Annotated in this window: 156 protein-coding genes, 1 tRNA gene and 2 pseudogenes (1 of these 159 only partly in view); 93 read left to right on the top strand and 66 right to left on the bottom strand. The window is 59.0% G+C overall.

All coding sequences use genetic code 11. The features are described 5' to 3' along the window. Positions 1 to 205 precede the first annotated feature (205 nt). The 6 genes from RBT76_03025 (at position 206) to RBT76_03000 (ending at position 6,279) form a co-directional block, all read left to right on the top strand. Positions 206 to 679: a hypothetical protein gene (locus RBT76_03025; protein ID MDX9856743.1), complete on the top strand. Its 474-nt coding sequence runs from the start codon at positions 206 to 208 to the stop codon at positions 677 to 679. 189 nt (positions 680 to 868) lie between these two features. Beyond that, complete coding sequence (locus RBT76_03020; protein MDX9856742.1) at positions 869 to 1,399, top strand: GNAT family N-acetyltransferase; 531 nt, start codon at positions 869 to 871, stop codon at positions 1,397 to 1,399. Further along, complete coding sequence (locus tag RBT76_03015) at positions 1,392 to 1,979, top strand: GNAT family N-acetyltransferase (protein MDX9856741.1); 588 nt, start codon at positions 1,392 to 1,394, stop codon at positions 1,977 to 1,979. Before RBT76_03020 ends, RBT76_03015 begins: the two co-directional genes overlap by 8 nt. A gap of 1,535 nt (positions 1,980 to 3,514) precedes the next feature. After that, positions 3,515 to 3,979 (top strand): hypothetical protein, encoded by a 465-nt coding sequence (locus RBT76_03010; protein ID MDX9856740.1) that lies wholly within the window; start codon positions 3,515 to 3,517, stop codon positions 3,977 to 3,979. Positions 3,980 to 4,029: 50 nt separating this feature from the next. Further along, positions 4,030 to 4,515 carry a hypothetical protein gene (locus RBT76_03005; GenBank protein MDX9856739.1) on the top strand — a complete coding sequence of 162 codons (486 nt, stop codon included), beginning with the start codon at positions 4,030 to 4,032 and terminating at the stop codon, positions 4,513 to 4,515. Between the two features lie 12 nt (positions 4,516 to 4,527). Beyond that, on the top strand, positions 4,528 to 6,279 hold the full coding sequence (locus RBT76_03000) for a DUF262 domain-containing protein (protein MDX9856738.1): 1,752 nt from the start codon (positions 4,528 to 4,530) through the stop codon (positions 6,277 to 6,279). 778 nt (positions 6,280 to 7,057) lie between these two features. Here RBT76_03000 and RBT76_02995 read toward each other — a convergent pair. The 5 genes from RBT76_02995 to RBT76_02975 all read right to left on the bottom strand — a co-directional run bounded on the left by RBT76_02995 (position 7,058) and on the right by RBT76_02975 (position 13,620). Continuing rightward, a complete protein-coding gene (locus RBT76_02995) occupies positions 7,058 to 8,080 on the bottom strand; it encodes an IS481 family transposase (protein MDX9856737.1) in 1,023 nt (340 codons plus the stop codon). 212 nt (positions 8,081 to 8,292) lie between these two features. Further along, on the bottom strand, positions 8,293 to 9,045 hold the full coding sequence (locus RBT76_02990) for a hypothetical protein (GenBank protein MDX9856736.1): 753 nt from the start codon (positions 9,043 to 9,045) through the stop codon (positions 8,293 to 8,295). Positions 9,046 to 9,510: 465 nt separating this feature from the next. Next, positions 9,511 to 10,605 carry a hypothetical protein gene (locus RBT76_02985; GenBank protein ID MDX9856735.1) on the bottom strand — a complete coding sequence of 365 codons (1,095 nt, stop codon included), beginning with the start codon at positions 10,603 to 10,605 and terminating at the stop codon, positions 9,511 to 9,513. A 249-nt stretch (positions 10,606 to 10,854) separates the two neighbouring features. Further along, a complete protein-coding gene (katG, locus tag RBT76_02980; protein MDX9856734.1) occupies positions 10,855 to 13,065 on the bottom strand; it encodes a catalase/peroxidase HPI in 2,211 nt (736 codons plus the stop codon). Between the two features lie 156 nt (positions 13,066 to 13,221). Beyond that, complete coding sequence (locus RBT76_02975; protein ID MDX9856733.1) at positions 13,222 to 13,620, bottom strand: Fur family transcriptional regulator; 399 nt, start codon at positions 13,618 to 13,620, stop codon at positions 13,222 to 13,224. 317 nt (positions 13,621 to 13,937) lie between these two features. Between RBT76_02975 and RBT76_02970 the strand changes: the two genes are divergently transcribed. The 11 genes from RBT76_02970 (at position 13,938) to RBT76_02920 (ending at position 24,030) form a co-directional block, all read left to right on the top strand. Further along, positions 13,938 to 14,096 carry a hypothetical protein gene (locus RBT76_02970; GenBank protein ID MDX9856732.1) on the top strand — a complete coding sequence of 53 codons (159 nt, stop codon included), beginning with the start codon at positions 13,938 to 13,940 and terminating at the stop codon, positions 14,094 to 14,096. Between the two features lie 455 nt (positions 14,097 to 14,551). Further along, positions 14,552 to 15,700: a glycosyltransferase family 4 protein gene (locus RBT76_02965; protein MDX9856731.1), complete on the top strand. Its 1,149-nt coding sequence runs from the start codon at positions 14,552 to 14,554 to the stop codon at positions 15,698 to 15,700. A 172-nt stretch (positions 15,701 to 15,872) separates the two neighbouring features. Beyond that, positions 15,873 to 17,336 carry a DUF853 family protein gene (locus tag RBT76_02960; protein ID MDX9856730.1) on the top strand — a complete coding sequence of 488 codons (1,464 nt, stop codon included), beginning with the start codon at positions 15,873 to 15,875 and terminating at the stop codon, positions 17,334 to 17,336. Positions 17,337 to 17,603: 267 nt separating this feature from the next. Then, positions 17,604 to 17,891, top strand: a complete 288-nt coding sequence (locus RBT76_02955) for a hypothetical protein (protein ID MDX9856729.1) — start codon at positions 17,604 to 17,606, stop codon at positions 17,889 to 17,891. 495 nt (positions 17,892 to 18,386) lie between these two features. Continuing rightward, positions 18,387 to 19,076 carry an aquaporin Z gene (gene aqpZ, locus RBT76_02950; protein MDX9856728.1) on the top strand — a complete coding sequence of 230 codons (690 nt, stop codon included), beginning with the start codon at positions 18,387 to 18,389 and terminating at the stop codon, positions 19,074 to 19,076. 340 nt (positions 19,077 to 19,416) lie between these two features. Continuing rightward, the gene (locus tag RBT76_02945; GenBank protein ID MDX9856727.1) at positions 19,417 to 20,163 is read left to right on the top strand and encodes a hypothetical protein; all 747 of its coding nucleotides are present in this window, start codon (positions 19,417 to 19,419) and stop codon (positions 20,161 to 20,163) included. 66 nt (positions 20,164 to 20,229) lie between these two features. Next, the gene (locus tag RBT76_02940) at positions 20,230 to 20,715 is read left to right on the top strand and encodes a hypothetical protein (protein ID MDX9856726.1); all 486 of its coding nucleotides are present in this window, start codon (positions 20,230 to 20,232) and stop codon (positions 20,713 to 20,715) included. A gap of 101 nt (positions 20,716 to 20,816) precedes the next feature. Beyond that, entirely contained in the window at positions 20,817 to 21,383 is a 567-nt protein-coding gene (locus RBT76_02935) for a hypothetical protein (protein MDX9856725.1), read from the top strand. A 39-nt stretch (positions 21,384 to 21,422) separates the two neighbouring features. Then, positions 21,423 to 21,941, top strand: coding sequence for a sigma 54-interacting transcriptional regulator (locus RBT76_02930; GenBank protein MDX9856724.1), 519 nt, complete (start codon positions 21,423 to 21,425; stop codon positions 21,939 to 21,941). Positions 21,942 to 22,249: 308 nt separating this feature from the next. Next, on the top strand, positions 22,250 to 23,482 hold the full coding sequence (locus RBT76_02925; protein ID MDX9856723.1) for a DUF438 domain-containing protein: 1,233 nt from the start codon (positions 22,250 to 22,252) through the stop codon (positions 23,480 to 23,482). 8 nt (positions 23,483 to 23,490) lie between these two features. After that, on the top strand, positions 23,491 to 24,030 hold the full coding sequence (locus tag RBT76_02920; GenBank protein ID MDX9856722.1) for a DUF1858 domain-containing protein: 540 nt from the start codon (positions 23,491 to 23,493) through the stop codon (positions 24,028 to 24,030). Between the two features lie 19 nt (positions 24,031 to 24,049). On the opposite strand, the gene RBT76_02915 is transcribed toward RBT76_02920, so the two are convergent. From RBT76_02915 to RBT76_02860, 12 genes are all read right to left on the bottom strand, one after another. Next, positions 24,050 to 25,525 carry a cbb3-type cytochrome c oxidase subunit I gene (locus tag RBT76_02915; protein ID MDX9856721.1) on the bottom strand — a complete coding sequence of 492 codons (1,476 nt, stop codon included), beginning with the start codon at positions 25,523 to 25,525 and terminating at the stop codon, positions 24,050 to 24,052. A gap of 21 nt (positions 25,526 to 25,546) precedes the next feature. Continuing rightward, on the bottom strand, positions 25,547 to 27,439 hold the full coding sequence (locus RBT76_02910; GenBank protein MDX9856720.1) for a hypothetical protein: 1,893 nt from the start codon (positions 27,437 to 27,439) through the stop codon (positions 25,547 to 25,549). A gap of 62 nt (positions 27,440 to 27,501) precedes the next feature. After that, positions 27,502 to 28,293: an ABC transporter permease gene (locus RBT76_02905; GenBank protein ID MDX9856719.1), complete on the bottom strand. Its 792-nt coding sequence runs from the start codon at positions 28,291 to 28,293 to the stop codon at positions 27,502 to 27,504. Continuing rightward, positions 28,290 to 29,000, bottom strand: a complete 711-nt coding sequence (locus RBT76_02900) for an ABC transporter ATP-binding protein (GenBank protein ID MDX9856718.1) — start codon at positions 28,998 to 29,000, stop codon at positions 28,290 to 28,292. The genes RBT76_02905 and RBT76_02900 overlap by 4 nt, the downstream gene beginning before the upstream one ends. Continuing rightward, positions 28,997 to 30,274 carry a nitrous oxide reductase family maturation protein NosD gene (gene nosD / locus RBT76_02895; protein MDX9856717.1) on the bottom strand — a complete coding sequence of 426 codons (1,278 nt, stop codon included), beginning with the start codon at positions 30,272 to 30,274 and terminating at the stop codon, positions 28,997 to 28,999. Before nosD ends, RBT76_02900 begins: the two co-directional genes overlap by 4 nt. Before the next feature lie 16 nt (positions 30,275 to 30,290). Then, positions 30,291 to 30,755: a nitrous oxide reductase accessory protein NosL gene (locus RBT76_02890; GenBank protein ID MDX9856716.1), complete on the bottom strand. Its 465-nt coding sequence runs from the start codon at positions 30,753 to 30,755 to the stop codon at positions 30,291 to 30,293. Between the two features lie 12 nt (positions 30,756 to 30,767). Beyond that, positions 30,768 to 31,352 carry a hypothetical protein gene (locus RBT76_02885; GenBank protein MDX9856715.1) on the bottom strand — a complete coding sequence of 195 codons (585 nt, stop codon included), beginning with the start codon at positions 31,350 to 31,352 and terminating at the stop codon, positions 30,768 to 30,770. Between the two features lie 110 nt (positions 31,353 to 31,462). Continuing rightward, positions 31,463 to 33,325, bottom strand: a complete 1,863-nt coding sequence (gene nosZ / locus RBT76_02880) for a Sec-dependent nitrous-oxide reductase (protein MDX9856714.1) — start codon at positions 33,323 to 33,325, stop codon at positions 31,463 to 31,465. Positions 33,326 to 33,436: 111 nt separating this feature from the next. Further along, the gene (locus tag RBT76_02875) at positions 33,437 to 33,967 is read right to left on the bottom strand and encodes a cytochrome c (protein ID MDX9856713.1); all 531 of its coding nucleotides are present in this window, start codon (positions 33,965 to 33,967) and stop codon (positions 33,437 to 33,439) included. A 129-nt stretch (positions 33,968 to 34,096) separates the two neighbouring features. Continuing rightward, entirely contained in the window at positions 34,097 to 34,531 is a 435-nt protein-coding gene (locus RBT76_02870) for an Rrf2 family transcriptional regulator (protein MDX9856712.1), read from the bottom strand. A gap of 242 nt (positions 34,532 to 34,773) precedes the next feature. Further along, positions 34,774 to 36,072, bottom strand: coding sequence for a hypothetical protein (locus tag RBT76_02865; protein MDX9856711.1), 1,299 nt, complete (start codon positions 36,070 to 36,072; stop codon positions 34,774 to 34,776). Between the two features lie 19 nt (positions 36,073 to 36,091). After that, complete coding sequence (locus RBT76_02860; GenBank protein MDX9856710.1) at positions 36,092 to 37,525, bottom strand: sodium:solute symporter; 1,434 nt, start codon at positions 37,523 to 37,525, stop codon at positions 36,092 to 36,094. Between the two features lie 295 nt (positions 37,526 to 37,820). On the opposite strand from RBT76_02860, the gene RBT76_02855 reads away from it, so the two are divergent. Continuing rightward, positions 37,821 to 40,013, top strand: a complete 2,193-nt coding sequence (locus RBT76_02855; GenBank protein MDX9856709.1) for an FG-GAP-like repeat-containing protein — start codon at positions 37,821 to 37,823, stop codon at positions 40,011 to 40,013. A 65-nt stretch (positions 40,014 to 40,078) separates the two neighbouring features. Here the strand turns inward: RBT76_02855 and RBT76_02850 are convergent, their stop codons facing one another. Both RBT76_02850 and RBT76_02845 read right to left on the bottom strand, forming a co-directional pair. Next, positions 40,079 to 41,434: a sigma-54 dependent transcriptional regulator gene (locus tag RBT76_02850; protein ID MDX9856708.1), complete on the bottom strand. Its 1,356-nt coding sequence runs from the start codon at positions 41,432 to 41,434 to the stop codon at positions 40,079 to 40,081. Next, positions 41,431 to 42,492 (bottom strand): ATP-binding protein, encoded by a 1,062-nt coding sequence (locus RBT76_02845; protein MDX9856707.1) that lies wholly within the window; start codon positions 42,490 to 42,492, stop codon positions 41,431 to 41,433. Before RBT76_02845 ends, RBT76_02850 begins: the two co-directional genes overlap by 4 nt. A gap of 476 nt (positions 42,493 to 42,968) precedes the next feature. Between RBT76_02845 and RBT76_02840 the strand changes: the two genes are divergently transcribed. The 5 genes and pseudogenes from RBT76_02840 (at position 42,969) to RBT76_02820 (ending at position 51,005) form a co-directional block, all read left to right on the top strand. Beyond that, the gene (locus tag RBT76_02840) at positions 42,969 to 44,210 is read left to right on the top strand and encodes a TolC family protein (GenBank protein ID MDX9856706.1); all 1,242 of its coding nucleotides are present in this window, start codon (positions 42,969 to 42,971) and stop codon (positions 44,208 to 44,210) included. A gap of 20 nt (positions 44,211 to 44,230) precedes the next feature. Then, on the top strand, positions 44,231 to 44,719 hold the full coding sequence (locus RBT76_02835; protein ID MDX9856705.1) for a hypothetical protein: 489 nt from the start codon (positions 44,231 to 44,233) through the stop codon (positions 44,717 to 44,719). Positions 44,720 to 44,755: 36 nt separating this feature from the next. Then, positions 44,756 to 46,711 carry an efflux RND transporter periplasmic adaptor subunit gene (locus tag RBT76_02830; GenBank protein ID MDX9856704.1) on the top strand — a complete coding sequence of 652 codons (1,956 nt, stop codon included), beginning with the start codon at positions 44,756 to 44,758 and terminating at the stop codon, positions 46,709 to 46,711. Positions 46,712 to 46,715: 4 nt separating this feature from the next. Beyond that, positions 46,716 to 50,519 carry an efflux RND transporter permease subunit gene (locus tag RBT76_02825; protein MDX9856703.1) on the top strand — a complete coding sequence of 1,268 codons (3,804 nt, stop codon included), beginning with the start codon at positions 46,716 to 46,718 and terminating at the stop codon, positions 50,517 to 50,519. Positions 50,520 to 50,787: 268 nt separating this feature from the next. Beyond that, a pseudogene (locus RBT76_02820) lies at positions 50,788 to 51,005 on the top strand (DUF4242 domain-containing protein). A gap of 95 nt (positions 51,006 to 51,100) precedes the next feature. On the opposite strand, the gene RBT76_02815 reads toward RBT76_02820, so the two are convergent. Next, on the bottom strand, positions 51,101 to 51,607 hold the full coding sequence (locus RBT76_02815; protein MDX9856702.1) for a DinB family protein: 507 nt from the start codon (positions 51,605 to 51,607) through the stop codon (positions 51,101 to 51,103). 444 nt (positions 51,608 to 52,051) lie between these two features. Here RBT76_02815 and RBT76_02810 point away from each other — a divergent pair, with 444 nt between their 5' ends. From RBT76_02810 to RBT76_02800, 3 genes are all read left to right on the top strand, one after another. Further along, the gene (locus RBT76_02810) at positions 52,052 to 54,097 is read left to right on the top strand and encodes a hypothetical protein (GenBank protein ID MDX9856701.1); all 2,046 of its coding nucleotides are present in this window, start codon (positions 52,052 to 52,054) and stop codon (positions 54,095 to 54,097) included. A gap of 58 nt (positions 54,098 to 54,155) precedes the next feature. Continuing rightward, positions 54,156 to 55,136 carry a radical SAM protein gene (locus tag RBT76_02805; protein MDX9856700.1) on the top strand — a complete coding sequence of 327 codons (981 nt, stop codon included), beginning with the start codon at positions 54,156 to 54,158 and terminating at the stop codon, positions 55,134 to 55,136. A gap of 92 nt (positions 55,137 to 55,228) precedes the next feature. Next, complete coding sequence (locus RBT76_02800) at positions 55,229 to 55,771, top strand: DUF1697 domain-containing protein (protein MDX9856699.1); 543 nt, start codon at positions 55,229 to 55,231, stop codon at positions 55,769 to 55,771. A 138-nt stretch (positions 55,772 to 55,909) separates the two neighbouring features. On the opposite strand, the gene RBT76_02795 is transcribed toward RBT76_02800, so the two are convergent. Continuing rightward, positions 55,910 to 57,466, bottom strand: coding sequence for a sodium-dependent transporter (locus tag RBT76_02795; GenBank protein ID MDX9856698.1), 1,557 nt, complete (start codon positions 57,464 to 57,466; stop codon positions 55,910 to 55,912). A gap of 347 nt (positions 57,467 to 57,813) precedes the next feature. Between RBT76_02795 and RBT76_02790 the strand changes: the two genes are divergently transcribed. From RBT76_02790 to RBT76_02775, 4 genes are all read left to right on the top strand, one after another. Next, positions 57,814 to 58,764 carry an NmrA/HSCARG family protein gene (locus tag RBT76_02790; GenBank protein ID MDX9856697.1) on the top strand — a complete coding sequence of 317 codons (951 nt, stop codon included), beginning with the start codon at positions 57,814 to 57,816 and terminating at the stop codon, positions 58,762 to 58,764. 139 nt (positions 58,765 to 58,903) lie between these two features. Continuing rightward, a complete protein-coding gene (locus RBT76_02785) occupies positions 58,904 to 61,189 on the top strand; it encodes a protein kinase (protein MDX9856696.1) in 2,286 nt (761 codons plus the stop codon). Between the two features lie 244 nt (positions 61,190 to 61,433). Then, positions 61,434 to 62,021 (top strand): TlpA disulfide reductase family protein, encoded by a 588-nt coding sequence (locus RBT76_02780; protein MDX9856695.1) that lies wholly within the window; start codon positions 61,434 to 61,436, stop codon positions 62,019 to 62,021. 51 nt (positions 62,022 to 62,072) lie between these two features. Beyond that, positions 62,073 to 62,249 carry a hypothetical protein gene (locus RBT76_02775; GenBank protein MDX9856694.1) on the top strand — a complete coding sequence of 59 codons (177 nt, stop codon included), beginning with the start codon at positions 62,073 to 62,075 and terminating at the stop codon, positions 62,247 to 62,249. Positions 62,250 to 62,377: 128 nt separating this feature from the next. On the opposite strand, the gene RBT76_02770 is transcribed toward RBT76_02775, so the two are convergent. The 4 genes from RBT76_02770 to RBT76_02755 form a co-directional block, all read right to left on the bottom strand. Beyond that, complete coding sequence (locus RBT76_02770) at positions 62,378 to 63,532, bottom strand: hypothetical protein (GenBank protein MDX9856693.1); 1,155 nt, start codon at positions 63,530 to 63,532, stop codon at positions 62,378 to 62,380. Further along, positions 63,529 to 65,334 carry a HAMP domain-containing sensor histidine kinase gene (locus RBT76_02765; protein MDX9856692.1) on the bottom strand — a complete coding sequence of 602 codons (1,806 nt, stop codon included), beginning with the start codon at positions 65,332 to 65,334 and terminating at the stop codon, positions 63,529 to 63,531. The genes RBT76_02770 and RBT76_02765 overlap by 4 nt, the downstream gene beginning before the upstream one ends. A gap of 9 nt (positions 65,335 to 65,343) precedes the next feature. Continuing rightward, a complete protein-coding gene (locus tag RBT76_02760) occupies positions 65,344 to 66,012 on the bottom strand; it encodes a plastocyanin/azurin family copper-binding protein (protein MDX9856691.1) in 669 nt (222 codons plus the stop codon). Between the two features lie 105 nt (positions 66,013 to 66,117). Then, the gene (locus tag RBT76_02755; GenBank protein MDX9856690.1) at positions 66,118 to 66,627 is read right to left on the bottom strand and encodes a hypothetical protein; all 510 of its coding nucleotides are present in this window, start codon (positions 66,625 to 66,627) and stop codon (positions 66,118 to 66,120) included. A 379-nt stretch (positions 66,628 to 67,006) separates the two neighbouring features. On the opposite strand from RBT76_02755, the gene RBT76_02750 reads away from it, so the two are divergent. From RBT76_02750 to RBT76_02730, 5 genes are all read left to right on the top strand, one after another. Next, a complete protein-coding gene (locus RBT76_02750; GenBank protein MDX9856689.1) occupies positions 67,007 to 68,917 on the top strand; it encodes an ankyrin repeat domain-containing protein in 1,911 nt (636 codons plus the stop codon). Between the two features lie 270 nt (positions 68,918 to 69,187). Then, a complete protein-coding gene (locus tag RBT76_02745; protein MDX9856688.1) occupies positions 69,188 to 70,486 on the top strand; it encodes an efflux RND transporter periplasmic adaptor subunit in 1,299 nt (432 codons plus the stop codon). 17 nt (positions 70,487 to 70,503) lie between these two features. Continuing rightward, complete coding sequence (locus RBT76_02740) at positions 70,504 to 73,575, top strand: efflux RND transporter permease subunit (GenBank protein ID MDX9856687.1); 3,072 nt, start codon at positions 70,504 to 70,506, stop codon at positions 73,573 to 73,575. 660 nt (positions 73,576 to 74,235) lie between these two features. Next, a complete protein-coding gene (locus RBT76_02735; GenBank protein ID MDX9856686.1) occupies positions 74,236 to 77,790 on the top strand; it encodes a PKD domain-containing protein in 3,555 nt (1,184 codons plus the stop codon). 209 nt (positions 77,791 to 77,999) lie between these two features. Beyond that, positions 78,000 to 78,599 carry a class I SAM-dependent methyltransferase gene (locus RBT76_02730; GenBank protein MDX9856685.1) on the top strand — a complete coding sequence of 200 codons (600 nt, stop codon included), beginning with the start codon at positions 78,000 to 78,002 and terminating at the stop codon, positions 78,597 to 78,599. Between the two features lie 26 nt (positions 78,600 to 78,625). Here the strand turns inward: RBT76_02730 and RBT76_02725 are convergent, their stop codons facing one another. Next, the gene (locus tag RBT76_02725) at positions 78,626 to 80,008 is read right to left on the bottom strand and encodes a PLP-dependent aminotransferase family protein (protein ID MDX9856684.1); all 1,383 of its coding nucleotides are present in this window, start codon (positions 80,006 to 80,008) and stop codon (positions 78,626 to 78,628) included. Between the two features lie 183 nt (positions 80,009 to 80,191). Between RBT76_02725 and RBT76_02720 the strand changes: the two genes are divergently transcribed. After that, positions 80,192 to 81,424 carry a PLP-dependent aminotransferase family protein gene (locus RBT76_02720; GenBank protein ID MDX9856683.1) on the top strand — a complete coding sequence of 411 codons (1,233 nt, stop codon included), beginning with the start codon at positions 80,192 to 80,194 and terminating at the stop codon, positions 81,422 to 81,424. 107 nt (positions 81,425 to 81,531) lie between these two features. Continuing rightward, entirely contained in the window at positions 81,532 to 81,852 is a 321-nt protein-coding gene (locus RBT76_02715) for a hypothetical protein (protein ID MDX9856682.1), read from the top strand. A gap of 92 nt (positions 81,853 to 81,944) precedes the next feature. On the opposite strand, the gene RBT76_02710 is transcribed toward RBT76_02715, so the two are convergent. Further along, entirely contained in the window at positions 81,945 to 83,066 is a 1,122-nt protein-coding gene (locus RBT76_02710) for a hypothetical protein (GenBank protein ID MDX9856681.1), read from the bottom strand. A 242-nt stretch (positions 83,067 to 83,308) separates the two neighbouring features. Between RBT76_02710 and RBT76_02705 the strand changes: the two genes are divergently transcribed. The 4 genes from RBT76_02705 to RBT76_02690 all read left to right on the top strand — a co-directional run bounded on the left by RBT76_02705 (position 83,309) and on the right by RBT76_02690 (position 87,995). Further along, positions 83,309 to 84,109, top strand: coding sequence for a PIG-L family deacetylase (locus tag RBT76_02705; GenBank protein MDX9856680.1), 801 nt, complete (start codon positions 83,309 to 83,311; stop codon positions 84,107 to 84,109). A 44-nt stretch (positions 84,110 to 84,153) separates the two neighbouring features. Then, on the top strand, positions 84,154 to 85,668 hold the full coding sequence (locus RBT76_02700) for a pyridoxal-dependent decarboxylase (GenBank protein MDX9856679.1): 1,515 nt from the start codon (positions 84,154 to 84,156) through the stop codon (positions 85,666 to 85,668). Between the two features lie 84 nt (positions 85,669 to 85,752). Then, positions 85,753 to 86,475 (top strand): DNA alkylation repair protein, encoded by a 723-nt coding sequence (locus RBT76_02695; protein ID MDX9856678.1) that lies wholly within the window; start codon positions 85,753 to 85,755, stop codon positions 86,473 to 86,475. Positions 86,476 to 86,795: 320 nt separating this feature from the next. After that, positions 86,796 to 87,995, top strand: coding sequence for a hypothetical protein (locus RBT76_02690; protein ID MDX9856677.1), 1,200 nt, complete (start codon positions 86,796 to 86,798; stop codon positions 87,993 to 87,995). A 59-nt stretch (positions 87,996 to 88,054) separates the two neighbouring features. Here the strand turns inward: RBT76_02690 and RBT76_02685 are convergent, their stop codons facing one another. Beyond that, positions 88,055 to 90,409: a carbohydrate binding family 9 domain-containing protein gene (locus tag RBT76_02685; GenBank protein ID MDX9856676.1), complete on the bottom strand. Its 2,355-nt coding sequence runs from the start codon at positions 90,407 to 90,409 to the stop codon at positions 88,055 to 88,057. A gap of 547 nt (positions 90,410 to 90,956) precedes the next feature. Here RBT76_02685 and RBT76_02680 point away from each other — a divergent pair. After that, positions 90,957 to 91,430, top strand: a complete 474-nt coding sequence (locus RBT76_02680) for a MarR family transcriptional regulator (GenBank protein ID MDX9856675.1) — start codon at positions 90,957 to 90,959, stop codon at positions 91,428 to 91,430. 14 nt (positions 91,431 to 91,444) lie between these two features. On the opposite strand, the gene RBT76_02675 is transcribed toward RBT76_02680, so the two are convergent. Together RBT76_02675 and RBT76_02670 are read right to left on the bottom strand one after the other, a co-directional pair. After that, positions 91,445 to 93,433, bottom strand: coding sequence for a S9 family peptidase (locus RBT76_02675; protein MDX9856674.1), 1,989 nt, complete (start codon positions 93,431 to 93,433; stop codon positions 91,445 to 91,447). Between the two features lie 28 nt (positions 93,434 to 93,461). Continuing rightward, positions 93,462 to 94,895, bottom strand: a complete 1,434-nt coding sequence (locus RBT76_02670) for a pyridoxal-dependent decarboxylase (protein MDX9856673.1) — start codon at positions 94,893 to 94,895, stop codon at positions 93,462 to 93,464. 176 nt (positions 94,896 to 95,071) lie between these two features. On the opposite strand from RBT76_02670, the gene RBT76_02665 reads away from it, so the two are divergent. After that, positions 95,072 to 95,827, top strand: coding sequence for a 3-oxoacyl-ACP reductase family protein (locus tag RBT76_02665; protein MDX9856672.1), 756 nt, complete (start codon positions 95,072 to 95,074; stop codon positions 95,825 to 95,827). A 13-nt stretch (positions 95,828 to 95,840) separates the two neighbouring features. Next, positions 95,841 to 96,785 carry a phosphatase PAP2 family protein gene (locus tag RBT76_02660; GenBank protein MDX9856671.1) on the top strand — a complete coding sequence of 315 codons (945 nt, stop codon included), beginning with the start codon at positions 95,841 to 95,843 and terminating at the stop codon, positions 96,783 to 96,785. Between the two features lie 9 nt (positions 96,786 to 96,794). Here the strand turns inward: RBT76_02660 and RBT76_02655 are convergent, their stop codons facing one another. The 11 genes and pseudogenes from RBT76_02655 to RBT76_02605 form a co-directional block, all read right to left on the bottom strand. Continuing rightward, on the bottom strand, positions 96,795 to 97,964 hold the full coding sequence (locus RBT76_02655; GenBank protein MDX9856670.1) for a GNAT family N-acetyltransferase/peptidase C39 family protein: 1,170 nt from the start codon (positions 97,962 to 97,964) through the stop codon (positions 96,795 to 96,797). A gap of 2 nt (positions 97,965 to 97,966) precedes the next feature. Continuing rightward, a complete protein-coding gene (locus RBT76_02650) occupies positions 97,967 to 98,851 on the bottom strand; it encodes an ATP-grasp domain-containing protein (GenBank protein MDX9856669.1) in 885 nt (294 codons plus the stop codon). Next, entirely contained in the window at positions 98,839 to 99,567 is a 729-nt protein-coding gene (locus RBT76_02645; protein ID MDX9856668.1) for a RimK-like ATPgrasp N-terminal domain-containing protein, read from the bottom strand. Before RBT76_02645 ends, RBT76_02650 begins: the two co-directional genes overlap by 13 nt. A gap of 206 nt (positions 99,568 to 99,773) precedes the next feature. Then, on the bottom strand, positions 99,774 to 101,141 hold the full coding sequence (locus RBT76_02640) for an alanine racemase (GenBank protein MDX9856667.1): 1,368 nt from the start codon (positions 101,139 to 101,141) through the stop codon (positions 99,774 to 99,776). After that, positions 101,114 to 102,403: an ATP-grasp domain-containing protein gene (locus RBT76_02635; protein ID MDX9856666.1), complete on the bottom strand. Its 1,290-nt coding sequence runs from the start codon at positions 102,401 to 102,403 to the stop codon at positions 101,114 to 101,116. The genes RBT76_02640 and RBT76_02635 overlap by 28 nt, the downstream gene beginning before the upstream one ends. Positions 102,404 to 102,415: 12 nt before the next feature. Next, positions 102,416 to 103,327, bottom strand: coding sequence for a GNAT family N-acetyltransferase (locus RBT76_02630; protein ID MDX9856665.1), 912 nt, complete (start codon positions 103,325 to 103,327; stop codon positions 102,416 to 102,418). Positions 103,328 to 103,392: 65 nt separating this feature from the next. Continuing rightward, positions 103,393 to 103,737, bottom strand: a pseudogene (locus RBT76_02625) (S-adenosylmethionine decarboxylase). Positions 103,738 to 103,847: 110 nt separating this feature from the next. Beyond that, positions 103,848 to 104,516, bottom strand: coding sequence for a TetR/AcrR family transcriptional regulator (locus RBT76_02620; protein ID MDX9856664.1), 669 nt, complete (start codon positions 104,514 to 104,516; stop codon positions 103,848 to 103,850). Positions 104,517 to 104,822: 306 nt separating this feature from the next. After that, positions 104,823 to 107,105: a nitric-oxide reductase large subunit gene (locus RBT76_02615; GenBank protein ID MDX9856663.1), complete on the bottom strand. Its 2,283-nt coding sequence runs from the start codon at positions 107,103 to 107,105 to the stop codon at positions 104,823 to 104,825. A 74-nt stretch (positions 107,106 to 107,179) separates the two neighbouring features. After that, on the bottom strand, positions 107,180 to 107,800 hold the full coding sequence (locus RBT76_02610; protein MDX9856662.1) for a hemerythrin domain-containing protein: 621 nt from the start codon (positions 107,798 to 107,800) through the stop codon (positions 107,180 to 107,182). A gap of 65 nt (positions 107,801 to 107,865) precedes the next feature. Beyond that, positions 107,866 to 108,282, bottom strand: a complete 417-nt coding sequence (locus RBT76_02605; protein ID MDX9856661.1) for an Rrf2 family transcriptional regulator — start codon at positions 108,280 to 108,282, stop codon at positions 107,866 to 107,868. Positions 108,283 to 108,839: 557 nt separating this feature from the next. Between RBT76_02605 and RBT76_02600 the strand changes: the two genes are divergently transcribed. From RBT76_02600 to RBT76_02590, 3 genes are read left to right on the top strand one after another with little or no spacing between them, the layout of a single operon-like run. Next, positions 108,840 to 110,807 (top strand): oligopeptide transporter, OPT family, encoded by a 1,968-nt coding sequence (locus RBT76_02600; protein MDX9856660.1) that lies wholly within the window; start codon positions 108,840 to 108,842, stop codon positions 110,805 to 110,807. Between the two features lie 48 nt (positions 110,808 to 110,855). Further along, on the top strand, positions 110,856 to 112,919 hold the full coding sequence (locus tag RBT76_02595) for a S9 family peptidase (protein MDX9856659.1): 2,064 nt from the start codon (positions 110,856 to 110,858) through the stop codon (positions 112,917 to 112,919). A gap of 27 nt (positions 112,920 to 112,946) precedes the next feature. After that, entirely contained in the window at positions 112,947 to 114,080 is a 1,134-nt protein-coding gene (locus RBT76_02590; protein ID MDX9856658.1) for a glycosyltransferase family 4 protein, read from the top strand. A gap of 520 nt (positions 114,081 to 114,600) precedes the next feature. Here the strand turns inward: RBT76_02590 and RBT76_02585 are convergent. Then, on the bottom strand, positions 114,601 to 118,155 hold the full coding sequence (locus tag RBT76_02585) for a M4 family metallopeptidase (GenBank protein MDX9856657.1): 3,555 nt from the start codon (positions 118,153 to 118,155) through the stop codon (positions 114,601 to 114,603). 347 nt (positions 118,156 to 118,502) lie between these two features. On the opposite strand from RBT76_02585, the gene RBT76_02580 reads away from it, so the two are divergent. After that, positions 118,503 to 121,340: a M14 family zinc carboxypeptidase gene (locus RBT76_02580; protein MDX9856656.1), complete on the top strand. Its 2,838-nt coding sequence runs from the start codon at positions 118,503 to 118,505 to the stop codon at positions 121,338 to 121,340. Positions 121,341 to 121,463: 123 nt separating this feature from the next. On the opposite strand, the gene RBT76_02575 is transcribed toward RBT76_02580, so the two are convergent. Further along, positions 121,464 to 122,639 (bottom strand): KamA family radical SAM protein, encoded by a 1,176-nt coding sequence (locus RBT76_02575; GenBank protein ID MDX9856655.1) that lies wholly within the window; start codon positions 122,637 to 122,639, stop codon positions 121,464 to 121,466. 411 nt (positions 122,640 to 123,050) lie between these two features. On the opposite strand from RBT76_02575, the gene RBT76_02570 reads away from it, so the two are divergent. Then, entirely contained in the window at positions 123,051 to 124,049 is a 999-nt protein-coding gene (locus RBT76_02570) for a zinc-dependent alcohol dehydrogenase family protein (GenBank protein MDX9856654.1), read from the top strand. A gap of 426 nt (positions 124,050 to 124,475) precedes the next feature. Here RBT76_02570 and RBT76_02565 read toward each other — a convergent pair whose 3' ends face one another. Continuing rightward, positions 124,476 to 125,561, bottom strand: coding sequence for a hypothetical protein (locus RBT76_02565; GenBank protein ID MDX9856653.1), 1,086 nt, complete (start codon positions 125,559 to 125,561; stop codon positions 124,476 to 124,478). 1,238 nt (positions 125,562 to 126,799) lie between these two features. Here RBT76_02565 and RBT76_02560 point away from each other — a divergent pair. Continuing rightward, positions 126,800 to 127,549 carry a hypothetical protein gene (locus tag RBT76_02560; protein ID MDX9856652.1) on the top strand — a complete coding sequence of 250 codons (750 nt, stop codon included), beginning with the start codon at positions 126,800 to 126,802 and terminating at the stop codon, positions 127,547 to 127,549. Between the two features lie 18 nt (positions 127,550 to 127,567). On the opposite strand, the gene aspA is transcribed toward RBT76_02560, so the two are convergent. The 6 genes from aspA to RBT76_02530 form a co-directional block, all read right to left on the bottom strand. After that, a complete protein-coding gene (gene aspA / locus RBT76_02555) occupies positions 127,568 to 129,445 on the bottom strand; it encodes an aspartate ammonia-lyase (GenBank protein MDX9856651.1) in 1,878 nt (625 codons plus the stop codon). Between the two features lie 97 nt (positions 129,446 to 129,542). Next, a complete protein-coding gene (locus RBT76_02550; protein ID MDX9856650.1) occupies positions 129,543 to 130,319 on the bottom strand; it encodes a dienelactone hydrolase family protein in 777 nt (258 codons plus the stop codon). Positions 130,320 to 130,481: 162 nt separating this feature from the next. Then, positions 130,482 to 131,018 (bottom strand): CBS domain-containing protein, encoded by a 537-nt coding sequence (locus RBT76_02545; GenBank protein ID MDX9856649.1) that lies wholly within the window; start codon positions 131,016 to 131,018, stop codon positions 130,482 to 130,484. A 13-nt stretch (positions 131,019 to 131,031) separates the two neighbouring features. Beyond that, positions 131,032 to 131,604: a response regulator gene (locus RBT76_02540; protein MDX9856648.1), complete on the bottom strand. Its 573-nt coding sequence runs from the start codon at positions 131,602 to 131,604 to the stop codon at positions 131,032 to 131,034. Continuing rightward, positions 131,579 to 133,657, bottom strand: coding sequence for a PAS domain S-box protein (locus tag RBT76_02535; GenBank protein MDX9856647.1), 2,079 nt, complete (start codon positions 133,655 to 133,657; stop codon positions 131,579 to 131,581). Before RBT76_02535 ends, RBT76_02540 begins: the two co-directional genes overlap by 26 nt. Next, entirely contained in the window at positions 133,654 to 136,194 is a 2,541-nt protein-coding gene (locus RBT76_02530; protein MDX9856646.1) for a PEP/pyruvate-binding domain-containing protein, read from the bottom strand. The genes RBT76_02535 and RBT76_02530 overlap by 4 nt, the downstream gene beginning before the upstream one ends. 301 nt (positions 136,195 to 136,495) lie before the next feature. Here RBT76_02530 and RBT76_02525 point away from each other — a divergent pair, with 301 nt between their 5' ends. The 17 genes from RBT76_02525 to RBT76_02445 all read left to right on the top strand — a co-directional run bounded on the left by RBT76_02525 (position 136,496) and on the right by RBT76_02445 (position 159,761). Continuing rightward, positions 136,496 to 138,142 carry a SpoIIE family protein phosphatase gene (locus RBT76_02525; GenBank protein ID MDX9856645.1) on the top strand — a complete coding sequence of 549 codons (1,647 nt, stop codon included), beginning with the start codon at positions 136,496 to 136,498 and terminating at the stop codon, positions 138,140 to 138,142. A 2-nt stretch (positions 138,143 to 138,144) separates the two neighbouring features. Next, positions 138,145 to 141,174, top strand: coding sequence for a protein kinase (locus RBT76_02520; protein ID MDX9856644.1), 3,030 nt, complete (start codon positions 138,145 to 138,147; stop codon positions 141,172 to 141,174). Positions 141,175 to 141,249: 75 nt separating this feature from the next. Continuing rightward, a complete protein-coding gene (locus tag RBT76_02515) occupies positions 141,250 to 146,079 on the top strand; it encodes a PAS domain S-box protein (GenBank protein ID MDX9856643.1) in 4,830 nt (1,609 codons plus the stop codon). Next, complete coding sequence (locus RBT76_02510) at positions 146,076 to 148,298, top strand: ATP-binding protein (GenBank protein MDX9856642.1); 2,223 nt, start codon at positions 146,076 to 146,078, stop codon at positions 148,296 to 148,298. The genes RBT76_02515 and RBT76_02510 overlap by 4 nt, the downstream gene beginning before the upstream one ends. A gap of 37 nt (positions 148,299 to 148,335) precedes the next feature. Next, positions 148,336 to 151,110, top strand: coding sequence for an Npt1/Npt2 family nucleotide transporter (locus tag RBT76_02505; protein ID MDX9856641.1), 2,775 nt, complete (start codon positions 148,336 to 148,338; stop codon positions 151,108 to 151,110). A gap of 58 nt (positions 151,111 to 151,168) precedes the next feature. After that, a complete protein-coding gene (locus tag RBT76_02500; GenBank protein MDX9856640.1) occupies positions 151,169 to 151,612 on the top strand; it encodes a cyclic nucleotide-binding domain-containing protein in 444 nt (147 codons plus the stop codon). Between the two features lie 83 nt (positions 151,613 to 151,695). Then, positions 151,696 to 152,934 (top strand): SpoIIE family protein phosphatase, encoded by a 1,239-nt coding sequence (locus RBT76_02495; GenBank protein MDX9856639.1) that lies wholly within the window; start codon positions 151,696 to 151,698, stop codon positions 152,932 to 152,934. Beyond that, entirely contained in the window at positions 152,931 to 153,428 is a 498-nt protein-coding gene (locus RBT76_02490) for a response regulator (protein MDX9856638.1), read from the top strand. Before RBT76_02495 ends, RBT76_02490 begins: the two co-directional genes overlap by 4 nt. Positions 153,429 to 153,621: 193 nt before the next feature. Beyond that, positions 153,622 to 154,308: a response regulator transcription factor gene (locus RBT76_02485; protein ID MDX9856637.1), complete on the top strand. Its 687-nt coding sequence runs from the start codon at positions 153,622 to 153,624 to the stop codon at positions 154,306 to 154,308. 104 nt (positions 154,309 to 154,412) lie between these two features. Beyond that, on the top strand, positions 154,413 to 154,670 hold the full coding sequence (locus RBT76_02480) for a ribbon-helix-helix domain-containing protein (protein ID MDX9856636.1): 258 nt from the start codon (positions 154,413 to 154,415) through the stop codon (positions 154,668 to 154,670). After that, positions 154,660 to 155,580 carry a zinc ABC transporter substrate-binding protein gene (locus RBT76_02475; protein MDX9856635.1) on the top strand — a complete coding sequence of 307 codons (921 nt, stop codon included), beginning with the start codon at positions 154,660 to 154,662 and terminating at the stop codon, positions 155,578 to 155,580. Before RBT76_02480 ends, RBT76_02475 begins: the two co-directional genes overlap by 11 nt. A gap of 76 nt (positions 155,581 to 155,656) precedes the next feature. Beyond that, on the top strand, positions 155,657 to 156,409 hold the full coding sequence (locus RBT76_02470; protein ID MDX9856634.1) for a metal ABC transporter ATP-binding protein: 753 nt from the start codon (positions 155,657 to 155,659) through the stop codon (positions 156,407 to 156,409). Then, positions 156,406 to 157,242: an iron chelate uptake ABC transporter family permease subunit gene (locus RBT76_02465; protein MDX9856633.1), complete on the top strand. Its 837-nt coding sequence runs from the start codon at positions 156,406 to 156,408 to the stop codon at positions 157,240 to 157,242. Before RBT76_02470 ends, RBT76_02465 begins: the two co-directional genes overlap by 4 nt. Before the next feature lie 157 nt (positions 157,243 to 157,399). Further along, entirely contained in the window at positions 157,400 to 157,852 is a 453-nt protein-coding gene (locus RBT76_02460) for a ferritin family protein (protein MDX9856632.1), read from the top strand. 176 nt (positions 157,853 to 158,028) lie between these two features. Further along, positions 158,029 to 158,619, top strand: coding sequence for a peroxiredoxin (locus RBT76_02455; GenBank protein ID MDX9856631.1), 591 nt, complete (start codon positions 158,029 to 158,031; stop codon positions 158,617 to 158,619). 279 nt (positions 158,620 to 158,898) lie between these two features. Further along, positions 158,899 to 159,270 carry a carboxypeptidase-like regulatory domain-containing protein gene (locus RBT76_02450; GenBank protein ID MDX9856630.1) on the top strand — a complete coding sequence of 124 codons (372 nt, stop codon included), beginning with the start codon at positions 158,899 to 158,901 and terminating at the stop codon, positions 159,268 to 159,270. After that, entirely contained in the window at positions 159,261 to 159,761 is a 501-nt protein-coding gene (locus RBT76_02445; GenBank protein ID MDX9856629.1) for a hypothetical protein, read from the top strand. Before RBT76_02450 ends, RBT76_02445 begins: the two co-directional genes overlap by 10 nt. A 101-nt stretch (positions 159,762 to 159,862) precedes the next feature. On the opposite strand, the gene RBT76_02440 is transcribed toward RBT76_02445, so the two are convergent. Further along, positions 159,863 to 163,249, bottom strand: coding sequence for a hypothetical protein (locus RBT76_02440; protein ID MDX9856628.1), 3,387 nt, complete (start codon positions 163,247 to 163,249; stop codon positions 159,863 to 159,865). Positions 163,250 to 164,080: 831 nt separating this feature from the next. Here RBT76_02440 and RBT76_02435 point away from each other — a divergent pair. The 7 genes from RBT76_02435 (at position 164,081) to RBT76_02405 (ending at position 170,407) form a co-directional block, all read left to right on the top strand. Further along, the gene (locus tag RBT76_02435; protein ID MDX9856627.1) at positions 164,081 to 164,578 is read left to right on the top strand and encodes a hypothetical protein; all 498 of its coding nucleotides are present in this window, start codon (positions 164,081 to 164,083) and stop codon (positions 164,576 to 164,578) included. Positions 164,579 to 164,759: 181 nt separating this feature from the next. Beyond that, positions 164,760 to 165,188: a peptidylprolyl isomerase gene (locus RBT76_02430; protein ID MDX9856626.1), complete on the top strand. Its 429-nt coding sequence runs from the start codon at positions 164,760 to 164,762 to the stop codon at positions 165,186 to 165,188. Positions 165,189 to 165,264: 76 nt separating this feature from the next. After that, on the top strand, positions 165,265 to 165,747 hold the full coding sequence (locus tag RBT76_02425) for a flavin reductase family protein (GenBank protein MDX9856625.1): 483 nt from the start codon (positions 165,265 to 165,267) through the stop codon (positions 165,745 to 165,747). Positions 165,748 to 165,750: 3 nt separating this feature from the next. Continuing rightward, positions 165,751 to 166,338: a M15 family metallopeptidase gene (locus RBT76_02420; protein ID MDX9856624.1), complete on the top strand. Its 588-nt coding sequence runs from the start codon at positions 165,751 to 165,753 to the stop codon at positions 166,336 to 166,338. 55 nt (positions 166,339 to 166,393) lie between these two features. After that, positions 166,394 to 166,903: a hypothetical protein gene (locus tag RBT76_02415; GenBank protein ID MDX9856623.1), complete on the top strand. Its 510-nt coding sequence runs from the start codon at positions 166,394 to 166,396 to the stop codon at positions 166,901 to 166,903. A 168-nt stretch (positions 166,904 to 167,071) separates the two neighbouring features. Further along, positions 167,072 to 169,501, top strand: a complete 2,430-nt coding sequence (gene gyrA, locus RBT76_02410; protein ID MDX9856622.1) for a DNA gyrase subunit A — start codon at positions 167,072 to 167,074, stop codon at positions 169,499 to 169,501. A 60-nt stretch (positions 169,502 to 169,561) separates the two neighbouring features. After that, positions 169,562 to 170,407: a serine protease gene (locus RBT76_02405; protein ID MDX9856621.1), complete on the top strand. Its 846-nt coding sequence runs from the start codon at positions 169,562 to 169,564 to the stop codon at positions 170,405 to 170,407. A gap of 6 nt (positions 170,408 to 170,413) precedes the next feature. Here RBT76_02405 and RBT76_02400 read toward each other — a convergent pair whose 3' ends face one another. Then, complete coding sequence (locus RBT76_02400; protein ID MDX9856620.1) at positions 170,414 to 172,720, bottom strand: TonB-dependent receptor; 2,307 nt, start codon at positions 172,718 to 172,720, stop codon at positions 170,414 to 170,416. Positions 172,721 to 172,979: 259 nt separating this feature from the next. On the opposite strand from RBT76_02400, the gene RBT76_02395 reads away from it, so the two are divergent. From RBT76_02395 to RBT76_02375, 5 genes are all read left to right on the top strand, one after another. Then, positions 172,980 to 173,915 carry a cobalamin-binding protein gene (locus RBT76_02395; GenBank protein ID MDX9856619.1) on the top strand — a complete coding sequence of 312 codons (936 nt, stop codon included), beginning with the start codon at positions 172,980 to 172,982 and terminating at the stop codon, positions 173,913 to 173,915. Further along, positions 173,912 to 174,511, top strand: a complete 600-nt coding sequence (locus RBT76_02390) for a hypothetical protein (protein ID MDX9856618.1) — start codon at positions 173,912 to 173,914, stop codon at positions 174,509 to 174,511. The genes RBT76_02395 and RBT76_02390 overlap by 4 nt, the downstream gene beginning before the upstream one ends. Before the next feature lie 6 nt (positions 174,512 to 174,517). Beyond that, entirely contained in the window at positions 174,518 to 175,471 is a 954-nt protein-coding gene (locus RBT76_02385) for a DMT family transporter (protein ID MDX9856617.1), read from the top strand. Continuing rightward, complete coding sequence (locus tag RBT76_02380) at positions 175,449 to 176,414, top strand: hypothetical protein (GenBank protein MDX9856616.1); 966 nt, start codon at positions 175,449 to 175,451, stop codon at positions 176,412 to 176,414. Before RBT76_02385 ends, RBT76_02380 begins: the two co-directional genes overlap by 23 nt. 108 nt (positions 176,415 to 176,522) lie before the next feature. Then, positions 176,523 to 177,011, top strand: coding sequence for a hypothetical protein (locus tag RBT76_02375; GenBank protein ID MDX9856615.1), 489 nt, complete (start codon positions 176,523 to 176,525; stop codon positions 177,009 to 177,011). Positions 177,012 to 177,024: 13 nt separating this feature from the next. On the opposite strand, the gene RBT76_02370 is transcribed toward RBT76_02375, so the two are convergent. Next, a complete protein-coding gene (locus RBT76_02370) occupies positions 177,025 to 177,735 on the bottom strand; it encodes a methyltransferase domain-containing protein (protein MDX9856614.1) in 711 nt (236 codons plus the stop codon). A gap of 201 nt (positions 177,736 to 177,936) precedes the next feature. On the opposite strand from RBT76_02370, the gene RBT76_02365 reads away from it, so the two are divergent. Together RBT76_02365 and RBT76_02360 are read left to right on the top strand one after the other, a co-directional pair. After that, a complete protein-coding gene (locus RBT76_02365; GenBank protein ID MDX9856613.1) occupies positions 177,937 to 178,536 on the top strand; it encodes a penicillin-binding protein activator LpoB in 600 nt (199 codons plus the stop codon). A gap of 14 nt (positions 178,537 to 178,550) precedes the next feature. Next, positions 178,551 to 179,945, top strand: coding sequence for a hypothetical protein (locus RBT76_02360; protein MDX9856612.1), 1,395 nt, complete (start codon positions 178,551 to 178,553; stop codon positions 179,943 to 179,945). A 163-nt stretch (positions 179,946 to 180,108) separates the two neighbouring features. On the opposite strand, the gene raiA is transcribed toward RBT76_02360, so the two are convergent. The 4 genes from raiA to lptB all read right to left on the bottom strand — a co-directional run bounded on the left by raiA (position 180,109) and on the right by lptB (position 183,796). Further along, positions 180,109 to 180,468 (bottom strand): ribosome-associated translation inhibitor RaiA, encoded by a 360-nt coding sequence (gene raiA / locus RBT76_02355; protein ID MDX9856611.1) that lies wholly within the window; start codon positions 180,466 to 180,468, stop codon positions 180,109 to 180,111. Positions 180,469 to 180,500: 32 nt separating this feature from the next. Then, on the bottom strand, positions 180,501 to 181,466 hold the full coding sequence (glpX, locus tag RBT76_02350; GenBank protein MDX9856610.1) for a class II fructose-bisphosphatase: 966 nt from the start codon (positions 181,464 to 181,466) through the stop codon (positions 180,501 to 180,503). A 63-nt stretch (positions 181,467 to 181,529) separates the two neighbouring features. Beyond that, positions 181,530 to 182,933: an RNA polymerase factor sigma-54 gene (gene rpoN / locus RBT76_02345; GenBank protein MDX9856609.1), complete on the bottom strand. Its 1,404-nt coding sequence runs from the start codon at positions 182,931 to 182,933 to the stop codon at positions 181,530 to 181,532. A gap of 137 nt (positions 182,934 to 183,070) precedes the next feature. After that, entirely contained in the window at positions 183,071 to 183,796 is a 726-nt protein-coding gene (gene lptB / locus RBT76_02340; protein MDX9856608.1) for an LPS export ABC transporter ATP-binding protein, read from the bottom strand. Positions 183,797 to 183,971: 175 nt separating this feature from the next. Between lptB and RBT76_02335 the strand changes: the two genes are divergently transcribed. Continuing rightward, positions 183,972 to 186,164, top strand: coding sequence for a tetratricopeptide repeat protein (locus RBT76_02335; protein ID MDX9856607.1), 2,193 nt, complete (start codon positions 183,972 to 183,974; stop codon positions 186,162 to 186,164). A gap of 81 nt (positions 186,165 to 186,245) precedes the next feature. On the opposite strand, the gene RBT76_02330 is transcribed toward RBT76_02335, so the two are convergent. Continuing rightward, on the bottom strand, positions 186,246 to 186,950 hold the full coding sequence (locus RBT76_02330) for a sugar phosphate nucleotidyltransferase (protein MDX9856606.1): 705 nt from the start codon (positions 186,948 to 186,950) through the stop codon (positions 186,246 to 186,248). A 28-nt stretch (positions 186,951 to 186,978) separates the two neighbouring features. Further along, on the bottom strand, positions 186,979 to 187,998 hold the full coding sequence (locus RBT76_02325; GenBank protein MDX9856605.1) for an NAD(P)-dependent oxidoreductase: 1,020 nt from the start codon (positions 187,996 to 187,998) through the stop codon (positions 186,979 to 186,981). A 117-nt stretch (positions 187,999 to 188,115) separates the two neighbouring features. On the opposite strand from RBT76_02325, the gene RBT76_02320 reads away from it, so the two are divergent. After that, a complete protein-coding gene (locus tag RBT76_02320; GenBank protein ID MDX9856604.1) occupies positions 188,116 to 188,868 on the top strand; it encodes an FAD-binding oxidoreductase in 753 nt (250 codons plus the stop codon). A gap of 73 nt (positions 188,869 to 188,941) precedes the next feature. Then, entirely contained in the window at positions 188,942 to 189,322 is a 381-nt protein-coding gene (locus RBT76_02315; GenBank protein MDX9856603.1) for a CoA-binding protein, read from the top strand. Between the two features lie 6 nt (positions 189,323 to 189,328). Here RBT76_02315 and RBT76_02310 read toward each other — a convergent pair whose 3' ends face one another. Together RBT76_02310 and RBT76_02305 are read right to left on the bottom strand one after the other, a co-directional pair. Further along, positions 189,329 to 190,054 carry a cytidylate kinase-like family protein gene (locus tag RBT76_02310; GenBank protein ID MDX9856602.1) on the bottom strand — a complete coding sequence of 242 codons (726 nt, stop codon included), beginning with the start codon at positions 190,052 to 190,054 and terminating at the stop codon, positions 189,329 to 189,331. A gap of 79 nt (positions 190,055 to 190,133) precedes the next feature. After that, a complete protein-coding gene (locus RBT76_02305; GenBank protein MDX9856601.1) occupies positions 190,134 to 191,348 on the bottom strand; it encodes a glycosyltransferase family 4 protein in 1,215 nt (404 codons plus the stop codon). An 80-nt stretch (positions 191,349 to 191,428) separates the two neighbouring features. Between RBT76_02305 and RBT76_02300 the strand changes: the two genes are divergently transcribed. The 4 genes from RBT76_02300 (at position 191,429) to priA (ending at position 197,773) form a co-directional block, all read left to right on the top strand. Then, positions 191,429 to 192,370, top strand: a complete 942-nt coding sequence (locus RBT76_02300) for a squalene/phytoene synthase family protein (GenBank protein ID MDX9856600.1) — start codon at positions 191,429 to 191,431, stop codon at positions 192,368 to 192,370. Positions 192,371 to 192,484: 114 nt separating this feature from the next. Then, positions 192,485 to 193,840, top strand: a complete 1,356-nt coding sequence (locus RBT76_02295; protein ID MDX9856599.1) for a DUF4139 domain-containing protein — start codon at positions 192,485 to 192,487, stop codon at positions 193,838 to 193,840. A 103-nt stretch (positions 193,841 to 193,943) separates the two neighbouring features. Beyond that, positions 193,944 to 195,308 (top strand): tetratricopeptide repeat protein, encoded by a 1,365-nt coding sequence (locus RBT76_02290; GenBank protein ID MDX9856598.1) that lies wholly within the window; start codon positions 193,944 to 193,946, stop codon positions 195,306 to 195,308. A 65-nt stretch (positions 195,309 to 195,373) separates the two neighbouring features. Further along, complete coding sequence (gene priA / locus RBT76_02285; GenBank protein ID MDX9856597.1) at positions 195,374 to 197,773, top strand: primosomal protein N'; 2,400 nt, start codon at positions 195,374 to 195,376, stop codon at positions 197,771 to 197,773. A 221-nt stretch (positions 197,774 to 197,994) separates the two neighbouring features. On the opposite strand, the gene RBT76_02280 is transcribed toward priA, so the two are convergent. The 5 genes from RBT76_02280 to ispE all read right to left on the bottom strand — a co-directional run bounded on the left by RBT76_02280 (position 197,995) and on the right by ispE (position 201,058). Then, positions 197,995 to 198,678, bottom strand: a complete 684-nt coding sequence (locus RBT76_02280; GenBank protein ID MDX9856596.1) for a 50S ribosomal protein L25 — start codon at positions 198,676 to 198,678, stop codon at positions 197,995 to 197,997. A gap of 19 nt (positions 198,679 to 198,697) precedes the next feature. Further along, entirely contained in the window at positions 198,698 to 199,684 is a 987-nt protein-coding gene (locus tag RBT76_02275) for a ribose-phosphate pyrophosphokinase (protein MDX9856595.1), read from the bottom strand. 96 nt (positions 199,685 to 199,780) lie between these two features. Next, positions 199,781 to 199,852 (bottom strand) — tRNA-Gln (locus tag RBT76_02270). A gap of 13 nt (positions 199,853 to 199,865) precedes the next feature. Beyond that, positions 199,866 to 200,135, bottom strand: coding sequence for a SpoVG family protein (locus RBT76_02265; protein ID MDX9856594.1), 270 nt, complete (start codon positions 200,133 to 200,135; stop codon positions 199,866 to 199,868). A gap of 14 nt (positions 200,136 to 200,149) precedes the next feature. Beyond that, positions 200,150 to 201,058, bottom strand: coding sequence for a 4-(cytidine 5'-diphospho)-2-C-methyl-D-erythritol kinase (gene ispE, locus RBT76_02260; protein MDX9856593.1), 909 nt, complete (start codon positions 201,056 to 201,058; stop codon positions 200,150 to 200,152). A gap of 189 nt (positions 201,059 to 201,247) precedes the next feature. On the opposite strand from ispE, the gene acnA reads away from it, so the two are divergent. The 5 genes from acnA to RBT76_02235 form a co-directional block, all read left to right on the top strand. Continuing rightward, on the top strand, positions 201,248 to 203,920 hold the full coding sequence (acnA, locus tag RBT76_02255) for an aconitate hydratase AcnA (protein ID MDX9856592.1): 2,673 nt from the start codon (positions 201,248 to 201,250) through the stop codon (positions 203,918 to 203,920). 39 nt (positions 203,921 to 203,959) lie between these two features. After that, positions 203,960 to 204,991, top strand: coding sequence for a class II fructose-bisphosphate aldolase (gene fbaA / locus RBT76_02250; GenBank protein ID MDX9856591.1), 1,032 nt, complete (start codon positions 203,960 to 203,962; stop codon positions 204,989 to 204,991). A 233-nt stretch (positions 204,992 to 205,224) separates the two neighbouring features. Then, positions 205,225 to 206,310, top strand: coding sequence for a glycine cleavage system aminomethyltransferase GcvT (gene gcvT, locus RBT76_02245; protein MDX9856590.1), 1,086 nt, complete (start codon positions 205,225 to 205,227; stop codon positions 206,308 to 206,310). 8 nt (positions 206,311 to 206,318) lie between these two features. Continuing rightward, positions 206,319 to 207,047 carry a 2-phosphosulfolactate phosphatase gene (locus tag RBT76_02240; protein MDX9856589.1) on the top strand — a complete coding sequence of 243 codons (729 nt, stop codon included), beginning with the start codon at positions 206,319 to 206,321 and terminating at the stop codon, positions 207,045 to 207,047. 55 nt (positions 207,048 to 207,102) lie between these two features. Further along, positions 207,103 to 207,982: the start of a hypothetical protein gene (locus RBT76_02235; protein ID MDX9856588.1), read on the top strand. Its footprint extends 1,016 nt past the window's final position; the window shows 880 of its 1,896 coding nt (coding positions 1-880); its start codon is at positions 207,103 to 207,105; its stop codon lies off the right edge, out of view.

The raw sequence follows: 207,982 nt of genomic DNA, 5'->3' as shown, positions 1-207,982 counted from the left end.
GGCTGGTCAGATACAACGAGCAGCGGTGTCACGACGCCCTGGGCGGCCTGCCGCCGACGATCTTCCGGGAACGTCAAACCGCCGAAAACTCTACTTATGAATTGTCTACTTGACAGGGAAGCTTACGATATCTCCCTATTGCATTGAAGATTGTCAAGAGAAAGCCGCTGCTAGATTGTCCAAGCCTAACATCAGATTCACACAGATGGATGGTGCCAAGTTTAGGCCTGAACAACCTGCGAGTCTGCATTTAGCCGCCTGCATCGGGGCCAGTTGGGTGTTCAAAGACCATATTGAAACGCTGAAGACATTGAAAAGTTGGGTTGTCCCGGGCGGCTGGGTAATCGTAGGCGAGCCATTCTGGCTTCATGATCCGCCGCAGGAGTATCTGGATGCATCAGGCTGTCAAAGAGAGAGCTTTGGGACACATCCCGATAACGTGAAGGTTGGAGAGAAGCTCGGGCTCCAACTTGTTCATACCATAGTCAGCGACCAAAACGACTGGGATCAATACGAGGGCCTGCAGTGGTTGGCGGCCGACGAATACGCCCGTCAGAATCCCAGCGATCCGGACATAACCGAACTCATGAACCGAGTTACGTCGGACAAGAACATGTACCTCAACTGGGGCAGAGATACTATAGGGTGGGCGATTTACGTTTTCAGACGTGATGAATGAGGCTCCCCTCCATGCCCCATGTTCATCTTCTCAATACCCTCCAATATGTTCCGTCAAGAATCGCATTGTCCCGTGTGCACGTGTAATCAAAGAATGCCCACCTCTGTCAGACTCTGATTTGGCGCGCAGTGTGCCATTTCGTACTCACTTTTGGTGCAACAGACCAAGAGAAGTGACGTCTAACAAGATATGATTGAAACCAGGCGATTGATATTGCGACAAATGAGAGAAGATGATGCTGAAGCGCTCTTCGGCATCTTCTCCGATCCGATTGCCATGACTTACTTCGGTGTGGTTTTTGACCGGTCCAAAATGGATACCTGGGTACGGAAAAATCTCGAACATGAGAGACAGCATGGCTTCTCCCTTCGATCTGTAATTCTCAAGGACAACGGGGTGGTAATCGGAAACTGTGGCCTGGAGACCGACGAGATTGAGGGCCGGACTATCGTGGGCATCGGTTTCGATTTCAATCGCTCTTATTGGGGTAGGGGTTATGCGACGGAGGCGGCAAGGGCGGTGCTGGAGTATGGCTTCTCCAGGCTGGGGTTTGACAGTATCTTCGGCTGGATTGACCCGCAGAACAAGCCCTCTCAACGTGTAGCAAAGAGAATCGGTATGTCATTGGAGAGATATGTCATGCGGGGACCCAAGAAGTACGCCCTCTATGGCATTAAAAGGAAAGACTGGATCCGGGGCGCGGAATCTCATCATGAATAGTAACCCGTTCTGTGACATAAGCCTCAAGACTGAGCGCCTGAATATAAGGCCCTTTCGGCCGGCTGATGCCGGGCAATTGCATTCCGTGGTCAGTCAGCCCAGCGTATTGGAGTTTTTGCCTGAGGATGTGATGACCCTTGAAGAAGTAAACAACATTATTGAATGGCTTCAGACCTGTTATCAGCGGAACAGACCTGAGAAGATCGTGAAATGGACTCTTGGCATAATCTGGAACAAGACTTCGCAAGTAATCGGGTGGTGCGGGCTCGGGCCGTTGGATTTCAGCCCGAAGGAGACAGAGCTTTTCTGCGGACTCAGCGAGTCATATTGGGGTCGGGGGATCGCAGTTGAGGCTTGTCGGGCTTTGCTGGACCATACGTTTGCCAATATCGGTCTCGCTCGTATCGTAGCCGTCGTCGATCCCGAAAATGTTCGATCGCGAAGCCTGATCGCGAAACTGGGAATGCAGTTGGAGAAGCAGGTGCACGGCTTGCCAAAGGAGTTTCAGCACTATGAGGGCTTCCTTTACTATTCATTGAACAATGTAAGGGAATTTCACGGTGCGAAGCTGGACAATTGACTGTTACGGCGGGAACCATAGGAATGCACAAATTCCTGATGGGCATTCCATCACATTTTGAATCCGGGCGCCTGGCAAATCGCCCATTCAATAGGGATCCGGGTGAAGCCTCGATTTTTGGTGGACGCGAGTTCTGCACTCCCTATCCAGGTCGCCTCCCACGCGTCACACTGGCCGTGGAGCAGGTTGTCTGGAGACCAAAACTGAACTCCACAGAAGTTTTTGGGGAGTGATATCGGGGCCGCTTTTCTTTATGAGCCGCTGTTATGTCGCGGCTTATGTGTATTGATGATGCCGTCGTCTGAGATTGGCGCCCGACTCTCATGAGTATCGGTCGGGCCTCGTTCTATCTTCTCAATCTCTATGTCTCCTTAACCCGGAACGGGGGCTGGTCGAGGCGTGCGAAGAGAGCCCGCGCTGCTGCGTTCCCCGATGCAGTTCCGTCATGGTAGATTCTCCCGCCCATGGCCTTCAGAGAATGGACCGCCCGATGCATCGCGCCCGCGCCGAATCCGCGCCCGCGGCACGCGGCCCAGCGCGTGACGCAACACTCGTGAGGGTTTGTGGCGCACGAGGACGTACGGCACGCACCACGGCACGCATGACGGGAAAGTAGCGGATTCGAAGACGGACCCGCCCTACGAGGGCAGGTTCAGGCGCACGTTTCAACTGGACATCTTGCGAGGATTTGTTAGCTTTCCGAAAAGGCAGTTCTCCCGGGGGAGACAATGACCACAGTTTTCCGATCTGACAGGTTTACCGTTTTCCAATCAGAGTTGCAGGTGGTTGTGCGTGGAGATGGGCTATGTTCTGGAGGAACGAACAACCCGCGGAGGTGGTGGTGGGGCGAGTCACCACGGGAACCCACCTAAAAGGTGGGCCACCCGGGCGGTTACACCTTGCAGGGGAGGTTGCCCGGAAGACTTTTTCACTGTACAAAGCGATATGGCATCGGGTTACGGGGAAATGGGTTTGTTTTGTTATTTTTAGGGGGTCCCCATTTCTTCCCCTTCCCCTTATCATGATATGCGGCATGGGAGCAACTCTTGTTTGAGCAGGATTTCGACAATCTGTCGCGATACAGAAGTACCGTCATTTTTGCGCCTCGCTAGAGAAGAGTATTTACTAAGGGGGGCCGGGCATTTTTTCCATCGAGGTGGTAGGGAAAGTGTGCGGTCGCTGGAACAGAATCGTTTCACGGGAACCCACCTGGAAGGTGGGCCACCCGGCCATTGATTGAACTCAAGACCGCTTCCCTCGCCCATGCTTGACGTTCTTGTCAATTAGCTTTTCCACCCAATCCTGAATTGTCTTATTTTCCTTTGCCACTTGAATTCGCAGTTGCTGGTGAAGCTCCTCACTCAATCGAATGTGAATCATCTTCGGTTTCGTGTGGGTCGTTTTGTCTCTCGGCATATCGATCGTCCTTGACTTCAGTGTTCAGTTATAAATATAGCTTGCGCGAAGAACGGAAGCCAGCTATTTTATCATAAAACATAGTCAGCAGATGGTTGCCCTAAAGGGGAGATAGTCTATTGGTCAATATCGAACAACTCATTGCAGATTTTTGTCTTGTTGCGACTAAGGCTGGTGTCAGTATTCCCAAGAATATGATTGAATCGGAAGTTTTGGAACGTCCTCACGTCCCACCCAACTCTCTTCCTAGCGGGAAAATGGCAGTTTATGTTTTCTATTGGGAAGATCGTTGTTTGAAAGTGGGCAAGGTCGGACCTAAGAGCTCTGCTAGATATACGAGCCAGCATTACAATCCGTGGAGTTCCAACAGTAATCTGGCCGCGTCAATCCTAAAGAACAGAGATGATTTGGGTCTACCTAATATGACTGATGAGAATATCGGAGCTTGGATCAAGCAACAGACAACACGTCTGAATTTTCTTCTTCCTGCTGAACTGGGTATGCCGGTATTGTCGCTTTTGGAGGCCTTTCTGCAATGCCGGTTACGGCCTGAGTTTGAGGGATTCGAAAGCCAAAAGGGCTAGCCACTGCAATTCCTGCTGAACCCATAATGCGTTAGGAGTGCGAGTTACGTATGAAGAAGCCGAAGCCACCCAAGAGAAGAATTCTAAAAGATGGGATACCATTGAATGACTCAGAGAACGAGAGATTCCTTCGTTTTATGACGGCTAAGGGGTTCGATCAGTTCTTGGGTAAATTCATGAAAGAGACAGGGCTCTACTTGAGAGGTCGGTGTGATGGTCCGAAACGAAGTGGCACTGATCCATGTGGCTATGTCTTCATCTCGAAAGAATCGTTTGGGAATGGACATGCATCTATTCTGTTTTTTGATCCGATGCCTAACAATACGCCGCTGAATATCTCTTTCCGTCCATGGAAGGACATACTTCCATTCAGCAAGAAAGAATGGGAAGACCTTGATGGCGATGATCGGATGCAGAAGAGAATGCGTATTTTAGAACTCACGTCAGAGAATAAGTTACAACGTGCGATTGCACTCGCGAACAAGGCGAGGCAGACATTTGAGGAGTCTTTCGACTTGTCTGCTAAACTATCATAGGGGGGAGCCAGAATGGCGTTTCAGACACCAATTACAATAAAGGAAGCGGTAGAGAATACTCATTCCAAAAAGTATCTTCTCCCTGCCATTCAACGCGAAGTCGTTTGGGAAGTTGAACAGATTGAGAGACTTTTCGATTCGTTAATGCGAGACTATCCCATTGGATCATTCCTGTTCTGGTATGTCGAGAAGGGCAGAACAGGCAGTTACCAGTTCTATGAGTTTGTTCGCCAGTACCACGAAAAGGACAGCCGCCACAATCCAAAAGCGGACGTTAGCGGTGATAACGACATCATCGGAATCCTTGATGGCCAACAGAGGCTAACTTCCCTATATATAGGGCTGAAGGGTTCCTATGCATACAAAGAACCGCGCAAACGATGGGACAATCCCCAGGCATTTCCAATCCGAAAGCTGTATCTGAATCTTCTAGCTCCGAAACAGAACCAAAATGGTACAGACGTTATATATGACTTCTCGTTCTTAACAGACGACGAAGCTCATAGCAATGACGAGTCACACTTCTGGTTTAGAGTCGGCGATATTCTCGGGCTGCGAGAACAGTTCGAAGTAAATGAATTTCTTATCAAGAATGGTTTGGCTCAGAAGACGCAGGATGCGGCTCTCTTTGCAAACAGAACGCTATTTAAACTCTGGTCCGTTGTCCATGAAAGTAAAGTCATCAATTACTTCTTAGAGAAGGATGAAAGCTTAGATAAGGTTCTTAATATCTTCATCCGTGTGAATAGCGGCGGAACTGTTCTGAGCTACTCTGATCTACTTCTATCAATCGCAACGGCTCAATGGCAACACCGTGATGCAAGGGAGGAAATAACTTCCTTTGTCGACGAGCTTAATGGTATGGGTGACGGATTTAGATTTGATAAGGACCTTGTCTTGAAGGCCAGTCTTGTGCTATCTGACTTCACAGATATAGCCTTCAAAGTAGATAACTTCAATAGAACCAATATGCTCAAGATCGAGGATGAGTGGGAGTCAATCGCTGATTCACTGAGAGGTGCAGTGCGATTGCTATCCGGGTTCGGGTACAGTCGTGAGACATTGACCGCCAATTATGCTATCATTCCCATCGCATACCACCTCAGGCAGAAAGGACTTCCACGAAATTTCGACCTGGCTGCTCAGTTCGCCGATGAACGTAAGGCTATTCAACTGTGGCTCATTTACGCCCTCGTGAAGAGAGTTTTCGGCGGTAATCCGGATTCTGTTTTGCGACCAACACGTGAGGTTCTTCGCGAGAGTGGCAACGGGTTTCCGTTATCGGCCATTGTTGACAAGTTTAAGGGTACTCCAAAGTCGCTTGTCGTTTCAGAAGATGACATTGACAATATGCTGTGCTACCGCTACGGACAAAGCTATACGTTTTCAACCCTTGCGCTAATATACCCCTCGTTTGATTTCCGTAATAAGTTCCACATAGATCACATTCACCCTAGAAGCCACTTCACAAAGGCAAGGTTGTTAAAGCAGGGTATCTCTGAGACTGACGTAGAATTTTACCTCGAAAACGTCAATCTACTACCAAACCTTCAGCTACTGGAAGGTGTACCGAATCAGGAAAAGAGTGACTTACCCGTAGCAGACTGGATCAAAGAGAAGCACAAGACGGAATCAGAGCTTAAGGACTACATGAAACGGCACTTTATATCGGATGGAGATCTGTCATTGCAGGGTTTTGAGGACTTCGTAATGAGACGTAAGGAACTACTGCGCACACAGCTGCAATCATTACTGGGAATCTAGTGCTGTGATGTTACTGGCGACAAAGACTGCTTTCCCGAAGGAGTGAGAATGTGAGTGATGGTGTAGATCATATTGTTATGAAAATACTGCACAGCCTGGAGCGCCACCAATTTGCTCAGGTAGCTGGGTATAATAAGTTTGGCTTTGTCAAGCGAGGGGAGTCCCACGTTGTTGTGTCTCGTGAAAATGGTAAGGATACGAGGATTCCTTTCAGTAAGATCGCTGAATCAGTTTCAGCCGTACGGAGAGACCCCAAGGTCTATTCTGAGGGGCCATCGAGGCTTCGCCAGCACGGCATAACCCATATCACATCTCCGCTCTGGGCACTGCTCCACCTGCTTACGCTGGAAGAATTAAGAGCTTAGATGCTGCCAGACGTTTTGCACAACGACCTCAAGATTGTATTCTGCGGAACTGCGGCCGGAGATACATCTGCCAGATTGCAGATGTACTATGCCGGTCCGGGAAACAAGTTCTGGAAGGTCCTTCACGAAGTCGGGCTAACGCCACGCGTTCTTGTACCAAAAGAATTCGTGGATTTGCCCCAATATGGTTTGGGTTTGACGGATCTAGTTAAGGATGCGTCGGGTATGGACAACAATATTGACTTTACGAATAAAGGAACTGAGATTCTAAGGGACAAGATCATCAGGTTTCGACCGAGAGTATTGTGTTTCAATGGCAAGAGAGCTGCCCAAGAGTTTCTGTCAAGATCTGTTAGTTATCTGTACTGAACGACACTTGATTTGACAGTCATTTCCCTCTGAGGGCTTTTTGGTTATACTATCAGTTTGTCCTCATTCGTCAAGTTCGCGTTCCGTGCCAGGTTCAAACCGTCAACGAAGGTCGCGATGGGCGTTCGCCCTTGACACCGTTTCCCCTGATGCGTTCGTTCCCGGTTGCATCGCTCCAGCCAGTCATCCAACTCCACGTGAAGTTCAGCCACATGGCCGAAGATCTTCCGTCTGAAAATCGACTTGTAGAACTCATCCAGCACCGTCTTGTGGAACCGCTCGCAGATGCCGTTCGTCTGCGGGTGGCGCGCCCTGGTCCGGGTGTGTTCGATCTCGTGAAGCTGAAGGTAGAGCTGGTACGGGTGTTTGTCAAGACGACCGCAGTACTCGGTTCCGCGATCGGTCAGGATGCGAAGGATATCCACACCCTGCTCCTCGAAGAACGGCAGAACTCGGTCGTTGAGCGTGTCGGCCGCCGTCAGCGGCACCTTGGCCGTGTACAACTTCGCGAACGCCACCGCCGAATAGGTGTCGACTACGGTCTGCTGGTAGATCCGACCCACGCCTTTGAGATAGCCGACATAAAACGTGTCCTGAGCCAGCAGATACCCCGGATGATGGGTCTCGATCTCATCCGGAACCGTCTCACGTTCCCGACGGGCCTGCTCCAGCACCCGCACCTGCTCCTCCGTGTACACGATCCCTTCCTTCGCCGCTTTCTCCTCCAGGGCTTTCGGACGCTTCTTGAACGTCTCCATATCGTGGCGCAACCAGATTGAGCGAATGCCGCCCGATGAGATCAGCACCCCTTGTTTCCGCAGCTCATTCGAGGCCCGAAGCTGACCATAGGCCGGATATTCCAATGCCATCTGCAGCACCGATTCCTCGACCTCCGGCGCTACCCGGTTCTTCAGGCACGGCTTGCGACGGCTCTTCTCACGGAGCCCATCCAACCCTTGACTCTCATAGGCCTGTTTGATATCGTAGAAGTGCTGGCGGGAACAGCCGTGAATGCGGCAGGCTTCGGATACGTTCCGAAGATATTCCCCCAACTCCAGAAGGCTCAGTTTCTACTGGGCCAGTTTCTGTTGAGTGGTCATCACTACCTCCTGATTTGTCGTTATCTCAGAGGTAAATGACCACTCGCTTTTTACGCAAGTGTCAACTCAAGTCCGTCCTGCGACACTGCAGTGCCTGCTTGGTGATTACATCTCTCTTCAACACTGTCTCATGTCTTCTCTGGTCCAACAACACATTTCCTGTCATCTAAGGCAACACCTTACGGGTAATTTGTCATATACTGCGACTCGCCGGTCATGGCGTTGACTACACATCTCGCGCGGCGTGTCTCAGGGCTTCTTCCTGTAAAGCGAAACGGAGGCATTCCTCTGCTTGTGACGACCCAGGCGGGAAAAGGCTCTTGGTCCAATCGCTGCACCATAACATAACTTACTATTAGTTCCTTTGCCCGCGTGGCGTTACAGCCAAGAGCCGACTGAAGACCGGACAGCATACTTGTGCCAGGCAGCAAATGGGGAATGCCAAGATATAGCTCGTGTGTTGTTGCCCGAAGTTCACTAGTTGCGTGTTCCGGCAAAGGTTCAGGTGGCAACTCATCCTCTATGTTCGGATACACTGTCCTTGCTCCGAGCAAACGCCCTGTGCCAACTTCGATATAGACTTCGAAGTTCTTACGTGCCAAATCATCCGTGCAACTGTCGCCCTGTCGGCAAATGCTCACCCCGTCCAATCGGACAATCCAGACATCGGCCTTTCTGATTTCCTCATAAAGAAACGGGGTGGCATCGTTTTCCAGCTTTCCTCGCTTGACTAATTCTTCGGCTCCTTTTGCCCGAACACTGGAATCCACGCAATTTTGGAATCCGGTGATCTGCCAAGCCAGGTCCAGAGCAGACTCGGCAGTAAGCACGCTTTTTGACTGAGCATTTATAGAGCTGTCGTTGACACTGTCATTAGCGACAACGGATCCCAGGGCCAGAGTAACCAATAGTGCAAAAGAGAACTGCTTCATATAGCCTCCTGACAAGAAGAAACATTCACCCGAGATTAACCACAAGACAGAGTATTACGGTCTTGGGTGCACGTCCCATATTTCAAATGTATAATCATCAACGACTTGCCACAGCCATTGGGTTGGATCACTCATATCAGCGTATCTCTGTCTGCCGGTGGCAAATCCGGCGGGAACGAAGTCACCGGTGTTCGTCTGCAGCTCGCACGCAGAAAAAACGCAGTGCTGAGAGGGCGTTCCCGGCACAAGGTGCGATCCGTATCAATTGCGCCAGTCCTAATCATCGCACCTGTTCGTTATCATGCTTCTTCCATTGATCATGTATCGCTGTATTTGGACCGGCAGGTCAAAAGCGCCATACTCTCGTGGATAGTGATAACCGTGCCACGACATACTGTGAAGGCCTCGGCGTGCGCCGAGGCCTCTGTCTCTCGGGCAATTGCTGAGAGTCTAGACGACGAAATGCTATTCCGGACCCCAGGCCGCGATATTACTCGCACTCACTCCGCCGGCAGTGGTGAAGTTGCCCCCGACGACCAGTGTGTCGTTGTAGATGCCAAGGCAATTCACCCTGCCATCTGTCCCTGCCCCGAGCGGTGTCCACGTTGAACCATTCCACGCCGCAATGTGATTCGCGTTCACCCCGCCGGCTGTCGTGAATTGGCCACCCGCGATAAGTCTGTTTTCATATACAGCGAGGGCAGTGGCGCGGTCATTCAAACCTGTCCCCAGCGGCGCCCAGGAGGTACCATCCCAGGCCGCAATACGACTGGCGCTTACGGCGCCGCTGCTGGTGAAATCACCTGCGGCGATGAGCTTGTTTCCGTAAACCGCGAGCGCATGTACCGTGCTACTCAGTCCCGCTCCAAGAGGCGCCCACGCCAAACCATCCCAGGCCGCTACCCGATTGGCGGCCACGCCTCCGGCCATGCTGAAATCCCCCCCGGCGATCAACTTGCCGTCAAAGACGGCAAACGCCCGTACGTAATCATTCACACCTGTTCCGAGAGGCCCCCAGGTGGAAACTGAACTCACGGCGATGTGATTTGCACTCACTCCGCTCGCCGTGGTGAAAAAACCTCCGACAATGACGTTATTGTCGTACACGGTGATTACGGTAACCCAGTCGTTTAATGCTCCCCAGATCGGTCCCCAGCCTGAACCAGAGTTCCAACACGCAACATGTCCGGCGCTCGCACCTCCTGCCGTGATGAACCGGCCTCCGACTATCAAGAAGCCCCCATATTCGGAGAGCGCGAAAACGCCACTGCCGGTTCCACTGCCAATTGGGTACCAGGATCCGCCACTGCCGTCCCAGCCCGCAACGCGACTGATGGCGACAGCACCGGAGGTCGAGAATTCACCCCCGGCAACGAGGACGTCGTCGTAGACAGTCACACACGACACGCTGCCGTCCAGACCTGCGCCCAGAGGGGACCAGGTATGTTCAGCGGCTGACGCCGTGGGCCGCTTGTCATCATCCGAACATCCGCCCAGCAGCATCAGCGCTCCAAAAACAAGGAGCCATGCTCTCAGGCAACTGGGAATAGTGAAATGCATACTCCCTCCTCCAGAGGCAGCGCCTTTATGGCGCGGCTATCAACATAGATAAGCGTATACATAATATAGGTGAGGCAATCAGAATGACAAGGCAAAACCCGGGCCCGACGCCGATTCGAGTCGGTCTGCCGTTCCGTGACGCTTTGAACGAATGCTGTCCGTCCGATGTCGTCCGGTCAAGGATCTCATCACGAAAAAAAAGGAGGCTGACGGTGTCAGCCTCCCGGGCGTTCAATTGATGGCTCCGGATTATGCGAGGTCGAAGCGGTCAAGGTTCATGACTTTGTTCCATGCCGCTACGAAGTCGTTCAGGAATTTCTCCTGAGAGTCCGCACATCCGTACACCTCCGCGAGGGCACGGAGCTGAGAATTCGCTCCGAAGACGAGATCGACACGAGTGCCGGTCCATTTGAGTTCGCCGGTCGCGCGATCACGCCCCTCGAACACGTCCTCGTCATTCGCGGTGGGTTTCCACGTCGTGTTCATATCGAGCAGGTTGACGAAGAAGTCGTTGGTGAGCGCTTCCGGCCGCTGCGTGAAGACACCGTGCCTGGATCCTCCGACGTTTGCGCCGAGAACGCGCAAGCCGCCTATGAGGACGGTCATCTCCGGCGCGGTCAGCGTCAGCAACTGCGCCTTGTCAACCAGCAACTCCTCGGCCCGCACGCTGTATCTGGCCTTCAGGTAATTGCGGAAGCCATCGGCCCTCGGTTCGAGTACCGCAAACGAATCAACGTCGGTCTGTTTCTGACTGGCGTCCATGCGTCCCGGCGTGAAAGGAACCGTTATCTTGTGGCCGGCGTTTTTCGCCGCCTGCTCGACTCCCGCGCATCCCCCCAGAACGATTACGTCCGCCAGCGAGACCTTCTTATCGCCGGACTGGGACTTGTTGAAGGCTTTCTGGATACGCTCGAGGGCCTTGAGCACTTTCGCGAGCTGAGCGGGCTGGTTTACTTCCCAGTCCTTCTGCGGCGCGAGGCGAATGCGCGCGCCGTTGGCCCCGCCACGATAGTCGGAACCACGGAAGGTGGATGCCGACGCCCAGGCGGTCGAAACGAGCTCCGATACGGTCAACCCGGCTGCCAGAATCGTGCGTTTGAGGGACGCGACGTCCTGCTTGTTGATCAGCTTATGATTGACAGCAGGAATGGGATCCTGCCAGATCAGCACTTCAGCCGGAACCTCCGGCCCCAGGTACCGTGAGCGGGGACCCATGTCGCGGTGGGTCAGCTTGAACCACGCCCGCGCGAAAGCGTCTGCGAACTCCTTCGGATTCTGCAGGTAACGGCGTGCGATCGGCTCGTAGATGGGGTCGAATTTCAGCGACAGGTCCGCCGTCGTCATCATTGGCCGGTGTTTTTTTGACGGATCATGCGCGTCGACGACCATGTCTTCTTCGTCCACGTTTTTCGCCAGCCACTGATTCGCACCGGCCGGGCTCTTCACCAGTTCCCAGTCGTATTTGAACAGCACTTTGAGATAGCCCATGTCCCACTTGGTCGGGTTTGGCTTCCAGGCTCCCTCGATGCCACTGGTTATCGCATCGCCGCCCTTGCCGCTTTTGTACCGGCTCTTCCAGCCGAGCCCCTGTTCTTCAAGACCGGCGCCTTCGGGCTCAGGACCCAGATTGGTGGCCGGGCCCGCGCCATGACACTTGCCGAACGTATGCCCGCCGGCGACGAGAGCAACGGTTTCTTCGTCATTCATGGCCATCCGCGCAAACGTCTCGCGCACATCACGGCCTGAGGCGAGCGGATCCGGGTTGCCGTTCGGACCCTCAGGGTTCACGTAAATCAAGCCCATCTGCACCGCGGCAAGCGGATTCTCCAGATCCCGGTCACCCGAGTATCGCTTGTCACCGAGCCACTCGGCTTCGGATCCCCAATAGATATCTTCCTCCGGCTCCCAGATGTCCGTACGACCGCCCGCGAAGCCAAACGTCTTGCATCCCATCGACTCCAACGCGCAGTTGCCGGCGAGAATCAGAAGATCGGCCCAGGAAATCCTCCGGCCGTATTTCTGTTTTATGGGCCAGAGCAGCCGGCGCGCCTTGTCGAGATTCACGTTGTCCGGCCAGCTGTTGAGGGGCGCAAAACGCTGATTGCCGGTTCCACCGCCGCCGCGACCGTCACCGATGCGATACGTCCCTGCGCTGTGCCATGCCATGCGGATAAAGAGCCCGCCGTAGTGACCCCAGTCGGCCGGCCACCAATCCTGGGAATCAGTCATCAGCGCGTAGAGGTCTTTTTTCACTGCCTTCAAGTCGAGTTTCTTGAACTCAGCAGCATAATCGAAATCCTCTCCCATCGGATTGGACTTGGACGAGTGCTGGTGGAGGATCCTCAGATTCAACTGGTTCGGCCACCAGTCCCGGTTTGAGGGGCCGGCGCCTGCTGTCGGGCTGCCGCCCATCCCCGTTACAGGGCACTTCCCTGCGCCATCTTTGTTCTGGTTGGTCATACTGTCTCCTTCTATTCAATGACTGTTCGCGAATAAGTTCTCATGTTCCGGATGGTGTTCTGTCCGTGAGACGAACTCTATCACTCCCATTGAAAAGCCGTATGGGCAGAAAATGTCTACTATTAGACACTGTATCATTAACGGACAAAAAAAGAGTCATTTCTTCTTCCGTCTGCCCCGCATGATTACTTGAAATTCGACAATCTCGAAATCCTTGAGTCTTTCTTTTCCTTTGACCTCCAGCTGGTCCCAGGGGATGTCGTGGATTTCGCCGGTCTCGTTGTCAACGAAGTGATGGTGTTTCTCGGTATTGGGATCAAAGACAACAGCGCCCTCCGTGATCGTCTGCATCCCCAGCAGCCCCCTTTCGACTAGCAGATTCAACGTGTTGTATACGGTGGCTCGTGAGATAGTGGGGCATCGCTTGCGCGCATAGTTCAGGACATCATCCGCCGACGGATGGGTTTTGCTCCTCAATACATATTCAACAACTGCAATCCTCTGGGGAGTCGGTTGAATATCACACTGTCGCAGGATCGAAATGGCATCCCTCATTGAATTAGAATAAGTTTTGAATTAGACAATGTCAAGAGAAATGCTGTCCGAATCCTGCTGAACCGATACAACCGCCCAGGTGGAGAGCATCGCTTGTGATCGCGGCCTGCACGTTCACGGTGCTGTCCCCTTCGACCCGGCGTTCTGGAAAGCGCAGTTGCAGGGACGGTCGTATATGTACAGCTGTTCGGAGGAGGCGCAGGAGCGTATGAGGGCTCTGTGGGACAGCGTGCGCTCGCACGCCGAAAGTTGTACTCGGGCAGCAAACCGGCAGGCTGCCGTGTAGAGAAACCAGCCGTTTTAAAACAGGAGCAATCATGGAAGCAGCAGTTCCAACCGAGAACGGCATCGGACATCCGCATGTTGGCCATTGCCCTACATTCACGATAATCGAGGTCGATCCGGAGGCGAGAGCCGTGTCCAGGGTCGAGGCCCTGACTCCTCCTCCGCACGAGCGAGGCGTGATTCCCGCGTAGCTGCGCCGGCTCGGCTGCACTTACATTCTTGCCGGCGGTATGGGCCGGCGGGCAGCTGCACTGTTCGTACAAAGCGGAGCCCAGGTCCTTTCCGGCGATCCCGCTTTCCGAAAGCACGGCCACGGATCCGGAAACTGCCACGAACACTGACCGGGCGACGGGGTGACGATCGTCCATGAAGGACGAGGTCACGCACCAAAACGCTGACGAGCCGGGAGGGGATGACATGATTCTCCCGGCGCGCATTACGTCGGACCGGCAAAACGCCCGCCTGTCCTCAATCATCATACTGCAGCTTTCTTTTGTGCGAATTCGTTTGTATCTTTTTTTGTCGCGATAGATGTCGGGAAGATGAAGTCACCCGGTTTCTGTGTGAACGCCGGAACTCGTTGCTTGCGCATCGGCATCGTCGCGTGAAAACGACCACATGGTGGTGCGGAAAGCAGGCATAGCCATTGAATATTCTCTTTCTGAACTCCGTGCCGGTACACGTGTTCGGAGGTATCGAGTATTGGACCGGCATGGTTGCCCGAGGCCTCCTGTCACGCGGTCACAGCGTGACCATTGCCGGACGGCCGGGCTCGGAGTATCTGAGGCGAAATCGAAACGTACATCCCAATCTCCGGATCATCGAGTTACCTGTTTCAGGCGACTTCAATCCGGTTACAATAGCGGCGCTCCGCCGAATCTATCGGAAGAGCCACATTGATGTCGTGATCGCCAACTTCAACAAGGATATCCGTCTTGGGGGAATCGCGGCGCGACTCACCGGTGACGTAAAAGTCGTCTGGAGGGCGGGACTTGACCAAACGAAAAACAATTTAGTCCATCGCTTGCTGACGCCGCGACTGCTCGATGGAGTCATCACGCCGTCGTATCGTCTCAAGCAGCAGATCGTCGCCTCCGGCTACATACCGGAATCTCTGATCACGCCGATTCACACCGGCCTGCCGGATTGCGATCAGCGTCTGGACCAACCGTCGGCCCGACAGATGCTCCGTAAAAAATACCAATTGCCCGACGACGCTCTCGTGATCGTCACCTCTGGACGATTCGTCGATCAAAAGGGTCATGTCTATCTGGCAACAGCGATCCCCGGCATCGTTCGAGAGTGTCCGAATGCCTACTTCTTGTGGCTGGGTGATGGTCCGCTGGAAGCCGCGCTCAAGACGCGCCTTCAGGAGAGCGGCTGCCGCGATCGAGTAGTGTTTGCGGGTCTGCTCGAGTCGTTTGATCTGGAACTGCAGGGAGCGGATATGATGGTTCACCCGTCGATTGAAGAGCCGTTTGGAATCGTGCTCCTCGAAGGTATGCGTGCGGGACTCCCCATTGTGGCGTCACGGGTGGGCGGCATCCCCGAGGTTGTGGCAGAGGGCGAAACAGCCATGCTGGTTCCGCCGCACGAACCGGTTTCACTGCAGGATGCAATTCTTGCGCTCCTGAGCGACCCGGACAGGCGCGCGACAATGGGGGCTGCGGGCCGGGAACGATGGCGAAGCTGTTTTCGGTACGACGTGATGCTCGATAACCTGGAATCAAAGCTGAAGCAGATTGTCGCGTCCGGCGATCAGGTTGCGTCGAGCCGGAGTCGCCGAATACAATAACGCCGCTGGCTCCGCAATAGCCGGACCGATAGCTGGTGTCGATTTCATTCACACTCGGAACCTGGAACCTGATATATTGTCACGATAGGAGTGCGATCCGGAACCAGAATGCTGCTGGCCGGCCTGAACACAGCGTACGACGGTCTCGATACGGCACGATAAGGATGTGATCATGGAACCATTACGTATTGCGAAGGCGGAGCGGGAGCTGCATCTTCTGCCGCGCATGGCAAATCGGCGCGGTATGATCGCCGGTGCAACGGGGACAGGCAAGACCGTCTCCCTGCAAGTGATGGCCGAGCAGTTCAGCCGACTCGGTGTACCGGTCTTCATGGCCGATGTGAAAGGAGACCTCGCCGGAATCAGTCAGGCCGGCGGCGGAAACGCCAAGGTCGACGAACGGCGCAGGGTGCTCGGTATCGACTCGCTGCCGTTCGAGGGATGCCCGGTGCGATTCTGGGACGTGTATGGTGCGCAGGGTCATCCCGTTCGCACGACAGTCAGTGAGATGGGACCGCTGTTGCTCTCGCGCCTGCTGGGGCTGAACGAGGTGCAGTCAGGCGTCCTGAACATCATTTTCCGTATCGCCGACGACAGCGGCTTGCTTCTGTTGGACACCAAGGACCTCCGAGCGATGCTTCAGTTTGCGGCCGATAACAGTCGGCAGTTCCAGACTGAATACGGCAGCGTCTCGTCGGCCAGCGTCGGAGCCATTCAACGAAGCCTGCTCGGGCTGGAAGAGCAGGGTGGAGATCAGTTGCTTGGCGAGCCGGCCCTCGACCTGGATGACATACTGCGCACGACGTCCGACGGCGTGGGGTACGTGAACATCCTCTCGGCGGATCGCCTCATGCAATCGCCACGAGTGTACGCCACGTTCCTGCTGTGGCTCCTCTCCGAGTTATTCGAGCAGTTGCCGGAAACCGGCGATGTCGACAAACCGCGCCTCGTGTTTTTCTTCGATGAAGCTCATCTTCTCTTCGATGATGCGCCAAAGGTGCTGCTGGAAAAAATCGAACTGGTCGTACGCCTGATTCGCTCGAAAGGCGTGGGCGTCTACTTTGTCAGTCAAAACCCGCTGGACATTCCCGATGAGGTTCTCGGCCAGCTTGGCAACAGACTTCAGCATGCCCTTCGAGCATTCACTCCGCGCGATCAGAAAGCCGTGCGCTCCGCAGCTGAAACATTTCGTGCGAATCCGAAAGTTGATGTGGTGAAAGTCATCAGCGAACTCGCCACCGGAGAGGCTCTCGTCTCCATGCTTGACGAAAAGGGGAGCCCGACGCCCGTCGAGCGGGCGCTGGTGTATCCGCCGCGCAGCCGAATAGGAACAATCCCGCCGGATGTCCGTGCTCACATCATACAGGAATCGGATCTTCGCGGTCGGTATGAACACCTGATCGACCGCGAGTCGGCATATGAGAAACTTAAAGCCCGCGCCCAGAGAAACGTCGATTCTCAACCCGAAGAGGCAAAACGAAGTGGACGCGGGCAGCGGGGAACCCGCGCACCATCGCAGCCCGCGAGTGCGGCCGGAAAGGTTGCCCTGTCCATGGCGCGTGCTGCCGGGACGCAGCTCGGACGGCATCTGGTACGTGGCGTACTGGGATCATTGTTCGGGTCGCGCGGCCGCTGATACCCGTAACTCTTTGCCCACACGCTGAGTAGATGGACGCTCGCGTTGTGCTGGTGATCGTCGCGCCGTACCGACACGCCCCTGCGCCGAATACCGGACCATCCGATCCGTCTTTTCACGACCGCAAAGAGTAATTGAGGTTGCTATTCCCGAGAACAGTCGATAAAATTCCTCCGATGGTGTATCACTTTTGGTACATCTAACCAGGACAACGACTCTGTGGAGAAATGACTCTCGTAAACGTTCCAAACGGAGGAAGAAGACGTCATGGAAACCTGGTTACCCATCATCATTCAGCTTATCAGCGGAGCTGTCGGCGGAAACATCGCCGGTTCCCTTATGAAGAAGGACTCCCTCGGCACCGTGGGCAATTCCATTGCCGGGATACTGGGGGGCGGGATTGGCGGCCAGTTGCTCGGACTGCTCGGCCTTAGCACGGGCGGTGGCGGACTCGATGTCGGCAGTATCATCGGAAGTGTGGCCGGCGGCGGCGTTGGCGGCGGTGTACTGATGGCCATTATCGGTCTCATTAAAAAGGCACTCGTGAAAAAATAGGCTGCCGGCCGCAATGATCAAGTGCGGTGAGCAGGTGTTCACCCGTCTGATATGGCTGCGCGCAAAGATGCCGAGCACGCCCCGGCAAGTCTGCGTGCGGCCATAGGCATCAAGCCAACCGGTTCGCTTTTGCATCGGGAACATCCGACTGAGAGAACGAACCGGTGGTGTCGCAGCCCCATCCCGGACGAGCGGCCCGCAACGATCAACGCGTCTAAGCGGTGTTGTCAGAGAATTTGGGGTCTGGATTGGATGCTCGGACGTGCGGGTGTGCGGGGAGCTCCACTTGTCCATTCCTTTTTTGCGGACGTCAATACGGTGAAACGCCTGCTCACGGACGCAATCAAACGCGCCGTGGACCGATATGGCCCCCTCTTGGGTGGCCGACAATTGTGTTGACTTTGCATCCAGAATGGTTCTCCTAACTAAGGAACTCATCAACGCTTCCGAGTGAAGAGGCCGTTCGCTAATCGTCGCGGTGTGAAGGAGGAGAGTGTGAAAAAGTATGGTGCGGAGTTTATCGGGACCTTCTGGCTGGTCCTTGGTGGCTGTGGCAGCGCCGTGCTCGCAGCCGCGTTTCCGAATGTTGGAATCGGCCTGCTGGGCGTTGCGCTGGCTTTCGGACTTACCGTTTTGACAATGGCGTTCGCAATCGGGCACATCTCCGGTTGTCACCTCAATCCAGCGGTGTCATTTGGTCTGTGGGCGGGTGGTCGGTTTCCGGCCAGGGAACTGATTCCGTATATCGTGGCACAGGTGCTCGGCGGTCTCGCGGCCGGCGGAATACTGTATCTCATTGCCAGCGGACAAGTCGGATTCAACGTCTCCGCCGGCTTCGCTTCCAACGGGTACGGCGCTCACTCACCGGGCGGATATAGTCTCTTCGCAGCCCTCGTCTGTGAGATTGTCATGACTGCGATGTTTCTCGTCGTCATTCTCGGCGCCACCGACAAGCGGGCTCCGCAGGGACTCGCGCCCATCGCAATCGGATTGTGCCTTACGCTGATCCACCTCATCAGCATTCCGGTAACCAATACGTCCGTGAATCCTGCACGAAGCACCGGTGTTGCCGTGTACGTTGGCGGATGGGCACTTTCCCAGCTGTGGCTGTTCTGGGTGGCTCCGATTGCAGGCGGCATTTTGGGCGCGGCGATATACCGGTTTATCGGCAGCGAAAAAAAATAACAACGGCGTTCTGTCAAATCGTGCGCCCGGCGGCAATCACTTCTGCAACCCGCTGGTCCGGCGGCATCACAACACCATGTTGACCCGCACTCCAGCGAGCGTTATACTTTGTACATCGGGCTGTATTGCCGAACCCGACTGTGTGATATCTGGATCGACTGAGTTACTGCACTCGAGAATGACGGAACTTTGGCCGGCTTGCATGTTATCAGTATTCATAGAGCCTCGACCAGGCGATTCGGTGTGTCAGAGCCATGAATGCTCACCTCGCACCAAGAGATTGTAACTAAAAGGACTGCCCATATCCCGATTCGGAAAAAGACTGCTACAAGGAGTAAACATGCACACATTCATCAAACTACTTCTCGTGGGTTCGCTGGGACTCTTTCTTGTGTCCTGCGGCGGTGACACAAGCGAACAGCAAACCGATGTCCAGGTCGACTCGCTGGCGGAACAGCCGACCGAGCAGACACTTACTGAAGAGACGTCTCAGCAGGCCGCCCAGCAGACGACTCCACCCTCCGGAGGTCAATCCGGCCAGACGACTACTCCGAAACCAAAGGCGCCCGTGTTCGTCGTCATGCCGGAAAGCACTGCTGTCGCCGTCACACTGGTCGATTCGATTGATACCGATACACACCTCTCCGGGCAGCAATTCCGCGCTACTCTGTCTCAAGCCATCTTGGTCGACGGTCGTACGCTGTTTGATGTCGGCTCGCCGGTCATGGGAGTGCTTGACTCGGTTGTTGAATCCGGCCGACTCAAAACGCCCGCCGAACTGCACTTTCACGTATCCGCGATTCAGGATTCGAAAGGCAACTGGATCGATGTTCCCACTGACCTGATCGTGGAGAAGATGGGTTCGCACACCGACAGGGAAGTCGCCATGATTGGCGGCGGCGCGATTGTCGGCGGTATTATCGGCAAGGTGATCGACAAGAAGGGAAGTACCGAGATCGGGGCCGCTGCCGGCGCCGCTGTCGGAACGGGAGTGGCTGCCGCGACCGGAAAGAAAGACATCTTCTACGGGGTTGGTTCCGAGATTGTCTTCTTCTCCCGCGAGCCGATCAGAATCGAGATTAAATGACGTGGCCTGCCACGCAGGTTGATGTCCTTCATGAGTTTCAAGAGCACTTGACCAAGGGAGTACATTGTGAAAAACATCATGATCGTCGTATTGGCCGGCAGCCTGCTGATAGGTGCATCAACGTATGCGAACAAACGTGATCTTGGTCTGTACGGGTTTGGTCCGAGAGTCGGATTCACGGTCAACCCCGATCAGATTCACGTCGGCGGACACATTGATGTCGGTGACATCGCCACGGACTTCATGATTCTGCCCAATGTGGAGATTGGTTTTGGCGATGATTTGACCGTCATTGCACCGTCGTTTGAAGTCGACTACCGCTTTCACTCCGACTGGGGCGCATGGACGCCGTATTTGGGGGGAGGACTGGGCCCGGTGTTCTATTCGCACGAAGGCGGGGGCGATGCGACTGAGTTTGCCGCGTACCTTCAGTTTGGAATCGGTAAAGGATCAACCGGCAGCCAGTCCGGACACTTCTTTATCGAGGGAAAACTCGGCCTGGCCGACGCGCCGGATTTTAAAGCTACAGTCGGTTGGACGTTCGGACGGTGATGCCCGTCAACAGCTCTGCAGTATCTGCGATCGGCCGGATCTACCGGCCGATCTTTTTTTTCTGAATTACTCTGAAAGTCGGTCAGCTTCTTGAGATAGCTGTGACAGGTGACAGCTGCGTCACCTTTGCCACCATCATTCCAGCGGCTGTCGGTGATCCCCGTCGTCTGACCCCCGGTTGGGACGCGATCCACGTTAACGCTCTGGCCGGCATCGACAATACAGCCGACGGTCGGCGGGAGGTCCTGTTCAGCCGGTCCGCGAAGACTGACAGCGCCTTCCAGCGGGCACTCGTTGCATGGGATGTTGCGGGGGACTCCGCGGTGTGGGTATTCGAGGTACCTGATTGTATCGGCCCGGAATCCTTTGAGGTGTACGATGCCCCCAACCAGCCCGCAATTCTCGAGGCGGTCATGGTTGCCCATACTTCACCCGAGTATCCAACGCAACAGCGCGCCGAGTTTGAAAACGACGGCCGCGGACCTATCTTGCTTGAGATAACGGCCTGTCCGCGGTTCAACCATGACCGCATGGTGGACGGTACGATCGTTCTGATTGAAGATATCGGTGAGAAGACACGCTGGGAGCGAAAAGCGGTTTTCGGTGAGGCGGCACAACCCTGGGTTCACAGGCTGAAGGGGAGCATGGCGACCGCCCGCATCACATAGGACAACACGGATGAGGATCGCCGATCCCGAACCGACGGCCTGCCCGGAGACGTATTCACTCACTACCTCGTAAACCTGAAGGAACAAATCGACTCCACCGCGGAAACGGCAACGAAGATCCTTCGGTATGAAAGGATCGCCCGATCCGAGTTGTCAACATGCGACATCGGCAGTCTCGTGAGGGATGTGGAAGGCGGCACGTTGTTTCTGGATGAGATCTCCAGCGCTTCGCTTAATCTGCAGAAAAAACTGCTTGGTCTCCCGCAGGAGCGGCAGTACCGCAGGGTGGGCGATAGCGAGACGCCGCCCGCCGACGTCCGCATCATTGCCGCAAGCAACCACAACCTTCCCGGCCTGGTCCTCGAGCGCAAGTTCCGCGAGGATCTCTACTACCGACTCAACGTGATGAAGATCACCATACCGCCCCTCGGCGAGCCGTACGGTTGCCCCGGCAACAGTGAGCTTCAAACGCTGAACGAAATGACGCAGGATTCACGACTCCAGTGCATCATAAAGCCGCTCAATCGTGCCGATGTAAAAGTTCAGGATGTGGCATGAATTCTGGGAATGAATCGTACTCATCTCTAAAGGCTGATGAAAGAATTCAACCTTACCGACCGCACGGAATGAGGCCCTTCGGTTCTTCTGCACAATCCGTACTTTTCAACCCGGCCTGCATCCTGATCCTGTCGTTCTGTCCTGCAAAGTATTCAAAGGGGCTGAATGCTGTTACGCTATACTCACCGTTTGACTTTTGTCAAGGCAGGGCCTATTAGTAATCAGCAATACTTCAATAATCGGCACGGCAGTCCAACCCGCCGGACCGCCGCATAATACACGCTGCGACACGTAAGAAAGAGGCCCATATGAGCGAATTGATAGACAATGCGAAAGCACGACGCGCCGTCCTCAAACACCTGATCCTTCAACTTCACGAGGGATCAGCGCCGGAGGATGTTAAACCGCAGTTGTTTCGGCTGTTGGGGCGCGTGCCGTACGACGAAGTGGTTGCGGTTGAGCAGGAATTGATTCAGGACGGCGTTCCCGCCGAAGAGATCATGAAACTGTGCGACCTGCATTCCGCTGCGATGAAAGGCGCCCTCGATACATCCGCCGCCAAATCCGTTCCGCCCGGTCATCCCGTACACACCTTCCGTCAGGAGAACAAGGCATTGATCGGCGAACTGGAGCTGGCAGACAAACAGTTCGCCGAACTCGCAACACTCTCGGATGATGCCGATGCCACTGAGATACTCGGTCAATTACGTCTTCGGTTCAGCCGGCTGGCCGATGTCGGCAAACACTACAGCCGCAAGGAAAACCTCGTCTTCCCCTACCTCGAAGCCAAGGGAATCACCGGGCCGCCTACCGTGATGTGGGGAAAAGACGACGAAGTGCGGACAGCGGTCAAGGGGGCTATTGAAGCGCTGCAGTACCAGGGATCGGTCTCGGCGGACGATGCTCGGAGTGTTGTCGAACTGGTCCTGCGGCCGGCCACGGAAGCCATCAAAGAGATGATCTTCAAAGAGGAGGAAATCCTCTTTCCGATGTGTCTCGACAAGTTGACCGAGACTGAATGGTATGAGATTTACCGACAGAGCCCCCAAATCGGTTTCTGTATCTACGATCCGGTCGACCGATGGCAGCCCTCGAAGTTTGAACTGGAGGATACCGGATCGACAGCCACCGACGAGCGTCTGCAATTTCCGAGCGGGAGCCTGAGCCCGCTCGAAATTCAAACGATACTGAATACGATTCCGTTCGATCTGACCTTTGTGGGTGCAGACGACACGGTGAAGTACTTCACACAGGGGCGCGAACGAATCTTCGAACGCAACCGGGCGATCATCGGCCGCAAAGTCCAGATGTGCCATCCGCCGGCAAGCGTCCACATCGTGCAGAAGATTCTCGACGATTTCAAGGCGGGCCGTGCGAATCAAGCGCCGTTCTGGATCGAGTTGCATGGCAGATTCATCCATATCGAGTACTTCGCCGTGCGCGATGAAAACGGGACTTATCTGGGGACGCTCGAGGTGAGCCAGGATTTGACCGCCAAGCGAGCCCTCAGCGGACAGAAACGACTTTTATCGTACGAATAGGCGCCTGCATGAGCGACCGGCAGAAAATACTGATATCACCGCAGACGAAAGTCGCCGAGCTGCTCGATGCCTTTCCTGAGCTGGAGGCGGTTCTCATAGAGATCGCACCGCCGTTCAAGAAACTCCGTAACCCGGTTCTCCGTCGTACGGTCGCGCGTGTGACCAGCCTGTCTCAGGCGGCGCGAGTCGGCAATGTGCCGATAGCGGACCTGGTGCGGCGGCTTCGTCAGGCGGTCGGCCAGCCCGAGTACGAATCCGGGGCCTCGGCCGGCGGCGCAGCTGCCGACACATCGCCGACTAGTCCGGATTGGTTGGACCGCTCGCGAGTGACGGAGACGATCGACGCCCGACCTATGATCGATGCCGGCGAACAGCCTCTCGGTATGGTAATGCAGACTCTCCGCCGCCTCTCCGGTGAACAGATTCTCGAACTGATCACGCCGTTCGAGCCTGCACCGTTGATTGACACGGCACAAAAGCGGGGCTATCAGGTGTGGACGACGAAACAAGCTGCCGACGACTTCCGGACGTACTTCATGCGTGGATAGCCACAGGTCCGGCGTCGGACTACACTTCAGCGGCGTAATCTCCCACCCGATCCTGCGATGAAACGATGGCCGGAACTGCGGTCCGGCGTCCGGTGCGCCATACATCTACCAGCCATCCAATCACTGAGACAATCAATACCAGTCCACCGATTGCCGCGATAATATGACTGGAATGTGCACCGGGCGCATAGTTCTGGTATGCACGAGGGGCCCCTCCCAAGCCAATCAGAATGAGTGGAATGAATGTTGCATGAAGGCCCAGGATCATACCGAGAATCGGCGTTTTGCTTAGTTGCTGTGCGGTCCTCGATCGAAAATGCGCTGCACCTGCGACGAACCCCATCACTCCGATACCAATCACTCCGAAGTGAAGATGCGCAACGGTTGTATAGGTATTGTGCAGATGCACTCCGGTCGCCGGGACCGCCAGCGCGACGCCGCTGAGGACGAGAACCGCGAACGTCGATATCTGGCCGAACAGTGCGAGATTTGGGACGGAGGGGTATGGTCCGCCGGGCAGCCAGTGTCGAAGCAGTACAAAGAAGATAAGCGTCGCTGGAACAATCGTGAGCAGACCGTACAGGCTTCCCGAAACGGCCACAAACCCGGGATCGAACGCCGTCAGCAGGTGTTGACCCCAGGAGACAAGCCCGAGAAGACTCAACGCTATGCCGCCGGCAAGAAGACTCCGCCGAGGCAGCCGCACCCGGGACCGGTCTCCTTCGATTATTGCACACGCGACCCCGATCGCGGGTAGCAGTACCGACAGAATCGCCGGGTTTGCGTAGATCCAGAACAGGTGCCGAAGCAACACGGACGGCTCAATCCCGGCAATCGGATTGATAAGTGCCTCATCGACTCCGGGCAGTCGCGCCGCGAGGAACCAGAATCGGGCTGGCACCACGACGAGTTGCATCAGCGAGCCAAACACGAAGAACCACGCGGACAATGGGACTGCCGACAGAGAGATGCTGCGGTGCTTTCCGGCGAAGACCGTGGCCACGAGCGACAGATTCACGATAAGACTCGCGAGCGCGGTCGCACCCAGACCGGCGACGAGAACGACAAAAGCCGGTTCGGCGCCGACATCGGGCGGCAGTGTCATTTTCCACCCGCCCTGGTGCCTGCCGAACTGCGCTCCGCATACTACGGCCACAGAACCAAGAGTAAACAGCAGCCAGCCGAACAGGTTCGCACGCGGCATAGCGAGTTTCGACGCACCCACAGCCTTCGGTATGAAGGCCGTTCCCAGGACTGCAGGGAAGAGGTGGACCGTCACCAGAAAGACCATGATGATCCCATGCAGGGTGAGAAGCGAACCGAACTGCACGGGGTTAAGCAACCAGGGGGTCGGTTGTGCGAGTTCCAGCAGCAACGCCGCCGCCGCGAGGAGGCCGACGACCGCCAGCCCCCCGATTGTGACCGCGTACAGACGCGTTATGCGTGGTCCTGTCTCCTTGAGCGATTCGCCGAACAGGCGTGAAAGTTTCCACATATTGAGGCCCTTATGCTGGAGCTAATCTCCCACATCCATCAAAAGACTGAGCGATACGGAACGCCCCGGTTCATACAACCGGCTACCCGAGGCGTAGGGGCTTCGCGAGTAGGAGAGATGTTGATGGTACAATTCATCGCTGAGATTCCGTACCTCCACGGAAAGCACCGCTGCGCCGAGACGAACGCCGGCTCCAAGATCGAACCGATGCCACGACGGTGTGGGCGTCTCACCGAGTGACTCATCGATACGTGACTGTGCGTCGTTGTACGTGTGGCGTACGAACACTTCCGCCGAATGAGAGACGGGAAGCTTGATACGGGACACTACCGCCAATGGCGCGATCTCGACCAGTGCCGAGTCGCTTCCGGTGTTGGTCCCGCGGGTGTACGCGGCATTAAAGTCAAGGTATCTCCACGAACCGCTGAGTGCGATTGAGAACAGGACCGCGTCTACGTTTTGATATGAGCGATAGGCGCGTCCGCCTGCAGACATCCGCACCTGCTCAACATAGTTCCACACCCGTGCACCGGAAAGCTCGGCCCGAAGGCCCGAGGTCGCGAAATCCGCACGAACCGTCGCGCGGACCGGCGCCTTGAGTTCCGGGTTTCCCGCCCACCAGGCATGTCCCATGGGCGCTCGATAGGCCAGGTAAAGCTGTTCCGGTGACGGCGGCTCCGAAATAACATCAACCGAACCGCCGGCGGTCGCCCTCCCCATCACACTGCGTCGGTACCCTGCGCCCGCAGCGTAGGTCGGATATGCCCGCTTATCGGCCGCATCGGCGAACAGCTGAGAATAGAAAGAGAGCTGGCTTTTGTCGCCGAGAACAGTCTGGCTTACCCCAAGTCTGCCCCAGGCAAGCAAGTCGCCCTTCGACACCCGCCTCCATAACGCGCCGCTGAACGTGCGAAGGTCGGGTACGATGTGGTTTGTCATACGAACCGACGGCATGGCGATCAGATTGTCGGCGTTCCAGAATCTGGCCACCACCTCGTAGAATGAACCCGTAAGTCCGAGTGTGGTGTTCCGGGCATCCGTCTCCATGAGGCCCATCGATTCCCGCAGCCCGTTGTTCATCAGGTGGGAAGTGTGGGTGAAATAGAATCGATGGCGACGCCATGACAAGGACGAACTCATCACGACGACGTCGCGCTCGTCCATCATCAGATACGGGAACATCACGTCCTGGGTGTACATCACCTCGCCACGATACTGCCAGTCGCCGCGAAGTCCGGCAACACTAATCTCGCCCATGCGGTACGTGATGTTATCGTCATAGCCGTACGCGTCCGAAAAATCCCGCCCGTCGCCGTCAGTATAGTCGGAGCCCTCGGCATACTGCGCGGAGACCCGATGGCGATCGGTCGCAAGGGAAACGGCCAGGTCGCGTGATGGAACGGCCCCGAAGCCGTGAGATACACCGAAGCGGATACGCTCCGCGGCGTCAGGTAGATCCCGATGGTAGGACACGGTCCCCCCGAGTCCCGGCTTGTCGTGGGCCGAGGTTTTCTCAAGGACGATGCTGCCCATTTCGAGCGGATTGACGCGTGCCAGCGGATTATCCATCCGGTTGGGGCAGGCGTTATGATACCGCTCGCCGTCAATCACGATGTTGATATCGCTTCGTTTGAACCCGTCGGCGTACACGTCCTGCGCAAAATACACGCCCTTCTGGATCAGCCCGAAGCCTCTCGTTTGCAGAAGGTCGGCGAAGCGGTTCTTTTCGAACGGGAATTCCGTGCTGTCGCGCTGCAGGCGCGTACCGGATACCACTATTGTCGTAGACAGTACGACATCAAGTGTATCGGCGTCAGCGCCTGTCGAGTCCGATGCCGCACTGCGTGCCTCTAACGGCGAAACCATGCCGTACACACAGAAAGCGGCGACCAGCAGTGATCGAAACATAGCCATAAGTCATCTACCTCCCGGAAGGTGATGTGTCAGGTGTAATCTATCGTGAAATCGGACTTGTACTAGAAGTCCTTCGCCCTGAACCTGCAAAGACCGAATAACAGCGGCGCGACCGTCCATACCAGCATCGATGCGGCCGCTAGCGCCAGACCGGCGGTCTGATCGAAGAAACGGACGAACACTGCCCCGGTATAACCCATCAACGCTGCCATGTCCGAGTGGACAAGGAACACGACACGGGCGAGGTCCACCGGATTCGCAAGAGACGCTGCAAGCAACGGTGTCTCGAGCGGGTAATGCGAGAATGCGGTTGCGGCGGCGAGGACAAGACCGTCGTACACGATAGCGGCCACCAGCCACACGCCGAGAACGACTGCTAGCCCTTTTCCACGGTCGTCGAACCGAATGGCGGTCAGGAACGCGAGCCCGACGAACACGGCGCTCAAAGAAACGCCGATTACCATCACGGCAGTCAGCGCACCGACGTCGGTCGAATTGAACGACCCGAACGCGGCATAGGGAACGAAAACTCCCACCACCAGCCCCGCCACCAGCGAAACAATTATCCCCGCATACAGGCCGACGAACACCGTGAGCCGGCTGACCGGCTGAGTAAGAATGAGTTCGACGAAACTACGCGAATTGTAGAAATACATCGACGTGAAAAGCAGGCTGACCAGCGGGACAAACACAAGGCTGAGACTGGCGAGGCTGATCGCCACTTTGGTAGCGTCCGCCTGCAGATAGAACAAGCCGCTGGTTGTCGCCGCATAGAATACCATGTTCATGATGCTCCATCGGCTCCGGAGAATGTCCTTCACGACGAATCCGATCACGTGACGGGTCGCGTTCATGCAGCCCCCCGTTCAAGAATATGCGCCACCGCCGATTCGAGATGCAGACTGTCGGTGGCCAGTTTCAAGTCGCGAACCGACCCGGCATAGTGTACGGCGCCGTCCAGCAGGAGCACGATATCGTCGGCCATCTCATCGAGGTCGCTGATGATATGAGTCGTAATGAGGATCGAACGTCCCGCCGACTTTCGCTCGAGAAGGTACTCCTTGAACTGACGACACGTCGAAGGATCCAATCCCGCTGTCGGCTCATCGAGAATCAGCAGCTCCGGGTCGTACATGGCGGCGACAACGGCGCTCAGTTTCTGGCGTGTCCCCCCCGAAAGAGTGCGAATGCGCTTGTCCATCTGGGTGTGCAGATCGAACAAGTCCAAAAGATATGAAAGGTGATCCGGCCGTTCCGACCGCAGTCGAACCACTAGCTCAATCACCTCTCGGCCGGTGAGATCCTGCGGGAACGTTGCGACCTGAGGCATGTACCCGATTCGGCGGCGATAAACGCCGGCCCGGTCCGCAAGGCGATCGTCCACCAGGATAACGCCGTCAGTGGGGCGGACCAGCCCCAGCAGACACTTTATCAGCGTGGATTTGCCGGAACCGTTCGGCCCGATAATGCCGGTGCATCGGCCCCGCCGCAGACAGAACGAAACGTCGTTCAGGGCGTTGAACTTACGGAACCGCTTGGTGAGTTTTCGGACTTCGATCATAAATTCGGTCTCATCGATGGGTTGCTGTCAATCAACGTTGCCGGGGTAAGTGAGGGCAGCGCACGCTCCGCCAGGTCAAGTACTCCTATGAGAGCGCTGCGCAGAAGCACCAATGACGGCGGGTGCGACTCGACCAGAAGAGAGAAGAGGCTGACAGGACGAAAAGGCAAATCGCCGTATCCGTTGCGGTCAAGATCGATCCCGGCATAATCACTCCAGTAATTGCCGTCGAACGTGCTGTGGTTCTGACGGCTATTCGTCGCTACGGAGAAGGAGTTGTCCAGAAAGTCGTTTACGGTAATGGTGTTGTCGAGGCAGTTCGCCATCAGTTTTATCGCCCAGCCGTTCTGCTTGAATAGGTTGCGGGCAATGTAAACCCGGTCGGAGCCCTCAATATGCAAACCGATCGAATTACTGAGAAACATGTTGCCGATAATACGGCTGTCCCTGATATCCTTCAGCAGGACTCCGTAAGACGCGCCGCCCCAACTCCTTTCGAATGTGTTGCCTTGCATCAAGACATTACTAGTGTACATGACCGCCACTCCCGCGCCGTTGCTCGCAAAATGATTGTCCGCGTATCGGCTGCTGTCGGAAAACATGTAATGCAGCCCGTATCGGAGGTTGTTACGGCATACGTTGCTGTCAACGGTGCTCGATCGGACGAACTCCATGTAGATACCGTCCCGATGGCCGGTGACGACGTTCCCTGTAATCGTGATGTCTCGGCAGTACCACAGGTGAATGCCATTGCCGGCCGATGTGAGACGAGCCTGACGACCTTCAATGACGTTGTCGCGGATCACACAGGCCTGAGAATTGGCCGCGTAAACGCCGAAGAAGCAGTTCTCAATCCGGTTGTCCGCAATCATCGCGTGTTCAACGCCTTCAAGCAGTATTGCCGCGTGTTCTGCCGTAAACGCGGTCGGAACATTAATGAGTCGGAGATTGCGGATCGTGACATTCGCCGCCGTGACGGTGAACATCGGGCCGATGGATTGCGCGTCTACTATGGCGCCTTCCTCGCCGATCAGTGCGATAGACTTGTCGATCGTTAGATTAGGCGCGGTATGAACGCCGGTCGTCACGAGAACCGTGTCGTCGGTCCTGGCTGCCGAAACCGCGTCTGCAATGGTCGAATATGTACCGCCCGTGCGCACCGGCAAAACCCGTGCTGCCACCGCAAAGTTGCTCACGAAAAAGAGTGCGCACGTTATGGCGACTGTCGGAAACAGCCGCCCGGTCCACGTATGAGAGAAGTGACCAAGACCCACTGAACTACTCCCAGACTTACCTGACGTCCCACGCGTCAGAAACATATTCACGGACCTCCGACCAGGAGATGCTCGCACCGCTGGTTTCAGCCGAGAGGTCTCGGGCTTTTTGGTCGGATGCCACCGCCGCCAGCCCAAGGCCCATGGGGCTGCGAAGTCGCTCGCCGCGAATCACGATCGCCTGATCACCGCGAAGGAACGATCCGGGGTTGTTTATATCGGCCAGCCACCGCGTAGCCTCGCCGAGTTCACTTTCGTGCACCAACTCGTACGCCGCAAGACACTCGATAGAGTCGAACTTGAATACTTTTCCCGTGGATGAAACGAGCTGCGAGCCGAAAGCTGGGTCGGCCACGAGCATCTTGCAGTAATCGCAGCGATCATCGCCGTAATGCATAGTGCCCGGCCCGTTGCCGCCGCATCCGATCGCTACTGTGGCCAGTAAACAAACACTCAGTGCCGCTCGTGTAGTGAGATTCACAACCAGCCTCCTTTATGCGACCCGCTCGCGGCGCCGTTCGACAATGTAGACCCCCAGCGTCACCAGGTACGACCCGACTGCAACCCAACCGGCAATCCCCGGCCAGGAATGTGCCGTGAAGTTCAGCAATTGCTTTGACCCGATCAGCGGCGGTTGGTAGGTCATCCCCGGTACCTTGATGATGGCGTTTTCCATGTCAAGGTTGTGGCCGTAATCGTATCCCCAGAGATAGAAATCGACCAATCCGGAGGCAGCCACCAGGGCGAAGAGCACCAGCCAGGCCAGCAGCATGCGGCGCCGGCCGAGCGCTGCAGCGATCAGCCCGAACAGCATGATGGCGCGCATTACCCAGGGCATGACGATCAGTTCGCGGATCGATTCCGGGCGAATTGTCTTCATGCCGATATAGTGATTGAGATTGTTGATCTTCTGCAGGTCACCCGGATTCTGTCCCTGCATTTGATTTATCCATATCTCCAGGCCAAGACCTTCGGGATACTGCGGGGCCTCGAGGGATATCTGCCACAGGGGGAAGAAATACGTCAGAGACAGCAGCAGTGACGCAATAACTAGGACGATTCGGCCGGCGGCGGTCATGGTACGCCTCTTCCTGTCGTTTGTCTCCCGGCAGGCGACATTTACGTGCGCCTGCCGGGCATCGGTTGTTTGAGTCCGTGACTCCATCATGCAACGCGTGGGGTCATTCCTTATCGGGATACCCGGATATATCCCTGCATTTCCTGGTGCAGCGCCGAGCAGAAGTCGGTGCAGTAGAACGGAATCACTCCCGCTGCCTGCGGTTTCCACGCGAGCGTGCGCGTCTCGCCGGGCATGACCAGAAGCTCGGCGTTGTTGGCGCCCATCACCGCAAAACCGTGAGGCACATCCCAGTCCTGTTCCAGATTCGTGACGTGGAATAACACCGAATCGCCGACCCTGATTCCTTCAATGTTGTCAGGTGCGAAATGCGTCCGTATCGTCGACATATAGACCCGGACCAGTCTGCCGTCACGTTCGACCCGCGCCTCATTCTCGGCCTTGATCGCATGCGGATGTGTGTTCTCGGCGATAGGGAAGTACTTCACCGATCGATCCTTGACCAGCGAGGCCGGCAGCGCCTGGGCGTAGTGCGGCTCGCCGATAGTCGGGAAGTCGAGCAAAAGCTTCATTTTATCGCCGGTGATGTCATACAGCTGCGCGGAATGTGTCAGTTCCGGTCCGGTCGGCAGGTACCGATCCTTGGTGATTTTATTGAGTGCAATCACGTACTTGCCGAACGGGGATCTGCTGTCGCCGCCCGGGATCATCAGGTGCCCGATCGAGTAGTACGCCGGGGCGCGGTCGACAACTTCCCATGTCCCCAGTTTCCACTTCACGATCTCCGACGATATGAACATCGACGTGTATGCATAACCCTTACCGTCGAACTCGGTGTGGAGCGGCCCCAGACCCGGGTTCTGAACCTCTCCGGCCAGAACCGATTCGTACTTCAAAATCGGTATACCGTCCACCTCACCGTCAAACTCCTTGTTCTCGATCGCTTTCAGCATTTTTGAGAACGAGTGAACTGGAATAACGGTCGCCAGCTTGCCCCCGCCGACAATGTACTCGCCGGTGGGATCGACGTCGGCGCCGTGCGGTGACTTCGGCGTGGGAATGTAATAGATCATCCCGGGACACTCGCGTGGGTCAAGTATCTTAACGGACTTGACGATCTCGCTCTGCGCAATGCGGGCGTCATCGAGATAGTTGTGCCGATACGACGCCGGAATGTCTTTCGCCTTGCCCTCGGCCACATATCGCTCAGCCAGCTTCCAGTTGACCGCGGCCATATAGTCCTTGTCGTTGCGTGACGCGTTCACTTCCAGCAGTGTGCTGGCCTGCTCCGTATTGTAGGTCGAGAAAAACGCCCAGCCGTGTGACGGACCCTTGCCGGAATGGGACAAGTCATAATTGAAACCCGGCACCAGGATCTGGAACGCGAGCGACATGGCGCCGCTGGTCGAGTCGATCTTAATGAAGGACAATGTGCCCTTGAAGTTGTCCTTGTAGGTGTTGATCGGCACGTCCTGTTGCGGGATCGGCACGCTGAAACGAGTGCCGGCCAGCACGTATTCGGTGTTGGGCGTCAAGAACGGCGACGCGTGATTTCCACCGGAATGCGGCAGCTCGATGATCTCCGCCGTCTCGAACGTGGCCAGATCGAGCCGCGCTACGCGCGGCGTGTTGTTCCCGTTGATGAACAACCACCGACCGTCCGGCACACCGTCGGTCTGCGAAAGTTGCGGATGATGCGCGTCGTCCCACGGAACGAACCCGAACGACGTCATGAAAAGATTCTTCGTTTCCTCACTGTATCCGTACCCGTTCTCGGCGTTTTGCGAGAAGACCGGCACGTGCCGAAGCAGGCGCCCCGACGGCAGGCCGTAGACGCCGACCTGCCCGGAGAATCCCCCGGACATGAAGGCGTAGAACTCGTCGTGAGTCCCGGGGGCGACATATACCTTCGATGCGGCGTCGCCCGTTCCGGCGACGCCGTCCTTGCTGCCGTTTCCGCATCCGCCGGTCATGACAGATGCGGCCAGTGCCACGGCGCCGATCCAAATCGTCTTCGATAATATCCTTTTCATGAACCTCTCCTATTACCCTGTGGTGACGCGTGTGCGACCGTTGTTGAGAACCTAGTTTGCGGGCGGCGGTACATGAGCGCCGGGCTGCTGCTCAAGCGGCACCGGCGGCTTGTCCGCCTCCGAGCGAAGGAAGTCCAGCAGGTCCGTCGCGTTATCGTTCGTGATTCCCTGGATAGTCATGTACTGCGCATATTGCGCCACCATCTTCCTGCCGTCCGGATGCAGCTTCCCCATCTGCTCGGGATTGAGAATCTGGTTAAGTACGTACTCGGCGCTGCGGCGGGTGGTAATGTCGCGAAGCGCCGGCCCCGTTTTGCGATCGTCCAGGTAATGACAGGTCGCGCATTTGGCGATGAACAGTTCCCGGCCGCGGGCTGCCTTCGCCGCATCGACCGGCGCCAGCGCCACATCAGCCGTGATCGGACCGATACCGTGCTCCAGCTCCCAGCTGGTGAGCTGCCCCTGCTGCCAGCGGGCCTGCCGCTCGGCCTCGGTCTCCGGTCCCGAAGAGCATCCCACCACCAGCGCCAGTGCAGCGAGCGCGGCCAGAAGTGCAATTGTGCGAGTGCGACATGCAATCATGATTCAGTACCTCGTTAGTAAGTAATGGCGTTTACGTGTACGCGTTTTCTCGTGTCCGGTTATATACGGATTTCGGAGTAGGAAATCCGTAAATTGGCAAGGCCATCGATCGTCCGGAACCATGGGCTGTTACTTCCTCTTCGCCGATATCGTTCGGCCACCGGCCAGTTCCGCGAGTGATGTTCGTGTCAGCATTGACTTGAGATCTTCGCGGCGCTTCTTCCAGGCCGCGTGGAGAGGACAGGGATTCTTTTCGCTGCACTGCGGCAGACCGAGCGCACAGCCTTCGAACAACCCCATCCCGTCGATCGCCGCGACGATGTCGATGACGCTGACCTGTCTGGCCGGGCGGATCAGCCCGACGCCGCCGTTCGGACCGCGAAACGACTCCATGATGCTGGCTTCGGTCAATTTTCGCAGGATCTTCGTGAGGAAATGAAACGAAACTCCAACCTCATCGGCCAGTTCGCGAATTGGAATAAACTCACGCCGTCCGTCCGGATCTTTTGCCGCCACCAGCACCGAGGCGCGGATGGCGTATGAGCAGGCTTTGGAAAAAAGCATAGTGTCGATCGTTATTTCAGGGTTTCGGACTCTTTTGTCCGAAATATCGGCCACATCGATGTCCCTGTCAAGGCCCAAATGGGGATTTTTGCATGAATTCGCAAACCCGGTGTGCGCCAACGGTATAAAAGCTGGCGCCCTGCTCCGGCCAAGGGACGCGGCGTGGTTCGTCCCTTATTTTGCACGTGCGGGGTATCCGGGATGGTGAACCACCATCACGGATAACCTGCCTCTACGCTCCATTAATACTGGAACATCAGCTCAGCCCGGATCCACGCGTAGCTGTCCGCTCCTTCGAAATAGTAGTCTCCGGGGACAAAACCCTCCCACAACAGATGCCCTGACCAGCGCTGGTCAAACCGATAAGTGAGTTTTCCGATAAACAAGTCCCCCCGCGTAGAACCACGCCCGCCCGGAAAGTCCGTTTCGTCACTGCTTTTCTGTGGAGCGCCAAGGTGATGATAATCAAAGCGCAGATCCGACGACGGCGACAAGGCGAACTGAATCGCCGCGTTCAGCGACCACAGATTGGTCCACCACGCTACCGCATCTTCCTTGACTTGCGTGTAGATATAGGACTCGCTCCACTTTGGCCAGCGCGCAAACATCGGATCCCAGCCTTCACGGTTTTTCGTCCCGGGATTGTCTCCCGAAAGGTAGATCGCTCCTGCTCGCATTAGCGACGGCAGGTACCAGTGTACTTGCCTCCGAGTCGGCCGATGCTCCACGTAGCCGTGTGCGCCCATCGCCCGCCGGTCACCTCCCGCCTGTTCGCCAAGTTGTCCCGCCCCTTCGACGACAGCATAGAGCTGCGACGGTATAGACAAAGGTACCTTCAACCGCGCGCCCATGCACACGGTCGATGCATCATGCGGCAGCGCATCGTTGGCGCCTCGCCGCTTGAATACCACGTATGCGTCCGACTCGAACTGCTGGTTGCGGACCGTATAATACAGACCCAGCCCGGTCTCCGGTTGCTCGACCAGAGCCTGTTTCTGGCTATGAATGACCGGAAGCCAATTGTCTGTCTCCTCGATATAGATGGCGAACGCCGTCAACTGACGAGCCGGGCTGAAATGCAAGTCCAACCGGGCAGCGTTGAAGTAGATGGAACGAGAACCATCCAGCGGGTGGCCGTCCATTACGATAAACCCCTCCCCGAGGATAATATTCTGCCGCCCGACCGTTATCGTGACCGGCAGACTACGCGGTCGTGCAAGCTTCACATACGCCAGGTCGACGAAAACTTCATCCACATGGAAGTCAACGGTTGATGGCACCGCATAATACCGGAACTCGTTAGCCAGTTGCAGCCCGATCGCTACCGTTTTGTCGGGCGTCCAGACCGCGCCAAGCTGGGTACGATGACGGGTGAAGGTCCGCGAAGCCCCCGCGGTCCGATCGAGGCTGATGGCATTGTCCCAGGTTACGAGTCGGAACCGCTCGTTGAAGTTGACGCTCCAGTGGTCGCCGAGTTCCTCGGCCGACACAGCCGACGCAATCAGCATGATCGCCGCCAGTGCGCGCGCGAGCGAATACATCGTCATCCTCCCCGGTTCGCTATGCCTGCCGCGTTGGCACAAGGGCGCTGAGCAGCGGCGTAAGGGCGAGCGATACGATCATGCCCAACGTACCTGCCTGCGGCGACGCGGTGCCGGTCATATACAGCGTCAGGCACACCGCCAGTCCTGTCAGCGACGAACCAAGTGCGCCGATCCGGTTGGCCCGGCGTCCGCACAGCCCCCACAGAAACGGTCCCAGAAACGCCGCCCCGATCGCACCCCATGAAATGCCGAGGATACTGACGATCGTCGCCGGCCGATAGTACGCCATGACAACCGATAAGATCACAATTGCAGCGCTGCCTGTTCGCATCAGCTTCGTCAAAGCGCTGTCCGACACCGTGCGGTTGACAAAACCGGCATAAAAATCCTTGGCGACCGCTGAACTGGAAATCAGCACCAGAGCCGCCAGCGTCGACATGGACGCCGACAGTATCAGCAAAAGTATCAGGACCGAGAGTGCCTCCGGGATCACGCGCGTAAGCAGCTCGGGCATCAGGGCGTCGTAGATCGGGGCGCCGTCGGCAAATGCCATCGGTGCGTTTTCACTGGACAGAAAATAGCGCGTGGTTGCACCCGCGAAATAGCCGATTCCGGTGACAATCAGAGCGAACACGGTCGAACCGACCATGCCGACGCGGATCGCGCGATCATCACGAATGGCATAAAACTTCTGCACCAGCTGCGGCATCGCCAGGGGGGCGACACTGGTCAGAAATACGAGACTGAACAACGGCCACCATCCTGGCGGACCAACCGGCGACGCCAGCTTGGGATCGATCGATGCTATGCCGCTGACAATGGTCCCAAGGCCTTTGCCCTGCTCCAGGATGCTCCACAGCATGACACCAACTCCTAGGAGCATGATTATCCCGAATACCATGTCGATCACCGTGATCGACTTGTACCCGCCGAGGACGAGGTAGAGTGCGGTGAAACCGCCCATGAGAATCAGGGCCAGCGTATAGTCTATGCCAAAAGTCGATCGGAAGAGGTACGACAACCCCATAAACACAGCCGCCGAGTAGGGGATGAAGAAAACGAAGATGCAGATCGATGCGTACAGCTTGAAGAAAGGACTCTCGTAACGTTTCTCGAAGTACTCACCTATGGTGTGGACCCCGTATTCTCGTGACATGCGCCTGATCTTCGGACCAAGCAGCCACCAGACCAGCAAGACTCCCACCAGCGTATTGCCGGCCGCAATCCAGAGGCCCGACAAGCCGAACCCCCACCCGACCCGACCTGCGAAGCCGATAAACATGACGGCAGAGAAGTAGGCGGTACCGTACGTGAATGCCGTCATCCAGGCCCCCACCGTTCCGCCGCCAAGAAAGTAGTCGGAGAAAGATCGGGCCTTCCGAAATCCGGCGATCCCGATCCATATGATCATTGCGGCATACGCCGCCAGAACAAACACCTTCAGGACCATAGCAAGCCACACTCCCGCAAAGAGTAATCCTCGGTCGCAAACAGCCGCTAATATAATAGAGTAGATAGCGAAGGGCAAATTCAAGAATGTGGATTGTTCCGTTCGGAACAAAGAGCCATCGGGGCCCGGCTCTGCCGGCCCGACCGTTTCCATATCGGTTGGATAAATAATAACATTGACTAAATTGGGCCGTATTGTATATATTAAACCACCTGCTCAAAGCGGTCGCGCTCCATAGCCGGTTTCGCTTGCACTGATTTTCCTTCAACCCTACGTCCTTCACAAGGAGTTCTGTATGCGCGCTGTCGTATGCGTCTGTGCTCTGATGTGTGCCCTCATCTGTGCTGTATCAGCTTGGTCCGCCCCGTCGACATTCACGCACCAGGGATGTCTGCTCGACGCTTCCGGCGCCCCCATCAGCGGTAGCCGTCCCATGACTTTTGGCATCTATGATGACTCCACCAGTGGGAGCCTCCTGTGGAGTGAGTCGCATCCTTCCATCGAGGTCCTCGACGGCCTCTTTTCCGTGGTGCTGGGCTCAGTCTCACCCGTGTCCGCCGACATACTCGCATCACCGCCTGCCAGCGGTGTTCCACAGTCCGACCTGTTCCTCCAGGTTACTGTCGATGGCGAGGACCTTTTGCCCCGCAGACGTCTCACTGCCGGCCTGTACTCGGTCGTTGCGAAACGACTGTCCGGTGATATCCATACGCTTCCGGACCAGGTCGCAATCGGCGATCTTGACGGTGACGGTATTCCTGATCTCGCCCTGGTCAGTGATCCAACGAGCGCAAGACTGGCTATCAACACCAAGGGAACCGGCGCAAAACGCACCGGCATTACCACCGAGTCCGCCGGCGGCGAAACCGCCGAGATACGGACCGATGCCGATGTCAACGAGGATGGACTCCCGGATTTGCTGGTCAACTCATTTGTCACGTATGACTCTTCCGGAGTCGCCGTGCAAGGCTATGATGACCCGGCAACGACCGGCTTGAGGGGGAAGGGAGTCGGGAGAGTCACATTCAAAGCGAAGGAAGGGGCTACCGTTGCGGGACGTGTTCAGAGCATCCTGTCGTACGATTCCGACGATGACGGCAACCCCGAAACGTTCGCCGGCACATTGGTAACCGCCGATTCCACTCGTCGGTGGCTCGATATGGACAGTGATGACGACGGAGTGTCCGACGCTGAGATCAGCAAACTGATTGCTCCCGACCGCTGTGGTGTCGCGATCAAAACGAAGGCAACAGGCGCGGAGCCGGTCCGCCTCGCTGCATCTTCTACGAACACGGGCCTCGACGGAACAGTCGAAGTCCATGGTGTCGATCTGGACGATGATGGTGCCCTCGATCTGACGGTGTCGTCGAGTACGACGGCAACCGATGCTCGCCTCGCAATCAACACCAAAGGCACCGGGGCGAAGCGGATGTCCGCAGGCGGTGACTGCGACGATACCGATGCTACCCTCTTCACCGAATACGACGATGACGGTGACGGGATTACGGAAAGCGGCGTGTCGCACAGCAGCGGTTTTAGCAATGCGGCATTCTCAATGAAGACGTCGAAAAAACGGTTTAACCTGATGGATGCTTTTCCGATGAGACTCGACATGAATGTGACTGCCGACGACACAACGAGACGGTCGACAATCGCGCAGTCCAGTGACAGCGACGAAGACGGGATTCCGGAGACCGTGATGATGTCGACCGTGGAACGCAAGTCCGGCTCAATTGTCTACCTCGATCGTGAGGGGAATGAGGTCCTTCGAAGCATGATCGCCATCGACAGCGCCGGGGGCATTGTTGCCACCGACCACGATTCTGACGGCGACGGCGTTCCGGAAAGCGAGGCGTACCTGAAAGTCACGCCAACCACCACCGCCCATGCCATCAAAACCAAGGGCACCGGCGCCGAGTCCAACCGTGTTATCGGATCGACGGACGACACCACGGCAGTTCTCCTGCTGGCCACTGATAGTGCATCGATTACCCTGCGCGCCCGTAAAGGTGGTGTGATTAAAGGGAGCCTGAACATCAATCACGCAAGTGGTATGAAGATGGCCGGGATGGACTCCGACGGCAACGGCTACTTCCATACCGGCGTTGGAGTAGGCGTCGAGCCAAGCCAGCCCATCGAAGTTGCCGGTGGCGCTTTCTGCGACGGAACCAACTGGGTTAACGCATCGGATGCCGCTGCCAAGGAGAATTTCCGGCCCATCGATGGACGCGAACTGCTGGAGAAAATCGACGAGCTTGAAATCACCCGGTGGAACTACCGCGGTGATCCCGTCACGGAACATATTGGCCCGACCGCTCAGGACTTCCAGGAAACCTTCGGAGTCGGCTCCGACGGCAAGTCAATCTCCACCATTGATCCGTCAGGAATCGCCCTTGCCGCCATCAAGCAGCTCAAAAAGGAAAACGACGAGCTTCGTGAGGAAATCGCTGAGCTGAAGAAACTGGTACTGGAACGCACTCGCCGGTAGACCGTGTGAATGTGACTACATGAGAGGCCCGATGCAGACACGTGCATTGGGTCTCTCCTTGACGGTCAAACTGACTTTGGTTCATCGATCCCGAACTTCTTCAGTCGATACACGAGAACGTGCCTGGGAATTCCAAGACGTTTTGCAGCCCGGGACTTATTCCAACCGGTTTTCAACAGGGCCTCTACGATCAGTCTGCGCTCCGCATCTTCAAGGGTGACGGCAGAATCGACGGAGCTTGTTTCGATGTCCCGACGAGGATCGAAGGCGCCGAAATCATCAGGAAGGTCCTTCAGTGTCAGTATGTCGCCATGTCGGAGAATGACCATCCGCGCGATGAGGTTCTCGAGCTCCCGTACGTTTCCCGGCCAGCTATGAGCAGCCAGCGCGTCCAGCAGCGCGGGATCGAGCGTGAGCTCCGACTCGGTGTCGTGCCTGCGGGCGAATTCTCGCGCGAGCAGCGGTATGTCCTCGCGGCGTTCCCGAAGGCTGGGCACATGGAAAGGGACTACATTCAGCCGATAATACAAATCATCGCGAAACCGGCCCGACCGAACACGCTCACGCAGGTCGACATTCGACGCAGCGAGAACGCGTACGTCGACCGGGGTCCGCGTCTCTGAGCCGATCGGCTCGATCACGCGCTCCTGCAACACCCGGAGCAGTTTCGCCTGCAACTCGACGGCCAGCTCGCTGATCTCGTCGAGCAGCAGCGTACCGCCGTCCGCCAGTTCGAACTTACCCCGTTTGTCTTTCACGGCGCCGGTAAACGAGCCCCTGAGATGACCGAACAACTCCGACTCGATAAGATCGCGCGGAATCGCGGCGCAGTTCACCGCGACGAAGCTTCTGTCCGCCCGATCGCTCTCCCGGTGAATCGTACGTGCGACAATCTCTTTGCCGGTACCCGATTCACCCGTGATAAGCACCGTCGCGTCACTATCGGCGATTTTGCCGATCATCGACTTCAACTCGCGGAAAGCAGGTGACTCTCCCAACAACTGCTTTTCCGATTCGGCCTTTAGCAACTCACCGCGCAACCGGCGGTTCTCCGACTCGAGCCGCTCAAATTGCAGCGCCTTGTCAATGGCGACAAACAGCTCGTCGTCGTCGAACGGCTTTGTGATATAGTCGAATGCGCCCAGCTTCACCGCCTGAACTGCCTGACTGACCGTTGCGTGTGCCGTTAGCAATATGACCTTGATTTCCGGCTGTACGTTCTTTGCCCGGCTCAGCAACTCGATCCCGTCCATCTTGGGCATACGTATGTCGGAAAGGAGCAGGTCGAACATCCGCTGCGAGAGTACGTGCAGGGCGGCAGTCCCGTCGGGCGCTGTTTCGACTTCGTATCCCTGTTTCTGCAGCTTGAACTGCAGAACGCGGCGTACCGATGAGTCGTCATCGACCAGTAGTATCTTCATGCGCCACCATCCACCCGCACACGCGGAAGCGTCATCTCGGCCACGGCGCCGCCCCCGGAACGGTTGCGCAGGGAGAGCGTTCCGCCGTGTGTGTCCATTATGTTTTGTGCGATCGCCAACCCGAGACCGGTTCCCGACGATTTGGTCGTGAAAAAGGGTTCAAACACCCGAGCTGCGTCCTCCGCTCTGATACCGTCGCCCCTGTCCTCCACGAGGACGCGAGCACGATCCCCGTCTGTCTTTAAACTCACGGTCACCGTTGACGAATCCGGCGACGCGTCGACCGCGTTGAGCAGGAGATTGAGCATAACCTGGTGAATCTTCTCAGCGTCGGCATTCACTGTCACCGGATCTTCAAGCGTGCTGTCGATCGCGACCGTCCGCTTGCGCGCCTGCGCCTGAACCTGTTTCAGACTCGAGCGAACCGCGTCGGCCAGGTTGATATGTGCCATGCGTGTCTCACTCGGCCGCGCGAACTCCAGAAAGTCACTGACACTCGTGTTGATGCGTTTCACTTCTTTGGAGACGATGGATTGGAACTCGTCGCGGTCGGCCGGCGCCGTCGCCGGATCGCAGAGGATCTCAACCGCCCCTTTGATCGATGCGAGCGGGTTTTTGATCTCATGAGCCATCCCGGCCGCGATCCGTCCGACCAGTGACATTTTCTGAGACCGCTCCAACTGCAGGCGCATTTCTTCCGCCCTCGCGCGCGACCGGAATTCGCGTTGCATGAGACCGCCCACCAGGAGCGCTATCGCAAAATAAAAGATGATCTCGATCAATTCGTCGGCATAAGCATCGGCCGGCAGATCGGATCCCGTGATATACGGAAGTACCGCCAGTGAGATAACCAGCGCCGTGAGCAAGCCTCCCTGCAACCCGAACCACGTTGCCCCGATTACGATCGGGATGTAACAAAAACGGCCATGGGCCGCGTGTATCCAATGAACGTGGCCAAAAAACGGCTCAATCAACCATCCGTAATGGATTCCGACCGTCACCGCGATCACCCCCGCAAGAACGTACAGCTTCGTGATGTTCTTTTCAGGCTTCCACATGGTTCAAACTCTCACCGAACTGAGGACCGGTAGCTGACATGATATCGTGTTCTTTGCCCGTGGACTGTACTAAGACCTTCATCGTACCCTGTTGTGACAGGACCTGACCCAGGGTCTGGTGCGGCGATCCACAAGGCATTAACTTAGAATATTCTCCACTATTATTATACGATATTGGAGAATATTCTTCATTTTTCTCAATCCAATTTCAATAAAAATATGTAAGTCGTTATGCCACAATATGCCACATGGATTGGCACCCCACTTGATTGAGCATTACAATGATGGCTACTGGAAAAGAGCAACAGAAGGAAGTACCCCGGGCATCCGGGTCTCGCCGCACACTGATATGCAGCCACCGGCACCGACTACTCCTTAATAGTGTGGGAGCTGCCCTTCTACTGCTTTCGGTCTCGGTCGCGGCTTACGCTTCGTCCGGCGATTCGCCCCAATCCGCCGACTCAGTGACGGCACTCATGAAGGTCCCACCGGGCAATCTTCCGACCTTTGATTCGCTTTTTTCTGTCGAGGACTACGTCGCGGTCGCCGTCCGGCGTAATCCCGGACTGCGTGGGGCCTACCACCGGTGGGTAGCCGACCAACGGCGGACCGGTTACGCGGGGGCGGTGCCGGATCCAATGTTTATGTACGGGCACATGTTTATGGATTTTGAGCCCACGAGCCGTCCCATGGAGCAGCGGTTCGGTCTTCAACAGTCAATCCCCTGGTTTGGTACGCTCGAGGCGAAGAAGGCGGTGGCGTCCGCTGCCGCGCACGCGTCCTTCGAGCAGTTCGACATCTCACTCCAGCGCCTGCTCTACGACGTCAAATCGGCATATATCGAATACTACTACCTCGGCCGCAACCTGCAGATCACTCGGGACAACTTCGACCTGATGACGTTTTGGGAATCGGTCGCGCGGGCAAAATACCGGGTCGGATTGAAACAGCACCCGGATCTGATCATGGCGCAGGTCGAACTCGGCAAGCTCGAAGATCGTGTACAGACGCTCGAAGAAGCCATGCTTCCCGCTGCCGCGCGCCTTCGAGCCCTCCTTGACCTTCCCGACGAAATCGATCTGCCGGTACCGGCCGCGTTACCAGTGATGGAAGCGCCGCTTGTTGCCGACTCGGTGATCGATGCGATCATACGTAACAATCCGGACATCCGCGCGCTGCGGTTTATGGTAGAGAAAGAGAAGGCGGGAGAGCGGGTGGCCCGGCGCAGTTCCTATCCGGATTTCCTGTTCGGCGTGGAATACATCGAAGTTGACGAGGCCGTCAACATTCACACCGGGCAATCCAGCGGCGATTCGTGGATGGTCACTGCCGGCATATCGCTTCCCATCTGGTTCGGCAAAAACGCCGCGGCACGGGACGAAGCTGCAGCGCGTCACCGGGCCGCCGAGTACAACCGGCACGATCTGCAAAACAGCCTCGTCGCAACGGCCCGTCAGACCCTGTTTGACTACTCTGACGCCCTGCGAAAGGTACGCCTTTACCGCGACGGGCTCGTGCCCAAGGCCGAGCAATCCCTCAATTCGCTGTACACCGCCTATCAGGCAGGTGAAACGGATTTTCTCAACCTGCTCGATACCCAGCGACAACTGCTTGCGTTTCAGCTTACGCTTGCCCGTGAACAGGCAAATCTCGCCGCGCGCAGAGCGCAGTTGGAAATGATGGCCGGCACGGATTTGAAAGTCTACGAACAGGATTAGTCGATAAAAAGGAGTCACCGATGAAATCAGTCAAATGCATCGTCTGTGCATCGATCTGGGTACTCAGTCTGGCTTCCATTGGATCGGCCGATGAATCGAGGACCGACTCACTGCAACTGAGAAACCAGACACACTGCCCCGTTATGGGAGGCAAAATCGACAGTACCGCGTACACCGATATTCAGGGTCAGCGCGTGTACCATTGCTGCCCCATGTGTTCGGAGAAGCTGAAAGCCGATCCTGACAGCTACTTCAGGAAGGCCGCCGAATCCGGAATCGTATATGAGAACATTCAGACGACATGCCCGGTATCCGGCACCGCGCTGGAGGACAAATCCATCACCACGTATTTTGAAGGCCGCCGACTGTTCTTCTGCAGCGACACGTGTCGCGACGATTTCTTGAGCGATCCCACACCTCGCCTCAAAAAGATGAACGAGAGCAAGGCCGATGCCGCCGTCGATTCGAAGAAAGAACCTTCGGACGATCGCGCCGGTCATGGGCATTGATCGGCCCTGACGCATTGCGCATGAAGGGAATTGGCCGTGGATAACAATACCGAGAAACGACCTTTTTGGCACGCGTTCGTGCCGGGCAGTCGACGGATGCTTCTTTTGGTGGTGGTCGTAGCTGCTGCGGCGTTTTTCCTCGGCCGCCTTGCATCCCACTCAGACGAATCCAGCCGCGCTGTGTCCGCGAACGGCTCGACCACGCAGACATCCCCGGAATCTGCGGTGTGGACCTGCTCCATGCACCCGCAGATCCAGTTGCCCAAGCCGGGCAAATGCCCGATCTGTTTCATGGATCTCATTCCGGTTGACGCGGGCGGCGACGGCGACACTGATCCGGGCCGCATACGCATGTCTGAGACGGCCGTAAAGCTGGCCGACATCCGGACAACCCCGGCCGTTCACTCGGCAGCCGAACGGACCGTCCGCATGCCGGGCAAACTCACCTACGACGAGACTCGCGTTGCCTATATCACTGCCTGGGTACCCGGACGGCTCGACCGATTGCTGATCGATTTCACGGGAGCCACCGTGGAGAAACACGAGCCCATGGTTGAAATGTACTCTCCGGAACTGATTGCCGCTCAGGAGGAATTGCTCCAGGCCAGAACTGCCGTGCACTCGCTCGATCAGTCCCGCAGTTCGGTTCTCAAATCGACGGCGGAAGCAACCCTCGCATCGGCACGAGAGAAACTGCGCCTGTTCGGTCTCACAGACAAACAAATCTCCGACCTGGAAGATGCGGGCAGTGTTCCGGAGCGCCTCATAATCCGTGCACCCGCAGCCGGGGTCGTGATACAGAAAGAAGCCAGGGAGGGAATGTACGTCACCACCGGGACGCGGATTTACACAATCGCCGACCTGTCAACTCTCTGGGTCACCTTCGAGGCATATGAATCCGACTTGCCCTGGTTGAAGAAGGGACAGCAAGTCGCATTTGAATCTCCGTCCTTTCCCGGAGAGACCTTCAACGCGGAGATCGATTTCATCGACCCTGTCGTTGATCCCAAAAGCCGCACCGTGGACGTACGCGCCGTGGTGCCGAATGACCGGGGCCGTCTGAAACCCGACATGCTGGTCACCGGTATTGTACGAACATCGATTACCGCCGGCGCGGCAACGTCCGTTGCAGGATTCGCCCCCGGGGTGAATCAGCCCGGCGCCGATGCCCCGCTGCTCATTCCGTCGACAGCGCCCCTCATCACCGGTAAACGCGCCATCGTCTATGTGCGCGTGCCGAGTGACGACGGTGTTGTCTTCGAGGGTCGTGAGATTACTCTCGGCCCACGCGCGGGTGATTTCTATATCGTACGGTCCGGGCTCCACGAAGGCGATCGGGTGGTCACGAACGGCGCCTTCAAGATCGACAGCGAGATGCAGATCCAGGCCCGCCGAAGCATGATGTCTCCGCCGGAGAATGACAGTGCGCCGATGCGTGATCATATACACGACAGCAGCCACGCCTCCCGGACGGCAAGCCGGCCGAAGCCGTATCGGGCAGGAGACGCGCCGCGCCTCACCACGTCGGGCGAAGCGTTAGAAGCTCTTTCTCCTCTCTACGATGCCTATTTCGAGGTTCAGATGGCGCTCGCTAACGACGATTTGTCGTCGGCAACGGTGACCTTCGACTCACTCGGGGCTGCAGTCGATGCGATACAGGCGAACATTTTCCGCGGAGAGCCGCACTCACGGTGGACGATTCTCTCCCGGCGTCTCGCCGACGCATCACAGGCCGGCGCGGCAGCCGGCGATATCGCCGCGGCACGTGACGCCTTCTACCACGCGTCACTGGCAGTTATAGAATTGCACGATACCTTCGGCCACGCCGGCGAAAGTCCGTTCTATCTGACATTCTGTCCTATGGCCCGAGACAATGCCGGCGCGTATTGGCTTCAGGAGGAGAACATCGTCTGGAATTCATTCTACGGAGACATGATGCTGCGCTGCGGGGAGATCAAGTCCGAACTGCCCGGTCAGGCGGTGACGGAGTGAACCTATGACACCGCCCGTCCAGCCACCGGAAATCGGTCGGCCGTCTCCCATAGACCGCGTCCTGCGTTACTGCCTTGAAAACAAACTGGTTGTCGGGCTGATCACAGTCGTTATCATCGCGTGGGGAATCATGGTCGCTCCATTCGATTGGGATATCGCCGGCCTGCCGCGTGACCCGATCCCGGTCGACGCCATCCCTGATATCGGCGAGAATCAGCAGATCGTGTTCACCGAATGGGCGGGACGTTCGCCGCAGGACGTCGAAGACCAGATTACCTATCCTCTTACCGTTTCCCTGCTCGGAATTCCGGGTGTCAAGACGATCCGAAGCTACTCTTACTTCGGCTTCTCGACCATCTATATCATTTTCAAGGATGACGTCGAGTTCTATTGGTCGCGATCCCGCGTCCTCGAAAAACTCGCCTCGCTCTCACCCGGCATGCTTCCCTCCGCGGTGCAGCCGACCCTCGGACCCGATGCTACCGCCCTCGGCCAGGTTTTTTGGTATACACTGGAAGGTCGTGACCGCGACGGCAATCCTACCGGCGGCTGGGATCTCCACGAGCTGCGCTCCATTCAGGACTGGACCGTCCGATACGCACTGCAATCGGCCGATGGCGTCTCCGAAGTCGCGTCGGTCGGCGGCTTCGTGCAGGAGTACCAGATTGACGTTAATCCCGATGCCATGCGCGCCCACGATGTTACCCTTACCGATATATACAACGCCGTCCGTGCTTCCAATATCGATGTCGGTGCGAGGACCATCGAAATCAACCAAGTCGAATATGTTATTCGCGGTCTCGGATTCATTGAAAGTATCGACGACATTGAACAAACGGCCGTCAAGCAGTCCGGCCAAATCCCGCTCCGTGTGATGGACGTCGCTTCGGTCACACTCGGACCGGCGATGCGTCGCGGCGCCCTTGACAAGGGAGGCGCCGAAGTTGTCGGCGGTGTCGTTGTCGTCCGTTTCGGGGAAAACCCCCTTGCCACCATCAAAAACGTCAAAAAAAAGATCGAGGAAATATCCCCGGGCCTGCCGAAAAAGACACTCCCCGACGGACGTACCTCGCAGGTGACCATTGTCCCGTTCTACGACCGCACCGGCCTCATCTACGAAACTCTGGGGACACTCAATACTGCATTAGTGGATGAAATGCTGGTCGTCATCATCGTGGTCATCGTTACCGTAATGCACATGCGCAGCTCGGTGCTCATTTCCGCAATGCTGCCGCTAACCGTGTTGATGACCTTCATCGGTATGAAGGTATTCGGTGTCGACGCCAATATCGTGGCGCTCTCCGGCATCGCCATCGCCATCGGGACTATTGATGACATGGGGATCATCATATGCGAGAACATTCTCAAGCATCTTGATGCGGCGCGGCCGGGGGAGAGCCGGCTCGAAGTGATCTACCGGGCGTCATCAGAAGTCGGAAGCGCCGTCCTGACGGCGGTCGCCACGACTGTCGTGTCGTTTCTTCCCGTCTTCACCATGGAGGCCGCCGAAGGCAAGCTTTTCAAGCCGCTCGCATATACCAAGACGTTCGCACTCATCGCGTCCGTCATCATCGCGCTGACTATCATTCCGCCGTTCGCGCATGTCCTGTTTAGGCGATCCACGCACTCGCTCAGGAGGGGCAGCTGGCGGGCGATTGGTCTCGGACTCGGTGGGATGATTGCGATCGCGTTTTCACTGTGGCTGACCGGAATCGCCCTGCTCCTGGCCGCTGCCTACGCTGGCTTCCGTGACCGGCTTCCCGGTATGCTCCAAAAGACGTCGTCGATCTGGATTAATTACGTCGTTGTGGTCCTGATCGCGTGGATTCTGGCGGACCACTGGGAGCCATTTGGCGTCGATGCGGGCACACTGGTGAACTTCATTTTTGTAGCCGTGCTGTTTGGAGGCATACTGCTGGTATTCCAGCTGTTTATCCGGGTCTACGAACCAATCCTCCGCTGGTGTCTTGCACATAAGGCGCTCTTCCTGTCACTCCCCGCGGCGCTCGTGTTGCTTGGGGCCACCATCTGGCTTGGGTTCGGTTCACTTTTCGGATGGCTGCCCTCATGGGTGCTTTCGTCCCCGCCCGTAGTGGCCGTCAGCCACGCCTTCCCCGGCATCGGCAAGGAGTTTATGCCCGATCTCGACGAAGGGTCTTTTCTATGGATGCCCACGACCATGCCGCATGCGTCCATAGGTGAAGCGCTCGATGTTCTGCAGCACCAGGACATGGCTTTCCAGAGCATTCCGGAAATCGAGTCTGTTGTCGGCAAACTCGGACGCGCGGATTCGCCGCTGGATCCGGCGCCCATCTCCATGATCGAGACCGTGATCAACTACAAACCGGAGTATATCGTGGATGGCAACGGCCGCCGACTGCGCTTCGAATACGACGACGCCACAGGCGAATTCCGGCGTGGTTCGTCGGGCGCGTTGATTCCTGACGACAACGGCAGACCGTACCGAAATTGGCGCGAACACATCAAATCGCCCGATGACATTTGGCGTGAGATTGTGAAGGCCGGCAAGCTCACCGGAACCACTTCGGCCCCCAGGCTACAGCCGATTGCCGCTCGCATTGTCATGCTCCAATCGGGGATGCGCGCTCCGATGGGTGTCAAAGTGAAGGGACCGGATTTAGAGACGATCGAGCGAGTCGGCCTGGAAATCGAACGACTGCTCAAGCTCGTGCCCTCTGTCGAACCGTCGGCGGTGCTCGCGGATCGAATCGTCGGTAAACCATACCTCGAAATCGATGTCGATCGGGAGAAAATCGCGCGGTACGGTTTGAGCATCCGTCAGGTACAGGACGTTATTGAGGTCGCAATCGGAGGGAAACCGATAACCACGACCGTTGAAGGTCGCGAACGGTACCCGGTGAGAGTTCGTTACCAGCGCGAATTGAGAAACGACCTCGACGAACTCGGTCGGGTGCTTGTGCCGGCTCCCTCGGGCCCACAGATCCCGCTGATAGAATTGGCGGAAATTCGGTTCGTGCGCGGACCGATGGTGATCAAGTCCGAAAACACGTTCCTCACCGGCTACGTCATCTTCGACAAGAAACCCGGGCACGCCGAAGTGGACGTCGTCCAGGACGCACAACAGCTTCTGCGCAATAAGATTTCGACCGGGGAATTCGAGATTCCTGCCGGGGTCAGTTACGAATTCTCCGGGTCCTATGAAAACCAGGTGCGGTCGGAACGACGGCTGATGATCGTCTTGCCGCTGTCACTGGTCGTTATCTTCCTTATCCTGTACTTCCAGTTCAAACAGGTTCCTACGACATTGCTCGTCTTTTCCGGCATCTTCGTGGCGTGGTCCGGCGGATTTCTCATGCTCTGGCTGTACGGGCAGGACTGGTTTTTGAACTTCTCCCTTTTCGGCGAAAACCTCCGCCAGGTGTTCCAGGTACGGGAATTCAACCTCTCGGTAGCTGTGTGGGTCGGCTTTCTGGCGTTGTTCGGCATTGCCACCGACGATGGCGTCCTGATTTCCACATATCTTACGCAGGTCTTTGACCGCGACAAACCGGCATCCGTGACAGCGATCCGCGAAGCGACCGTCGAGGCAGGGAAGAGGCGCATTCGCCCCGCTCTCATGACGGTGGCTACCACGATTCTCGCGCTGCTTCCGGTCCTGACCTCAACGGGCCGCGGCTCAGATATCATGGTGCCGATGGCCATCCCGTCTTTCGGTGGCATGACCGTGGTCCTGATTACCGTGTTTACCGTACCGACGCTCTACTGCCTGCTTGCTGAGATGCGCTTGAAACGGTCGCAGCGCTCGACTTCCGGCCCGACCGAATGAGATCGGGCCACGGAAAAGACCCCCCTGAGCGCCGGCGGGAGATCACCGGACGGCAGTGAACGGATCGGTGTGCAATGTGGACCATTGCAATCCACGCGTGACACGCCCGGTTCGGCCCCTATATCGACCCGCACCGCGTTCCATACGTTCATCCGGGCATCGAATGTCAACGCGGTGCCTGTGGCGAATACATCGCCGGCCCTTTCTCGCCGTGCCCCGAGGCGCCATCTCTGTCCTGTCTTCGGCAGGACAGCGGAAAGATATCGCGATGCCGAAGTATGTCATTGAACGGGAAATGCCCGGAGTGGGAAGCCTCTCGGCAAAAGCACGCAGCGGGTGCACAGCTACGTCACCGACGACAAAATTTACTGCGTGTACATTGCGCCGAATGAGGATCTGCTGCGCAAGCACGCGACCCCAGTCGGTTATCCGGCCAACCGTATATGCCGGGTTCGCTCTATCATCGATCCCACTTCCGCGGAATAGCGGTGGAGCTCACCGGCCGATACCATCGTACCGATAGACGGAAAGGGGCCTGGTCAGCGGCCTTCCGCCGCCCCCTTCAACCGGGGAGACAACTTCTACATGTTCTGCTCGTCCGCCGACGGACCATAGAGCGCCGGGACAGCCACATCGTTCATCCTGAGATAGACCGTGAGCTGCGCCCGGTGATGGATCAGGTGATTGAAGACGAACGACCGGAGCACGGCCGCGCGCGGCATGGTAAAATACACGTGGCCGCTACTCAGCAGGGACCACGGCTTCTGAAACTCTTCGTCGCTCGTAGCCGAAATCGCCTTCCGGGCGGCCTCTACGTTTTCGTCGAATATCTTCACCAGCTGGTCAGCGGATTGCGCGCGAGGGGCTCTAACCGGGTTGCCTCCCTGAGCGACGTCAAACGAATCCTGTTGAAGTGTCAGGGGCGTCCAGGAGGGAAGATTTGCCACGTGGCTGGCAAGGTCTTGCATCGTGAGCGACTTCACGTGCGGTCGCCATCCGAACTTGTTCTCTGGAACGCGTTCGAGCGTTTTTCTGGTATTGGCCATCTCATGATCAAACTCTGCAAGAAACACATCGCGCAAAGCCATCGGGGACTCCCAGTCGTAATGTTTTTTCAATCCAATCAGAAGTCAGTCACTGTGGAGCCGGGATGCCAACCCGCACAATCGACTCTTCCGATACCCACTGCAAAGCGGGCACATTCCACAATCGCGATGTGTCAAAGATACCGAAACGCCATGTCTCGTCCATCACTTTCCGCGGTTCGCTCCGGCACTTGATATTCTCCTGTCCGGTTTTTGCACTAAGGTATTGTCTTTCAGAAGCATACTGGACCGGCGAAACGAAGTTCGAAGCTTGGTCGGAGTCGCTCTGGACCGCCTGCCTCTCCCGTGACAATCCATCTCACCCTTGACCTTGCTCGCGCCGTTACCAGCGGTTATGTTATCACGCGATCCGGCAAATCACAATGGGACGTACAGAATCCGATTGCAGGGCGAGTGCGGCGGCCGTTATTGAGAGGCATCGATATCATGACAAACGATAGCACCGCACGATCGTGGACGTGGTCGGCACTGTCTTTGTCTGCGCTCTTCGTCATTGCCCGTTTTGTTGGACTTGACGCCGACCCGCCGGCCATGTTCCAGCGACTCGGTCATGCACTGGTTACCGATCCGTACTACTACACCTGGTTCGCCCGCAATGCCGTCCTCTTCGGCGACTGGGACCCGCTCAACTACGACCGCTATGCAATATTCGGCCACTCCATCGTCTCGGTTGTCGCGTATCTCGTCTTCTCGGTCGCGGGGGTATCGAGAATCACGGCTCACGTGACGAGCCTGATCCTCAGTTTGACGGGTATGGCCCTGTTCGCAGCCGCCTTCTGGAGTTCGCTCACTCGCGGCGGTCGTGGCCTGCTTGTTCTGCTGCTGAGCTCGAACGTCTTTTTGTTTTATTACAGCAGATACCCACTTATGGAAAGCGGCCTGTTGTTTTATGCGGGCCTGCTCAGTCTCGTCTTCTTTCGCTCTGGAGACCGAGGATGGGGTCAGCTGCTCACGGGATTGGTGATTGCACTCACCGCACTCACCGGCAAGCTGCTTGGCGCTATGCTTCTTGCGCCGGTAATCGTCGCAATTATCACTCGCGGGCCGGGCTGGAGCCCCGCCGCCCTGGCCAGAGTTGTCTCAGGCTCCGCCATTGGCCTGGTTGTCTACGTCATCGTCTTCTGGGGCGGGTCACCCGCAGGACTTATGGATTACCTCGACGAAGTGCGCGCCACGGTGGCGTCCGATGGCAGCACGTCGCTCGCCGGGCTTTTCACCAGCCTCGTTAGTTACTGGGCAAACCCGACGATTGTCCGATTCCAGTCGGCGTTGATTGCGGCTGCAATGCTGGGCGGTATCGCAACAGCACTGTCTCCACTGCGCCGTCTGAAGGAAGACAACGGTATCACGGCCTATAATATCACCTGGATTATCGTTGCGACCGTCATTCTGTCGCTCCCCGAATGGCGACCGGCACGGCATATGATCTTTGTCCTGCTCCCCGTGTGCTGGCTCGCGGCCACGACTCTCGGCCGGGTGATCGCCGGAGAGAGCCCGCCGATTGACCGAGCGGCTCGATGGCGCTGGTTACTTGTCTGGATCATCGGTGTGTCGCTGATCGCCGTGATCGTCGGCCAGTTCAGTGACGTCGGCAGCGGTCGTCTCCTGTTTGGACGTTTCTGGTTACTGATTGTCGCGGCCGCATCCGCTTTGTCGGCCGTGCTGTGGTACGTCGGGAAGCGCCCCCCTGTCGGTCACCCCTCGCGGTTCTCTCGAATTGTCGCGGCTCTTGTGGCTGTGGTGATCGTGATCCAAAGCGCTTGCTATGTGGCGAGGGGACTCGGAACACTTCGCTACGAGATGTGTGACCTCAGCCGGGATCTGGCTCAGTTGCTGCCGGAGTCAGCCGTTCTTGCCGGACCCAATGCCCCCGCTCTCACCATCGACAATCGGCTCCGGGGAATCCTCGAATTCCTTGGGCCGCGCCCTCCTGACCGTTACGTGTTTCAGAAAAACGGCGTTACGCACGTCGCAATCGCTCCCTCGCGCTGGAACTGGCTCAGAGAGCACACTGCCGTCAATGACAGCGGCCCGAATGTCTTCAACAAAACCGTGCGCGGCTCGGCTATCCAGTTCCGACGCCTTTCCCCGGCAGGGGATTCCCACACCACTCTCGATAGTATGATTGACGCGTTTTACGTCGGGAACAGCGTATCCGCTCGAGCGTTGATTGACCGGCTGCTGGCGCGCTACCCGGATAATCTCCTGCTGCAGCAGTTTGAGGTCAATGTGTACTATCTGTCGAGGAATCTGCCGGGGACACTCAGCGCAATCGCGCAGTTGAGCGAGCGCTACCCCGACAATTACGACGTGCAGTATGGCTGTGCGATGATGGCCGTGCGCCTGTATCGGGTAAGTAGCAACGTTTCTCTGCTGCAATACGCGGAGCAGTACCTCGACCGGGCCAACCGCCTCGACCCGCCCGAACCCATCAACCTTCAACGGCTGCAGCAAATCGTATCCGGGGGATAGGACCGCTCAGAACGGTCCACCTCTTGTCTTTTGCACCCCATTTTGTTATGTTTCCGGCATGAGTGATCTGCTGCACGATCCAGCCTCCGGACAGCCGCTTGACATGGCGGCTCTTATGGCCCCTCTGGAGCAACTTCGGGATTGCACCTGCTGTCCACGCAACTGCCACGCTGATCGGTTTGCCGGCCGTCTCGGCTTCTGCCAGAGCGGAACAGGTTTCGACATCGGCTCCATATGCGCCCATCGCGGCGAGGAGCCCGTCCTTTCGGGGACACATGGAATCTGCAACATTTTCTTCAGCCGCTGCAATATGCAATGCGTCTACTGTCAGAATTACCAGATCAGCCGCCGGCAGGGAAGTATCGAACACGAGTGGGTATCCCTGCCCGATATCATACGCCGGATCGAGTCCATTCTTGATCGCGGCTCCCACGCTGTGGGATTCGTTTCCCCGTCACATTTCGTCCCGCAGGTGCGCGTCATAGTGAACGCGCTCAAAGCGCGTGGTCGTTCGCCGGTGTTTGTGTTTAACACGAGTTCCTACGACAAGGTCGAGACGATCAAGTCATTCGACGGTGTGATCGATGTCTGGCTGCCCGACTTGAAGTATCTCGATGAACCGCTTGGCCGCGCCTACTCCGACACGCCCGATTATCCGCGGATCGCTTGCGCCGCCATTAAGGAAATGTTTTTCCAGAAAGGCAGCAGTATTCGACTCGATGAAAACGGCTGCATTACATCGGGGATGATCATCCGCCACCTCGTGCTGCCGGGACGGATCGAGAACAGCAAACAAGTCCTCCGGTGGATCGCCACCGAACTGTCGCCGACCGTGCACGTATCGCTCATGTCGCAGTACCACCCCACACCGCCGGTCGCTCATCACAAACGTCTGGGGCGGACTGTGACGGTCGAAGAATACAACGAGGTCCTCGCCGAGTTCGATCGGCTGGGCTTCTACCGCGGCTGGGTTCAGGAACTTGACAGTCCGGATCACTACCGGCCGGACTTTACATACGATCACCCGTTCGAGCGATAACCCCCCCAGCCGGCTCGGGGTCGGTTCCTGGCCGAGTGTGCTGTTCGTCACGTATATGCGATCGCCTGCAGGGCTGACAAGGAGGAGACGCAGTGCCCGTTTACATATCGCTTCTTCGCGCCGTCAACTTGCTCGGGCATAATCGTATTTCGATGGCCCGGCTCAGGTCTCTGCACGAATCGCTCGGATTCACCGACGTGACTACGTATATCCAGAGCGGCAATGTGGTATTCCGATGCACGCGGCGCCGGACTGCCTCGATTGCCCGAACAATCGAGAAAGCGATTAGTAACGAGGAGGGACTGACGGTTGCGGTGACTGTTCGCACTGCCGCCGAATTAGCTGCGACCATTGCGCACAATCCGTTCGCTGCGATCGGACCAGACCAAACACGATTCCTCCACGTGGCTTTTCTTACGGCTGTCCCCGAAGCGGCCCGGCAGAAAGCGCTCGACGGCGATCGGTTCGCACCGGAACGCTTTGCAATCCGCGGGAGCGAAATCTACCTGTATCTGCCCAACGGCGTTGCCCGCACCAAATTGTCCACCGCCTATTTCGAACGCACGCTGAAGGTGACCGCCACCGTCAGGAACTGGAGAACCGTGTGCACGCTGCACGACCTCGCCTCGAAATAACACCACTCGCCGATCGTCTGTTTGTCGCCTGCTATCCGGGTTTCTTCTTGGTCAGCACTTTTATCAGGCAGTGACCGATCAGCCACAGAATCGCCGCCCAGGCGACAATCATGAAAACCCAGCCGCCGGTTGTCATCGTCATGATGCGACCTCCTCTCGATTCGCACGGCGTTTCCATGCCCGGTAAACCATATAGCAGATGATAATGAACAGCAGCAGCATGACCCCGCGTGCGAACCAGCGGACCGGCAGGTGCTCACCCGGTACGCCCTGCATCAGCAGTGTCGGGACCGCTTCCAGAACGATCCAGTTCACCATGATGAAAAGCAGGTACAGGGGCGTTATGTACTTGATGACAAGTCGAAACATCCGGGGTACAGTCACCTCGGCCCCTCGGGTGATCTCGTTCCAGCCTTCTTCGATTCCGAACAACCACGCGAAGACGATTACTTCAAAAAGCGCGAACACCACCAGTCCGAATGTCCCAACCCAGTAATCCATCTCATCAAGGAAGCCGCCGCTGAACATAAACACCACGAATTGAATGGGAATCAGTGTCATCAGCGCCAGCGCGCCCACCGCCTTTTTGTGCGTCAGGTCGAACTCCTCCTTCAGAAACGCAATCAACGGCTGTGACATGGCCACTGACGACGTGATTCCCGCGAAGAACAAAAGCAGAAACCACAAAAACCCGAACACCTGCCCCATCGGGATCATCGAGAATATGATCGGCATCGAAACAAATCCCAGATCATACGAGCCACGAGCGGCGATCTCCTGCGTAGTCGCTAACCCGAAAAAGGCGGCGGCAATCGGTATCGCAATACTGGCCCCGAGAACCACTTCGACTCCTTCGTTGATCGATGCCGTGGCAAGTCCGCCCAGCGCAATATCTTCGTTCTCGCGGACATAACTGGCATAGGTCTGAATCAGTCCCGATCCGAGACTCAGCGTAAAGAAGATCTGCCCGGCGGCCGCCAGCCACACCTTCGGTGACGACAACTGCGACAGGTTGGGATTCCATATAAACGCAAACCCGCTCTCGACAGTCCAATCGGGATGATTGACAGGGTCCGGTGTACCCACCCATATCACCCGGATCACAAGAATGATCGCGAACAAGATCAGCGCCGGCATGGCGATCAACGCCAGCCGCTCGATACCCTTGGATACCCCCCGGTACAACACGTAGAAGTTGATACCAAGCGTCAACAACAGAAAACCGTATGCGGGGAGAATGCTTGTGAAGTACCCATCCCCATTTCCCTGGTAGCTGGACAGAAAATGCCGCATGCCCGTTAGCGATTCCTGATCGAAGTACGTGCCCGCAAGAGAGAAGAAGCTGAATCCCAGGGCCCATGACTCGACGTAAACGTAGAATATCATGGTTGCCAGCGACAGGAATAGCCCCAGTGCGCCAAGGTATTTGGCCAACGGATGCTTCCACATCACATGAAACATCCCGGGTGTGCTGCCGTGACCGAATCTCCCGCCGTATCGGCCCATACCCCACTCCACCCACATGAGCGGGATACCGAGCAGAAGCAGGGCCACAAAGTAGGGGATCATAAAAGCGCCGCCGCCGTTTTGAGCGGCTTGAACCGGAAATCGCAGAAAATTGCCCAGACCTACGGCGTTGCCGGCCATCGCCAAAATCAGACCGATTTTGGTGGCCCATCGTTCCCGATGCTGCATACTACCTCCACGTCCGCATGCGTATCTTGTGCGAGCATCAACTCTGCTGAGGGAATGTTTTCTGTCGTGGTCAGATCCCGGCCGCCGATGAGCCGTCGCGTCGGCTTCAAAGCTTTCGCCTGCCGGTTGATCGCAGGTAATTTCCGAATCCGGCGGGCCCTGCGCCACATGAATTTTCGGAGCCAGGTCAAAAAGGTGCACCCGCCGACGCCGGCGTTCCCGCTTTCCCGGTTCTGGAACTCTCATCCACTAAGTCCTGTTTCTGGGAGATATCCCGCGGGCGGTCCACCCGCTCAGATCCTGAGAACCGGAAACAACCGTTTAATCGGTACGTAAGGAGAACTTCTGTGGCTGAGAAGAAAGTCATTGCCGTTATCGGGGCCACCGGGGCGCAGGGCGGCGGCCTCGTGCGCGCCATCCTCGCCGACCCCCACGGCGAATTCACCGCCCGTGCCATCACCCGCAATCCGGAATCGGACAACGCCCGCGGGCTCTCGGCAATGGGCGCTCAGGTTGTGGCCGCCGATATCGACAACCCTGCCTCAATCGAAAAAGCTTTCACCGGCGCCTACGGGGCCTTCTGTGTCACGTTTTTCTGGGACCACCTTTCCCCGGAGAAAGAGAAATTGCACGCGAAAACGATGGCCGAAGCCGCCCGCGCCGCCGGCCTCAAACACGTGATCTGGTCCACGCTCGAGGATACCCGGCGCTGGGTGCCGCTCGATGACAACCGCATGCCTACCCTCATGGAACGGTACAAGGTTCCGCACCTTGACGCCAAGGGCGAAGCTGACCGCTACTTCATTGAGTCCGGCGTTCCCACCACACTGCTCTTGACCTCCTTTTACTGGGACAACCTGATACACTTCGGGATGGGGCCCAAACCCGATCAGTCCGGCACGCTCACCTTCACGCTCCCGATGGGCCGCAGCAAACTGCCGGGGATAGCGGCCGAAGATATCGGCAAGTGCGCATACGGCATTTTCAAGGCAGGACAGCCCGTTATCGGGAAGACAGTCGGCGTCGCCGGCGAACACCTCAGTGGCGAAGAGATGGCGAACGCGCTGGCGCGCGCGCTCGGTCGCGACGTGCGCTATAACGAGGTCGAACCTGCCGTGTACCGCAGCTTCGGCTTTCCCGGCGCCGAAGACATCGGCAATATGTTCCAGTTCAAGCGGGACTTTGAACGCGAGTACAGGGCCCCGCGCGATGTCAATCGCAGTCGCGAACTGAACCCCGACCTGCAAACGTTTGACGCCTGGCTGCAACACCACAAGGAACGCATTCCCATCTCCTGAACAAGGCGGTGATGTATCGCGTGGTCCGACAAGCCGCCGATCGGGATGATCCTTCTGGCTTCATTTCCGTTGCAGCGTGGATTGCAAAAGTCTATATTTGCAGCGTGCATGCCGGAATTCCTGAACGAGCGGCTCATCCATGAACGATGACGATACCAGATCCTTTAGGGCGCTCGCGGCCGGTGCCGAAATCGGTCAGTACCGACTCGCGCACCGCCTCGGATCGGGCGGGATGGGCGAGGTCTATCTTGCACGCGACGCGAGCCTCGACCGCGACGTCGCGGTGAAGTTCCTCTCGATCGAGCTCGCCCGCCACACCGAGTCCCGGCTCCGCTTTCTTCGCGAGGCCCAGGCGGCGGCCCGTCTGTCACATCCCAACATTGTGACTATACACGAAGTCTCCGAACACGACGGGCGACCGTTCTTCGTGATGGAGCACGTCGACGGCCGTTCCCTCGGCGCGTACGCCGCCGACCGGCAGCTCCCTGTCAGTGAATTCCTCGACCTCGCCGTCCAGTTGTGCGACGCCGTGCAGGCCGCCCACGCCGGGGGAGTGGTCCACCGAGACATCAAACCGTCAAACATCCTCGTCGACAACGGCGGCCGCGTGCGCATTGTCGACTTTGGACTCGCGGCGGTCGCCGGTGTCCAGCCGCTCACGAAAAGCGGGTCGACCCTCGGCACCATCGGTTACATGTCCCCTGAACAAGTGTACGGCCGCGACGCAGATCATCGCAGCGATCTGTTCTCCCTCGGCATCGTCTTCTACCAATTGCTGACCGGCATGAATCCGTTCGCGCGGGATTCCGAAGCCGCCACGCTGCACGCGATCGCACACGATGCGCCGCCGGCGCCATCGACCATTCGCGTCGAAATCCCCCGGTCGCTCGATTCCCTCATTCTCCATATGCTCGAGAAGGAGCCTGTCCGGCGTAGCCAATCGGCGGTCGAGATACGAGATGCACTGACTAGTACGCACGACGAAGTACCATCGCCCCGCCGACAGCCGTCATCACCGTCGGTCGCAGTATTGCCCTTTGTCAATCTCAGTTCGGACCCGGATCAGGCGTACTTCTGCGATGGCGTCGCCGAAGATATTATCGGCGACCTCAATCACGTTCCGGGACTTCGGGTCGTGGCCCGCACCTCCGCGTTTGCGTTTCGCGGCCATACCGGAGATATCAGGGACGTCGGGCGGAAGCTGGGCGTCACGCACGTGGTTGAAGGCTCCGTGCGCAAAGCCGGGCAACGCGTGCGAGTAACAGCCCAGTTAATCGAAGTCGCCGAGGGTTACCAGCTCTGGTCGGAGCGCTACGACAGGGAACTGTCCGATATCTTCGCCATTCAGGACGATATCTCTCGCGCTATCGTCGAAAAACTCAAGCTGGAACTGGAGAGATTACTGTCGTCGCAGCGCGGACCACAGGACGTACCGATTGAGGCCTACCAGTTGTACAGCCGGGCGCGCCATGAAATGAACCTGCGTTCCGCTGACAGTCTCCGAAGAGCCCTGAGCTACCTCCAGCAATGTATCCGTCTGGCCCCGGCCTATGCCCCCGCGCGGTGCGGGTTGGCCGACGCATACTTCCTGCTGTATGCATATGACTACATGACGCCGCGCGACGCGATCTCGTATGCCCGCACCTCGGCGCAGCGCGCACTCGAACTAGATGATCGGCTCGCCGATGCCCACGCAACCCTGGGAGGAATTCTGACCTACTACGACTGGGCATGGGCCGATGCCGAACAGACTTTTCTCCGCGCCCTTGAGCTCAGCCCTGGACATGCCGTTGCCCACCAATGGTACGGCGAACTGCTGTCGTTCGTCGGACGCACCGAAGAAGCCGCTCATCATCTGGACACCGCGCTCCAGCGCGATCCTCTGTCGGTCGTATCACTCACGATGTCCGGCTGGCATCATGTCCACACCGGGCAGTACGACCGCGCACTCGAGTTCCTGGAAAAAGCAGTGGCTCTCGGAACGGCCAGCGATTTCACGCATGCGCTCGCCGGTTTCTGTTACTTCTCCACAGGCCACGTCGAGAAGGGTCGGGCCCAGTTCGAGCGCAGTCGAGCCGTGTCAGGATCAAGCGCTATGAGTCTCACCACGCAGGCGCTCGCCTTTGAACGCCTTGGCGATCTCTCGCACGCGCGACTGGCGCTGGACCAACTGCTGGCCCGTCAAGCCGATGAATATGTGTCACAGCCGTATCTCGCGGCGTTGTATCTTCTGCTCGGACACGAAGATATGGCGGTGGCGTGCCTCCAGGAGGCGCTTCGGCGGCGAGACGCCGAATTGATGCTTATGGCTGTCATGCCGTACTACGACTGCGTGCAGAAGAATCCCCGCCTGGGACCGCTGCTGGCCGTTCTGGGATTGCCGAATCCTCACGTCGCGCGGGATAACCGCTCTCAACGGCACTGATTGCCCCTTTGGAATGCCGTCAACGCGGTCACTATGACCATGCCCCGCATCCCGTTGTCAATCCGGCTTGGCTGTCTCATCGCCGCACCCCGAACGATCTGGCGCCTCGACCTGACTTGATTCGCGTGCGAAATGCAGCTTGACGACAGGACTGCCGAGTCGTATATACTCGAATCACTTCTCGCTGTGTGCCGGCGTTTCCGGCCACGTATCATCTCGGAACATCTGAATACGAAGGCATGTCATGGCCTCTAGCCGCAATACGATTTGGACAGTCGTTTTTGCCGTCATCATTGTCCTGATGGCTGCGGAAATCGCCCTGCTGATCAATGAAAACCGCGATCTGAAGGCATCGCTGGATGAACTCACCGCCATGTTTGAACCCCTGGCCGCTGACCAGCGACTTCCCGCACTGTCGGGCGAAGACGTAAACGGCATGCCGTTTAGCCTCCGCTACAGTATCGAATCTCCGACAACCGTGGTCCTGTGGTTTTCTCCTTCGTGCGACGCATGTGAAGGGAATCTTGATTTCTGGAATAGTCTCTGCAACCGGTATGCCTCGGAAAACCTGCGTTTTATTGCATTGTGCGCAGGCACCGCCGATGAGGCCCGGACATTCGCGAACGCGCATGCGATGCCCTATCCGGTTGTGGCCGTCACGGACAGCCGATTGCTCGACGCTTACCGCGGGCACGTCCTGCCGCAAACAGTGGTGGTATCGCCCGATGGAATGGTGCTGCAGGCGTGGCCGGGCACGCTCGAACCGGACGCACAGAACGAGATCATACGAGCCGTCGAACGCATCCGGACCGGTAGTCCGGTCGTGCAGTGAAATCAACTTTGCAGGGGGCTGTAACCGATGCTCGAAAGGAGGTGAATGAGCATGAAGCTGTTGAGAGCGCTGGTCTTGACGCTCGCACTGGTGATGGTATTCCTCGGCGCATTTACCATCACGGCGCCTACGAAGGTCGAAGCCGCCCGCTGCTGCTGGGTGATGGTGTGCACCACGACACCGCCGATCGTCTGCTGGGAAGTGTGCAGACCGTGCCCGAAGTTGTAGCCCGCTATTGAATCGGTTTCGGACTGATGATTGTCAACGCAAACGCCGGGCCGACGCCCGGCGTTTCGTCTTGTCTCGTTGTCACTTCCATCTTCCTGTGCGCACCGTGTGTCGCTGCCTCCAGATTCTTAGAAACCCACACTCAGTTGCAGCGCAACCAGCTCATTGTCCAACTCCTGCGAACCGATGAAGTTGTTGATCTGTACGGCCAGTTTCGTTGTGACGCGGCGATACGGATGGTACCCGAGCGCCGCCTCCAGGCGCTGCACCGGGTAGTCCCACGATTGCCGGCTGCCGTTGGAGTCGGTGAGTTTACCGGGCTCCCATCGGTCGTACCTCGCAGCCACATACCAGCCCGCGGCGAGCTTGTATGACCCTTCGATGTAGCCCGCCGTAATTCCAAGATCGGGCAGATACGGATGTTCCCAGAATGCGTGGACAACCTCGGAGTAGATATCGACATAGCCTGCCGACCAGTGCAACTCGCCGGCGAAACCGACATTGAGATAATCATCATATGCTTCGGCGGGCGCCTCACCGGAAGCATCGTATTCAACGCCCGGCAACTGGTCCGCGAATCCGCCCTCAAACAGATACGGCCCGACAAACACCGAACCCCCGACAGAGAACGCCGGACCGGCATACCAGACCAGGTGCGTCGTCACCTGCGGGATATTCTTGCGCTGTTCGATCGTTGGATAGCCGACCGATCCGGACAAGAAACCCAGTGAGTAATCGAACTGACCGACCGAGCCGTAAAACTCAACCCCTGTGTTCCAGCAGGCATCGTAGATGACGGGCAAGCCGTAGCGGCTCCGGTTTTGGCGTGTGTCGAGAAGATCGTCAACCGACCTGATTGAGTCATTTCGCCCCGGCACAAACGCCGAGTGATGGTTATACATCAAAGGCCGTCCGATAAGCGGGTTCTTGTCGCTGTAGGACCGCGATACGAATGAGCCTACGGTCGTCGGAATAAAACCGGCATTCGCATTGAGGTAGCCGCCTGCCAGTCTGCTGAAACGCGCATAGGCCGCGTAGACGGCAAACGTGTTGTTGTCCGTAATGAATTGCGTGAATACGGTCACGTCTTCGTTGACGGCGGCGTCGATAAAGGTCCGGGTGCGCAGAGAATGAAACGTCGAGAAGCCCTTGAACGTGACGTTGGTAATATCGTCTTCGGCGCTGTTTTTGGCAACCACATCGATTAATCCGGACAACTGAACGTCCGCCATCGCGGTGATACCGATCATCAGGCAACCGAAGACCAGACTGAAAAGTCTCATACCGTGCTCCTTGCGCGCAGCGATGGGGCGAGGGCGGCTGCATCGAGTGACAACCTCGGTGCTGTCGGATCGATACGCGGCATCACAATCGTGAACTGCGCCCCGGACGATTCAGCGCTCATGACCTCGATTCTGCCGCCATGTTCTTCAACGATTTTGCGGGCGATCGCGAGCCCCAGCCCCGTCCCACCCTGTTTGCCGCTCGTGACAAACGGTTCAAACAGGCGGTCGCGAATCTCTTCGCTGATCCCGGGGCCGTTGTCAGTGACGACAATTATGAACTCGTCCCCGGTTACCCTCCAGCGGACAGCAGCCGCCTGGCCCGGTTTCAACGCGTCACGGGCGTTGTTGAGCAGGTTGTCCAGCACGCGCCGGAACCGGGCAGGGTCGATACCCACCCGCGCCTCGCCGTCCCCTTCGATGGTCAAACGAATTCCCGCCGCCTGGAATGCGTCGAAATGGAATCGCCGCAACGACTCGAAATACTCTTCGAGATTCACTTCGCGAATCGCCAGTGTCGTATCTCCCGTGCTGTACGTCAGGACGTCCTGGGCCAGAGTGAGCATGCGGTCTATCTGGTCGTTGATTGTCGCACAGTACCGGCCGCGCGTGACGCTGTCTGCTCCCCGTATCTGGATCAACTCCACCGTACCCCGTATCACCCCGATCGGGTTCTTGAAATCGTGTATGATGCCGGCGGCCATTTGACCGAGAGCTGCCATCTTCTCCGATTTCACCCGCTCCTGGTGCGCCCGTTCCAGCGATGCCATATCTTCCACGATTCGTGAACGCATCCTCTCCATCTCACCGGCGAGATACCCCAGCTCATCCGATGACTTCGGCTCGATCGTGCGTTCCAGGTCGCCCGAGGCTATCTGTTCGGCCGCTCGGACGAGATGGTTCACCTGCCGACCGATGTACCGATCCGTCAACAGGTAGATGATCCCCATGGAGACTGCACCGCCGCCAAGCGCCAAAAGCACAAGGTAGAGCATGATCCGAGAGCGTATGGGGCCGACATGCTCGTCCGGTGAGCCGACAAACGCGATCACGGCATCCGACCACGAACCAGCGACGCATGAATACATGATTTCACGTCCGCCAACCCGCTCCCGGCCGCCGGGCTCCGACGATGCAAGGCGACGGAGCAGCGACGGCTGCGTTCGCATATCACGAACTAACTCGGCGTCAGTATATCCGAGCACCGCGGTGTCCCGCAGCACCACCACGTCGAGACCGGTCAGTCGCTTCAGATCCCGCGACATGGCGAATGAATACTCCTTGCCCGCCATGATCCAGCCGATCGAAATCCCGGTCTGCGCATACACGCGCCGAACAGAAAACTCAAAGACCGTGTCGTCCAGCGAAACGAACCGGAGTGGCGGAGAATTGCGCGCGTCTATCAACGCCAGCCGAAGCAGCGAACTTCCGTTGGCACCTGACGTGCCCGACATGTAAGTGATTCGTCCCGCCTCGTCTGCAAGCAGCAGTACATCGGCCCCGAGAATCTCCTGGTACACGGGGGCCTCATTGGTGATCGTCGACGAATCGCCCGTCTCTATTGCTGCCAGAAACCTCGGCGAACTCAAAACAGCATCCATTTCCTGCGCGCGCGAAAGGAAATGCGTAGATTCGTACTGCGCCAGGACCGTGCGCGCCCGGACAATCTGCTGTTCGAACAATCGAACCATGCCGGATTTCATTACGGCAGTCGTGATCATCAGTGTCGCGGTAATGAACGCAGTCATAACGGCTGCAATCAAAAGCAGATATCGCCGCGTCAGGGTCAGTCGATTGCGCACCGCAACTCCTCAATCGATCTCGACTGTTACCGTGTCGGTGGTGACGCTGAGAGTAAGCTCGCGTTCGGGTTGATTCTCCTGCCACACGTGAAGGCGATAGTCTCCCGGAGTCACCCCCGTAATCCGAAACTCGCCGCTTTCGGAGGAAACCGCGAAGTAGGGCGTGGTCAATACGTGCAGATAGGCGCGCATCGAATAGTGTATCTCGCAGAAGATTTTGACCAGTCCCGGTTTGTCAAACGTCACCGACTTGGACTTCCCCTGCGCGTACCGACCCAGGTCAAACTTCCGCGTGGTCGAGTAGGAAAACACGTTGTGGTAAAACGGATCCAGGTTGGGAAACTCCACGGTCGACCCGACCGTCACTGCCATCACGGACGGCTGAAACATCATGTCCTTCTGGGTCATGCGGCCGCCCGCCACCGGACGCACTGGCGGCAGACTGTCGCCGGTGAGATACACCACCGCATAATGCCCCGGGTCGCATCGGCAATCGGCAATCGCCGCCGGATCGCCGCCCGATACCCGCCCGCGATACCGTTCAACCGGCCGGTCGCCCGACTCGACCACCGCCGACCGGATTATCCGCCCGACCACAGTGGCCGCCCGGGCGACTGCGAACTCGCCGAACCCGCCCCCGATTGCAAGACCGATCATCAGGTAATGGAGTGTTTTCATCGCCTAACCCTATCCATAATATCGGGTTTATGGCAGGAAAGTTGAGCCGCCACTCCGGTGGCCCGGTCCCACTACCGGTCGTATTTCATTCGCCCCGCGGATGTCCTAACTGCAGGACACCGACACTTCCGTCGTCAACCCGCGTCCCACCGCCGACCCCAAAATACCGCCGAATAGACCCCCGATGACTGCCCCGCTGAAACCGTACTGGACCGGCTCCATGTTCAGCAGGTCCCGGTTCTCAGGAGCCGCTGACGCTCCAATAATCGCTCCACCCACGGCGCCGATCACCACCCCCATAATCGTGACCTCCTTGCGAGCTTCACTCGGTTTCCGGTAAGTGATCCGGCTGATGCTGTCGAGCGGAAGCACAACAGACGGAGCAACTCCGGTCACCGATGTCGGTTGAAGCCTTATGACCTTCGAGGAAAGATCAAACATGGGATGCACTCCCTGAACCGAACTACTGTCACGCATGGTTACCGTTAGTCTTGCGTCTCGGGGAGCATCCTTCATGATCCACTCATAGCAACTCCCGGTTGGGCGCGGCAGAGAATCCGCCGAAACCGAGACGCCCAGAATCAGAGCCACCACGGTCAGGGCGACCGCTTTCATCATGCACTCCTTTCGATATCAGGTGCATTGGCCTTAGGCCACCTGTGTGGCATGAACAGTGCCAACCCCGGTGCGTCCTGATCATCGTTCGTATCGTGATATGACATAGGCGGTTACACGTATCGTGGAACAGACGGGCTAGCGTCTCGGCTAGGTAGCACAGCCTCATGTGAATATCACTTACCCACTGGAACGGCCCCTCGATTGAAGCCTTCTTCAGGTACCTCAATGTCGTTGACCTTGCCGCAGAGGCGCGGTACTTTGGAATGGATAACAGCATCCACGACTTGGCGTCTGCTCACCCCCCTCGCACGGCGGGTGTGGGTGCGCCGCTGCTCGATCTCACCGACTCGGCGACTGTCTCACGGAAGGAATTCGTATGATCGGTATCAGAGTATACGTGATTGCGTGTGCCGCTACACTGGCGTGCGGCTTGAGCGCACCGGCGAGTGGATCCGAGTTGTCGATGGCAATTGCAGGCGGTGACCGGCCTCGCGTCTCGTCGCTCCTGTCGGAGTCCCCTGACGAACTGTACTCTACAGATGAACACGGCCGAACCCCCTTGCACCTTGCCTTGATGCATAATCAGGACTCTATCACCATGTTACTGGTTGAGTGCGGCGCCGACGTCAATGCGCTTGATTCATCCGGAGAGTCCCCTTTGCACTTTGCCGCCAGGGCCGGTCTGACTGCGGCGGCGCAATACCTTCTGGACCACGGATCAACCACACTCAACACGCCGTCAGCGGCAACGCGCGGAGGCTCTGCGGGCGGATGGACTCCCTTGCACGTGGCTGTCCGTGCAGGCAAGGTGCCGGTTGCACATTTGTTGCTGGATCGTGGCGCGGACATCGAGGCCCGTGACGGTGCACAACGAACACCTCTCATCTTGTCGGCCGAAAGCAACACTATGGACGTGGTCCGCCTGCTCGTCGAGCGCGGAGCGAACATCAACGCTGCTGCACTCCGCGGATATACGGCGCTGTTGTGGGCATCGCGCAACCGGTTTTCCGACATGGTGGACTATCTGGTCGCGCGCGGCGCGAGCATAGACTCCGCAATGCTCAATACTGCCATGCAACAGGCGATAGTAAATGGCCAAAGCTCCCTCTACGAGTACGCCCTGACATTCGGCGCCGACCTGGAGACTATCCGAACCAACGACCCGGGGTTGTTGTTTCCGGCCTGCAGCGGCGGATCCCTTGCGATCGTCCGCTCGCTGATCGAACATGGGTTTGATTTGCATCAGGTTGACCCCGATGGTTGGACTCCGCTGCACTACGCAGCGTCGGAAGGCCATACCGCGGTCGTCGACTACCTCGTCACGGCCGGTATCTCGATTAACCACCGTACCGCGTGCGGAGAATCGGCCTTCAATCTCGCCCGGCAGGAGACCTTTCCCGAAACGGCCGATCTCCTCCGCGCGCTCGGCGCAGACACCGCCGAGCCGATCTTTCCTCACCTTTCGGGGCCGTACATGGGGCAGCACCCGCCCGGCGATACGCCGGTGCTGTTTCTACCGGGGATTGTGTCGGGACACCATCGCGCCCACTCCTCCATTGCATTCTCACCCGATGGCGCTGAGGCGTACTGGACCGATATGTCTCCGCCGGAAGGCGCCGTTCGTATGTCTCGACAGATCGATGGTCGGTGGTCGTATCCTGTCAGGGCCGACTCGGGTATCGTGCGTGATCCATCCTTTTCGCCGGATGGCGCCCGCATGTTCTTCATCAGTACCAGACCGTTTGCCCCCGGAGAAGTGCCCGGCGGCGATCCCGATGTGAAGGAGGAGTACTGGTACCGGGAACGGACAGACGCAGGGTGGTCAGAACCACGCTCGGTCGGCGCGAATGTCAATCGGCTCGGCGTCCATTGGCCATGTTCTGCGGACAAGTACGGGAATTTGTATTTTTCGGAATTCTCCGAGAACATGTACTCCTCCGAACTGCGTGACGGAGCGTATCAGGAACCGGTGTTGCTCACCACGTATCTCGGAAACGAGACCCTCGTCGGCCACAGCCCGTTTATCTCCCCCAACGCAGACTTCCTGATCTTCTCGGCAGAGGAGAGGCTGAACATGTCTTTTCGGCGTCTGGACGGATCGTGGACCGACTGCATCGACCTCGGTGACACCATCAACGGAACGCGTGTAAACGGGAGTCCGAGGATAACCCCCGACAGTCGATACCTGTTCTTCCTGAGTGCGGGGCGCCGGCGGCCGTGGGGAATCTACTGGGTATCAGCGGCCTTCATCGACCGGCTCCGCGCGAAAGCGTGCCCGTCGGAGTAGTACGTGAATTCGCTCTTGTGCACCGTTCGTCCGGCGTCTAATTTGGGACCGGCAACGGCCGTGGCGCGACATAGCCGACGACGAGGCGGTTTTTTTGGCGTTACCCGAAAACTATTCCGACATTCCGGTGTTTAACGGTTGTACTGCGCCTCCGAAATTCGTCTCGGCCGGCTGCACAGTGAGCAAGAAGATACCATTGAAGAACTACGGTGGCGCGTATGTGCACCTCGGTCTCCGGGCTGAGCAGACCGACCACCTGGAGACACTTCGTTGAACCTACGCACTTTCCTGCTTCTCGTATCACCGACACTCGCCACGATGGCTTTGTTCGGCTGTTCCGGCGACAGTGAGGGCGGCAATCCGGGCGGCAATCGCCTCATGCCGGCCGTCGAAGCCGTGCAGGCACAATACGGCTCGCTTCCTCTGACGGAGCGATTGAGCGGCGTTATCAGAGCCCGTAACCAGGTCGAGATCTACCCGCAAATCTCGGCCGTTGTCGTCGAGGTCCCCGTGGAAAACGGCCACCAGATCAGGCGGGGACAGACCCTGCTCCGGCTGCGCGACAACGAATTCCGCGAGCGTCTCAAACAGGCTGAGGCCGGCTTGCGTATCGCCGAGGCTCAGGCAAAGCAGGCGGAAGCCCGTATGAAGGAGATGCAGGCTGAGCTGAATCGAGCCGAATCGCTCGCTGCGAAAAACCTGATCACCCCCACCGAGCTGGAAAGTGCCCGGACAGAAGCCATCTCTGCCGAGGCTGACTTCGAGCTGGCCAGCGCGCGCGTGGCGCAGTCAAATGCGACTGTCGACGAACGGCAGGAAGCTCTGTCCCAGACCGTCATCCAATCGCCCGTGAACGGTACCGTCGGCAACCGCAACGCGGAAATCGGCATGTTTGTCAGTCCCGGCACACGCCTGTTTACGGTCGGGCAACTCGATACCGTCCGCGCCGGAGTGGTCCTCACCGACCGTATGCTCGAATACATTAAAAGCGGCCAGCGGGCCGAGATTTTTGCCTCCGAGGGACCGATATCCGCCCGCCTGTCGCGCATTTCTCCGTTCCTGCATCCGGTGACTCACAGCACCGATGCCGAGATTGATATCCCGAATCCTGACCGCTCCCTGCTCCCCGGCCAGTTTGTGGCCGTCGACATCTTCTACGGCGAGAGCGAACAGGCGACCCTGGTTCCGCTGAGCGCCCTGTATGAAAATCCGCGCACGGGCGCGACCGGCGTCTTCATCGCGACCGATTCGCTGACCGGTGAACTCGCGGCGGTCACTGGAACCGACAATGAGGTCGCGCTCTCCAACCCCGTCTCGTTTACGTTTGTCCCGGTCGAGGTCATCGCCCGCGGTCGAATGGTCGCGGGCATCCGCGGAGTCAAGCCCGACCGCTGGGTGGTTACCCTCGGGCAGGACCTGCTGACCGGTGAGTCCTCAACCGCCCGCGTCCGCCCGGTCGACTGGAGATGGGTGGAACGACTGCAGAATCTGCAGCGTGAAGACTTGTTGAACGAGATCATCCGGGAGCAGCAGGCGGCTGTCGGCGACAGCAGCACCATTCAGTTCTGAGTGAGCGACACGTCACCATGAGTATCACCAACGTTTCCGTCAAACGACCAATCGCTACCTCGATGGTGTTCCTCATCATCATCGTGCTCGGCATCATGGGCTTCCGCTTTCTCGCCGTTGACCTGCTGCCGCCGATCGACTTTCCCCAGTTGAGCATCTCTACGTCGTACCCGAATGTTGGTCCCGAAGAGATTGAGACCATAATCACCGATCGAGTCGAAAACGCCATCGCCAGCGTCCCCAATATCGAGCGCGTGCGTTCTCGCTCCGAAGAAGGCCAGAGCCGCGTTACCCTGGAGTTCGCCCAGGGAACAAACATCGATGAAGCGGCCAACGACGTACGCGCCGCCCTCGACCGGGTCCGCGATAACTTTCCTCCCGAGGTCGAGTCGCCCCGCCTTTGGAAGTTCGACCCCGACAACTTCCCGGTCGTTATCCTCGGTGCGCAGTCCACCCGTTCCATGGACCAGCTGACCCTGATTCTCGAGCGCGAGATATCGCAGCGTTTTGAGCAGATCCCCGGCGTGGGGTCGGTCGACGTCTGGGGAGGAGTCTATCGGGAAATCCAGGTCCGCCTGCTGCGCGACCGGCTGGCTTCCAGCCGGCTGACCGCCGCCGACGTCCGCCAGGCGCTCCTCCGGGAAAACGTGACCCTCCCGGGCGGCGATATGCGCGAAGGCCTCAACGACCTGTACGTCCGCACCCGGGGCGAGTATCAGTCGCTCTCCGAGATTGCCCAGACAATCATCACGGTGATCGACGGCAAGCCGATACGGGTTGGCGATGTTGCCGAGGTGGTCGATGGATACGAGGATTTGAACCGGCTGGTGCAGGTGGATGGTCAGCCCATGGTTCGGCTCGGCGTCCGCAAGCAGTCCGGCGCAAACACGGTCGCGGTCGCCGAACAGGTACGCGACGTCATGGAGCAGATCGACCGAGAACGTGACGACATCAACCTGCTCATCGTTATCGACCAGAGCGAATTCATCCAAAACTCCATCAACAACGTGCAAAATTCCGCGCTCTGGGGCGGCTTCCTGGCGATTTTCATCCTGTATCTTTTCCTGCGAAACGGTTCGTCTACCTTCATCATCGCTCTCTCAATTCCGATTTCGATCATTGCCACGTTCGGATTGCTCTTCTTCGGCAATCTCACGTTGAACCAGATGAGCTTTGGCGGCCTTGCGCTCGGTATCGGCATGATCGTCGACAACGCCATTGTCGTGCTCGAAAATATCGTGCGATTGCGGGAAGGCCGTCACTCCCCGCACGAGAGCGCCCTGACCGGCGCACGTCAGGTAACGGGGGCCGTCATTGCCTCGACGCTGACCACCATCGTCATCTTCCTGCCGGTCTTTTTCATGCAGACTATTTCGGGACTGCTCTTCCGCGAACTCGCCATGGTCGTCGTCTTCGCGCTTTTGTGTTCGCTGTTTGTCGCGCTGACGCTCGTGCCGATGCTCGGCAGCAGGTTTCTGCGGGTCGCCAACGGCGATCAGCCGACTCCGAAGGTGCTGCTCCGATTCGGTCAGTGGTTCCACCGGCTCGAAGATCGCTACGGCGTCATTCTCGCGAAGGCCACGACCCATCGCGCGATTGTATTCGGAACGACTGCCGCTCTCCTGATCGCGGCCCTTTTTCTGTGGCCGCTTCTGCCCGTTGAGCTGGCCCCACAAACCGACGCCGACGAAATCAGCGTCGAACTCGAAATGGCGCAGGGCACCAACATTGCCGTCGTAAACGAGTATCTGCACGAACTGGAAGACATCGTGCTTGCCGTGCTGCCGATGGATCAGGTGCGGCATGTGACCGCCGAAATCCGCTCCGGCGACGCCGAAGTGGAGATATCCTTGAAGACTGCCGGCGAACGAACCGTTAGCAGCTTTGAGTTGGCCGATGACATTCGTGCCGCTGTAGCGGGTCGGGTGCCCGGCGCCGACGTGCGGGTAAGCGCCCAATCCGGACTGTGGATGCTCCGCCGGCTGTTTGGTTCGTCTGGCGCCGAAGCGGTCCAGATCGAACTGCGCGGCTACGATCTCGCCATGGCCGACGAAATCACGGCGCGAATCGAGGAAATCGTCGCCGTGCATCCGTCGATCGCCGACGTGCGTATCAGCCGCCGCGAGGGCCGTCCCGAACAGAACCTCATTATCGATCGTGAAAAAATCGCCGCGGTCGGCCTTTCCGTCAGCCGCATCGGAGAAATCATCCAGACCAATGTCGGCGGCAGCCGTGCCGGCGTGTTTCGCGAAGGTGGCGAGGAATTCCCGATCGTCGTTCGCCTTCAGCCGAATGACCGCCTCAGCACCACCGACCTCAGCAATATCTCGATTCAAACCTCGTCCGGAGATGTCCTGCCGATTTCCTCAGTCGTCCATGCGGAGCGGCGACGGTCGCCCACCGAAATCCAGCGTGTCGACGGCCAGCGGGTCACCTACATCACCGCTAACCTCGAAGGCGGAGCTGCCCTCGGTGATGTTGTCGGCGACTTGCAGCGCGATCTGCGCGGTTTTCCGATGCCCGAAGGGTTCTCGCTTGTATTCGGCGGCGAATACGAAGAACAGCAGAAGGCGGCCCGGGACTTCCTGCTGTCCATCCTCATGGCCGTCATCCTCGTCTATATGGTAATGGCTGCCCAGTTCGAACGATTCCTCGATCCGGTCATCGTCATGCTCGCCGTTCCGCTGTCGATCGTGGGCGTGGTCCCAACATTGCTTCTGACAGGCACGTCGCTGAATATGCAATCCCTGATGGGAATGATTATGCTGGTCGGTATCGTGGTGAACAACGCCATTGTACTCGTGGATTACATCAACATGCTGCGCCGGGAACGAGATATGTCCGTCCGGGACGCCGTCTTCCTCGCTGGTCGCCTCCGACTTCGACCGATTCTCATGACGACTTCCACGACCGTTTTGGGTATGCTGCCGCTGGCCATCGGTGCCGGCGCGGGTGGGGAAATCCAGGCCGCCCTGGCCCGTGCGGTGATCGGGGGACTGTCTGTTTCGATGCTGATTACCCTGATCCTGATACCCACTGCATATATGAGCATCTACGGCTTCCTTGAGCGCCGCCGCGCCGCCCGCTAATCTCTAAAATGCGAACTCGCTGGGGCACATAGCGCTTCTCTTCGGGCTTTGCCCCGACCCGGGGACCTGTGCTGTCGTCCCATATCCGACGCACTTCCCTCCCGTGTGACCTCGCGTGCGATGGTACCGCCGGTACTTCAACACACCCCCCAAATACTCTCTTGCGCCCGCCTTGTAGCGCCTCTATATTTTCACACAAGAGTCGAAGCCTTGACCTGGGGGAGGCTTGAGAATCCAATACAGATTGACCTTGGTGTTGTGTAACGGTGCCTGAACCAGCCTGCACTCAACGCGAACGGAAAACAACCCGTCGACCGCCTCATACCTGTGGCCGCGACGCAGGCATGTGCATCCATCACGCGTTACCGCATCACAGCACTGTGACGTAATCGAAGTTAGTGGCACTAGTCGTGCCCGACGTTACCGGAAGATCGCGCCGGCTCCCGGGCGGCCATGAAACGACTCCCGCGGGCCGATGGTCAGGCGCAGCCGCGGCGCTCGTGACCGTGTCTTGCTCTCTCCGGCAACGCCGGCAGACGAGTTCTCGCGTGCCTCACTGCCAACCCTTTGAACTGGAAGGGAGGGATGCGTACCAGGTGACCAAATAATCTGCATTCTGTTACAGTCCTGACGAGTAACTACACTCTCATGGAGGTTTCGATGAAACGGCTGGTATTATTACTGTCCGTGATACTCCTCATCCCGGGCCTCATCCTGGCCGGCCCTGGCGACGTCAAGGTGATTGACCGTCCGTCGGGCGTCCCCTCTTTCCTCGGCTGGGCTCCGGGTGAACTCATCGTACAGTTCAGAGTCCCAAGCGCGCAAATCGAGTCCGCACGCCAGAGTGGCGGACAGATCTCGCTGGGCGTATCGTCGCTCGACGAGGTGGCTGCCCGCTACGGCGTGACCGAGATGCGCCAGTTGTTCCGCGGCGCTCAGCCGCAGTTCGTCAAAGGCCAATACTTTGACCTCTCGCGCTTCTATGTGGTTCACTTCGATCAGAAAGCTGACCTCGATGAAGTGATGAAGGCATACCTCGACGATCCAAATGTCGAGTCGGTTGAGAAAAACGGCATCCATGCCATGTACGCCACTCCCAATGACGGATACTACTCCTATCAGTGGCACCTCAATCAGGCCAGCGATCACGACGTCGACGCGCCGGAAGCGTGGAATATAGAGACCGGCAACACGGCGATCATCCTGGCTATCCTCGACTCCGGAACCCGCTACTACCACCCCGACCTCGGCGGCGTCAACGCCTCACCGACCAACCCGGGGGCCTCGCGTGGTAATATGTGGATCAACACTACTGAGCTTAACGGGACCTCGGGTGTCGACGACGACGGCAACGGATATGTCGATGACTGGATCGGCTGGGACTTCATCAACGGCGTCTCCAACTGCTGGTCCGGCGAGGACTGCACCACCGCCGATAACGACCCGCGTGACTTCAATGGTCACGGCACGCATACGGCCGGCATCATTGGCATGCTCACCAATGACGGTTACGGCATGGCGGGTATCGCGGGCGGCTGGGGCAGTGGGTCCCAGGCTGTCACCGGCAACGGCATCAAGATCATGCCCCTGCGCATGGGCTACTCCTATAACTACCTCGGGCAGGAATACGGGGTGGTGATGATGGATGCCGCCGCCTCGGCGTTTTATTATGCCGCCAACAACGGCGCCCGGATTGCCTCCTGCTCCTGGGGCTCGTCGAACAGCGGCGGTATCGGCGCTGCCGCCGACTATTTCATCGCCAGCGGCGGTGTTATCTTCGTTGCCGCCGGTAACGACGGTTCTCAGACCGCTGACTACCTGAACGGCCGCGGAGACTGCGTCTCGGTTGCCGCCACCGACGAAAACGACAACGGCGCCAGCTTCACCACCTATGGCACCTGGGTGGATATCTGCGCGCCCGGCAATAACATCTATGCTACCTATCACGACCACACCGACCCGAACACCAACTACTGGGCGGCCCTCAGCGGCACGTCCATGGCGACTCCGCTGACCGCCGGCGTTGCCGGCCTGATCTGGTCGCAGAATCCGACCTGGACCGCCTCGCAGGTCAAGACCCAGTTGTTCTCCACAGCCGATAATATCGATGCGTACTTGTCGTCGCAGTACATCGGCAAAATGGGTTCGGGCAGGGTGAATGCATACGCCGCCGTCAACACCGGCCCGCCCCCGGCTCCGGTGGCCAACTTCTCGGGTTCGCCGACCACCGGCACCGCGCCGCTGACCGTCAATTTCACCGACCTCTCCACCGGCAGCATCACCTCGTGGAGCTGGACCTTCGGTGACGGCGGAACCTCCTCCGCCCAGAATCCCTCGCACCAGTACACGTCTGCAGGCACGTATTCGGTCACGCTGACCGTGACCGGTCCCGGCGGCTCCGACGGGGAGACCAAAACCGATTACATCACGGTCAACCCGTGTGTCGCCCCCGTCGCGAACTTCTCCGGTTCACCAACCTCGGGCACGGCGCCGCTGACCGTCAACTTCACTGACCTGTCCACGAACTCCCCGACAGGATGGAGCTGGACATTCGGTGATGGTGGTACGTCGTCGGCCCAGAACCCGGCGCATACGTACACCGCGGCGGGCACCTATACCGTGTCGCTGACCGCCTCGAATACCTGCGGCTCCGACGGCGAGACCAGGACCGCGTATATCACGGTCACCGAGCCGACAGTCGACTACGCCACACTGCCGTATTCGACCGGCTTCGAATCGGGTCTCGACTCATACTGGTTCACGCAGAGCAACAACTCCGAGGGACGTATCCTCGTCACCACCGCGAATACACCGCACTCGGGTTCGTACCACATGACGATGGATGACAACCTGAACGGCGGTCTGTACGCCCAGAATGAAGCGTGGTTGCGGCTCAACCTGGCCGGAAAGAGCCAGGTCGAATTGACCTTCTGGTGGAAGGAATTCGGAGACGAAACGCATACGCAGGACGGCGTCTTCTTCTCCAATAACGGCGGCTCGACCTTCACCAAAGTCCGTGACCTGATCAACGGCACGACCACCTATCAGCAGATCGTCCTCGATGTCGATCAGTTGGCCGCAAATGCGGGTCTGACGCTCACGGGCACCTTCGTCGTCAAGTTCCAGCAGTACGACAACTACAGTATCAACACCGACGGCATGGCATTCGACGATATCAGCGTCGTATCGATGGATGTGCCGCCGGTCGCGAACTTCTCGGGTACGCCGACGAGCGGTGTGGCGCCGCTGGCCGTGCAGTTCACCGACCTGTCGTCCAACAACCCCACATCCTGGAGCTGGACCTTCGGAGACGGCGGCACGTCGAGTGCGCAGAATCCCTCCTACACGTATACGACTCCGGGCACATACTCGGTCAGCCTGACCGCGAGCAACGCGTTCGGCAGCGACGTTGAAACGAAGTCGGGCTATATCACGGTGAGCGAGGCCGGCGCCTGGACGGTGATTACCTATGACACCTTCGAAAGCGGCATGGGTAACTATACCGACGGCGGATCCGATATGTCCCGCTACACACGCGGTACGTATGCATGGGAAGGCCGTTGCGCCGCCGACATCCAGGACAACAGCGGGACTGCTTCGTCCTTCTACCACACGACTACCCGTAACGTGTCCGGCTACCTCGACATGGAAGTCGAGTTCTACTTCATTGCCGTGAGTATGGAAGTGGGAGAAGACTTCTGGGTGCAGTACTACAACGGCTCCGCATGGCAGACGGTGGCAACATTTGCTCGCGGGACCCACTTCAACAACGGCACCTTCTACAATGTCGTGGTGCCGATACCGCGCAGCACTTACAACTATCCGACCAATGCCCGGCTGCGCTTCGTGTGCGACGCATCCAACGACGCCGACGATGTGTATATCGACAACATCGAGTGGCGCGGCATGGGAAGCGCCGGCGCGATGGCCAAGGTTGAGCCGGAACTGCCGGAACGGTTCTCGCTCGCGCAGAACTATCCGAATCCGTTCAACCCCACCACCACCATCGAATTCAGCCTGCCTGTCTCCAGCGATATAACCTTGAAGGTCTACAATATCATGGGGCAGGAAGTGGCGGAACTCGCTGACGGCCGCTTTGAGGCGGGCCACCACAGTGTCGAGTGGGATGCATCTAGGAAAGCCAGCGGCGTCTATTTCTACCGGATCACCACCGACGCCTTTACGGCGACCAAGAAGATGATCCTGTTGAAGTAGCTCACCAATCGGTCTTTCGAAAAGGGCGGGTACTTAAACCCGCCCTTTTTCTTGACAGTCCGTGGCCTTCTGTTGCTTGTTTACTCACACACATAAATAAGGGACACGCCGCACGGGCGCGGCGACCATACCGTATGCCGCACGACTACTATCGCAAAAAACTCGCCGCCGAAAACCTGCGCCGGGTGTAAGAAACTGCCCCGCCGCGTATCAGACAATATCTCGACGCCGAAGTAGACCACGTATGTTCGCATATCTCTCGAAGCGACAAAGTCCTGGAACTCGGCTGCGGCTACGGACGGGTCCTCAGGATCCTCGCCGATCGCGCCGCCTTTGTCGTCGGTATCGATACGTCGATGGACAGCCTGCGTGACGCCCCCATCTTGCTGCAGTCCAGAGATAATGTCGCGCTCGCTTGCATGGATGCAGGACATCTGGCCTTCGCCAACGAATCATTCAACGTCGTTGTCTGCATCCAGAACGGGATATCTGCCTTTCACGTCGACAGACTCTTGTTGATGCGTGAAGCGCTGCGCGTCACCGTACCGGACGGCCGTGTCCTCTTTTCGAGTTATGCCGAGTCGTTCTGGGATGAGCGGTTGAAGTGGTTCGAATTGCAGTCAACTCTCGGACTGCTCGGCCCGATAGATTACGCCCGCACCGGCGCGGGGGAGATTTACTGTACCGACGGGTTCCACGCCTCCACCGTCGGCCCGGCCGAATTCGAGTCGCTCATGGCTCAATTGGGCATAAACGGCAGTCTCGTCGAAGTCGATCGGTCCAGCCTCTTCTGCCAAATCGTTCGCTGATGGAGACATGCACAGGATTGTGAGAATCACACCGTCGGAAGCTGCCGCGCAATCGCTCCCCGAAGCAACCCCGTGAGGATCCCCAGTCCCTCTTCCAGCTGCCCGGTAGTCGGAGAAATCACCGATACACGAACTGCCTCATACGGCGGTTTGCTGTCCACCGCAAAGACCTCACCCGGCGCTACGATCACGCCGCGCGACTGTGCCTCCATTGCCAGACGCACGCTGGTCCAGCCGTCGGGTAACTCCAGCCAGCAGTGATAACTCGATGGATGCCGGTGCGCAGTGAACCCCTCTAACACCCGTGCGGCGACATCATGCCGCGCCGATACGTCGCTGCGACGAGCATCGATCACCCGCTGCGCTGTGCCATCTTCCAGCCAGCGCACACACAACTCGACCGTAAGCGCAGGGATACCGATGCACGACGCCGTCAGACTCTCGGTCATCCGTTGCCGCGCGCCCGCCGGCGCCTGCACAAAACCCACCCGCAACCCGGCGGCAATCGCTTTTGATGTCGACACGACCAGGTAGGTGCGATCGGGCACGTACTCCGCAATGTAACCCAACCGCTCGGGCACCAGCGGTCTCATGATCTCGTCCTCAATGACCGTAACGTCGTATCGACTCGCCACGCTTGCAATCTCCTGCCGCCGATCCCGGTCCATGACCCGGTTGGTCGGATTGCTGATCGTAGGCATGCAGTACAGGATCCGGACTCGGTGCTGTCGACAGGCCGATTCAAACGCGGCAGGGGAGAGGCCGTGCTCATCGACCGGCAAACCCGTCACCTGCAGGTCATACTGCTGTGCAATCGCCCGTACCCCGAGGTAGGTGAATTCATCCGTGCAAATCATGTCCCCCCGATTCGACTCCGCCGCGAGAATCACTGACAGAGCGTGCTGCGCCCCCGCCGTTATAAAGACCGACCCCGCATCGGTCGGCGCGCCCATCGACTCCAGCCACCGTGCCCCCGCGGCCCGATGGTGCGCCAGTCCTGCCGTCGGGGGGTACTCCAGAAGATGCCGCACTTCACGTGATCGGGAGAGTTCGCGAAGCGCGGACCCCAGGTCCGGATCCAATTCATACGAAGGGTGGTTCTTGCTCAGGTCAATCGCATCCGGTCGATCTTTGACCAGCGATGCCAGCATCGAACGACTTGTGCGTGCCCCGCCAACAAACGTACCTCGACGGCCCTCCGAACGGATAAGCCCTCTCCGCTCCGCCTCTGCATACGCCCGCGTCACCGTCCCCACTGCGATATGAAGCGCCTCCGCCAATTCGCGCTGCGTCGGGAGCCTGTAGTCGGGCGGCAATTGCCCACGCTCGATGTCGTCATGCAACGCCCTGATGAGAGCAAGATACAGCGGCTCACCATATCGCTGAATGTCCGGTTTCCATTCTGTCATAACGACCATCAATGTATTGTTGCGTAATGACTTAATATCACAATAAGCGAATGCCTGTCGATCGTCGTAACTTTATTGTATTAGTGACAATACAATTGTAACATCTTTGTCATATGATATGTATCATATACGTGTCGTCAAGACAAAAGATTCCCACTGGGAGCGTAGAATAAGGAGGTAACAATGGCTGATATAAGGTTCTCATCGATGGCTGGCCGCCTGCGGCGAACTGAAATCCGCGAGCTGCTCAAGCTCACCCGCACCCCCGGGACTATATCCTTCGGCGGAGGACTCCCCGATCCGGCCATCTTCCCGTACGAGCCCGTCAAAAATGCATCGATGCGCGCGATCAGCGAATTCGGCCGACAGTCGCTGCAATACAGCCCGACCGAAGGGGAGCCCTTCTTCCGGGAACAAGTCGCCGCCTTCATGCGCCGCCAGGGCGAACAAGTGACTCCCGAACAGATCCTTGCTGTCGCCTCCTCTCAGCAGGGTCTTGATCTGCTGGCCAAGATCTTCATCGATCCCGGTGACCCGATCATCATAGAGCGTCCCTGCTACGTCGGCGCGATACAGGCTTTCCGCGCCTTCGGTGCGGACTTCCACGGCGTCGATATGGACGACAACGGCATCATCCCGGAACAACTCAAGGCGAAAATCGATGAGCTGATCGCCGGCGGGCGCCGGCCCCGGTTCATCTATCTGATCCCTGATTTCCAGAACCCGTCGGGTATCAACCTCTCGCTCAAGCGCCGCAAACAGATCCTCGCGCTGGCTGCGGCCTATGACCTCGTCATCCTTGAAGACAGCCCATACAGAGAACTTCGTTTCGTCGGCGATCTCATCCCTTCTATTCGTTCGCTGGACACCGACGGCCGGGTCGTTCAGATGAAGACCCTCTCAAAGATCTTCAGCCCCGGATTCCGTATCGGCTGGATCGTCGCACCGCCGGCTATCCTCGAGAAACTCATCATGGCCAAACAGGGAACGGATTTGTGCACCTCGGCCTTCACCTCGATCATGACCGCCTGCCTGCTGGAAGACGGCTCGCTTGAACGCCAGATCACCGTGAGCAAGGAATTGTACCAGCACAAGGCGGAAGCTATGCTCAGCGCTCTGGAGCGCTACATGCCGAAGATCGACGACATCTGGTGGTCCCGCCCGGAAGGCGGCATGTTCCTCTGGCTTCGCCTGCCCGACTATATGGATACGACCGAGATGCTGTATGATGCGGTGGCTGCCAAAGTCGCCTATGTGGTCGGAAACTGCTTCTACACCGATGGTTCCGGCCGAAATGAGTTACGGTTGAATTACTCGTATCCCACCGAAGAGCAGATTGATCGCGGCATCAGGAACCTGGCCGCGGTGATCGAGGCAAAGGCGCACGCTCACACGGAACCAACCGTCAAGCGGTAGGCGTCGGACTCGCCTCGGTTGCGTTTCGCCGTTGCCACGGCGGGCGATCGACGGCCGGTTCCGCAATCATCTCCGCCGATCTGTACCATGTGACCCACGGCTGCGTCATGTCGTACTTCAATGCCGCCAATTGCACCATGAAGCTTGCCACGCTTGATGCCTGTGTCATCGGGGATTTCTACGCCGATATCACCGGTGGCACGTTCATGGCGACGGCGTCCAATCGGAAGTACTCGTACGACGCGCCTGGTCTCAACCACGGCGCGTGGACGTACTATTGGCTGCACGGTACTGAATCAGTCGGTCTGGTCTACGCCGAGGAAGCCGCTCCGTACGCCGAAGACGGAATGAAGGCGTGGGCCGCCCAGTACAAACTACGTGTTGATTCCAAACACACCGATGCCTACACCGGTGACATGGATATGTAGCGTCAGGTTCGCGAATGATCCACTGAATCAAAAGGCCCGTCGTCAGCGACGGGCCTTTCTATTGCCTTAAGTGCGGGGGAGAACAGGCCGCTTCACCGGCACTGCGGCACGCACGCCGCCGGTGCGGGACCACCGAGATACAGGAAATTCACCATATGTATCAGGTCGGACAGATCCACGTTACAGCCGCTGTCGCCGTTGATATTGGCTGAGGCCGGGCACCCCGCCAACGGTCCGCCGAGCATGACCCCATTGACAAGGTAGATCAGATCCGCCAGATCAACGAGGCCGTCGACGTCCCCGTTGACATTGCCGGCGTCACCCTCGCAACAATCGGTCTCCGGGATGAGTAGCGTGATTTCATCGATACGCACGTTTCCTTCGTAATCGTCGGTATGCGGCTCCCCCACATACAGGAATTCGGCCGGATCGGTGATCGCGAATACATGCTCGAAACCAATCGGCGGCGGGTCTTCGATTATCGTGCCGCCGCCGTCGTACAGCCGGAGCCTGATCTGCCCGTCCCGTTTCTCCAGCTCGGCATAGTACCAGGTGTCGTACTCGTACGTGTGCGCGACATTCCAGTTCCACGTCGATGAGTCCCACACCGTCCCGTCCCACGTGCGAAGGAGATTACCGCCGGAGTTCACCGCCGGGTCCATGTACACCATGAAGATCGGATGAAACGTCTCGCCCCCGCCGTAATTCAGGTGGTTGTCCACATCGATCACCATCTTGCGATGGTAGTGCCACCACAGCTCGGCGCATTCGTCTCCGACACAGGTGTCGTCGGTAATCGTCAGTAGATACATGCCGTTCTCGTAGTAGCCGCCATGATCGTTGAACGCCGGGTCGCTGTAATCGGCCGATTCGTAGTTGGCGAGATCATAGTTGATATGACCGACTCTCGTCCGGATTTTGTACTCCTCAGGAAGTACGTGAGTGCTTCGAATCAGCGCCGCATTCCAAAACTCCGGCGCCTGGAGGGTAGCATATCCATTGGCAATCGTTGCGGCGCCCCCATTGTGCAGCTGGAAGATCAGCCAGCCGCCGTCGCCGAATGTCTGGCCATCCTCCGCCGCAAACGGAATGTCGAAACTCTCTCGGTGCAGGATCGTCCAACCGGAATCGCTGAACGTCGCACCCTCGGCATACACGCTGCCCACATGTGCGGCCATCGCGACAACAGACGCCATCAGCACGAGACGTATCATGACAACTCACCTGTGTAAAAACTTCCGTATATTGAGGATAAAATAGACCGCGCCAGCATGTCAAGATCGAATCTCCCCGCCCCCGACAGCTCCCCCTGTTGATTCCCTCGCCATCCCACCCGGCAACTCCCGACCGGCACCAATATATAGATTGCACTGGTCCACATTTCTGTGTATGTTCCGGCTTGGCGAATATCACTCGTACGAGAAAGACAACGCTTGTGACTTCAAACCTCGGCCTCATGTGCATCCTTGCACACCCCGACGATGAATCTCTGGGCATGGGGCCATCGCTTGTGAAATACGGACGGCAGGGTGTGACACTCTCTGTCGTTACCGCCACGCGCGGCGAACGGGGCCGCTTCTTCGACAACTCCAACCGTCCCGATCACGCCACCGTCGGCCGAACCCGGGAGGCTGAACTTCGCGAGGCGTCCCGCGTCCTCGGCGTCAATCGCCTCTATTTTCTCGACTATATCGATGGCGATCTGGACAAAGCCGACCCGCGTGAAGCGATCGCCAAAATCGCCGCGTGCATCCGAACCGAACGACCCCACGTCATCGCAACCTTCGGCCCGGAAGGCGGCTACGGTCATCCCGACCACATCGCCATCAGTCAGTTTGCCGGCGCCGCCATCGTTTGCGCGGCGGATCCGGCATATTCCGGAACGGACACCGTTGCCGTGTCCCAACAGCCTCACGCCGTATCGAAGTTTTACTATATGGCGTGGACCGAACCTCAGTGGCGTGCCTACCAGTCGGCCTTCAAAGACCTGAAAACGACTGTCGACGGTGTCGAGCGTCGCGCCATGCCGTTCCCGGACTGGGCCGTAACCACGCGCGTGGATACCACCGATTGCGTGGAAACCGTCTGGAAAGCAATCCACTGCCACAAAACTCAATTGTCCATCTACGAGAACCTTGACCGCCTGAGTCCCGAACATAAACATGCCATATTCGGCGAACAGGAATTCTATCGCGTGTTCAGCGCCGTGAACGGTGGGCGGAAAGTTGAAAGCGACTTGTTCGAAGGACTCAGATAACTGCACTGACCGGTCGGCGAATCGATAATTCAGAAGAGGAACCTATGAAAGCCACTGCCAGGCCATCCGAACGAGTAGCCCCGGTGGAGTTGTCTGCCGATCAGTTTCGCCGCCTCGGCCACAGCCTCGTCGATCGGATCAGCGACCTGCTTGATACCATTCGTGATCGTCCCGTCGGTCCTTCGATGACGCCCGGCGACCTGCGCGCCATCGTCGATACCGAGCGATCCCTTCCGCCGACCGGCGCCGACCCGTCACAAGTGCTGGACCGGGCCTGCGATCTCCTGTTCGCTCACTCCCTGTTTAACGGACACCCGCGGTTCTGGGGCTACATTACATCGTCGCCCGCACCGCTCGGTATGCTCGGCGATCTGCTTGCCTCGGCGGTCAACGCCAACCTCGGATCCTGGAAGCTCGCACCCGTCGGTACGGAAATCGAGCTCCAGACGGTGCGTTGGATCGCGGAGTTTATGGGCTATCCGACCGACTGCGGCGGTCTGCTGGTCAGCGGCGGCAATATGGCAAACTTCGTCGGGTTCATGGCCGCCCGGGTCGCGTGTGCCGACTGGGACATCCGGACAGAGGGGATGCGCGCGCATCGCGCCAGGCTCCTCACGCTCTACGCTTCCCGTGAAACGCATACCTGGGTCCAGAAAGCCGCTGACTTGACCGGACTGGGAACCGATGCCATCCGCTGGGTACCGGTGGACTCACGCAATCGCATGGATCTGGCCGCCCTCGATCACATGGTCGCCGCGGACCGGCGCGACGGCCATCTGCCGTTTCTGATCATCGGCGCCGCAGGTACCGTCAGCACCGGCGCCATCGACCCGTTGCGTGAGATCGCCCGGTACTGCCGGGACAATTCGATGTGGTTTCATGTCGATGGCGCGTACGGCGGTGTCGCCGCCGCCATTCCGGGGTTATCCGATGACATCCTCGGCTTGCGCGAGGCCGACTCTGTAGCGGTCGACCCCCATAAATGGCTCTACGCACCGCTCGAAGCCGGCTGTGCCCTGGTGCGTGATCCCGAGAAACTGCGGGCGGCATTCGCCTACCATCCGCCGTACTACCACTTCGGCGAGGAAGCCACCAATCTCGTGGACTACGGCCCCCAGAACTCACGCGGATTCCGTGCCCTGAAAGTCTGGCTCATGCTTCAGCACGTCGGCCGTGATGGTTACGTGCGCATGATGACCGAAGACATCAGGCTGGCCGAACTGCTGTACTCGGTCTTGGAACGACACGAGTGCTTCCAGGTGTTCACGCAGGGTCTCAGTATTACGACCTTTCGCTATATTCCCGCCGACCTGCGCGCTCGTCTCGGCGAGCCCTCTGTAGAGTCCTACCTGAACGAATTGAACAAGGACCTGCTGCTTCGCATGGAGAAGGGCGGCGAAGCCTTCGTCTCCAATGCCGTCCTCGAAAACAAGTTTCTATTGCGCGCCTGTGTGGTCAATTTCAGGACCTCCCGTGCTGATATCGAGCTGCTGCCCTCGATCGCCGCACGCCTGGGGGAAGAGGCGGACCTCAGCCTGCGCCCCTCCGGACTTCAGTAGCGTCCGCTGACCGGGCTTGCCAACAGTGTCGCTCTTTACGTACATTCACTGGTTCATCGCATATATGCTGTGAATGGTGGATATATGACGTCACTCAGTGCGAAAGTCCTGACCGACCTTCAAGGGGCCATCCAAAGACAGGATAAGCCGAGTAATCGGATCGACTACCAGCGGTTCCACAAGCAGCCGCTTGAACACCCGGTCGGTCTTCGCACTCCCGTGCTGCGTGCTGTCTCTTCAGAGATTTTCTCTGAACTTAAGCGACTGCCCGCTGCAGACCTGCTGAAGATCTGTGATGATCTCCTTGCGTCAGGTCGCCGTTACATGCTTTTCTTCGCCTTTGACTTCGCCGACAGGTCGAAACGGCGACTCAGCAAGTCAGATTTCTCCCGTCTGGAACGCTGGCTCAAAACCTACGTCGCAGATTGGGGCAGCTGCGATCATCTCTGCTGCGGTCCCCTCGGTTTTCTGCTGCTTCAGCACGAGGAACTCTCGCCCCGGGCATACCGATGGGCAGATTCAACTCGCTGGTGGCTTCGTCGGGCGGCCGCGGTAAGTCTCATTGTGGCCGTTCGCAACGGCCGCATGATCGAAGAAGTCTTCAAGACCGCAGAGAAACTCCTGAATGACCCCGAAGACCTCGTTCAGAAGGGGTATGGATGGATGTTGAAAGAAGCGACGAGAGAGTTCCCCGCCGAAGTATTCGACTGGGTATTGGCTCGCCGAAAATCAATGCCACGTACGGCGCTCCGATACGCCATCGAGAAACTCCCGCCTGCGATGAAACGCCGGGCTATGGCAAAATAGCCCCCCAACCCTTCGCGCCGCCTTTCGCTCAACCGCTTGACCCTTCTATTAATCTTTCCGAGTAACTCATCTGTCTAATCAGTGAGTTCGAAAACGGAACACGACTTCTGTCGGAGCGGCTGCACCGCCGGCCGCACGGACAGAAAAACATACTCAATCCTCTTCATCCCGTCCCCAATCCGGTGGCGTCGCCCGTAGCCCGGCGAGGCCGCCGGCCTTTTATTCGCAGAAGTGCTTAATCGCCCTCCCTGCATAACCGATACGACAAGAAGGGAGTCCTCCACCCTGATAGACGGAACGAATGTACGATGGATTGGCCCATGTCGTTGATCTACAAGCTCGTCCTGGCAGGCGTTACCATTTACCTGGTGCGGAAAGTGGCATATCTGCTGTGGGTGCGTGAACGTCGGCGGGCCCGCGACGTCCAGATCGGATTCAACTTCTTCGTCGATCGCGATACGGGCCGGAAAGCCGTCTCGGTCAATGTGCCCATCTATGGCGAGCAACCCGGCTTCCGGATGACCGTCGGCGACTCCGGCATTCATCTCGGCTACACGCCGCAGGGTCCGGTACCGGCAACCGTCTCCCGCGTGCTCGCCCATAAGCATCTTTTGCAGATCGTTCTCAACGGGATCGCGCTGCCGTCGCGGGAACAGGTGTATGACATGGGTATCCGTGCCTTTGCCGCCGGAATCCGACAGGAAAACGGTTTTCTCATCTACCCGCCCGACCTCCTGGCTCGCGGCGCACTCTCCGAGGGAGTAACCTCTGGAACCGACATATTCCTCATCCTGCCGGAATTCACCGCACAAACATTGGCCGACCTTCCCGTTGTCGCTGATCTGTTCCGGTCGCGTGACTTCGTACAAGCAATCGCCTACGCCCGTCAGAAAATCGGCGCCGAAGGCGCGCTCATGAATCGCGATGAGGGATGGTTCTTGTACCATGACGACGATTCTCTGCGCGACTCGTTCGTAACCGAGCTCCTCCATCTCGCCTATAGTCGGCTGTTCGAACTCAATGGGCTCACTATATCCGAGAATATCCGGTTGATGCATGTCGACGATTTCCTGACCGACTCTTCGGGAATCGACGGCAGGCCGGTGGAATGCACGCTGTATTTCGAAGACTCCGCGCTGGTTACCTACTGGAAGCAGGCGAAGACATACTACGTCCGCACCGAACCGATCCACTCGCACCCGACCCCTCAGGTCGCCTCAGGTCCATACCGCGAGCTCCTTCGCTACCTTGTCCCCGAAATTGTGCACGACCGTGCCTATTCGAGAAAAAGTCTTCTGAGATTTTCCGTGCAGTACCTTCTCACGACGGCGTACATCCCCGCAATTTGTCTGGCAATTGCCTTCGTGATTGGTGAACTTTTCCCCGGGGTCTCCGAGGCTGTCCGGTTGGCCCCCGCGTTCCCCGGTGCGATTCTGTCCGTCATGTCACTGGTGCTGTCCGTCGTATACGGCCTGAAGGGACTTACCGCAGGGCGACGGCTGGTGCGAGCTGGTCTGTGATAAGGCCGCCCGTAGAAGAGAACGGCGCCGCCCCATATCTCCGGGCGGCGCCGTGTCTGTTATACCTGGAACAGGTACTGCAGCTTGACGAAAAATTGGCGGGAATTCAGTTTCCAGGTCTTGCTGACTTGCTCGTTTTCCGGGAAGAAGTTGTAACTGTGGGTTGATCCCGCGTGCAGAACCGAGAACGAACTCAGTCGGTACGTGATCAACGGGTCGATTTCCCACGTCCGGTCGCTCCATTGGAAATACTGCGGTCCCGCCTCCGAATCTCCCATATAAAAAGCGGCTTTGGAATCGTCGTGCTGGACGATCAACCTCAGCGACAACTCCCGATTTAACTGCAGATTTAGTCTCGTTCGAATGATAAACTGGCGATACAACTCACGTCCGTCGTCGACATCAGTCGCCTTGACCCATTGTACGTTCGGCTCGATCACCAACCGGTCGATCGGCTTCAGATTCAACGCAAACCCCGCCGTATTCTGGTTGCCGACCGCCTCCGCAAATCGCGCCACCTCCCGGCGACTGTGCAAAGACAGATCGTACCCCAGCTTGTCGCTGAGACGGCTGCCGATATCGAAATCGGCGCCGTACAGGTTGTCGTACTCCACGATATTGTCGTATACTCGACTCGTCCAGGCCTCGGTACCGCGGAAGACGTTGAGACGAAAATACGTCTGCGCCCAGCGAAGGTTGCCGTTCAGCGTGGCGTTCTGGTACTCCCACCGACGCGTTCCGTTGTACTCCCACCGGGCCTGCACCGATGCCTCCGGACGCAGTTGCTGGAACGGCCCGCTTTGCGGATAGATCGTGTACCATGTATCTACCGATCCCTCCCGGTAGTCCACCCACGGATCGTAACCGGTCAGGGTTCGATACGATGGGTCCACCTGGCTGTACACGAGCATGAAACTCCAGTGACGCGCGAATCGCTTCAGCCGGGCGATCGCCGCATTGCCGCTGAATGACTCGCCGTCAAATACCGCCGTCCGCGACCCCTCGTCGAACATGATCCCGTCGAGCCCCGCGCTGGCGCCCGGCTTGTCCGGCTCTCCGGTGAAGCTGGCCAGCAACTGACCGTCGACCGCGAGCGTCTGCGTCAACCTGATATCGCCGTCCACGGCCGCGATCGTCCCGTACCCCCCGCCCTCGAATCGCCGGTCGGTCAGGATGATGCCGACCTGCGACGCCGTACCGACGGACTTGGTGCCCCGGAGTACATTCACCCAGCTGCGATCGGCAAGCACGAGCTGTGAGCTCTCCTCCAGCGGGACGAGATACACCGTATTCTCGTCCTGTGCCGACATCATGCCGAGGGTGAAGTCCGCCTTTCGGCTCACGAATTTGGCCGCATATTCGGGGTCGTTAACCGTCCGCGTGTAAAACGAGTTAAACAGGGTGCGAAACACATCGGCGCCCTCCTGGAAAAACGGACGTCGCTCGGGGTAGAACAACGCAATGGTCGTGTTGACGTCGACCTGCGCTGCATCGGACTCGATCTGGCTGAAGTCCGGGTTATACGCAGCCTCCAGAGTCATGTCGGACGAAACGGCGTACTTGCCGCCGATCGACACCTCGCCCATCACATCCTCATTGTCGAAACTCGACTGCGGATCGCCGGGATTCGCCAGCGACCCGGACTGAAACGCGACATACGTAGGGAGCAACTCGAGCCCTTTCCCGGCCTGAACGCTCGCTATCCCCCCGCCGGTGCCCCATTGGCACGGCCAGCACGGCTCGTTACGGTCGCGGGCAACCCATGAATACTGGTGATAGCTTTCGCGGGGCCGCAGCCGTTCAAAATTGATCCGCCACGACTGTACGTCGCGGTTCGGAAATCGAAGACTCGCAAACGGCACCGCCAACTCCACCTGGTAGCCGGAATCGGTGATCTTCGCCGCCGACTCCCAGATGAGATCGAATCCCGGATCCTCACCCACTATACTCGTCCACAAAAAATCCTTCTGGATCCCGTACGGGTTTACGTAGAAATGGTACGCCCAGGATGCGTCGCCATAGGTATCGAGCATCAGCGCCACCGCGTCGTTGCCGTCGAATTGATCGCGCTGGCACATAGTCGCGCGCACGGTGGACGGATCGTCGAGACAAACAAACGCGACATACAGCTTCTCGTCGTCGTACGCCACAAGCGTCCTCGTTGATACATCCGGCTCCGTATTGTCGCCGGGGAATCGCTCAACGAAATTCGTCACGCTGGCCGCTGTCTGCCACCCTTGATCGGAAATATCTCCGTCGATATCAATCGCACTGGACGCTCTCGTAACCGTGATCTCCGGCGTGTAATTCGGCTTCGCCGTCGGAGAACTCGGCGTCAGCAATAGCAACGTGAATCCCGAAATCAGTGAGGCTGATACCGCCCTCCAGATATGGACGTTACCCATGGCTTTCATAGGCGTACTCCTGGCTGCACGCCACCACAGGTCTCTGCAGCGGCGCGAAATTCGGCTACTCTCGATGTGCGCGATTCACGGGTGGAGCCGGCTGCAAACGTTCGCTCGCAGCGGCACGAAGCGTAGCCCGATGTTCCTTACGGATGGCGTATACGCGAACCCATCACGATTGTTTCACCAATAAGATGAACAGAGAGACTACATGTTCAATTCCCGACCACGATCTCTAAGTAACGCAACTCCTGCGCTGTCGATACGTATGTATGTGTAATAGGGACATCAAGTCTTGGCGCGGACTACACCCCTGAGGCCTGCCCCTCGGCAGAGCCGCATATCGTGCGTCCTGAAGGGCGCTGTCGGCGTCCTCCGTCAGGATCCTGGTGTTGTCACGACCCCGCCTTGGCGGTAGGACGAGTGTTCTGGTGGCTGCTCGGACTGGTTGCCTGTGATTCGACTCCCTGAGACACGGCGCGCCGCCGACGGGGGAGAGGTCGCTGCGGCGGACTTCCTTGTTGCCTCAGCAAGCCGTGAACGTTAGCTTGCAGCCATGGGAAAGATACTCAAACAGAGAATCAAGCAGAAACGCTTCGAAAGCGCCGCCCAGGAAGTAATCCTTAACGCACTCGTCACCGCGGATTACCTCGTGCAGAAACTCAACGACGTGTGTGAACAACACGGCATTTCTCATTCCCAGTACAACGTGCTGCGAATCCTCCGCGGGGTCCACCCGCACGGGTACCCGCGCTACGAAATTGCTGACCGCATGCTGGAACGATCGCCCGATGTTACCCGGTTGCTGGACCGCCTGACCCGTATGAAGCTCGTGGTTCGCGGACGGTCTGCAGATGACAGCAGGCTGTCCATCGCGACGATCACGGTCAAGGGTCTCGACCTGCTCGAACGAATGGCCCCCGCCGTTCAATCGCTCCATCGACATGTCGAGCAGAGACTGACGGCGGCCGAACGGCGGGAATTCTCCAAATTGTGCGAGAAGCTGTACGGGCAGCAACAGATCCCCTGATCGAGCGTCGCCGGCTAATCAGTCCGCTCGCAGAGTTCTATCACCTCGAGGATAAACGCAAGTTCGAAAGCATAGTCGCGCAGGTATGCATACCGGCCGGTCGGACCGAAATGCCCCGCGTCGAACCGCGTCACCAGCAATAGCAGATTGTCGTCGGTTTTCGTCTGCCGGAGCCTGGCCGTCCACTTGGCGGGTTCCAGAAAATGCACGCGCGGATCGTGAAATCCCGCCATGACCAGCATGTGCGGATACTCCTGCGGGCGAACGTTGTCGACCGGCGAGTAGGATCGAAGGTACTCGCGTACGTCGTGCCGGACCGGATTGCCCCATTCATCGTACTCACCGACCGTCAGCGGAATCTTCTCGTCCATCATGGTGTTGACCACATCGACGAACGGTACGTCGGCGACGGCCGCCGCAAATAGGTCCGGCCGCATGTTCACTACCGCACCGATCAGCAGTCCGCCGGCGCTGAATCCCTCGACCACCAGGCGGTCCGGATGCGTGTACTTCTCCGCAATCAGGTGCTCCGCACACGCAATGAAATCGGTGAACGTGTTGATCTTGCGGTCCAGCTTGCCGTCCTCGTACCATCGGCGTCCCATCTCCGAACCGCCGCGCACATGCGCGATCGCGTAAACGAAACCACGCTCCAGGAGGCTGAGCCGCGGCGAGAAAAACTCCGGATCCTGACTCTCTCCATACGCGCCATATCCGTACAAGAGCAGCGGATTGGTGCCGTCGCGACTGATGTCAGCCCGGTACACCAGGGAAATCGGGACGATCGCGCCGTCGCTCGCTGTTGCAAACACCCGTTCGGAATGGAAATCTGCCGGGTCGTACCCCCCCGGTACGAGTTCGCGCTTTCGGAACAGCAGCTCTCTGCTGTCCATGTCGTAATCGTATACCGTTTCCGGCGTGACCAGTGATGTATAAATCAATCGGATGACGTTCGTTTCAAACTCGGGGTTGCGCCCGCTCCACAGCGAATACAGCGATTCGGGGAATCGCACTACGTGACTGTCGTTCGTTCGCAGGTCGATAACCCGCACCCGCATTTGCGCCGCCTCCCGCTCGAACAAAACGAGGTGACCGGCGAATACCTCCGCGTCCTCGAGCAGAACCGTCTCGCGATGCGGTACCTGCTCCGTCCAGTTGCCGGGGCCGGGATTGCGTACCGGCGCCGCCATCATTCTGAAATTGACCGCCTCCAGGTTCGTCAGGATGAAAAATCGATCTCCATGATGCATCAGGTAATACTCGAGCCCGGCCTCTCGCGCCCGAACAAGCTGAAACCGTCCGCCCGGCGTATCGGCGTTCAGGATGTGTACCTCGGTGGTCACCTGGCTTTCCAGACGAAGAAACAGGTACTGCCCGCTGCGCGTACGGTATATCCGCAGCCTGAACGCCAGATCGTCCTCTTGATACAACAATTCGTCGTCGCATTGCCGGCAGCCGACCGTGTGGCGCCACAGTTGATACGGCCTGAGCGTGTCATCAAGGCGGGTATAAAACAATGTGCGGTTGTCGTTGGCCCACCGGGCTTGCCAGTGGACGTTGTCCAGCACATCAGGCAGCAGCGTGCCGCTCGACAGATCCTTGAACCGGAGAGTATATTGCTCCCTGCCCGTCGTATCGATCGAATACGCCAATAGCGAGTGGTCGGGGCTGACTGCGAATATGCCGAGATCGCAGTAGTCACCCCCCTCCGCTATCGCATTGAGATCAAGGACTACTTCTTCCGGTCCGTCGAGATTGTCGCGCCGCCGGCAATACACGTAGTACTGCTGGCCCTTCTGCGTACGCCGATAGTACAGGTGATCGCCGTCACGCACTGGAACCGTAATATCATCTTCCGGAATGCGCGATCGCATTTCCCGATAGAGCTGTTCCTGCAGGCCGGTCGTATGCTGCATGACCTGCCGGGCGTACTCGTTTTCCTCCTGAAGAAACCGAACCAGTTCGGGGTTCGACCTGTCGTGAAGCCAGTACAACTTGTCCATGGAAAGCGTCCTTGAGACCAGGCGCTCGTCACCGCGGCTGCATTCCGCCCGCGGCGGCCGCCGCCTCCCGGACCACCTGCCAGGTCCGACGCACGTCCTCTTCCGTCACATTCGTCTGAGCGATCACAAGACGAACCGCGTACGCCCCTGACAGTCGGGTGTGAGTCAGGTACGCTTGGCCGCTCGCATTGATACTCTCGAGCAGGTGTTCGTTCAACGCATCGAGTCTTCGCGGATCGTCGATGCCGGCCGGATGATAGCGGAAGCATAAAACGTTCAGGGGCGCGGGCGCCAGAAGCTCAAACTCAGGATCGTCTTCTATCCACCGAGCGACCGACTGTGCCATCGAGATGTGCCGGCGTACCATCGCCTGAAGCCCGTGTCGCCCGTACGTGCGAATGACAAACCACAACTTCAAAGCCCGAAAACGCCGACCGAGCTGGATCCCCCAATCCCGGTAGTTGTTCACCCGCTCACCTTCGCTGGTCTTGAGATACTCAGGCAGGATCTCAAATGTCTGCACCAGTGCCGCGGGGTCTTTTACGAAGTACGCCGAGCAGTCGAAATTCGTGAACATCCACTTGTGCGGGTTGAACACAACGGAATCGGCCAGCTCGATACCGTCCGCCATCCAGCGGCATTCCTCGAGCAACAGGGCCGTACCGGCGTATGCCGCGTCGACGTGCAGCCACAGGTTGTGTGATCGACAGATCTCGCCGATTGCCCGCACCGGATCGATCGCGGTCGACCCGGTCGTACCAACCGTGGCCACCACCGCCAGTGGCCGGATCCCCTCGGCCGTATCGAGCTCAACAGCGCGAGTCAGAAGGTCCGGCCGCATCGCGTATCGACCGTCTACCGCGAGCTTTCGAAGACTCTCAGCTCCGAAACCGGCTATTTTCACCGCCTTCTCGATCGACGAATGCGTTTCGGTTGAGCAGTAGATGGCATATTTGTCGCCGGACTCAAAACCGCGACGATTGACCCCGAACCCTGACACCTTCTCCCGCGCCGTCAACAGAGAACAGAGGGTAGCCGTCGATGCCGTGTCCTGAATGACGCCGACAAACTCATCCGGCAGCCCGATCATCTGTTGCAGCCAGCGCATTACCGTCTCCTCCAGCTCGGTGGCCGCCGGCGAGGTCGCCCAGCTCATGCACTGGGCGCCGAGTGTCGACATAAGCATCTCCGCCAAAATCGACGGCGGGCTGCTGTTCGCCGGGAAATAGGCATGGAAACTCGGATGTTGCCAGTGCGTCATGCCCGGAAGGATAATGGACTGGAAGTCCGAAAAGATGCGACCGAACGGCTCGCCGTCGTCCGGAGCCGATCCGGGCAACTGCCGGGCGACCTCCTTCGGTTGTACCTGGGCTTTGACCGGGTAGTCGCGCACATGTTCGAGATAGTCGGCCATCCAGTCAACTAACTCGTGTGCGTGTGATCTGAAATCATCAAGGTTCATAGTCTTAAATCGCGCGCGGCCTTTTTCCGGTGACTATGAGGGTTTCTCATACGTAAGGTAGTGAGAAGTCCCTTCGGGGGCAAGGTCGTGCGTTTCGTAATGACCGCTTGCTCCGACAGCAGCCCCGGTATAAGTTCGTACCTACGCACAACAGAACGTCGGAGATCGGAAGCCGTATGATTGATCTGTCGGGAAAGGTTATGCTCGTGACCGGCGCCTCGCGCGGTATCGGGCGGGCCACCGCACTTTTGGCCGCCCGCGCGGGAGCTGATATCGCGGTTCACTATCGGGACTGCCGCAATGCGGCCGAGGACGTGTGCGAAGAGGCGCAAAGACAAGGGGTTACGGCCGCAGCATGGCAGGCCGATATCGCCCGCCGCGAGCAGGTTGACGCCATGGTCAGCCGGGTCGTCGCTCACTTCGGCCGTATCGACATCGTCGTTAACAATGCCGGCATCTGGAAGTACGATCCAATCGATCAGATAGCCGACGACGTCCTCAAAGAGACGATCGACGTCAACCTGCTGGGTTGCTTCTGGGTCATCAAAGCCTCCGTCCCGCATATGATCCGACAGAAGTCCGGAAACATAATCAATCTTGCGTCAACCGCCGGTCAGCGCGGCGAAGCGTTTCACTCGTCCTATGCCTCCACCAAGGGGGCATTGATCAGCCTGACCAAATCTCTCGCGGTTGAACTGGCCCCGCATAACATCCGGGTCAATTGCGTTGCGCCCGGCTGGGTCCTCACTGACATGAGCCGCGACGCGCTTGAAGAAGACTCTGATCGTTCGATTGTCGCCAAGATTCCGATGGGGCGGGTTGGAACCCCCGACGAACTGGCGGGACCTGTTGTCTTCATGGCCTCGGATCTCTCGTCGTTTGTAACGGGGGAGATTCTCAACGTCAATGGCGGCGCCGTGTTGTGCGGTTGAACGGGAGACCGTGATGTTCCGTGCCGTGCTGACAACTCTGCTGCTGGTGTTATCGGCTGCGACCCTCTGTCCCGCATACGATGTCTCTGCAAAGGATCGTTGCATTCAGGTGTCTTCCGGATCGGGGAGTATCCGCCTCTCATCGCCACTGACTTTGCCGGCCCTGGCTTCCCTCCGGCAGGTGACGGACTCGAGCGATACCGACACCCGAAGCCGACGCCCGTTTCTCCTTGGAGACCTGTGGTATGCTGGCAGGACCACAATCGCGGATGCCGCCCGCATCTATTCCTCGCCCGCACGTCTCAATACGCGAAACGCTCTCTTCGCGGGCGGAATCATCGCCGTCGGAGGCATCTTGCTCACCCTTGATGACGAAATACATGCTGCTGTCATTCGCAGCCGCGATGATCAGCCCCTCAAGGCCATCATCGACGTAGGGGAGGAGATCGAGGTGATTGGAAACGGCGGCAAGACCGCCAAATACTACCTCGGGGCGTTAGTGCTGGGATATGTTACCGGATACGACCGTCTCACCTGGCTGGCGGCCGATGTTGTCGAGTCGTATTACATCGCGGGAGGCGTCAAGAACCTCGCGAATTTTGTCGCTTCGCGTGAACGGCCCCGCGACGCCCGGGACTCACACGAGTTCAGCTTCAACGGCGACGGAACGTCGTTTCCATCCGGCCATGCCGCCAATGTCATTCAACTCGCCAATATCATCTCACGCCATGCCGACTGCCTGCCTGTAACGGTGGCTGCCTACACGCTCGCCGGTACGGTGTCGCTGCAGCGAATCTCGTCGGACTCGCACTGGCCGTCAGACGTCTACTTTGCGCTCGTGTACGGATGGTTTGTCTCTGATGAAATTCTGAAGTTGAATCATACCCGTCGGCTTGCGGTGACCCCGACCGCCGACACCCGCGGCGGACTGGGCCTCAGCGTACGCTTCGCTTTCTGAGGACTGCGCTCAGCGCGCTGTGAACTGGTCGCGCGGCAGGTCGTGACCGTGCATGGTCGTCCGGGGAGCCACGGTCGGGGGGCCTACAAAAATCACGCTTTTGTAAAGATCTTTGCCGTACCGGCGCATGCGACGGAATTCCTCGATCGGAATACGCACGTTTCGGGCCCGCTCCACGTCCTTGCCGTAAAATTTCTGGTAGGAATCGTGAAAGTACACGTACTCTCGGTCGAAACCCGTCAACACGACCCAGTGCGGCGAGCGGTCGCCGTGAAGCCGGTAGGTGCTGATCAATACGATCGGGACACTGTTCCGATACATGGCCGCGAATATCTCCTCGGACGGAAAGTCGTAGTACGCGACCGCTACCCCGAGCTCCCGCGTGCGAGACTTCAGATCCTCATGAACCAGCTTGATAATCTGGCGCTTCTCGTCAAGCCGCACCGACGAGAAAAACGGCGTCTGTTCCCTGGAAAGTATCACCCGCGACTGGTAGCCCCGTCGCTGCGCCGCAATCGCCAGCCCAAACGGACCCGTCCCGCCGATTCCCTCCGTCATGAATACCAGCGTGGCCTCTTTCCACAGGTTGACCTCCAGTCGACGACTGAGATTCAACTCGGGCGTGTAATACTTGAAAGCCATCATCAGGCAGGCCGAACCGCACGTGAACTCCAGCGTCTGCCCGTAGTACGGCACTTTCATCCGCACCGAATCCGCCGGCATCCGCTTCAGTTCCTTGATCATGCGAAGTCCCGGCGAGCCGTCCTCGTAGTAATCGCCGAGCGTTTCGATTGTCTCGAAACCGTGTGTCCGGTAGAAACCGATCGCCTGCGCGTTGTCGGCTCTGACTTCCAGCGACACGGTCTCACAACGGCGATACACCGCCTCGTCTTCGCACGCCGCCAACAGTTTCTTTCCCAGCCCGCGTCCCTGAACGGTCGGATCAATCGCGATATTGTACAACCGCCCGACCGGTAATTTGCGACGCCAGAGCATGATTGCGCCCCCCGCCACCGACCTGTCACTTTCTATTACTAAGACAGTCGCATGAGCGCGGGTCAGCAGGTATTCAATCTGGCTCTCGGTGAAACGATCGCTTTTGAAGCTTGTCTCTTCAAGCCGGACAAGAGCCGGCAGATCGTCGATAGTCGCCGGCCGGATCGGCGTCTCTGAGGACATGGTCAATTCTGCTCGTTCATGAGATAGCGGATGACGTCTTCATAGATGTGCGGCGCTTTCGTATCTTCGTCACCCGCATTGATTGTCGGATTGTCGTTGACCTCGATCACCAGGTAGCTGTCGGCCACCTGCTTGAGATCGATGCCGTACAACCCCTTGCCCACGGCCGCTGCCGCCGCTCGCGCCGTTTCCAAAAGCTTCGGGTCAACCTTGTCAATCTCTACCGCGATTACCGGTCCGATAATCGCCCTGCCTTCGGCCGTGTACGTGAGGATTTTCCACCGCTTCCTGGGAATGACATACTGGCACACGTACAACGGCTTGCCGTTGAGTACGCCAACCCGCCAGTCAAACTCCGAGCGCACGAACCGCTGCACGACAATCCGGTCCGACCGTCTCAAAAAGCGGCGCCCGACTTTGATGAACTCCGCCGGCGTCTCCACCTTGTCGACATACATCGAAAAACTGCTGTTGGGCGCTTTCAGCACCAGCGGCCAGCCCATCGTCTCCAGAAGTTGCTCGGCCCGCGCATGCGTCACTTCCTTTTCCTCGAGCCAGATCGTATCCGGCATCGGGACGCCGGCAGCCTTGAGATGCGCGTACATGTTGATCTTGTCGCAGCAGATATAGATGGATTCCGGATCATCCAGAACCCGCTTGCCGTAAAGCTGCGCCGTGCGCGCCGCCACGTACGAGGTGTTGAGCGGATCCGTCAGCGCCCGGATAAAAATCGCGTCGTACTGCGGAATCTTGTACATGTCCGGCCGAAACAGGTAATCGACCGTGTGCCCCATCCGGCGCGCCACCTGGCTGAACTTCATCAGCGCCTCCATCTCGTCCGAACTGGAGATGGTGTATCGCTCCACGAATACGCCTATTCGTCCCATGTCACCAGCTTCCCGATATGTTCGAGCTCCCGCTTGTGCAGTTTTTCGAACGGCAGTTGTGAAACATCGCTGAACAGCATCGTGCCGTCCACAAGTTCGAGCAGCCGAACCCGGGCCAGCGGGATGTTGAACGCACGCCAGACGGCTTCGGCCGCCGCCTCATACTTGCGCGTGGCACACCACCCCAGCACGGCGCGGCAGTATACCACCCGTGCCCCCTGCGGAATGTCCTGGCAGCACATCGCGTATGTGAAGTTGCGCGTCATGGAACGCGCCACCGACTCCCGGCGGTTCGCCTTCAAGACGATCCGACTCTTCGTCATGAACGGATTGATCGGATCCACCACGACCGGCGGCTCGAAATAGCTGTTGGTAATGTAGTATTCAGGTATCGGCAGACCGGCCAGCCGCGCCTTTTCGAGAAATATCGGCGTGACATAGGCGTCCAGAATTTCCCTGCACGTCGGACGAATCTCCAACCCCCCGTTCTCCAGATCCTGCGACCGGTAGTACGGCAATTCGAGGTAATCGTACGTGCCCGCCAGATTCACTCGCGAACCGTCGGCCCTCAACCTCGCGATATACCCGTTCCGACTCGCGTGCCGCACGACCGCGCTCAGCGCCGATTGCCGCGCTCCGTCGGAAGAATCACTCGTGTGTGACGAGCTTGCCATGTGATCAGTAGTCATCTCGCCACGCAAGTGCATCCTGCTCATGGTCGCCGTCGCGCCTCCCGCTGGATTTCGGTTTCAGAAACTCGAACATCTCCTCACAATCCACACATTGCATGATTCGGTGCCCTTTCGGTCCTTTGCGGACCATCCGCACATTGGTGCTCTTGCAGCAGGGGCATACCCCCTTACCGGAGAACTTCTTGATAGTCATGACACTAATCCAGCACGATTCGATGTGAACGTTATCCTCATGACGTGCGCTCGGGGCGCACGGAATCCATTGTGCTTGTGTGAGTATCCACGATCGTTCCGTCCGTCATCGAGACCACCGGCGGAACGGGCTTGATGAAATGCTGGCGAAGGCTGTAGGTATACGCTCCCTGGGTCGGGATCAGCAGGATGTCGCCCGCCTGTATTCCTTCGCCGAAATAGCTGTACCCCCACAGATCATGGGGCGTACACAGCGACCCCATCACATAGCAGTCGTGCTCGGTCAGCGATGGCCGACTGAGATTGATTACGGGGAAATAGTCCAGTTCGAACCGGTCCCAGCCGATCGCGTTGGTGCCCCCGTCGGTGATCACCAGATCATCGAGCTTGCGGTCGGCCACCGTCACCAGCATATGCATTGCGTCGTGACACAGCCAGCGACCCGGTTCGGAGTAAATCGTACACGGAATATCTTTTAGTATCTGCGTCTTGAGCGCCTTTGCGATCGTCTGCGCGAATACGTCGATCGGAGCCGCCGGCCATCGGTAATGCTCGTGTCCCGGCCGTGCGTTCTCGATCACCGCGTGACGAAGCTTGCCCTCCGGGGTCGCGGCTTCCTGCATCCATTCTCCCCGCGGTGGCCAGAACCCGCCTCCGATATCGATGAACTCGATCATCGACCGCTGCTTTTTGTCCAGTTCGCGAAGCGCGGCACCCAGCTTGGCGACAAACAGGACCTGGTTGTCGGGTGACAGGTTCCAACTGACATGAAACTGCAAACCCCGGAGCTTCACGAACGAACAACGCGCCGCCCTCGACATGTACAGACGCAGCGTAGCGAGGGGAATCCCGAACTTGCGCCAGATGCCGTTGTCGTCAACTGTAATCCGTACCCCTGCCCGAATCTCACGGCCGGCGGCAGCCGCCACCGTTTCGAGCCGCTCCAACTCCGTAATGCTGTCCAGGAGAACGGTTACGCGATCGGCCCGCTTTACGGCCAACTCAAGCTCCGTCTGGCTCTTGGCCGGTCCGCTGAATACGATCTCTGTCGCCCCTGCAGCCACGGCCAGCTTGAGCTCCACACCGCTGGAGACGTCCAGCCCAAGACCCGCTCCGACCAGCACCTGTGCAACACGCGGATGGTTGTTGCTCTTGACGGCAAAGAATACGCGGGTGCCCGGAAGGACATTCTCGAACGCCTCCGTAAACTCGCCCGCCCGGCGCAGGAGCGCTTTTTCGTCCAACAGGTAAAGGGGGGAACCATGCCGGGCCGCCAGCCCGAGAAACTCGTCTTTTCGCCGGTGGAACGACTGCACGAACGACTCGAGCTCGTGCGTGTCAAGCCGGGGTGTCCGGTGTTCCGCGATCTCGCGCGCTTTTACGATAATGCCTGAGGAGTTGCCCATCTCGGCGCTTCCATGTCAACCCGAACCATCCCGATCAGCTCGTTCGCTTCCGCTTCGACCGCAGTCGTTGCCGACGGCGCGAAAATAACATGTCCCAAAATGCGCGAATCATAATCCTCGGGCGGCAAAACGACTTCGTGGCCCGGCCGGCGTTTGAGATACACCTCGAGCACCCGCGAATCGGCCATCGCCTGCCGCGAATCGATCTGCCGTACCATCCCGGCCTGATCGGCGATTATCCGCGCTCCCGCCAGACGGCGCCACCGCGACGGGGGAGGGAGAGCCGGATAAATCCCTTCGGCAAAATCAAGTGTCAGCCCCAGCATGTCAAGTCCGCCGGAAAGACGGATCAGCGGCGGCAAACAGTCGCCGCCCGGCCGTGGCGTCAGCTCCAGCATGACCGCCCGTCCGCCTCTCACAATGAAATCAATCATGCAGACCGCGCGGTCGATTCCCAGCGCCACGGCCGCTCGCCGGAATTGATCGGCCAGCGCCGAACGCTCGAGCCCCTCCGGAAGGTCCGACGGCACCACGTACGCAAGGGTCGTCCCCACCGGATGTCCGGCTGCAAATACTTTCCGGGCTATCCGAATGATATCGACTCGGTTTCCGTCGAGGACGAAATCACAACTGTACTCGTCGCCGGCGACGTATTCCTCCATTGCGATTCGTCCGACAGCGTCGCGCGGATACATTCGGGCATTTGAGTGATTCTTCAGGCGGACCGTCATGGTCGTAAAAGCAAGGGAGAGTTCGTCCCGGTTGCGGCAAACGAACACGAGCTCGCTGCCGCTTCCGGTGGTCGGCTTGAGGACCACCGGACCGCCGGTCTCCGCCATAAACGATACGGCATCGGAAAGCTCCTGGCCCGTCCGCACCGCCGGCGTCGGCAGTCCGCACCCGCGCCAGAGCTGCTTGGAACGACACTTGTCCCGGGCCGCCGCTATCGCGCCGGCGCCGGGGTAGGGAAGTTCGTACAGGTCGGCGAGGTACGCCGCGAGAGACATCGATTCGCAATCAAAACAGGCGATGCCGATCGGCTTGATGCGCCAGCGCATCAACTGCAGCCGCAGCGCCGAGCCGACCTCCTCGAAGTCGCTCAGGTCGCACAATACCTCGCTGGCGCTGTCGGGCGGTGACTCAACTGCCGCGGCGCGTTCCCGGTGATCGGTCACAAAAAGAGCCCGCCCCGGAAAACGCGTCGAAATTATATCGATATAGTCCGCCGTGGTACCTACCACGACGACACGCTTGTCCGACACCAATCGGCTCCTTTACGCGGTCGCCGATGCCGCCGTGCCGGCGTACGCCGCCGCGGCCGGATACGACACCGTCTCCGGAAGATTCGACATCAAATACAGCGGGCGCGGCGTCAGGTGAAACATCGTCTTCCACGAAAAATCACCGCATAGAAAATCAACCCGCTGCCGGCGTTCCTCGCAGGCTCGCGCCATGTGGTGCATGTTGATCAGCTTCGCCACCCCCGGGAACTCGGCCGACGTACCGCCGGCGAGGACCGTGTAGGTCCCGCGGTATACGCAGCCCATGTCGACCGCCGCAATGCGGTTCTCGATCAACACCGTGGTCATGCGAAGCCAGCCCTGCGCGTGGAGCCAGTGCATCAGGCTCCGGAAACTGCGCAGGAACCGGGGATCGTAGTAATACGACAAAGACCCGAACCGGCTCAGATTCTGGTGCACCATCACTTCGAAATCGTCGAGCACGTCGTAACGGAACTCCACGCCCCGCTCGTGAAACGACTCGATCTCCCGCTTGATGCGCTTGATCGACTTGCCGGAAAACTCCGCGTAGTACCGCTCCATGTCGTAGCCGTACTTCGGCGGCAGAAACTGGTAACCGATCTCGTCAACGATACTGCCGTTGGCCGATGACGTGCCGCTGAGCAGCAGATACCGGAGATGGTAACTGTCCGGCACCCGGGCCAACAGCTGCGCCAACACGCGCTCGTTGCGGGCGAATATGCGGTTCTGCTCCAGCCACGTCTTGCCCTCCCACGTCTCGCCCGGGAAGTAACCGTACGTGTGCTTGTCTTCGATCCATGATAGGGGCAGAAGCCCGCTGATTCCTTTCGCGTCCTCCGCTACCACGAAGTGCAGAGGACGCGAAAACTGGCGATGGAAGCAGTCACGCACCTCCCACAGGTCCGATACGAACTCGTCCGGCATGACCTGCTTCCATAACTGGCGACATGCGCCAGGCTCCGTTTCTACGTGAACTTTCGGCATCGTCGTTAGTACCTCAAATTCACGTTCGTGATAACACGCGAACCGCCAAAAAACGTCCGGGCGAATTCCTCCACCACGGCGGGATCGTACGGCTTGCAACTGAACACGTCGAGATACGTGGTGTTCGTGAGGTTCGCGAAATGCGCGGAAATCAGCGATGTTTCAATCAACTGAATCATCGAGAATCCGGCCACCTTCTCGTCCTCGCCGAAATGCACCACTGTCGTCTCACCATAACGCTTCATCTCGATAAGATCGCACAGCTCCTTCACGAACTGCTTGATCTTACCGGCGTCGCGAATGGTGTCAGGATCACAGTTGTAAATGTCGAAACTGGAGGCGATGCCCCAGACAGCCTGTTCGACCGCCTGTTCCTTGATTGAGAGTGTGTTCACTGTTCCCTCTAGGCTATTTTGTTCTTCCGATCGTGCGCTTCCCGGCGCCGTGGCGGTGTTGTTTGTTACCATGTTACCCGGCCCGGCTCGTCCTTCTCCGCCGCCGCCACCGACTCGTTGATAAATCGAGCCAGGCTCGCGACCAGCGCTCCCCGAAGCGACCGCAGCGTGTCGTCGACCGTATCGCTGTCGGTGGCTATCACCGCAAACGAATAGTAGCCGCTGACAAACCCCGCAACCGCACAGGCGATTCGACGAAGTTCCGTGCCGGCCAGACGACGCTTGATCACGCCGTCCAGCAACTCTTCTATCGACTCCAAATAGTTCATAAACGGCGTCTCGAGCCCCTGATAGCCTTCCTGAAGCGTCAGGTCCGCGCGACCCTGGAAATACAATACATAGTCCTCCCAGCGGTTCGCGAAAAACTCGATATGCACTCCTATCATCCTGTCAAGCAGCGCCGACAAATCATCTATGCCCGCACACCGCTTGTTCATCGCCTCGACCAGCCCCTCCAACATCGCCTTCATCATCACCCGGATCAGACCTTCCTTGCTCTTGAAATGGTAGTAGAAGGTCCCCTTGCCGACATCCGCACGCTGCGTGATATCGTCTATCGTGGTCAGGTCGAGACCGCGCTCGGCAAACACCGCCTTGGCCGCGTCTATCAACTTCTGACGTGTGACGCCGGTCCGCCGCTGCTGCCGTGTCCGTGCTTTATCTTTATCAGCCATACCCGGTTCTGCTGGCTGTCCTGTTACCGTCGCAATCATTTCCGACTCCTCAGTCATTTTCGACTATATCGTCAGAAACGACCAATCAGTCAAGAAGTTTCCGCAAATCTTGAGCTTCTGCAATGTTTTTTTTGAAATACCCCCGATGTCACGAATAATAGGATCGCTAACCAATTGACATACAATAGAATAGTCTTGCCCGAAAATTGAACACACCCCGAAGAGGATTGACAAAATCTGTCAATAAACAGAAGACTCCCGAAGCCTTTGACTTCGGGAGTCTGAAATCAACCGATCACGGACCGATTAGTCCCGCTTGGGCACCACAGGCTTAGGAGTCTCGTGCGACGGCTGCGGTGTGTGTGGAGACCGCCTCAACAACGAGTGCCCCGTCGCCAATCCAAACACCCATAGTCCGAGTGTGAGAGCGCCGATCGCAAACAGCGTGTCACCGGGCGCGCGCAGCCACTTGAATACCGTGAGTGTATCGGAATACAAAAACTCCGCCGTGCGTGCGAACCAGTAGCCGTGCTCCACCGATGCCCACGTTTGCAGGAATCCGATCGGCAGAAGACTCAACACGACCATCGCCAGCAACCCGATATTGATCGTCCAGAAAGAAAACTTCAAAATCGAGTCCTTCCATTCGCTGCGCACGTACAGCACGCGAAGGCAGAACAGCATCAGTCCCAGGCCCAGCATGCCGTACACGCCGAACAACGCCGTGTGTGCGTGCACCGGAGTCGTGTTCAGCCCCTGCATGTAGTACAACGCGATTGGCGGGTTGATCATGAACCCGAACAACCCCGCGCCGACCATGTTCCAGAATGCCACGGCCACGAAAAAGTAGATCGGCCACTTGTACCGCTGGACCCACGGCGTCGCTCGCGCGATCCGAATATTGTCCCACGCCTCGAATCCGATAATCGTCAGCGGCACGACCTCCAGCGCACTGAACACCGCGCCCAGCGCCATGACTACGGTAGGCGTTCCCGAGAAGTACAAATGATGCAGCGTACCGATAATTCCACCGGTGAGAAAGATGGTCGTGGAGAACAGAACCGATGAGTTCGCGGTGCTCAGCCGGATCAATTGCAGCCGCGCGAACAGAAACGCGATTACGACCGTCGCGAACACTTCGAAAAATCCCTCGACCCACAGATGCACCACCCACCACCGCCAGTACTCCGCCAACGCGAGATGCGTCGTCTTCCCGTACATGAACCCCGCCATGTAGAAGGCGCCGATCGCTACCGCGGAAATCAGAAACATCGTCATGAGCGGCTTCTGGAGTCCGCCCTGGCGGATCGCCGCCACGATGCAGCGGCCAACCAGATACAACCACAGCATCAACCCGATCAGCAAGCCCGTCTGCCAGACCCGGCCGAGATCGATATACTCGTATCCCTGGTGGCCGAACCAGAACCAATGATCGCCGGGCAAATAACCCTTCACGCTCAGCCACTCGCCGATCATCGAACCCAGCACCACCACCAGCAACGCACCAAACAGCACGTTCACGCCGAGCTTCTGGCCCTTCGGCTCAATACCGCTCACCGCCGGACCGATATACAGCCCCGCCGCCAGCCAGGCCGTCGCAATCCAGAAAATGCCGAGCTGCGTGTGCCACGTGCGCGTCACCGAGTACGGCAGCCACTCGGCAATCGGAATCCCGTAAAACCCGTGTCCCTCCACTCCGTAGTGCGCCGTAATCACCCCCATGATGATCTGCAGCATAAACAGCCCTGACACGATCCAGAAGTACTTGACCACCGCCTTCTGCGACGGCGTCACGACATAGTTCAGCAGCGGATCCGTCTCCGGCACTGTCTCCGCCACCGGCTCGTGCGCCCTCGATGCATGGTACCAGACCAGAAGCCCGATTCCTGCCAGCAGCATGATAATGCTGAACCCCGTCCAGATAATCGCATCCGAGGTCGGCCTGTTGTCCACCAGCGGCTCATGCGGCCAGTTGCTGGTGTAAGACATGTTGGTTTCACCCGGTCGATCGGTTGATGCCGCCCAGGAACTCCAGAAATAGAATGACACCAGCTGACGAATTCTGGCTTCGTCCGTCAACGTCCCTTTCGGAATCGAGTATTCCTCGTGACCGTTCATGAAAAGATCGGTGTAGTAGGCGACGTTGTGCTCGAACGCCCGCTGGCGTACCGCCTGCACCGTGATATCTCCGGTCTGCGATGAGTACGTGTTGGGGCGAATAGCCTGCTTCAGACGGGCCTGCAGCACGGCCTTCCGCTCTTCGGACTGTGATGCAAACCTTCCCCCGAATTCCGCGTTCGACCACTCGTCCAGTATGAACTCGCACTCCCGATGAAGGTAGTCAGCCGTCCAGTCCGGCGCCACATAACTGCCGTGCCCCCAGACCGAACCCAGCTGCATACCACCCATCGCGCGCCAGACCTGCTGACCCGCAACAACCTCTCCCGCCGGGATCACGACCGATCCGTCGGTGGTCACAACCCGTTCGGGAAGGGGAGGCTTCTCCTGATAAATCTTGATCCCGGACCAACCAAGCACACCAAATGAGAGTACCACGACAGCCCAGAATCCCAACCAGAGTTTGCGCATATTTGATGCTCCTCTCGATCACCGTGCTACACACACAGTCGATACGAGATTAAACGACTCCCGTTTAAGTCCTGTCAACCTTTCTTTGCGTGATGGCAGCCGCACGACCCGTGCGACTTCGCCTTATCGAGCGCCTCAGAGGAAACATCATACTTGCTGGCAAGCGACACCGCCAGTTCCAAATACCGCTCGTGGGTGCCCGCCCCCATGTGGTGATGCTCGACATGGTCGTACGCATTCATCAGCGAGCGTTCATCATCCTCCGTCAAAATCCGGGCGGCCAACGGAAACAGGATCTGGTCTTCCTTCATAATGTGGCTCCGGAGCATGGCCGAGTAGGCCCGCGCCGCCGCCGTGAACGCGTCGATTGCGTCAGGCTCGCCTTTCGATGCCTCCGCGATGCTGCCGGACATGGCGCTGATATACCGCCGCCCCTGGTCATGTTCCGCAAGCATAACCCCAACCGGACCGCCGTTCTGGGGCACACCCTTGGCTACCATCGCCGGGAAGAGGTGCTTTTCTTCTTTGCCGTGATGACACCCGTCGGCGAACGTCCGAAAGAAATCCACCGCCTGCTCAGCCGACTCCTGATCGAGCCGACCTGAATCAGCGGCCTGCTGTGCGATCCGATCAAGGCACTCCAGCACAACCTCAATCACCCGGTGCTCATCGGAGAGAATAGTCGTCGGTTGCATTGTATACTCCTTCATAGTTACAGTAGAATCGCATGTTATTGTCTTATTAATGACCAAATAAAAAATCAATCGTCCGTACCGCTGTCCCGGCCCGCCAGATCCGCTATCGTCGTCTCCCGCAAAAACCCCAGGTACTCCTCACGTACTCGCTTCCATCGATCATGTACCGCACATGGATCATGCTCGTTGCAGCGCCCGTTGCCAAGAAAACAGTTGCCCCACCGACTTACCTTGTCGATCGGCTCCACGACATCGAACAGCGAGATCTTCGCCGCCGGCCTCGCCAGCCGGAATCCGCCGCCGAACCCCTTCTGCGACTCAACCAGCCCTTCGCTTGCCAGCGCCTTCAACAGCTTTCCCAGGTAATTCTGGGGTGCGCCGATCTCCTTCGCAATAGCCGCCGAGCCCGCGTACTCCCGATCAGGGATCTTCGCGAGGACCGCCAGCGCCTTCGCTGCACTTATGCCGGTTTTCGAGATCATTTGTAATGCCTTATTCGCATGTCAATATACGATTACTCTATCGGACCGTCAAGCAATTTCTTGAGCACCTTACCATGGATTCCCGGGAACCCCAAGCCGTGACGTATGCTATTACTGTTCAGCAGCTTGCGGCCGTTCGTGGTGACCCCTCGCGGCCAGATCGTCCCCTGTAAAATGCGTCCGCCGTCTCAATCTTTGGCCGAGGGTGCCCAAATGGTCAACAACCTCAAACAAAAGGGACAGAAAAGCACCGGTCCGCCACCGCCGGATATGCCCTGCCGCTTGACATAGACCTCGTCCAGGTACCGTTCACAATACGGACACAATGGACTGAGGTCCTCTCGATCGCTAAACTTCATCGGTGTAACTGGCATAGCTATTCTCCGAGGAATCGAGTGACCTGATCGAAAAAGGTAGTGCGCCCCACGTGCGACCGCAATGCTCAATGACCGTCTTCGCGAAACCTGCGGAGCCGAAAACCGCTTGTCAGGCGGCACCATCAATCGTAGTTTCGTGACAGTCGACTGGTGACACCCCGACGGAGGAACTGCACGTACGTGACACACGTAACGCCGGAATCACGCCAACCCGCCCCCACCGAGGGCGATTCCTTTGTCCCATACATCTCCCCGCACGATGAGCCGCCGGAATTTACGATTCGGTCCATCGTCGCCGGCATCATATTCGGCATCCTGTTCGGTGCCGCCAACGCATATCTGGGCCTGCTTGCCGGATTGACCGTCTCCACGTCGATACCGGTTGCGGTTATGACGGTCGGCTTCTTCCGCCTTACCCGTGGGCTCTTCGGCTCGGTCTCGATACTGGAAACGAACATGGCACAGACGACCGGGTCGGCCAGTTCGTCGCTGGCGTCAGGCGTGATTTTCACGATTCCCGCCCTCTATCTGTGGGGATTGAACCCGTCTCTGTTTCAGTTGACCGGCCTGTCGATGCTTGGTGGTTTGCTCGGCGTCCTGTGCATGATTCCGCTGCGCCGCTTCCTGATAAAGAAGGAGCACGGCACCCTGCCGTATCCCGAGGGGACTGCGTGCGCCAAAGTGCTCATCGCCAGCGAATCGGGCGGTGGCCGCGCCGGCAACGTGTATCTCGGTTTGGGAATCGGCGTCCTCTATAAGCTCTGTATCGGCTTCCTGTTTCTGTGGAAGGACTCGGTCTATTTCACCCTCCCTCTTATTAAAAAAGCAGAAGTTGGCCTGAAAGCGACACCCGCTCTTCTGGCCGTCGGCTACATACTGGGGCCGCGCATCGCCACGATTATGGTGACCGGAAGTCTCGTTTCGTGGATAGTGCTCATCCCGCTCCTTGCGTACGCCGGCGAACCGCTGGTGGCGCCGCTCGTCCCGGAAACCGTCAAGACTATCAGCGCCATGTCCCCGTCGGAAATCTGGACCAGCTACATTCGCTACATTGGCGCCGGGGCGGTCGCATTCGGAGGCGTAATCACGATCATCCGGTCAATACCCACCATTATCGCCTCCTTCAAAATCGGGATCAACCAGGTGCAGGCGGGTCTTGGTGCGGGACCATCGACCGCCCGTCTCGAATCTGACCGCACCGACCGCGACCTCTCACTGAAGTGGGTCGGTATTGGGGCGCTCGTCATCGTCGGCGCGCTTGCCTTCATCCCGCACGTGCTGGGCATGGATGCCACCATGAAAATGCGCCTCGTGGCGGCGCCGTTGATTGCGGTGTTCGGATTCTTCTTTGTCACCGTGTCATCCCGGATCGTCGGACTGGTCGGCGTGTCCTCCAACCCGACGTCGGGAATGACTATCGTCACCCTGCTTGTCGTCAGCATGATTTTCGTCGCGCTCGGCTGGACCGATGCGATCGGCAAGGCGACCGTACTCACGGTCGGGACCGTGGTGGCCGTGGCGGCGTCAATCGCCGGGGATACCTCGCAGGACCTGAAAACGGGCTATCTGGTCGGCGCTACCCCCCGACGTCAACAGCTCGGCGAGATCATCGGCGCCGTGACCTCGGCCGCCGCCGTCTGTGCTGCGGTAATCATCCTCGCGAAGACGTACACCTTCGGATCGACCGAACTGCCCGCCCCTCAGGCGACCCTGATCAAAACCATCATCGAGGGTGTGCTCTCCTCGGGCATCCCGTGGGGTCTTGTCTTCATCGGGGTCGCCCTCGGCGTTATCATCGAACTGCTCGCCTTACCGTCGCTGCCGTTCGCCGTTGGGCTGTACCTGCCGGTATCGACCATGACCCCGATCTTTATCGGCGGCCTGATCCGCCGCTATGTCGATTACCGAAACCGTCATGACGCAAGCCGGCAGGAGGAATGTCGCGAACGTGGCATCCTCTTCAGTTCCGGTCTCATCGGCGGCGAGGGACTCATGGGCGTCGGCATCTCGCTCTGGGCGTTCTTTTTCGCGAAACCCGAAGGTATCGGCGTGAGTTGGGCCGAACCGTTTGGCAGCCTGACCTCACTTGCCGTGTTTGCAGTGCTTGGTTATCTCCTCTTCCGGCGAACGGGTGCGCGCTCGAAATGAGACCCTCCCTGAAGCCGGGGTGTCATGCTCTTTATAGGATGTACTCGCATGATGTGCTGTAATGTGTCTCGGTTGGGTCGTTGTTGGCTGACGGCCCTCATAATCATGGTGTCGACCCCGATTGTCTGGGCCGATGTGATGACGCCTGAATTGGTGGCGCAGCTTCGCGCCGTCTCGTCTGCGGCAGTGTCTCCCGACGGCAGCCTGATCGCTTACACGGTCGCGGTCCCTCGCAATCCGTTCGCCGAAGAAGACGGCAAATCATTCTTCCATCTCTACGTTGACGACCGCAGCGGCCTGTCCAGACCGTTTGTCACGGGTGATGCAACGGTTTCTACGCCGTCGTTCACACCCGACGGAACGGGTATCTGCTATCTTGCGAAGCGCGACGAAAACAAACACAAGGCGCTGTGGTATATCCCCGCGACCGGCGGTGAGTCCCGAGTATTGCTCGAGTTTTCTTCGGACATTACCGACTACGCATGGTCTCCCGACAATTGGGTGGTCGCCTTTCTTGCCAAAGACACCATCTCCGACCCGGTCAAGCGCTCCCGTGAGCGTGGCTTCGATCAGCAGGTTTTTGAAGAGGATTGGACCGCCGTCCGCCTCTGGCTCTACAACACCTCCGACAGTACGACGGCCCCAACAAGGGTCGAACTCAACGGCTCTGCCCACCAGCTGCTGTGGAGCCCCGATGGTCGCTTGCTTGCGACCACCGTTGCGCCCACCCCATCGATTGATGATCGTTACATGTCCCGCAAAATTACGCTGGTTGATGCCAGAGACGGATCAACTGTCCGGCAGTACGAAACCCCCGGCAAGCTTGGCCGGATGGCGTTCAGCCCCGATGGTTCGCATCTCGCATTCATCGCCGGCGCCGATATCAATGACCCGTCCGAAGGCGAGTTGTGGCTGGCGTCGGTTGATAACGATTCCATCACGAAGCTGATCGCAGACTTCACCGGCCACGTCTCCCAAGTAGCCTGGACAGATAACGGAACGCTTGTGTTCCTTTCAGACATCGGAGTAAACAGCGCTCTCGGGCATATCTCAATCGATGGGTCTTCAAAAACAACCACGTTGTTGGAGACCGGTCCGGTATTTACTTCTCTGGCCGTATCGGCCGACGGAACTGCCGGCGCACTGGTCGGCAATGCACCGACTCATCCGGGCGAGCTGTTTACGTTCGCTCCAAACGACTCTGTACCGTCGCCGAAACGAATTACCGTCACCAATCCGCAGCTCGACCGCATCGACTTTGGCCGACAGGAAGTGATCGAATACGAATCCCGCGACGGACTCGCACTGCAGGGGATCCTGGTCTATCCGCTCGGCTACGAGCAGGGGAGACGGTATCCGCTTATTCTGTGCGTGCACGGCGGACCCGAGTCCCACATTCGCAATGGCTGGATTACCAGCTACGCCTACCCGGGCCAGGTCGCGGCCGCACGAGGCCTCGCGACCTTCTATCCGAACTATCGGGGTTCAACCGGCCGGGGAATCGAGTTTTCGAAACTGGGCCAGGCCGACTACGCCGGCGGTGAGTTCAACGACCTCGTTGACGCCGTCGATCATCTCGTTACACTGGGTGTCGCGGATTCGGCCAGGATCGGCATTACCGGACGGTCATACGGCGGCTATGCCACCGCCTGGGCAGCCACCGCCCTCAGCGAACGATTCGCCTGCGGCGTCATGGGCGCCGGCGTCGCCGACCTGACCTCCAAGTTCGGCACCACCGACATCCCGATGGAGATGTACTACTCGCATGCCCGTACCTGGCCGTGGGACAACTGGCAGTTCTATCTCGAACGAAGTCCGATCTACCACGCCCACAACTCGCGCACCCCGTTGCTTATCCTCCACGGCGAAAACGATACCCGCGTGCATCCGAGCCAGTCGATGGAATTGTACCGGTATCTCAAGACTCACGGCAACGCCCCGGTTCGTCTCGTGGTGTATCAGGATGAACCGCACGGTACGGAAAAAGCAGCTGCGCGCTACGACTCGCACCTCCGCACGATGCGGTGGTTCGAGCACTACCTGCTCGGACCCGGCGGCCCGCCGCCCGATTTCGAGATCGATTACAGCGCCCTGCAACCGGCCGGAAACTGACCGGCCGTCGCTCTTCGGTCGTGCGCAATGACACATCGCGACTTCGCCATCGGCTCCTACTGCTCCTCCCGCTCCTGGGGAGGATTGGAAATGAACGTTCTGCGTTTCCTCCGATGGATGCGCTTCCGCGGCTGGGATACCGTGGTCTACGCCCACCCCGAATCACGGATGTACGCCCACGCCGATGAATTCGAAGTCAAAAAACGCGCCGTCAAATCCGAATTCAAATTCGGCGACGTCCTCAATGCCACACGCCTCGGAAATCTCATCAAAGAAGACAACGTCCGCATCCTCTCGCTCCACCAGAGCAAAGACATGTTCCTCGGCGTCCTCGCCAAACTCGTCACCCGAAAATACTTCAAGATCATCTACTCGCAGCACATGCATATCGGCGCCGACAAAAAGGACCCCTTCCATGCGTGGGAGTACGGGCACTTTGATGCCTGGATCACGCCCGTGCAATGGCTGGCCGACCGCGTTCTCGAAAAGACCATTGTCCCCCGTGAGAAAATCCACATCATACCGCGCGGTATCGAACTCGACCGCTTTCAGGAACTCAAGCCCGACAAGCACGAGTCACGGCTGCGGTTGAACCTGCCGCCCGATCCCTATATCGCCGGCGTGGTCGGCCGCCTCGACCGCAAAAAATGCCAGGACACCGCCATCAAGGCGCTCCGGAGACTGCACGCTGATGGACACCGGATACACCTGGCGCTGATCGGCGACAAAACGCACCGCGAAGAAACCGGCTATGCCGAGTACCTCGAAAAACTCGTCTCCGAACTCAACCTGAACGATTTCGTTCACTTCCGTCCCCACCAGAAGGAACCGGAGTACGCGTACGCCGCGCTCGATCAATTTGTGCTGCCGTCGGAGTCCGAGACCGCCGGCATGGTCGTGATCGAAGCGTTTGCGTCCGGCCTGCCCGTCACCGGCACGCGCGCCGGGGGGACAATTTCGCAGATAAAACACGAACGCAACGGCCTCTTGTACGAGCCGCACGATGATGCCGAGCTGGCCGCCTGCATGACCCGCTATATCACCGACCCGGCCTTCGCCCAATCAGTCGCGCGCGAAGCCCTCACCGACGCCCGCCTGACATACTCCCACACCGCCCAATGCGAAGGCTGGGAGCGGGTGATAGGGCAGTTGACGGGATAAGCGCCGTCAGTATACGGTGTCCTTGACAGAATGAAGTTGCAGACACCGTTTCTCACCCCTCCGCCGCCCTACACACACCCCGCGCCATTCCGCCAAAAACAAAGAAATGAAAGGGAGACGTCACCCACCAATAGAACAGCCCGCCCAGAACTTTCGAATAATATCACGCCGTCTGCACCAGGCGGCTGCCCGCCGACGACGGCTCCACGGCATACTCCGGCCCGGCCCGTCACCAGACTTTCATCTCCGCATGCAGAATCAGCTTTCTGCCTCGGCATCGCGCTGAATGTCTTCTGATACCGAAGCGGGATCACGCACGAGACAGCGGACGCTGTGCCCGCGCCCCCTCAGCTCATATCTACCACTGACAGCACAATGCTCGTGGGTCAACACGATAAACAGGTAGTTGCAGACAATCAGCGTGAGAGCTACGAGCACGGGGATCGGCGGGGGAAAGAAGACAAAAAGAAAGCCGCCCCGTATGTACGAGGCGGCTGTGTATCACTCCAATCCTAAAGCACTAACTTCCGCACGTCGGCACCGGTCCACCCTCAAACAGATAATTCACGAGGTAGATCAAATCCGACAAATCGACCTCACCCTCGCCGGTCGCGTCGGCTGCCCCCGGATAGGTCGGCGCCTCGCCTCCCGAAAACAGGTAGTTTACGAGGTAAATCAAATCCGCAAGGTCCGGACCGATCTGGTCGTTGTTGACGTCGCCGCAGATGTACGGCGGGTCGACCGTAAGCAACAACACCTGGAACGCCTGGCTCCCCGCTTCGTCACGGTACCGGACCATGAACTCGATCACACCGGTGTCGCCCGGAGTGCCCGACAAAAGGCCGTCCGTCGTCAACGAGAGCCCCGTCCCCACCAGATCGCTGTTGATATCGGCCCACGTCTTGACGCCCGTACCGCCCGTACCTTCGAGCTGCGATGAATACGCCGAGCCCTGCCGCGCGTTGTCCAGCGATGCCGTCACGATCGACACCATCGGATTGATCGTGACGCTCACGGGCTGCTGCGCGCTGCCGCCGCCGTTGTCGGATACCGCTGCGGTGAAGTTGATCACCTGCGCCGACACCGGCGTGCCGGTGACCGTACCGTTTGCATTCACCGTCAATCCCGTTCCGGCCAGATCGCCGTTGATATCGCTCCACGTTTTCACGCCGGTGCCGCCTGACACCGTCAGGCTCTGATTGTACGCCTGTCCGGCCGTCCACTCGGGAAGCGTCGTCGACGTAATCGTCATCGGCTGGTTGATCGTGAAGGAGTAGGCCTGCTCATCGGTCTGCGCCGACTCATCCGTCACCTCGGCCGTGAACGAAATCTCTCCCGCCGCGAGCGGTGTGCCGCTGAGAAGCCCCGTCGAAGACAAACTCAGCCCCGTGCCGGACAGGTCGCCGAATTTGTCGCTCCATGTGTGCGACCCCGTGCCGCCCGTCGACTGAAGCTGCTCTTCCATGTAGCCGCCCTCGGTCCAGTCGGGAATCGATGTCGTAACGATCGACGGAGTCGCAAGGTCACACTCGTAAATAGTGACACTGAACGCATCAACCGCCGCTTCGATCACCGAGCCGCTGTTCAGATCGCCGGCATCGAATCGCACTTTCATCGTCGCCGTAGGCGTGACGAACTCGCTCGCGAAAAACGAATGGACATTCCAGCCGCCGCCGGCCTGCACCGACGGACCGATCGACTCTACCAGCGTCCAGTTCGTCCCGTTGTCGTTGGAGATATACACGTACATCAAATCGTTGTTGGGGTCGGCTCCGAAATTATTGGAGTACCAGCGCGCATAACTGATTCGGCCGTCGCCTGCCGACAGGTCAATCGTCGGCGAATACAACCGCGTCGTGCCGCCGTCGACATCCGTGTCTCCGTCGCCGGGACCGGTCAGGTAGCAGGCGCCGGATCCATCGTAGTCAGTCGGCGGATCACCGCGATCGCCGCCGCCGTTCGGGACCGCGCGTCCCCACTGGCCGCCACTCGCGTCGCCTGCGACTGTCCAGCCGAGATCGGTCTGGAAGTTGTCGGCGAACGTAACCGTCTCGGACAACGCTACAATCGCCTGTGCCGGTGCACTCGGGTCCGGGTCGTAGTACGTGCCCGAGGTCGTCTCCTGCGCGCTCACATAGTACGCAATCAAGCTGTTACACGCCGCCGAGGGGAGAGTGGCCTCGTACTGCGTGGAAGAAATCTCCGTCATCGGCACCGCCGTGAACGGTGCGCCGTCGATTGAATAGTGAAGCTGCCCGCTGCCCGGAACCGGCGTCCCGCCCAGCAGGCTGCCGATCGTGACGTCAAACGTCGTCGGCTCGCCCGGCGGGACGATCGACGGCAACCCGGCCGGATACTGGAAATAGATCTCCGGACCCGGAACGTCGACATTCACCGCTTCCCACGCGTTGGCTACCGACTGCGCCCAGTCACCTGTGGGATCGAGATCGTTGGCCGCCGTTATCGTCGCCAGCGCCGCCTCATGATACGTCGTGGTCGACGTCCAGTAGAAAGCGTTGGCGCGGTAGGCCACGAGGATGGCATTCTGGGGGCCGATTCCTGTTACCGACTGGCCGTTGTGCACGCCCCCGTCGGATAGCAGGTAATACCACTTGTTGCCCACGCCCGAATTCGTGTGCACTCCGCAGTAGTCGTTCAGCCAGCTGGGCGAACAGTTCACCACGTCCACCCAATATGGGTCGCCTGTGCCGTACGTGTCGGGGTCGCCGGCCGCATGCGGATTCGCCATGTCGCGGAAACCCGCCCCGGTCGTCCGCCCGTTCTCGCCCATCAGCCAGTCGGGAACGTCCATGGAATCATGCGCAAATTCGAACGCCGCCCCGATCATGTCCGAAAACGACTCGTTCAGCGCCCCAGCCTCCTTCTCGTACACGAGGTCCGAACAATACTCGGTCACCGCGTGACCCCACTCGTGTGCGATCACATCCGGACAACCCGCCAGCGACCGCCACCCCGAACTCCAGCTCCAGACCACGATTCGGCTGCCGTCCCAGTACGCGTTGTCGTCGCCGTCGCCCGAGTAGTTCACGATCGTCAGCATCGATGCTCCGGCGCCGTTGTACCCGTTCCGTCCGAAATGGCTCAGCAGATAATCGTACACCAGCGACGTGTACACATGTCCGCTCACGGCCGGAGACTGAGTGTTGGGATCGTTCCAGAAATTGTCCGCATCGGTCGCCAGCGTGCCCGGCAACGACGAGCCCGCAACGTTGGTCTGGATATAGCCCGATGGCGGCATCTGCCCGCCGTGACCGTGAATGTCGTTGTTGGCCCGGCGCGTGTAATCAAGCATGCGGTACGTCGAACCGTCGAAATCCGTATCGACATGTATCAGCGTGTCGCCCATCACACCGACCCCGGTCCCGATAGCCGCCGTCTCTTCCGCATCCATGATGCGGTTCGCTTTGTAGACCACCTCTCCGGTCGTGGCGTCAACGAAATACTCCCAGCGACCCATCGGCGTATCCGACATCAAAAACATCCGCCAGGCCAGGTAGGTCGAACCTTCCCACGGGAACACGACCAGCTCCGGCGTGTCCGGGGAAGCCTCGCCGAAAAAGCTCTTCAGATCGGTCCTGGCGATTTCCGTCGCCTCTGCCACCGAGTACTTCGTGGTAACGTCGAGATCGATGTCAGGTACGTAATTCCCGTTGACCGTGCGAAGTGTGCCGCGCGCGTCAAAATGTGTAATCAAGTCTCCGCCGATCACGCGCAGACCGAGATGCTGTTGTGTGAATCGCACGTGGCTCATGCCGAGATCATCGCGGTCGATCCGCTTCAGCACGAGTTCGTCCGCCGGATTGGCCATCCGGTAAGCCCCTCTGTGCTCCTCGAAGAACTGCATCGACGCGGCAACCTGATCGGCGGCTTTCACCGGGGAAGACAGGGTTCCTTCAACATACGAGGGTACTCCGTTCCCGTTGTCACGATACGTGGTGACGGCACTGGAGGACCGAAGACCGTTCGGGCCGACATAGCCGTCCGCGTCTTTCTGCGCTGCAGCTGTCGTGGCTACCAGCACGGAAAGTGCCCAGAGACGTAGCAGATGTTTCATTGTTGCTCCTGACTAACCGACGCACATTTTCTGTGGATCGCTGGCATGTGGGTACCGAGCGACGTCCGACATAGGTTGGTAACTAAACGCATGATAAGGATTTGGACGGAATTGTCAAGAATTGAATCGGCTCGCTATTGTGGAGACAGACTGTCGTTTTTGTCCGCTCACCGACATTTGGTCTCGGATGACCGGGCCCTCAATCCACCGCCCACTTTTCTCCAGTGGGATGAAGCTGCACCTTGCCCGACCTTACCTTTCAACCTATCTTCCCTGCATTCAGACGGTTACTGAACAGCGTGTCGCGCCCTCCGCGCGGCCTCGCACCGTGAAAGGGGAATCCTGCCATGCATCTCTCTTCGCGATTGCTGATCACGGCATCCGCCGTTGCCCTGAGTGTGCTCGTCGCGCCCGAACTCACCGCCGGACTGCACCCCTCGTACTCCGAGAAGGCCATCATCGATACGGTCCCCTTTTACGACACCGAGTCGTACGATCCGGCCATTCCGAACCCAAACGACTACCTCCAACATCCGGTCGGTCAGTGGCCCAACCACTACCACGAGATCGTCGCGTATGCTCGGCTGCTGGCCGAAAAATCAGACCGGGTCATGATCGACTCATACGGCTCGACCCACGAGGGCCGGGAGCTGATCTACCTGATTATCTCCACGCCCGAAAACCTTGCCCGGCTCGAGCAATACCGTGACGCCATGAGCACGGTGGCTGACCCCGCTGCGCTCTCGTCGTCGGCCGAACTCGACCGGCTGATTGCCGACCTCCCGGCGTTCGCCTGGATGGCCTACAGCATCCACGGAGATGAGGTCTCGGGAACCGATGCTGCTACGCGCCTGATCTGGCATCTCGCCGCCGCAACCGACTCGGCGACCATGCACCTGCTGCAAAACGTCATCGTCCTCGTCGATCCCAGCGAGAACCCCGACGGGCGGGAGCGCTACCTCTCCATGCTCCAGACCTACAAAAGCCACACGCCCAACTACGACCCCGGCGCCATGCAGCACTCCGGCGTCTGGCCCTGGGGTAGGACCAACCACTACTGGTTCGACCTCAACCGCGACTGGATCCTCTTGACCCAGCCCGAAACCAAGGGTCGTGTCGAAACCATCCTGAAGTACTTTCCCGTGCTCGTGGTTGACGGTCACGAAATGGGATCCAGCGACAATTTCCTCTTTTCGCCCCCCCGCCAGCCGATCAACTACAACACTCCCGAAAACGTGTTGAAGTGGTACCAAATCTACGGCAGGGAACAGGCACAGGCTCTCGACCTACACGGATGGCCCTACTACACCGGCGAATGGAACGAGCAATGGTACATCGGGTACGGCTCCTCGTGGCCGACTCTGTTCGGTTCAGTCGGCATCCTCTATGAACAGGCGGGTGTCGACGGCAATATGGTCAGGCAGCCCGGCGATTACATCCTGACCTACCACGAAGCCGTCAATCACCAGTTCACGTCGTCGATCGCCAACCTCCGAACGACCGCCAACCATCGAGTCGAGTTGCTTCGCGACTATCACAACGCTCGAAAAGCAATCGTGATGACCGGCCGGCAGAGCGGCCTGACCTTTCTGTTTCCGCCCGGCAGCGATCACGTAAAGCTCAACCGGTTCGTCCGTTCGCTGATGCAGCAGGGCATCGACGTGAGTCGGACGACTGCGTCGTTCACCCTGCCCTCGGCGCGCAACACCTACGGTGAGACCGTCAGATCGAGAACCCTCCCGGCCGGGACCTTTGTCGTCAGCACCGCCCAGCCGCACGGCGCGCTGGCCAAGGCCATCTGCGAGTTTGACCTGCGGCTCAATCAGCAATTCCTCGAGGACGAACGACGCGAACTCGAAAAACACGGAGACACTCGCATGTATGAAGTCTCCGCGTGGTGTGTCCCGATGGCTTACGGCCTCGAAGCCTACGAAACTACGTCGGCGCCGTCCGTGTCCATGGAACCTGTGACCGATCTCGCCGACCCGACCGGGCGGCTCGTCAACCCCGATGCCACCTACGGCTTCCTGATTGACATGGAAGGCGAGCAGACCTACCGCATCCTCAACCGGCTGTTCGCGAAAGAACTCATCGTCTACGCGTCCGAAAAGCCGCTCACGATCGAGGGTCGCGAATACGCCGCCGGCACGCTGCTGCTGAGGCAGCGCGGCAATCCCGACAACCTCGCCGACCTGCTCGGCGCCCTTGCCGAAGAAATCGGCGTGAACGTCTACGGCGTCAGCACCGGCTATGCCTCACAGGGCTCGCATCTCGGAGCGCCGACCTTCCAGTTGCTCGCCCAACCGCGTATCGCGCTGGTCGCCGGATCGCCGATCGACTACACTGATGCCGGCTCGCTCTGGTTCACCATCGACAAGGAACTCGAAATCCCGCACTCCCTGATCAATATGCAGCAGCTCACCTGGACCGACCTCTCGCCGTACAACGTGTTGGTGATCCCCGACGCCTGGGGCAGCAGCCTCGAACAGCAGCTCGGTCGATACGGAGCGTCGATGCTGTCCGACTGGGTTTCCGATGGCGGTACACTGATCCTGATGGGCTCATCGGCTGCCTGGGCGGCCGACACCGCCACCGGTCTGTCGTCGGTGCGACTTCGTCGCCAGGTGCTCGACCAGCTCGACAGCTACGCGCAGGCGCTGAAGCGAGAGCTCAGCGCCGAGTCGCCGGCGATTGACACCCTCGCGCTCTGGTACCCCGAAAAAGCTCCCGCCGAGAACGCCGCTGCCGAACAGACTCCGGGCGGCGGACCCGGCAACAGCGCGGAGGAACTCGACGAGTGGAACCGGCGTTTCCACCCGCGCGGCGTTATCATGCGCGCCGATGTGGATACCGAACACTGGCTCGCCTATGGCATGAGCGATCGCGTCCCCGTCATGGTGTATACCGATCGCGCCTTCCTCTCGAAAGACCCGGTAACCACCGTGGCGCGCTTCGCTCCCGACGGCAACCGGCTTCGGATGTCGGGCCTGCTGTGGCCCGAAGCGCGCGAGCGATGGGCCGGAACGGCCTACCTGACCCGCGAACGCAAGGGCAAGGGACAGGTAATCATGTTTGCGGCCGCACCATACACCCGCGCGTACTTCTACGGAACGCGGCAAATGTTTGTTAACGCCCTGCTCTACGGGCCGGGGTATACGAGCAGTCTCTCCCCCTACGGCGAATGATCGTCTCGACCAACCGCAAACGGTCAGGCAGTGTGAAACCGCCTGACCGTTTCTTTGTGATGATGGAATGTGCAGCACACAGAGGACGGATACCGGGTCCGCCCCTGTGCGGCCTTGGCTGCGTCAGGCGGCGCCGGCCCGCGACGCCGCCTGCTCGCGGTAATACTCGTTGCTGTACCCGCTCACGGGCTTGAGCTGATCGAGCCAGTACGCATTGTCGTCGCGCTCGCAGACGATCAGGCGCTGTTCGTCCCGGGCGTACTTGGCCCGATGAAACTTCAGGTAGATTCGTTTGTGGTCGACTCCGATAATCTCCACCTTGCCCGCCTCATGCGACATGCAGTATTTCGTTCGCTTGGCCAGCCCCGAACACTTCTTCTTCGCCTCTTCGATCTTGAAATACGCTTCGACAATCGGCACCTCGAACGGCTCGTTGCCCTCGGTCGGTCGCCCCTGGAACACGTAATACTGCGGCACGCCGATATACGACAGCCTGTTCCACAACTCCGCCATGACGTCGGGATCGTCCGAGATGCCCCGGATGATCGGGTTCTGGTTGACACAAATCGCCCCGGCGTCCTGGATCATCCGAAGACCTTCGATACTTTCCTCGGTCAACTCACGGGGGTGGTCGAAATGACACATGAAATACACGCGGCGGTCGTTGTGCGAGTGCGCGCGTATCAGCTCCATCAACTCGGGATCGTTGATGAACCGGAACGGATTAAACGCCGGCATCTTGGTGCCGATCCGAATGATTTTGACATGTTCGATCGCGCGAAGCTGTTCGAATATCGCCGCCAGCTTCGGCGTCTGCAGAATCATCGGATCCCCCCCCGTCAACAGGACATTGGAGACTTCGGGGTGCGCGCGAATATAGTCCAGCCCCGGCGTGATATCGTAATTGACCTCGTCGTTGTCGTTCATGAACAGCCGCTTGCGGAAGCAGTACCGGCAGTACGCTCCGCAGGCTTCGTTGACCAACAGCAGCACGGTCGTGCCGTACTTGTGCTGCGCCCCGCGGGCCACTGTAATCGAGGCTTCGTTCGAGGTGTCGAGCTGTCCCCAGTCGTTGAGCTCGCGCTCCTGCGGTATCACCAGCCGGCGGATCGGATCCTGCGGATCGTCCCAGTCGATCAACGAGAGGTAGTAGTCGTTGGCGCGAAACGCGAATCGCTTCGCGACCGCCTTCAGGCGCTTCTTTTCCGTATCCGACAGCTGTTCGATGCGGTCGATATTGAGGATGTATTTGGCGCGCCGACGCGTGTTGGTCGCCGTGGCGGTACCGGGTACTGCCATGAGAACCTCCTTTCATCGTGCCGTGAGAGAACTGGACATCTCCGGTGAGTCGCCAGGTGATGCGATTCCAGCGCCCCGGATCGCGATCCGGGTGTCTCGGGCGGTTTGGCGGGCTGTTCTACCGGGGGAGCTCGTTCCAAGCCGGGCGGCTGTCGCCCCGCGGTGATGCTGAACAGCGCGGTCTGTACTCTCATACGTTATACGCACCGATCGCGGCATTCGCAAGAATTAATCACAAAAATGGACCCAATTTGAACACAATCGTCCCGCCGATCGCCCGTCTTCCGGCGTATCAGCCTGTCCGACAGACGACTATGATCCACCCGCCGACAGTGCGCCCGGCCGATTTTTCCCGCCTTTACAGAATGCGCCGAAGGCTCTATACTGCGTGCTGTCGACGGAGATGACAGTATGCGCGCCATGATCCTCGAAAAAGTACGGACCCCGTTGAAAGCGGTAGACCTCCCCGTTCCCGATCCCGGACCGGGTCAGGTCCGCCTCAAAGTTTCCGTCTGCGGTCTCTGCCGGACCGATCTGCACGTCGTCGACGGCGATCTCACGGAACCGTCGCTGCCGATCATCCCCGGCCACCAGATCGTGGGCACGGTTGATGCTGTGGGACACAAAGCCACGGCCTTTGCACCCGGCGATCGGGTCGGCGTCCCGTGGCTCGGTTACAGTTGCGGCGAATGCCACTACTGCCGCCACGATCAGGAGAACCTCTGCGACAATGCCCGCTATACCGGCTACCAGATCAACGGCGGATTCGCCGAGTATTGCGTCGCCGACGAACGCTTCTGTTTTCCCATATCGCGCGACTACCCGGACCTGCAGGCCGCGCCGCTTCTGTGCGCCGGATTGATCGGCTACCGGTCGCTTCGGATGGCGGGCGATGCGCGTACGGTCGGCTTTTACGGTTTTGGCGCCGCCGCGCACATTCTCATTCAGGTGGCGCGCTACCAGGGGCGGCAGGTGCATGCGTTCACCCGGCGGGGCGACACCGAGGGCCAGGCCTTTGCGCTCGCGCTGGGCGCTGTCCGGGCCGGGGCCTCGGAGGACCCGCCGGCGGAGCCGCTCGACGCCGCCATTATCTTTGCACCGGTCGGCGAACTCGTGCCGATCGCGCTCAAAGCCGTGCGCAAGGGAGGACGGGTCGTGTGCGCCGGTATCCACATGAGCGATATCCCCTCGTTTCCCTATGCCACTCTCTGGGAGGAACGCTCGATCGTGTCGGTCGCCAATCTCACGCGCCGCGATGGTGAAGAGTTTCTGGCGCTCGCTCCCAGGGTGCCGGTGAAGACCGAGGTCCACCCGTATCCGCTGGAGCGGGCCAACGATGCGCTCGATGACCTTCGGCACGGACGTTTCACCGGCGCCGCCGTGATCGTAATCGACGAGTCCGCGATGTAAGGCTGTGTCGTGTCGCCGTGACTTTAGTCACGGTGCGCACGCTCCACATACGACGAGTCCGGCCAACCGTGACTGAAGTCACGGCCACGAGCGACTACGACGACCGTGCGCGGCCTACGTCCCCGTGCGCCACGGAACCCGGCGACGACACGCCGCAGGCGTGTCACTCCCGCGCAGGCGGGAGTCTATCTATGATTTGTGCGTGGCGTGCATCCCCGTGCGTCACGGAACCCAGCGACGACACGCTGCAGGCGTGTCACTCCCCCGCAGGCGGGAGTCTATCTTTGATCCGTGCGTGGCGTACGTCCCCGTGCGCCGCGCGAACTCGCACATGTGCAGGTCAGGCGGCTTTCCTCGCCTGAAAAGACCTCTTACTCAACAAACTCGTGATGGATGGCATAGACTCTTGCGTGTGTCTGATGCATCCTACGGATTCCGCTGGCACTGCGGCCATTGCAGAATCACCGGCCGATCGAGGCGACAAAAGTGACTGAATCTCGATCGGCAAAGATCGTAAACCACCAATTCGTCGTAGCTCCAATGAGTGAGAACCAGCCAGCGACCGTCGGGCGTCGCTACGACGTCCCCCACCGGCCACCAGGAAAACGCGGGATCGTCGAAAGCTCCCGATGTGCTGATGGTCTTGTCGCGGGTCATCGTTTCTACATTGAAGCGATAAAACTCCGACGGCGGCGTTGCGCCTTCGATGATTCTCCCCGGATTGGTGTAGTAGGCGTATCGCCCGATTGGATCAAGCGTTATCGCGCCGTAGCCCGGTAGAAATATGTCGCTGAAGACGATTTCACCTGCGGTCTGATCGTAAACCTCGAACGAGTGCCCCACATACCATGATGCAAAGTAGATTGCCAGCATACGATCATCTCGGAAGGGTACGATCTGTCTGGGACCCCTCGGGTACGGATTGTCAAGAAACGCCGTCTTCCTGACATCCGTGGTATCCGTGAGGCTGACCCGGTAGAGCGCCGGATACGGATCGTAGCCCTCCACATCTACGTTGCCTATCGCATAGAATGTCTCGTCGTCATGCGAGAAGACCCCCTTCGCGGTCCGACTGGTATCGCTGAACACCAGGCTGTGATCCGATGTCCGAACGATTTCAAGGTTGTCCCCGCAAAGAGCAAGGAGACGGCCATCGTTAGAGATCGCGACCCCGCCTGCGCAGCGTTTCTCGATGACGTCAACGACATGCGGAGTGTCGCTCAGTGCAACAATGTAGACGTCGTCCAGAGCACAGACATACAGCATGTCGCCATCGGGAGACAACTCGTAGTCCCACGTGATCTCAAAGGGCAGGACGACCGTGTCCAGACGGTTTTCGACCGGGTAATAGCGGCACAGACGATGGAGATCGTCACCATCGATGAAGTACACCGGGTAGTCCTTCTCGGTCCCCGGGCCCACCGGCGGATCATCCCGGCAACTCAACAGACTCAGACCAATCGTTACCACCAGCATCGCCAGTGCCGGCGCCGGTAACACTGTTTTCTTCATTCAGATTTCCTCCCGCCCGCGAGAAGGCACCTTGTGACGTCCGCTCAGTGCGCGCTCACGACTGAAGGGGACTTTCTGGTTATGCTGCAGAGTCGATTGGAGTCGGTCTATTCCCCCACGGATCTATACCTAATAGACCCAAGCGGAGGGGAAAGTGTCAAGTGGTTTCTGGTACCCTGCGCGCAGGCGGGAATCTATCTCTGATCCGTGCGCGGGCCACGTCCTCGCGTCTTGACCTCGCCACTGACGACACGGCGCAGGCGTGTCACTCCCGCGCAGGCGGGAGTCTATCTTTGATTTGTGCGTGACGTATGTCCCGTGCGCCACGGAACCCAGCCATTCAAACCGTCACCACATGACGCACCGCTGCGACATGTGATCCACTCCGCACACGCGAGAGAACAGAAAAATCATTGTACAAGCGTGGTTGCGTGAGCGTTACGGGGAAATAGGTTCGTTTTGTCATTTTATGGGGGCCCCCATTTTGGACTGTTCTTCTCCGATGCAGTCGTATTGCGTTGACTGAGAGACTCCTCCAGTGTCGCAGCCGGATGATCGTCGGTCGATTTTCGGTCGCATCGATTGCATTCTCATTGGCTCCATCGTCTACTAGAGGGGCCGCGCCGTTTTCTCCATCGAGGATGTAGTGAAAGTGCGGGGGGATTAGCTCAGCGGTTCGCGTGGCGCACGGGGACGTACGCCACGCACGAGGACGTACGCCACGCACGAGGGGAGTCGCCCATAGCTTGCTATGGGGTCCACGAATTGGAAAGAGTCCCTTGAAACCGTCCTCGACACAGGCGGACATGCCCTCCCGCCGTCGCAGGGCTGGGCTGCGCCGATGTCCGATTTTCTCCCCCCGCAGTTTCGCTACACCTTCGATGGTAAAAACTTCGCCATCCCTCTATGTAGAGAGCGCGCGGAGAGACTTCCTCTTCGCGCGCCGGGAAGAGAAGAGAAGTACTGGGAACCCTTAAATATGACAAAACAAAGCCATTTCACTGTAAGGCCAAGCAAACCACGCTTGTACGGCGAAAAAGTTGATCCGCGAACAGAGACCAGAAGGTCGCGAGGCTGGACCGACACTCCGTTATGTTACTTATCCCCAGCAGGTTGCGATATCAGTATGGATCATGCAAGAATCGCCTCGCGCCTGCCGATAATGCCGATAGAGGCCGGTTTTTAGGTCGTCGGTACGACTGCCCACAACGCATCCGGCCTTCGAAGGATAGTGCAGTATGAGCAAGGCAGATCTCGCACAATTGATGCGGGCCTTTTCTCCGGCGCCGGCATCAAAGAAAACCGATTCCAAACGGACGCCGCGCGACTTCGTGCTTGAGTGGCTCGCTCATCTGACGCCCAAAGATGCACCGCCGTCGTTCTCGTGGGGGGACTACCTTCAGGATTTCTTCACCGACATCGACCACGCCCCGGACTGGGCGCGAAAACACAAGATCCGTTTCGCCGTCACCCTCCGATCCCGCGCCGAGAAGTACCTTGTCGTGATCAAGGAGGCGCGCGACACGGAACAGGCCCCGATCTACATCGTCTCGGTCTCGGTGCCGCGTTCAAACGAAGAGATCCAGGCGCGAACCAAAATCCAGAAGACGTACGGTCCGGCCTCTGATACGGTGCCGAAACGTCCGGTCGATCCGTTGCAGACGATCTGGGTCGAGAGTTTCGATATGAACACTATCGCCGAAGTGCTGGCCAGGGCAGGTATGGCGGTCCTCCGCTGGGAGCTTCGCGCTGCGGACATGAAGCGTCCGGGAGAACCGGCCGGCGAGCCGAAACCGGAGATGTCAGCGGCGGTCCGGGCCGAGGATCACGTACTGGGGCCGGAGATTCACGGCTCCGTTTTGTCGCATCAGGCGCAAACCGCGCTTATCAACTCTCTGCCGGGGGATTTCCCGGAGCGCGGCCGGCACGACTCGCAGCAGTCGGAGCACAAAGATTCCGACGACCCCACACCCCCTCGCCCCGAATGACCCGGATCGTACCGGACCCTACCCGCCTGCTCGATGTCTTTGCGGGGCAAGCATCCTCTTGGGATCGAGCAGCCTATTGAGCTGCTCCCGGGACAGAAGTCCCTTTTCGAGAACGAGGTCGTACACGCCGCGATCGGTTGCGAGCGCCTCTTTCGCCACCTTCGTGGAGGTTTCGTATCCCAGCACCGGATTGAGCGCGGTTACCAGCCCGATCGAGTTCTCCACCATCGCCCGGCAGCGCTCCTCGTTGGCCGTGATACCGAGCACACAGCGGTGCCGCAGGGTCGCCATGCCGTTTTTGAGCATCTCGATCGACTCGAACAAAGACTGCGCGATAACCGGTTCCATCACGTTGAGCTCGAGCTGCCCGGCCTGGGCCGCCAGTGTGACCGTGAGGTCGTTGCCGATCACCTTGAAAGCGATCTGGTTGACGACTTCGGGGATGACCGGGTTGACTTTGCCGGGCATGATCGACGATCCGGGCTGCATGGCCGGCAGATTGATCTCGTTGATCCCGGCGCGCGGCCCCGATGACAGCAGGCGGAGATCGTTACAGATCTTGGACAGCTTGACGGCGAGGCGTTTGACGGCCGAGGAGTACATCACCAGCGCGCCGGTGTCCTGCGTGGCTTCGACGAGGTTCGGCGCCAGTTTGACGTCGAGCCGGGTTATCTGCCGAAGGTGCTCGATGACCTTTTCGCTGTAGTCGGGCTCGGCGTTGATTCCGGTGCCGATCGCGGTTCCGCCCATGTTGACTTCGAGAAAAAGCCGGGCGTTGTCGTTGAGGCGGTCGATTTCCTCGGTCAGCGTTGTCGCCCAGGCGTCGAAATTCTGGCCGAGCGTCATGGGCACGGCGTCCTGCAACTGGGTGCGGCCCATCTTGAGCACGTGGGCGAACTCGGTCGCTTTCTGCCGGAAAGCGTCGATCAACTCCCGAAGGTCGTCGACAAGCTCGCTGTTGCTGTTGATGAGGGCGATATTCAGCGCGGTCGGGTAGGCGTCGTTGGTCGACTGCGAGAGGTTGACGTGGTTGTTGGGGTGGCAGTAGTCGTACTCGCCCCGCTCGCGTCCGAGAATTTCGAGAGCGCGGTTGGCGATCACCTCGTTGGCGTTCATGTTGGTCGAGGTACCGGCGCCGCCCTGAATCATGTCGACCACGAAGTGCGTATGCCAGCGGCCGTCGAGCAGCTCCTGGCAGGCCTGCTCGACCGCGACCGCGATATCATCGGGGAGCAGTCCGAGTTCGTGGTTGGCGCGGGCAGCCGCCATCTTGACCATCGCCAGCGCCTCGATCAGCCGCGGGAAGTGGGCCAGCGAGATGCCGGTGATAGGGAAGTTTTCGATCGCCCGAAGCGTCTGGATACCGTAGTAGTACTCGTACGGCACGGCTCGCTCGCCTAGGAGGTCATGTTCGATCCGGGTGCGGCCGGAGACATACTGTGCGGCGGCGTCGACGACCATGGTGCTGGCCTGACGCATCCGTCGCGAAATCACCCGTGCCACGCGTGACAGGATATGCGAGGCCAGTCCCGGCTGCCGCTCGAGGAAGTCGAGGAAGCGGTCCCGGCTGATGGCCAAGATGGTGGCGTGATCGACCGCCCGCGCCGAGGCGGAGTGCGGGTAGTCGTCCATCAGCGCACCTTCGCCCAGGAAGTCGTATGAACCGAACAGGCTCAGTCGTTTTTCGGGTCCGAGGGGGCCGCGTTTGAACAGCTCGACCTGTCCGTCAAAAATCACCCACAGGTTTCGGCGCGGGCTGTTCTCTTCGAACAGCAGTTCGCCCGGCGCGAAGCGCAAGGTCTCTAGTTGATCGGTCAGCAGCTCCCGATCGCTGTCCGACAGGTCCTGAAACAACTCGATACGTTTCAGGAAGTCGGCGATAGTTCGTTTGTCCATCTCCAGCAACTCTCCGATTCGGTTTGTGCGCATAAGTATAGGAAGACGCAACGCGTTTGCCAAGCGTTTGTTACTCGGAGAGCGCGCTGAGAGGGGATCAGAAGATTTCGGCGAAGAAGTCTTTCATGGCCTGCCACGACCGGCGGTCCGCCGCTTCGTCGTAGGCTGCGCCCGCGGCGGGGTCGTTGCCGGCTTCTTTCTGCGTAAAGGCATGGACAGCTCCACCGTACATGGTCAGTACATAATCGACTCCGGCGTCTTCCATTTCCTTTTTGAACGCGAGGACTTCGTCGTCCGTGACATGCGGATCGACCGCGCCGTGGAGAACCAGGACTTTGGCGTTGATATTGTTGGCGTCGGCCGGATTCGGCGTGTTGAGCGATCCGTGGAAGCTGACGACGCCGTTGACCCTTGCGCCGGACCGAGCGAGTTCCAAAACGCCGCCACCGCCGAAGCAGTAGCCGATCGCCGCCAGGCGCGAGGTGTCAACCATCAGGGAGGTGCGAAGCTGCGCGAGTCCGGCGTTGAGATGTTTGCGGAACAGGGTGCGGTCGCCGCGGAATTTGCCGGCCTGCGCACCGGCTTCCTGGCTGTTGGCGGGACGGACGCCTTTGCCGTAGATGTCGAGCGCGAATGCGACATATCCCATCTCGGCAAGCATACGAGCGCGCATCTTCTCGTTATCGGTTACGCCCATCCACTGGTGTACAATCAGGACGCCGGGGCGGTGGGATGTGACGGACTTGTCGTAGGCAAGGTAGCCCTCGAACGGCTGTCCATCGATGGTATACTCGATGGTTTCGGTGTGAATATCGGTTTGCGCCATAAGGCCTCCGGCGGCCAGAATCATGATGAATGCCAGTACGTACTTCATGCGATCCTCCTTGAATTGCGTCGAAAATGGTCGGTGCAACAACCGTCGTGTGCGGCCGGTCGTCGGTTACTTGAACCGCCCGCAAGCCAAAAAGGTGCCGGGCATTCTGGCTGCAGGTGGCGTTGTGTGGTACAACGCGCGATGCCGGACGGGCCGCGATCGCTACAGGAGGATACGGGTGATTTCGCGGAAGACGTCGACGGAGCGAATGACACCCGCGACCTGGCCGTCGCGCAGAACCGGCAGCAGGCTGAGGTCGTGCGTGTTCATTTCGTAGACCACCTTGAACAGATGGTCGTGATAGTCCACGGTGTGTTCGATCGGCTGCATGACGTCCCCGACCGAGGTTTCCGCCTGTTTCAGCACCCCGGCGAGGATCTCTTCGTACGAAAGTCCTTCGAGTCGGTCAGCGTGCTCGGCGGAAAACATGCGCTTTCGGTCGTCGATCGGTCGTTCCCGGAGTATGGGTGGTTCGAGTCCACGCATGATGTCGCGTCTCCGGACTGTACCCATCAGTTGGTACTCTTCATCGAATACCAGTACGACGCGGGGAAGTGAGACACGTCCCTGCACTACCAGTTCAGACTTCTCCATTTCCACCATGGCTTGCCGAAGCGAAATCCAGTAGGGGATGTGGGGGTACTGATCCAGGGGGATCATCACATCGCCGGCGCGTATGTGTTTGATTCGTTCAGGCATCCGGAACGCCTCCTCAGGCACGGCTGCCCGGATGATCGCCATTCGGGTGCAGGAGACTTTCGACCGTCCGTTTGGGAATGCCGGTGTGCCGGGCAATATTGTCCGCGGAGCCGTGACGCCGGGCCATCCGGTGAAGCCATACTTGCTGGAAGTGGAGGGGCGCCGAGGCAAAGGCGTCCCGTTCGAAAGAGCCGTTCGACTCGCCGTCGCGGCGCGCCGCCTGCCAGCGCATAACGGCGTGGACGGCGGAGAGCAGCTGCTCCTTGCGAAACGGTTTGTTCAGGTACTCGTAGAGGCCGTAGCGTTTGGCTTCGGCCGCGTCATCGAGGGTGCCGAATGCGGTGATCAGGACGACCGCTTCGTGACGATTGTGTTCGTCGATCCAGCGGAGGATATCCAGTCCGTCCATGCCGGGCATCCGCAAGTCGCAGATGATCAGGTCAAACGTGCGGGATTCGAGCAGACCGGGAACTTCGAGAGAATTGGTGGTGGCGACCAGTTCGAAGCGCGTGCGCTCGCGAAGGATTCGTTCGAGCAGCATGAGCATGTGCGGCTCGTCGTCAACCGCGAGTATCGCCTGATTCATCGCTTCCGTCCTTTGATCCGTCCGCCGTCGCGACGATCGGCATGGAAACCGTAAAGGTCGTGCGGCCGGGCTGGTCCGGGAAGTCTTCGGGAGATCGGCTGGTGAACCGGATGTCCCCGCCGTATTTCTGCACTATCCCATAGGACAATGATAAGCCGAGTCCGGTCCCCTGCCCAACCCTTTTTGTCGTAAAAAACGGGTCAAAAATTCGTCCCTTGATGCGCTCGGGGATGCCGGCGCCGGTATCGCTGATGCGCACGTGTACCTGGCCGTCTTCGGCCCACGCCGCAATCGACAGGCGACCGCCGTCCCCGGCCATGGCAGCCATCGCGTTGTTAACGAGATTCAGAAGCACCTGTTGGTATTCGCGGGGATCGCCGACGATGTCGGGGAGCGCGGGACGTACTTCGTCCGCGACAATTTCGATCTTTCCCGAATCAAACGCGTGGCTGGTGATGCGGAGTACGGCATCAATCGCCGAATTGACATTGACCGAGTCTTTTTGTCCCTCGCTCACGCGGGCGAATCCCAGCATGTTTTCGACGATCTTCTTGGCATTGTTGGCGGTCTCTTCGATGATCGTGAGATCGGCCCGCTCGGGGCTGCCTTCGGGAAATCGTTCTTTGAGCAGGTCCGTGAAGCCGAGTATCACCGCAAGCGGATTGTTGAGTTCGTGTGCGACACCGGCCGCGAGTATGCCGATCGAAGCCAGTTTTTCCGTGCTGTAGAGCTGTTTATCAAGCTCCACTTTTTCCGTGACGTCTTTGAGGATTGCCGTGCTTCCGAGCGGGCGGCCACGGCTGTCCGTGATCAACGTCCGCGAGAGGTTGACGGTGATCCGTCGCTCATCCCTGGTAACGCGCTGTGTCTGGAAGTTTCTCAGGAAGCCATTCCGGTAGACGGTGTCGCGGATCATCGCCAGCTCCGCCTCGGCATCGATCTCCGGAGGAATCAGCTTGTGGAAACTCCGGCCGATCATCTCGTCGGCGGAGTAACCGAAAATCATTTCCGCTCCCCTGTTCCAGGCCTGCACGCGATTGTCGTTGTCGATGAAGATGATTGCGTCGACCGACGACTGCAGCACGGCGGAGAGGAACTCCGACTGCGTACCGATGCGCGTGCGGAGCTGTGTCGCCACGCGACGCTGCTGCCAGAATCCGAGCAGGACAAGCAGCACCGCCGCCGAAACCATGGCGACGTTGGCGAGGTGGCGTCGTGTTCGGTGTTCGCTGATGGCCCGGGTGGCCGGGTCGCTTGCGACCACCATCACGCTCCATGCTTCCGCCGGACCGCAGCCATAACAGGAGATCGGGGTTCGCGCGCCGCCCCACGCGGAGGAGATCGGGGTGAACACAGAAGCGGGGGCGTCTTCAGGTCGAAACAACACGGTCGAATCACGATCGACAAGATAGGCGTATCCGCTGCTGTCAGTCCCGCCGATACGGAGCACCGAACGGGCCATCCATGCAATGTCGATAATGCCGTAGACCCATTGTCGAGTCTGGCCCGCGCCCAATCGCTGAGCCCGCAGCAGATATCGGCGGTCGGTCGACGTATCCGCGGCGGTCGAGCCGGGAACGTAGCATGTGACCGTGGAGTCGGCGCCGGCGTGATCGAGGAGCTGGTACAACGGCACCATATCCGCATCGTGAATCCGCGCCGCTTTCGTGCTGACGACCGTTCGGCCGGTCGACTCCAACAGTCCCAGTTCGACCAGACCTTTGACCTGCCACTGTGCCAGCGCGTTTTCGAAGTCGCGGTTCAGATGCTGCGAATCGGCCGCCTCCGCTCCGGCTTCGCCGAGCATGCGGATTTCTCTAAAGAGGTCCCGCAGGCTTTCACCGACGTCTCCAGCCACCTGATCGGATACCATCTGCTGGTATCGCTGCGCGTACAGGTTGAACTGATCCCGCATCAGGATGTCTTCGGTGATCGAGACGTAGACGGCGAACACCAGGACCACCGTCAGGATGGTCACGGCGGCGAGCCAGAGATGCCGACGGGAGGAGGACACGCCGCTCGATCGCGCGGTGCTGTCCGGCGCGGTCGTCATGCGGTCGGTTCTCCCGGACCGATACCGAGCCGCTTGGCGAAATCTTCCATGTACCAGTTGGCGATCTCATCGGTCGACAGCGCCATATCGAGCTGCTTGGTCATGACCGTCAGTCGGCCCACGGCGTGCAGGATTTCGCCCATTCGCTCGCCGTCGAGGTGGTTGATGCCGGCCGACAGGAAGTCTCCCTTGCTCTGGTGGACGAATCCGATTCTGCCGAGGAGTCCGGAGATGACCTGCACGCGGCGAATGCGCCGAGGTAATGACGCACCACCCTGCTTGTGCTGGTAACGGACATAGTTTTTGTTCGGGTCGGCGGTGGAGAGCGCTTCGACGGTCGAAAAGTGGTATCCCATGCGGAGGCTCAATACCATATACTCGCGGCTGATGACGGCGAAGCTATTCTCGGAGTAACCGCTCTCGCGCCCCCGGATGCCCAGAACGGACGGAAACGATGCCTGATACCTTGGGCGGGCTTTGTGGGGCCAGCCTTCGGCTTTCAAGCCCGACCAGAACTGCTCCATCGGTTTGCACCCGATCTCCGTATCGGGCACTTCCTTGCGTGAGGGGGATGTCGGCAGTTCGCGATCGAGATAGATCATGTCTACCGTCAGCGGGACGTCGGTTTTGAGGCGGTGGAACACCTGCGTGGAATCTCCAACGCGGATTCCGCCGTAAAACATCTCTTCGATAGCCTTCTGGTGTACGTAGCGGGTGATGTCGTGCAGGGTGCGGCAGTTTTCCGGGGCGAACCCAGCGTCGGCCGGCTGCACCAGATGGAGCGGCGAGACGTGCACCAGCAGATCTTCGAGCAGGCGGAAGATATCCATATCGGCGAAGAGGTTGTAATCGGGCTGACGGGCTTCCACCAGCTCAGGATGCGAGCCGGCGTACACTACGCCTTCGGTCGCGTCAACCGTCACGACAGTGTTGCGGGGGAGTTCGGAGAGCCCGCTGATGCCGGCGATGGTGGGGATACGGTATTCCCGGGCGATCGTCGCCATGTGTGTCGCGGGGCCGCCGGCCTCGGCGATAATTGCGGCGATTCGACCCATGACGGTCACGAGGCCGGGGAACGGCTGGCGCGTGGCAAGAATGGCGCGGTTTGGGACTCGGGGCAGGTCATCGACCGATGACACCGGAAAGACGCAGCCGATCGCGGCGCCCGGGCACACAGTCACGCCGCCGGAGCGCAGCACCGTATAACCGGACACGTCGACCGGCCCCGACCGCGATTCCGCGCTGACGATCTTCAGAGGCCGTGCCTGCAGCAGGAACAGGCTGCCATCGCGATCGATCGCCCATTCGATATCCTGCGGCTTGCTGTAATGAGTCTCTATGATGACGCCATAGCGGGCCAGCTGGATGACAAGGCTGTCGGTCAGGGCCGGCTGCATTTGCTCCGATGGAGGAATCGGCTCCACCACCGTCCCGCCGCCGGGGGCCATGACAAGCCGCGTCGTTTTCGCGGCAATATGGCGGGATTCGATCTCCATCGTCGCGCGGTTGACATAAAACACGTCGGGATCGCACTGCCCGTCCACGAGCGATTTGCCGAGACCCCACACGGCGTGGACCTGCAGCTGGGTGCTCTCCGGATTCACCGGGTTGCGCGTATACAGCACGCCCGCCGCCCGCGCGTCCACCATCGTCACCATCCCCACCCCCATCGCCAGATCATCTTCAACCAGAGAATGAGACAGCAGGTAATAGATAGCTTTGGGCGTAAACTTGCTGGCGAGGATCTCGCGGTAGCATTCCAGCAGGCGATCGGGTTCGATATTGAGGAAGGTGGCGTATTGGCCGGCGAAGCTGAACCAGGAATCCTCGCCGAGCGCGCTTGATCGGAGGGCGAACTTCGCCGATGGGTTGCGTGCAGCCAGTTCCTCGTAGGCGTGTCGGATTGCATCGGCAAGATCGTCAGGCAGGGGGCATTCGCTGATCATCGACCGGATTTCACCGGACACGCGGACGAGATCGTCGTACTCGAGGAAGTTCACCGAGGCCAGTCGTTTGCTGATACGGTCGTTGAGGTTGTTGACCTGGCGGAAGTGCCGGCAGCTCCAGGCCGTGATTGCGAACCCGTCGGGTACGGGCAACTGCAGCCGGGACTTCATTTCGCCCAGCTGCGCGCATTTGCTGCCGACGCTGCAAGCCCGGTCGCGGCCGACCTCTTCGAGCGGCAACACGAACCGGTCGGTGCCGGTCGACCGGCACCAGGGCAGGGAGTCATCGATGCGGGCGCCGATTTCGGCAAAACGATCGCGCAGTATTTCGTAGCGGGGACCACCGAGTTCGATCATGATTTCGATGAGTCGGGTGACGCAATTTCGAATCTGGGCGACACTGGTTCGTATGTAGTTGAGGTCGAACAGGTATTCGCCCTGCGACTTTTCTTCCATGTCGCTGATAATCGACATCGCCTGATGGTGGCGTTCCAGTAACGCCAGGAAGGCGGCGAACTTGGAGCGAACCGATTCCAGGGCGTTGTCGTCTTTTCGCTTTGTGCTCTTGCGGGGATCGCGGAATCGAACCATGCAATGACACCCTCGTACCAACGCGACAGCAGAATGGGTCCGCCGTTGGGGAGCGGCCCGTCTCGGGTTCAATATAGGATTATGGATACCGGCTGGCAAGGACGGGCCACGGGCCGCCCGGCGGGGCAAAAGGTGGTCTGAAACAGGGGTTGTCAAAAGTCGGTCGGCCACGTACATTATCGGCCACGGCGTCGGGACTTCACAACCAATACCAGGCCGCCCGCGGCCCGAACCGAGGGCATGTGAGGCGGGCAGACGATATGCACCGACGCCACTGCCGCGAAAAAGGAATACACACTTCATGCTATCACTTATTGGCACCGACGGGGAACACTATTACACGTTCAAACTTTCACCGGGTCGCTTCCTGGTGGGGCGCAAATCCGACTGTGACATATGCGTGCCGAACGGCACGGTGTCGAGACGCCATGCCGAAGTCGAAGTCGACGCTGCAGGGAAACAGGTATTTGTGACCGATCTGGGCAGCCACAACGGAACGACGGTGAACCAGGTGCGGGTCAGCGCGCGCACGGAACTGAAAAGCGGCGACCAGATCGCTTTTGGCAGCACCGAGTTCAGGCTGTCCGACAGCGACCAGCCTTCGGCCGACCATACGCGGTCACACCGTGCGCAGTTGTCGGATTTCGATCCGGAGAAATCGGTTTTTCTGGACATCAACGAGGCCCTCAAGCCGCTTCCGCAGAAAGCGTCGGATAACCCCGAGTTGTTTCCCACCCTGTCGGAGATGGCGCGGATGCTGGTGCTTTCCGAGCCGCGAGAGGTAATGCTGGAGCGTGCCCTTGGGCTGGTCGGCCGGGTCGTGCCCGCGGACCGTCTGGCTATCCTGTTCACGTCCGAGGAAACCGGCGACGTTTATACGGCAGCCACGCTTTTACCGGGGGGAAAGGACCTCGGCTCGTTTACGTTGTCGCGGACCATCATCCAGCAGATTCTCGACGAGAAGTCGGCGATCCTGGTGGGCGATCCGACGGTGGATCCGCGCTACGCCGCGCAGCAGTCCATCATCCTGTCGGAGTTGAAGTCGGCCATGGCCGCGCCGTTGTTCGACGAGGGGCGTGTCCTCGGGGTGTTGTACGTCGACACCACCAACCCGATGCATCGATACAACAACGATTATCTCCGTCTGCTGGCAATGTTCGGCAATATTATCGCCTCCCGGCTGCTCAACTATGAACTGCTGGAGGAGCGCGAAGAAAAGCAGGTGATGGACGCGGAGCTGAATCGGGCAGCCGGAATCCAGCGTCGGCTGCTGCGGGTTGACAAGCCGGAACTGCCGGGGTTTTCGCTGCACGCGACCGTGGAGTCGTCGCGCTCGGTCGGCGGCGACATGTATGACTTCGCCCTGCTGCCGGACGGGCGGCTGCTGTTTCTCGTGGCCGACGTGTCCGGCAAAGGGATGGGTGCGGCGCTGCTGATGGCCAATATCCTGGCGTCGTTCCGCATCCTGTACGAGCAGAAGCCGTTCGACCTGCTGCGCACGGTGGAGCAGGTTTCGTATCAGTTGTACAAATTCAGCGATCCCGGCGATTTTGCCACCCTGTTTATCGGTATTCTTGATGCGGAGACCGGCGCCATGACCTACATTAACGCGGGCCACAATCCGCCGATGCTCGTTCGCAGCGACGGTACGCTGGAACTGCTGGAGGCGTCGGGGACCATGATCGGCGCGTTCAATTTTAATACGTGGCAGGAAGCGCAGGCGACGTTCCGCAGAGGGGACGTGCTGTTCGTCTTCTCCGACGGCGTGACGGAAGCCGAAGGTCCGGAGGGGCAGTACGGTGAAGAGCGGACCTCAAGGACATTGACCGGCGCGCGGCACGGCACGCCGGCGGAGATCACGGGTGAGCTGCGGCGGGATATCGAGCAGTTCATTCAGGGGGCGGCCCAGTCTGACGATGTGACCATGCTCGTAGTGAAAAAGGAATGACGATGCTAACACCCGGACAGCAATTCGCGCATTTCAGGATCGATCGCAAGATCGGCGAGGGCGGCATGGGAGCCGTGTTTCTTGCCGAAGACCAGAAGCTGGGACGTCAGGTGGCGCTGAAGATCCTGCTCGCGGAGTATTTCGACGATGCGGAGCGCCGGGAGCGCTTTTATCGCGAGGCAAGAACGGCCGCACAGGTGTCGCACCCGAATGTCATGGGGATCTACGATCTCGGGGTCGAGAAGGAGCCGGGCAGCAATCGCGACATGAACTACATAGTCATGGAGTATATCGCCGGACGGTCGTTGGCGTCGATTCTCCGGGAAGACAAACCGGACATGGCGACGATTCTTCGGTACGCATCGAAAATAGCCTCCGGCCTCGCCGCTGCCCATCAGAAGGGAATTGTCCACCGCGATATCAAAGCCGAGAACATCCTGGTCGATGAGAGCGGGGAGCCGAAAGTGCTGGATTTCGGTCTGGCCAAGCCGGTGACGCCGGTGCAGTTCGAGAAGGAGGGGGAGGACAGCACGCGCACGGTCAGTCAGGAGCTGACAAGGGCCGGCAAAATTCTGGGGACCGTGACCTACATGTCGCCGGAACAGGTGCGCGGCGAGAAAGTCGACAACCGTTCCGACATCTTCTCTTTCGGGATCCTGTTGTACCAGATGGCGACCGGCGAAATGCCGTTTGCCGGGAAGACGCAAGTATCGACGCTGGCGAAAATTCTCGAGTCGCAGCCGGAGCCGCCGCATCTGAAGAATGCGGATATCCCCGCCGAGCTCGAGCGTATTATCGCCAAGTGCCTGCAAAAAGATCCCGCCGACCGTTACCAGGACACCCGCGACCTCGTGGTCGACCTGCGGTCCCTTCGCCGCCAGTACGACTCCGGGGTGACTGAAACGGTGTCGGCGATCACCGACCGCATGCCTGCTGGCGGGCGGACGTTCAAGATCAACCTGACGTGGAAGCTCGTGATCGTCATCCTTGTCGGCATGGTAATCGTCAGTGGTCTGATCGAGCAGTGCCTGGACGTAGACGTCGAAACCCGCATGAGCGATCTTCCGGGCGGGGGCGAGATCGACAAAGCCCTGTCGCTCGCGGGCCGTCTCGCGCAGGGCGTCAACAGCCTGGCGATTCTCAGTTTCAGCAACAAGACCGGCGACCCGGAACTGGACTGGCTGCAGACGGGGCTGCCGGAAATCATGCTCACCGATCTGTCGCAAAGCGGCTCCATCAACATCATCAGCCGGGAGCGTGTTTTCGATCACCTTGGCGTTCGAAGCGACGAGCAGTACTCCCGGGAGGATTATGTCGATGCGGCCAAGGCGCTCGGCGCCGCCAAGCTGCTGTCGGGGTCATTCTTCAAAGTGGGCGATCAGATTCGGATCGATGCCCGGCTCGAGGATATTACCTCCGGCACGATTCTGCTGGGCGAAAAAGTCGTAGGGTCGGATCCGTTCGTTCTGGTGGATTCTCTCACCACGAAAATCGCGACCTCGCTGAACGTGGCGCAGGCGGACGCGCGCGATATCAGCGCCTCCAGTTTTGCCTCGTCACCCGAAGCCTATAAAGAATATCACAAGGGTGTCGAGTTGTTCGGTTTGTCGCAATGGGAAGAGGCGATCAAGCAGTTCGAGAAGGCGATCGAGATCGATTCCACCTTTGCGCTTCCATACATGCGTATCGGAATGGTCCACGTGTTCCAGGGACGGCAGCAGAAGGGGGTCGGTTACCTGAGCAAGGCGCTCGTGTACCAGGACAAGCTGCCCCGGCGGGAGCGCTCGCTGCTCGATATCTATGTGGACTTGTGGCAGCGCCAGCAGTACGAACCGGCGTACGACAAGATCAAGCGGTTTGTGGAGACCTATCCGGAGGACAAAGAGGGTCGGACGTTTTACGCGGTCGCGATCAGTGCGTTTGAGCGGGACACGGTCCAGGCATTCATTCAACTGGACACCGTGCTCATGATTGACCCCGAATATCCGTTCGCGCTGCAGCAGTACGCCGACCTCCGATCGCAGTACAACAATTTCGAGGGGGCCATTCCGTCGTACGAACGGCTGCTGGAGACCTCGCCGCAGACCGCCGACTACTATCAATCCCTCGGCACACTGTACTTTCGGCTGAACAGGTTCGACGATGCTATCGAGCTGTACCGGGAAGCAATGGAGCGGTTCCCCGACGATCCCGACCCGATCTCGTCGCTCGCGAATGCGTACGTGCAGAAGCGGGAGTTGGACAAGGCGGAGCAGCTTCTGGCCCGCATTCCGAAGGAGTTCGGCGACGACCCGTACGAGATGCGTCAGTACGACAACTCGATGGGCAACCTGTCTTTGTGGCGGGGGCGTTTCAAGGAAAATCTGGCCTGGCGGCACCGTGCCCTGGAGCACGCGCAGAAGACGGGTGACGAAAACCTGATATCGTCGAGTTACGGCGTCCTCAAGGGGTTTTTCGATCTCATGGGGCAGCGCGACAGCGCACACTACTATCTGCGGCAGGCGTACAAGGTCGCGGGCACGTTTCAGCGCATGAGTTACCCGATCGAGGTCGTGGCGATGGATCACAGTCAGGCGGAGGAAATGCGCGCCCTGTTCACTCGCGAAATCACGGACTTTCGCAACCGACTCCCGCAGCAAATGCATTCGCTGGCCGATGGTCTGGATTCGCTGTTCGAGGCGCACGCCGCCGCCGATACCGCCGCCGTGATCCGCGCGTACTACCTTATCAAGTCGTCGCAGCCGAACCAGACGGGAAATGACTATGCCATCGGGCAGATAATGGTGAAGACAGGGCGCTACAAGGAGGCCATTGACGTGCTCACGCCTCTCGTCGAGGGGACGGAACGCACGAACTCCGGGTTCACGTATCCCATGACGCACTATTATCTCGGCGTTGCGTCACAGGAGTTGGGCGATCGGACGACCGCAGTGGAGCATTTTCGCGAGATGCTTCGATTCTGGAGCAATCCCGACACAGAGCTGAAGGAAATCGCCGATGCGCGGGCCCGCCTTGCCCAACTGACAAGCTAGCGACCTCGGCGCAGGTATATGCACCCCGGCCCCGTGCGAGCCGGGGCGCGGCGCAGACGAGGCGCCTCGACAACCATGACCAGGATCACCATTCTATACATCGAAGCCGATGCCGTGGAGCGGGGCGTAACGTCGCGCCGCCTTCGGGCACGCGGCTTTCGGGTTATCACGGCGCCGTCGGGGGCCAGGGGGCTGGCGAAGTTCGACCCGGACGCAATCGCAGCGGTCCTGTGCGACTTGAACCTCCCTGACCGCAACGGCCTGGATGTGCTCGCCAGGATGAAGGAGCGGGGACCGGAGGTTCCGGTGATCGTCCTGACGGCTCACGGATCGGTGTCGCACGCGCGCGACGCAATCCGACGAGGCGCATACCATTTCATCCTCAAGCCTCTCGAAATCAACGACCTTGAAATTACGATCTATCAGGCGATCGAAGACGCCCGGCTGCATCGCGAACTGACTGATTATTCGCGTGATCTGGAGCGCCGGATTTCGGAACGGACGGAACGGCTGGAGTTCGCCAATCGGCAGCTGGCGGCGCTAAACAACGTTTCGAACCGATTCTCGCAGGTGTATCGTGAGGACGAGCTGCTCGATCTGATACCGGAGCTGATGACGTCCAGTCTCGATTTCGATCGGTCGATGCTGTTTCTCGTGGATGACGGGGCGCTGCGACTTCGGTCACTCTGCTGGCCGTTCGACCCGCCGGATCGTATCGAGCACTTCAAACGCAACGTTCTCGACGAACACATGCCTCGCCCGCCGCATGTGATGGAGAGTTATGCGGAGAACCGGACGGTGTTCATCGAGGACCTGAACGCGGATCCCCGCTGGCCGCGCGAGCCGAATCGCGTCATCCGCACCAAGGCGCTGGTCATAACGCCGGTTCGGGTGCACGGTACGCCGATCGGCGTCATCATCGGCAACATGCAATATCACGACCGGGCCATGGACGACCAGGATATAGCACGGGTCGAGATGTACGCCACGCTGGCCGGATCCGCGCTGGAAAATATCCGCGCCTATCAGACGCTCGAACAGGCGGTGGCGGAGCGTACGTCGGATCTGCAGCGTCTCAACCGCGAGCTGGAAGACCGCGCCGCGCACCTGGAGCAGCACCGCGCGCAGCTGGCGCAGACCAACGCCCGGCTGCAGGCGCTGATCGACACGTCGTTCAGCGCAATCGTCATGGTCGATCATCAGGGGACGGTCATCACCACCAATCTCGGGGTGACCGAGTTCTTCGGCATCGACGCCGCCGAATTGATCGGGCAGCCGGTGCGCACGTTTCACTGCCGGGCCGAGTCGCGGTTCGAGCATCGCGAGCACTATCGCGAGCTTATCATGCGGCTTGCCGATACGCCCGACGATCTCTCGCAGGAGGTGTTCGAGCCGGACACGCTGTACCAGCGCGCATTCACCCTGCTGGAACCGGTGCGCCGCGTCGTTTCCGTCTACAGCTTTTCGGTCACCGGACAGGATGCGACCGACCACGGCCGCGTGTGGGTGTACACGGACATCACACGTGCCAAGCAGGCCGACGAGCAGTTGCGAATCATCATCGACGCGTCGCCGGTACCGACCATCGTAAGCAGTATCGAAACGGGCCGGATCATATACGCCAACGATCATCTGGGCGCCCTGGTCGGTTTGTCGGCGCGAGAATTGATCGGACAGCGCTCACCGGACTTCTACGCCCGGCCTGAAGACCGCAGTCAGGTAATCGACATGCTCACTCGTGACGGCCGGGTGGAGAATTTGGAAGTCCAGCTGAAGCGTGTCGACGGGACCGTGTTCTGGTCGATGTTTTCACTTAACTCGACTGTGCTCGGAGGCGAGCCGGTCATCATCGGCGGCGTGTACGACATATCCCAGCGGAAACACGCGGAGCAGGCGCTGCAGGCCGAGCGCAATTTCGTCACCGCCGTGCTCGACACCGTGGGTGCGTTGGTTGTCGTGCTCGATCCGCAGGGACGAATTGTCCGCTTCAACCGGGCCGCCGAAGAGACGAGCGGTTACCGGTTTCATGAAGTCGAAGGCAAGAGTCTTATCGAGGTTGCCATTGCCGACGAAGACAAAGCGTATATCGACGACCTCTATCAGGCGATCATGTCGTCGACCGGGACGGTTCACGGCGAGAACGACTGGCTCACCCGCGACGGGGACCGCCGCCGGATCACGTGGCTCAATACGGCACTGCGCACTCCCGGCGGTGAAGTCGAGTATGTCGTAGCCACCGGAATCGACATCACGGAGCAAAAAGAGGCCCAGCGCAAGCTGCAGTTATACCGGGAGATTTTCGATCGTGCCAACGACTCGATTACCATTTTCGACCGGGATTTGAAGCTGGTTGAGCGCAACCCCGCACACCACATCGCCTCGGGCATCCCGGACCGGCAGGCGGTGGGGATGCATCTGGTCGAGGTGATTGGGCTGGAAAACGTCGATCGCATCGGCGCGGCGATCGAACAAGACGGTGCGTTTCGCGGAGAGATAATGATCGATCTGCCCCCCCGCGAGCCGTTTCCGCTCGATTTGTCGGTGTTCACGATCGAAGGGGAGGCCGGGGAGACGCTGTATTATGTGGGCATCGGCAGAGACATTACCGCAAGAAAGCGCGCCGAGGAAGCGCTGCAACGAGCCCACGACGAGCTGGAGCTTCGGGTGGAGCAGCGCACGGCCGAACTGGCCCGTGTCAATCGTGATCTGGCGGAGAGCGAGTCGCAGAATCGGGCCCTGCTGGAGACGATTCCGGATTTGATGTTCCGGCTGCGGCGCGATGGCATCTACCTGGATTACAAAGCTCCCAAGGGGAGCCCGCTGCAGGTGCCGCGCGAACAGATCGTCGGCGGCCACGTGCGTGACTTTCTTCCAGCCGGGCTCGCCGAGCGGACCATGGAAGCGATCGACCGTGCCTTGTCGACCGGACAGATGCAGCGGCTGGAATACGAACTGCCGCACGAAGGCAGGCAGCACCACTTTGAGGCGCGCCTTGTCGTGTCGGGCGACGATGCGGTGCTCGCAATCGTGCGCGATATCACCGAACAGCGGCGGGCCGAGGAGGCCCTGCAGCGGGCGCATGACGAACTCGAGGAGCGCGTGCAGCAGCGCACGGCTCAACTGGCGCGACTGAACCAGGCGCTTTCCGACGAAGTGCGAGACCGCCGGCAGGCGCAGGAAGAACTCGGCGCCCGGCTTCGCTACGAGGAAGGCCTGGCGGCGTGTTCGCGGGCGCTGCTTTCCGAGCGAGGTCGAGGCGACTCTCTCGATGAGGCGATTCGCTATCTCATGGAGGCGGCCGTGGTGGGCCGCGCTCACGTGTTCGAGAATGAACGCGACGAGCAGGGCCGCTTGTTCATGCGGCTGGAGCACGACGCGTGCGCGAGCGGCCTGCAGCCGTGGGGAGCGCAGCACGAGGCGTGGCGCTATCCCTATGAATCGGGGTTGTTCCGCTGGGCCGATGAACTCGGCAGCGGAAGACCGGTAGCCGGTCCGGTCGCCTCGTTACCCGAGTCCGAAGCCGGCCTGCTGCGTCGGGAGGGAATCAAATCGATTCTGCTGGTGCCGATCATGGTCGACGGATCGTGGTACGGTTATATCGGGTTCGACGATCTGGTGCAGGAACGCGAGTGGAGCCAGGAGGATGTTCGGTCGCTCACCACCGGCGCGGAAATGATCGGCATCTACCTGGAGCGTCGTCGGGTCGCTGAGGCGCTTCGGAGAAGCGAAGAACGGTTTCGTCGCCTGGTCGAAAACGCCGCGGACATCATCTTCTCGGTGGATGCCGAGGGCCGGATCACGTATTTGTCGCCGAATTTCACCACGGCCACCGGGTATGCGGTCGAGGAATTTCTCGGCACGAGTCTGCAGACGGTGCTTCACGAACGCGATTTCCCGCGCTTCAGCGAGGAATTTCGGGAGCCGTACCTCTCCGGCCGAACGCCCTCGGAAGTCGAAGTGCGGGTGCGGCACAAGGACGGATCGACGCGCTGGTTGTCCGCGCACGGCAATCCGCTCCGGGACGGGCAGGGTAATGTAATCGACGTGATCGGGGTGGCGCATGATGTTACGGAATTGCGCCGCCTGCTGCAGGATCTCGAACGGGCCAACCGCGAGATTCGCGACACGCAGACGCAACTCGTGCAGTCGGAGAAGATGGCGTCGCTGGGTATGCTTGTCGCCGGGATTGCCCACGAAATCAACACGCCGATCGGGGCCATGTCCAGCATGCATGACACGCTGGTCCGCGCGGTGGACAAGCTCAAGAAGAGCCTGGACGTGTCAAGCGCCGATCATGCCGGCAGCCGGACGATTGTCTCCGCGCTGGCTGCGATAGACGACGCCAATCGTGTGATAGCCAACGGGGCCGAGCGGGTGACGACGATCGTCAAACGGCTGCGTAGTTTCGCCCGGTTGGACGAAGCTGAACTCAAGCGCGCGGATATCCACGAGGGTATCGAGGATACGCTGACGCTGATTCATCACGAGATCAAGCACCATATTGCGATTGTGCGCAACTACGGTCCTCTGCCGCCTTTCAACCACTATCCCGGGCGAATGAATCAGGTGTTCCTGAACCTGTTGAACAACGCTCGTCAGGCCATTATCGGGGACGGTACAATAACGATCTCGACGCATGCCGAAGGCGATACTGCGGTTATCGAGATAGCGGACACCGGCGCCGGTATCCAGCCCGAACACCTCCGCCGGATTTTCGACCCGGGGTTCACCACCAAAGGGGTGGGCGTGGGGACCGGGCTGGGACTGTCGATCTGTTATCAGATAATCAGGGACCATCGAGGGACGATCACCGCCGCAAGCGAGCCGCGAAAGGGGACGACCTTTACGATCAGGTTGCCCATGACGCTTGATGATCATATTATGTCGAAAAGTGAGCGTGGATGATGGATGCCGCCCACGGCAACAAGCCGCCCCGCAACGGCGGAATACGCATGGCGCTGATGCTGGCAGCCGTATGGTTATTGTCGGCGGGCGGCGCCGGTGCAGAGGTTCTCGACGGATCGACACGAATTGAACAGGCCGGTTTTGTCGGTCCGGATCGCATTTGCGATCTATCCGGGGCGTGGCGATACCATGCGGGTGACAATGCCGTATGGGCGAGCCCGGATCATGACGACCGTTCGTGGGCCCGCGTAAGCACTGCGCTCGCCCGCGAAATTGTCAGCGATTCGCTCTGGCCGGGTATCGGCTGGTTTCGTCTCCATCTGGAAGTGGATTCTGCGCTGGTCGGCGTGCCGCTGGGCCTGATGCTGCAGCAGGCGGGTGCGGCCGATATCTACCTGAACGGCAAGCTGCTGTTTCGATTCGGGACCGTGGGCGCAACGCAGTTCACCGAAGTTAACGACATTCGCACGTGGTCTCAGCCGCACACGTTTTCGTTCGACCGGCCGGGCGACAACGTCCTTGCGGTACGCTACTCGAATCATCGCTGGTACCAGATGGTCATCTGGGGGGGCGCGGCCGGGTTCCTCGTTCAGATAGGGGAGGCCGACGGCATGATCGGCGGTTACGCGTCCCGTTTGTTGTCGGGCGGGCGACACCAGGCGTTTTTCGTGGCGTTCGCGCTGGCCCTGGCGCTGGTACACCTCCTGCTGTATCTGGCTCACCGTCCGTCGAGGCAAAACCTCTTTTATGCGCTGTTGGCTGTCAGCCTTGCGGGAATATGTTACTTCCCGTCGCAGTTGACGCTGCTGTCCGGATATATGCCGTTCGCCGTGCATATGCTTGCATTCAAAATATCCCTGCTGATGAGTGCGGTTGCTGGTCCGCTGCTGCTCTACGCGGTCTTCTACCTGCAGATGCCTCGATTCGCGACGGCCGTGGCCGTAGTGGGTGTGGCCTTGATGGCCGTCGCATGGTGGCTGCCGCTGGAGTGGGTGTACGCGCTTACGTTTGCGGGACTCGGCGAGTCGCTTCGGGTGGTGGTACTGGCCATCCTTCGCCGAAGACCGTTCGCCTGGCTGATAGGTGTCGGCTATATACTGTTTGTCGCGGCCGCCGCGTACCAGATGCTGCCGGAATTACCCGTGTTTATGCCGTACATCCGGTCGTCTGATTATCCCTTCTACATGTGGGGTATACTTGCTCTGCTGGTTTCGATGTCCACTTACCTCGTTCGGGCCGCCGTTGTCGAACGCGATAATCTCTCTTGTAAGCTTCAGGAGTTGGAGGAGAAGTCGGCCGCGGCCATAGAACAGCGATGCCGGGCGCAGAAAGTGGAACTGGAAGAGAAACTTGCCGAGACGGAACAGAAGCACCGGCAACGCGAGCTGGACCGGCAGCGCGCTTTAGAGAACGCGCATGAAGAGCTGGCCCGAATCGAGAAGACGCTTCGCGACACGCAGGCGCAGCTGGTGCAGTCGGAGAAGCTGGCGTCGCTCGGGTCGCTGGTCGCGGGGATCGCGCACGAACTCAATACCCCGATCGGTGCCGTCAACAGCATGCACCACACGCTCATGCGGGCGTTCGCCAATATCCGCGAGGCGCTCGCGCCCGTGAACCGAAAAAAGCCGGAAAGCGAAACCGTTTTACAGCGCAACTTTGAAGCTATCGACAACGCCATCCGCGTGATCGGCAGCGGCACCGAGCGGGTCACCGATATCGTGCGGCGGCTGCGCAATTTCGCCCGGCTCGACGACGCCGATCTGAAGACCGTCGACATACACGAAGGGCTCGAAGACACCCTTACCCTGATACACCATGAGATTAAACACCATGTCACGATCGTGCGGCAATTCGGCGATCTTCCCCACATCGCCTGCTATCCGGCGCAACTGAACCAGGTCTTTCTGAATCTGCTGAACAACGCACGGCAGGCGATTGTCGGTGACGGAACAATCACGATCAGGACGGAGTCCCTCGGGGACAAGATTCGAATCGCCATTGCAGACACGGGGACCGGTATCAAGCCGGAACATTTGTCGCGGATTTTCGAGCCGGGGTTTACGACCAAAGGAGTCGGCATCGGTACGGGACTCGGCCTGTCCATCTGCCGCTCCATCATTGAAAAGCACCACGGGACGATGGAAGTCCACAGCGAAATCGGTCGGGGCACGACTTTCACGATCACCCTGCCGACCGATCTCGATACGAGGATAGGCTGACCTTAAACGGAGAGACGCGCCCAGCGGCAGGTCTGTTATGAAACGGTTCCTTCGGTCATTCGCCGATATACGTCGCGGTGAGATCGGGATCAGCATGCTTATGCTGGCGAATATCATCGCCATCATGGTCACATACTACTTTTTGAAGCCGGCGCGTGACTCGCTGTTTCTGACCAAGGTGGACGTCGAACGACTTCCCTGGGTGTTTATCCTGACGGCGCTGGTGTCGGCGCCGGTTGTGTCGATGTACTCGCGCGCCGGACGGCGGCTGAAGCTGCATCAGCTCATCAACGCAACGCTGCTGCTGATTATCGGCTTTTTGGTCTTTTTCTACTTTTTCATCAAGCTGCCGTATCCGTGGGTTCCGTACGCGTTTTATGTCTGGGTATCGATATACGGCGCCCTGACTACATCGCAAGTCTGGCTTCTTGCCAACGGTGTGTTTACCGCATCGCAGGCCAAGCGAATATTCCCCGTGCTCGGCCTGGGCGCCATAGTCGGCGCATGGCTGGGCGGTGAACTGACCAGCCTGCTGCTGCACCAGTTCAAGCAGCTCGATCTGGGACTGGAGAACCTGTTACTGTTCTGTGCCGGTTTTCTGCTGGTCAGTATCCTGCTCACGAACATAGTTCATGGTCGTCGTCGCGCCGAGCTCGAAGAGCAATCTCGGCCGTCGCGCGACAGCGAACGCCGGGAAAGCATGCTCGATCTCTATCGAGAGATTGCGCGCTCGCGGCATCTGCTCCTGATGGTCGGCATTATATCGATTGCCATGATCGTCGCATCAATCGTGGACTGGCAATTCAAGGCTATCGCGAAAATGTCGTTCGACTCCCCGCAGGAACTGGGGGCGTTTTTCGGGACCTTCTACGGCCGGTTGTCGCTGGTGTCGCTGTTGCTGCAATTGTTTTTCAGCTACGGGATACTCCGGCGGCTGGGCGTCGGCGGAATCATACTCTTTCTGCCGGTGGGCTTACTGATTGGGTCGACGGCCATGCTTTTGTCGGCGGGACTGACGGCGGCCGTCATGCTCCGGGGCGCCGACGGCTCGCTGCGCTATTCGCTCGACAAGACCGGACGGGAACTGCTCTTTTTGCCGATCCCGCTCGACGTCAAGAAAAAGACCAAGGTGTTCATCGACGTGTTGGTCGACCGGTGGTTCCGGGGCGTCGCGGGTGCACTGCTGCTGTTTCTCATCTGGCTGTTCGGGTTCAAGGGGGCGGACCCCGCGACTGAAATGTGGAAGTTCAGCCTGGTGGTGGCGGGGCTGCTTGTCGTGTGGATCGGCATGTCGCTGCTGATGCGTCGGGAGTACGTCAACACCTTCCGTTCGGCGCTGCAGCGCAGGGCGATCGACCCTGGAGAGATTCGTATCAACATCGCCGAAGCCTCGACCATGCGGGCGCTGTTGTCGTCGCTGTCGTCGCACAACGACAGAGAGATTTCGTACGCGCTGGACATGCTGGCGTCGGTTCGAGACAAATCGCTGGTGCAACACGTCCTGCCGCTTGTCCAGCATCGTGACGCCGAAGTCCGCTTCCGCGCCCTGAAGGTGCTGCAGCTGAACGGCGATGCGTCGCTGATCGTACCGATCAAGCCGGCGATTGTCGACAGCGATCCGCTGGTTCGACGTGAGGCGTTTCATATCCTTTACCTGTTTGACCGGGATCGGCAGGGACTCGTGCGCGACTACCTCGGGCACGAGGACCCGCACCTGCAGTGTACGGCCCTCACCTGTGTCGCGGAATACGGGACGGCCGGGGAAAAGGAACTGATCACCCCCGGGCTGATCGGCAGTCTGCTTGCCCGGGAGCGTGAACCGGTGGAGATCAGGCTGCAGGTGGCCCGGTCGCTCGGAGCGCTCGGCCACATGCGCTTTCGCGGGTACGTGCAGCAGCTGCTTGGCGATGAATCCCCCGCGGTCCGGTGCGAGGCCCTCGCCGCGGTCGGTCGAATGCGCGACCGCGAACTGGTGTCTCATTTGATCGGCCAACTGGCCGTGCAGCCGATGCGCGCGACTGCCCGCGCGGCGCTGGTCAACTACGGTTCCGCAATCCTCGGCACATTGTACGATTACCTTGTAGACCCCACCGTGGATTTTGCGGTCAGGCGACACATACCCCGGGTGATCGCGGGTATTTCGGAACAGGAGTCGGTCGACGGGCTTACCGCGGCGATGAGAAAAGTCGGCCCACGGATGAAGTACTATGTCGTCAAGGGCCTGAACCATTTGCGCGTCAAAAGTCCCCACCTGGCGTTCGACACGAGGGCGGTTGATGACGCCCTGCTCGACGAGACAAGGTCGTACTATGAGATACTGCAGGTGCTGCGATGCAACGACGGTGAGCCGGACACGCCCGCCAGTGCCCTGTTGAAGCGCGCACTCGTCGAGAAGCAGGACGCCAATCTCGAACGGATCTTTCGCCTGCTCGGGCTGGAGTACCCGCCGAATGATATCTACAGCGCGTACCTCGGCATCGTCAGCCGGAAGAAAGCTCTTCGAGCCAGTGCCGTCGAATTTCTTGACAATCTTCTGCGGACAGACCTCAAGCGCATGCTGTTGCCGATTGTCGACGAGGATTCGGTCGATTCGATTATTCGACGCGGGCGCGAGGTCACGGGCACAGTGATTACGACACGCGATGAGGCTATGGAATATCTGATTGAAGGACAGGACACGTGGCTTCGCGCCTGCGCGATATATGCGGCGGGGCCGAACGTCGCTCAGCCGGTTCAAGACAAGATCAACGCCGCCTGCGACGACACCGACCCGGTCGTAAAGCAGACCGCCCTCCTGGTGAGCAGGCAGTGAACCTGCAGAGCACTTCGTGCGTTGAAACCGTAACGTGTAAACGGAAAGAGATCATACGATGCTGACCGTGATCGAGAAGGTGATTTTCCTGCAAAATGTCGACGTGTTCGCCGATGTGCCGACCGAGCATCTCGCCTATCTGGCCGCGATTGCCGACGAAGTCGAATATCATGCGGGGGAGACAGTCTACAAGGAGCACGGACCGTCGGACGCGCTGTACCTGGTTCTGGACGGATCGGTGCGTCTGGAACGCGACGGGCGGGAGATTACGGTGGCCGGTCCGAGGCAGGCATTCGGTGTGTGGGCGCTGTTCGACGAGCAACCGCGTGTGGCGGGGGCCGTGGCAGTGGACAATTGTCATCTGCTAAGGATCAATCGCGACGACTTCGTGGATTTGCTGGCCGACCACGTCCAGATCACCCAAGGCGTGCTCAAGGCGCTGGCCGGCCGCCTTCGCGGACTGGTAGACCGTGTCGCGGTTGAAGGCGCCCCACGTCACTGAGACTGAAAGTAGCGGACCCTGACTGGAGAACCTTGCAGCCCCCGCCAATCATCGACGCATTGGGGCGACATCTGCGACGGAATATGACGGAATCACATGGACAGACGATTGCGGCGGTGCCGACCGTGATGATTGTCGACGACGAGGAAATGGTCACCGCCAGCATCAGCGCGCTCATCTCAATGGAGCTCGAGTACCGTACGGTGGCCTTTCAGTCGCCGCGCCTGGCGCTGGACCATTTGCATCGCCAGCCGGTCGACATGATCATCTCCGACTTTCTGATGCCCGAGATGAACGGGCTCGAGTTTCTGGACCATGCCCGCAAGCTCTATCCCGACGTTCCCCGCGTGATACTGACCGGATACGCCGACAAGGAAAACGCCATCCGGGCCATAAACGAGGTGGGGCTTTACCATTACCTCGAAAAACCGTGGGACAACGACCACTTGACCGTGCTGGTGCGAAACGGGGTGCATCAGAAAAACCTCCACGAAACCCTGCGGGATCATATTCGCCGACTCGAACGGGCACAGCGCAGGGCCGACGAACTGAGCGAAACCGCAGATCGACTGCGGGATGAACTCGAGCTGGCCCGGCGACTCCAGCGGCGCCTGATGCCGGATCGACTGCCCGCCGACGGTTCGGTGTCCGTGGCGGTGCACTACGAGCCGGCCATGGAGATCGGCGGAGATTTCTACGACATCATCGAGCTGGCCGGAAATCGCATGGGGGTGCTCGTGGGTGACGTCACCGGGCACGGCATCCAGGCGGCGCTCTCGACGGCACTTTTGAAGTTCGCGTTCGCCCAGTTTGCCGGTCGCGACGTCCGGCCCTGCGAAATACTCAGTGGGATCAACGACGTTTTGTACACGGCCCTGCCCGACGGCATCTTTGCGGCGGCCGTGGTGGTTGCGATTGACAGAGTGTCCGGACGGTGCCATATTGCCAACGCCGGAACGCCGCACCCCATGGTGCTTCGGCGGCATTTCGCGAAATGTGAGAGGCTGCCGGCCGAGGGGCTTTTGCTCGGTGTCGCCGATCCGAAGGCTTTTCGACCGGGCCAGGAACACGGTATTGACCTGCAGCCCGGCGACGGTCTGCTGTTGTACACCGACGGTCTTACCGAATGCGAAAACGGCGACGGAGAGATGTTTGAACAGCGGGCGTTCGGAGCCGCCCTGGCGAAAAATATCCCTCGCCGGGGAAACGAACTGCTCGACGAAATCGTTGCATCGGTACGTACCTTTCGCAACGGGCGCATGGCCGAAGACGACCTGACGGCGCTGGTGATTGAAATGATTGAAGACAGGAGCGCGGAATGACCGCATCAGCTGATAAAGACGCCGATAACGCCGGAGTAATCGTTATCGTCGACGATGAAGAAATGGTACTCACCAGCCTGAAGTCGTTTCTTACGCTCGAGACCGATTACGACGTCAGGCCCTTTCTCTCCGCCCGGCAAGCGCTTGACTTCATCCGGAGCACCGAAGTCGACATCGTCATGTCGGACTACCTGATGCCGGAAATGGACGGTATCTCGTTTCTGGCGGAAGTGAAAAAGCTCCGGCCGGAAGTGCCGCGGATAATCCTCACCGGATATGCCGACAAGGAAAACGCGATTAAAGCGATCAACGACGTGGGGCTGTTCCAGTATCTCGAAAAACCGTGGGACAACGACGATTTACTGATCATTCTCCGCAACGGGATGGAGAAGCAGCATCTGATGAAGCGGCTGCAGGAAAAGATCGAGGAAATCAATCGCGCCTACGGTGAACTCGAGGGACTGCACAAAGAGATAGTCAAGACGTTTGTCTGATCTGACGGCCGACCCCTAACACAATTCTAGTCATTCTGACGCTACATATTTTTTGCTTTTCCTGCCGACGTTGGTCACTTTCTCCGCAATCACAGGTGCAATTGACCGGCCGCCCGATTTGGCCGGTTCGGTCGATTCGCGACATATTCGCAGGACGGTTTGCCGCGCGAGGGCGAACCGGAGGTGGTCTGGGATGCAACGTCAGTCGATACTGGTGGTCGAAGACGAAGACGACATCAGGGAACTGATCACATACAATCTCGTCCGTGAGGGATTTCAGGTGGTGTCGGTTGCCTCCGGCGAGGCCGCTATCGAGGCGGTCCGAAAATCCGCTCCCGATCTCGTGCTGCTCGATCTTATGCTGCCCGGCGTGGACGGTCTTGAAGTGTGTCGCCGGGTGAAAAACACCGCCAGCACGTCGTCGGTCCCGGTCGTGATCGTCACCGCGAAGGGGGAAGAGGCCGATGTCGTGACCGGACTGGAACTGGGCGCCGATGACTATATCATCAAGCCGTTCAGCCCGCGTGTTCTGCTTGCCCGCGTTCGTGCCGTGCTTCGACGCCTTGAGATTGCCCCCGCCGACGAGCAGGAAACGCTGCACATCCACGATATGGTTATCCATCCGGGGCGCCACGAAGTTACGATCGCCGGCGATAAGCTCGACCTGACCCTGACCGAATTCCGCATGCTTCACCTGCTGGCCTCCCGGCCGGGATGGGTGTTCACCCGATACCAGATTATCGAAGCCGTTCACGGCGAGAACTATCTCGTGACCGACCGCTCCGTTGACGTTCAGGTGGTGGGTCTTCGCAAGAAGCTAGGCGCGGCCGGGAAGATGATAGAGACCGTCCGAGGTATCGGCTATCGATTCAAAGAGTGACCAACCGATTTTTCCGCTGTCTCCACAATTCCCTGTTGACAATGCCGTAATAAAAAGTAATACTACCCCACCAGTTCAAACGGGTAATAAGAAAAGGCGGATCTGTGAAGCAGAAGTCCGAGATTATCACGTTTAAGGCGGATGATTCCCTCGTGGAAGCGCTCAGCCGAATCCCTAACCGGTCGGAGTTCATCCGGGCGGCACTGCTGACCGCTCTGGATAACCTGTGTCCGCTCTGTCAGGGGCGCGGCGCGCTGACGCCGTCGCAGAAAAGGCACTGGGAGGAATTTTGTCGCGATCACGCGGTTGCCGAGTGTTCCGACTGCCACGAGATTCATCTGGTTTGCACCCATGAAGAGTGAGCGCATGTGGGTTGTCGCCGCGCTGGCGATCGTAGCCCTTTTCAGCGGTTGTGGAAGCCGGACGTCCGAACAGGAAGACAGTGACGAAAAACTCCACGTGGCGGTGAGTATCCTGCCCCAGGCGTATTTTGTCGATCGGATTTCAGGCGGCAATGCGGCAGTCACGGTGCTGATACCTCCGGGCTCGTCACCGCACACCTATGATCCCTCGCCGCGCCAGATGACCGAGCTGGCGACAACGGATGTCCTTTTTGTGGCCGGCGTGCCGTTTGAGGAGGCGTTGCTGCCAAGGCTGCACAGTGTGAATCCCCATATGCGGGTTATCCCCAGCGGCGATGGTATACCGGTGCGGCGGTCCGAGGAGTCCGGAATCGACGGTCATGATGGTGATCACGATCACCATACCGATAACGACCCTCACACCTGGCTGAGCCCACGGAACGCCATCGTACATGCCAGGGCGATCGCGCGAGAACTCGAGTCGTTGGATTCCGGTCATGCGGAAACATACCGCCGGAATCTCGACAGCCTGGTACGCGATATTGAGGCGCTCGACGCCGAGATCAGACAGATGCTGCACGGAACCGCAGGCAGGAAGATGTACGTGTTTCACCCGGCCTGGGGGTATTTCACCGACGAGTACGGGTTGATACAGGTCCCGATTCAGAGCGAAGGGAAAGAACCGGGAAGCCGTCAACTGGCCGAGCTGACCGAACATGCTGCCGCTGACAGCGTGCGGGCGATTTTTGTGCAAATGCAATATGCGTCACAAAGTCCCCATGTTATTGCCGACGCCATCGGGGCTCGGATCGTTCTGGTCGATCCGCTTGCCTACGACTATGTGGAAAACCTACGGTCCGTTGCCCGCGAGGTGATCGAAGCCCTCGGAGTTTCTCAAGCCACCAGATGAGCATATTAATGATTAATAGAGTTCTTATAGTAGTATTGCGTACTTTTCGATATATAAGGGGGCGAACGGAACTGGCATGACCGACTCAGCAGTTATCAACATCGACAATGTCACCTTCGCCTACAACGGCATCCCGGTACTCCACCGGGTGAACCTCCGAGTCGTGGACCGAGACTTCGCCTGGATAGTTGGTCCGAACGGCGGCGGGAAGACCACGTTGCTGAAGCTCATGATCGGTTTGCTGCAGCCGTCCGAGGGTTCGGTGACAGTGCTTGGCAAGCCGCCGCACGCCGTACGGCAGACAATCGGTTACATGCCGCAGCATGTCAGTCTTGACCCGCAGTTTCCGGTCACGGTGCTGGATGTGGTGCTGATGGGGCTGTTGGGCAATTTTCATCCAGTCGGTCGTGTTTCGCGGGCAGATCGGACCCATGCTCTGGAGGCTCTGAGTGAGGTTGGGCTTGCTGACAGCGCCGAGCGGCAGTTCGCTCACCTCTCCGGCGGCCAGCAGCGTCGCATCCTGATCGCGCGGGCGCTGGCAGCCCGCCCGCGGCTGCTCCTGCTGGACGAACCGACCGCCAATCTCGATCTGCGGATCGAACAGGAGGTGTTCGAGCTGCTGCAGCGGTTGAACGAGAAGCTGACGATTGTCATGGTATCGCACGACCCGGCCTTTGTGTCACCGTTCGTGAAGTCGGTAGTGTGCGTCAAGGGGCATGTCCATGTGCATCCGACCGCAGCCATCGACAGCGAGATCATGAGCGAGCTGTACGGCAGGCCGATCCGAATGGTCCGCCACGACCAGCAGTTTCACGGGGGATCTCAGTGAATCTGGGCTTCTTTGACGCGCTTGTCCGCCACACATTCCTCCAATACGCCCTGCTCTCCGGCCTGTTGGCGTCAGTTGCCTGCGGGGTGGTCGGGACCTATGTCGTGGCGCGGCGCATTTCATACATCGCAGCCGGCATCGCGCACTCGGTTCTCGGTGGGATGGGCCTCGCTCACTATCTGGCCGTTGTCCACGGTCTGACATGGCTGCACCCGTTGCACGGCGCGGTTGTGGCTGCGCTCGCTTCGGCCGTCACTATCGGGTTCGTCAGTCTCAAGGCACGCCAGCGCGAGGATACCGTGATCGGGGCCATCTGGGCGGTCGGAATGGCTGCGGGCATCCTCTTTATCGCCGCCACCCCGGGTTATCAGGAAAACCTGATGAGTTATCTGATCGGCAACATCCTTATGGTCTCCGGTTCGGACATACGGTTGCTGGCGTTGCTCGATGTGGTAGTCGTGATCGTCTGTTTCCTCTTCTACCGTCAGCTTTCAGCCGTGTGTTTCGACGAGGAATTCGCACGCGTGCGCGGGCTGGCAGTCGGCGCGTATTACATACTGCTATTGTGTTTGACGGCGCTGACAGTGGTCCTGCTGGTGTCCGTGGTCGGTATAATTCTGGTGATCGCACTGCTGACGATTCCAGTAGCCGTTGCGGGCCGGTTCACTCGCACTCTGTGGCAGACTATGCTGCTTGCGGTCGGCGTCAGTTCGGTCTTCACGACACTGGGCCTGGCGGTCAGCTTCACGCCCAACTGGCCGGCCGGACCGACCATCATACTGGTCGCCGGCGTCACCTTCCTCGCTGTATCCCTCGTGCGCGGGCGCGGCTGATTACGCTCGCGTGGACCGGCCCGGCAATCAGGGACAAAACAGTAGACAAAGGCTCTCCTTTTCCGTATATATCCCGAAGCTTGAATACAAACAACGGCCCGCAGGCCACCGGTGTGTGGAACGGCGCACCGTTCCTATCGGGTCAGGAGGATACAAGATGAAGCTCAAATCGGTTGAAGAAATCCTGGACTTTGCCATAGAAAAAGAGCAGGACGCAGCCGACTTCTACAACAGCCTCGCCGCCAAAATGAACCGCAAGGGCATGAAGGACGTTTTCGCAGGCTTCGCCCGTGAAGAAATGGGGCACAAGGCGAAACTGCTGGCCGTAAAGGACGGTCGTTTGATGCTCTCCGCCGAGAAGAAAGTCGCGGATCTCAAGATCGGCGATCATCTCGCAGATATCGAACTCACCGCCAATGTCGGCTACCAGGAGGCCCTGATACTCGCGATGAAGGCCGAGAAAGCGGCCTTCAAGCTGTACAGCGATCTTGCTGCCGCAACCGACAACGCCGACCTTCGCGAACTGCTGTTGTCGCTGGCTCACGAGGAGGCCAAACACAAGCTTCGTTTCGAGGTCGAGTACGACGAGGTCATCCTTACCGAGAATTAGTTGCCGCCGTATTCCCGTTTGCCGCACAATCGAGCGCGCACGCAGGGCGGCACCCATCGGCGATGAGGATGATACCTGATCGCCGCCGATGTGCCGGTGTCACCTGGTGAAAGCCTCGTTTCGCGGGATGAATACGGCGACTTAACTGCGCACATCACTGCCACGGGAGACACCCTATGTCTGTATTGGTCACGAGATCGGCTCCGGATTTCACCGCCCAGGCGGTCATGCCGGACAACTCCTTCAAACAACTGACGTTGTCCGAATACCGCGACACGTACGTGATTCTGTTCTTCTATCCGCTGGACTTCACGTTCGTGTGCCCGTCGGAGATCATTGCCTTCGATAAAAAGCTGAATGAGTTCCGCCAGAGAAACTGCGAGGTGATCGGCGTCTCGGTTGATTCACACTTCACGCACCTGGCTTGGAAGAATACCCCCCGCGAGCAGGGCGGGATCGGCAACATCCAGTATCCGCTGGTAGCCGACTTGTCGAAAAGCATCTCGCGCGACTACGGCGTGCTGATCGGCGACGAGGTTGCGCTGCGCGGGCTCTTCCTGATCGACAAGAAGGGTATAGTCCGCCACGCGGTCATAAACGATCTGCCGCTGGGGCGCAGTGTCGACGAAGCCCTGCGGATGCTGGACGCGCTTCGGTATGTCGAGACCCACGGCGAGGTGTGCCCGGCCAACTGGCATGCCGGTGATGAAGCCATACGGCCCGATGCCGACGGCGTTGCATCCTATCTGGCCAGACACTCCGTCTAGCCCTCTTACGGTTCTCGATCGCGATCACCCGACATCGGACCCCCTCCCGGCAGGGGGTCCTTTTGTTCAGCGCAAAATCCGGCAATCGCCCCTTGAACCGTCCTTCGTGAAATCCATCCCATTACCCCTCAGTACCCTGCAAAGCCTGAAACACAGCGTGAATCTCGCAGAGATCTAGTTTGGCGCTCATCTTCTCCTAATACGCCGCGGCTACCCTACCTCCCGCAGGCAGCGAGGAAATGTCTTGAACATCTGTCAGGGATACCAGGGAGAAACGCAATGAACAGCCGAATGTCTTTGCGCAGGACGGTTAACCGCGTAATCACCAGCCGGGTCGTGGTGACCCTTCCGGTGCTGTGTGCCATGATGGCACCCGGCGTGGACGGGTACAGCCAAACAAACAAAGTGGAGACCGGGACGCTCGGCGGCAGACTGCTCGATTCCAGGACCGGCGAGCCGCTTATCGGCGCGACTGTGATGATCGAGGGAACGCAGCTGGGCTCCCAGTCCGATCTCGACGGCAGTTACCGGATTCGTCTGGTACCGACCGGCATCGTCACACTGCTGGTTCGCGCGATCGGTTATGCCCCGTTCAGAAGACATTCACACCGGACAAGCCAGGCAATTTCACCGGCGGCTCGGTGGATCTGACGACCAAAGATTTTCCCGATGTTCGGACCTTTACATTCTCAACCTCGGCCGGACATAACTCACAGACCACGGGAAAGTCGATCCTCTTTTCGAACGAGGGAAGCAAGGACTGGCTTGGATACGACGACGGCAAGCGCGATCTGCCGCCGGCAAAGGTGGGGATCGACATGACCAAGGTGATGACCGGTTCGGGTTGGGCCTACCGGATGCTGGTCCTGGACTGGTACACCAAGCGGATCGCGGGGTATCACTGCGGTCCGCGGGCGACCACTAAAAGGTTCATGCAGACCTGTTCGTTGCTGGATGTTCACCACGCCTTCACCAGCTACAACAATCCGAAGAGGAACGCCGACACCGAGCGGCTGATGCGGACGATCAAGGAGGAGTACAACGAGCATTACCCGCATTCGGCGCTGGGATACAAAACGCCGAATCAGACGGAAGAATCCTATATCCTGACCACGAGGACTCTCTTACAAAACGCTGACTAAACGGACAGCATCACAACAAGAAGGCCGCCCTCATCGGAGAGGGCGGCCTTGCTCTTTGGGCCTGCCGAGTCTAACCTCAGCGGGCTATCGATTCATCAGCGCTATTCGCACTGCGGCAGACAGGCAGCCGGAGCCGGACCACCAAGGAACAGGAAGTTCACGAGGTAGATCAGATCCGACAGGTCAAGCGCGCAGCCGGTGTCGCCGTTGATGTTGGCAGCAGCCGGACAGGCCGGAGCCGGACCACCAAGGAACAGGAAGTTCACGAAGTAGATCAGGTCGGACAGGTCGACCGCGCCACCGACGTCGTTGTTCACGTTACCGGTGTTGCCGACACAGCAACCACCGCCGCCGGCGAGGTTGTCCTGGTACCACTGACGACCCGCAGCGATCGCGGTGCCGAAGTCGGCGGGAGCGCCGTTACGGACGGTCGCGAAGACCGTGTAGACCCACAGCGTGTCGTTGCCGGCCAGATCGAAATCGGTCGACAGCGTCATCACCATGTGCTGGTCGGTCTGCGTCGGATTCGCAGTGAGACCGCTGTTGTCGGTCATGTTGGTGTACAGCTCATCCGGATCGAAGCCGCCTTCCAGCCGCGACGGGCGCGGATAGACGAAGTCTTCGTTCAGGGCGGTGTACATACCGTAGTAATTCAACGCATCGTTACCGTCGTTGAACGTACCGCCGAGCTGGGTCTCCCAGCCGATGAACGCGGCGCCGCCGAAACGGGCGTTGTTCTGCTGGCACTCCACCGGGTCGGCGTCGTACTCAGCGCCACGGAGGTAGATGTAGTTGTTCGGGAAGTCCAGACCGGCGCCGTTGTTCGAACCGGTATCGGACGGAATATCCCAGTCCATGGCCTCGCCGATGACGAGGTCATTGTGGGCCGCGCCGTCGTACGAGTAGATCTTCATGACCTGCACGATAAACGAGGACCCGCAGTTGGGAGTCGACCCGTCGGTCGGAGCATACCAGGTCTTCTCAACCGCGATCGCGGAGTCGACGGTCACGAACGTACCGGACGTCCATCCGTCGTAGTTGGCGCCGGTGACCGGGCCGTAGGTTTCCAGATCGGCGACCGGCTTGAAGCCGTACTCGGTTTCGAAGCCATCCTGGAAGATCGACCAGGAAGCCGTCAGGTTGCCCAGCGTACCGGACATGATGATCGGCGACGCGTCGTACATGTAGACGCTGGCGTCACCCAGAATGGTGTCGGTCACAGTATCCGGCGGAGCATCGCACTCGAAACCGGACAGGAAGTAATCCATGTTGGCGCGACCGTTTTCGCCGGCCTGACCGCCCATGTTGCCGTTGCGGCCAACGGCAAGACGGATACAGCCGGTCGAAATGGTGTCGTAGTTGACGCCCACGACCGTGTCAGCAACGATGAAGTTGTCGATCGTAAAGGAAACCACACCTTCGGCAGCGTTCGAAATGAAGTCGAGCGAGCCGTTCAGGCTGACCACCGTACCGGGGCTGTTCACCACGCCGCCGGCGTTCAGGGTCACCTGCACCGAGTCGACACCGCCGGACGGGTCGACGTTCACGGTGGTCGGGAAGACGTCAAGCCAGCCGCTCGGACCGGTCGTCTCGTTCTCGGTGATGCCCGTCACGCCCAGCTGGAGGTTACCGATGTTCTCGAGTTTCAGGTAGAACTGGTAAAGCTGGCCGTGTTCGGTGTATTCCGGGAAGCCGATGCTGCTCTGGTTGAGAGCCAGACGGGCCTCGACAACCGGGTCAACACACGGAATGCGGAACCACTTGGCGTTGTTGCGGGTCTTGGGACCCTGCAGCCCGGTGGCGTTCGGCCAGGTGTAGACGGAGACCGACGGCATCTCGTCGTTGATGTAGGTCACGTCGAGATAATACGAACCGGCATAGCTCGGATCGACGTCCACAATGGAACCGGCCGGATAGTCGCTCTCGTCCAGGCTCAGCACGCTGATATCCTGTCCGTAACGAGAGACCGAGCCCATGATGTCGTCGTTGCAGTCGCCACGGCCGGCAGCCACATTCAGCGAGCAGGCCGGGTCGTAGCTGTTGGTCAGGTTGCGGCGGGCATCCCAGGCGTCGCCGTCGAGGTCGGTCGACACCGACATCCACAGCTCGTGGTTACCCGTCCAGTTGATCGCCAGGCCGCCGCCGGCAGCGGTGGTGTTGGCGCAGTCGTCATAGACGCCGCCTTCGACGTCGTTCGCCTGCGACCAGATAGTGTACAGATTCCCGTCGCATTCCGAGATGGAAATCTTGTTACCGGTCGACAGGTTGTTGACGCCGTTACCGCAGTTCGGGCCAAGGTCGTTCCAGATGTGCTTCGTGACCAGGTCCATATTGCCGACATGCGACGCCCAGTGATAAATATGCGACGAGAAGAAGTAGGAACCATCGGTGAAAATACCGGAGTTCCACACGAAGTGCAGGTTATCATTGGCGTCATAGATACCGGCGAGCTCGATGTTCGGGTATCCAAACGCGGTGTCCGGAGCCGGACCCGGTTCCGGGAAGTTGGTAATATTGGTCGGAGCCGCGGGCCAGGTGGCGCCCATATCGGTCGACTCTTTGTAGTAGACGTCGGCGCGCCAGCCCGGATCGTTTGCCGATACCGCCGCAGCGCCGATCCACCCCACCGCCACCTTCTGGGTCGTGCGCGAACTCATCAGCGCGATACCCTGGAAGCGGATGGTGTCAATCACGGTGCCTTCCCACGTGCCGAGCGTATCGGTGCCGGCCTTGCGGAAGAAGTACAGTGGATTGGTCGCCGAGCTGCTATCGCCCTGCGCGATCAAATATATGTACTCGTTGGAACCGTTCTTGTGATACTCGATCATCGGCCAAAGCGGGTTTCCGCTCGAAACCGGCTCGGCCGATTCCGGTACCACCTTGAAATCAAACGTAAACGGGGCACCGTCTTCCTGGAAGTTGACTTCCGCGCGGTTTACCCCGCCGCGCGTATAGTGTCCGGCCACCAGAGCGCGGGTGTCAAATGTCCCGCCGGTGATCGGCACCGCATCGATGCCGCCAAAACCGGAATAGGTCGAGCCGGGACCCGTGCCGCCGCCGGCCGTGATGGCCGTACCGCTCACCGGGTCATAGTAGTTGTACCACTGGTTGCGGGCCGCCGGGGTAGGCGAACCGGCGTCCAGACCCGCCGTGAAGGTGACATGGATCTGCGCACCACCACGGTTTTCAACGCGACGGCCAATCGAGCCGTTCTTCTGCAGTTCGTAATAGGTGAAACCCATCACCGAGCCCGGGGAATCGGACAGGTTGGGGTCACCCAGCGAGGACTGCTGGGCCGGACGATCGATGGTCCCGGTCACACCGGTGTGTTCGACCGGCGTCCCATAACGGAACGCAAAGTCCATCGAGGTTTTGATCCGCGGGTCAAGTTTCGTCTCCGGGCGATACTTCGCCGCAAAGGCCGGCATAGCTCCGATAGCTATGACGAGCAGCGCGACTACCGCCACGGCACATACCCTTTTCGTCATTCCTTGCTCCTTTCGAGCGCCCTTACGCTGTTACATGTTTGTGCACACAGTGTGTGCATTGCCTATCTGAGTCTTGACATGGTAAATCATTGATGATGCCGGGATGGTTGCATTGCCATCCCCACTGACGTCTAACGCTCCCGTTGATGCCGTCGCACCCTCCTTTCCTGGCGCCGATTCAATCCGCGCCGCTCGCTTTGGGTCGTGGCTGGTCACACACAACCCGCTCGTGAGGTAGTGAAAGAACGATTCGCGTTTCGTAAAGGACAATGACATCTGATGTAAATAGCCTGTCTACTTCTTCCGGACGGCCCTGCAGACCGTTCCGGGTGCCCGGTTATCCAAAGATACGGATAACGACATCGAGGCTCCGCTGTTACGAAAGCACTGTCCGATCGACGGTGAGGCAATACAACAATCGGGCGGCGGGGAGCCTTGCTCTCAAATTGATGGACCGTTATGTGAAAGGAATATACGCAGGTACCACGGCTCTTCAGTGTTACTCCAGGTGATCGTCCTCCCGGGTTTTTCCCGAATCCTACCGCTGTAATATTATAATATAAGGACGATATTTCAAGCAGAATGTTGACATTTTTCCGCCGCCGGTTATAGTCCTCGCCCGTGCCCTGTCCGAGGGTCCGCAGAATCTGCGTCCATGTATATCATAACTTAGACTATATCAATCCGCCTTTTCGACTTTCGTATGCCACCATCGCACAGCGCATTCCGGGCCCCGACCTGCAGCGAGGCCGGTGGTTTCGAACTTTTTAGCTTTGCAAAACGAACGGCGTCTAGTATGTGTGCCGTAGGTATAGGCAAGGAGTGGTTGCGATGAGATTTAGAACTTTTCTGCTGTTTTTGGTGATCGCGGTGATCGCGCTCGTGGCGGCGGCCTGTTCCGACAAGGACGCCACCGTCAATACGCCGGGCAATACCGGCGAGCCGTTCGAGTGGGTGGTGATCAGCGATATCGATCCAGCCGCCCTCGGTCTGGAAAGTGAGAATGTGGAGTTGTTCCATCCCCGTCGGGACCAGGTGATGCTGGCTGATTCCGTTGCTGTCGAAGAAATTGTGCGCAAGCATCCGGGCTTCGAACAGCATCGAGACCGCTATTTCCGGCAGTTTATCGGCATCCTCGAGGACCAGTCGCCCGCTATCCTGGTGAACTATATCCTCTTGGGCGGAATCACGACCGCCGGCGACGCACGGTCTGCCATGGAATACTGGTACAACGCGCTGCCGACCATGGACAATCCGCCGGAATCGTGGATACAGGTGCGGGTCGAACTACAAACCCTGGAACCGATTGTCACATACGAACATTTATGACGGTAATGCGGACCGGAACGTCCGCTAACGACAATCATAGAACGTTGTGTATTACGGTTGCTGTCGGGCTGACACTCGAGCGGTGGCTGGAAACTTAACGGCATCGGCAGCGCGATCGTGTCACGGCAGGCTCTCCGCCGCACCGATCCGACTCGCGCCGCACAAGAGAGGAGCAGCTTCGATGGCAGGCGCAAGAAACGGCGACACCGCAAAAGTCGATTACACCGGTCGGTTGGATGACGGGACGGTCTTTGATAGCTCCGACGGACGCGATCCGATCCAGTTCACGCTGGGGAAAAGTCAGGTGATCGCCGGTTTTGAGGAAGCAGTCGTGGGGATGGAAACCGGGCAGACCAAGACCTTCACCATCCCGTGCGACAAAGCCTACGGCCCGCACCGCAACGAAAACGTCATGACGGTCGCGCTGAAGGACCTCAATCTGGATTTTAACCCCAAAAAAGGCGAACACCTTACCTTGCAGCGGTCTGACGGACATCAGTTGACCGTCGAGGTGTCCGATATCAATGAGTCGGAAATCACGCTTGACGCCAATCACCCGCTGTGTGGCAAAGATCTGACGTTCGATATTACTGTCGTAGAAATTGCCTGAGTGACGCGGGCGCGATACACCCGTAACGCGCTTCCGCCGCTGACTCTAACTGAACTCGCACGAAAGGGCTTCCTGCATGGCCGATGAAAAGGACATCAAAAAGGCGCTTCGCAAACTCGAGTACGGCATCTATGTGATCACACTGGGGAAGGGGGCCGAGGGAAACGCATTCACTGCCAGCTGGGTGACACAGGTGTCCTCGGAACCGCCTATGGTCGCGGCGGCCGTTCACAACAAGCACAAGTCAGCCTGGCACCTCAACGATCTCCAGTCGTACGTCATTAACATTCTGCCCGAAAGCGGTTTGCCGACCGCCAGGGCCTACTATGGCCCGGCCGAGTCCGGCTATGACAAACTGAAAGCCAAAGACATCTCGGCGGCCCCCGTCTCCGGTACGGTTCGTCTCAACGGCGCAATCGGCTATCTCGACTGCAAGATTGTCGACCGTGTGAAAACCGGAAACCACACGCTTTTTGTCGCTGAAGTGGTGGACGGCGCCCTGCAAACGGACGGCCCGATCCTGTCGACCACCAACGGCAAACTGCATTACGCCGGTTAACCCGTGGGTCGTACAGTTGTTCTTTTCGCGTTGGCGACGCTTTGCCTTGCGCCGGCTGCCGGCGCCGCGAGCGGCTGCACCGATTCCGTTCGGTTTGACTCGGTCAGCTACGCCGTAGGCGAACCGTGGTGCGGGCGCCGGCTGGACAGCGCTGCGATCGCCCGACCATCCGAACTGGTGCGCCTTCCGGATTCTCTGTCGTTCGAAGATTACCGCATCTACGTCAGCCCCGCCACCCGCCGCGCGTTTCTGGCCATGGCGGCCGCCGCTCGACAGGACGGAATCCGGCTGATCGCGGATTCAGGATATCGATCTGTGGCTTACCAGCGGCGTTTGATTGCGCGGCGGCTCGCCGATGGCAAGTCGTTCGCCGCCATAACGAAATTCGTGGCGCCACCCGGTTACAGCCAGCACCACACCGGCCGGGCCGTAGACCTGATCCCGTCGGATCCGTCTTTCGCCAATAGCAAGACCTATGCCTGGCTCAGCGAGCACGCCGCTTCGTTCGGATTCCGCGAGTCCTATCCCCGGGATTTTGCCGGCGGGCTCCACTGGGAAAGCTGGCACTGGATGTTCGTCGGCGACGATTGACCCTGAATCGAGTCCCCCTCTCAATTCGATACCCGCGATTGCCGATCCTATCGGTATGATCTACAAGTTCAATTATGCCGAAGGGGTGGTGGAGTTCGTCAAAAATCAGGGGCGCGCCCTGGTTGAGGCTTCCGATTCCCGGCAGGCAATCGAACGGCTCCGCGATGTATTCGAGCAAACCCGAGACGAAAAAGCCGAAGCGGTCAACGACCAGCAATACCTGGTAACGTTCAAAGTATCGCTGGACTATCGGCAGCCGCTTCTTCGCGAAGTCGAAAAATCCGTGCGCCTGATGGTCGATATCGAATCCTATCGCCGTCGGCGTTTTGTCGACCGATATGTGGTCGCCACGATCTTCCGCGAGACCGGCCGCCCGGCATGGATGGCGGAACTCGAACCGATCAGGGAGGAGATTTCGGCCCTGCGCAAGGCTGCCGTTGTCGCTCGGGAGATTCCGAACATCATCCACTTCGTGGACTGGGATATTGTCATCCACAATCATATCGAGCTGAACTGCCGGGAAGGCCACCGAAGCCGGGTTGTGCGCACCGCCTATGACAGGTGAGGTTTTCGGCTGCCACGGGGCCCGTCCCTTCTTTGCAATCCGCTGACCCTCAAAGAGTTATCCCGCTCATTCGCAGGTCTTTTTGTTTGCGCAGGGTATTTTTTTCTGCTATACTACTGGCTGTCTGGAAAATACTTTCGTCTGTAACTGATAAGGATATCTCACATTATGTCCGCACTCGAACGCCAGCGCATTGAAAAGATTTTCCTCGAAGAGGAGATGCGCTCCTCGTATCTCGACTACTCCATGTCGGTCATCACCAACCGGGCCCTTCCCGATGTCCGGGACGGGTTGAAGCCGTCGAACCGGCGTATTCTGGTGGCGATGAACGACCTTAACCTGGCGCCGGGCCGCGCGCATCGCAAATGCGCCAAAATCTGCGGCGATACATCCGGTAATTACCACCCGCACGGTGAGCAGGTCGTCTACCCGACCCTCGTGCGCATGGCGCAGGAATTTAACATGCGGTATCCGCTGGTCGACGGACAGGGCAACTTCGGCTCGATCGACGGCGATGAGGCCGCGGCCATGCGCTATACCGAGGCGCGCCTGACCCCGATCGCGGTCGAGATGCTCGCCGACCTCGAAAAAGAAACCGTCCCGTTCATGGATAACTACGATGGCACCCTTAAAGAGCCGCGGGTGCTGCCCGGCAAATTCCCCAACCTGTTGTGCAACGGGACATCGGGGATCGCCGTCGGCATGGCCACCAATGTCCCGCCGCACAATCTGCGGGAAATCGTCGACGCCATCATTCATGTCATCGACAACGCCGAGTGCACCAACCGTGATCTCATGCGAATCGTCCCGGGTCCGGATTTCCCGACCGGCGGCATCATAAACGGCCGCGACGGGATTCGTCAGGCGTATGAAACGGGGAAGGGACATATTCCGGTTCGCGCCAAGGCCGTGACCGAACACGGCAAAAACGGCAAAGATGCCATCGTCATCACCGAAATCCCCTATCAGGTCAACAAGGCCAATCTCATCCTGCGGATCGCCGAACTGGTGCGGGACAAAAAGATCGACGGTATTTCGGATTTGCGCGACGAGTCCGATCGCGACGGCCTCAGGATCGTGGTCGAACTGAAACGCGACATGCCGCCCGAAGTGGTCCTCAATCAGTTGTACGCGCACACGACCATGCAGCAGACCTTCTCCGTGCAGATGCTGGGACTGGACCACGGGGTACCGGTCACCATGTCGCTCAAGCAGCTCATGCAGTCGTTTGTCGACCATCGCCATGAAGTGGTCGTCCGGCGGACGGAGTTCGATCTGCGCAAGGCCGAGGAGCGCGCGCACATTCTCGAAGGCTACCGGATCGCGCTGGACAACATCGACGCCGTCATCGAGCTGATCAAAAAGTCCAAAGACACGCCGACCGCGCGCGACGGGCTCATGAAAAAGTTCAAGCTGTCGGAGCGCCAGGCAGTCGCGATCCTCGAGATGCGTCTCCAGCGCCTGACCGGGCTGGAACGGCAGAAGATCGAAGACGAGTACGCCGAGCTGATCAAGCTGATCGCAAAACTCAAAAGCATTCTCGATTCGCGCGCCCTGCGCATGCAGATCATCAAGGATGAATTGACCGAGATGAAAACGAAGTACGGCGATGACCGTCGTACCGAAATACAGGATGCCGCCGACGAGCTGACGATGGAAGACCTGATCGCCGAGGAAGACATGGTGATCACGATCTCGCACCAGGGATATGTCAAGCGCCTGTCGGTGTCGGCCTACCGCAAGCAGCAGCGCGGCGGCAAGGGCGTGATCGGGGTCGAGACCAAGGAAGACGATTTCGCCGAGCACCTGTTTGTCGCCTCGACCCACGACTACATCCTGTTCTTCTCCAACCGGGGCCAGTGCTACTGGGTGAAAGTGCACGAGATTCCCACCGGCGGCAAACTCGCCAAAGGCAAACCGATCGTCAATCTGTGCCAGATTTCCAGCGACGAGCGGATCAACGCCTTCTGCAACGTGCGGGAGTTCGCCCAAGACAAGTTTGTCATGTTTGCGACGCGCAAAGGCGTGGTGAAAAAGACGTCGCTGGATGCTTTCTCCAACCCGCGCAAGGCCGGCGTCAACGCCATGAACCTGCCGGTCGAGGACGAGCTGATCGATGCGCGCATCACCGACGGTACGTACGATGTCGTCCTCGGCACGCGCAAAGGCATGGCCATCCACTTCAAGGAAGACAACGTCCGTCCGATGGGCCGCAGCGCCTACGGTGTGAAAGGCATCAACCTCGCGCCCGGCGACTATGTCGTGGACATGGTGGCCTCAAAGGGCGAGTCGAGCCTGCTGGTCGTGACCGAAAACGGCTACGGCAAACGCACCGAGCTGTCGGACTATCGCATCACCAACCGCGGCGGCAAGGGCGTGATCAATATCAAGGCCTCCGAACGCAACGGCGAGGTGGTGGCGATCCGCGACGTACTGGAACAGGACGAACTGATCCTGATCACGCACAAAGGGATCGCCAACCGACAGGCCGTCAAGGATATCAAGGTGATCGGCCGCAACACGCAGGGCGTGCGCCTGATCTCCCTCAAGGGCGGCGACAAGGTAACCGATGTCGCGCGGCTGATACTGGAGGACTAGTACACTCACGTAAATACGGAACTCCGGCCGGCGATATCGACGGCCGGAGTTTTTCTTGCCATGAGCACACAACGCATCTCGGCTTTTATCATCGGCGTTTGTATGGCCCTGCTTGTTTTCGAGTCAGGTGTGTGGGCCAAATCCCTCTCCCGGCCCTTCGCCGAGCAGGTCTTCGAATGCGTCTACCGGGTGGTCGGCGCCGACGGCGATATCGCCACCGGCTTTTTCGTCTCCTGCGCTGATTCGTCGGGCGACGCTTCGAGCTTGCTCGTCACCGCCCGCCATGTGTTCGACAATGTCGACGGCGATACCATCAATGTCTATCTGCGTAAACAGAACGAACGAAACGTCTACGAGGTGTTCGCATACCCGGTGCCCATTCGCTCCGGGGACACATCGTTGTACATCAGCCATCCCGACAGCACGGTCGATCTGGCCGTTGTCGCCGTTCCGCTCCCCCCCGGATTTACGGTTCGCGTGGCCAACAAGGCGCTTCTCGCCGATCTGTCGGCGTTCAACCGCTATGAGATCGCTCCGGGCGGCCCGGTGCACTATCTCGGTTATCCGCGCGGCTACAGCTCCGGCGAGGGAGACTTCCCGATTCTCCGCACCGGCGCCGCGGCGTCGTATCCGATCGATCCAAAGAGGCTGTTTCTGATCGATGGTGTCGTGTACGAGGGGAACTCGGGCGGGCTGGTGTATGTCGACCCGCCGCTCGGATTCAATCGGCAGAATCGCCTCGAGAAGCCGGCCGCGATGATTGTCGGCGTACTCACGACCTCGATCGCCCGGCGTACCGATGACTCATCATCGGCAGAAGGTGATACCCGCGAGTATCTCAACCTTGGCGGCGTAACGAGTTCCGTCCGCCTGCTGGAACTGCTGGAAATTGTCGGCTGCCGGTAGATGATCTCAGAAAGTCAGGCGGTACCCGATTGTCGGCATGATCCCGGCGTCGTGAATATAGCCCGACGCCGTGCTGATGATCGGATTTGCCCGGTTGGTGACATTTGCGACGGAGAAAAACAGCGCCCCCCGCTTGATCCGCACTTCCCCGAATACGTTCAGTGAAATACTCGATGGGAACCGTTCGCTGTTGATCTGCGCTGCCTGCGATTCATAGTAGTCCGGGGAATACAGACTGGATTTCGTGGCGGGACTCGCGGTGCCGAACGGCGTGTACGGATACCCGCTGCGTGCGGCGAACTCAACACCGAAGCTGATATCGCGGTCCATACGGTAATCCGCCTGCACGCGAAGCCGGTGCGGAGAGTCGAGGTCGTCGGGGTATCGCAGCGCCTCCTGCGATCGTTCCGAATGGGTATACGCGTAGGACGCCTGCAGGCCGAATCGGTCACCGAGCAGGTCACGTTTTTCGATCGACACGGTCACTCCCCGATACAGCGCCGCACCGTCCGACCGGGCCGAAAGAAATCCGTCGATCGGTTGACCGGTCTTCTCGTCGATCCGCGAGAAATCCGGCGTCAGCACGGGAAGACTCTTTACCGAACGCAGAAATGCGGTCCCGGTGAGGAAGGAATACTGGAGGCTCACCGACACGAGGCGCGAGCGAATCGGCGCAAGGTCGCTCAGCCAGTCGTAGACGATAACCTGGTACGGCTCCAGCACGTTGCCCGCGGGATTTTCCGCAAACGTCCCTTCGAACAGCCGTGCCCTGAGGTCGCCCGCAATGGCGCCCGACAAACTCACGCGGTGCAGCAGAGAGGTTTTGTCGCCGAGGTGATCGAACGACTGACCCCGAAGGCCGGCTTCGACTCGCCAGCCGTCGCGCTGCCACTCCACCGCCGCGTATGCTGCGCTGTTGCGCTCGTTATCATCCCGGCTGAACGATCCGTAAAGTTCGTTCAGTCCCTGCTGGTAAATGTAGGGATTGTTGCTCGATGCAAACGGCGAAAGGAAATTCCAGTTGCGCTGTCTCAGGTTGATGCTACGGCGGTAGACCGTCTCGTCATCGAGGCCCGCGGTCAAGCGCCAGGATCGCCACAGGTAATCGCCCCGGATGGTCGCTATCGCGCTCGTGCGCTTATAATCAAGATCGATTGCCAGGCGAGACCTGTCCGACTCACTGTCGGGAGAGGCGGAGTATTCCTCGAACGAGTCGTGTACCGCTATCCCGCCGACAAGCTGGAGACTTCCCCGGTCCGCCTGCAGACGGATCGCGCCGTAATGGCGCGCCGAGTGCTGGTACGTATCCACGAATCCGTCGGCGACGTATGAGTCCACCTGGTAGGACAGGAAGTCCTGCACGTGGTACTGGTCGACAAACAGGCGAAGGGTGGGCGAGAGTCTCAGACCGGCATACAGCGAGATGTCCTGAAAATTGGTCGGCGGCAGAGTCTGTCGGTTGGAATGTATGTCGAGGCGGGTTACCAGCTTGTCGAGGACAGACTTGCGTACGGCTCCCAGGGCGAACCAGCGGTCGGTACCTATCGAAGCGGTGCCGGTCGCCTCGATTGTCGATACACTCAACTCTCCCGTTCTATGCGTACCGAAACGAACCGGCGTGACGAGTTCAGTCGAGGACGGCGTTGCGCGCGAAACATCGGTACCATAAAGGTTCAACTCCAGGCGGTCGATCGTTGATGACGGCAGCACGTGGAACATGCCGTAGTGGTCGGGATCCGCGCCGATCGGCAGTCCGTTGAGGTGGTACGCCGGGCTGCTTCCGAAAACTCTAATCCGCGACGAATGAGCGGAGCCGACCCGAACGACCTCGGGATTGCGAATGGCCCCGACCGGATTGGTAGGCACGAGTGCCTGACGTGAGACTCGACGAAGTTCTTCAGCGGCTATTCTGGTACCGGGAACGGCAAATTCCCGGGTGGGGACGATCGTCATGGAGCCGAGCGGCACCGACTCAGTTTGGAGCTGAATCCGGACTCGTGCGGTATCGCCGGAAACCACGAGCATCGTGCGCGTCCGGGCAAAGCCGACCGAGGACACGTCGACTGACAGGTCGCGGCGCCTATCGGCGTGGAATTGCAGCAGGAACCGCCCCAGTGAATCCGTTGCCTGCGCGCCCAACACGCCGCCGTCAGCTGAAACCGTCACCGTCGCCCCGACAACCGGGCTGTCCTGCTGGTCAATAACCGTTCCAACAACGATAACCGACGAGTCGTCAAGGCCCGCGGCGCCGGTCGTCATGGCTCCGGCGATAATGGCCGCCGCAAGTATCAGCTTGAACGTCGAGGTCTTCATCCTGGTACCGTACTGCTCAAAGCGCATGCCAAGGCGGCGGATCAGAAGACTTCTACGTATCCAACTCTTTACCAATGACTTACGTCCTATTGGGAGGAGCCCATAGATGAATTGACCCAACCTCAATAATGCAACCGACAGCACAGTCCCGCCGGGCATTCGAAGTTGTGGGTTGATCGACGATTGGGCCGGTCTGCGAAGAAACACTGCACATATTCTGTTGTTATGCTCTGGTAACCCGGCACGAGGATAAACCCGTATGCGGATAGTGTCTCTGATTGCCAGCGCCACAGAAATAGTCCATGCCCTGGGAATGGGTGACTGTCAGGTGGGTCGCTCCCACGAATGCGATTACCCGTCATCGGTACTCAACCTTCCGGTGGTAACCGAACCGAAATTCCGCCTCGACGGCTCCAGTTACGAGATCGACCAGCGGATCAAGGCCATTCTCCAGGAAGGTCTGTCCGTCTACCGGGTGCTGGCGGACCGTCTCGATCACCTTCATCCGGATGTCATTATCACGCAGACGCAATGTGCGGTCTGCGCGGTATCGCTGTCCGACATCGAGAAGGCTGTCTGCGAGATGATTTCATCGAGGCCCAGGATCGTGGCCCTTGAACCGAATTCTCTGGCCGATATCTTTGCGGATATCCGGCAGGTCGCCCGTGCGCTGGCTATCCCGCAGGCCGGGGAGACGCTTACGGACGAGATGCGCCGAAGGATGAAAGCGATAGCGATCCGCGCCGGCAGTCTTGCGAATCACCCCACTGTTGCCCTGATTGAATGGATCGATCCACTGATGGCGGCCGGGAACTGGATGCCCTCGCTTGTCGAGATGGCCGGCGGCCGAGACTTGTACGGTGCGCCGGGAAAGCACTCCGGCGTGCTGTCGTGGGACAACCTGGTTGCATCAGACCCCGATGCGATCATCGTGGCCCCGTGCGGCTATACGATCGAGCAGTCACTGGCCGAACTGGAGCGACTGAGCAGGCCGCCCGGCTGGAGCGACCTGTCAGCCGTGCGGTCCGGCCGCGTGTTTGTTGCCGACGGCAATCGGTTTTTCAATCGGCCGGGACCCCGCGTGACGGAAACGCTTGAAATCCTCGCGGAAATCCTTCATCCTGCCATCTTCACGTTCGGCCATGAAGGGTCGGGCTGGATCAGATTTAATCAAGGAGCCGGACCGTCGCTGTGATTCGTAACGTACTTGTCTTTCCGCATAAACCGATTGCGGTAGTCGCCGTTATGGTCGTCGTGCTCTGCGCGAGCGGTTGCGGCGGGGGACCGACCGGATCGCGCCTCTACCGGCCAATTTCCGCCTCCGAAGAAGCGCAGTTGTCCCGGGCCGACCGTCGCGTATACCCCGGCGATTTCCGCGCAGACTCCTTGTCTGCCGACACGATTGTGGCCTGGCCGGGCGTCATTACCGATATCCGGACTGCCGACTACGGAGGATTCCTCGAGACCACTCTTCTGCTCGAGCATCGCTATTTCCTGTGGGTCGAACATTGGAAAGGCTCCCCAATCCCATACACCCTGTCTCCGAGAGGCGAGGGTACGTTCGAGACCACCTGGCGGCTCACGCGCGACGCCTACGAGCGTCGGCTCGCACGGTTTGAAGGCAAGGGCATTGGAAACCTCGTGATCGTCTATGGCCGACCGCGACTAGACGTGGAACAGCGCCTCGTCGTTGACGCTGCGTATATTCGCGAGATTGACAGAAAACAGGTCCGTACGGACTCCGTGGACTTCGGACGCGACACCGGACAGGTGGAGATAAGAAACAAGTAGAGTCGTATGGGCGAATATGTCGGACACTATGCCGCGTTGTTGACGGCCTTCCTCTGGTCCTTCACCGCGATTTTCTTCTCCGAGGCCGGCGTTCGAATCGGCTCGTTCCGGGTGAACAACATCCGACTGGTATTCGCGGTCGCGATTTACTGTATCGTGTTGCTGATTACGACCGGCCGCATCTGGCCTGACGGTATCACCCCGGCACAAGTGGCGTGGCTGGCAGGTTCGGGTCTCATCGGGCTGGTTATCGGCGACAGTCTTGGATTCAAGGCGCTGGTGATGATAGGTCCCCGCGTGACCACGTTGCTGTGGGCGACCGCGCCGATCATGGCAACCGTTATCGCCTGGTTCTTGCTCGGCGAGCAACTGCATATCGTCGAGGTGTTCGGCATCGCCCTGACGGTCGCCGGTACTGCGTGGGTGATATCGGAACGTCGTTTCAAGAGCGGTCCCCAGGTGCAACTTGCGGCCGGCCACCCGGATTCGGGTTCCCGGACAAAAGGCGTGCTGCTGGGGCTTGGCGCCGCGTTTGGACAGGCGGCCGGACTGGTGATGTCCAAGCATGCCATGCTCGATCTTGGTTCCACGGTCGAGCCGATGCCGGCGTCCTTCATCCGCATGCTCTTCTCGATGGTGATGATATGGCTGCTGGCGGCTTTTCGTGGAGAGATCGGCGGAACTATCCGTGCGGTAAGACACGGATCCGCGATGCTGTTCACTGCGAGTGGAGCGGTCGTCGGACCGTTTCTGGGCGTCTGGATGTCGCTGGTCGCAGTCAAGTATATCGAGGCCGGAATCGCCGCCACCCTGAACGCCACCACCCCGATATTGATAATCCCGGTCGTCATCATGTACTACAAGGAAAAGGTCAGCGCGCGGGCGATTCTCGGAGCGTTTGTCGCGTTTATCGGCGTTGCCCTGCTGTTTGTCGGCGATGAACTATTTGCAATATTCTAAGCTCGAGGCGATGCTGGAATCTTCTCCGGAGCTGTTTCCGCCGCGTTCCGATCGCCTCGTCGGCAGCGACCGAACCGTCGATTCCGGCTATTACGACATCGTGCGCTTTTTCGGCAGCGACGCCGTCGATCCTTCGCGGGTCGGAATACGGGTCGAACCGGGGCGGTATGCAATCGGCGATCCCCTGATAAAGACTTATGCCGACAGTGTCGCCGAGCGGCTTCGCAATCAGGGAAGACTCTACGATGGTCCCACGGTTACCGGTCTGCTTGCCGCCGATTTCCGGGGAACCGACCCGGTCCTGCAGGTGCAGGAGACTTCGTATGGCGATTTCGCCGGCAGTTGCTTCGCGCTCGATATGCCGCACCACCTCTTTCGCGAGCACGGCGGTACCCTTCGGGACTACTACCTCCGGACCTACGCGCGCGATGAAATCACCTGCCGCCCGCTCGCCAATTGTCTCGGCGTGTGCGGATACGTGATTATCGAGGAAGCGGGGCGGCGATTTCTGCTGCAGGTCGTCCGGGCCGGGAATCTCGCCACCATGGCCGGTTCGCCCGGTCCATCGGTTGCCGGATCCGTTGACTTTCGACCCGATTACACCTCGGTCGCCGACATAATCCAGCGGTCACTCGGTCAGGAAGTGGAAGAGGAACTCTTCCTGACGCGTGCCGAATTTCGGATTACACCGCTGGCCTTCGCACGCGAGTTGTTCCGGGCCGACAACCCCCAGTTGTTTGCGCTCGTACATTGCACTCTGACGCGTCAGCTGCTCGCCGAACGCCTGAGTGCGATCCCCGAACGGACGCGCGAATTTGCCGGGTTCCGTTTCGTCGCGTTGAACTCGGACAACCGTCTCGACGCGGCCGCGGTTGCCGCCGTCAATTTCGAAGCTCGCATGAGCTATTATCTTGCCGAGGAATACCTTCACTTTGTAGGATAAGGTCACGTCGGCGCATGCGCAGCGGTTTCTCGATTCGCCGGCGAGTGAACTCGATGATAATGACCGGATGACCACCGGGATGTGTCCTGCGTCAGGGAAGGGAACACGATGATCGGAAATTCGCGTACATCGGGCCGGGTCTCCGGCAAAACGCTGGTGATAGTGCTTGTTGTCGGCGTCCTCGTTGTCGGCGCGTTCGCCGTATGGCGCATAGTCCTCAGCACAACCGATACGGCTACCGAACCTGCCGATTCCGATACCTCCGGCACAGAAGCGGCGCCTGTCCAGCCTCCGCTTCGCCCCGGCATGCCCGCCTATCAGTTGACCGAGGCGGATATTGAGGCTCTCAGGCAGGCAGGTCTGGAGGACCCCGTGAACGATCTGCTGACCGATCTCACCTATCACCCGGAATTGATACCCCGCGAAGGGGTGCTGGGGGGCACGATGCGATTCATTCCGTCCGAGTCTCGAGTCATTTCTCCGCAGCGGGTCATCGGGTACTATGAGGATGGACACACGGCCGGCCGTCTGCTGCTCGAATATGAGATAACCGCCGGGGAGATCAACTGGACGGTAATCCAGGAACTGCCGCTCTGATCACCGGCGACGGTTATTTCCAAGCCAGCACACAGGCGTGCACCGCCCACGAGAATCCAACCGTAAACAGCCGCTCACGAAAAATCTCACCCTGCCGGTGCAGTTCATCTTTCTCCGGACAATCAGGAATTCGCGCGACGTATCTGGTGATCAGTCCGTCGATCATCGCGATACGGTCTGCATCATGAGGGTCGTCATCGGGCTCGCGGTGATCGTACACTTCGCGTCTCGCAAATCCCAGCTGATCGACCAAACCGATAACCTCGGCCCGGAGATAAGACTCGCGGTGGCAGACGCCCACAAGGGTATCGATTGCCGCCCACCAATGATGAATCAGCACATGCGACATCTGCGCCTCGTCCTGACCATCCCGGTACGCCTCGACCAGACAGAACAACCCGCCCGGCTTGAGGACTCGCTTCATCTCGGTCAGGATGGGCCGTGGGTCGGGAAGATGGTGCATTGTATCGGAAATGGCCACGGTATCAAACGACTCGCCGGCAAACTGCACACAGGTGGCATCCATCAGTTCGAATCGCACGCGGTCCAGAACCACCTTGTGGCGGGCTTCATCTATCCGGGATTCCGAGAAATCAATCCCGATGATCTCGGTATAGCTTCTCAGGCCCTCGGCGAGGCTCCGTGCGAAATCGCCCTGGCCCGTGCCCACATCCAGGACCCGGCCCCCGTCAAGCTCCGCCAGCCGGTCGTCAAATGTCCTCATACCACCCTCCGAATCGTTCGTTCTCTTTCCTGTCGGACGATAACGGGCCGAAGATCATTCGCCAACTGAAATGCGATTGCCGACCGGGTGAAAAAACTAATTGCCCCACGGCCGGAATTGTCCGACATATTCCGCGAACAGCGTACGCGGATTCGAATAGAAACGGTCGATACTGTAATACATCACTAGTGGAGAAAAAACATGAAGACCCTCCTCATCGTACTGGCTCTCGGCATGTTGATGATTGCCGGCTGCGGCGGTGGCAAACAGGTGACCCGCCTTGAGACCGATACCGTCACCGATCTTTCCGGCCGCTGGAACGACACCGACTCCCGGCTGGTGGCCGAAGAGATGATCTCCGATGCTCTGTCGCGGCCCTGGCTGATGAGTTACGTGGAACGCAGCGGGCAGAAGCCGGTCGTGACCGTCGGTACCATCCGAAACCTCTCGAACGAGCATATCGCGATGGAGACGTTTATCGCCGACTTCGAGCGGGAACTGATCAACTCGGGCAGCGTGCGGTTCATAGCGGCCCCGGCCCAGCGCGACGAACTTCGCGCCGAGCGACAGGATCAGCAGGAGTTTGCGACCGCGGAGACCGCCAAGAAGATGCGCGCCGAGACCGGCGCCGACTTCATGCTGCAGGGCGCGATCAAAACCATCACCGACGAGGAAGACGGCAAGCGCGTTGTGTTCTATCAGACCGATCTCGAACTCGTGAATCTGGAGACCATCGAGAAAGTCTGGATCGGCACGAAGAAGATCAAGAAGGGCATCTCCCAGGGCAGCACCAAGTGGTAGGATAGAGCACGTCGGTGAGATTCCGCCTCTCAGTATTCTTCTGTTGTCTCGCGCTGCTCTGGCTGGGCGGCTGTGGTTCGGTGACCACCCGGAAATCGTTCTATGAACCGGTGGTCACCGAGCTGCAGGCGGGCAATTTCCGGACGGCAGCCGCCCGTCTGGATTCCGCCCGCGCCGACGGCAAATACGGGGAAAAGGACCGGCTGCTGTATTTTGTCGATGCCGGGCTTGCCCATCACTACGCCGGAAATCTCGACACCAGCAACATCTTGCTCGACCAGGCGGACCTGGCCTCCGATGAACTGTTCACGAAAAGCATCTCGCGGGCGGCGGTCTCGCTTCTGCTCAACGACAACGTTCTGGAATACGCAGGGGAAGACTACGAAATTCTCTACACCGACCTGATCGGCGCCCTCAACTACCTGTTGCTGGGGAAATTCGACGACGCGTTTGTCGAAATACGACAGGCGCAGGACAAACTGAATCTGCTCGAGGACAAGTACGCCGACGCTGCCCGCGAGTTCAATCGCGGCCAAAGCGAAGATACCACCGACGTCGCGATCGCGTACGATGTCAGGGAGGTGCGGTTCTACAACGATGCCTTCGCGCGATACCTCGCCATGCACATGTATGCGGCCGACGGCAAGTTCGATGACGCCCGCATCGCCGCCGATTACCTCGTCGATGCGTTCAAAAGCCAGCCGCACATCTATCCGTTCGAGATGCCGGCCGTCTCGTGGCGGTGCAATGAAGGCAAGGCGCTTTTGAGCGTGGTCGCGCTTACCGGGCTTTCCCCGGTGAAAGAAGCCCTGAGCCTGCGTATTCGCACCGACAAAGATCTCAATCTCGTGCAGGTACTCTACGACGGCGGCCCGAATGATCAGGCGGAATACGGGCATCTCCCGATACCGGTCAGCGAGGATTTCTACTTCAAGTTTGCGATCCCCGTCTTGCACGATCGGCCGACCAACGTCAGCACGATCCGCGTCTTCGCCGGCGACGTTTTGCTTTCCGAGTTGTCATTGCTCGAAGACGTTGGGCTGGTGGCACGCGAAACATTCGAGGCCAGGCGTACGCTGATCTACGTTCGCTCAGTGGCCCGTGCGGTGGCGAAAGGATTGGCCGCACACAAAGCCAAGAAAAAAGCGGATACGGGCGGGCTGGAGGGCTGGTTGAAAAAGGCCGCGATCGATGTCGCCACCGATATCTCCGAAAATGCCGACCTTCGCTGCGCCCGGCTGCTGCCGGGCCGCATCTACGCCGGTGACCTGGAGGTCGACCCCGGAATCTACGACCTGACGATCGACTTCCTCGACAGCGGCGGCCTGCTGGTGAACAGACAGATGGTCAACGGGTTCGAAGTCCGCCCCGGGGAGTTCAATCTCGTGCAGGTGCTGTCCCTGCAATAATAGTCGCGTCCCCCGGTACGTCGTCATTATCCCCACCGTTCATTGCACGAAGGTCGAGTTCCTTCTCTCCGCCTTGCTTTCCCGCGAGCAGTAACGGTATGCATAAAAGAGAGGCCGCCCGTGCGGGCGGCCTCTGAAATCTGCTTCGAATGCGTCCGGTAAATCAGACGTCGACCTCGTCCGGGTTGGTCGAGGGGCGCGTGCGCTCTTCCTGCAGCTTGCCGATCGCGCCCGGATCCTTGTCTTTCAGTTTACCTTTGTACTTCTTGAGCTGCCCTTTGACTTTTTCTACCGCCGAATCGATCGACGCATACATGTCGTCGGTCTCCGATGACGCCGACATGGTCTGGTTGTAGACTTTGACTCGAAGTTCCGCAATGCGCCGGTGGCGCTCAACGTCCAGGATGAGTTCGGAGGAGATGATATTGTCGAAAAAGCGGCTGAGACCGTCCATCTCTTCTTCCGCCTTTTCCCGAATCTCAGGAGTCAAGTCGAAGTGGCGCGCAGTGATTTTTTTCTGCATAGTGACGATCTCCCTGGGTTAAGTGTTCCTGGTTAATACTCCGGCTGTTCATCAAAGAAATGCTCGGTGATAATCATCCGACGCGTGCCGCTGCGCGAGCGCATGACCAACGAGTGCGTGGTGGCGCCGTCGGCGCGATAACGCACGCCGTTCAGCAGGTCGCCGTCGGTTACACCGGTCGCCGCGAACATGATATTGGCGCCCCCGACAAGGTCACTGGCGGTGAAAACCCGCGAGACATCCGTTATTCCGGCGCGCCGGATCGACTCGGTCTCCTCGTCGCTGGTCGGCGCCAGGCGTGCCAGCAACTGGCCACCCATGCACCGAAGCGCGCCGGCTGTCAACACGCCGGCGAGCGCACCGCCGGTGCCCACCACCACATCAATTCCCGTACCCTCGGTCGCCGCCGCAATCGAGGCGGCGATGTCGCCGTCGGGTATGAGATGGATCCGGGCTCCTGTTCGTCTCACTACTTCAATTAAGTCCCGGTGGCGTTGTCTGTCAAGGATCACTACCGTCAGGTCCGTGACCGAATACCCCTTGGCATGCGCCACCCGCCGCAAGTTTTCCTCTATCGGGACATGCAGGTCGATCGCATCCGCTGCCGCACGACCGACCGCTATTTTATCCATATACAACGTCGGCGGCAAAAAAAACCCGCCTTTTTCAGCGGCGACAGAAATAGACAGAGAATTCGTCCTGCCAAAGGCGACCGACTGTGTCGATTCCAATGCATCGAGGGCTAAATCCACCGGCTCCGACGACGCCGGCTTTGTTTTCCCCACCGATTCCCCGGTGAACAAGAGTGCCGCCGTGCCCCGGTCCCCCTCGCCGATCACGACCGTGCCGTCAAATTGTATGGAATTGAGCGCCCTGTGCATCGCGGCGATTGCCGCTGCGTCGGCGGCCGAAGCGTTACCCTTGCCCATCCACCACGCGGCTGCGAGCGCCGCCGCTTCGGTTGCCCGTATGAGTTCTAAGGCGAGATTTCTGTCCACGGCGCCGTTTATGTATCGGGACGTCGATGCTCACATCGTGCCGGGTATCACCGCCCGACCGCCTCACTCGACCACGCGCTTGCGGAACCGGGCCGGCTTGATCTTCAACTCCTCACGATACTTCGTCACCGTGCGACGGGCAAGTTTAATTCCCTCGTCGTTCAGCCGACGGAATATCTCCTGGTCCGACAGCGGCTTTTCCGGCTCCTCGGCACGGATGATTTCCTCGATCCGTTGCTTGACCCGCCGCTTGGAAACGTCCTCGCCGTCCTCCCGAGCGATTCCGGAATTGAAGAAGTACTTGATCTCGTAGACGCCCAGCGGCGTCTGCACGTACTTGCCGTTGGACACGCGGCTGACCGTGGCCACGTTCATTTCGACCTTCTGCGCGATATCTTCCATGATCAGCGGTTTGAGGAAGGCCGCGCCTTTCTCGAAAAACTCCCGCTGCTCCTCGACGATCGCCTCCATCACCCGGATCATCGTGCTGCGTCGCTGGTTGATCGAATTCAGCAGCCACCGCGCCTGCTCCAGCTTCTGCCGGATATACTCCTTGGTGTCCTTCGAGCTCTCGCTGCCCCGCTTGATCAGGTTCTTGTAGCCGGAGTTGATGCGAAGTCGCGGGACGTTGCGGTCGTTATGAAACACCTCGAAATCGTCGCCCACACGCTCGACGACGAGGTCGGGGACGACCGGCACCGCCGCCGAATCGAACCGTCCGTGAGTCGGTGTCGGGTTCAGAGTTTTGATCGTCTCCATCGCCTTTTGCGCCCGCTCGAACGGCACCCCCATCATCTTGGCGATCTGAAGAGTCGATTTGCGCTCCAAATCGTTGATGTGCTCGTCGACAATCCGGTACGCCAGCGTACCTTCCTGACCGCGCTCTTTCAACTGAAGCAGGAGCGACTCGCGAAGATCCCGGGCGCCGACCCCGGTGGGATCGAATTGCTGGATCATGGCCAGCACCTTCTGAATCTTCGCTTCCTCGATCTGCAGCTCGGCCGCCATCTCCGCCACCGACAGCGTCAGATAGCCGTCGGGCGCTATATTGCCGATAATGTATTCGCCGATCAACTGCTCTTCTTCGGAGAGCTTCAAAAACGATAGCTGTTCGTTCAGGTGATCGTAGAGGTTTTCATTCTGCGCGGCGGCGCCCCCCTCGAAAGTGTCTTCAGGGAATTCCCGCTGTTCCCGCACTTTGTACCCTTCGTCGTCGTCGAACAGGTAATCATCCCAGTCCACCGACTCTTCTTTCTTGGGTTCTTCGGCCAGTTCGAACTCGCTGTCCGTGAGTTCCTGTTCCTGTTCGAGTTCGGGCTCTTCGACTTCTTCGAGGAGGGGATTGATCGCGAGTTCGTGGCGGAGCGTCTGCTCGAGCTTCAAAAGCGGCATTTGCAGCATTTTCAGCGACTGAATCAGCTGCGGCGCCAGCGTCAGCTTCTGTCTGAGTTGCAGTCCGAGTTTCATGGTCGTCTCATCTGTCCGAACGTGACGCGTACGAGGTGAAGTCTGCTGTCCTTAGAGACAGTATCGGCGACGACATTCGGGCCGTTTAGAATCCGACGGCACGAAGTTCATTTATTCTACAGCGCGCGTCCCGGCTGTTAGTTCAACCGGAACTTCTCTCCCAGGTATATCTTCCGGGCCTCGGGATCGTTGGCCAAAAACTCCGCCGTCCCCGACTTCAGAATCTTTCCGTCGCACATGATATAGGCCCGGTTGCATATGGACAGGGTTTCACGGACATTGTGGTCCGTGATCAGCACGCCCAGCCCACGCTCCACCAGTCGGCCGATTATCTTCTGAATATCTTCCACGGCGATCGGGTCAATCCCCGCAAACGGCTCGTCCAGCAGGATAAAACTCGGCTCATTGACCAGGGCACGGGTTATCTCCACCCGTCGCCGCTCGCCTCCCGAAAGCGTAAACGCCTTGTTTTTCCGAAGGTGCGTTATGTCCAGTTCGGCCAGTAACGACTCCAGACGCCGCTTGCGCTCCGCACGTTTCAACCCGCGAAACTGGAGTATCGCCATGATGTTGTCTTCCACCGAGAGCTTCCGAAAAACCGACGGCTCCTGAGCGAGGTAGCCGATGCCGAGCCCGGCCCTGCGATACATCGGGTACCGCGAGATGTTACGATCGCCCAGAAACACCTTTCCCTTGTCCGGCCGGATAAACCCGATAATCATATAAAACGTGGTCGTTTTGCCGGCTCCATTGGGTCCAAGTAGCCCCACGACCTCTCCGGGGTGCACCTGGATCGACACGTCGTTGACCACCGGTCGCTTCCGGTAATACTTCACAAGGTTTTTGGATTCAAGTACGGCCATAGTCCTCAAAAAATATACGCCCACTCAAAGGCATCTTCAATTATTTTTTCCTTTGATACGCACCATTTTTGCTATCGATCCATCCGCCTGCGGAAACTCTGGCGTAATCCGATGTACAACTATACATTATACAGCTAATCGGCCGCACCCTGATTCACACGGAGACAGGATTCTTATGAATGTACGTACTGCTGCCCTCACGACGCTCATCGCCTTGCTCGTGGTGTTGGGCTGTGCCAAAACCCCGGAACAGAAACGCGATAAGTTGTTTCAGGAGGGACTGTCACTGCTTGACACGTACCGGTATACCGAAGCCGACACGACCTTCCGGGAAGTACTGTGGACTGACACCACCAGTTTTCTCGGACCGATCGGTATTTCGCTGACCCAGGAGCGGCAGTTCTTCCACTGGGATGCGCTGAATTTCTGGACCAGAATATCCGAACGCAACCCCATGTCACTCGCGGGGGCCCTGGGCTCCATGCGCGTCTACCGCCGCCTCGGACTCTTCGAGCACGCCCTCCGTCGCGCCGCTATCGCCGGCTCGATCGACAGCGCCGGCAGCGACGTCCAGGCGGAGGCGGCCCGTTTGTGCCTCGAAATGGAGCAATACGAGTCCGGTCGGCGCATGGTGCGGGCGGCGGTCGCCGCCGGCCAGCCCGAAGCAGTCGCATCCATCCTCGATGCCCGTGCGTTGTACATGCAGGGTGACCGGGATTCCGCTCTCGCCTGTGCCGACCGCGCCCTTCAGGCCAACGTCTCCTCATCGATTTTCAATCGCATGGCCGCCGATTATTTCGAAGAGCGCGCCGCTTTCGATTCCGCCATGCTGTTCTCCGGTCGGTCCCTGACCTCGAACGAAAGCGGTTTCGACGAGATGGCCGAACACTTCTTCAGGGCGCTTCGCGTCGGATATGTCAGCGAAGCCCGGCGCCTCATCGACAGCGTCGAAGCGATCGGCGGCGTCACCACACTGTCTACCGTCATGGACCTCTACTATAGCTGGGCCACCGATCAGGACTTCCGCGGGCTCACCGTATCCGGCTTGCTGGCGCGGATGCAGATCCCCGCGCTCTCACCGCTGATGTACGATGCGTGGGCCCATCGCCGGGTCTCGAATTTCACGATGGTCGACGGCGATCTCAACGCGATCTCAAACATCATGCGGCGTGGAAATTTCGAGCCCGCCTTCCGTGACTTCTATGGCTACTACCTGGCGCTGTTCCGATCGACCGGCTACGACCCGGTCGGCGCTCTCCGCCTGCTCCGCGATCTTCACGACAGGCGGTTTTCCGACGTGAACTACGCGTTGACGGAACTCTTCCTCGTGAACGTCACCCGGCAGCCGGAGCTGTACCGCCAGATGCTCGACTCGCTGCGCCAGATCAAACCACGGGACTTCCGTTATCGTACCGATTTGGCCGATGTGTGTGCGGACTCGGCCGTACAGGATCTGACCAGTGCCGCCCAGTTATACGACGAGGCGCTGTCGCTCAATCCGTACTACCGCCCTGCATTCGACGGTTACTGGCGGATGTATGACCGGCAACGCCGATTCCAGGATGCGCTGGGGGTCTTCGAACGTTACCCCCAATTCGCCGAACTGTACCCGGATCTCGGTGTGCGCCGCGCCGTCTCACTCGTGAAGAACAAGCGAGCCGATGAAGGCGTCGCACTCTTCCTGGAAACCTTCCGGCCGGTCTCAGGCGATTCACGACTCTCCGAAGAGATGGTGCGTTGGCTGCTGCGGGTGTACCGCACGGCCGATGCCAAACGAATTGCCGATGCCCTCCTGGAGATTCACGGCGACAACGTCGATGCGCTCGCCCTTGCGGCGGAGACATACAACCGGATCGGCGACTACGAAGGCGCCCTGACGCTGGCGGACCGGGCGCTCGAACGTGACCCGAACAACAGCTCTGTCCGTTCCAACCGCGCCTGGTCGCTGTACAAACTCGGCAGAGCGGAAGACGCCTTCGCCATTTTCGAGGACGTGTACAACACCGATCCTGACAATCGCACCCTGCTGCGCTTCTACGCCCCCGCCCTGTCCGAGAGCGGACGAAACAAACCGGAAGGGGAGAACCTCGCCCGACGGGGCGTCTTTGCCGGTGTGGACATCCTCGAAGGATGGCTCAACCTGTGTTATGTCTACATGCTGAACGGACGGCCGGATTTGGCCAAAGGCGAGGCGATCCGCGCCCGTAACTCCTTCCCGTATTCTCCCGCCGTGCTGTACTACCTCGGCTATGCCGAGTACCTGCTCAAAGAGGACGGCGCCCGGGAGCATCTGGAAGAAGCAATTGAGATGGGCTTGCAGGGTGAAGACCTGACACGGGCCCGGAACGCGCTGAGCGAGTTGTCCTGACTTCCGGTACGTTCGCCCACCATCATTATAGAAGAAGGCCGGCTGGTGAGCCGGCCTTCCTCGTTGAATCACCGTTTATCGCTATGACAGACCGAGCCGTTTCAAATGGTCGATATCATGCTGGGCCTGTTCGAAATCAGCCAGCCGGCCGATATCCAGCCAGTAGCCGTCGTATACAAAGCTTTCCACCCGTTCACCGCGCTTCAGCAGGTCATGCATGAGCATGTCGAATCCGTACTGCCCGTCGCGCGGAACCAGCTCGAGCACCCTCCGGGAAAACACGTAAACGCCCATCGACACGACGAACTCGAACGACGGTTTCTCACTGAATCCGACCACTCGATTGTCTTTGTCCAGTTCGAGTACGCCGAAATCGATCTTCTCCGCTCTTCGAGCCGCCGCGACCGTCACCGTTGCTCGGCGCTCGCAATGCCGCTTGTACAGCGCGTTGATGTCGATATCGGTCAGCACGTCACCGTTGACGACGATGAAATTCTCGGGGAGGTCGGCTATCAGGCGAAGCGGTCCCACGGTCGACAGCGGTGTATCTTCCAGCGAGTACTCGATGTCGAGCCCAAACCGACTGCCGTCGCCGAGGACGGCCGTGATCAGGTGGGCGAGGTGATTGACCGCAATCACCACCCGCCGCACGCCGCACTTGTGCAGGTGTCGCAGCAGTATCTCGATAATCGGTTGTTCGCCGATCGGTACGAGGGGTTTCGGCAGCACAGCCGTGTACGGCTGCAGACGCGTTCCCTGACCGCCGGCCAGGATGACTGCCACCATGCGAGGCACTCCTTTGTAAACGGCCGGCCTACCGCTCGACCGTCCGCTGGTTGGTGTATCGGCGATCGTCGGGGTCCGCAATCAGCCCGGATCGGATCGCCTCGATTATCTCATGTATGCCGTCGGGTACGCGACGCGTGATCTCGAATCCCAGCGCCTCACGGATTTTGCCGAAACGCACCCGGTAATCCCTCGGGTCCTCGTTCCGTGTGACGTAGCTGACCAGTCCGGCCGCCTCCGGGAGTTGGGCGGTAATCAACTCCGCGAGGCCCTTTTTCTGGTAGTTTTCGCGTGTATCACCGACATTAAATGCCTGGTGCGATACCGTGGCCGACGGCGCTTCGACTGCGATCACGCACGCGCGCGCCAAATCCACCACATGGCAATATGGCCGCCAGAACTTCTCCCCGTATATCTCCAGCTTCCGGCCGAGCGTCAGCTCGCGCGTAAACTCGTTGACCGTCAGGTCAAAGCGGGGACGGGGGGAGAGGCCGTAGACGGTCGCAAATCGAAGACACACCGTCCCCATGTGCGTCTGCCGTAATCCGAACAGGAAATCCTCAAACGCCACCTTTAGTTCTGCATACAGGGAAACGGGATTGAGCGGCGTGGATTCATCGACGTACCCTGTCGGGTCAGGCATCTTCCCGTAGTTGCTGCACGTGGAGGCGAATACGAATCGGCGTACGCCCGCCTCCATGGCACGTTCTGCGACCAGCCGCGCGCCGTCGCCATTGACCGCACTGGCCAGTGCCGGCTCCGCCCGGCACGCCGGGTCGCCGACAATAGCCGCCAGATGGACGACCGAGTCGACTCCCGACAGGGCGCTTTTGACCGTTGCCGGGTGGCGAATATCGCCCTCGACGAATTCGAATCCCGGTCGGTGCAGCCAGCCAAGCAGCCCCTGGCCGCCGAACATCAGGTTGTCCAACCCGCGCACGGCGTATCCGGCGCTCAGCAGTTGCCCGACCAGCACCGAACCGATATACCCGGCCGCGCCGGTGACAAGCACCTTTCCTCGACCGGACTCTGGCAGTTCTGTCGTCATACCCGTGCTATTGATAGGACGCGGTTTTGCCCGTATCAACTAAATTCCCCTGCTTTGCCGGCAAACCAGCAGCTCGCGCGGGCATTGACTTCTCTCGTGCGGACGGTATCTTTGGGCATGTCCACCATGAAGGCGATGTTGTCTGCGATCGCGTCGGAGTTTCCCGACGACCGGCTCACGTACCAGAAATCCGTCCCCACATTTCATCCGGAGAATGCCGACGAAGCCGCCCGGCTCGTTCGTCTTGCCGGCGCCCACCGCGTTCGCCTCTTTATCACCGGATTCGGCAACAATATCGATCCGGTCGGCGAGCCGTTTACCGGCATGCTCGGCGTCCGCACCGACCGACTGAATCAACTGATTCAGGTCGCCCCCGAGGACTTCTACGCTGTCGCCGGCGGCGGCTATCCGCTCCGTGAGCTGAACCTCGCTCTTGCCGACAATCACCTCTATCTGCCGCACAGCGACCTGCCGTATGTCGGATCGGTCGGCGGGGCCGTCGCGGTCGGACTCACGGCGACTTTGCACGGGCATCTGCTGCCCATCAAGAAGTATGTCATCAAGGCCGAAATCGTGACACCCACCGGCGAGATTATCCGCCCCGGATCGGTTTGCTTCAAGTCGGTTGCCGGATACGATATCGTGAAGATATTCTCGCCCTCGTGGGGTGTGCTCGGGCTGCTTGTCTCGGTGACCTTTCGCGTCATGCCGGAAACCGCCCGCCCGGAGTATGCCGCTATGGTGCAGAACGCAATCGATCGTCAGTCCTTTCTCGCCGGACTTGATGAGAACAATAACGATGTTGATGCCGTGTACTCCCGCAAGATCCGGGCTAAATTCGATCCCGGGGGCATTCTGCCTGTCGTGTAGCGCAAAGGACAGGGAACCGTCCGGGCATCGGCCACGTTTCGTTACAAATGAACAGGGATATGAGGACTCGACCATGAAGAAGGCATCACCGGGATCACGTGTGGCGGTTCTCGGCGCGTCACCCAAAGAAGAGCGTTATTCGTTTAAGGCCGTGCGAATGCTCAAGGAGCACGGTTTCGTGCCGGTACCGGTGCATCCGGCCGGGCACGTGGTCGATGGTGAAAAATCGTTGAAGTCGCTGGAGGAAATCCGCGAACCGGTGGACACGCTGACGATGTATGTTGGAGAAAAGATTTCAGACGGAGAACTGGATAGAATTATCGCGTTGCGTCCCCGTCGCGTGGTCTTCAATCCCGGCGCGGAAAACGAGCCGCTGGCAGCCAAACTCGAGGCTGCCGGGATCGAAGTAGTTCGGGCCTGCACGCTGGTTATGCTTCGGACCGGTCAGTTCTGACCGGCTTCATTCGGCGTCCGCGCCCAGGCAATCATGGTCGGGATGCGTGAGCTTGTCCGTCTTGCCGCGAATCGCTGCCGTCGCGGTCGCAACCATCTCCTCGACATCGATGTACGCAGCGTTTATCACCAGGTCGTAGTGTCTGGGGTCGTTGTTGTCAGCGCCGAAATGCCGGTGGGCGAACTCGCGACGCAAACGGTCAGACTCCTCGATCTGCCGTTTCGCTTCGTCCCGCGCCACCTTCCGGAACTCCATGAGATTGCGGATCCGCCGTTCCAGTGGACAGACAACCCGAACGTGAAATCCGCGCTTCGGACCGAGGATGAAGTTCCCCGCCCGACCCACCACCACCACGCCTCCGAGCCGCGACATCGAAAGGATCACCCGGTACAAGTGCCGAATATAGTCGCGGTGGTCTACCGCCTGCCCCGTCACCATCGCCTCGACCATCAATTCCAGCTCCGACCGCGACTTCTCGTCGAGCGATTCGACAATCCGTTTGCGGTAGCCCGATGATTCGCAGATTGCGTCGATTATCTCCCGGTGAATCCGTTGGTAACCGAGCTTCTGGGCCAACCGCGACGCGAAATACGAGCCCCGCGAACCGGTCTGCCGCGATACCGTGACGATCGGAGGCGGAGCATCCACAGACTTTTGCGCATCCGCGACCTTGGTCTGCCGCTGTTCCCAGCGAAGACACTGCCGATTGATAATTGCTTCGATCGACGTCATAATGATACCACCCCTGCTGGAAATATACTAGTTACCGTTGCACGGGCAATCGGAAAGTCGATGGCGGTATCGATGATGCTCAGTCGGGTACGGGCCGCCCGGCTTCTATTGCCGTCCGCACGATATCGGCATACCGGGCCGCCAAAGGCCCGGAGGCATAGGTCGACCGCGCAAACCGGTAACCGTGCTCGGCCAGCCGGTCGCGGTAGACCGTGTTCTTAAGCAGGGTCAGGATCGCTTCGGCGAGTTGATTGATGTTGTCCAGTTCCACCAGCAGGCCGCGCTTTTTGTCCTCGATAATGTCGCAAATGCCGCCCGACGCCGTACCGATCACGGCGGTGCCGCACAACATCGCCTCAGACAGTGCCAGACCAAAGCCTTCACGGAATGAATTGAGCACGACCACCGCCGCACGGTTGTAGATTTCGCGAAGCCGCTCCTGTGACACCGGTTCGTTGATGATAACCTGCCGTTCCAGCCCCAGCTCGGCTACCAGCGCCCGGATCCGGGCGTCGAGAGGACCGCTGCCGTATATCTCCAGCCTCGCGGAGCGCTCCTCTCGTGTGACCCAGTGAAAAGCGCGAATCAGAATGTCGACCCGTTTCTGGTCGGTGAATCGCGTGACCGCCACTACCAGGTTGTCCTCCCGCTTGACGTCCGCCTCGCGAAAAAACACCTTCTCGTTGTGCGGCAGCGGGAGTACTTCTATCAGTCCCTCGCATGCCGGATCCAGTTTTACCAGCTCCTCCCTGAGAAACGATGACACGACCGTCCACCGGCTGAGCCTCCGGGTCAGGGGCCGGAAGTACCGGTACAAAGGCCGCCCGAATTTCGCCAGCAGGCGGATATCGGTCCCGTGCGACGAAAGTATCATGGGTATCTTCGTGACCGCGCGAAGCCGCTTCATGACGACCCCGGTCGGAATCAACCAGTGGCCGGCGATGATGTCGATCTGCTCTCGCTCGATCACTTCCCTGGTCAGCCGTTCGAACCCGCGCAGAAACGCCTGCAGGCGAAACGGACCCAGCGGTGATCCCAGAACCTGCTCGTGCATGTTCCCCCGGTAGGCCAGAGTCTGTTTCTCCGGATCGGCCGCATAGCGGAACCGGTAGATCCGTATGCCGTCGGTCTCCTCGCGCTCCGGCACTTCCGCATCGTGCGGGGCGACCACGATCGGCTGAATGTTCAGCGCCGTAAGGCGACGCGCCAGAAGTCCGAGAAAGACCCCCGCGTAGTCGTCCCGTCGACGCGGATAATTATGCGTGAGAAGAAGCACTTTGACCGGTTTTGCCATGATGCGCATTCTAAGAAAAAGGGTTTGGGCCAGAAATATAAATTTTGGACACGACAATCATCGCGTATATTTCCTGTCCTATGAGCCAGCACCCCGACAAACCGGGCCTTGATTTCGCCGGTGATCTCGATTTCGAGCAGATTCTCACCAACCCCATCCTCGATATCGGCGCCCGCGTCTGGGACGAAGATCGCTACGTGGCGTTCCGCGTGTGCTACCGGTCCATGCGTCGTATCGACGATCTGGTCGATGACAGGAAAGAGGGGGGACGGGCGCTGACGCCGGACGAGATCGCTCACTACACGAACGTTCTCGATGTCTGGCTTGACGCGCTTGAACGCGGCCGCCCGGTCGACGAGTTCCAGGAGGAATTACTCGCGACAATGCGGCAGTTCAGGCTCCCCACCTGGCACTGGCGCCGCCTGTGTGCGGCGATGGTGTATGATCTGACCCACGACGGCTTCTCGTCGATACTCGCCTTCCGGCGGTATGCCGAAGGCGCGGCGATCGCCCCGGCTTCCATCTTCATGCATCTGTGCGGTCTTCGACGCGACGGGCGAAATAACCTCGACCCCGTGTTTGATGTTCACGACGCATCCTCTGACCTCGCCTTGTTTTCGTACGTGGTGCATATTATCCGTGACTTCGAAAAGGATATGCGCCGTTCGCTTGTATACTTCGCCGATGATCTCATTGCCGAACAAGGGCTTACGCGCGATGACCTATCCGCCGCCGCGGTTTCCGGCGATGCTCCGGATCGCTTGCGCGCCCTGTTTGCCCGCTACCGTCGATTCGCCGATTTTTACCGCTGTCGCGCCCGCCTCAAACTGGACTCACTGCGGCCGATGTTCGCCCCGAAATACCGCTTGAGCCTCGAGATAATATACGAACTGTACCTGCAAGTTTTTGAACGAATTAACGTTACGAAAGGCTCGTTTAGCGCCCGCGCCCTCCAGCCCACGCCTGATGAGGTCAAGGCCCGGCTCATGCGAACAATCGATCGATTCGGCTATCCGGCCTGACAAAAAACTTGTGGAAGATTCCCTGCCCTTCGGACTATTACCAGCAGATGGATTAACGCAGCTGCCCCACGGGCACACACCTGCGTGGGGTGTATAAGAACTGGAGAAACACGGATGAGAATGTCTCTTGTCATACTGGGATGCGCGATTGTCATGCCCGCCGCCGCGGCGACCGCCGATGACATCGCGGTTACTGTCTACAACAGCAATCTCGGAGTTGTCTCCGAAACCCGCACGCTCGAGTTTGCCAAAGGACTCAACCGGCTCGCCTTCCGCGATGTCCCGTCGTCGATCGACCCCAACTCGGTTCGCTTTGAGTTGATCGACGGGTCCGACGATGTCGCCATTCTCGAGCAGAATTACGCGTTCGACCTGGTCAGTTCCGAGCAGATGTTCTCCAAGTACGTCGACCAGCAGATCGAATTGGTCGACGAAGACGGCACGCTGTATACCGGGACGCTGCTTGCGTACGGCGGGGGAACCGTCACGCTCCAGGATGAATCGGGCCGCATCAAGATCGTCCAGATGGGCAAGATCCTGGAAACGAACTTCCCGTCGCTGCCCAACGGTCTGATCACCCGTCCGACTCTGTTCTGGAATTACAATTCCTCCGTCGCCGGCGGCCGCCAGGCGCGCGTCGGCTACCAGACCAGCAATATCTCATGGGGGGCCGAATATGTCGGCCTGCTCGATCAAGACGACAAGAATCTCGACCTCTCCGGCTGGGCCTCGATCAACAACACCTCGGGAAAGACCTATGTGGATGCGACCCTCAAGCTGATTGCCGGGGACATTGGCCGCGCGCAGGACCTCGAAATTCGCGGTGGCCGGTCCGAGGCTGTCCTGTACAAGGCGGACGTGAGCGCCGGGTTTGAGGAGAAGGCGTTCTTCGAGTACCATATGTACACGCTGCCCCGCAAAGCCACGATCGCCAACAAAGAGATCAAACAGATTTCGCTGTTCGAACCGGCCCGCACCGGCGTGACCAAACTCTATTTGTATCAACCCAACCAGAACCAGAAACAGGTGAAGGTGGCCGTCAAATTCAATAACAGCGAAAACGCCGGACTCGGCATGCCGCTTCCCGCCGGACGCGTTCGGCTCTTCAAGGCGGATACCGATGGATCGATGATATTGCTCGGTGAGGACCGGATTGAACACACCCCCAAAGACGAGGACGTCAAACTCACGGTCGGCTACGCGTTTGATATAGTCGCCGAGGAGCTCACCGTCGACCGCCAGCGTATCTCGAAATCGGTCGAAGACGTGACGTTTGAGATCAGCCTGCACAACCGCAAGGACGAAGCGGTGACCGTGTCGGTCGAGAAAGGTCTCTGGGGTTTCTGGGAAGTCACTAACGCATCGTTCGAGTATAAGAAGAAAGACGCGAACACACTGACGTTTGATCTGCCGGTGCCGGCGGGCGCGGAAGTCTCCGCCCGCTACACCGTTCGCTTCACCAACCAGTGAGGCAACGCAGCGCGGCAGGCGATGATGGTTGACAAGACGATCTACATCGATTAGATTCGCCACCAATTGCGCGGACTACGGTGTTGAGTCAGGAGGAAGAAACGTGAAACGGTTGCTAACGACAATACTGATCCTCGGCGGGATAATCGCCGTCGCCGGGCCGGCATTCGCCAAAAAGCCCGCCGGTGCGCTTATCTCCAGCGCCAAAATCGAGATCGTCTCCGGCGATCTGGCCCGCTACAAGGAAGCCGAGGCCCTTCTCAAGGAAGCATTCGAAGACTACGGTCCCATTGCCGAAGGGCTGTTCCTGCTCAACCAGATGCAGGTCGACTACATGGAGCGGACCGCCGACCTCGGCGAAAAACGGAATTATGCCCTGGCGATGGTTGCCTATCGCGACTCGCTGCACATGTGCTGCGAGAACAAAGACATCAAAAAGAAATTCCGCGAGGATTGCGACGAGTTCATCAAAAAGGCTGATTCCACCGCTGTCCGCTACTGGCGCGAGTTCTTCAACGTCGGCGTCGGCCAGCTCGATCAACTGAACAAGGCCACACGCGCCAGGGCCGAAGCTACCGACTCGGTCAACATCGCCTTTTATGACACACAGATCGCCGCGCTGACCGATTCGACGATCCGGAATCTCGAAATTGCGACCATTTTCGATCCGAACGACTACCGCCCCTACGTGGGTATTTCGCAGGCCTACGAAAGCCAGGATATGTACGATTCGGCCAACGTATACCTCGAAAAAGGTCTGCCGTATACCGAGGACAAGGGCAACCTCCTGCTGCCGCTGGCCTACAACTACATTAACGGCGGCGACTACTGCAAGGCCATTCCCTCGCTGCGGGAGTACATGGCGCTTTTCCCCACCGACACGAGCAACCTCGTCAATCTCGCCATTTGTTACAACCGCTGCGAACAATACGATTCGGCGCGGATGACCTACCGCGAGGTTCTCGCCCTTGATGCGTGCAATGAAGATGCGCTGCTGTCGATCGGTCACTATTTCAACCAGCTTGCACGCGAGGCCAACGACTCGGCGACCGTCTATCGTGACGCTCAGAGTTCGGCCAAGGCGACCGAATGGATGAATCGCCGCACCACCATTCTTGACAGTTCGCTGGTCTATTTCGAGACCGCCTACACCTGCGATTCCACCGATCAGGATGCGGTCGAGAATTTCGGCCTGATCGCGTTCGTACAGGGCAAGTACGAGACGGCTATCCGGGCGTACTCCCAGTTGACTACCATTGATCCGTCCAACAAGGATGCCTGGCTGACGCTCGGCGACGCGCACCTGCAGCTCAGGCAGTTTGGTCCGGCCATTCCCGCGTACGAAAAGGTGATCGAGCTGGATCCGAACAACCGTGAAATCGTCGAGCGCCTTGTCGAACTGCACAAGGAAGAAAAGCACCCGAAGGAAGCCGCCAGGTATCAATCGATGCTCGACAACATGAAATAGAATCACATATTGTCTCAGACCCGGAAAAAGGCAGGCGAAGCGCCTGCCTTTTTCTATATTCCGTTATGCCTTCCACGACGCGATTCGCCCGGATTGCTGTCTCGGGTCCGCTCCGACGCACGTTCACTTATGCCGCCCCGGAGTCGCTTGAGCCGCTGGCCCCGGGTCAACGCGTTCTGGTGCCGTTCGGGCGGTCCACCGCCGTCGGCTATTATCTCGAACCGGCCGATCCGGTCGACTTCGAAGTGCGCCGGATTCGCGCGGTCGTCGACCATGAGACTCTGATCCCGCCAGAGCTCGTCAGGCTGTGTCAGTGGATGGCCGACTACTATTTCGCCAATCCCGCCGACTGCCTGGCGCTGACCCTGCCGCCGCAGTTGCGCACCAAACGCCCTGTCGCACTTATCTGGGGGGTCGCGGAGCCTGCCATGCTGCCACCCTCGATCGCCCGCCTCGTCAAAGCGGGGCAGCCGCTCAGCGGTACCGCGCTGAATCGAATCCGATCCGTCGGTACCGGCTATCTTGACCGCTTGCGCCGCGACGGCGTGGTGGTCGAGGACATTCACCTGTCCGAGCCCGCCCCGAAGCGCCGATTGATCGGATTCCGGCTTGTCGATCCGGAGCGATGGCGCGACGAGATCTTTCGCCGAGTCGACCACATCCCTCCGCCGTTCCACGGAATACGCTCGGCCGCCGATCTCCGCGCCGACGGAGTGACCGACCATTATCGTAAGAAGGCGCTCGATAACGGCGTGCTTGAGGCTGTGTACGACGACACCGAGCCGAGGGTGCTGGACTTCGTCCTGCCCCGCGACGGACTCGACGGCATAACCCTCACCGAGCAACAGCAGCAGGCGTTCGCACAAGTCCGGGACGCTCTTGATACAGGCTATGCGCCGTTTCTCCTGCACGGCATCACCGGCTCAGGGAAGACCATTGTATACTGCCATCTGGCTCGCGATATCATACAACGGGGCAGAACAGCCCTGGTATTGACACCGGAGATTGCCCTTTCTTCCAACACGTTGGCGTACTTTCGCGGATTGTTCGGCGATTTGGTAACAATCCTCCATTCGGCTATGACACCCGCTGAGCGCATTGCCAGCTGGCAGGGGATTCGCGCCGGCCGGTACCCGATCGTGGTCGGGCCGCGTTCTGCGTTGTTCGCTCCGTTGGAGAAACTTGGGCTCATCATTGTCGATGAGGAGCACGATGAGTCGTACAAGCAGGACGAACCGTCGCCTCGATTCCACGGCCGCGACGCGGCGGTGATGCGCGCGAAAATAGCGAACATCCCGGTTGTGCTCGGCTCGGCCTCGCCCTCGCTGGAGTCTTATCACAACGCCCGGACCGGCCGTTACCGCCTCCTGACCATTACCGAACGCCCGGCCGGCGCCCGGCTGCCCACCGTGCGACTCGTGGACATGCGCACCCGGCGTCTTGGCGGCGATCTGCCGTTCGTGTCCGTGACACTCAAGACTGAGGTGCAGCAGCATCTCTCGGCCGGGCGCCAGGTCATTCTTTTTCTGAACCGTCGCGGGTACGCCCCATATTTGAAGTGCGCCGAGTGCGGCCACGTCCCGGAGTGCCCGGACTGCCAGGTTCGTTTGACCTACCACAAGACCGGAAGCCGGCTCGCCTGTCATTACTGCGGGCGCGCCCGGACTGATTACTCCCTTTGCGAGAAGTGCGGCGGCGCCGCGCTTTTGTGCTTCGGAGCCGGGACACAAAAGGTCGAAGAGTCGGTGCAACGGCTTTTCACTGATGCGCGCGCGGTGCGACTCGACTCGGACACGGCCTCCGGACGGACCGGAGCCCACCGCATTCTCAGCGACTTTGCCGCACGCAAGTACAACCTGCTGTTGGGTACACAGATGGTCACCAAGGGGCTGGACCTGCCCGATGTATCGCTGGTCGGTGTCCTGTCGGCCGATATGGGCATGGACCTCCCCGATTTCCGCGCCGCCGAACGCACCTTCTCACGGCTCGTGCAGGTGGCCGGCCGGTCCGGCCGATCAACTCATCCCGGCGAAGTACTGATCCAGACTTACTACCCCGATCATCCGCTGCTGGCCGATGCCGCCCGGCAGGACTATGAGTCCTTTTACGATCGGGAGATAAAGGATCGGATGGACGCTCACTTCCCACCCTTCGTGCGGATGGTGAACTTCATCTTCTCATCGCCAGCCGAGACGGCCGTCATCGAGTCCGCCCTCCGCTTTCGCGACCAGCTCGATATGCTGGCGAAGCAGCGGTCGATCGACATTTCGCTTCTCGGTCCCGCACCGTGCGCGTTTCGGCGACTCAGGGGGAAGTTCAGACAGCACCTGATCGCCAGGATAGCCCCCGACCGAATGCAGAAATTCGTGCGATTGCTGACGGAATGGGAGGACGCGTCGGCGCGGTTCAGCCTGCCCGGCTCGGTATCGATCGCCGTTGATGTCGACCCGGTGGACATGATGTAGAACCGTACGGCGAGTCCGTCTTCGAACCTGCTATCAGAAAATGATCAACACCAATGAGATCTCAGGGTACTAATCAAGGGTAGACCGTGTCATACCCGCGCACGCGGGTATCTATCGATTCGTGCGTGTGGTACATCCTCCTGCACCACCCCCGCCCACAAAAAAAACCGCCCGCAGGGCGGGCGGCTTTGTAGTCGAACCGACAGACAAGAGAACGAATTCTACTTCTCGTCTTTCTTCTTCTCGTCCTTCTTTTCGTCGCCTTCCTTTTCCTCGCCCTCGGCTCCCTCGGCGCCCTCGGCGGCGACGGCTGCAGCCGCTTCTTCGCCCTCGCCAACGGTGGCCGACTTGATCACGGTCGGAGCGGAGATCACCACCGCGGTCCGTCCGGGCTCGGTCAAAATCTCGGCGTTTTCCACCTTGATTTGCGACACGTGGATGGCGTCCCCAATCTCCAGCTGCTCGACATTAACCTCGATATACTCGGGGATATTGGCCGGCAGGCAGGAGATCTCGATTTCACGCATGGTCGTCTGCATGATGCCGCCCCCGGTCTTGACGCCCGGGGCGATACCCACGAAGTGCAGCGGCACCGAGACGTTGATCGGCTTGTTCATTGGCACGGCATGGAAATCGATATGGGTTATGCGGCTGGTCACCGGGTCGCGCTGCACTTCGCGCAGCACCACCTTCGATTCAGCGCCGTCGACATTCAGGGTGTAAAGAGCGGAATGGCCGCCCTGTCGCAGGGCCGCGCGCAGCACCGCTTCCTCGACCGACACTTTCATCGGATCGGTCTCCGGGCCGTACACAACGGCGGAGATGCGCCCTTCGCGACGGGCCTGGCGGGCCGCCCCCTTGCCGGTGTCCGAGCGTCGCTGCACGCTCAGCATAATGTCTTTCATGGTCTCGCTGTATCCTCCATCAAGAACGTGTTGTATTCGTTACGCTTTTGCCGCCGACCGTGGTCGTCTTCTCGTCAAAGAGCGAGGAGACGGAATCCTCGTCGAATATCCGCCGAACCGCTTCGCCGATCAACTCCGAGCAGGTCAGAATTTCGAACTTGTCGGACAGCTGCTTGTTGGCTATGTCGATTGAATCAGAAATAATCATCTTTTTGATCGGGGAGTCGTTGATTTTCTGGATCGCCGTCCCCGAAAGCACACCGTGCGTGCAAGCGGCGTAGATGTCGCCCGCGCCGCGCTGTTTCAGGTACGCAGCCGCGTTGCACAGGGTTCCCGCCGTGTCAACCATGTCGTCGCGAATCAGCACGGTCCGACCCTTGACGTCGCCGATCAGGTTCATCACCTTCGACTCGTTAGCCACCTGTCGGCGTTTGTCGACAATGGCCAGTTCCGCCTGCAGCGAACTTGCCGTGGCCCGCGCCAGCTTGATCGACCCGACATCGGGCGAAACAACCACCAGGTTCTCCAGGTGCATGTTGCGGACAAAGTCGTTGAACACTACCGCCGAATAAAGGTGGTCGTGAGGAAGATCGAAAAACCCCTGGATCTGGCTAGCATGCAGGTCCATGGTCATGATGCGGTCCGCCCCGGCGGTCGTGATCAGGTTGGCGACCAGCTTGGCGGTGATCGAAACGCGCGGCTTGTCCTTGCGGTCCTGGCGGGCGTAACCGTAGTACGGGATGACGGCCGTGATGCGCATCGCGGATGCGCGACGGGACGCCTCGATCAACATCAGAAGCTCCATGAGATTCTCGGCCGGAGGGTTGGTCGGCTGGATGATGAACAGATCCGTTCCCCGGATGTTGTCGTTGATCTGGACAAATACCTCACCGTCGGAAAACCGGTTGACCGTGCAGTCGGTCAGGGGGCATCCAAGATACTCGGCGATTTTGATAGCCAGGGGGATGTTGGCGTTGCCCGCAACCAGGCGTATGTCCTCTCGCACAATCATGAGACTCACGACCCTCACAAAATGAGACCTGTTTTTCCACCGGTCAGACGGCCGGGGAAATCCAGGTCGTCGTACACATCGGCCAATTTCCTGGGGCGGCAGGATTCGAACCTGCGAATGCCGGCTCCAAAGGCCGGTGCCTTACCGCTTGGCTACGCCCCACACAGTTGGGGACCTAGGCTGAAGTCTGCGTTTTCAGCTCGGCTTCGTACGCCTCCAAGACCCGCTGCTCAATCAAGTCACGCATTTCACTGTTCACCGGATGGGCGATATCCTGGTGCGTTCCGTCGGGACGCTTGCGTGAGGGCATCGAAACGAAATGCCCTTTGTTGCCCTGGATGATCTTCATCCCGCGAACCACAAACGCGTTGTCGAAGGTGACGTTCGCGAAACCCTTGAGCTTGTCCTCGTCGCGAAGCGTAACCCGTACCTCGGTGATCTCCACGGTCGCCTCCTGCGTCAAAATGAATCGGCACTCGGCAGGGCAATTGGCCGGACCGTGCTGACTTGCCATGCCCCTGCATTCCCTATACACTCCTCCGGTGGCGGCGGCGAACTGAACACGCCGAACACTGTGGGCCCCGACCCACTCAAGCGCACCAACTCCGCCCCGCATTCCAGAAGGCTTTCTTTTATTCTCTGATGCCCCTCAGAAGACAAAAGAAGACCTTCCTCGAAATCGTTCGTAGTAAGCCGGAGCGCACCAACAAGCTCACCGACCGTTTCGCAACGGGGTAAAGTAAACGGGTTCTTAGGGTTTGTCAAGGTCATTCTCAGCGCGCGATAGGCCTCCGCCGTCGACACCCCCACCCGCGGCGTCACCAACACCACCCAGTAATCCAGCGGCAAAACTATCTCATCCACCTGTTCACCACGACCGGTCACCAGCGCTTGTCCGGAACTGAAGAAAAAAGGTATGTCTGATCCCAATTCGCTCCCGATCGCCGCCATCTCGCGCCGCGACAACCCCAGCTCGAACAACCGATTGACTGCGTAAATACAAGCCGCAGCATCGGTTGACCCTCCCGCCAGCCCGGCCGCGACAGGAATCTGTTTCTCGAGCGTGATCGCCAGCCCCTGAGTCAAGTCAAACCGCCTTTTCATCAGTTCGAATGCGCGGGCGACAAGATTTGCCGGCCCGCAATCAAGATCGGATGCCACCGATGAGCGCTCGTCGAGCCTCAGTGAAAAAAACGGACCGGACCGATCACGGCGTACGCGAAGTCGGTCAAAAAGTGACACAGCCTGGAATACCGAGTTGATATTGTGGTAACCGTCGTCACGGCGGTTCAATACCTGCAGAAAGAGGTTGATCTTGGCCGGAGCGCCGACAACCAGCTCGTCTTCGGAGATTTTCGTACAAAACATCGGGGAGCAATCCAATCGGCAGCGGGCATTCATGCCCGACCCGCTCGGGGCAAGATAGCGCACGCCGCGCGCGCGGCAAGCGGGAAATAATCACCGACAGAGTCACGCCCGACACTTGAAATCGGTCGTTGGGTTTTCTATACTACCGCGATAGCATGGGTGTCTTACAGCTTAGAAGGGAGTCGGTTTATGGATCCGTTTTCCGCCGCCGCCAACCTGAAGGTCGGCTCTGCAACGTACAAGATCTATCGTCTGGACCGCCTTTCCACATATGGCTCACTGGAGCGACTGCCGTATTCAATCCGCATTATCTTGGAATCGGTCCTTCGTAATGTCGACGGTCGGGTCGTGACCGAGCAGGACGTCGTCAACCTCGCCAAATACAATCCGAAGCAGGTGGGCGAAGTGGATTTGCCCTTTATGCCCGCCCGCGTAGTCCTGCAGGACTTCACCGGCGTCCCGGCGGTCGTCGATCTCGCGGCCATGAGGACGGCCATGAAAGCCATGGGCGGAGACCCGAAGAAGATCAACCCCCTGGTGCCGGTTGACCTCGTTATCGATCACTCCGTCCAGGTCGATGCGTTTGCGTCGAATGACGCGCTTCGGATCAACATGGAAAAGGAATTCGAGCGCAACCGGGAGCGGTACGAATTTTTGCATTGGGGACAGAAGGCGTTCGACAACTTCCGCGTCGTGCCGCCGGCCACCGGTATTGTCCATCAGGTCAACCTCGAGTATCTGGCAAAAGTGGTCCTGCATCGTGACGGGGTCGCGATGCCCGACACGCTGGTCGGAACCGACAGCCACACCGTAATGATCAACGGCCTCGGCGTGGTTGGCTGGGGCGTGGGTGGAATCGAGGCCGAGGCGGTGATGCTGGGCCAGCCGATTTACATGCTGACACCGGAAGTCGTCGGGTTCAAATTGACCGGACGGCTCTCGGAAGGTGTCACCGGAACGGATCTCGTGTTGACGATTACCCAGCGGTTGCGCCAGAAAGGCGTGGTCGGCAAGTTTGTCGAGTTCTTCGGAGACGCGCTCGACCACATGACGCTGCCGGTGAAGGCGATGATCGGCAACATGGCCCCCGAATACGGCGCCACCATGGGATTTTTCCCGGTCGATGATTCCTCCCTCCGATATCTGCGCCTGACCGGGCGGCCCGACGACGAGGTGGCGCTCGTCGAGGCGTATACCAAGGAGCAGGGCTTGTTCCGGACGCCGGGCTCGAAAGCGCCTGAGTTTGCCGATATCCTCGAACTCGATATTTCCAAGGTCGAACCGTCGTTGTCCGGACCGAAGCGCCCGCAGGACCGTGTGGGATTGCGATCGATGAAGCAGGAATTCGAGAGCGCGCTGGGCAAGCCGATCAAGGAACGCGGATTCGAACTGGATAAGGAACAGCAGGCCCGGCGTGTGGCCGTTCGCAATGGGTACACCGCCGAAATGGGCCACGGCGCGGTGGTGATCGCCGCCATTACCTCATGTACCAACACGTCCGACCCCTATGTCTTGATCGCGTCGGGGTTGCTCGCCAAAAAGGCCGTGGACCGCGGACTGAAAGTGAAGCCCTATGTCAAGACGTCGCTGGCCCCCGGTTCCCGCGTGGTAATCGAGTATTTGAACAAAGCCGGTCTGATGGAACCGCTCGAGAAACTCGGTTTCCACAATGTTGGATTCGGTTGCACCACCTGTATCGGGAATTCCGGTCCGCTGCCGGAACCGGTAGTCAACGCGATTCAGGAAGGCGACCTGGTGGCAGCGGCGGTGCTTTCGGGCAACCGCAATTTCGAGGGTCGCGTCAATCCGCACACGCGGGCCAATTATCTGGCCTCGCCGCCGCTGGTGGTGGCATATGCGCTGGCCGGAACGGTCGATATCGACCTGACCAAAGAGCCGATCGGCGTCAATGACAAGGGGGAAAAAGTCTATTTGAAGGACATCTGGCCCACTCAGGCCGAAATCGAACAGACCATCCACAAAGCCGTCACACCGGAATTGTTCCGCCGGCAATACGCCTCGGTGTTCGAAGGTAATCCGACCTGGAACGCCATTAAAGGCACCGACTCCGAGCTGTATCAGTGGAAAGAAAGTTCCACCTACATCCAGGAGCCGCCCTTCTTCCAGAACATGACGCGGAAGCCGGAGGACGTAAAGCCGATCACGGATGCACGCGTGCTGGCGCTTCTGGGTGACTCCATCACCACCGACCACATCTCCCCGGCCGGCACCATCAAAGCGGATTCGCCCGCCGGGAAATTCCTGCAAAGCCTCGGCGTCACGGTAGCGGACTTCAACAGCTATGGGTCGCGCCGCGGCAACGACCGCGTGATGACACGCGGAACGTTCGCCAACATCCGGCTGAGAAACCTGCTCGTGCCGGGGTCCGAAGGCGGGATCACGGTCTACCATCCCACGGGGGAGACGATGTCAATCTACGACGCCTCGGCGAAGTACCTGGCATCCGGCACCGACCTGATCGTGCTCGCCGGCAAGGACTACGGCATGGGGTCATCGCGCGACTGGGCCGCTAAAGGAACGCGCCTGCTGGGGGTCAAAGCCTTGATCGCCGAAAGCTACGAGAGAATCCACCGGTCAAACCTGATCGGCATGGGAATCCTCCCGCTGCAGTTCAAGTCCGGCGAGTCGGTGGCGACGCTCGGACTCACCGGCAAAGAGTCGTATACGATCGAGGGGCTGTCCAACGGCATCAAGCCGCACCAGACCCTCACCGTACGGGCGACCGGCGACGGTCCGGCGAAACGATTCGACGTCACCGCGCGGATCGACACCGCCATCGAAGTGGATTACTATCGGCACGGCGGCATCCTGCAGATGGTGCTGCGCCAGTTGAACGACTGAAAACGATAACTTGCAGTCTGAAAATAAAAGAGGGAAACGATGCCCGTTGTAACTGCCGACAAGTATGTCGAAATGCTGGAGAAGGCGCATGCCGGCAAGTATGCGTTTCCGGCTATCAACGTCACGTCCACGGAAACCGCCAATGCGGCGCTGAAAGGGTTCGCCGACGCCAAGTCGGACGGGATCATCCAGCTGTCCACCGGAGCCGGCGAATTTGCGTCCGGCCTCAACATCAAGAACATGGTCGAAGGTTCGATCTCCGTCGCCGAACATGTCCACCGCATGGCGAAACACTACGACGTCTGGATTGCCCTGCACACCGATCACTGCCAGCCGAAAAAGGTCGACTCCTTCCTGAAGCCGCTGATCCAGGAAACCGCGCGGCGTCGGAAAGCCGGTCAACCCAATCTCTTTCACTCGCACATGTTCGATGGGTCGGAACTGCCCCTCGACGAGAACATGAAAATCGCCCGGGAGCTGATGAAGCTGTGCAAGGATAACGACATCATCCTCGAAGTCGAGACGGGCGTGGTCGGCGGCGAAGAGGATGGCATCGACCACAGCGATCACCCCCGCGAAAAGCTGTACACGACTCCGGCCGATATGGTGGGCGTCTACGAGGCGCTGCACCCGATCGGCGGACGGTACATGCTGGCCGCGACCTTCGGCAACGTGCATGGCATCTACAAACCGGGGAACGTGAAGCTGCGTCCGAAAATCCTGAAAGAGGGACAGGAGGCCGTGATGGCGACGCACGGCAAGGCGGCCCGGTTCTGGCTGGTATTTCACGGTGGTTCGGGCTCGGATCTGTCCGACATCCACGAGACGCTGGAGTACGGCGTCATCAAGATGAATGTCGACACCGATACGCAGTATCACTTCACCGAAGCGATCGTGAAGCACGTTGACGAGAATCGCTCCGAGCTGACACACAGCGACACCGACGTCGCCAACAAGAAGAAGTTCGACCCGCGCGTCTACCTGAAGGCGGCCGAAGCCAACATGGCGAAACGGGTCACGCAGGCCTGCAAGGACCTCAAGTCCGACGGCAAGACGTTATTCCGCAAGTAGACCGCTCCGCGTCACGCACGTGACAGATATCAGACCCGTCGGCGAGCCGGCGGGTCTTTTTTTGTCTCCCGGCACGGCGAAAAACCGGACCGTTGCATTGTTGATTGACTTGCCCGTTCAACACGCACCGCCGGGAGCTTGGTATTGACTTTTGATGGTGCGCGACGTTCCTTACAGCCTGTTGTAAAACCCTGGGAAAGGGGATTGTAGGAATGTCGAACGAAACGTCGAACGTGTTGAAAACGCCCTTTCACGACTATCATGTCGCGGCCGGCGCCCGCATGGTGGATTTTGCAGGATTCCGGATGCCGGTGCAGTACAAGGGAATCCAGGCCGAACACCTGGCCGTGCGCAACAACATCGGGCTTTTTGACCTGTCTCATATGGGCGAGTTTGAGGTCTCCGGGCCCGGCGCGCTCGCCTTTCTGCAAAAAACCACCACCAACAATGTCGCCGAGCTGGAACCGGGAAGGATCCAGTACAACTGCATGCCCACCGAAGAGGGGGGGATTGTCGATGATCTGCTGGTCTACCGACTTGAGGACCGCTACTTTCTGGTGGTAAATGCATCCAACATCAAGAAAGACTTCGCGCACCTGTCCCGGTACCTCACGCCCGATGTCACACTGGTGGACCGCTCAGCTCAGTTCGGTCTGCTTGCGATTCAGGGACCCAATGCCACTAAGCTCATGGCGGAACTGACTGACCATGATCTCGAGTCGATGGGCTACTATACGGCGGTGACGGCGAAAGTGGCGGGAGTCGACCTGCTCTTCTCCCGCACCGGCTATACCGGCGAAGACGGCTTCGAAATCTACATCCCGCCCAAGCATTGCGACACCTTGTGGAAAGCCGTGACCGGGGCCGGCGCTCGTTTTGGGCTGGAATTCATCGGGCTCGGCGCTCGCGACACGCTCCGGCTGGAGATGAAAATGGCTCTCTACGGCAACGACATCGATGAGACGACGTCGCCGGTTGAGGCCGGGCTGAACTTCATTATCGACTTCGACAAGGATTTTGTCGGCCGGCCGACCATTCTGCGGCACCGCGACGAGAAACCTCGCCGCCGCCTGGTCTGTTTCGAGGCCGAGGGAAAAGGCGTCCCGCGTCACGGTTTCGGCATTTTCGACCGGGACGCGGAAGTTGGGACCGTGACCTCCGGTACGTTTTCTCCGTCGCTGCAGAAGCCGATCGCGATGGGCTATATCGAACGAGAACGAAGCAAGATCGGCACGTCGGTGGAGATCGACGTTCGCGGGAAACGCCTCCCGGCCACGATCGTCAAGCCGCCGTTTTACAAAAACGCGTCGCATAAGTAGGAGACCAGATGCACGTCCGACTGTTCCTGACCTCGGCCCCGATGGACAAAGCGGAAATGGAAGAAAAGACCGTGGTGGTTATCGACGTTCTTCGGGCCACCACGTCGATCTGTGCCGCGCTCCAGGCCGGGGCGAAAGGAGTCATCCCGACCGCCGGTCCCGGCGAGGCGGGGGATATGCGGGCCAAGCTGGGCGGCGACGCGGTCGTGCTTGCCGGCGAACGGAACGGCGTCAAAATTGAAAACTTTCAGCTCGGCAATTCTCCGACCGAGTTCACCCCCGAGTCGGTCGGCGGCAAGTATGTCGTGATGACGACCACAAACGGGACGCTCGCGTTGAGCCGCGCCAACAAGGGATGGAAGGTGGTGACCGCCGGGCTGGTCAACGTGTCGAAGGTCGCGGAGGCGATTGCCGCCGATGATCGGGATCTGCTGCTGGTCTGCTCCGGCCGCGAAGGCCACTTCTCGATCGAGGACACCATCTGCGGCGGCATGCTGATCCATCGGCTGGCGTCGCTTCGCAAAGGCGAACTGGAACTCAACGACGCCGCCTCGCTGGCATTGCTGCTCTACCGCACCAACCAGTCATCGATCAGGCAGGCGATCGCCCAGGGGGAGCACGCCCGCTTCCTGGCCTCGATCGGGTTCGAGCACGACGTGGTCGTGGCTACCGAGGTGGATTCCATGCCGGTGCTGCCCGTACTCAAGGACGGGCGGCTGGTGTCCGAGGACCAGTGACCTGCCTTTTCACTCGACAAATCAGACCGCGTGCGCGTTTACTGGTATAAGTATCATGGTAAAATTTAGTCTTGTCCTGCTGTCCCTGCTCATTCTCCCCGCTGCCGCGTCGGCGGTGGATGCAGTCGATTTTGAGCTGCGCGTGTACCAGACCGACCCCGTATCCGGTAATGACCGCCTGCTTTTGGCGGATACCACCGCGATCGTGTCGGGTTATCCCGCCCAGGGGTTTTTGCTGATGATGTCGGTCGATCTGGAACTGACGGCCGCCGATTCAACGGAAGCGTCGTTTCTGGTGCATGCCGTGACACTCAACGACATCCCGCAGAATTTCGCCCGCAGTTTCCGGGTCGAGTACGGCCTGCAGGCACGACTCGATAGCATCCGCGGAAAAAACGAAACGGTGTATTCATTGAGGCTGTCGCCGTTGCAGCGGCGCGACTATGACACCACCGGCTGCGGGTATTCACACCGGCGCGCCGGAGAGTTCAAGGTCGATCCCAGCGCCTATGCGGACATCTATTTCGTCCCTCAGTCCCTTGGTGATTTCTACTGGAATTCGGTCAAGGCGCTGGTCGACGAGCGCTACGAACTGTACCGGGATATCAACCACTTCACGACCGCCGGGAAATACGCGTTTTACCTGTGCCCCTGCCTGATGCCGTCGGTCATCTGGGACAAGAGGTTTGGTACGATGATCGATCCCACCAGCAGCACCGCGTTCGCCTTGTACACTCGTGAGTTTTCCAGCGCCTACCCGTTTGTGATCATGCACGCCGCGACGCTTCGCAACTACGGGTACGCACCGCCGTTTCTATCCGAGGGACTGGCCGGGTACCTCGGTTTCGCCCGTTACGACATGAAAAAGATGGCACAAGCCGGCCAAGTCGTTCCACTGGGCGATCTGATGAATACCCACCGGTACCTGACCACCG

The organism is Candidatus Zixiibacteriota bacterium, from assembly GCA_034003725.1.
GTDB lineage: Bacteria > Zixibacteria > MSB-5A5 > GN15 > FEB-12 > WJMS01.
This window is presented reverse-complemented; position numbering and strand designations above follow the sequence as displayed.

Coding starts and splice junctions, on each gene's coding strand:
- gyrA (MDX9856622.1), top strand. CDS start 167,072: ATGTCCGCACTCGAACGCCAGCGCATTGAAAAGATTTTCCTCGAAGAG.
- RBT76_02815 (MDX9856702.1), bottom strand. CDS start 51,607: ATGGCTTTGCGCGATGTGTTTCTTGCAGAGTTTGATCATGAGATGGCC.
- RBT76_02660 (MDX9856671.1), top strand. CDS start 95,841: ATGTTCCGTGCCGTGCTGACAACTCTGCTGCTGGTGTTATCGGCTGCG.
- RBT76_02550 (MDX9856650.1), bottom strand. CDS start 130,319: ATGAAGTACGTACTGGCATTCATCATGATTCTGGCCGCCGGAGGCCTT.
- RBT76_02590 (MDX9856658.1), top strand. CDS start 112,947: ATGACACATCGCGACTTCGCCATCGGCTCCTACTGCTCCTCCCGCTCC.
- RBT76_02505 (MDX9856641.1), top strand. CDS start 148,336: ATGAAACGGTTCCTTCGGTCATTCGCCGATATACGTCGCGGTGAGATC.
- RBT76_02945 (MDX9856727.1), top strand. CDS start 19,417: ATGCACACATTCATCAAACTACTTCTCGTGGGTTCGCTGGGACTCTTT.
- RBT76_02330 (MDX9856606.1), bottom strand. CDS start 186,950: ATGGTGGCAGTCATCCTGGCCGGCGGTCAGGGAACGCGTCTGCAGCCG.
- RBT76_02675 (MDX9856674.1), bottom strand. CDS start 93,433: ATGGACAAGTTGTACTGGCTTCACGACAGGTCGAACCCCGAACTGGTT.
- RBT76_02870 (MDX9856712.1), bottom strand. CDS start 34,531: ATGCTTTTTTCCAAAGCCTGCTCATACGCCATCCGCGCCTCGGTGCTG.
- RBT76_02380 (MDX9856616.1), top strand. CDS start 175,449: ATGAACTATTTGCAATATTCTAAGCTCGAGGCGATGCTGGAATCTTCT.
- RBT76_02475 (MDX9856635.1), top strand. CDS start 154,660: ATGAAGAGTGAGCGCATGTGGGTTGTCGCCGCGCTGGCGATCGTAGCC.
- RBT76_02850 (MDX9856708.1), bottom strand. CDS start 41,434: ATGAAGATACTACTGGTCGATGACGACTCATCGGTACGCCGCGTTCTG.
- RBT76_02985 (MDX9856735.1), bottom strand. CDS start 10,605: ATGCATTTCACTATTCCCAGTTGCCTGAGAGCATGGCTCCTTGTTTTT.
- RBT76_02740 (MDX9856687.1), top strand. CDS start 70,504: ATGAGTATCACCAACGTTTCCGTCAAACGACCAATCGCTACCTCGATG.
- RBT76_02530 (MDX9856646.1), bottom strand. CDS start 136,194: ATGGTTCGATTCCGCGATCCCCGCAAGAGCACAAAGCGAAAAGACGAC.
- RBT76_02610 (MDX9856662.1), bottom strand. CDS start 107,800: ATGCAACCGACGACTATTCTCTCCGATGAGCACCGGGTGATTGAGGTT.
- RBT76_02630 (MDX9856665.1), bottom strand. CDS start 103,327: ATGCCGGACGAGTTCGTATCGGACCTGTGGGAGGTGCGTGACTGCTTC.
- RBT76_02440 (MDX9856628.1), bottom strand. CDS start 163,249: ATGACGAAAAGGGTATGTGCCGTGGCGGTAGTCGCGCTGCTCGTCATA.
- RBT76_02325 (MDX9856605.1), bottom strand. CDS start 187,998: ATGACGACAGAACTGCCAGAGTCCGGTCGAGGAAAGGTGCTTGTCACC.
- RBT76_02620 (MDX9856664.1), bottom strand. CDS start 104,516: ATGGCTGATAAAGATAAAGCACGGACACGGCAGCAGCGGCGGACCGGC.
- RBT76_02405 (MDX9856621.1), top strand. CDS start 169,562: ATGAGCACACAACGCATCTCGGCTTTTATCATCGGCGTTTGTATGGCC.
- RBT76_02715 (MDX9856682.1), top strand. CDS start 81,532: ATGTCGTACTTCAATGCCGCCAATTGCACCATGAAGCTTGCCACGCTT.
- RBT76_02855 (MDX9856709.1), top strand. CDS start 37,821: ATGCGCGCTGTCGTATGCGTCTGTGCTCTGATGTGTGCCCTCATCTGT.
- RBT76_02510 (MDX9856642.1), top strand. CDS start 146,076: ATGATGGATGCCGCCCACGGCAACAAGCCGCCCCGCAACGGCGGAATA.
- RBT76_02875 (MDX9856713.1), bottom strand. CDS start 33,967: ATGATTGCATGTCGCACTCGCACAATTGCACTTCTGGCCGCGCTCGCT.
- RBT76_02585 (MDX9856657.1), bottom strand. CDS start 118,155: ATGAAACATCTGCTACGTCTCTGGGCACTTTCCGTGCTGGTAGCCACG.
- RBT76_02310 (MDX9856602.1), bottom strand. CDS start 190,054: ATGACGTCGATCGAAGCAATTATCAATCGGCAGTGTCTTCGCTGGGAA.
- RBT76_02315 (MDX9856603.1), top strand. CDS start 188,942: ATGAAGAAGGCATCACCGGGATCACGTGTGGCGGTTCTCGGCGCGTCA.
- RBT76_02605 (MDX9856661.1), bottom strand. CDS start 108,282: ATGATCTCGAAAACCGGCATAAGTGCAGCGAAGGCGCTGGCGGTCCTC.
- RBT76_02905 (MDX9856719.1), bottom strand. CDS start 28,293: ATGAACGCGACCCGTCACGTGATCGGATTCGTCGTGAAGGACATTCTC.
- RBT76_02970 (MDX9856732.1), top strand. CDS start 13,938: ATGGAAGCAGCAGTTCCAACCGAGAACGGCATCGGACATCCGCATGTT.
- RBT76_02825 (MDX9856703.1), top strand. CDS start 46,716: ATGACACCGCCCGTCCAGCCACCGGAAATCGGTCGGCCGTCTCCCATA.
- RBT76_02240 (MDX9856589.1), top strand. CDS start 206,319: ATGCACGTCCGACTGTTCCTGACCTCGGCCCCGATGGACAAAGCGGAA.
- acnA (MDX9856592.1), top strand. CDS start 201,248: ATGGATCCGTTTTCCGCCGCCGCCAACCTGAAGGTCGGCTCTGCAACG.
- RBT76_02295 (MDX9856599.1), top strand. CDS start 192,485: ATGAGAATGTCTCTTGTCATACTGGGATGCGCGATTGTCATGCCCGCC.
- RBT76_02810 (MDX9856701.1), top strand. CDS start 52,052: ATGACAAACGATAGCACCGCACGATCGTGGACGTGGTCGGCACTGTCT.
- RBT76_02300 (MDX9856600.1), top strand. CDS start 191,429: ATGAGCCAGCACCCCGACAAACCGGGCCTTGATTTCGCCGGTGATCTC.
- RBT76_03025 (MDX9856743.1), top strand. CDS start 206: ATGGATGGTGCCAAGTTTAGGCCTGAACAACCTGCGAGTCTGCATTTA.
- RBT76_02575 (MDX9856655.1), bottom strand. CDS start 122,639: ATGGCAGTACCCGGTACCGCCACGGCGACCAACACGCGTCGGCGCGCC.
- RBT76_02960 (MDX9856730.1), top strand. CDS start 15,873: ATGGAACCATTACGTATTGCGAAGGCGGAGCGGGAGCTGCATCTTCTG.
- RBT76_02700 (MDX9856679.1), top strand. CDS start 84,154: ATGAAAGCCACTGCCAGGCCATCCGAACGAGTAGCCCCGGTGGAGTTG.
- RBT76_02750 (MDX9856689.1), top strand. CDS start 67,007: ATGATCGGTATCAGAGTATACGTGATTGCGTGTGCCGCTACACTGGCG.
- RBT76_02430 (MDX9856626.1), top strand. CDS start 164,760: ATGGCAGGCGCAAGAAACGGCGACACCGCAAAAGTCGATTACACCGGT.
- RBT76_02990 (MDX9856736.1), bottom strand. CDS start 9,045: ATGAAGCAGTTCTCTTTTGCACTATTGGTTACTCTGGCCCTGGGATCC.
- RBT76_02725 (MDX9856684.1), bottom strand. CDS start 80,008: ATGACAGAATGGAAACCGGACATTCAGCGATATGGTGAGCCGCTGTAT.
- RBT76_02385 (MDX9856617.1), top strand. CDS start 174,518: ATGGGCGAATATGTCGGACACTATGCCGCGTTGTTGACGGCCTTCCTC.
- nosZ (MDX9856714.1), bottom strand. CDS start 33,325: ATGACCGGCGGATGCGGAAACGGCAGCAAGGACGGCGTCGCCGGAACG.
- RBT76_02860 (MDX9856710.1), bottom strand. CDS start 37,525: ATGGTCCTGAAGGTGTTTGTTCTGGCGGCGTATGCCGCAATGATCATA.
- RBT76_02335 (MDX9856607.1), top strand. CDS start 183,972: ATGAATGTACGTACTGCTGCCCTCACGACGCTCATCGCCTTGCTCGTG.
- RBT76_03020 (MDX9856742.1), top strand. CDS start 869: ATGATTGAAACCAGGCGATTGATATTGCGACAAATGAGAGAAGATGAT.
- RBT76_02545 (MDX9856649.1), bottom strand. CDS start 131,018: ATGCCTGAACGAATCAAACACATACGCGCCGGCGATGTGATGATCCCC.
- RBT76_02535 (MDX9856647.1), bottom strand. CDS start 133,657: ATGACGACCGCGCCGGACAGCACCGCGCGATCGAGCGGCGTGTCCTCC.
- RBT76_02670 (MDX9856673.1), bottom strand. CDS start 94,895: ATGAACCTTGATGATTTCAGATCACACGCACACGAGTTAGTTGACTGG.
- RBT76_02320 (MDX9856604.1), top strand. CDS start 188,116: ATGTCCACCATGAAGGCGATGTTGTCTGCGATCGCGTCGGAGTTTCCC.
- RBT76_02400 (MDX9856620.1), bottom strand. CDS start 172,720: ATGAAGACCTCGACGTTCAAGCTGATACTTGCGGCGGCCATTATCGCC.
- RBT76_02425 (MDX9856625.1), top strand. CDS start 165,265: ATGGCCGATGAAAAGGACATCAAAAAGGCGCTTCGCAAACTCGAGTAC.
- RBT76_02840 (MDX9856706.1), top strand. CDS start 42,969: ATGAAGGTCCCACCGGGCAATCTTCCGACCTTTGATTCGCTTTTTTCT.
- raiA (MDX9856611.1), bottom strand. CDS start 180,468: ATGCAGAAAAAAATCACTGCGCGCCACTTCGACTTGACTCCTGAGATT.
- RBT76_02690 (MDX9856677.1), top strand. CDS start 86,796: ATGTCGTTGATCTACAAGCTCGTCCTGGCAGGCGTTACCATTTACCTG.
- RBT76_02460 (MDX9856632.1), top strand. CDS start 157,400: ATGAAGCTCAAATCGGTTGAAGAAATCCTGGACTTTGCCATAGAAAAA.
- RBT76_02370 (MDX9856614.1), bottom strand. CDS start 177,735: ATGAGGACATTTGACGACCGGCTGGCGGAGCTTGACGGGGGCCGGGTC.
- RBT76_02435 (MDX9856627.1), top strand. CDS start 164,081: ATGAGATTTAGAACTTTTCTGCTGTTTTTGGTGATCGCGGTGATCGCG.
- RBT76_02455 (MDX9856631.1), top strand. CDS start 158,029: ATGTCTGTATTGGTCACGAGATCGGCTCCGGATTTCACCGCCCAGGCG.
- RBT76_02540 (MDX9856648.1), bottom strand. CDS start 131,604: ATGAATCAGGCGATACTCGCGGTTGACGACGAGCCGCACATGCTCATG.
- RBT76_02495 (MDX9856639.1), top strand. CDS start 151,696: ATGACGGAATCACATGGACAGACGATTGCGGCGGTGCCGACCGTGATG.
- RBT76_02770 (MDX9856693.1), bottom strand. CDS start 63,532: ATGAGACTTTTCAGTCTGGTCTTCGGTTGCCTGATGATCGGTATCACC.
- RBT76_02915 (MDX9856721.1), bottom strand. CDS start 25,525: ATGTGGAAACTTTCACGCCTGTTCGGCGAATCGCTCAAGGAGACAGGA.
- RBT76_02975 (MDX9856733.1), bottom strand. CDS start 13,620: ATGAGGGATGCCATTTCGATCCTGCGACAGTGTGATATTCAACCGACT.
- RBT76_02500 (MDX9856640.1), top strand. CDS start 151,169: ATGCTGACCGTGATCGAGAAGGTGATTTTCCTGCAAAATGTCGACGTG.
- RBT76_02680 (MDX9856675.1), top strand. CDS start 90,957: ATGGGAAAGATACTCAAACAGAGAATCAAGCAGAAACGCTTCGAAAGC.
- RBT76_02395 (MDX9856619.1), top strand. CDS start 172,980: ATGCGGATAGTGTCTCTGATTGCCAGCGCCACAGAAATAGTCCATGCC.
- RBT76_02645 (MDX9856668.1), bottom strand. CDS start 99,567: ATGAGCAGGATGCACTTGCGTGGCGAGATGACTACTGATCACATGGCA.
- RBT76_02375 (MDX9856615.1), top strand. CDS start 176,523: ATGATCGGAAATTCGCGTACATCGGGCCGGGTCTCCGGCAAAACGCTG.
- RBT76_02695 (MDX9856678.1), top strand. CDS start 85,753: ATGACGTCACTCAGTGCGAAAGTCCTGACCGACCTTCAAGGGGCCATC.
- RBT76_02490 (MDX9856638.1), top strand. CDS start 152,931: ATGACCGCATCAGCTGATAAAGACGCCGATAACGCCGGAGTAATCGTT.
- RBT76_02665 (MDX9856672.1), top strand. CDS start 95,072: ATGATTGATCTGTCGGGAAAGGTTATGCTCGTGACCGGCGCCTCGCGC.
- RBT76_02785 (MDX9856696.1), top strand. CDS start 58,904: ATGAACGATGACGATACCAGATCCTTTAGGGCGCTCGCGGCCGGTGCC.
- RBT76_02560 (MDX9856652.1), top strand. CDS start 126,800: ATGAGCAAGGCAGATCTCGCACAATTGATGCGGGCCTTTTCTCCGGCG.
- RBT76_02415 (MDX9856623.1), top strand. CDS start 166,394: ATGATCTACAAGTTCAATTATGCCGAAGGGGTGGTGGAGTTCGTCAAA.
- RBT76_02570 (MDX9856654.1), top strand. CDS start 123,051: ATGCGCGCCATGATCCTCGAAAAAGTACGGACCCCGTTGAAAGCGGTA.
- RBT76_02900 (MDX9856718.1), bottom strand. CDS start 29,000: ATGATCGAAGTCCGAAAACTCACCAAGCGGTTCCGTAAGTTCAACGCC.
- RBT76_02485 (MDX9856637.1), top strand. CDS start 153,622: ATGCAACGTCAGTCGATACTGGTGGTCGAAGACGAAGACGACATCAGG.
- RBT76_03005 (MDX9856739.1), top strand. CDS start 4,030: ATGAAGAAGCCGAAGCCACCCAAGAGAAGAATTCTAAAAGATGGGATA.
- RBT76_02615 (MDX9856663.1), bottom strand. CDS start 107,105: ATGCGCAAACTCTGGTTGGGATTCTGGGCTGTCGTGGTACTCTCATTT.
- RBT76_02710 (MDX9856681.1), bottom strand. CDS start 83,066: ATGATACGTCTCGTGCTGATGGCGTCTGTTGTCGCGATGGCCGCACAT.
- RBT76_02780 (MDX9856695.1), top strand. CDS start 61,434: ATGGCCTCTAGCCGCAATACGATTTGGACAGTCGTTTTTGCCGTCATC.
- RBT76_02305 (MDX9856601.1), bottom strand. CDS start 191,348: ATGGCAAAACCGGTCAAAGTGCTTCTTCTCACGCATAATTATCCGCGT.
- RBT76_02835 (MDX9856705.1), top strand. CDS start 44,231: ATGAAATCAGTCAAATGCATCGTCTGTGCATCGATCTGGGTACTCAGT.
- RBT76_02280 (MDX9856596.1), bottom strand. CDS start 198,678: ATGAAAGACATTATGCTGAGCGTGCAGCGACGCTCGGACACCGGCAAG.
- RBT76_02470 (MDX9856634.1), top strand. CDS start 155,657: ATGACCGACTCAGCAGTTATCAACATCGACAATGTCACCTTCGCCTAC.
- RBT76_02525 (MDX9856645.1), top strand. CDS start 136,496: ATGCTATCACTTATTGGCACCGACGGGGAACACTATTACACGTTCAAA.
- lptB (MDX9856608.1), bottom strand. CDS start 183,796: ATGGCCGTACTTGAATCCAAAAACCTTGTGAAGTATTACCGGAAGCGA.
- RBT76_02955 (MDX9856729.1), top strand. CDS start 17,604: ATGGAAACCTGGTTACCCATCATCATTCAGCTTATCAGCGGAGCTGTC.
- RBT76_02655 (MDX9856670.1), bottom strand. CDS start 97,964: ATGTCCTCAGAGACGCCGATCCGGCCGGCGACTATCGACGATCTGCCG.
- RBT76_02845 (MDX9856707.1), bottom strand. CDS start 42,492: ATGTGGAAGCCTGAAAAGAACATCACGAAGCTGTACGTTCTTGCGGGG.
- RBT76_02910 (MDX9856720.1), bottom strand. CDS start 27,439: ATGGCTATGTTTCGATCACTGCTGGTCGCCGCTTTCTGTGTGTACGGC.
- RBT76_02925 (MDX9856723.1), top strand. CDS start 22,250: ATGAGCGAATTGATAGACAATGCGAAAGCACGACGCGCCGTCCTCAAA.
- RBT76_02595 (MDX9856659.1), top strand. CDS start 110,856: ATGATGTGCTGTAATGTGTCTCGGTTGGGTCGTTGTTGGCTGACGGCC.
- fbaA (MDX9856591.1), top strand. CDS start 203,960: ATGCCCGTTGTAACTGCCGACAAGTATGTCGAAATGCTGGAGAAGGCG.
- RBT76_02640 (MDX9856667.1), bottom strand. CDS start 101,141: ATGGGCAACTCCTCAGGCATTATCGTAAAAGCGCGCGAGATCGCGGAA.
- RBT76_02685 (MDX9856676.1), bottom strand. CDS start 90,409: ATGAAAGCCATGGGTAACGTCCATATCTGGAGGGCGGTATCAGCCTCA.
- RBT76_02565 (MDX9856653.1), bottom strand. CDS start 125,561: ATGAAGAAAACAGTGTTACCGGCGCCGGCACTGGCGATGCTGGTGGTA.
- priA (MDX9856597.1), top strand. CDS start 195,374: ATGCCTTCCACGACGCGATTCGCCCGGATTGCTGTCTCGGGTCCGCTC.
- RBT76_02515 (MDX9856643.1), top strand. CDS start 141,250: ATGACCAGGATCACCATTCTATACATCGAAGCCGATGCCGTGGAGCGG.
- RBT76_02365 (MDX9856613.1), top strand. CDS start 177,937: ATGAAGACCCTCCTCATCGTACTGGCTCTCGGCATGTTGATGATTGCC.
- RBT76_02520 (MDX9856644.1), top strand. CDS start 138,145: ATGCTAACACCCGGACAGCAATTCGCGCATTTCAGGATCGATCGCAAG.
- RBT76_02885 (MDX9856715.1), bottom strand. CDS start 31,352: ATGACCGCCGCCGGCCGAATCGTCCTAGTTATTGCGTCACTGCTGCTG.
- RBT76_03000 (MDX9856738.1), top strand. CDS start 4,528: ATGGCGTTTCAGACACCAATTACAATAAAGGAAGCGGTAGAGAATACT.
- RBT76_02650 (MDX9856669.1), bottom strand. CDS start 98,851: ATGGGACGAATAGGCGTATTCGTGGAGCGATACACCATCTCCAGTTCG.
- katG (MDX9856734.1), bottom strand. CDS start 13,065: ATGACCAACCAGAACAAAGATGGCGCAGGGAAGTGCCCTGTAACGGGG.
- RBT76_02920 (MDX9856722.1), top strand. CDS start 23,491: ATGAGCGACCGGCAGAAAATACTGATATCACCGCAGACGAAAGTCGCC.
- ispE (MDX9856593.1), bottom strand. CDS start 201,058: ATGTTTTGTACGAAAATCTCCGAAGACGAGCTGGTTGTCGGCGCTCCG.
- RBT76_02755 (MDX9856690.1), bottom strand. CDS start 66,627: ATGAAAGCGGTCGCCCTGACCGTGGTGGCTCTGATTCTGGGCGTCTCG.
- RBT76_02705 (MDX9856680.1), top strand. CDS start 83,309: ATGTGCATCCTTGCACACCCCGACGATGAATCTCTGGGCATGGGGCCA.
- RBT76_02450 (MDX9856630.1), top strand. CDS start 158,899: ATGAACAGCCGAATGTCTTTGCGCAGGACGGTTAACCGCGTAATCACC.
- RBT76_02760 (MDX9856691.1), bottom strand. CDS start 66,012: ATGAAAACACTCCATTACCTGATGATCGGTCTTGCAATCGGGGGCGGG.
- RBT76_02805 (MDX9856700.1), top strand. CDS start 54,156: ATGAGTGATCTGCTGCACGATCCAGCCTCCGGACAGCCGCTTGACATG.
- RBT76_02735 (MDX9856686.1), top strand. CDS start 74,236: ATGAAACGGCTGGTATTATTACTGTCCGTGATACTCCTCATCCCGGGC.
- RBT76_02775 (MDX9856694.1), top strand. CDS start 62,073: ATGAAGCTGTTGAGAGCGCTGGTCTTGACGCTCGCACTGGTGATGGTA.
- aspA (MDX9856651.1), bottom strand. CDS start 129,445: ATGGACAAACGAACTATCGCCGACTTCCTGAAACGTATCGAGTTGTTT.
- RBT76_03015 (MDX9856741.1), top strand. CDS start 1,392: ATGAATAGTAACCCGTTCTGTGACATAAGCCTCAAGACTGAGCGCCTG.
- RBT76_02720 (MDX9856683.1), top strand. CDS start 80,192: ATGGCTGATATAAGGTTCTCATCGATGGCTGGCCGCCTGCGGCGAACT.
- rpoN (MDX9856609.1), bottom strand. CDS start 182,933: ATGAAACTCGGACTGCAACTCAGACAGAAGCTGACGCTGGCGCCGCAG.
- RBT76_02865 (MDX9856711.1), bottom strand. CDS start 36,072: ATGTATTCGCTCGCGCGCGCACTGGCGGCGATCATGCTGATTGCGTCG.
- RBT76_02795 (MDX9856698.1), bottom strand. CDS start 57,466: ATGCAGCATCGGGAACGATGGGCCACCAAAATCGGTCTGATTTTGGCG.
- RBT76_02580 (MDX9856656.1), top strand. CDS start 118,503: ATGCATCTCTCTTCGCGATTGCTGATCACGGCATCCGCCGTTGCCCTG.